At 64.1% G+C, this 230,686-nt stretch carries 71 protein-coding genes and 2 pseudogenes (2 of these 73 running past the window's edge); 34 read left to right on the forward strand and 39 right to left on the reverse strand.

The features are described 5' to 3' along the window. Positions 1–1,720: the 5' portion of an Ig-like domain-containing protein gene (locus J3U87_RS31895; RefSeq protein WP_237379856.1), read on the reverse strand. 14 nt of this gene lie to the left of the window's left edge; the window shows 1,720 of its 1,734 coding nt (coding positions 1–1,720); its start codon is at positions 1,718–1,720; its stop codon lies beyond the left edge, outside the window. 619 nt (positions 1,721–2,339) lie between these two features. After that, on the reverse strand, positions 2,340–2,585 hold the full coding sequence (locus tag J3U87_RS31900) for a hypothetical protein (protein ID WP_237379857.1): 246 nt from the start codon (positions 2,583–2,585) through the stop codon (positions 2,340–2,342). Positions 2,586–2,681: 96 nt separating this feature from the next. Here J3U87_RS31900 and J3U87_RS31905 point away from each other — a divergent pair, with 96 nt between their 5' ends. The 3 genes from J3U87_RS31905 to J3U87_RS31915 all read left to right on the forward strand — a co-directional run bounded on the left by J3U87_RS31905 (position 2,682) and on the right by J3U87_RS31915 (position 12,351). After that, a complete protein-coding gene (locus tag J3U87_RS31905; RefSeq protein ID WP_237379858.1) occupies positions 2,682–5,501 on the forward strand; it encodes a tetratricopeptide repeat-containing serine/threonine-protein kinase in 2,820 nt (939 codons plus the stop codon). Positions 5,502–5,846: 345 nt separating this feature from the next. Then, positions 5,847–10,955 (forward strand): two-component regulator propeller domain-containing protein, encoded by a 5,109-nt coding sequence (locus tag J3U87_RS31910; protein WP_237379859.1) that lies wholly within the window; start codon positions 5,847–5,849, stop codon positions 10,953–10,955. Positions 10,956–10,983: 28 nt separating this feature from the next. Further along, entirely contained in the window at positions 10,984–12,351 is a 1,368-nt protein-coding gene (locus J3U87_RS31915) for an ATP-binding protein (RefSeq protein ID WP_237379860.1), read from the forward strand. A gap of 291 nt (positions 12,352–12,642) precedes the next feature. On the opposite strand, the gene J3U87_RS31920 is transcribed toward J3U87_RS31915, so the two are convergent. The 10 genes and pseudogenes from J3U87_RS31920 to J3U87_RS31970 form a co-directional block, all read right to left on the reverse strand. Further along, on the reverse strand, positions 12,643–13,782 hold the full coding sequence (locus J3U87_RS31920; protein ID WP_237379861.1) for a linear amide C-N hydrolase: 1,140 nt from the start codon (positions 13,780–13,782) through the stop codon (positions 12,643–12,645). 43 nt (positions 13,783–13,825) lie between these two features. Then, complete coding sequence (locus J3U87_RS31925) at positions 13,826–15,571, reverse strand: M20/M25/M40 family metallo-hydrolase (protein ID WP_237379862.1); 1,746 nt, start codon at positions 15,569–15,571, stop codon at positions 13,826–13,828. A 5-nt stretch (positions 15,572–15,576) separates the two neighbouring features. Next, positions 15,577–38,211, reverse strand: a complete 22,635-nt coding sequence (locus J3U87_RS31930) for a non-ribosomal peptide synthetase (protein ID WP_237379863.1) — start codon at positions 38,209–38,211, stop codon at positions 15,577–15,579. Positions 38,212–38,221: 10 nt separating this feature from the next. Continuing rightward, positions 38,222–54,001 carry a non-ribosomal peptide synthetase gene (locus J3U87_RS31935; RefSeq protein ID WP_237379864.1) on the reverse strand — a complete coding sequence of 5,260 codons (15,780 nt, stop codon included), beginning with the start codon at positions 53,999–54,001 and terminating at the stop codon, positions 38,222–38,224. A 16-nt stretch (positions 54,002–54,017) separates the two neighbouring features. Continuing rightward, positions 54,018–73,205, reverse strand: a complete 19,188-nt coding sequence (locus J3U87_RS31940) for a non-ribosomal peptide synthetase (protein WP_237379865.1) — start codon at positions 73,203–73,205, stop codon at positions 54,018–54,020. A 12-nt stretch (positions 73,206–73,217) separates the two neighbouring features. Further along, complete coding sequence (locus J3U87_RS31945; RefSeq protein WP_237379866.1) at positions 73,218–75,725, reverse strand: type I polyketide synthase; 2,508 nt, start codon at positions 75,723–75,725, stop codon at positions 73,218–73,220. Positions 75,726–75,735: 10 nt separating this feature from the next. Continuing rightward, positions 75,736–76,848, reverse strand: coding sequence for a MupA/Atu3671 family FMN-dependent luciferase-like monooxygenase (locus J3U87_RS31950; RefSeq protein WP_237379867.1), 1,113 nt, complete (start codon positions 76,846–76,848; stop codon positions 75,736–75,738). Between the two features lie 44 nt (positions 76,849–76,892). Beyond that, positions 76,893–82,475, reverse strand: a pseudogene (locus J3U87_RS31955) (SDR family NAD(P)-dependent oxidoreductase); the annotation flags it as partial. Beyond that, positions 82,472–114,208, reverse strand: a complete 31,737-nt coding sequence (locus J3U87_RS31960) for an SDR family NAD(P)-dependent oxidoreductase (protein ID WP_272932438.1) — start codon at positions 114,206–114,208, stop codon at positions 82,472–82,474. The gene J3U87_RS31960 and the pseudogene J3U87_RS31955, both read right to left, overlap by 4 nt. 755 nt (positions 114,209–114,963) lie before the next feature. Further along, positions 114,964–116,220 carry a cytochrome P450 gene (locus J3U87_RS31970; RefSeq protein WP_237379870.1) on the reverse strand — a complete coding sequence of 419 codons (1,257 nt, stop codon included), beginning with the start codon at positions 116,218–116,220 and terminating at the stop codon, positions 114,964–114,966. Positions 116,221–117,605: 1,385 nt separating this feature from the next. Here J3U87_RS31970 and J3U87_RS35090 point away from each other — a divergent pair. From J3U87_RS35090 to J3U87_RS31990, 3 genes are all read left to right on the forward strand, one after another. Continuing rightward, complete coding sequence (locus J3U87_RS35090) at positions 117,606–123,002, forward strand: S8 family serine peptidase (RefSeq protein WP_272932439.1); 5,397 nt, start codon at positions 117,606–117,608, stop codon at positions 123,000–123,002. Positions 123,003–123,207: 205 nt separating this feature from the next. Further along, positions 123,208–125,196, forward strand: coding sequence for a PPC domain-containing protein (locus tag J3U87_RS31985; RefSeq protein WP_237379871.1), 1,989 nt, complete (start codon positions 123,208–123,210; stop codon positions 125,194–125,196). 964 nt (positions 125,197–126,160) lie between these two features. Then, positions 126,161–127,195 (forward strand): linear amide C-N hydrolase, encoded by a 1,035-nt coding sequence (locus J3U87_RS31990; protein ID WP_237379872.1) that lies wholly within the window; start codon positions 126,161–126,163, stop codon positions 127,193–127,195. Positions 127,196–127,312: 117 nt separating this feature from the next. Here J3U87_RS31990 and J3U87_RS31995 read toward each other — a convergent pair whose 3' ends face one another. From J3U87_RS31995 to J3U87_RS32025, 7 genes are all read right to left on the reverse strand, one after another. Next, positions 127,313–128,791, reverse strand: coding sequence for a M81 family metallopeptidase (locus J3U87_RS31995; protein WP_237379873.1), 1,479 nt, complete (start codon positions 128,789–128,791; stop codon positions 127,313–127,315). Positions 128,792–129,547: 756 nt separating this feature from the next. Further along, on the reverse strand, positions 129,548–130,660 hold the full coding sequence (locus J3U87_RS32000; protein ID WP_237379874.1) for a hybrid sensor histidine kinase/response regulator: 1,113 nt from the start codon (positions 130,658–130,660) through the stop codon (positions 129,548–129,550). A 68-nt stretch (positions 130,661–130,728) separates the two neighbouring features. Continuing rightward, the gene (locus J3U87_RS32005; RefSeq protein WP_237379875.1) at positions 130,729–133,899 is read right to left on the reverse strand and encodes a response regulator; all 3,171 of its coding nucleotides are present in this window, start codon (positions 133,897–133,899) and stop codon (positions 130,729–130,731) included. A 32-nt stretch (positions 133,900–133,931) separates the two neighbouring features. Then, complete coding sequence (locus tag J3U87_RS32010; RefSeq protein WP_237379876.1) at positions 133,932–135,878, reverse strand: TonB-dependent receptor plug domain-containing protein; 1,947 nt, start codon at positions 135,876–135,878, stop codon at positions 133,932–133,934. Positions 135,879–136,078: 200 nt separating this feature from the next. Continuing rightward, complete coding sequence (locus J3U87_RS32015) at positions 136,079–136,690, reverse strand: TOL_0243 family YfiR-like periplasmic protein (protein WP_237379877.1); 612 nt, start codon at positions 136,688–136,690, stop codon at positions 136,079–136,081. Then, positions 136,687–137,628, reverse strand: coding sequence for a diguanylate cyclase domain-containing protein (locus tag J3U87_RS32020; protein WP_237379878.1), 942 nt, complete (start codon positions 137,626–137,628; stop codon positions 136,687–136,689). Before J3U87_RS32020 ends, J3U87_RS32015 begins: the two co-directional genes overlap by 4 nt. 473 nt (positions 137,629–138,101) lie before the next feature. Further along, the gene (locus J3U87_RS32025) at positions 138,102–138,920 is read right to left on the reverse strand and encodes a class I SAM-dependent methyltransferase (RefSeq protein ID WP_237379879.1); all 819 of its coding nucleotides are present in this window, start codon (positions 138,918–138,920) and stop codon (positions 138,102–138,104) included. Positions 138,921–140,010: 1,090 nt separating this feature from the next. On the opposite strand from J3U87_RS32025, the gene J3U87_RS32030 reads away from it, so the two are divergent. Both J3U87_RS32030 and J3U87_RS32035 read left to right on the forward strand, forming a co-directional pair. After that, the gene (locus J3U87_RS32030; RefSeq protein ID WP_237379880.1) at positions 140,011–140,868 is read left to right on the forward strand and encodes a hypothetical protein; all 858 of its coding nucleotides are present in this window, start codon (positions 140,011–140,013) and stop codon (positions 140,866–140,868) included. Between the two features lie 124 nt (positions 140,869–140,992). Next, entirely contained in the window at positions 140,993–142,294 is a 1,302-nt protein-coding gene (locus J3U87_RS32035) for a DM13 domain-containing protein (RefSeq protein ID WP_237379881.1), read from the forward strand. A 147-nt stretch (positions 142,295–142,441) separates the two neighbouring features. On the opposite strand, the gene J3U87_RS32040 is transcribed toward J3U87_RS32035, so the two are convergent. Next, complete coding sequence (locus tag J3U87_RS32040) at positions 142,442–146,512, reverse strand: DUF7948 domain-containing protein (RefSeq protein WP_237379882.1); 4,071 nt, start codon at positions 146,510–146,512, stop codon at positions 142,442–142,444. An 893-nt stretch (positions 146,513–147,405) separates the two neighbouring features. Here J3U87_RS32040 and J3U87_RS32045 point away from each other — a divergent pair. From J3U87_RS32045 to J3U87_RS32065, 5 genes are all read left to right on the forward strand, one after another. Continuing rightward, the gene (locus tag J3U87_RS32045; RefSeq protein ID WP_237379883.1) at positions 147,406–147,507 is read left to right on the forward strand and encodes a DM13 domain-containing protein; all 102 of its coding nucleotides are present in this window, start codon (positions 147,406–147,408) and stop codon (positions 147,505–147,507) included. A 222-nt stretch (positions 147,508–147,729) separates the two neighbouring features. Continuing rightward, positions 147,730–148,338 carry a tetratricopeptide repeat protein gene (locus J3U87_RS32050; RefSeq protein ID WP_237379884.1) on the forward strand — a complete coding sequence of 203 codons (609 nt, stop codon included), beginning with the start codon at positions 147,730–147,732 and terminating at the stop codon, positions 148,336–148,338. Positions 148,339–148,706: 368 nt separating this feature from the next. Further along, a complete protein-coding gene (locus J3U87_RS32055) occupies positions 148,707–149,219 on the forward strand; it encodes a phage tail protein (RefSeq protein WP_237379885.1) in 513 nt (170 codons plus the stop codon). A 25-nt stretch (positions 149,220–149,244) separates the two neighbouring features. Continuing rightward, complete coding sequence (locus tag J3U87_RS32060) at positions 149,245–149,769, forward strand: phage tail protein (RefSeq protein ID WP_237379886.1); 525 nt, start codon at positions 149,245–149,247, stop codon at positions 149,767–149,769. A 15-nt stretch (positions 149,770–149,784) separates the two neighbouring features. Next, positions 149,785–150,327: a phage tail protein gene (locus J3U87_RS32065; protein ID WP_237379887.1), complete on the forward strand. Its 543-nt coding sequence runs from the start codon at positions 149,785–149,787 to the stop codon at positions 150,325–150,327. A gap of 191 nt (positions 150,328–150,518) precedes the next feature. Here the strand turns inward: J3U87_RS32065 and J3U87_RS32070 are convergent, their stop codons facing one another. The 4 genes from J3U87_RS32070 to J3U87_RS32085 form a co-directional block, all read right to left on the reverse strand. Continuing rightward, positions 150,519–152,117, reverse strand: a complete 1,599-nt coding sequence (locus J3U87_RS32070) for a reverse transcriptase family protein (RefSeq protein WP_237379888.1) — start codon at positions 152,115–152,117, stop codon at positions 150,519–150,521. A 334-nt stretch (positions 152,118–152,451) separates the two neighbouring features. Next, complete coding sequence (locus J3U87_RS32075) at positions 152,452–154,107, reverse strand: hypothetical protein (protein ID WP_237379889.1); 1,656 nt, start codon at positions 154,105–154,107, stop codon at positions 152,452–152,454. Then, the gene (locus J3U87_RS32080; protein WP_237379890.1) at positions 154,097–157,207 is read right to left on the reverse strand and encodes a WGR domain-containing protein; all 3,111 of its coding nucleotides are present in this window, start codon (positions 157,205–157,207) and stop codon (positions 154,097–154,099) included. Before J3U87_RS32080 ends, J3U87_RS32075 begins: the two co-directional genes overlap by 11 nt. A 1,222-nt stretch (positions 157,208–158,429) precedes the next feature. Further along, the gene (locus tag J3U87_RS32085; protein WP_237379891.1) at positions 158,430–159,086 is read right to left on the reverse strand and encodes a DUF1281 family ferredoxin-like fold protein; all 657 of its coding nucleotides are present in this window, start codon (positions 159,084–159,086) and stop codon (positions 158,430–158,432) included. A gap of 780 nt (positions 159,087–159,866) precedes the next feature. Between J3U87_RS32085 and J3U87_RS32090 the strand changes: the two genes are divergently transcribed. The 4 genes from J3U87_RS32090 (at position 159,867) to J3U87_RS32105 (ending at position 164,247) form a co-directional block, all read left to right on the forward strand. After that, positions 159,867–160,214: a hypothetical protein gene (locus J3U87_RS32090; RefSeq protein ID WP_237379892.1), complete on the forward strand. Its 348-nt coding sequence runs from the start codon at positions 159,867–159,869 to the stop codon at positions 160,212–160,214. 338 nt (positions 160,215–160,552) lie between these two features. Next, on the forward strand, positions 160,553–162,430 hold the full coding sequence (locus J3U87_RS32095) for a ferritin-like protein (protein ID WP_237379893.1): 1,878 nt from the start codon (positions 160,553–160,555) through the stop codon (positions 162,428–162,430). 75 nt (positions 162,431–162,505) lie between these two features. After that, the gene (gene bufB / locus J3U87_RS32100) at positions 162,506–163,378 is read left to right on the forward strand and encodes an MNIO family bufferin maturase (protein ID WP_237379894.1); all 873 of its coding nucleotides are present in this window, start codon (positions 162,506–162,508) and stop codon (positions 163,376–163,378) included. Further along, positions 163,378–164,247 carry an HvfC/BufC N-terminal domain-containing protein gene (locus J3U87_RS32105; protein WP_237379895.1) on the forward strand — a complete coding sequence of 290 codons (870 nt, stop codon included), beginning with the start codon at positions 163,378–163,380 and terminating at the stop codon, positions 164,245–164,247. The genes bufB and J3U87_RS32105 overlap by 1 nt, the downstream gene beginning before the upstream one ends. Positions 164,248–164,855: 608 nt before the next feature. On the opposite strand, the gene rlmB is transcribed toward J3U87_RS32105, so the two are convergent. Next, positions 164,856–165,680, reverse strand: a complete 825-nt coding sequence (gene rlmB / locus J3U87_RS32110; protein ID WP_237379896.1) for a 23S rRNA (guanosine(2251)-2'-O)-methyltransferase RlmB — start codon at positions 165,678–165,680, stop codon at positions 164,856–164,858. A 258-nt stretch (positions 165,681–165,938) separates the two neighbouring features. Here rlmB and J3U87_RS35460 point away from each other — a divergent pair. Then, positions 165,939–166,055, forward strand: a pseudogene (locus J3U87_RS35460) (GxxExxY protein); the annotation flags it as partial. A gap of 94 nt (positions 166,056–166,149) precedes the next feature. On the opposite strand, the gene J3U87_RS32115 reads toward J3U87_RS35460, so the two are convergent. Both J3U87_RS32115 and J3U87_RS32120 read right to left on the reverse strand, forming a co-directional pair. Beyond that, entirely contained in the window at positions 166,150–167,685 is a 1,536-nt protein-coding gene (locus tag J3U87_RS32115; RefSeq protein ID WP_237379897.1) for a hypothetical protein, read from the reverse strand. Positions 167,686–167,891: 206 nt separating this feature from the next. Further along, positions 167,892–169,352 carry a leucyl aminopeptidase gene (locus J3U87_RS32120; protein WP_237379898.1) on the reverse strand — a complete coding sequence of 487 codons (1,461 nt, stop codon included), beginning with the start codon at positions 169,350–169,352 and terminating at the stop codon, positions 167,892–167,894. 294 nt (positions 169,353–169,646) lie between these two features. Between J3U87_RS32120 and J3U87_RS32125 the strand changes: the two genes are divergently transcribed. Both J3U87_RS32125 and J3U87_RS32130 read left to right on the forward strand, forming a co-directional pair. Further along, positions 169,647–170,627, forward strand: coding sequence for a malate dehydrogenase (locus J3U87_RS32125; protein WP_237379899.1), 981 nt, complete (start codon positions 169,647–169,649; stop codon positions 170,625–170,627). A gap of 90 nt (positions 170,628–170,717) precedes the next feature. Continuing rightward, positions 170,718–171,350 carry an arsenate reductase/protein-tyrosine-phosphatase family protein gene (locus J3U87_RS32130; protein WP_237379900.1) on the forward strand — a complete coding sequence of 211 codons (633 nt, stop codon included), beginning with the start codon at positions 170,718–170,720 and terminating at the stop codon, positions 171,348–171,350. Between the two features lie 488 nt (positions 171,351–171,838). Here J3U87_RS32130 and J3U87_RS32135 read toward each other — a convergent pair whose 3' ends face one another. The 3 genes from J3U87_RS32135 to J3U87_RS32145 all read right to left on the reverse strand — a co-directional run bounded on the left by J3U87_RS32135 (position 171,839) and on the right by J3U87_RS32145 (position 175,198). Next, on the reverse strand, positions 171,839–172,042 hold the full coding sequence (locus tag J3U87_RS32135; RefSeq protein ID WP_237379901.1) for a hypothetical protein: 204 nt from the start codon (positions 172,040–172,042) through the stop codon (positions 171,839–171,841). Between the two features lie 431 nt (positions 172,043–172,473). Beyond that, positions 172,474–173,040 carry a GNAT family N-acetyltransferase gene (locus J3U87_RS32140; RefSeq protein WP_237379902.1) on the reverse strand — a complete coding sequence of 189 codons (567 nt, stop codon included), beginning with the start codon at positions 173,038–173,040 and terminating at the stop codon, positions 172,474–172,476. A gap of 58 nt (positions 173,041–173,098) precedes the next feature. Further along, entirely contained in the window at positions 173,099–175,198 is a 2,100-nt protein-coding gene (locus tag J3U87_RS32145; RefSeq protein ID WP_237379903.1) for a TonB-dependent receptor, read from the reverse strand. A gap of 682 nt (positions 175,199–175,880) precedes the next feature. On the opposite strand from J3U87_RS32145, the gene sppA reads away from it, so the two are divergent. The 4 genes from sppA (at position 175,881) to J3U87_RS32165 (ending at position 181,176) form a co-directional block, all read left to right on the forward strand. Continuing rightward, a complete protein-coding gene (sppA, locus tag J3U87_RS32150) occupies positions 175,881–177,659 on the forward strand; it encodes a signal peptide peptidase SppA (RefSeq protein WP_237379904.1) in 1,779 nt (592 codons plus the stop codon). A gap of 234 nt (positions 177,660–177,893) precedes the next feature. Beyond that, complete coding sequence (locus J3U87_RS32155; protein ID WP_237379905.1) at positions 177,894–178,781, forward strand: hypothetical protein; 888 nt, start codon at positions 177,894–177,896, stop codon at positions 178,779–178,781. A 1,059-nt stretch (positions 178,782–179,840) separates the two neighbouring features. After that, entirely contained in the window at positions 179,841–180,170 is a 330-nt protein-coding gene (locus J3U87_RS32160; protein WP_237379906.1) for a hypothetical protein, read from the forward strand. A 130-nt stretch (positions 180,171–180,300) separates the two neighbouring features. Then, a complete protein-coding gene (locus J3U87_RS32165; protein ID WP_237379907.1) occupies positions 180,301–181,176 on the forward strand; it encodes a hypothetical protein in 876 nt (291 codons plus the stop codon). 291 nt (positions 181,177–181,467) lie between these two features. On the opposite strand, the gene J3U87_RS32170 is transcribed toward J3U87_RS32165, so the two are convergent. Beyond that, the gene (locus J3U87_RS32170) at positions 181,468–184,098 is read right to left on the reverse strand and encodes a sigma-E factor regulatory protein RseB domain-containing protein (protein WP_237379908.1); all 2,631 of its coding nucleotides are present in this window, start codon (positions 184,096–184,098) and stop codon (positions 181,468–181,470) included. Between the two features lie 1,474 nt (positions 184,099–185,572). Between J3U87_RS32170 and J3U87_RS32175 the strand changes: the two genes are divergently transcribed. The 3 genes from J3U87_RS32175 to J3U87_RS32185 all read left to right on the forward strand — a co-directional run bounded on the left by J3U87_RS32175 (position 185,573) and on the right by J3U87_RS32185 (position 188,301). After that, entirely contained in the window at positions 185,573–185,941 is a 369-nt protein-coding gene (locus tag J3U87_RS32175) for a zinc-binding dehydrogenase (protein ID WP_337249581.1), read from the forward strand. Beyond that, on the forward strand, positions 185,938–186,882 hold the full coding sequence (locus J3U87_RS32180; RefSeq protein ID WP_237379910.1) for a LysR substrate-binding domain-containing protein: 945 nt from the start codon (positions 185,938–185,940) through the stop codon (positions 186,880–186,882). The genes J3U87_RS32175 and J3U87_RS32180 overlap by 4 nt, the downstream gene beginning before the upstream one ends. 306 nt (positions 186,883–187,188) lie before the next feature. Beyond that, complete coding sequence (locus J3U87_RS32185) at positions 187,189–188,301, forward strand: oxidoreductase (protein ID WP_237379911.1); 1,113 nt, start codon at positions 187,189–187,191, stop codon at positions 188,299–188,301. Positions 188,302–188,336: 35 nt separating this feature from the next. On the opposite strand, the gene J3U87_RS32190 is transcribed toward J3U87_RS32185, so the two are convergent. After that, positions 188,337–190,088 (reverse strand): Ig-like domain-containing protein, encoded by a 1,752-nt coding sequence (locus J3U87_RS32190; RefSeq protein WP_237379912.1) that lies wholly within the window; start codon positions 190,086–190,088, stop codon positions 188,337–188,339. Between the two features lie 564 nt (positions 190,089–190,652). After that, complete coding sequence (locus J3U87_RS32195) at positions 190,653–190,841, reverse strand: hypothetical protein (protein ID WP_237379913.1); 189 nt, start codon at positions 190,839–190,841, stop codon at positions 190,653–190,655. 181 nt (positions 190,842–191,022) lie between these two features. Here J3U87_RS32195 and J3U87_RS32200 point away from each other — a divergent pair, with 181 nt between their 5' ends. Beyond that, a complete protein-coding gene (locus tag J3U87_RS32200; protein ID WP_237379914.1) occupies positions 191,023–191,436 on the forward strand; it encodes a hypothetical protein in 414 nt (137 codons plus the stop codon). Positions 191,437–191,868: 432 nt separating this feature from the next. Here the strand turns inward: J3U87_RS32200 and J3U87_RS32205 are convergent, their stop codons facing one another. After that, positions 191,869–192,420, reverse strand: a complete 552-nt coding sequence (locus J3U87_RS32205; RefSeq protein ID WP_237379915.1) for a cysteine hydrolase family protein — start codon at positions 192,418–192,420, stop codon at positions 191,869–191,871. Between the two features lie 479 nt (positions 192,421–192,899). Between J3U87_RS32205 and J3U87_RS32210 the strand changes: the two genes are divergently transcribed. Continuing rightward, complete coding sequence (locus tag J3U87_RS32210; RefSeq protein WP_237379916.1) at positions 192,900–195,302, forward strand: sialidase family protein; 2,403 nt, start codon at positions 192,900–192,902, stop codon at positions 195,300–195,302. Further along, positions 195,299–197,806 carry a sialidase family protein gene (locus J3U87_RS32215; protein ID WP_237379917.1) on the forward strand — a complete coding sequence of 836 codons (2,508 nt, stop codon included), beginning with the start codon at positions 195,299–195,301 and terminating at the stop codon, positions 197,804–197,806. The genes J3U87_RS32210 and J3U87_RS32215 overlap by 4 nt, the downstream gene beginning before the upstream one ends. A 431-nt stretch (positions 197,807–198,237) precedes the next feature. Here the strand turns inward: J3U87_RS32215 and J3U87_RS32220 are convergent, their stop codons facing one another. Beyond that, positions 198,238–200,070: an SET domain-containing protein-lysine N-methyltransferase gene (locus tag J3U87_RS32220; protein WP_237379918.1), complete on the reverse strand. Its 1,833-nt coding sequence runs from the start codon at positions 200,068–200,070 to the stop codon at positions 198,238–198,240. Positions 200,071–200,397: 327 nt separating this feature from the next. Next, a complete protein-coding gene (locus J3U87_RS32225; protein WP_237379919.1) occupies positions 200,398–200,673 on the reverse strand; it encodes a hypothetical protein in 276 nt (91 codons plus the stop codon). Positions 200,674–200,916: 243 nt separating this feature from the next. Between J3U87_RS32225 and J3U87_RS32230 the strand changes: the two genes are divergently transcribed. The 4 genes from J3U87_RS32230 (at position 200,917) to J3U87_RS32245 (ending at position 213,898) form a co-directional block, all read left to right on the forward strand. Next, positions 200,917–203,034: a TonB-dependent receptor plug domain-containing protein gene (locus tag J3U87_RS32230; RefSeq protein WP_237379920.1), complete on the forward strand. Its 2,118-nt coding sequence runs from the start codon at positions 200,917–200,919 to the stop codon at positions 203,032–203,034. Further along, a complete protein-coding gene (locus J3U87_RS32235; protein ID WP_237379921.1) occupies positions 203,022–205,301 on the forward strand; it encodes a carboxypeptidase-like regulatory domain-containing protein in 2,280 nt (759 codons plus the stop codon). Before J3U87_RS32230 ends, J3U87_RS32235 begins: the two co-directional genes overlap by 13 nt. Positions 205,302–205,666: 365 nt before the next feature. Then, positions 205,667–208,636: an HzsA-related protein gene (locus J3U87_RS32240; protein WP_237379922.1), complete on the forward strand. Its 2,970-nt coding sequence runs from the start codon at positions 205,667–205,669 to the stop codon at positions 208,634–208,636. Positions 208,637–209,242: 606 nt separating this feature from the next. Further along, the gene (locus J3U87_RS32245; protein ID WP_237379923.1) at positions 209,243–213,898 is read left to right on the forward strand and encodes a CBM96 family carbohydrate-binding protein; all 4,656 of its coding nucleotides are present in this window, start codon (positions 209,243–209,245) and stop codon (positions 213,896–213,898) included. A 1,143-nt stretch (positions 213,899–215,041) separates the two neighbouring features. Here J3U87_RS32245 and J3U87_RS32250 read toward each other — a convergent pair. The 3 genes in view from J3U87_RS32250 to J3U87_RS32260 are tightly spaced (at most 10 nt apart) and all read right to left on the reverse strand, a layout consistent with a single transcriptional unit that may run on beyond the window. Further along, positions 215,042–224,968 (reverse strand): PKD domain-containing protein, encoded by a 9,927-nt coding sequence (locus tag J3U87_RS32250; RefSeq protein WP_237379924.1) that lies wholly within the window; start codon positions 224,966–224,968, stop codon positions 215,042–215,044. Next, on the reverse strand, positions 224,965–225,489 hold the full coding sequence (locus J3U87_RS32255) for a hypothetical protein (RefSeq protein ID WP_237379925.1): 525 nt from the start codon (positions 225,487–225,489) through the stop codon (positions 224,965–224,967). Before J3U87_RS32255 ends, J3U87_RS32250 begins: the two co-directional genes overlap by 4 nt. A 10-nt stretch (positions 225,490–225,499) precedes the next feature. Continuing rightward, a protein-coding gene (locus J3U87_RS32260; protein ID WP_237379926.1) for an NHL domain-containing protein crosses the window boundary here: on the reverse strand, positions 225,500–230,686 show its 3' portion. It continues 1,302 nt past the right edge of the window; the window shows 5,187 of its 6,489 coding nt (coding positions 1,303–6,489); its start codon lies beyond the right edge, outside the window; the stop codon is at positions 225,500–225,502.

The raw sequence follows: 230,686 nt of genomic DNA on the forward strand, positions 1-230,686 counted from the left end.
GGACCGTGATCGTCACCGTCGCGGTGGAACCGCCCGGCAAGGTGTACGTGAACGAGGTGTCACCCACGAACGGTGAATAGGCCAGGTACTGGAAATCCCCGTTGGTGTAGACCAGCGCGCCTGGCACGTTGCTGGTGTGCTCCGGCGGCGTGAAGCGCGAATGCTCGAAGTACACGTCGTTGGCGAACGTGTTCAGCGTGATGCTCTGCCCTTGAACCACCGTGTAGGCATCGTCCCGCGCGATGTTCTCGGTCGGACCGGGCGCGAAGATCACGAACTGCCCCTGTGATTCCAGGTGCCCGTCGGTCACCCAATAGGTCACCGTGTAGGTTCCGGGCCGCCAGACCTGACAGGAAAACCCCTTCCGATCCGGTGACGGGAACAACGACAGATAGCTTGCACCGTTGGTGCTGTAGCGAGAAATGGTCAGATCGTCGCCATCCGGATCGGAGTCGTTCGCCACCACGGGAAACGAGTTCACGATCCTGCCCACCGATACTTCCAGGTAGTCGTCGCCGACCTCCGGCGCCTGGTTGGGCCCGTGGATCTCGATGGTGACGGTGGCGTAAGCGGCATTGAACCCATCCCAAATCCCGTAGCTCAACGTCTCCACGCCCGGTACGGCGTCGGCGTTCGGGGTGTAGATCCAGTCTTCCCCATCGGCGACCAGGGTGCCCATGGTCGGACTTCCGGCCCACTGCATCCGCAGGACGGTGCCCTCGTTGGGATCGTAATCGTTGGCCATCGGATTGAATCGCACCGAGGACCCCAAGTGGACCGTGACCAGATCGTCGACGGCCACCGGCGGCAAATCACCGTCGGTCACATCGATCGTGACGGTCGTGGTGGATTGATGGACGCCGTCGGAGACCGTGTAGGAAAAGGTCACGCGCGCCTCTTGGTAGCAGATGTACTCGATCACCTGTCCGCCGCTGACGAACCCGTAGCCAGGACTGACGGGCGACATGGAAACAATGTGCAATACGTTGCCGTCGGCGTCCTGGTCGTTGGCCAGCACGTCCATGACCAGGCGATGCCCGACAAACACCTCGTAATGGTCGGGCTCGGCCAGCGGGGCGCTGGGACTGACGACCGTGAAATAGGCGACGCCCTCGGCGCTGCCCCCACGCGCATCCACGGCGCGATACCGAATTTGGGTTTCACCCGAGTCCGCGGGGGAAGGCTCGAACCAAAACCCTCCGTCTTCATTCAGTTGGAAGGTCCCCAGATCGGGGCCGTCCACCAGCTCGACGCTCAGGGTATCGCCGTCCAAATCGATGTCGTTGCCCAACAGGCCGGGCGCGGGCACGATCAATCGGTCGGGCACCCGAACCGTGTAGTAATCGGTGATCGCCAAGGGCGGTTTGTTGCCAGGCGTGACGGTGATGGTGCCGTTCGCGTAACTGGTGTCGCCGTGTTGGTTCTCGATCCCGTAGAGGAAGGTGACCGGACCCTGGGCGTTGGCGACGGGCTCGAAGGTGAACGAACCGTCTTCCGCCAGCGTCAACCGGCCCACTTGCGGCTGCGCGACCAGAAAGGCGCGCAGCGTATCGCCCGCCCCTGCCCGATCGTTTGCCAGCAAACCGGGCGAAGCCACCGTGAGCACGGAATCCCACGAAGTGGTGTATTGGTCATCGAAGGCCGCAACGCCATCCTGGGCGAAGGCCGAAAAAGAGGCCGCAAACAGCAAGGCGGCGGCAAAGACCGAAATAGATTTCATGGCTGATTTCTCCTTAGATCATCGATTCAAAGGTCGGAACGAGGTCTTCGCGATTCACGTGGCAATCCGTGCCTCATCCGGGGAACCCACGTGGTTCCTGCGAAGGCGACGGATGATTCGCATAACCGCGCACGTCGGCCAGAAGGCGGATCCCATCGAAAACCGCAATCAAGCGAACTCGGAAGGTCGTTCGCGATCGATCGGAATCCGGAAACCCGCCTGGCCATACGAGCGCACAACTCGCCCCTATGCGGACGAGGTGGCGGTGAGAAGGTCGGATGCCGTCAGTCGAGGGGTAGGCGGATAAGCGACTGAAAGATCCCGTGAGAGGAGTGGAAACGAACGGAGTGCAGCGAGCGCATCACAAGCGCCCAGAACCGAAAACCCCTTTCAGAGCGAGGTAGGGGCCGGAGAGCCATTTCGTGAGTCGCGACAAGCAACCTCGAGGCATGGGAACCGTGATCGCGGCACATCGAGGGGCCCGAATCAAATCAGACCACCAAAAACTCCAAAGCTAGTAGATTTTTGAAAATCTTGAATTCGCGTATTTTCCGTAATTACGGGACAGGCACATCTTAGACGCATGGATTTTGACGCGTCAATCTCTATTTTTCAATCCTCATGATGGGTTGACCATACGGGATTGAATCGTGCGAAAAAGGTCTGCCGCCGTTTCATCCTCAACCAAACGCTGCTGATGGGCGAACTTCACGCGATTCAGTTCGCCACTTCGCTCGACTCCATTTTCGCAACCGCCAAGGCCGCCGCGGCACGTCTTTTCCAATGGAAAACCGCGCAGCCTTGTGAGCAGCCTCAAACCCAGGACATTCGCCTGCAGCAACCGCCCATCGAATATCCATTCCATTCCGCATGGTTTTTCGCTTGCAATGTCCTGAAAAATGGGCCAAAAACAACCGCGACGTCCCGTGTGATCGCGATTCATCCTTGCCGGTTGGGATCTATGGAAAAACAGTTCGCCGACATCGTGGAAAAGGCTCGAACCCTGTCTGGAGAGGAGCGAACCGCCTACCTCGATTCGGTGTGCGCGGGCGATCCGGATTTAACCCGTAAGGTCCAGGAGCGGCTGACCTCGATATCGGAGACAACACCCACCCCGGAAGGATCCCCCGATACCATGACGAGCCTGCCGCCCGATTCGGATACCAACCCCACCCTTTCGCGAAACAAGTTCGCAGGATCGCCCGACTTCGCCTCACCGTTGATCGGCAGCCAGATCGGGCCTTACCGGCTCGAAGAGTCCCTGGGCGAGGGCGGCATGGGTTTGGTCTTTCTGGCGCTCCAAGAGGAACCCGTGCGCCGTCACGTGGCAATCAAGATCATCAAACCGGGCCTGGCCTCGAACGAAATCATGCGACGGTTCGCAGCCGAAGAGCAGGCCCTCGCCATGATGAACCACCGCAACATCGCCAAGATGTACGAGGCCGGCATGACGGACCAGGGCCTGTCCTATTTCGTGATGGAACACGTGCCGGGCAAACCGATCACGCGCTATTGCGACGACCACCAACTGCCGACGCGATCCCGCCTGGAGCTCTTCACGCAAGTGTGCGCCGCCATTCAACACGCCCACCAGAAAGGGATCATCCATCGCGATATCAAACCCTCGAACATCCTGGTCACCGAAACGGACGGCGGACCCGAGGTCAAGGTCATCGACTTCGGCATCGCCAAGGCCCTGCACGCGTCCCTGACCCAGCAGACCCTGGAAACCGAAATCGGTCAGGTCATCGGGACGCTGGAATACATGAGCCCGGAACAGGCGAACTTCTCGACACGGGACATCGATACCCGTAGCGACGTCTACTCGCTGGGTGTCCTGCTCCACGAATTGATCACCGGCAAGAAACCGCTGAGCATCAAGGATTTGGAAACGCCCAATCTCTTCGCCATCCAGAGGATGATCCTCGAAGGGGAACCGAAGAAACCCAGTACCCTCATTTCCCGCCAGGCCGGCCCGGAGGTCGAGGCGATCGCCAAGTGCCGCGGTACCTCGATCGACGAGTTGAAGCGATCGATCGACGGCGACCTCGATTGGATCCTGTTGAAGGCCCTGGACAAGGACCGCTCGCACCGGTACCAATCGCCCCAGGGCCTGAAGGAAGACATGGTGCGGTACCTCGACGGCCAGGTAGTGCTGGCCGGATCGCCGTCCACCTGGTACCGCTTCAAAAAGTACGCACGCCGCCACCGGGTCGTCGTGGCTTTCGCCGGGCTGATCCTGGCCGCCCTCGTCAGCACCTTTTTCGGGATCAGTCACGGCCTGATCCAGGCGCGCGAGGCCAACGCGAAAGCGGAAACCACCATCGCCCTGCTGGAGGAGCTGCTGGTCTCCGTCGAGCCCGAGCGCGAAGGTCCCAACCTCAAGGTGACGACCTTGCTGGATTCGTTCGAGTCGCGCCTGGCCCAGGTGACCGATCGCGACGTCAAGACCCGCCTCTCGAAAACCTTCGCCAAGACCTACAACATGCTCGGCGAGGATGAAAAGGCGGTCGCACTCTACCGATCGGTCCTCGAAACGCTCGACCCATCCCGCGCTGCCGACCATCTGGCCATCATCCGGGTCGAGAACCAGATGTATCGCGTGCTTCTGGAAGGCACCCCGACCAACGCCATCAAAGACCAGATCCACGCGGTCGTCGCGAAAAGCACCTCCTGGCTGGGCCTGACGCACGCCGAGACCCTGGTCGCCAGTTGGAACCTGGCCGCGATCAACAACAAGCTCGGTCTGAACGACGAGGCCTACATCCAGGCGCAATCGGTCCTTTCCCACTGCAAAAAGGTGTACAGCCCGTTTCATCCCGAAACCATTCGAACGATGATGCTCCTTTCCAGCATTCTCACGGAGCTGGGACGCCCCGATGCGTCCCTGGAAATGGAAAAGGACATCCTGGCCATGTGCCATCGCGCGTACGGCGCGGAGCATCCCAAAACGCTGACGGCCAAGAGCAATTACGCCAGCGGCCTGTACGAACGCGGCGCCTACCTCGAAGCCTACGAGCTGTTCCAGGAGTGCCTACCCCAGGTCACCCGCGTATTTGGCGAAGACCACCCCCAGACCGTGGCGGTCGCCGAAAACCTGGCCTTGACCTACAGCTTGTTCGGCCAGTACGAGGAAGCCCTGGCGCTCTTCGAGGGGTTGCTGGCGAGTTCCATCCGCAAGGTGGGCGAACACCACATTCAAACCCTCTGGATCAAGGAAAGCTTGGCCGACGTGTACAGCGACGCGGGCCGCTACGAGGAAGCCCTGGCCCTGATCGAACAGACCTTCGCCCAATGGACCCGCGAATTGGGCGCCGATCACCCGGAAACGCTCTGGTCACAGGAAAACCTGGCCCTGATCTACGCGGATATGGGTCGCTTCGAGGAGGCGATTCGCACCCAAACCACGGTGGTCCGCGCCAGGAAAAACCTGCTTGGCGAGGCCCATCCGGACGTTCATTACAGCCTCGCCCTGCTCCGGATGTTCGAGGCCCATGCGGACACCGCCAAGGCACTGGCCCGCTTCGATCAAGCTTTCGCCCAGGTGCAACTGGCCGACGAGCGATTTTCGGCACTGCTCACGCTGGTGCAACTCCTGAGACGGGTGGACCGGGAAGAACACGCGGGCCCATACTACGCCCAGCTCTTCGACCTGTTCAAAGACACCATCGGTTTCAGGCAGCCGCGCGCGCAAACCTTCCTGCAACACTATCACGCCTTTTGTGTGAAGCAGGGGCAGGCGGAAAAAGCCGAGCAACTCCAAGGGCTGATGGAGGAGTAAGGGCGATCCCTGCCTTCCTCGGCCATAAAGCGAAGCCGCGTCACCTCTCGGTGGAGATCGGCACCCCTTCGATGTGCCACCACTCGGGGATAACCTCGAGATATAAATATTTCAAATCTTTCGAACAAATACATTCACAAGAAAACACTTCGAAACAATTTAATTTTCCAAAAAACAGCTTTATACTACGATCATTCGATTCAAGTAAATCCATTCAAGAGCTTCCTCCTTCATAAATGCCATATTTGGTTTTCGCCTGCTTGGTCGGTAACGCCAACGACTCGAGATATCTGCGGATGAAGGCGCCAGATCCCGTAATCGCTCCAATCTGGAATCGGAGGCTCCATGCAGCCCTTGATATTTGGGTTTTTGTTGGTGGGGTTGGGTTATGCAGCCCAGGAAAAAAGCAGTCTACGCTTCGAGCGCTATTCGACCGAAGAAGGACTCTCCCAATTGTCGATCATCTGCATGATGCAGGATCGGCAGGGATTCATGTGGTTCGGAACCCAGACCGGTTTAAATCGATTCGACGGCTATTCGTTCCGCCATTTCACGAACGTTCCCGGCGACCCCCATTCCATCAGTCACAACTATATCCTTTCCATCGCAGAGGACGGGGAGGGCAACATATGGATCGGTACTCGCGGTGGCGGGCTCAATCGCTTCAGCCCCGAGTCCCAACGTTTCGAGGTGTTCCGCCATCACAGAAACAACCCACAGTCACTCAGCCATGACGAGATCCATGCAATTGCAGTAGATTCACACGGTGTGATTTGGATGGGAACCAAAAATGGCCTCACCGGTTTCAACCCCGTCACGCGCCGTTTCGACGTTTTTCGCCATCAAAAGGGCGACCCACGCTCACTCAGCCACAACACCGTTCATGCGCTCGGGCTGGATAGGCACGGAATCCTCTGGGTGGGTACCGACAACGGACTCAACCGGTTCGATCCGTTAACCCGACAATTCCTGGTGTTCCGTCATGAAACGCATGGTTCGCGTTCGCTCGGCCAAAACAGTATTAAAACAATCCTCCTGGACACCCACGACACCCTTTGGGTCGGGACCAGAGGGGGCGGACTCAACCGGTACGGTCTAAAAACGGGCCTGTTCGAAACCTATCGCCACGAATCGGGCAATCCGCATTCCCTCAGCGATAACGAGATCAATGCAATCGTCTCGAACCGCAATGGCATCTTGTGGATAGGCACCGAGTCGGGGGGGCTCAACCGCTTCGACCCACAGACCCGCCGGTTCGAGGCCTTCCGCCACGTGGAAGGTGATCCACACTCTATCAGCGACAATCGGGTCGTGTCGGTTGCGGAAGATCGCCAGGGAAACCTCTGGATCGGAACTTGGAATGCGGGGCTCAACCGCTTCGACCCACAGACACAGCGGTTCGGTTCGTTTCGACACGAACCGGGAAAACCCAATTCCCTCAGTCAAAACTTTGCGTATGCGATCACGGGAGATCGAGGCGGTGCACTTTGGATTGGCACACTCGACGGCCTAAACCACTTCGATCCCCAAACGGGTCGCTTCGAGGTCTTCCGTAACCAATCGAAAAACCCTGGTTCACTCAGCCATAACAAGGTCAAAGCGCTGACCGTGGACCGTCAGGGCATCCTTTGGATCGGGACCTACGGGGGCGGACTCAACCGTTTCGACGCACACTCCCGCCACTTCGAAGCATTTCGTAAGGACAAGGACGATTCTCATTCTCTCAGCAACGACGACATTTCCACTATCGAGGAGGACCGACACGGCGTACTTTGGATCGGGACTCAGGGTGGAGGTGTCAATCGATTCGATCCCAAGACCAGACGCTTCGAGATCTTCAACCACAACGAAAGTGACCCCCATTCTCTCAGCAACGACGATGTGCTCGCGATTGTAGAGGATCGGAACGGTATCTTGTGGATCGGTACCGCATCCGGACTCAACCGTTTCGACCCCGAGACCCGTCGTTTCGAAGTTTTTCGTCACGACGAGAGCGACCCACATTCCCTCGGGGGGAACTGGATCACCAGTCTCGCAATCAGTTCACTTGGAGAGCTTTGGATAGGAACAAAAAACGCCGGATTGAACCGCTTGGTTTTGCAGGCGGATGGCCCCCTGCGTTTCACCAAATTCACGACCGAAGATGGGCTAGCCGCCAACGCCATCGGCGGCATACTCGAGGATCGCAGACAACTCTTGTGGGTCAGTACGGTTCGGGGAATCTCACGGATCGATCCCAAAACCGGCGTGATCAAAAATTTCGACGAAAAAGACGGCCTTCAAAGTTCAGGCTACTGGATCGGCTCCTATTACAAGGACAGGGAAGGAATCTTCTACTTTGGTGGAACCAAAGGGATCACGTTCTTCAATCCGGAGCGAATCATCAACGATCTCGTCCAACCGAAAGTGGTTCTCACGGCCTTCCGCCTTTTCAACCGGGAAACCCTTCCCACCGAGCCGAATTCACCAATGAAAACAGCCATCGAAGCGACCCGACACATCACATTGGACCACCGCCAAAACCTGTTCTCTATCGAATTTGCGGCCTTGCACTTTGCCCAGCCGACCAAAAATCGGTACGCATACCGACTCGAGGGCTTCGACGAGGATTGGATTCACACCGATGCCAAACACCGAATCGCCACCTACAGCAACCTTCCGGGAGGCGACTACCAGTTCCAGGTCAAAGCCGCCAACAAGGATGGAATCTGGAGTGCCAAACCGGCGTCGATGAATTTGACGATCCTCCCTCCACCTTGGAAAACCTGGTGGGCCTATTCGATTTATTCCCTTGCCGCACTGGCCCTGCTCGGTGCCTTCGTCTGGACCCAACGCCGTAAGGTCGCTTACGAACGAGCGCTCAACGATAGCCTTCGCCAGGTGGATCAGCTCAAGGATCATTTCCTGGCCAATACGTCCCACGAATTGCGGACCCCTCTGAACGGCATCATCGGGCTCGCCGAATCCCTCGTCGACGGAGCCAAGGGAACCCTACCCACCGCCGTCAAAAACGATCTGACCATGTTGATAACCAGTGGACGTTGTCTTTCGACTCTGGTCAACGACATTCTAGATTTCTCGAAGATCAAGAGTCGGAGCTTCGATCTCGACTTGAAATCAGTGGATCTCAAGTCATTGATCGACGTTGTCATAACCATGTCTAAACTCTTGGGTTCCAAAAAGCCGGTCGAACTCATCAATGCCGTCCCCCCCGATTGTACGGTCCGAGCCGATGGTAATCGGCTTCAACAAATTCTTTTCAACCTCATCGGGAACGCAATTAAGTTCACCGACCGAGGCTTCATCAAGATCAAGGCTCGCACGGTGGATGACACAGTCCGGGTCGCAATAGCCGATACCGGCATCGGCATTCCTCGAGAGAAGCACCAACAAATATTCGAAACCTTTGAACAGGCCGAAGGTGCGACGGATCGCTTGCACGGTGGAACCGGACTGGGCTTGGCGATCACCAAACAACTCGTCGAACTCCATGGAGGCACCATTTGGGTTGAGTCGGAAATCGGAAAAGGGTCCACGTTTTTTTTCACCCTGGTTTCCTCTTCCGAAGAGGGCGAGGAGATTACACCACCGGCGCACCGGCAACTGGATGTCTTCAATGAAGACGCCACCGAACCAGGCCCGGTGACCAGGAAATCGGGGGAATTTAAAATCCTCATCGTCGATGACGAACCGATCAACCTCCGTGTGCTAAAAAACCATCTTTCCAATCAGCCATATTCTCTCGTGGAAGCGACCAATGGACCGGAAGCCCTGAAGCTTCTCGACCAGCAGAGTGACATCGACCTCGTTCTCTTGGACATCATGATGCCGCGCATGTCGGGCTACGAGGTGTGTCAAGAGATCAGGAAGACCAAAGCATCCCATCAACTGCCCGTCATTTACCTTTCCGCGAAAAACCAGACCGGAGACCTGGCTCAGGGATTCGAATCCGGAGCCAACGACTACCTCATCAAACCCATATCCCGTGTCGAGCTTCTGGCTCGGGTTCAAAATCACCTCCAACTCTTCGACGCCAATCGGAACCTGGAACAGAAAATCAGGGAACGCACCCGCGAAATCGAGCTTCTCGCCAATATCGGTAGAGAAATCACCGCCAACCTCGATTTTGGGCGAATCGTGGACCTCCTCTACGCCAGATTGACACCGATGATGGATACCCACGAGTTCGGTGTGGGCCTGTACAACCGAGCACAACGCCAGATCACGTTCATACACTATGTGTTCAACGGCCAAAAAATCCCGGACCACATCATTTCGACAACCAATCCCAATCGGCTGTCGGTTCAGTGTGTGCTCAACAACAAAGAAATCGTGCTTGGCGATATTGACCGGGAGTATTCCAAATACGTTTCCAAACTGGAGGGTTATCGGAAAGACGATCTCCTGAAATCCCTCCTTTGCTTTCCCCTGACGAGCCCCCAAAAAGGGGTCATCGGGTTGATCAGCGTCCAGAGCCACCACAAGCATGCCTACAAACACCGCCAGGTGGCCTTGCTTCGTTCCCTCGCGGCATCGACGGCCATCGCTCTGGAAAACACGATGGCATATGAAGCCATTCGCGAAAAGAAAGAGGAAATCCGCCGCGCCCAGACCCAACTGATTCAAGCCGAGAAGATGGCGGGACTGGGTTCCCTCGCGGCAGGCGTGGCTCATGAGATCAACAACCCCACCAATTTCGTGAACGCCGGAACCTACAACCTGCGCGAAACCTTGAAGCGATTCAAGGATTATCTCTTCGATCTCGTCGACGAAGAGGCCGGCGAGGAGTTGACCCAGGCCTTTGGTGCCAAATTCGTCGAAATGTTCGAACAACTGGAAACCATCCATAACGGTGCCCAACGCATTCACAGCATCGTCAAAGACTTGCGAACCTTTTCGCGATTGGACGAGGCCGAAATGAAAACGGTGAACCTCCACGAAGGCATCCGTTCGACTCTGAATCTGGTCAAAACTCAATTTGGGGACAAGATCGAATTCGTGACCCACATGGAAGGGGAATTGATGATGGAGTGTTGGGCGGCGGAGCTCAACCAGGTGTTCATGAATATGCTGATCAACGGGTGCCAGGCGATATTGTCGAAAACCTATGCCGACCATGACCAGGGACGTATGGTGGTCGAAACACGGATCTTGGGCGAACGAGCACGGGTTGTCTTCCGCGACAACGGCTGCGGCATGACACCAGAAATTCAGGCACGGGCATTCGAGCCCTTCTACACCACAAAGACCCTCAACGAGGGCACGGGCCTGGGCCTCTCCATTTCCTACGGCATCATCAAGAAACATCACGGCACCATCGAAATGTCCTCCCGAACCGGAGAAGGTACGGAGTTCGTGATCGAGCTTCCGCTTCATCCCGACGATGTCGGGGACGAGTCCCGTGAAGAAGAAGGGTCCCAACACCGAATGGAAACTCCTTTATTGAACAGTTGAGTCATAGGGTGGAACGAGGAGTGAAGGAATGGCGTTATTCAACAAAAAGAAGCTGGCCGGGGCAAGCGATGCGCAATATCCCAAACCGACGATCATGCTGGTCGATGACGAAGTGGACAACATTAATGTATTGAAGGGTTTGCTTCAAAAAAAATACAGCATTCTCAGCTACCTGGACGGTCAGGAGGCCCTGGAGGCCATCGAGTCCATGAAGCGACCGGAAGAGATTCGGGTCATTATCAGTGACCAGCGCATGCCGCGACTGTCGGGAACCGAGTTTTTCGCCCGTATCATCGAAAGAATCCCGGATACGGTGCGCATCATCCTCACGGGCTACGCGGATTTGGAAGCGATCATGAGCGCCATCAACCAGGCCAACATTTATAAGTTCATCATGAAGCCGTACGATCCCCCGGAACTTCTGATCACCCTGGTTCGGGCCATCGAACACGCCGACATGAAGAAAAAGGTTCGTGACTATACGTTGAACCTCGAATCAATGGTGAAAAAGCGCACCCGCCAACTTCAACAAAAAAACGAGGAGCTGGAGAGAAAAAAAGATCAGTTGGTGATGCAGGAGAAAATGGCGTCATTGGGGACCTTGACCGCGGGAATCGCGCACGAGTTCAAGAATCCACTCAATTTCATCAACAACTTTTCCCAAGTGTCGATCGAACTGATCCACGAGTTCGAAGAGCAATTGAACCTGGCGCGCGGCCAGGTGATCAATCAAACCCTGGTCGAGGAATTCGATGGCATCCTCGACGACATCAAAACGAACGCCAACATCGTATGCGAACACGGCAAACGGGCCAATCACATCGTCGATGCCATGTTGGAAATGGTGCGAGACACCGGAAGAAAAAAGCACGAGATCGATTTCAATCGGTTCGTCGAAGAATACGCCAACATTGCGTTCCACAGTAAGTTCGTCCACGACGAAACCATGGAGATCACCCTTTCCTTCGATCTGGATCCAAACATTGGAAGAGTCGAAGTGAGTCCTCAAAACATGGGCCGCACCATCCTCAACCTCGTGAACAATGCATTGGAGGCGGTTTGCGAAGCACCCGGGCAGGCACACCCCTCGGTGGGAATCAAAACCGTCAGAGAAGCGGATGGATGCGTCCTTCTCATCGAGGACAACGGCATCGGAATCCCCGAACCCAATCTCGCCAGGCTGTTCACTCCCTTTTTCACGACGAAGGCGACGGGGTCAGGCCACATCGGGCTCGGTCTTTCGGTCTGCTACGACGTCGTGGTCCAAGAACACGGCGGACAGATCAAGGTCGACAGCGTGGATGGTCAACAAACCACGGTGCGGGTCACCTTGCCGGATTCCCTGCTAACCCACTCGAGCCAGGTCGAATTGCTCGCCGAAAAAACATACCAGTAAAAGGTCAAGTTTCGATCCCAGTCCCGGCGGGCCCGCGGGTACAAAGGTCACCAATCCGAAACCAGCCCCAACCATCCAAGCCATTCCCCTCGTCTTCTCCTGGCGTGCATGGTGCGCCATTGCCTCTGGCTGTGATCGATCAGGGCCAGAAGCTCCCCGAAGGAAGACCCACGGTACGAGAAAGCGAGTGCACCAAACCGATACCTTACCCAAGGCGTCGGCCGAATCCGATCGATCGCGCCAGGGCGCACGATCCCGCCCCGGCGCAGTGCGAAACATCCCAAACCGGGCTCAGCTCTTGCCTTGCAGCGCCGCCGTGTTGTCGTTGAACCAGTCGTCGCTGGCGAGGCTGGTGAACGTGATGCCGCTGCCCGGGCTGAAGTCGAGTTCCTTCAGCTCGATGGCCCGGATGTTCTGGTTCTGGGCCGTGGCGTAGTAGAACACCACGTTCGTGTGGTCCCGGACCGTCTTCCACAAGGTGTAGTCGTAGGAGTTCCGCGGGACCTCCGGCTTGCCGTCGCTACCGTACAACAGCAACACCTCGTCCTGGCACACACTCACCCGGTTGACCACCTGCAGCGCGTACTGCACCCCGGCCCGCTGGTCGTATTGGCTGGGAATGCAGCGCCGCAACTTGGCCGCGCGCGCGAAACGCGACGGCGACGAGCTGTCTCCCGGCATGCCCAACATGCCGCCCGCCAACACCTCGCTCTGGTAGCCGTTGCCTTCCGTGACCCGGTACCGACCGTTCTCGCCCTTCTTCATCTGGACGTACTTGTCCTGTGCGTTGTCCTTGTTCGTCAGTGCGTTGAAGAAATAGTTGAGCCGAATGACGTGCCAGTCGAAGGTCGGTCCGTTGGTCAGCACACCGACGGAGTTGTCGTAAAAGACCTTTTCGCCGTTCAGGAACTCGACCACCAAGCTCTTGCCGCTGGGATCGTGAACCGACAGGTGCATCGGCTCGATCGTCTGCCACGCCTCGGGGAACCACACGATCACGTCGTGCAACTTGCGCTGGATGTCATCCACCGTCGCGCAGGTCCCCAACAGGTAACTCACCAACTGGTTGACGTCCAGGCACCGGCTGTCCTCGCTCGGCGAGCTGACCGGCTCGTACTCGGTGTAGCTGAGCCACAAGGCCGCCACCGACAACCCTTTCTCGTTGAGTCCCTCCAAAAAGGCCTCCATGGTGGCGTCCTCACCCTTGACCGGCCCCTCGCTGCTGAAATGCATCGAGATACCCACGAAACCGTAGTCACTGGTCCACGCGTAACCCGGCTTCTTGTCGGGTGCGAACGCTTTGAAATGGGTGCCCGCCGGCACCTTGTACAGGGGGTAGCTCACGTCGGGTGAGGGCGAAAAATCACAGGTCCGGCCGGAAATGATGGTGGGGTTCGACCCCTCGAAGGGCAAGATGAAATCGGTGCACATGACGCTCTCCTCTCGATGTCTGTGGTCGTTTGCGCGCGTTGGTTCAGGTGCCGTCGGGACGGTCGCGCATGGGCGCCTTCTCGGCCTGCAGCATGTCTTGCAACGTCTCGGCGTAAATCACCACGTTCAGCTTCAACTGCGCGATGGAAAACTGCTCGTTCTTCTGGTGGAACCGCAGCAGGGTGGGATCGAAGGTCGTCGTCCCCGGGGGAAAGAAATCGACGGGGCCGAACGACACGTGGTTCTTGACCAGCATCATGTAATTGGCCCCGGCACCCACCGTCAACACGGGATCGTGGCCATTGACCCCCTTGTAGGCGCCCTTCACGAGGTTCAACAGAGCGTCGTCGCCAGGAATGTAGTAGGAGGTGTACACGGCCCCCTCGCCGGGCGGTGGCACGGTCCCGCCGAACTCGGCCACGGATTTGGTGGCGGCCTCGATGACTTCCTGGTCGCTATTGCCCAAACCGATCCGGAAATTGACCGCCAATTTCAGCAGCCCCTTGCCGTCGTCCCCGATCACCCCGGGATTGGCCGAACTCCCCACGTAGATCTGCGCCGACACCCCTGGCGGGATGAGCACGTCCGACGGCGCGTTCAGCGGCACACCCAAGCCGCTGGCGTCCGTGCTCAGGCCGATCTTGGTGGCCATGAACCCGAACACGCGGCGGTACACGTCGTCCGGCAGGTCACTCATCTGGGAACCCACCAGGGCCACCTCGACGATCGCGTTCTTGCCCTCTTCGGGCGTACTGCCGTGGGCCGCCACTCCCTTGGCGTACAGGACCAAATCGCCCTCGGGCACGTTCTCGATCCGGTACTCCTTGGCGAAGTCCGCGAAATCGGCCACGCCCAGGTTGGCCTCGTAGGGTGCCGTCACCCCGTAAAACCGATCGGACTTACCGGACTTCAACTCGGCCGTCACTTCTTCGACCAGGGAAGTCAACTGTTTGCGGGTCTTGGCCACGTTGCGGCTCTTGATGACCGCGAACGAGAAATCGGGCACGGTATTGATCACGGTGCCGCCCTGCCAGTGAATCACGCGATGGGGCGCCTTGTCCGCATCGGCCGGTGTCGGCGTATTGAAGTGGAAGTGAAGATCGGCGATGCCCTTCTGGCCCTGAACGATGTAGACCCCGTCCGGCACGATCCCGAAATCGGGCTGCTTCTCTTCCTGAAAGTAGCGCGTCATCGACTCGAAATTCTTTTCCTCTTTGGTGCCGAGCACGATCCGCAACTTGCGCTTGAACGCCAGACCGTTGTCGATCAGGGTCTTGGCGCCGAACAACACACCGGCCAAGGCGCCCTTGTCGTCTTGCGAACCCCGGCCCCAGACCACGCCGTCGACGATCTTGCCGCTGAAGGGCGGTTGCTCCCATTGGGGCAGCTCCTCCGCCGAGATCGGTACCACGTCCAGGTGGATCAGGGCCCCGACGACTTCTTCGCCCTGGCCGTATTCCAACACGCCCACCAGGCCGCCGGCCGCCTTGCGCGCCGTGAATCCCATGGTCTTGCCGGTCTCGAGCACGTAGTCCATCAACGCCACGGTTTCCGGTTTCAGCTCGTAGCCGTAGTCTTCCACCGACTCGAATTGAACGGTTTTGACCAGAAAGGCCAACATCTGTTCGGTGTCGGCCTCGGCCGCGGCGCGAATCGCCTCGCTGCTCACCTCGGGCAAGGTGCCCGCCGGCGGCTTGGCATCGCCACCCCCTTCGGGATGCGACGACTGGGTACAGGCCGGTACCAGCAGGCACAGCCACAAAAGGGTCATCATCGTTTTTCGCAACATCACACTCATTCCTTCACATCGGATTCCATTTGGGAGAGGCGCTCGCGCAGCAGTTCCGCCAAGCCCGCCACGTGGGGCTCGGCCATCAGGCCGTGGTGATCCGCCGCGATCTTGTGGATCAGCAAGCTGCCACCGGCCAGGCGGCTCCAGCCGCCCGTGGGTTCATTGGCGACGGCAGGCACTTCGTCCGCACCGCCCATGAACGGCTCGCGAGCGAGAAACAACAGCATCGGCTCTCCGCGGTTCGGTTGAGGTCGGTATTCGTTCATGGCGGCCACATGGGTCCGATAGACGCCAAACCATCTTCGGAGCTGGGCCGCCGCATCCTCCACGGCGATCATCCCCAGATCCACGGCCCGCGCGAGCCAGTGGTCGAACAACCGATCGGCGTCGGCCTCCACCACCAAGGCACGGGTTTCCTCCGTCACGGCGTCCGACCCCAGCAGCTCGCTTCCGAAATCGATCAATTCGAGGATGTCGGGGTCGATCCCCTCGCCGTCAAACCGTTGACGCCGTTGGCCTGCCACCCGGGCCGCCATTTCGGGGGTGTAGCTGTCGATCAACACGAGAAGCGCCGCCTCCTCGCCGGCTTCCGCCAATTGCCGCGCCATTTCATAGGCGATGACGCCACCCAGCGACCAGCCGCCCAGGTAGTAGGGCCCCTCGGGTTGGATGCTCCGCATGGCTTCGAGGTAGACCGCGGCCATGCCGGCCACGTCGGTCGGTTGATCGCCACCGACCAAACCGGGCGCCTGCAACCCGTAACAGGACCGCTCTCCACTCAAGTGCTGCGCCAACGCCATGTAACACAGTACGTTACCACCAACGGGGTGCACCAGAAACAGCGGAGGTGCCGTGCCGCCCTGCGCCAGCCGGACCAAGGGTCCCTCGGCCTCCTCGCCGACTCGCGAGCGAACCAGCGGCGCTTGGCGCGCGATCGTGGGCGCGCGAATCACGGATGCCAGCGGCAACGCCACGCCGAATGCGTTCTGGATCGCCGCGACCAACCGCACCGCGAGCAGGCTGTGGCCGCCGATCTCGAAAAAGTTGTCGAACACCCCGATGCGCTCCGTGCTCAGGACCTCGCGCCACAGGTCCGCCAAGCGCGCTTCGACCGTGTTTCGCGGTGTCGCGGTCGGCTCGTGCACCGCGTCGGGAATGGGTAAGGCGCCGCGATCGACCTTACCGGCCGCGTTCAGCGGGAACCGATCCAGGGTCACGAACGCCGAGGGCGCCATCACCGACGGCAGTCTTGCCTCGAGATAGGCCCGCAGGTCCGCCTCGGAGGGTCCCTCGCCAGTCACGATCAGGTAGGCCGTCAACAACGGTTCCCCGCCCTGCTCGCGCAGCGTCACCACTGCATCGTCGACCGCCGGATGATCGCACAACCGGGCCTCGATCTCGCCCAATTCCAAGCGGAACCCGCGAATCTTGACCTGGAAATCACGGCGACCGAGAAAGTCCACCAACCCGTCCGTACCGGGAAGGCGCCGCACCATGTCACCGGTGCGGTACAACCGCTGGCCGCCCGCCTCGCCTTCGCGCACGAAGGTGTTGGGAACGAAGCGCTCGGCGGTCAGGCCCGGCCGGTCGAGATACCCCTCGGCCACGCCGGACCCGCCGATGTAGAGCTCACCGACGACACCTTCGGGGACCGGTGCCCCGTGGTCGTCCAGAACGAAGGCCGTCTCGCAGGGCAAGGGCCGCCCGATGGGAACGCCACCCAGCGACGTATCCGGCAAGGTGTCGGGCGTGATGCGGTGGACCAGCGAGGTGATGGTCGTTTCGGTGGGGCCGTAGGCGTTGAGTAGCACACGCGAGGCCAGCGGGCTCGCCAACCAGAGCTGAACCGTTTCGGCCGGAAGCGCCTCGCCGCCCACGATCACCAGACGTGGCAGCGCGACGGTCTCCAACTCGGGCAGTCGCCGCCATTGGAGCAACAGTTCGTGCAGGTACCGCGGAGGAAGGTCCACCACCGTGATCCGATGGGCGCGAACCTGCTGCAGAAAGCCCGACGGGGACCACAACGCGTTGTCGCGCACGACGATCGTCGCACCGCTCATCAATCCCGGCAGGATTTGTTCGAGGGCGATGTCCACATGCAGCGCCCCGAACTGGAGCACGCGATCTTCGACGCCCAGCCCGTAATCACTGGCGATCACTTGGCAATGTCGAGCAAGGGCGCCGTGGCTGACCACCACGCCCTTGGGTCGCCCGGTGGATCCGGATGTGTAGATGATGTAGGCCGGCGCCTGCAAGTCCACCGCGCGGCGCCCCGCGACCTCCGTCCCCTCGGGATCGCGATCCCAGGCATCGCGATCCAAATCGACGAGACCGCACGGAGCGATCGCTCCCACAACGGTTTCAAGCTTGGCACGGGTGGCGCCGTGAACCAGCACCAGGCCGGGCTGGGCGTCCTCGCAAACCTGGCCCAGATGGGCCGCGGGCGCCTGCGGGTCCAGCGGCACGAACACGCAGCCGGCTTCGAACACCGCGAGCAACGCCACCACCATTTCCGGCGAGCGTTCCAAACAAACCCCAACGCGGGTTCCCCGCGCGGCGCCCGACCGAACCAGGTGCGCGGCCAATCGACCCACCCGGCGGTGCAGTTCGGCGTAACTCCAGGTCATCGCGTCGGCTCCGGTGAAGATCAACGCCTCCCGATCGGCCTGCGCCACGGCGCGTTCGGCGAACAGCTCGAAGCAACTCCGTTCCCGAATCGCCGGATCGCGGGGTGGGTTCCAGGCATGAAGCAACCGTTCGCGTTCCTCGGGGGCCAGCATCGCCACCCGGGAAATCGGGCGATCCGGATCGTCCAGCAAGGCGACGATCAGGCGAAGGTAATGGGCCATCACCCGTTCGATGGTTTCGGGCCGATACAGGGCCTCGTCGTATTGGGCGTGCAGGGTCACCTCGTCGCCGAGGTCGATCACCTCGAGCCCGAAGTCGTGGTCGCCTTCCTGGTAGAGACCGTCCACCATCTCCATATCCAGTCCCCGCGAGGAGAAAGATCCGCTGGAAACCGAATCGGGAATGAAGTTCTGGAACGTGTAGGTCACCTGAAACAGCGGCGCCACCGCGCGCTCCCCGCCCAGCCCCAGTTCCCGAACCAAGGCCGGGAAGGGGTAGGCCGCGTGGTCCATGCCCTCGACGACGGCCAGGCGCAGTTCGGTCAGAAAGTCCCGGAACGAGGTCTCGCCGTGTAGCCGGCCTCGCACGACGATCATGTTGATGAAGTAGCCCACCACTTCGGCGAAGCGCTCGCCGGGCCGACCCGAGGTGGGCATGCCCACCAGCAGGTCCCGCTCACCCGTGTAGCGATGCAGCAACACCTGAAACACGCCCAGGAAGAAGACCGAGCGCTGGATGCGGTGTTCCTTGGCCCAGGCGCGCACGCGCCGGGTCAAGGCCGCATCCAACCGAGCCACATGGGTGCGACCGCGAAAACTCGGCCGCGCGGGTCGCGGCCGGTCGGGCGGCAGCGTCACCACCGGCGGATCATCGGCCAGGCGATCCTTCCAGTAATCCAACAACAAGCGCCCCTCTTCCCCGTCGAGCAACGCCCGTTCCCAGGCGACGAACGCGTCGTAATCGACGACCACCCCGGCGGCATCGGGCGCACCGCCCTCGATCAAACAACCGTAAGCTTCCCAAAGGTTTTGGAACAGCACCAACGACGAGGTGCCGTCGAACACCAGGTGGTGGACCACCATCAGGACGACCCACGCATCGTCGGCCTCCCGCGCCAGATGGAAACGGAGCAAGGGCCCGGCCGCCACATCGAAGGGTTCGCGCACCCACTGCTTCAAGCGCGTGAACAGGGCCGCCTCGTCGTGGTCGCGCAGGTCGACCTGGTCCCAGCCGAAGCGATTCGGCTCGAGCTGCACGCGGAACGGTTCGCCGTCCGCGTCCCCGAAGACCGAGGTCAGCAAGGGGAACCGCGCCACACTCGCCGCGCAGGCCTCGCGGAACTTGTCCACATCGAAGGCACCCGTGAGCCGAAAACAGAAGGGACAGTTGTAGGCGGTCATCTCTGGCGCCAGGCGCTGCAGGGCCCACAGGCCCATCTGCCCCTGCGAAAGAGGATGGCGCATCGGTGCCGCTCGCTCGCGCGTTGGCGAGCTCGTCGCGGGAAGGTTCGGCGACACGGCTGGATCTTCGGACGAGGCGGGAGCCGGCTCCCCATCGCCCGTCAGGGGCACCCGTCCTTTCCGCTCACCTTCGGCCCAGGCCGTCCACCTGGCCGCGTAGTGCTCGGCCAGGTAGGCGGCGAACTCGGCGATGTTGACGTAGTCGAACAGCAAACCGGGTGAAAGGCGCACACCCAGCGCCTCGCCCAGATCCTGAACCATGCGCACCAATTGAATCGATTGCAGGCCCATGTCGTGGAACCCGGTCGCGCGGGAAACCTCCGCGATCGGTACCCGGCTCTTGGCGGCGACCCAATGCCGCAGGAACGCCTCGGCAATGGCGACCGGTTCCCGTTCGGTCATCGAGGCGGCATCGACGGCGGTTCCCGATGGGGACGCCGCCACCGGCGGGCGTGGTGGCTTCTCGTCCGGAGTCGGAACCGACCCGCCCCGCCCACCGCGAGATCGCGGCTCCGGCGGTTCCGGAACCCAATAATGACCCGCATCGAACGGATAGGTGGGCAACGACATGCGCATGCAGCCGCGATCCGCGAGCATGGCCTCGAAATCGAAGAGATGCCCGACGACGAACAGCTCGGCCAGGGAGGACAGCATGCCGCGATAGTCCCGAGCGTCTTCGCCCGGTCGCCATTTACGAATGACGTCCACCAGGCGTGCACCGCGATCGGGATCGGCCTCACGCGTGCGCCGATCGACGACTTCGCCCACGAAGGCGTCGCCACCGTCCCCGTCCAGCCAGCGCTGCAGGCTGCAGGTCAGGGCGGCCCGGTCCGCCACCACGAAGGCGCAGCGGTAGCGCAGATGCCTGCGTCCCACCAACAGGGTGAAGGCGGCATCGCCGAGGTTCATGTGCGGGTGGGTCAGCACGTAGTCCAGCATGTGCTCCACCACCGCCCGCAACTGATCGCGGGTGCGGGCCGAGAGCACCACCAGGTGGGCCGGAAAATCCACCTGGCGGCGCACGGGTCGCGGGGCTTCTTCGAGTACCATGTGCGCGTTGGTCCCGCTGAAGCCGAACGCGCTGACTGTGGCTCGGCGCGGCGCCCCGGAAACCGGCGCATCCCAATCCTTCAACCGGGTGTTGACGAAAAAGGGGCTGCGGGCGAAGTCGATCAACCCGTTGCCGGACTCGAAGTGCAGCGACGGCGGGATCTGGCGATGCCGCAGCGAGAGCAGGACCTTGAGCACGCCGGCGACGCCGGCAGCGGTGGCGGTGTGCCCGATGTTGGTCTTGATCGAGCCGAGTGCCACGCGGCCCACCGCATCGCCATCGCGCCAAAACGCACGTGTCAGGGCGTCGACTTCGATGGCATCACCCAAGCGCGTGCCGGTCCCGTGCGCTTCGACCATCTGAATGCTGCCGGCGTCGATGCCGAATCGATCGTAGACCTGGCGCAGCAGCCGCTCCTGGGCGTTGGCACTGGGGGCCATGATCCCGTTGGTGGTGCCGTCCTGATTCAGTCCGCTGGCGCGAATCACGCCGTGGACCTGGTCGCCGTCGGCGAGGGCATCGCTCAGGCGCTTCAGCACCACCACACCCGCGCCCTCGCCGGGCACGAAGCCGTCGGCCCGGTCGTCGAAGGAGCGGCAGTGACCGTGGGGGCTGAGCATGCCGGCCTGACTGGTCGAGAGATGAAACCCCTCGGAGGCCTGAACGAACACACCGCCGGCCAGCGCCATGTCCGTCTCGCGGCACCACAGCCCCTGACAGGCCAGGTGGATTGCGGTCAGCGAGCTGGAACAGGCCGTGTCCACCGCCACCGCCGGCCCGTGCAGGTTCAGGTGGTAGGCCAGCCGCGCGGGCATGATCGAGCCGGCATTGCCCGGGAAGGCGGCCGGGTGGGGTTCCTCACGCAACAACGCGCCGTAGCCGCCCTGAGTGCACCCCACGTAAATACCGCAAGCGCAGCCGCTCACGCCATCGCCGGCGTAACCGGCATCTTCCAGTGCCTTCCAGGATTCCTCCAGGAACAGGCGCTGTTGCGGGTCCATGTAGGTGGCTTCGCCCTCGGAAATATTGAAAAAATGCGGATCGAAACGCCGGATGTCCTCCAGGTAGCTTCCGGTGCGACAGAAATCCGGTTCCGCGCCGGCCTCGCCGAAGTGCGCCGCCAGGTCCCATCGGCGCACCTGCTCCACCAGGTCGTCGCCCGCAGCCAAATGTGCCCAGAGTGCGTTCAGGTCGTCGGATTTGGCGAATCGGCCGCTCATGCCGATGACCGCGATCGCTTCGGTACCCACCGCGGGGCTTTCGCCGGTGGCCTCGATGCCGCTCGGCTCCGGGTGTACGACACGATCGTCGGAACGGCTTTCGGGCAGGGACGGCGCCTTGGGCATGGTTTGGGTCTGCACCGGAATACGAGTGGCCCGCATTCGAGTGGCCCGCATTCGGGTGGCCCGCATGCGGGTGGCCCGCTCACTCAGGGGCGATTCCGGTGCCAGGTCCTTTTTTGCGAGCGCACTCCGCACTCGATCGCCGAACGTGGTCAGGATGAAGTCCGTCAAGCGCTCGACCGTGCTGTGGTCGAACAGGCTGATCGTCTTCAGCTCGATCTCGAGCGCCGCGTTGATCTCGTCCACCAGATTCACCCCGGTGATCGAGTCCAAACCGTAGTCGGCGAAGGGCCCGGCAGGATCGATCTGGTCCAGGGGTACCTTGAGCGAAGTCGCCAGGTGATCGACGATCAGGGCCGCCACCTGGTGGCGGAGGGAGGGTGCCGCCTCATCCGGCACCGCCGGTGGCGGTGATGGCGGAACCTCCGGCGCTGCCGCTTCGTGTCGCGGCGGGGAGGTCGCGGGGCTTTCGACCGGAGCCCGCAACCGCGCCCCGAACTCGGACACGATGAACTCGGTCAGTTTGGCCACCGAGCTGTAATCGAACAGGCTGGTGGTCTTGAGTTCGATGCCCAGCTCATCGTTCACGGCATCGACCAGGTTGATGCCCGTAATCGAGTCCAGACCGAAGGAAGCGAAGGAGGCCTCGACGTCGATCTCGGTACGCGGCACCTTGAGCGAGGCCTCCATGTTGGCGACGATCACCTCGCGGACCCGCGCCTCCATGGCCGCGTCGGACACCGGGACGGCGACCGCGACCCCGGCTTCGCGCGACTGGCCCACCGCCGCGCCGGCCGTGGTCCGGGCATGCACAACCCGACCGGCGCCAGCAGTTGGCCTGGGCGAAGGAGGGGGTTGGCGCGGCGCCGCGGGCGGGGCCGTCTCGCTGCGATCCGTGCCGCCCAACTGGGCGGGATCCACCCGACCGTCGCTCGCGGCCACCACCACCTGCTGCCCCAGGCCGTGCGCCGCCTCGGCCGGGAACAGAATCGGCCCGTAGCCCTCTTCCTTCAGGACCTCGTCCCAGGAGTCGGGTGCCAAGACGGGACTGCCCGCAATGCGCAGCTCGGGGTCCTCGTGCATCCACCACCCCTGCAGCAGGCCCATCGTCAGGTGGGTGAACAGGAAGTTGTCGCTCAGTTCGTTCAGCAACAGCAACCCGTTTTGGCGCAGCACCGCCTTGCTGACCCGCAAGGTTTCGCGAATGTCCTTGGTGGCGTGCAACACGTTGGTGGCAATCGCCAGATCGTAGCGGTTCGGCTCGATCGCCTGAGCGGTCAGGCAGCGTCCCACGTCGAACATCTCGGTTTTCAGGAAATCGTATTTGGGCCGGTAGCGCTTCTCGGCGTAGAACAGGAACGCCTTGGAAATATCGGTGAAGCAGTACTCGGCGATGTGGGCGCCGAACGGTTCCAGGCGAGGCAGCAGGCCCTCGGTGGTGCCACCGCTGCCGGCGCCGATCTCGATCAGGCGAATGCGGGCGTCCGGCTCGACGGCCAGCCGCTCCTCGATGTAGGCCACTACCGAATCGACCAGCACCTCGTTGAACAGGTCCGCCACGAAGTTGTCGCGGTAGAGCGGCGCCACCAGGTCCATGGAACCGTTGGGGAACATGATGTCGGTCGACATCGTCTTGCCCGTGATCACCTCGGGCAGGGCGCGCACGGTGGCTTCCACCAGCGGCACGATGGTCCGCTTGTGCTTGCCGTTCAGCCACTCGTCGCGCTGGGCGTCCCATTCGCGCCAGCAGGTCTCCAGGTCGCAGCGTTCGGGATCCACCACCGCGTAGCCGCGCCCCTCGGGCCGCAGGTAGCCGGCCTTGACGAGATCGGCGAGGCTCTTGCGGATCCAGCGTTCGTAGAAGAAACTCTCCCCGATTCGGCGCTTCAGGGCCGCGATGCGTGCCTCGGGATCCGGCAGCAGGTCCATTTTGCGCAGGTTGCCGCACAGAAGGCGGAACAGCAGCTCTTCCATGTCGTAGCTGTAGAGCCCCTCCGCCCGCTTCAGGGTGGCCTGGACCTTTCCATCGATGGCGGGGAAATGACCGCGCATCGCATGGGTCAACGACGGCAACGCCCGACCGACGTCGACGGCACTCATGACGTCGGATGGAGCGGCGACAGCCCGATCCGGTCGGCCCGGTTCGATCGGCCCAAGGGCGAAACCCTCCAGACGCACGCGAACCTTGCCGTGACCGTCGCACAGGCTGATATGGAACCGCCTACGCCCATCGCCCCTGGACGACCGGTTTTCCGCCGGCCGCACCCAGGCCCACATTTCGGGAGTGCAGGCATCCGCCATCTCGACGGACTCGAAGCCCAGGGCGCGGAACCCGGCCGAGGTCGATACCGCGCTGGAACCCGTTTGGTCCGACTCCGGCAACAGGATCCGGGGGTCGAGGGCGAACACCGCCTGAAGTGCGGCATCCAGCAGGCAGGGATGCAACGGGAAGGTCTCCAGCCGATCGGCAGAACCCACGGGCAGAACCAGCCGCGCCAAAACCTGACCGTTCCCGCTCTGGAGTTCCTCGATGCAGCGGAAGGAAGGCCCGTAGGCGATGCCCAGCCGCGCGAATTCGCGGTAACAGCGCTCGGGATCGATTCGGTGAAGCGCCGTGCGCCGTTGTAGCGCCGCCAAATCCATGACGCCCGGTTCGGGTACGGAACCCAAATCGACAAGGCCGCTGGCGTGCAGCGCCCGATCTTCGCCCAGCATCTCGTAGCGCACGTGATCCGGACCGGCATGGGGCTCGGCGCGCAGGATCAGATGCACCGTCACCGGGGCACCGGCCACCGTGATCGGCGCCGCCCACGCGTGGTCGCGGATATGGATGGGCCGCGGAACGGCATCGGAGTCGGCCGCGGCGTTGGCTTTCGCCTGTTCGACCGCGGCCCGAACCATCTCCAGGTAGGCCACGCCGGGAAGGTAGGCCCGGTCGCCGACCCGGTGCTCGGCCAGGAAAAATTCCTCGCCGGTGAAGGTGGAACTGAAGCGCAGGGTCGAGAAATCGGAAGTGTTGCGCTGCACCAGCGGGTGCAGCTCGACCGGCACCGGTCCTGCCGAAGAAGACGCGGCGGCGATTTCGTCCGCGGTGGCCACTGCCCAGTAGCGCTGGCGTGCGAAGGGATAGGTGGGCAGATGCAGCCGGCGCGGCCGCACCGTTTCGCGATCGTACAGCCAAGCCCAAGTTACCGAGAAACCGCGTACCCAAAGGCCGCCCACTTTGTCCAACTTACCTTTTTTCACCCACTTGGCGATCATCTCACCCAGTTCTTCGTCTTCGTCCAGGAAATCGAGTGCCGCGTGGTCGCGCGTACCGTCACCGCGCAGGAACTCGGCCGCCTCCGGTGCGGTCTCGAACCGGCGCAGTCTCTCCAGCAGGTCGTCGCGGTCCCTCGCCGTGAACGTCAGGCGCCAGGCCATCTCTTGGCGCCCCACCTGAAGGGTGTAAGCCACATCGCGCAGCGCCGCGGTCCGGCCCGCTTCGGTTTCCGTCAGCCAGTGCAACAGCCTGGCCGGCATTTCCCGAAGATTGGCCTCGGTTCTGGCCGAGAACACCAGCAGGAAAGGGCCCGCTGCCGCCGTGGCGGAAGTGGGTGATTTTTCTTCGCCGTATTCCTCGAGAACCACGTGGGCGTTGACCCCCCCGAACCCGTAGCTGTTGATCGCGGCCCGGCGCGGGACGATCCGTCCCTCGTCGTCGGTATCGCGCGTCCACTCCCGGTTCTCGGCCGCGATGCGGAAGGGACTGCCGTCGAGCGAGCAGTTCTCGCCCAACTCGCCGAACTCCGGAATCCCCGGAATGCAGCGGTCGCGCAGGGCCGAGACGACCTTGATCAGCGCGGCAAGACCGGAAACCAGCTCGCCGTGCCCGATCGTCGGCTTGAGGCTGGAAAGGTAGATCGCCTGTTCCGGTTGGCTGGATGCCTCGGCGCCGTACCCGCCCTTCAGGGCCGCGATCTCGACGCCGTCGGCCAGTGGCGAAGCGATGCCGTGGGCCTCCACGTAGGCGATCGAGCGCGGATCGAGCCTCGCTCGGTCGAACGCCTGAGCCATGGCCCGCCTCATGCCCCTGGCGTTGGCCGCGGTCAGCGAGACGCCCTTGCCGCCGTGGGCCACGCCGGTGCCCTTGACCACCGCGTAGATCGGATCGCCGTCGGCCACGGCACGGTCCAGCGGTTTGATCACCAGGGCACCCACCCCTTCCGAGCGCACGAAGCCGTCGGCGCCGGCCTGGAACGATCGAGCCCGGCCCTCCGGACTGAGGTAGTTCATCGCCTCGAAGCCCATGAACCCGGCCGGTGAAAGCAGCAGGTTGACCGCCGCCACGATCGCCTGTTCGCATTCGCCGCGTTGCAGGGCCAACACGGCGCGGTGCAGCGCCACCAGCGAGGAGGAGCAGGCCGTGTCGCAGTACTCGCTGGGTCCGCTCAGGTCGAGCGCGAAGGAAATGCGGTTGGGAATCAGCGACGCCGCCACCGCCGACATCGTCATGGCGTTGTTGGGGTTCATCGCACCGAGACCGACGTACTCGCTGGTGCCCACCGTGGCGCAGAACACACCGGTCGGGCTGTCGGACAGGGAGGCCGGCGGGATGGCCGCGTCCTCGAGTGCCGACCACACGTGCGTCATCAACAGCCGTTGCTGCGGATCCATGATCTCGGCTTCCGCCGGCGAGATCTTGAAGAACAGCGGGTCGAACTCGTCGACACCGTCGATGAAGCCTCCCCACTTGATGCGGGTCTTACCCGGCTCCTTCTTGGGGTCGCCGAAGAAGGCCCGCCAGTCCCAGCGCTCGGCCGGGACCTGACCGATGCAGTTGCGGCCCGCTTTCACGTTCCGCCAGAAGGCGTGCACATCCTCGGCTTCGGGGAACTTCCCGCTCATGCCGACGATCGCCACGTCCTGACCGGGTTGGTGGCGTTCGGAGACCGCGGCTGGGGTGATCGAGCGCGAGGTGCTCACAGGTCGCCGGATTCGCTTCCACGCAGGCGCCGCTTCCGATGTGGATGGGGTTGCCTGCGAGGCGGCTGCCAAGGGCGGGTCGGTTGCGGCCGGGGCGATCGATGGCGCAGCCGAGCCGGAACCGAACCGGGCCGGGAAACGCCGCGCCAGAAAGGCCGCCATGCGGCCCAGCGTGGTGTGTTCGAACAGATCGCCGGGCGACAGATCCAGGTCGTAGTCGCGGTTCAGTTTCTGGGCGAAGTCGGTCATGCCGATCGAATCCATGCCGTAGTCCACCAAGTCGGCGTCTTGCTGGATACGCTGCACCGGCACCTTGAGAACGGCAGCGATCGCGGTCTTCAGTTCCGCCTTGACGCGGTCGAGGCGGTCGCGATCGTCTCTCCCCCCTTGCGGTGGCCGTGCTTCCGCCACGACCTCGGCCGTTTCGAGCATTTTGGTTTTGGGCGCAGCCGGCTCCAGGTAGGTCCGGCGAATCTTCTCGCGCTCTCCCTCCATGACGATCAGTTGGGGCACGTCGCGCGCCAGGCCGCCGAACAGGGCGCGCATGCCGCTCACCATGGAAAGTGGTCGAATGCCGGTGCTCCGTGACATGGCCCGCTCGGCCGACGCGCTCATGCGCATGCCGCCGCCCTGCCACAGCGACCAGTTGAAGGACGCCGTATGGCCCGATCGCCGGCCGGCACGAACCAGCTCGTTGCGGTGGGCCGCGAAGGCGTCGAGGAAGGCGTTGGCCGCCGCGTAGTCGGTCTGGCCGGCATTTCCGAAGACGGCCGCCAGCGAAGAATAGAGCGCCAGGAACGAAAGAGGCTCGTCGCGGGTGGCTTCGTCCAGGTTCAGCACGGCATCGACCTTGGCGGCAAAGACCCCGTCGATCTCCGCCCGGGTCTTGTTGGCGATCAGTGCATCGCGAATCAGGCCCGCACAGTGGAACACCCCGGTCAGGCGACCCTGTTCGCGACGGATCCGGGCCACCGCCTGCAACACCTCGTCCGGCTGCGACACATCCACCTGGACGTAACTGACCGAGGAGCCGCGCGCCGACAGCCGCACCAGTTCGGCGGTCTTGCGATCGTCCAGCGCCGTCCGGCCGCTGAGCACGATGGTGGACCGCGTGACCAAGGTCAGGTAGTCGGCCAGCATCAGGCCCAGCTTGCCGAAGCCGCCGGTGATCCAGTACACACCGCCTGGCTCGATGGTCAGGTTCAGTTCGGACTCGAATTTCAGCTCGGCCAATTGGCGGACCTCGCGGCTGCCGTCACGACGATAGCGCACCTCGACCGCGTCTTCGGCGTCGGCGCACTCCGCCGCCAACAGGGCCCGCACCCGCTCGGCCGCGATGCCGGCCAGATCTTCGATCGCGACGACCTTGCCGCGCAGCTTGCGGTACTCGTGACCGGCCGACTTCAACAGGCCCACGAGCGGCGCGAAAGCCAACGGATCCGACTCGGCCGCCGCCAGTACCAACACCCGTTGCGGCTCGTCGCCTTCGATCCGGAACCGCTCCCGGACCACGTCGAAGGCGGTGTCGAAGATCGCCCGAACGACGGCAGCCGTCGGCCGATCCGTCCTGGCGGGTAGCGACGCCACCCGGGCGAAACGCGTGTCGGCGGCCAGGGCGGCCACCAGCGAGCGCGGCGCGGCACCGTCCACCAACACCACGGTGGCGCCGCAATCCTCGGTCGGCACCAAATCGCGCGGGCGCCATTCGGGCACCATCGTCACCAAATTGGCCGAGGCCACATCGCGGCACAGGAAACCGCGAAACGCGACACAAACCTCGCCCCGCTCGTCCAGCAGGTCGATGTCGTAGCTGACGGTGCCGCTTCCCCCATCCGAACCGGGTGTGGGCCTGACATGGGCGAACCCGGCCAGCGGTGTGGGCGCCCAGGTCCGCACCTCCTTGACGCAAAACGGCAGGTGCATGCCGAAGGGATGGCGTTCCATGACCAGTCGGGTCGCGATTTGGAAGGCGGCATCCATGATGGTGGGATGCAGTGTGAACGCGTCGGCTTCGGCCCAGGCCGCGTCGGGCAATTGCAGCTCGGCCAACACCTCGCACTCGTCGCGATGCAGACCGGCAATGCCCTGGAAACTGTCGCCCAGGCGGGTTTCGCCTTCCAAATAGGCGTAGAACTCGGCTTTGCCGAAGGTCCGCGTCAGGCGCGGCCGAATCGAAGCCAGGTCGCGCCGCTCGGGACGCGGTTCGGCGGACGATCCGAGCACCAGCTCGCCCTCGCAATGAACCACGGAAGCATCGCCTGCGCTCGCTTCATCTCTCGAGGCCACCCCAAAATGCAGGCGGTCGCTCTCGGCGTAGAGGTCGATCACCACCGGTTTCTCGCCGTCTTCCACCACCAGCGGCCGCTTCCAGACCACGTTGCGCAGGGCGACCACGGACTCGTCGGTCGAATGGGCCGCGGCTGCGCGCGCCATCTCCAGATAGGCCACACCGGGCAGCATCTTGCGACCGCCCATGATGTGGTCGCGCAGGAAAAACTCCTCGCCGTCGAAGACGGAAAGGAACCGTTGCCCCGCCAAATCGGATACGTTGCGCTGGACCAGCGGATGCAGTGCGGCGGCGACCAAATCCGGCCCGGCACCCTCTTCGCCGGCGTCACCGGCCGAAAGCCAATAGCGCTCCTTGGCGAAGGGATAGGTGGGCAGGCTGAGCCGGCGCGGCGACCCCTCGGTATGGAGGCGCGCCCAGGGCACGTCGAGCCCCTGAACCCACAAGTCCAACAGCTTGCTGTACTTACCTTTCTGCATCCAGGTCTCGACGATGGTCGCCAAATCCTCGTCCGCGCTGAACCATCCCACCGATTGGCGATTCTTGCGCACTTGGCCCAGGAAAATCCCGGCGCCACGGATGCCTGGCCCGTCCGGCGCGCCCTCGGCCTCCACGTAGGTCTTCAGCTTCTCGCGCAGCTCGCCCGACGACGCGACGATGACGGCGAACCGCTCCTCCATCGCCTCGCGGCCGACCTGAAGGGTGTAGGCCAGCGAAGCCAGATCCACCGCCTCGGGTGGCTCAGCCGGTGGCGGCGCCACCCGACCCAGCTCGGACGCCAAGTGGGCGGCCATCGCGGCCACACTCCCAAACCGCATCAACTCGTGCGTATCCATTTGGTCTAAATAGGCTTGCTGCACTTTTTCGACAAATTGAACCTGCTTCAGGTGATCGACGCCGTAGCCTTCCAACGGCTGGTCCGGATCGATGTCGCTCGGGTCCACCGCCAGCACCTCGGCGAGCAGCTCGGTGAGTCGCGCCACCGGCGGAGTCACCGGGCCGGTCGCATCCAGATCGCCGGCACCGTCGGTGTCGCGGTCCTCCAGGTATCGCAGCAGCTTGGCGGCCGCGGCCACGAGGCGATCGCGGGTCTTGGCCGAGAGCACCACCATTTGCGGGCGATCGCCGCCGACCGGGGTCGCCGCGGCCGGACGCGGCTGGGCGTATTCTTCCAGGATGACGTGCGCGTTGGCGCCGCCGATCCCGAAGGAACTGACCCCGGCGCGCCGCGGCAGGGCCTTGCCGTTCTCGTCCTCGATGACCGCCCAGGCCTGGCGCTCGCGCACGATGTAGAAGGGGGTCCCCTTCAGGTCGATGTAGGGGTTGACCTCGCGACAGTGCAGGCTCTCCACCAGGGTCCGGTGCTTCATCTGCAGCAGCACCTTGATGATGCCCGCGATGCCCGCCGCCAGCTCAAGGTGGCCGATGTTGGTCTTGACCGAGCCGAGCCCGCAGTGGGTCTTCTCGGCGACCTCCGCGCCGGCCTCGCGGTACAGGTCGCGGAAGGCGGACTTCAGGCCGTTGATTTCGATCGGGTCGCCCAGCTCGGTGCCGGTCCCATGCGCCTCGATGTACCCGACCGTGCGCGGATCGATGCCGGCCTGGCTGTAGGCCGTTTTCAGCAGTTCGGCCTGGGCGGTGGGGTTGGGTGCGGTCAGCGAGTTGGCCCGCCCGCCGTGGTTGACCGCCGTGCCGCGCACGACCGCGTAGATGTGGTCGCCGTCGGCTTCGGCCGCGCTCAGCTTCTTCAGGAAGATCATGCCCACGCCTTCGCCGCGCACGTAGCCGTCGGCCTGGGCCGAAAACGTCTTGCAACGGCCGTCGAAAGCCAGCATGCCGGCCTTGTTGAAGCCGATGTGGGCCACCGGCGTGATCAGGGTGTTGACCCCGCCCGCGATGGCCGCGTCGCAATCGCCGTTGCGGATCGCCTGGACGGCGCGGTGGATCGCCACCAACGAAGAGGAACAGGCGGTTTCGATCGGCTCGCTGGGCCCGTGCACGTTGAGAAAGAAGCTCATGCGGTTGGGGCCCACCGAGGGCACCATGCCGGTGGTGGTGTTGGTGTCCACCTCCAGCGCGTTGGGATCCAGCACACTGCCGTACCCGCTGGACGAGGTACCCACCAGGATGCCCAGCCGCGAGCCGGAGAGGCTGCGGGCCGAGTAACCGGCGTCCTCGATGGCGAGCCAGACGTAGCTCATCAACAGGCGCTGCTGCGGATCCATCCACTCGGCTTCCTTGGGGGAAATGCCGAAGAACAGCGGATCGAATTCGCCGACGCCGTCCATGAAGCCGCCCCACTTGATGTTGCATTTGTTGGGTTCCGTCGCGGGGTCGCCCCACAACGCCTTCCAGTCCCAGCGATCGGGCGGCACCTCGCTGATGCAGTGTTTGCCGCCGTGCAGGTTGCGCCAGAAGGTCGCCAGGTCCTCGGCCATCGGGAAGCGGCCACTGACGCCGACGATCGCGATCGGTTCGGCGAGGTCGACCGCGCCCGCCCGCGACGACGCATCGGCGGCTTGGCTCTGGGCCCTCACCGGACCGAAGCGCATGGTGCGATCGGGGAACAGGATCGCGGACGAGCCGCTGGTCGCGGCGGTCCGGCTCGGCGGCGTCTCGACGACTTTGGCCGCGCCACCGGCGGAAGGCCGCGCCACCGAGGTGCCCGCCTGCGTGAAGGCCGCACGGTACTCGGTCATCAGGTAGCGGGCCAGTCGGTTGACCGTGGTGTGCTCGAAAAACACGGTCGGCATGATGTCGAGCTGGTAACTCTTGGCCAGCTTGTTGGAAAAGTCGGTCAGCATGAGCGAGTCGAACCCGAAATTGGGGAACTCCGTATCGCCGTCGATCTCACCGGCGGGCATGCCCACCAGCTCGGAAACCACGCCGACCACGATGTCGCGCACGGTCTCCAGCAGGTCGTGGTCGCCCTCGCCGACGGGTTCGGGCACGGCGGATTCGGCCGGTTCGGACGGCGCCGGCGCCTGCTGCAGGAAGACCCGGCGCATGACCGCCATGTCCCCTTCCAACACCATCAAGTTGTCCCGCTCGCCCGCCAGCATTTGGTTGAAGGCCTTCAACCCGTTGGCGGTGCGCATGCCCACCATGCCGATGGTGCGCTTCATGACCTCTTCGGTCGCGGGGTCCAGGGTCATGCCGCCGTCGGCCCAGAGCGGCCAGTTGATGGAGAAGGTGCGGCCGAAGCGCAGCCCGGCGGCGACCTGGCGGTTGCGGTAGGGCGCGAACAGGTCCATGAAGGCGTTGGCGGTGCCGTAATCGGTCTGGCCGGGGTTGCCCATGGGCGCCGCCATCGAAGAGAAGGTCACGAAGAAATCGAGTTCAAGATCGCGACAGGCGTGGTCCAGGTTGACCGTGCCGGTGATCTTCGGCGCCATGACGTCGCGGAACTGGCCTTCCTGTTTTTGGGCCAGGTAGCAGTCGCCCAGGATGCCGGCACTGTGCAGCACGCCGTTCAAGCCGCCGAACCGTTCGCGGGCCTCCTCGACGAGCCGGTCCACATCGGCCTTGCGGGTGACATCCACCTGGAGATACACGACCTCCGCACCCTGGCGCTGCCAGTTTTCGAGGAGGGTGCGGCGCCCGTCATCGAGGGCCGAGCGGCCGGTCAAGATCAACTTCGGCGCCTCGCAGCGAGCTACGATCTCGTCGGTGAACAACACGCCGAGACCGCCGAGGCCGCCGGTGATGAGGTAGGCACCGCCATCTCGCCACGGCAGGGGCACCTCGCGGGGCGGCTCGATTTCGCGCCACGCCTGAACCTGACGCCGGTCGTCGCGGTAGCGCACCAGGACGTCGACGCCGTGGGCGCGGTTTTCGTCGAGGCGGTCGAGCAGGGCTTCGGCATCGGCGGCCGCGTCCACCAGGACCACCTGGGCGACCAGTTTCCCGTGTTCCAGCCGCGCGGTGCGCAGCATGCCGACGAGGCCGGCCCACAGGTGGCGCGGGTCCAGGGAGTCGTCGCGCGATTCGGGGACCAGGATTTGAACCAGGGTCGGGCCCTCGGTGGGTTGCTTCAGGGCATCCTGGAGGCAGCGCATGACCTTGACGGCGTCGTCGGTGAAGTGATCGGCGATGCCTGGATCGCCTTCTACGAGGTTCGAGCGTTTCTCGGGCGACTGCTTCGGCGGGTCGGTCGGGCGGCTGCCGAGTTGGTTGTCTTTGGTGATAGGCACTTCGGATAGGCGCGCTTCGGTTTGGGAGCTAGGGGGAATGGACCCTCCTCTCGAATTGTCGCTTTCTTCGATACCCAACGACTTCGAATTGTCGGCCCGGCGGGCCAACCTACTGCCTGCCGCTCCCTTGTCGGCTGACGGGAACTCTCTGCTCGACGGCTTCGCGGTATGGGCGCAGCCGGGTAGTACCACCACTTCCAGGTCGTGATCGCCTCGGCGCGCGGCTTCGCGGCGTAGGGACTCGACACGCTCGTCCAAGCCGGCGACCAGCGCGATGCGGCGGCCGTATTCGGGCCCCTCCGCTCCGGATGCGGGCGCGTCCTGCCACGCCAGATCCAGCAGGATGGTGCTCGTCTCGGAGGTGCCGGCGTCGCCGCCTTCGGCATCGAACACACGCGGTGTGAAGCCGCGCATCTGCACGCAGACCCGTCCCTCGGCGTCGCACAGGTCGATGTCGCGGCTGTCGCCGTCGCCGCTGTCTTCGGCGCAGGGCCGAACCCAGGCCCACATCTCGCGCGTGCACCCGGCCAACATGACCATGTCCTTCAAAGCGAAGGGGATCGACGGCTTCAGGTCGAGGTCTTCGGTGTCGGCCGCCTCGACCTTGCCCAGATCCACCGTGAGCCCCAGGATCGATTGCAGGGCCGAGTCCAATTGGCTGGGGTGGAGCGGGAGCTCGTCGATGGTCTCGTTCACGATCTCCGGCAGGGTCAATCGCGCCAACACCCGCCGCTCGCCCAGTCGCACCTCGCGAATACTTCTCAGCGATTCGCCGTGGGTGATGCCGATCTTGCGAAAGGCCTGGTAGAGCGGGCCGGCGTCCAGCTCGGCGCGATCGCACTGGCCCTGCAAGTCTCGAAGGTCCAATCGCTGCTCGTCGGCGTCGCGCGCTTCGATGACCACGACCCCTTGGCTGTGCACCACCGGTTCGACCTCGGCGGCTACCTCGTCCGCGCCCTCCGGCAGGGAGTAGATGCGATACCGAAGTCCGCCTTCATCGGGCTCCAGGCCCACGTGGTACACGCCGCTCAACCCCTCGCCCACCGCGACCGGTCGCAGCCACAGCACGTTGCGGAACCGAATGGCCAAGCCGCGTCCGGCTTCGCCGCCGGCCGGATCGGACCAACCCAACGCTCGCTGCACCGCGGCCCGCACCATCTCCAAATGGGCCACGCCCGGCAGGATCATGTAGCCCTGGATGAGGTGGTCGCGCAGGAAGAACTCGGAGCCGTCGAAGTGCGTCGTGAAGCGCTGCTCGCGCAGGGTCGAGGTGTTGGCGTGCAGCAGCGGATGCAGGCGCGGCTCTCGGCCAGGGCCTTCGGCAACCTCGACGCCCTTGGCGGGAACGTCGGTAGCGTCGACCCAGAAGCGCTGTCGTCCATAGGCATAGGTCGGCAGTGGCACCCGGCGGAAGCCACCTCCCTCGAACAACGCGGCAAACGACAGGCTGTAGCCCTGGCAGTACAGGTCCGCGACGGCACCCAGGTGTTCGCTGAACGCGGCCGGATCGGCCTCCTCGCGACATTGGCCGATGCAGTGGTTGCCGTACTGCTCGAATGCCTTCTGGCGACCCTGATCCTTGGCGGTGTTGCTGAACACCCGCGCGGAAGCCTTCTGCGCCAGCCAATCCTCCAGGTGACGCAGCAACTCCTCGCGGTCGCGGGCCAGGCAGGCCCAGCGATGCCCGAAATGCCGGCGGCCCAGCAGCAGGGTGAAACTCGTGTTGCCCAGGTCCAGGGCTTCGTCGGACGCGACGTGCGCCTTCAGGCGGGCGACCTGGTCGCGCAACTGGTCGGCGGTCCGCCCCGAGAGGACCACCAGGTATTCCGGCATGGCGCGGTGGACGCCCGTCCGTTCCGGCGCCTCCTCGAACACCATGTGGCAGTTGGTCCCGCTGAACCCGAACGAGCTGACCACCGCGCGACGCTTCGCCGGGGCACGCGCATCTTCGGGAACCTCCCAATCGCGCAGTTCGGTGTTGACGAAGAAGGGGCTGTCCTCGAACTGGATGTGGCGGTTGCCCGTCTCGTAGTTCAGCGAAGGCGGAATCTGGCGGTGTTGCAACGACAGCAGGATCTTGAGCGCACCGGCCACGCCCGCCGCACCGATGGTGTGCCCCAGGTTGCTCTTGATCGACCCGAGCGCACAGAAGTGACGCTTGTCCGTGCTCTTGCGGAAGGCACGAGTCAGGGCGCCATACTCGATCGGATCGCCGAGCTTGGTGCCCGTACCGTGGGCTTCCACCATCTGGATCTGTTCGGGATGGATGTCGAAGGTCTCGTAGACCTGGCGTTCGAGGGCGGCCTGGGATTTGGCGCTGGGCGCCGTGATGCCGTTGGTGAAGCCGTCCTGGTTCAAGCCGGAACCGCGAATGACGCCGATCAGGTGATCGCCGTCGCGCATCGCGTCCGAGAGCCGCTTGAGCACGACCACGCCCACGCCCTCGCCCGGCACGAATCCGTTGGCGCGGTCGTCGAAGGCGTAGCAGCGACCGTCGGCCGAAAGCATGCCGGCCGAGCCCGCGGTGCGGTAGAAGGCCGAGGTGGACTGGACGTTGACCCCGCCGGCCACGGCCATCTCGGTTTCGCGGCGCCAAAGTCCCTGGCAGGCCACGTGGATCGCCACCAGCCCGCTGGAACACGCGGTATCGACCGCCACCGCGGGCCCCTTCAGGTTGAGGTAGAAGGCCAAGCGCGCCGGAACCACCGCCGCCGAATTGCCCCAAAACGCTTGGGGCGGCGGATTGCCTTCGAACAGCGTCTGGTAATCACCGCCGCAGACGCCCACGTAGACGCCGCAATGGCGTCCGTCCATGTCCGCACCCGCGTAGCCGGCATGCTCGAGCGCATTCCAGGCCTCCTCCAGAAAGAGCCGCTGCTGCGGGTCCATGTAGGTCGCCTCGGTGCCCGAAATGTTGAAGAAGAGCGGATCGAACTGGTCGATGCCGTCGAGGAAGCTGCCACGGCTGCAGTACGCGGCGCCCTCCTCGAAATAGGGGGAAAGGTCCCAGCGGCTCACTTCTTCGATGAGTTCGTCGCCCGCGGCCAGGTGATCCCACAGCTCGGCCAGGTTCTGGGACTTGGCGAAGCGGCCGCTCATGCCGATCACCGCGATCGGTTCGTAGCCGGGGGCACGTCCGTCGTCGTTCGAAGCTTCCGTAAAATCACGCAACGAACGTGTGTCCACTTCCACCGCGCGCACCGTGGCTGCCTGGGGCGGCGGTGCCTCGTCCTGGGCGGGCCCGCGGTCGGTGTCCAAATCGAATCGGGTGACCAGATCGTCCTGGTACTCGGCGGCCACGAACGCCGCCAGATGGCGCACGGAGCTGTGGTCGAACAGCGTCGTCGTGTCCAAAGCCAGGCCCATCGCCTCGTTGAGCACGCCCACCAGCTTGACGCCCGTGATCGAGTCGATGCCGTAGGCGGCGAACGGCTCGTCCGGATCGATGGTGTGGACGGGCACCTCCAGCGATTCGGAAATTTTGGCGCAGATCATGTCGCGCACCGCGTTCGCGACCCGTTCACGCAAGCGTTCGTCACCGGCCGAAACAGGGCGCGCCGTCGGCGGCGCCACCGGGCTTTGCGAGGAAGTGACCGCCGACCCTACGCGCTCGTGGGTCGCCTGCGCCTCTCGCAGGATGCCGTCGCTCTCGGCCACGATGACCTGCTGGCCCAGTTCGGCCGCGGCCTCGGCCGGGAACAGCGCCTCGCCGAAGCCCTCCTCGCCAAGGACCCGCGCCCAATCGCGGGGATAGAGGCCGGGACTGCCCGGCATGCGCAACTCGGGATCCTCGTACAGCCACCAGCCCTCGAGCAGGCCGAAGGTGAGGTGGCCGAACAGGTTCTTGTCACTCAACTCGTTCAGCAGCAACAGGCCGTTTTTGGCGAGCAGGTCGTGGACGTGGCCCAGGGTGACGCGAATGTTCCGGGTGGCGTGCAACACGTTGGCGGCGATCACCAGATCGTAGTCGCCCAGCGCGAAACCCTGGCCGGCCGGCGGCCGCTCCACGTCGAAGATCGCCGTTTTCAGAAAGGGATTCCCGGGTGCGAAGTGTTCGCGGGCGTGCATCAGGAAGGCAGGGGAAATATCGGTGTAGGTGTAGGTCTCCAGGTAGTCGTGGAAGTCGGCCAACTTTTCCAGCAACATCGCCGTGGTGCCACCGGTCCCCGCGCCCACCTCCAAAATGCGCAGACGCGTCTCGGGGTTCAACTCGATGCGGCTGCGCAGGTAGGCCACCACCGTCTCGGCCAGGACCTCGTTGAAGTAGTCGGAAATCGGGTTGCCCTTGTAGACACCCTCCACCAGGCGCATCGACGCATCGGGGAACATGACGTCCGTGGCCGGCTTCGTCCCGGTCAGGATCTCCGGCAGGGCGCGCAACATGGTGGCCACCAAATGGACTTGGGCGGCCTGAAGCGGGTCGCGCGACCATTCCTCGGCAGAGGCGTCCCAGGCGCGCCACTCGGCCTCGGCGTCGATCGACACGCGATCGTCAAGCCGGTAGCCGTCATCGATCCGCTCGATCAGCCCGTCGCGGCACAGCGTCGCCAACGTCTCCGCGAACCAGCGGTCGTAGAGGTCGACCCAGCCGATGCGCTCCTTGAGCCGCGCTGGGGTGGCGGGCTCGTTCGTGAAGAGGTCGAGCGTCCGGAGTTGTGCGAAAAGAAGGCGGCTCAGCCGTTGTTCCATGTTTTCCGTTTGCGTTTTCAATGGTTTCCCCTTATTTGCCCAGGATAGTCCGGGGGACTTCGAGGGTCGGTAGATGCTTCAGTTGCTGCAGGACCGAGGGCCGTTCCGGCGCGGTCTGGGTTCGCTTCGCCTCGTCGGCACCGGCGGCGGGGTGCGGCGGGCTCGCGGAAGTGGCCGAGTCGGCGCCCGCCTGGGCGCGCGGCTGGCCGACCCAGAAATTCTCGAAGGCGAACGGATAGGTGGGCAGCGCCAGGCGCTTGGGTCGGCGTCCGGCGTACAGACGCCGCCAGTCGGGTGTGTGGCCATCGACCCAGAGGGCCAAGAGTTCGTCGAGGCGCCGCTGGTCGGTCAACCGGTCGAGGTCCTCGGCTTTGTCGCCGTGAGGATCGTAGGCCGCGGCGTTGGCGCGATTGCGCGTGACGCGACCGCGGAACAGGCCCTGTTCGCGCATGGCGTCGTGGCCGTCCCCGCCCGATGGTTGGCTCAGGAACGCCTCCAGCCGCTCGGCCAACGCTTCGAAGGACGTCACCAGAAAACCCAACCGCTCCGTCATCGCCTCGCGGCCCACCTGCAGGGTGAAGGCGACATCGCTTAGGCTGGGGATGACGGGCTCAGGTCGAACGGTGGTCGGATCGGCACGATCGGCGTCGGGCTCCGGCTCGTGGAACACGGGCTCGGCTGCGAAATCGAGCAGCGCCAACAGCTCGCTCGGATGGGACATCTGGAGGAAGGCGTGGGCGTCCAGCTCGACTTCGAATCGCTGCAGGAGCCGGCGATGCAGCTCCAGCTTCTGGATGCGGCTGAGGCCGAAGCTTTCGAAGGCCTGGTCTACGTCGATGTCGGCCGGCTCGACCGCCAGGATCTGGGCCAGTAGGTTGCGCAGGGTTTCCTTGGTTGATTCCAGGTGATGGGAGGCCAGCTTTTGGGCTTGCGGGCTCTCCTTGCCCGCCGGCTTCGATTCGTTCATCCGGCGGATGAACCTACCTGGCTTTTCGTCTCCCTTGGGTGAGGCGGTGTGCGCTGGGGAGCCCTCTTTGGCTTGCGGGCTCTCCTTGCCCGCCGGCTTCGTTTCGTTCATCCGGCGGATGAACCTACCTGGCTTTTCGGCTCCCTTGGGTGAGGCGGTGTGCGGTGGGGAGCCCTCTTTGGCTTGCGGGCTCTCCTCGCCCGCCGGCTTCGTTTCGTTCATCCGGCGGATGAACCTACCTGGCTTTTCGGCTCCCTTGGGTGAGGCGGTGTGCGGTGGGGAGCCCTCTTGGGCTTGCGGGCTCTCCTTGCCCGCCGGCTTCGTTTCGTTCATCCGGCGGATGAACCTACCTGGCTTTTCGTCTCCCTTTTGCCGACGGGTGCTTTCTGGCGCGTCGCTTCGGTCGGGGGGCAGGTAGTTGGCCTTGACGTGGGTCAGGAGGCTGGTCGCGTAGGTGCGCAGCACCGCTTCGGATTTGGCGGAGAGCACGAAGGCCACCGGCTCGTCGGTTCGCGCTTCCCGCTCGGCCACGTCCGGTGGGATGTATTCTTCGAGGATCACGTGGGCGTTGGCGCCGCCGAACCCGAAGGAGCTGATCCCCGCCCGCCGCGGCAGCGGGTTCCCGTCGTCGTCCCGGATCGACGCCCAGGGGCGATTCTCCCGAACCAGGTAGAACGGGCTGTTCCCCAGGTCGATGTAGGGGTTGACCCGCGCGCAGTGCAGCGACTTGACCAGGGTCCGGTGCTTCATCTGCAGCAGGACCTTGATGACGCCCGCCACGCCTGCAGCCAGTACCGCGTGGCCGATGTTCGACTTGATCGAGCCCAAACCGCAGTGAGGCTCGGTCACCGCCGCCTCGCCGGTCTCCCGGTACAGCTCGCCGAAGGCCGATTTCAAGCCGTTGATCTCGGCGGGATCGCCCAGCTTGGTTCCGGTCCCGTGCGTCTCGACGTAACCCACCGTGCGCGGATCGATGTCCGCCTTGCGGTAGGCTTTTTTCAGCAGTTCGGCCTGGGCCACGGGGTTGGGCGACGTCAGCGAATTGGCCCGGCCACCGTGGTTCTCGGCCGTCGCCCGGATCACGCCATAGATGTGATCCCCGTCGGCCTCCGCCCGGGACAGGCGCTTGAGCAACAGCATGCCCACACCCTCGCCGATGGCGAAGCCGTCCGCGTCCGGCGCGAAGGTCTTGCAGCGCCCGTCTTTCGACAACGCCTGGGCCTTGCTGAACCCGATGTGCCCACCCGGCGTGGCCACCACGTGAACCCCGCCCACCAACGCCATGCTGCAACAGCCGGCGTGGATGCTCTGCACCGCGCGGTGAATCGCCACCAGCGACGAGGAGCAGGCGGTTTCGATCGGCTCGCTGGGTCCGTGCACGTCGAGAAAGAAACTGATCCGGTTGGGTCCGGCCGAGGGCGAGAGCGCCGTGGTGCTGAAGCCCTCGATCGTCTCGTTCGCGCGCCCGAACAGGGTGCCGTAGTCGCTGTTGGCGGTGCCGACGAACACGCCGAGATCCTGGCCCGCCAGGCTGGCGGCGGCGTGACCGGCGTCCTCCAACGCCAGCCAGGCATAGGTCAGCAGCAGTCGCTGGTGGGGGTCCATCGCCAGAGCTTCTTTCGGGGTGATCCCGAAAAAGCGCGGATCGAAGTCACCGGCACGATCGATGAACCCGCCCCAACGGATGTCGGTCTTGTTGGCTTCCTGGAGCGGGTCGCCGAAGACCTCGCGCCAATCCCAACGCTCGGCCGGCACCACGCGGATGCAGTCGCGCCCGGCAGCCAGGTTGGCCCACAACGCATCGAGATCGGCCGCCATCGGGAACCGGCCGCTCATGCCGACGATGGCGATCCCCTCCTCCGCGGCACCGGGATCGACCGGCACGGCGGCGGCTTCGGTTGCCGCCACGGGTTTGGCCACCTGGAAGCGGTGCGCCGGTGCGGGGCCCTTTGCCCCCGTGTCCAGGGACGGCTCCGGTCGAGCCTGGCCACGCTTTTCCGGTTCGGTTGGGGCGCCCACATCGAGAAAGCGGCGGGCCAGGGCGTCGCGATCCGAGGCGATCAAATGGCGGGTCAGCTTGTCCAGCGTGGGGTGCTCGTAGAAGACGGTCGGAATCAGGCCCAAGCGGTGTTCGCCGTTGAGCTGGTTGGAGAAATCGGTCAACATGATCGACTCCAGGCCGTAGCGGTCGAATTCGAGGCCGGGATCGATCTCGTCGAGGGGGATTTTAAGCAAGCCCGAGAGCGCCTCGGCCAAAACCGCGCGCACTTTCTGGAACAGCCGTTTCTCGTCCACCGGCAGCGGCGATGTTTCGGGTTCCACCTCTCGCGTCACCACTTGGTCCAAGGCGGTCGGCTCGGTTTGTTCCGACTCGTCCGGCGAGAACAGCTCGCGCAGTCGCGGCCCATCGCCGTGCAACACCAGCACGCGGTCGATCTCGTGGGTCAGGACCCGATACAGGGCCGCGAAGCCGGCCTCGGCCGGAAGCGGTGCCATGCCCGCCTGCGCGCGCAGGGCGTCCAGGCGGCGATCGTCGATGCGCATGCCGCCGTCGCGCCAGTAGGGCCAATCGACGGCCAGCGTGTGACCGTAGGCGGTTTCGTCATTCAGTGCGTCGCGCCGCCCGACGGCCACGAGCTTGTTGCGATAGGCCGCGAAGGCGTCCAGAAACCCGTTGGCGGCGGCGTAGCCGGCCTGGCCCAGGCTGCCGATCTCGGCCGCCAGGGAGGAGCAGAGCAGGAACAGATCCAACCCCATGCCCCGGCTGGCTCGATCGAGGTTGACCGCACCGGCCACCTTCGGGGCCAGTACCGCGTTCAGCTCGGCGCGGGTCTTTCGAGCCAGCAGGCTGTCGCGCAGGACGCCGGCACAGTGCAGGATGCCGTTCAAACGCCCATAGTCGGCGTGGATTTCATCCACCAGGACGGTGACCTGTTCCGCTCGCGCCACATCCACCTGTTGATACTCGGAATGGGCGCCTCGTTCGTTCAGCTCGCGCAGTACCGTTTCGCCTTCGGCGGAAAGCGGCGAGCGGCCCACCAGGATCAGGCGGGCTCCGGCGACGCGATCGGCGATCTCGCGGGCGAAGAGCACACCCAGGCCGCCGAGGCCACCGGTGATCAGGTACACGCCATCCTGGCGCCAAGGCAGGGTCGGCTCGGCGGGATCGGTATTCGGCAGCGGCTTCGGTACCAGTTCCAGACGCTCGCCGCGCCGGAAATGAACCGAGCGATGGCGTATGGCGCTGCGACGCGCACCCTGACGGCGACCCCCGCCGTGCCGAACCGCATGCTCCAGGCCGCGCCGTTCGGCCAGCAACAGGCTGTGCAGTTCGGCCGCGCCGAGATCGGCCGGCACGAAAAGAAGTTGGGTCCACAAGGCCAACAACTCGGTGGTCCCGGTCGCCAGCAAACCGTGGAGACCCTGGGCCGAGCCGGGATCCGCCCCGTTGCACGGCACCACGAGCTGGACCAGCATGGGTTCGGAGGCCCTCACCGACTCCAGTCGTTGCAGCAACTCCAACACGCCGAGCGCCTGGCTGTGGAAGCCCTGCACCATATCGTCCGGGTCGTCGACGGGCAACGACATCGCCTCGTAGGGCCCCTTCTCGGCTCTCAAGGCCTGGGCCAGGTGCGGCTTGTCGAGCACGCAGACGTAGTGACGCTGAAGCGAAGCCGGTTCGATCACCGCCGGAATGGGCCGCGCCAGCCACTGCGGCGCGAGCAGCAACGTCTCGTCGTTCGCAGGTTCGGTCCGCACCTCCTCCCCGAAAATGCGGAAGGAAAAACCGCGCATCCGCACGCACAAGCGCCCCTCGCCATCGCACAGGTCCAGGTCGAGCTTGCGGGTCTTGGCGGCGCCGTCCGGCCTGCTCGTGGCCCGAACCCAGGCCCAGAGGCGATCGGGCAGGGGCCGGTACAGCGTCAGCTCGACAAGGGTGAAGGGCAGCGCCGGTCGGCTGAAGCCCTCGGTGCTCGCGTCCCCGAACAGGGCGGTCGAGGCCTGCAGCGCCGAATCCAGCAAGCTGGGATGGAGCACGAACGCCTCGCGATCGGCACCGACCGACGGGGGCAGCACCAACTCGGCCAGCACGCCCGATTCACCGCGGTACAACCGGTGGATGGCGCGGAACGACGGCCCCAACCGGAACTGCGGCGAAGAGAAGGCGGCGTACAGTCGATCGGAGGCCACCGCCTCCGGATCGCAGGCGTCGCGCAGGGCATCCAGATCCAGGGGTTCGGGTTCCGCGGCGACGGCTTCGGCCTGCACCGTGCCTTGGCAGTGCACCACCGCCTCCGTGGCGACCTCGAATTCGGCCCCGCTTCCGCTCGGTTTCAACGCGATGTGCAGTTCGCGCGAATCCTTGTCCAGCACGAACGGACGCAGCCAGACCACGTTCTTCACGGCGAGTGCCGGCGCGGCATCTTCACCCAGCGCATCCTGGTAGGCGGCACGCGCCATTTCGAGGTAGGCCACGCCTGGCAGCATGGGCCGACCGTCGACCTGGTGATCGCGCAGGAAAAAGGCATCCCGGTCGAACACCGAACCGTAGCGCTGGGCGGCAAAGGTCGAGGCGTTGCGCTGAACCAGCGGATGCAACGCCGCCGTGCTCCCCGCGACGCCCTGCATTCGGGTCCAGTCGATGCCCTCCGGCAGCCAATAGCGGTCGCGGGCGAAGGGATAGGTCGGCAGGCTGAGCCGCCGCGGCGGGTGCGCGTACAGGCGCGCCCAATCGACCTCGGCTCCGTCGACCCAGTGGGCCAGTAATTCGGTCGGGGCACCCTCTTCCAGGAGCCGTTCGATCTCGGCCCGGCGTTGCGCCACATCGGCCGCGGACTCGGAAGAGGCGTCGTCGTGGCGAACCCGGCCCATCGCCAGGCCCGGCGCACTGCTGCCGTCGGCCAGGAAGCCGCGCAGCCGTTCGGCCAATTCGGAAAACGAGCCGACGACCGTGCCCAGGCGGACGTCCATCGCATCGCGGCCCGTTTGCAGGGTGAAGGCCACCGCGGCCAGGTCGGCGTCGGGACCGGGGTCACCGGCGTTTTCGGGGCGAGCTTCGCAGTAGGTCAGCAGCTTTTGGGCATAGTCGCGCAGGCGCTTGCCGTTCCGCGCCGAGAGCAGGATCGCGACCGGTCCGGACGACGTAGGTGCCGGTTGTTCGGAATCCGGCGCACGGTACTCTTCGATCACCACGTGGGCGTTGGCGCCGCCGATCCCGAACGAGCTGACGCCCGCGCGGCGCGGCAGCTCCCGACCGGCGGCGTCGCGCGGTGCCGGCCAGGCTTGCGTTTCGCGCACGATGGTGAACGGCGAGCCTTCGAGCTGGATGAAGGGGTTGATGTCTTCGGTGTGGAGGCTCTTGGCCAGCGTCTTGTGCTTCAACTGGAGCAGGACCTTGATCACGCCGGCCACGCCCGCGGCCAGGACCAGGTGGCCCAGGTTCGACTTGACCGAACCCAGCGCGCAGTGGGTCTCGGTCACGCGCTCGTCGCCCGTGTCGCGGTACAGCTCGCGAAACGCCAGCTTGAGGCCGTTGATCTCGGCCGGATCGCCCAGCTTGGTGCCGGTCCCGTGGGTTTCGATGTAGCCCACCGTGCGCGGGTCCACGCCGGCCTGGCGCCAGGCGCTTCGGAGCAACGCGGCCTGGGCCTTGGGGTTGGGCGCGGTCATCGAGCTGGCCCGCCCGCCGTGGTTGACGGCCGTGGCGCGCACCACGCCGTAGATGTGGTCGCCGGCGGCTTCGGCGTCGCGCAGCTTCTTCAACACCAGCATGCCGGCCCCTTCGCTCAGGGCAAAGCCGTTGGCCTGGGGCGAGAACGTCTTGCAGCGACCGTCGGGCGCCAGGGCGCCGGCCTTGCTGAAGCTGATGTGGGCGCTGGGATTGACCAGGGCGTGAACCCCGCCGACCACGGCCATCTCGCAACTGCCGGCGCGCATCGCCTGAATGGCGCGGTCGATCGCCACCAGCGAGGAGGAGCAGGCCGTCTCGACCGGCTCGCTAGGCCCGGTGACGTCAAGGAAGTAACTCATCCGGTTGGGACCGAAGGAGGGCACGCTGGTCGCGCTGTAGGACTCGATGCCGCGCCGGGCCTGGACCATCAGCGAGGCGTAGCCGCTGGTGCCGTCGGTGCCGATGAACAGGCCGAGTCTCTTGCCGGCGAGCGCCCGCGCCGAGTAACCCGCGTCCTCGATGGCCGACCAGACGTAGGTCATCAGAAGACGCTGCTGGGGATCCATGAATTCGGCCTCGCGCGGCGAGATCCCGAAAAAGAGCGGATCGAACTCGGGAACCGTGTCCACGAAACCGCCCCACTTGACGTTGGTGCGATTGGGCTCGGCCAGCGGGTCGCCGAAAATCCGCCGCCAGTCCCAGCGATCGGCGGGTATCTCGGAAATGCAATCGGTACCCGTTTCAAGGTTGCGCCACAGCGCGGCCACATCGGGCGAGTTGGGGAAGGTGCCGCTGATGCCGACGATGGCGATCGGTTCCGGGCCGCGATCGCCGACCGCGGGCTCGGATCGCGGCGCAACTTGGGGTTCGACGCGCCAGGGCGAGCCGGACACGCGTGCCTCGGTCTTCGCCGGCGCGGGTTCCGCCGGCGTGCGCGGGAGCGGTTGGCGCACCCTGCCCTCCTGGAGCCTGTTCGCGAGGGCATCGCGGTGTTGTTCCAGCAGATGGGTGGTGAGCGCGTCGAGATTGGGGTATTCGAAAAAGATCGTCGGCAGCAACGCCAGGCCGAAGGTCTTGTTGAGGCGGTTGGCGAAATCGGCGAAGGAGATGGAATCGAACCCGTAGTCGTCGAACGAGGCTTCGCCGCGAATGCGACCGGCGTCGACCTTGAGCAGGTCGCTGACGGCGCGGCCCAGCTCCGCACGCAGCCGGCGGAACAGATCGTCCGGGTCGACCGGCGTCGCCGGGCTTGGAACCGCAGTTTCGGTGCGCGGCTCGACGTCTCGCGAATCGGCGGTAGTCAGAAAGGCGCGCCGCAGTTTGCGCACATCGCCCGAGACCACCGCAACATTCGGCCGACCCGAGGCCCAAGCGCGATAGAACGCGGCGAGGCCCTGATCGGTCGCGAGTGGTTGCAAGCCGAGCGTTTCGGCCAAGCGCGAACGCGCGGCCTCGTCCGCCGCCATGCCGCCCGCTTGCCAAAGGGGCCACGCGATGGCCAGCGAGCGGCCGTGCGGGCCGCGATCGGTCGGGCCGCGATCGGTCGGGCCGCGATCGGTCGGGCCGCGATCGGTCGGGCCGCGATCGGCACGGTCGCTGGAGACGCGTGCCGCCCGATCGATCGCGTAGGCGTCGAGGAAGGCGTTGGCCGCGGCGTAGTCGGCCTGACCGGGACCGCCCTGTGCCGACATCGAGGAAAACGAAATGAAGAAATCCAGCGGGATGTCGCGGGTGGCCGCATCCAGGTTTGCGGCCCCCAGGACCTTGGGTTCCAGCACCGCGCGGAAGGCCTCGCCGGTCTTCTTGACCAGGTAGCGATCGTCGACCACCCCGGCCAGGTGCAGCACCCCGTGGAGCGCGGGTCGATCCTGGCCCGCGGCCTCCGCGATCAACTCGGCGATCAGCTTTTCGACCGCAGCTTTGTCGGCAACGTCCAGTTGGCGATAGCGCACGTCCGCGCCGGCAGCACGGATTCGCGCGATTCGATCCCGGACCTCGCGCCCGAGCGCCGAACGCCCGGTCAACACCAGGATCACATCTCTGGCCTTGGCGGCGATGTCCTCGGCGAACATCAGGCCCAGACCACCGGAACCACCGGTGATCAGGTACAGGCCCCTATCCCGCCAGGGCGAGGACGCCGAATCCGGCTCCAATTCCCGCCAGTGCGGTACCTTCAACGAATCGCCTTCGTGGCGGAGGTGCACGGCGTCCAGGTCGCCGAGCGCCGCGCCCAGCACCGAAGCCAGCTCGGCATGTTCGATGTGCGGATCCAGTTCCACCAGTTGGGTGCGCAAGCGCGGGTGTTCGAGCCGGGCGGTCTTGAGCAGGCCGGCCAGCGCGGTCGAGAGGTGGTCGGGCCCATCCGACGGCACCACCACTTGAAGCAGGGCACCGCCATCGAGGCCAGCCTCGATTTCCTCGCGCACGATGTGGAACAGCCGAAGGGCCTGGTCGCGGAAACGCAGCGCGGGCGGCGCGGCCGCGTCGACCGGCAGGGCTTCGACCTTGTGAAGCGGCGCCAGGGTGCCGTGCAGCGCGGCGACACAGGTCCGCGGGAACCCGCACAGGACGATGCGGCGCCGATCCGCCTTTTCACCCGTGGCCCGCGAGCCGTGTACGGCCGAGACTGGCCGCTCGGTCCAGGTAGGTTCCAGCAACAGGGTGTCAATCTCGCCGGCCCCCCAGTTCGCCTGGCCCGGAGTCAGCAGCCGATAGGCCAATCCCTTCAGGCGCAGGCAGATGCGACCTTGGTCGTCGCAAAAGTCGAGATCGAGCGATTGGCCGTTCGATCGGCCGCCGGCATCGCCCGACGCTGCATGGCGGGCCCAAACCCACATCGCCTCCGAACAAGGCCGCAGCACTTCCATTTCGTCCAGCGCGAAGGGCACGCCGTAACCGGGCACGGCGTTGGCTGTAGCTTGGGCCGTCAAGCGTCCGGTCGCGAAATGGAGCGCCACCTGAACGCCGGAATCCAACAGGCTGGGGTGGGCGGCGAAGCGGTCGAGCGTGTCGGCGACACATTCGGGCAGCGCCAGCTCGCCGAGGGCCTCCCCTTCCGGTGCGCGTCCCCCGCGAACCGCCGCACGCACGCCGCGCAAGCTGGGGCCGTGCAGGAAGGTCGCGCGATCCTGACCGCGGTACAACACCTCTCCCGGCACCCGCTCTTCGGTCATGCGTTCGCGGAGCGCGGTCAAACCGAGCTCGGCCTCGACTTCCGTGGGCACCAGCAAAACGTCGCCGCGGAAATGCTCGATCCGGGCCCCGCCCGGGCCGTCCGCTTCGGTGGTGACGGTGCACGAAATCCGGTTCTCGGTTTGGGGTGCCAGCTCGATCGCGACCTCCACCGGAGTGTCGGTCACCGCGATCGGTCGCAGCCAGACACAGGTCCGCAACCGAATCGCCGGCTCGGCGCCGTCGGGGCGTCTCGCGGCCAGGGCCACGGCCGCCCGGATCATCTCCAGGTAGGCCACGCCGGGCAGGATCTTGCGGTGCTCGATCACGTGATCGGCCAGGAAGAACTCGCCGCCGGTGAGCGTCGTGGTGAAGCGCAGTTGGTTCAGGTTGGCGGCGTTGCGGTGGACCAGTGGGTGCAGCACGCCCGCTCCACCGGAGCCGTCACTCACGGGCTTGGGTTCCGGCCAGTAGGACTCGCGGGCGAAGGGATAGCTCGGCGCCGCGATGCGCCGCGGCGGGCGGCGGTCCTCGGAGGAGAACGAACCCCACAGGGCCGACCAATCCACGGGGTAACCGGCACACCAGGCTTTTGCGATGCGCTCGAACTGGCGCCGCTCGATCCACTCGGCCACCAGGCGCCGCTGATCGTCTTCGCTCAGGAGGTCGTCGCCGGCCTTGTCGGCAGCGCCTCGGAACCAGGCCGTGCCGTCTCCCTTGCCCGCCAGAAAGCGCGCCAGCTCGCGGCGCAAACGCACCTCGTCGGTGACGGCGAACACCAGGCGCTGGGCCATGGCCGCGCGACCGGCACCCAGCGTAAACGCCAGATCGGCCAGCTCGAAGGCGCCGTCGCCGGCCGCGCGCTCGTTGAGCCAGGTCAGCAGGCTGGCCGCGTAGTCCCGCAGCCGCGCTTCGTCGCGCGCCGACAGCGGCACCAGGTAGCGAGAACAGCGCACCGGCGCCAGGGCGGCGCGCTCGGCCGCGTGCCGGCTGGGCCGGTAGGCTTCCAGAATCGCGTGCGCATTGGTTCCGCCGATCCCGAACGAACTGACGGCGGCCCGGCGCGGTTCCGATCCCTCGGGCCACGGCTGGAGCCGGTCGACCACGTAGAATGGCGAGTCGGTGAAGTCGATGGCCGGGTTGGCCCGACGGTAGTTCAAAGTCGGCGGCAATTGGCCGTGGTGAAGCGCCAGCACCGTCTTGATACAACCGGCCAGCCCGGCCGTGGTGTCCAGGTGGCCCAGATTGGTTTTGACCGATCCGAGTCCGCAAAAGCCCTTGGCGTCGGTGTGCGGTCGCCAAGCCTCGCGCAGGGCCGCCACCTCGATCGGATCGCCCAACTTGGTGCCCGTGCCGTGGGCCTCCACGTAGCCGATGGTTGCGGGATCGACCCCGGTCTCGGTCAGGACGCGATCGATGACCGCGGCTTGGCCCCGGGCGCTGGGCGCGTAGAAGCCTGCCTTTTCGGCGCCGTCGTTGTTGACGGCCACGCCGCGCACCAGCGCATAGATGCGATCGCCGTCGCGCACGGCATCCACGGCCCGCTTGACGAGCATCACGCCGACGCCTTCTCCGCTGATCATGCCGTCGGCAGCCGCGTCGAAGGCCTTGATCCGGCCGTCGCTGGAGAAGTTGAGCCCGGCCTGGTGCACGTAGCCCAGGTTGGTTCCGGGGAACAGGGCGGCGCCGCCGACCAGGGCGTGACGGGCCTCGCCGGCTTGGAGACTGCGCCAGGCCAAGTGCAGGCCGGTGAGGGTCGAAGAGCAATTGGTGTGGACGAAAACGCTGGGTCCCCTGAAGCCGAGTTTGTAGGAGATCAAAGTCGGGATGGTCCCGCCCTGGCCCAGCAGCCAGGCCACGTAGTCGTCGGTCCGCTCCAGCACGTACCCGCCCGAGCGGATCTCGTGACACAGCGCCTGGTAGAGGCTGCTCCCGGCGGAGACGAACACGCTCGTGTCGGGAATCGCGCCCGGCGCGTAACCGGCGTCTTCCACGGCCCACCAGGCGTGCATCAGCAGGTGCCGGAACTGCGGGTCCATGAAGGCCGCGTCGCGCGGCGGGATCCCGAAGAAGCCCGGATCGAACAGGTCCTTGCCGGCGATGCCGAGACTGCGCGAAACCAGATCCCGCTCGCGCAGGACGCGTTCGGGCACGCCTCGCTGGCGCAGGTCGTCGCGCGTGTGGGTGGTGCCGCCCTCGCGGCCCTCGCGCAGCAGGTCCCAGAAGGCATCCAGATCGTCGGCGCCCGGGAACCGGCAACTGAGGCCGATGACGGCCAGGCTGTGATCGTAGTAGTCCGGCAGGTCGACCGCGTCGCGATCGGGCGTCTCGAGCGCTTGATCCGATGGGGCCGGACGGCGCCCGTTCAAGGGCACGACCCGAGGCGTGCGTTGGGCCCGCAAGCCTTCGGCCGCCGGCTCCTCCCCGCGCATCTTGGCGATGTGGCGCGCCGTTTCGCGAATGGTGGGATGGCGGAACAGTGCGGTGACATCGAATGGGGCATCCAGGGCCTTTTGGATCCGCGCGGCCACGATGACGGCGGAAATCGAATTGCCGCCCACCTCGAAAAAGCCGTCGTCAACGCCGATCTCCGCCACTTCGAGCGCGGTCCGCCAGATATCCCGAACCTGGCTTTCCAGCTCGGATTGCGGCACTTGCGCCGCCGGAACCCGCTGCACGGCGATCGGGCGGGCGGCCAGCGTCTTGCGGTCCAGTTTGGCGTTGGGTGTCAGCGGCAGGGCGTCCAGTTCCAGAATCAGTTCGGGCACCATGTAGTCCGGCAGCGATCGCTTCAGGGCCGCGCGCAGAGCGGGCGCGTCGATCCGTGCCCCGGCGGCGGGTACCACGTAGGCCACGAGGCGGTGGTTGTCGCCGTCGCGACGCACAACGGCGGCCGCCTCGGCCACCTCGGGCCGCGCATCCAGGCGGCTCTCGATCTCGCCCAGTTCGATGCGGTAGCCGCGCACCTTGACCTGGCCGTCCATGCGGCCGAGGAACTCGATGGAACCGTCGGCCAGCCAGCGGGCCAGGTCACCGGTGCGGTAGACCTTGCCGCCGGAAACGAAGGGATCCTCGACGAAGCGGGCCTCGGTCAGCTCGGGACGGTTCAAGTAACCCGAAGCGACCCCGTCGCCCCCGATCGACAACTCGCCCGGCACGCCGACAGGCGCGGGTTCGCCCCTGCCGTCCAGGATGTAGATGTGGGTGTTGGCGATCGGCTTGCCGATCGTGACCGGCGCCCCGGGTTCGATGTGCCGCACCGTCGACCAGATCGTGGTCTCGGTGGGACCGAACATGTTCCACACGTCGCAGCCGGTCTCGGCGAAGCGCTGGGCCAACGGTTCGGGCAGGGCCTCGCCGCCGCAGAGCACGCGAACCCCCTCGCGGTTTCGCCAACCGGCGAGGAACAGCATGGTCCAGGTCGCCGGCGTCGCCTGCATCAGGGTCGGCTGGACGCGGGCGATCTCGTCGCGCAGCCGCACCGCGTCCCCGACCTTGTCGGCGGCGCAGATCACACAGGTGCCGCCCACCAGCAGCGGCAGGTAGAGTTCCAAGCCGGAGATGTCGAAGCAGTAGGTGGTCACGGCGAGCAGGCGGTCGTCGGCGCCGAGCCCCGGTTCGCGCGCCATCGACCACAGGAAGTTGGTCAACCCGCGGTGCGGGACGACCACGCCTTTCGGTTTGCCGGTCGATCCGGAGGTGTACATGACGTAGGCGGTCCGATCGGTGCCCCATTCGCCCGGGCTCGGTACCTCGATTTGTGCCGCCCCGATTTCCGCGATGCGGTCCCAATCGCGATCGAGTGCCACGACCATCGTCTCCGGACCCACCAGATCCGCGACCATCTCCAGGTAGCGGCTCTGGGTCAGGACGATGCCGGCCTCGCTGTCGGCGACCATGTAGGCCAACCGTTCCGCGGGGAATCCGGGATCCAGCGGCACGTAGGCGCCACCGGAAGCCATGACGCCCAGCAAGCCGACCATCATGTCCAGCGAGCGATCCACGCACAGACCCACCAGGCTGCCCGGCGCGACACCTTCGGAACGCAAGTAGGCACCGAGTACGTCACATCGCTCGGCCAACTCGGCGTAGCTCAACGAACGCTCCTCGCACGCGACCGCCACCTTGTCCGGCGTGCGCGCGGCCTGCGCCCAAAACAGTTCGTACGCGGTTTTGTCGGCGGGATACGCGGTCTCGGTTCGGTTCCAGTCGACCAGTATGGTGCGGCGCTCCCGCGCGTCCAACAAGGGCAGCGCATCCACGGATCGCGACGCGTCGGTCACCACTTCGGTCAATAGGTGGGTCAGATGGCCGGCCATGCGCGCGGCGGTTTCGGCGCCGTACAGGCTCGGGTTGTACTTCACGTGCAGGGTGAAGCGCGGGCCCTCGTCGAAGACTTCCAGGCCCAGTTCGTAGCCGCCCTCCTGGTGCAGGCCCTGGATCAGCTCGACCGGCGTCTGCGGGGACCCGGAAAGTCCGGCCAGGTCTCCGGTGGCCACCGCGTCCTGGAAGGTGTAGGCCACGTTGAAGACCGGAGGTTCGTCGGCGGAGTACGGCACCTGGAGTTCGCGCACCAGGGCCGGGAACGGGTAGCCGTTGGCGAGGCTGTCGAGCAGCGTGGCCTGGAGACCCTCCAGGAGGTCCGCGAAGCTGGCCGCCTCGGTCCAGCGACTGCGCAGGGGCAGCATGTCGATGAAGTAGCCGATGGCCTCCTGGAAACGGGGCTCGCCACGCTGGTTGGTGACCATGCCGACGACCAGGTCGCGCTGGCCGGAATAACGGGAGAGCAGCACCTTGAACGCCGCCAGGAACAGGGTCGAGAGGAAGCAACGATGGGTCTCGGCCAAGGCGCGCAAATCGCTCGTCAGCGGCTCCGGCAAGGCCTGGATGTGGGTGGCGCCCTCGAACAGGCGCATCGCGGCGCGCGGTGTGTCGGTGGGCAACTGCAGCGAAGGCAGGGGCCCTTCCAATTGAGTGCGCCAGTAGTCGAGGCGACGGCGGCCCTCGACGCCGGTGATCATGGCGTGCTCGGCGGCCGCGTAATCGCGAAAATCGGCGGGCAGGGTACGTGCCTGCGGCTGACGCCCCGCGCACAGGTCGCGATAGGCGTGCAGCAACGTCTTCAGGAAGGGCAGAAACGAGACGCCGTCGAACAGGATGTGGTGGACGACCGCCAAGAGGAAGTGCTCCTCGGGGCCGCGGGAAAAGAGAGCGACGCGCAGCAACGGGCCGCGCTCGAGGTCGAAGGCCTCGCGGGTCGTGGCGCGCATGAGTTCGTGAACGGCAGCCATGTCCATGCCGCTGCAATCCCGCTCGACGAAGGACGGCTCGCGACCGGGCCGCCAGCGTTGCACCAGTTGGCCCTCGTGTTCGGCGACCGTGGCGGCGAGGATCGGGTGCTGTGCGATCAAAAAGTGAACGGCTTTCTTCAACGCGGCCACATCCACGGTTTCGCGCAACGCGATGGCCAACGGCACGTTGTAGGCGCTGTTGGTGGGCATCATCTTTTGAAGCGCCCACAGGCCCTGCTGGCCTTCCGTCAGCGGGAACGTCATCGGCTCCGCGGTCTCGGAGGCCGGGGGCCGCTCGGCTTCCCGCACGGCGGCCTCGGCACCCGAGCCGACCTGGGATCTTTGCGGTTCGGCGAAGAACCGGGCCCCGCCAGGCAAGGGCTTCAGCCTACGCGAGCCGGATTCGGCCGCGCGGGACCGCTTCGCTTTGCGGCCTTTGGTCCGTCGCACGACCATGCGGGCGAAGTCGGCCTCGTGCTCGGCGTGCAGGTAGTCGCGCAACTGCTCGATGGTCGGGTACTTGAACAGCACGCTGGGCAACAGCCGGCCCTCGATCTTGCGCTCGATGTCGCGCACCAGGCCGACCACCGCGGCCGATTTCAAGCCCAGCTCGAAGTAGCCCAGGTGAATGGGCACCTCGTCCACAGCTTTTTTCAGATGCGCGGCCACCGCGTGCCGCAGAAACAGTTCGATCTTTTCTTGGGTGTTCATGGTGGTGCCACTCATTTCAGAGATTTTCCAGCTCGGATGGCGAGAGGAACTCCCACTCGCCGGAGGTGTCGAGGTCGTCGTCGGTCGGCTCGGGCGAACGAACCGCCGTGGATGGATCCTGTTTGGGATAGGCCAAGCCGGACAGCGAGACCAACACGCGTCCGCCCTCGTCGCACAGGGCCAGTTCCAGCACCGGTCCCTCACCGGCCGACCGAATCCAGGCCCACATCCGACGCGGACAGCTACCGTGCACATCCAGCGCGGCGAGGGACGCCGGCAGCGATGGGCGGCTGTCGCCGAGCAGGCCGAAACAGGCTTGCAGCGCCGCATCCAGCAGACAGGGATGCAGGCCGAACACCTGGTGGTCGTCTTCCAGCGACGGCGGCAGGACCAGTTCGGCCAGCACGCCTTCGGGCCCCACGAACAAGCGATTGAGGCCGCGCATGGACGCGCCATGAACCTGGCCCAGGGATTCGAGGGCCAGGTAGAAGGCCTCTCGATCCAGCACTTTGTGGTTGCAGGACTGCCGCAGCCGAGCCAGCTCCAAAACGGGGCCCTGGCGCTGCATCGCCGCATGCGCCAACCCCTGGCAATGGATCCACGGCTCCGCTTCGCCGCCGTCGTGAATTTCGAAGGCGATCGCGTCACCGCGCGGGACCAGCCGAATCTGTAGATGGCTCGCGCCGGCATCGACCGGCGACGGCTCGGCCCACACCACCTCGCGCAGGCTCACGGCCTCTTCGGCGGCGATGCCGCGACCCATGGCCGCGCGTGCCGCGGTCAATGCCATCTCCAGGTAGGCCGCCGCCGGCAGCATGCGCTGCAGTTGACCGTCGGCGGCGCGAACGCCGAAATCGCGAATGAAGAATTCCTCGCCGTTGAACCAGGAGCTGAAGCGCTGCTCGCTGAGGTCCGAGGTGTTGGCGTGGACCAACGGGTGCAGTTCGGCGCGCGGCGCGGCGGGTTCCGCGAATGCCGGAACCTGGGCTTCGGGGGCAGGAGATCCCACGAGGGACCGCGCCTCTTCCAGCCCGTAACGCTGGCCCGCGAAGGGGTAGGCCGGCAGGTGGAGCCGCGCGGGTCGGGCGTCGCCATAAATCCGCGCCCAATCGATGTCGACACCACCCACCCACATCTTGGCGACCTTTTTCAGCTTGCCCTTGGCCAGTCGGTGCTGGGCCTTGCGCTGGCGTTCTTCCCGGTCCTTCGCCGAGGAGCCTCCGTCCACCACGCCGCGGAAACACTTCACGATCTCGTCCTCACCGCGCACGAACGCGTCGAGCTGGCCGCGCAGGCGTTCGAGGTGCTTGGCGACGAAGGCCACGCGATGGGCCAGGGGCCGGCGCCCCACCTGGAGGGTCCAGGCCAGGCTGGCAAGGAGCCCTTCGCCGCCGGCGTCCGCCTCGGTCGAGGTCTCCAGGAAGCGCAACAAGCGAACCGCGACGGCGGTCAAACGGTCCCCATCGGCCGCCGAGAGCAGGATCAGGTGTACCTGGGGTCCGAAGACCTCGGCGTCGGCATCGGTTTCGATATGGGGCGCGGCGTTCGGGCCCTGCTCGAAAATCGCGTGGGCGTTGGTGCCGCCGACCCCGAACGAACTCAGCGCGGCGCGGCGTGGCGCCGCACCGGCCGGCCAGGGCTCGTTCGCCAGCGCCAGGTAGAACGGCGAGCCGTCCAGATCCAGATCGGGGTTGGGCTCGCGGCAATGGATCGTGGGCAGGATTTCGCCGTGCTTCAGGCTCAACAAGACCTTGATCGCACCGGCCAGTCCGGCCGCCGTGTCCAGGTGCCCGATGTTCGATTTGACCGAGCCGATGCCGCAGCGCGCCTGGCCGGTCTCGGCCGCGGCGTAACCCTCGCGCAGGGCGTCGAACTCGATGGCATCGCCCAGCAGGGTCCCGCTGCCGTGGGCCTCCACGTACCCGATCGAACGCGGATCCACACCCGTGGCCTTCAGCACCTTGCGGATCACCTTCACTTGGCCCTGATTGCTGGGGGCGTAGAAACCGACCTTGCCGGCGCCGTCGTTGTTGAGGCCCACCCCGCGCAGCAGGCCGTAGATCGCGTCGCCGTCGCGAATCGCATCCAGCGCGCGCTTGAGGACCAGGACACCCACGCCCTCGCCGATCACCATGCCGTCGGCCGCGGCATCGAACGCCTTGCAGCGCCCGTCGGAAGCGAAGCCCTGACCCTCGCGGTGCAGGTAGCCGGGTTTGGTTTCGGGAAACAGCATCGCCGCACCGACCAAGGCCTGGTCGGACTGGCCGGAGAGCAGGTCCTGCCGCGCCAGGTGCATTGACGTCAGCGACGAGGAACAGTTGGAGTGGACGAACACGCTGGCGCCGCTGAGCCCCAGCCGGTAGGAGATCATGGTCGGGATCGAGCCGCCCTGGGACAGCACCCAGGAGGCGTAGCCGTCCGAGCCCAGCTCGATGCCCGCGGCCGAACGTTGCAGCATCGCCTGGTAGAGGCTGTTCCCGGCCGACATGTACACGCTGGTCTCGGGCATCGCGTCCGGGGTGTAGCCGGCGTCCTCGATCGCCCGCCAGGCGTGCAGCAGCAGTTGGCGGAACTGCGGATCCATCAGGCTGACCTCGTCGGGGGCGATGTTGAAGAACGCGGGGTCGAACAGGTCCTTGCCCTCGATGTCCATGTGGCGCGGCACGAAGCTCGGATCGCGAACCAGGCCTTCGGGAAGGCCCATGGCGCGCAGTTCCTCGGTCGAGAAGAAACCGCCGCCGTCCATCCCGCCGCGCAGGTTCTCCAGGAACGCGCGGTGGTCGCGGGCGCCCGGGAAGTGGCAGGACATGCCGATCACCGCCACGCTGTCGGCGTAGTAGTCGGGCCATTCCGGCTTGGCCGTCGGAATCGCGAGGGTCTGCGGGAACGACGGTGCCGGTGCCTCGGCCGGAACCGGATCCAATCGCGTTGGCAGCGGCTCGACCTCGGGCACCCGAGCCTTCGGCGTGATGGGCGCCGGTGCGACGGCCGGCGCCGGTTGGGCGTTCGTTCGCGTTTCCACGACCTGCTGGATCTCGGCGAGATGACGGCTGAGCGCTTTGATCGTGGGGTACTGGAAGATGCGGGTCACGCTCAGGTTGCAGTCCAGCGCCTTGCGGATCTCCTCGACGACCGTGACGGCCAAGATCGAGTTGCCGCCCACTTCGAAGAAGCCGTCCTCGGTGCCGATCCGGTCCACGTTCAGGGCCCGCTTCCAAATCAGCAGGATCAACTCCTCCAGTTCCGATTGCGGCAGACTCAGCGAGCGCGAGGTGTCGCGCACGATCCTGCGCGCCAGCAAATCCTTGCGGTCGACCTTGCCGTTGGCGGTGAGGGGCATGGCCTCGAGCGGCACGAAGGCCGCGGGGATCATGTAGTCCGGCAGGTCCTGCTTGAGTGCGTCGCGCAGGCGGTTCACGTCACGCGCCGCACCGTCCTGCCATACGAAGTAGGCGATCATCTGCTTGTGGCCGTCCTCTTCCTTGACCAGGACCACGTTGTCGGCGACTCCATGGCAGCGGCTGAGCCGATTCTCGATTTCGGACAGTTCGACACGGAACCCGTGCACCTGCACCTGGTTGTCCATCCGCCCCAGGTACACCATTTCGCCGCTCGGCAGTTGGCGCGCCAGATCGCCGGAGCGGTAGAGGCGCTCCTCGGGCTTGTAGGGGTTGACCGTGAACTTCCGAGCCGTCAGTTCCTCGCGATTCAAATAACCCTGGCAGACGCCCAAGCCGCCGACACACAACTCGCCGGCCACCCCTGGCGGCAGCAGCCGCTGGCGTTCGTCCATCACGTAGAGCGTGGTGGTCGGGATCGGCGCACCGATGGCGCTGGTGCTGTGGTGGATCTCGGTCTCGCCGATCTCCTTGTAGGTCACGTGCACGGTGGTTTCGGTGATGCCGTACATGTTGATCAGGCGCACCTTGGGATAGGCGCGCTTCCACTCGCGAAGCAGGACGGGATTCAGGGCCTCGCCGCCGAAAATCACGGTGCGCAGGGCCAACGCCGGCAACTGGGACCGGCAGAGCATCTCGCGCACCAGCGAATAGAAGGCGCTCGGCGTCTGGTTCAACACCGTCACCTTCTCGCGGATCAGCAGGTCGAGGAACAGGGCCGGATCGCGCGAAATCCGCTTGGGCACGATCACCACCGACCCGCCGTAGAGCAAGGCGCCGTAGCCCTCCCAAACCGAGAAGTCGAAGCAGTAGGAGTGGAACATGGTCCAGACGTCGCCCGGCCCGAAATCGAAGGGGAAGCGGTCGTTCACCATCAGCCGCACTACGTTGCGGTGGGTGATCAGGGCGCCCTTGGGCCGGCCGGTGGAGCCGGAAGTGTAGATCACGTAGGCCAGGTCGTCGGGGTCCAGGGCCACGCGCGGCGCCAGGTCGGCGGCGGGGTCGTCTCCGGCGTCCAGGTCGTCCAGCAGTACCTGCCGTTCCACGGGGCGCGGCAAACTACCGACCAGATCACGCGTGGTGACCAGGTGCGCCATGCGCGAATCTTCCATCATGAAGGCGATGCGGTCGCCGGGGTACTCGGGATCGATCGGCAGGTAGGCGCCGCCGGCCTTGAGCACCCCGAGAAAGGCGATCGGCAACCACTCGGAGCGCTCCAGCAGCAAGCCCACCAGACTGCCGGGGCGGACACCCGCCGCAATCAGGCGATGGGCCAGGCGGTTGGCGCGGCGCTCCACCTCGGCATAATCGAGCCGGGTTGCACCGAACGCGATGGCGGTGCGGTTGGGTGTGCGCGACGCCTGCTCCTCGAAAAGCTGGTGCAACGTCTTGTGAGCCGGGTAATTGGCACGGGTGGCGTTCCAGGTTTCCAGTTGCCGCCGCTCTTCGGCCGGGCTCAACAGGTTCAACTCGTCGAGCTTCGTTTCGGGATTCGCCGCCATCGCGGCCAGCACAACCCCGAAATGGTCGCGCATTTGGGCCATCAGCCAGGCGTCGTAGATGTCGGCGTTGTAGACCATCACGCCGCGAATCCCCTGGGGTGCGTCTTCGAGCGCCAGGTGCACGTCGTATTTGCCGTGGCCCAGTTCCAGGGCGATCGGTGTCGCGCGGACCTCGCCCAGATCGGGCGCCGGTCGCGCGGGCTCGAACCGGAACAACACGTCGAACAGGGCCGTCCGGCTCATGTCTTTTTCGGGATCGAGCTCGGCGACCAGTTGGTCGAACGGCAGGGCGCGGTGACGGCGGCAGCCGGCGACGTGATCGGCGACGGCGTGGACGACCTCGGCGAGGCTCTTGTCGGCGCCGATGATATCGCGAGTGACCAGCAGGTTGGCGAAGGGGCCGACCATCTGGCGGTTCTCGGTGTCGCGACAGGGATCGCTGATACCGACGACGATCTCCTCCTGGCCGCTGTAGCGCCAGAGGAGCGTCTTGAAGGCCGCCAGCAGCAGGTCGTGCATCTCGCGATCCAAACGCCGCGCCAAACCACGCAGGTTCTCGGAAACCTCTTCCGGCAGGGCCACCGGCAGGCGGGCCGCCGTGAACGTGTGCACCGCCGGGCGACGCCGCGATTCGGGCAGCTCCAAGGCCTTGAGTTTGCCGGGCAAGTGGCGCTTCCAGAAATCGAGCAGCGGCGCCAGTTCGGCGCGCGAGCGGGCCTTTTCCCATCGGCCGTGGCCCTGGTAGTCGGTGGCGGGGGTGGGCAAGGCGGGCGGGTGGCCGGAGGTGCGGGCTCGGTAGAGGGCGCCCATCTCGTCGGCGATCAGGTTCAGCGACGCGTGATCGGCCACGATGTGGTGGACCACCACCAGCAGCATGCCGTGCTCGGGGCCGGTTTGGAACAGCACCGCGCGAATCGGAAGGTCGCGATCCAGGTGGAACGGGGCCTCGGTGGCGGCCACCGCGCGTTGCATCCATACCTCGCGGTCTCCCGCGGCGCCGGTCGGGGCGTCGACGACGCGCAGCTCCAGGCGGGCCCGTTCGCGAAGGTGACTTTCCCCCTTGGCGGCGCGGGTCAGGATTCGGGTGCGCAGGATGGGGTGGCGGGCGACGATCTCGTCGAGTGCGGCTTCGATCGCGGCCAGGTCCAAGGGACCCGAGAGTTCCAGGAGGAGCGGGAGATTGTGGTAGACCGGCGCGTGGGGATAGACGTTGTCGGTTTCGAAGTAATCGATGAACCACAGGCGATCTTGGTGGAAGGACAGGGGTTCGCCGGCGTCGATGGGTGCCGGGGTGTCGGCGACCGGTGGTTCGGGGATGGCGTCCGGTTGGGCCGAGGCGCGTTCGAGGAGGTCGAGGTAGTCGGCCAGGAAGCGGTCGATCGTGGCAGGGCGGTGGCGACTGGCGTTGTACTTGACACGCAGTAGGAAGCCCTCGCCTCGTTCGCAGACTTCGAGTTCGAGGTAGCGGCCCTGTTGGTAGATGCCTTCGACAGGTTGGATGGTGAGTTGGGTATGGGGGTTCTCTTTGGTTGCGGGTTCTGCGAGCTGGCTTGTTTTGGGGGTGGGGGGCTTCGCTCTTTGGGCGGTGTCTCCTGCTTGCTTGGGTTGCTTCGTTGTGTCGGGCCGGCGGCCCAACCTACTGCCATTTCGGCCCTCTTGGCTTGCGGGCTCTTTGGGCTGGCTTGCTTCGAGGGTGGGGGGCTTCGCTCTTTGGGCGGTGTCTCCTGCTTGCTTGGGTTGCTTCGACTCGTCGGGCCGGCGGCCCAACCTACTGCCATTTCGGCTCTCTTGGCTTGCGGGCTCTTTGGGCTGGCTTGTTTTGGGGGTGGGGGGCTTCGCTTTTTGGGTGGTGTCTCCTGCCTGCTTGGGTTGCTTCGTTGTGTCGGGCCGGCGGCCCAACCTACTGCCATTTGGGCTCTCTTGGCTTGCGGGCTCTGCGGGGATTGGGACTTCGATCGAGAGGTCCGGGGCGAAGTTTTGGTAGTTGAAGACGCAGTGGAACAGGTCGCCCTCCCCTTCCCGTTCGGCTTTCAACGCGTCGACGACCACTGGAAACGGCAGCAAGTGGTCGAGGGCCGAGACCATCTCCACTTGCGCATCGCGGATCAGGGCCTCGAACGAACGGGAGCCGAGCTCGCGACCCCGGATGGCGACCATCTGGATGAAGTAACCGACGGCGTCCTGGAGATCGGTACGGTAGCGACCCAGGGTCGGCATGCCAATGAGGGTCTCTTGTCCGCCGAGACAACTCGCCAGAAGCCACTGGAATGCGGCCAAGAAGAGGGACGAGACGTAGGCATCCGCGTCAGTGGCGCAGCGACGCAGGCATGCCCCCGTTCGGGCCGGAATTTCCAGCAACGCAGTGCGCCCTTCGAAAGGTTGCTCGGCGCCGCGGGGCACATCAGTGGGTAGTTCCGTACAGGGCAATGGTGCGGCCAGGCGACGGCGCCAAAAGGCCAGGCGTTCTTGAACCCGATCTCCCGCGAGCAAACGGCGCTCCGCCGTAACGAAATCGCGGTAGGGTACCGTGAACGGTGGTGCCTTGGGCGTTCGGCCCGCCAGCAGGTTGCCGTAGGCGTCCAGCAGCGTGCGCCACAGGATCAACGTCGAGCGGCCGTCGCAGACCAGGTGGTGCACCGTCAGCAGCACCAGGGTCTCATGGGGCCCACGGGTGAAGAGATGGGCCCGGAACAGCGGGCCGGCTTCCAGGTCGAAGGGCTCGCGGATCGCTTCGTGTACCCGATCCCGCAATGCGGCTTCGTCGAGCGTTTCGGCGTGCTCCGCGATGACGCGCGGCATCTGGGCCGGGTCGAGGACATGGGCCGGCACCCCGTCGACCACCCGAATCCGGGCCGTCAGGATGGGGTGTACCGCGAGCAGATGACGGCAGGCCCGCTCGAAGAGCGCCAGGCTCACGCTACCGGCGATGCGGAAGCAAATCGGCACGTGGTAGCCGTAGACGTCCGGCTCCATTTTCTGCTGGACCCAAATCCCTTTCTGGCCCTCGCTGAGGGGGAACGGTTCGATGGCATCGGGTCCGACCGAAGCGCTCTCTGGGGTCGAGATCAGGCCCTTGGTTCTTGGCGGCATTTCGGTCGGGTCGGAGGCCTCGGTCACCAGTTCCGAGAACGACGCTTGGTGGCGTGCGACGAGGGCGCGGACCGGTCGGTCCGGGTCGTGAACCACATCGGCCACGAGATCCACCACCAATCGGGTCATCCGCGCGATGATTTCACCGCGGAACAAGTGCTTGCGGTAGACGGTCACCAGGTGGAGGCGACCCTCCAATGCCAAGACCTGAAAGAAGAGCGTGGCCAGGGCTCCGTCTACCACCGATTCGGACGTATCGTGGGTCAGGCTGTCGGCGAAGCAGGAGCGACCCAATCCGGCGGTCGCCTGATCGGTGCCGGCGTCGATGTCCGCGGAATCGATCAGCACGTCTCCGGTCTGGCCGAAATAGGCCGCGAGGTTCTCCATCCCGGCCAGTTCCAGCAACTGGTCGAACGGCAATGAACCGTGTCGCAAGCCGTTGAAGCTGGACGCTTTGGTTTCGGAGAGCAACTGCCGTGCGGTCATCTCGGCGGATACGTTCAGCGGCAGGAACAGGACGTTGGTGAATTCGCCGGGCGCGGCCAAGAGTGCTTTGCGATCGCGTCGGCTGTGGATGAAGTGGAAGACGGCGCGCGCGTTGCCCAGGCCGTGCACCAGCAGGATCGCCAGCGCGGCCGTGAACAGGTGGGTGTGGGTGACGTCGTGGTGCCGGCAGAAGTCTCGGATTTCGGCGGCTAGATCGTCGGAAAGCGTGTGTCCGTGGCGAGCCGCGATCGCCAAGCGCTCGTGCGCCATTCCACGGGGGTCGCAGACCAGCGGCAAGCGCATGTGCATGGGCCCGTCGGCCAGCCGATTGCGCCAGTAGGCGCGAGCCGCGTGGGCCGCCTCGGTTTGGGGCACGAATGCCTGCAGGGCGTACTGCCAATAGGGTTCGGCCACGGGCGGCAAGGTGGGTTCCCGATTCTGTGAGAGATCGCGGTAGAGCGCCATGGCCTGGGCGAACAGCAGCGGCAGGGTGAAGGCGTCGGCGAGGCTGTGGTGGGTCACGAACCCCAGGTAACTTTGCCCGCCAACGGTATAGAGTTGGAGGCGGAAGAGTGGCGGACGATCGAGCCGCTGCAACCGCGCCCGTTCCACCAGGATATGTTGCTGAAACTCGGCGAGAGACGGGAACGCCACCTGGCGCAGTTCCCAGCTTGGCTGCGGTGAAACCACCTGAACCCAATCGCTGCCGATCCCCAGGTAGTGGGTGCGCAGCAGGTCGTGGTGCCGCGCCAGCAGATCCAAGGCCCGATTCAGCAAATCCGGATCGAGCGAGCCCAAACCCGATTCGAAGACGTGTTGAACGTTCCAGGCCGGCTGTTTCAGGACCTCGGAGTGGAACAGGTTGCGTCGCTGCTCCTGGCTGATGGGCGCAAACAGGCTTCCCGCCGGCAGGCGCGTGGTCAGTGCCGTGAGCACCTCCGGCTCCAGGCGATCGAGCACCGCGTGCAGGGGAACCGCGCGATGGGCGGCGAAGTAGCAACGATGGCCGTCCCGCAGCACGGCCACGCCCTCGGCGGCCAGGGCCAGCAGGCCCGAGCGACAGGCGTCGAGGTCTTCGGAGTCAAGGCGCTGGGCATCGCCTTCACGCGTGGTGACCCGAAGCCCCCGCGGAAGCCCGCCCAGCCGTTCGGCGAACCAGGCGGCCGCAGCCGAATCGGGCGGCGCGACCATCGCGCTCGATGGCGCCGGTGTTGCCGCGGATCCGTACCCGCGTTCCTCCAGAAACGCGGTCAGGCGCGCCGGGGTGTTGTGAATCAACAGGTCCGCCAGTTTGATCTCGCAGTCCAGAACCTCGTTGATCTGGGCCAACAGGCGCATGCTCGAAAGCGAATCGAGCCCGAGGGCACCGAACGCCACGTGGGGTGCCACTTCGTCGCGCTCGTGCCCGGTAATGTCGCACACCGCAGCGAGGACCAGGTCTCCCGGTGCCTGGGACGCAACCGTCGGTCGCGGATTGGGCGGGACGCGTCGAACCTGGGAACGCGCCTCGACGGAGTGGGCGTCGCCGGTCGCTTCGATCCAGCAGCGCCGCTGGTCGAACGGGTAGCCGGGCAAGGTGATCGGCAGGCGTTCGTAAGCGTCGAACCAGGGCGCCAGGGCGGGCGTCCATCCCTGCACGAAGAGGTCGGCCAGCACGCGCAGGTCTTCCGGATCGGGCTCGGGATCGGCGAGCACCCGAGCCTGGGTCAACCGGCCCAGGGCCGCCAGCGCGGCGCCCACCGATTTGCGAACGCTGCCGGCGAAGCCCGATCCCGATTCCTGGGTTGCGGCAAATCGGTCCAAGGCGGTGATCAGGTCGTCCCGGTTGGAGACGACCCAGGCGACCCGTTCCGCGAATTGGGCGCGGCGCAGCAGCAGGTTGGCGGCCAGCGCGCCCAGGGTCAGGTGACGCCCCGTCCCATCCAGGAACTCGCGCAGGTCGGCACAGCGGCGAACCAGCGCGGGCATCGTCTTGGCCGAGAGGCAGATCGGCATGGCGCGGTGGTCGTCGCCGTCGGTTTCGTCCGGCCAGGCCTCGGACGGCGCCTCGGCGATCACCAGGTGCACGTTGGAGCCGGTGGCGCCGAACGAGTTCACCGCGGCGCGCCGGGTCCGGCCGGCCTCTTCCAGCCAGGGCCGCGACTGGGTGTTGATGGTGAAGGGCGAGGTCTCCAAGGCGAAACCCGGATTGGGCGAATCGACGTTGAGGGTCGGCGGCAACTCGCGCTGACGCAGAGCCAGCAGGACCTTGATCACGTGGCACAGGCCGGAACCCTGGAAGGCGTGGCCGATGTGGTTCTCGATACTGCCCAGGGCACAGAACTGGCGACGGCGGGTGAACTCGCGGAAGGCGGTGGTGAGGGCCTGGACCTCCACCGCGTCGCCGACCGAGGTGCCCGTGGCGTTGGCCTCCACCAGGCCGATGGTCTCGGGGTCGACGCCGAAACGCCGGTAGGTCTCGGCGATCAGGGCGGCCTCGCCGAGCACCCCGGGCGCGTTGATGCCGTTGGTGCGCCCGTTGTGGTTGTTGCCCCAGGCCTCGATCACGCCGTGGATGCGGTCACCGTCGGCCAGCGCGCTTCCGAGCGGCTTGAGCACCAGCACGCCCACCGCTTCACCGGGCAGCATGCCGGCGGCGCGGGCGTCGAGCGCGTAGCCCTCGTCACCGGTCGCGATCAGGCCGCCCTCGGCGGACGTGAGAATCAGGTTGGGCGTGCTGTAGATCAGGACACCACCCGCCAGCGCCACGTCGCACTTGCCCAGCAGCAGGTTGTCGCAGGCCTGGGCGATCGCCAGCGCCGAAGAAGCGCAGCCCGCGTCGACACTCACGCAGGGACCGGTGAGGTCGAAGCTGTAGGAAACGCGGCCTGGCAGACCGGACAGGGTCACGTGCGGCGAGATCCCCAGTATTTCCTTCATTCTCAAGGTGTAATCACCGCCTCCGCCGCAGAAGACGCCCCAAGATCGGCCCGACAGGCGCTGGGGATCGAAGCCGGCATCCTCGATTGCCTTCCAGCTCTCCTGCAGGAACAGGCGCTCGGAGGGATCCATGGCGGCGGCTTCGTTGGGCGAGATGTGGAAAAAGACCGGATCGAAGCGGTCGATGCCGTCCAGGAAGGCGCCCTTCAGCGAGCCGCCCGACGGCCAGCGGGAAAGATCCCAACCGCGCTCGGCGGGCACCGATTCGAAGACGGCGGATCCGCTCTTCAGCAGGTCCCAGAGCGCGTCCACCGAGTCGGCTCCGGGGAAGCGACCGGCCATGCCGATGACGGCGATGCGCGGGTCGCCGAACTGGCGCGCGGCGGGCCCCGTGTCGGTGGCACGGATCGGGCCGGGCACGACCCCTCCGGAGACGGCTGGCTTGTCGTGGTCCAGGTCGCGAGCTGCGGCGCGGGGCCGCTCGCCATTCGCGACATCGGTCATGGCCTCGGCGAGCAGGTGGGCCATACGCGCCAGGGCGTCGCGCCCGCTCAACAGCTCGAAATGGTTGGCGCCGTCCACCACCACGGTCTCCAGGTCCGGCAGCACCGCGACCCAACCCTGGAGGAAGTAGCCGAAGGAACCGCACTCGCGCTGGATGCGCAGCAGGTAATCGGGATTGTAGACCTCGTCGGAGGTGGCGTCGGCGGTTTCGGTGCGCAGGAGGAAGGCCTTCAGCTCCGCGGGACGGGGCAGGGGTCGGGCGCGATAGGCGGCGAAGGCGCCCAAGTTGGCCAGGTGCACGGCGGCCATCGAATGGAGACGGCGCTCCAGAATCTCCGCCTCCTGGGCCACGCCGCGAGCCCGGATCAGGGTCGCGAGGGCCGCGGGCAGGTCACCCGCCTCCGCATCGGCGACTTCGTCCGCGGTGATTTCCAACGCTCGCCAGGACACCTGACCGGCTTCCTTCTCGCGGCGGAAGCCCGGGTCCAGGTGCAGCATCGCGATCATGAGGAAGTTGGCGTTCATGATCAGGTTCTCGCGCGACCCGGCCTGCCAGAGCCGAGCGTCACCGTCGTCGGTGATCAGGGGCGACTCCGCCAGGAACAGGTTCGCCACCTCGAGGCCCTGGGCCTGTAAGCGGCGCGCGGCCTCGTAGGCCAAGGTGCCGCCCATCGACGAGCCGAACAGGTGGTAGGGTCCCTCGGGGTCGAGTTCGGTCACCAGCGCCGCCACGTGGTCGGCCATCTCGGCCAGCGACGCGAAGGGCGGTTCCTCGGTCAGGAATCCGCGCGACCGGACGCCGACCAGGCGGAAGCGCTCGCCGGTGGCCTCGGCCAGCTTGCGGTAGAGGCCCACATCGCCGGACATGGGGTGAATGCAGAACAGCAGCGGCCCGTCGCCATCGAGCGCCAGCGGGACCAGTTCGCGGTGGCGCCGGATCAGGTCGCGCAACCGGGTTTGGAAGGGCTGCGCGCTCGGGAACGCGACCGAGGGACGCGCTTCCGAGGTGGGATCGCCGGCGCGGGCCGCCAACAGGTCGGCGAGGTGGGCGGCCAGGCGGTCGATCGAGGGGAAATCGAAGACCAGCGTTTCGCGCAGTTCGAGGCCGAAGGTCTCGGCCAAGTTTTGGATCAGGCTGACCACCGTGAGCGAGTCGAGGCCCAGGTCGAAGAAGCTGGCCTCCTCGTCGAGGTCGCCGCCTTCGTCTTGCCAGAGCAGGCTTCGGACCTGGTCGCCCAGGTGTTGGATCAGTTGGTCTTTGGTGGGTGGGGGCGTCTGGTTCGCCGGGCCGGCGAACCTACCGGGCACCACGCCACTTTCGGTGTTCGGGGTCTCCCGAGAGGGGGCGGTCCGTTGAGGGGATCGCTTTGTCTTTGGTTGGGGTTTCACTTCCTCGGTCGACGGCTTCGTCGCGTTCGCCGAGCCGGCGAACCTACCGGGCACCACGCCACTTTCGGTGTTCGGGGTCTCCCGAGAAGGGGCGCTCCGTTGGGGGGATTGCTTTGTCTTTGATTGGGGTTTCACTTCCTGGGGCGGCGGCTTCGTCTGGTTCGCCGAGCCGGCGAACCTACCGGGCACCACGCCACTTTCGGTGTTCGGGGTCTCCCGAGTTGGGGCGCTCCGTTGGGGGGATTGCTTTGTCTTTGGTTGGGGTTTCACTTCCTCGGTCGACGGCTTCGTCGCGTTCGCCGAGCCGGCGAACCTACCGGGCACCACGCCACTTTCGGTGTTCGGGGTCTCCCGAGAGGGGGCGCTCCGTTGGGGGGATCGCTTTGTCTTTGGTTGGGGTTTCACTTCCTGGGGCGACGGCTTCGCCTGGTTCGCCGAGCCGGCGAACCTACCTGGCACCACGCCACTTTCGGTGTTCGGGGTCTCCGAGGTTGGGTCGTTTTGGTGGGGCGTCGGCTCGGTCCGTTGCGGGATCGCCACGTTTTGGATGGATCGTTTCGGGGGTGGCGACGGCGAAGCGACATTGCCGCCCTGGAAGGGGTAGGTAGGCAGGTGCAGGCGTTGCGGTGGTTGTGCGCCCCGGTATCGAGCGTGCCAATCGACCGGTGTTCCCGCCACCCAGAGGGCGGCCAGGGCCGGTAGGTCGTCGACCGAGTCGGCGGCCATCGCTATGCGCTCGGCCTTCGATGCCTCGGCCGCGCGAAGCACCTCGGGCCGAGAGGCGTGGTAGATTGATTCTCCGTCGGATCCGCCGTCGAGGTAAACGGCCAGGGCTCGGACGAGCACCTCCCGCGAATCCACCACGAAGGCCAAGCGCCGCCGCATGCCCTCTCGGCCCACTTGCAGGGTGTAGGCGATGTCGGCCAGGGCGATCGGCTCCTCGGCTTGCAAGCGGGCCAGCAGGCCGCGGGCACGTTCGGTCAGCGCCGTCTCGGTCTTGGCCGAAAGCGGTACCAGCAACGCCTCGCCGGTGTCGGCTACCGCCCCGCGATGACGCTCCACTTCGGTGCAGGCGCGCACGACCAGGTGGGCGTTGGTGCCGCTGTGGCCGAAGGTGTTGAGCGCGGCGGTCAGGGGTGCCTCGCCCGCCGCTTCCCACGGCCGGCTTTCGTCGGCCACGTAGAAGGGCGCGCCCTCGAAGTCGATCAGCGGATTCAGGCGTTGGAAATGGAGCAGTCCCGGAAGGGTGCGATGGTGCATGGAGAGCAGGATCTTGACGAGCCCGATCACGCCGGAGGCCGCCATCGCGTGGCCGATGTGGGCCTTGGCGCTGCCCACCGCGCAGAAGTGGCGGCGATCGGTGAATTGGCGGAAGGCGCGCGCCAAGGCGTTGGCCTCGACCGAATCGCCGAGCCGCGTCCCCGTGCCGTGAACTTCCACGTAACCAATGGTTTCCGGATCGATGCCGCGGCGACCATAGAGCTCCGCGATCAGTTCTTGCTGGGCCGCGCCGTTGGGTGCCGTGATTCCGTTGCTGCTGCCGTTCTGGTTGACCGCGTCGGCGCAAATCACGCCGTAGATGGCGTCGTTGTCGGCCAGCGCGTCGTCGAGCCGCTTGAGGGCCACGACGCCGACCGCCTCGGAGAAGACCGAGCCGTCGGCCGCCTCGTCGAAGGTCCGGCAGCGGCCTCCGGTGGAAAGCAGTTGGGCTCGTTCCAATGCTTCCATCATCGCCGGCCCCATCGCCGCCGACACGCCGCCCGCCAGCGCCATGCGGGTCTCGCCGCCGCGCAGGCTCTCGCAGGCCAAATGGATCGCGACGCCGGAAGAGGAACAACCGGTGTTGACCACCAGTGCCGGCCCGCGCAGGTTGAGGAAGTAGGATAGCCGCGAAGCGACGATGGCGTCGGACGAACCCGTGAAGGAGCCTTCGAAACCGATCGGCTCGGCGCCCACGAACACGCCGACCGGCTGGCCATCGAGGTGCCTGGGGTCGTAGCCGGCGTCCTCCAAGGCTCGCCAACTCTCTTCCAGGATCAGGCGCTGGTGGGGGCTCATGGCCGCCGCTTCGCCCGCAGGAATGTTGAAAAAGGCGGCGTCGAACCGCTCGCGATCCTCGATCAGGCCACCCCAACGGCAGGCGCCGCCGCTCTGGCCGCGCCATTCGGCGGGTAACGCGGTCACGGCGTCGACCCCCTCCACGAGGTTCTGCCAGAATGCGTCGACATCCGACGCGCCTGGCACGCGGGCGGACATGCCGACCACGGCGATCTCGGCGGCGGAATTCCCCACCCGAGAAGGTTCGCGCGATCCTCGTGCACCGGAGCGGCGCACCGTCCCACCAACGCGCCACCGCGAGCGTCGCCCTCGCGCGATCGGGCCGCGTTTGGAAGGGCCACGCTCGACCCGAATTTCCGAATCCGAACCGGGCACCTCATCCCGCGACGGAGCCTGCGACTCGAGGGTCGCGACCAGGCTCGCAAGGGGCGCGACCGCAGGGCATTCGAACAGCACCGTGGGCGCCAGCGCCAAGCCCAGGCGCCGGTTGAGTCGGGCCACGTAATCGGAACCCAACACCGAACTCAGTCCGTAATCCGAAAACGGCACGCGCGGTTCGATATCCTCGGCAGGCAACCCCAGGCAGGCGGCCAGTTCCTCGGCCAGCACCGCAACCAGATCTTCCGCGCTCGGCGTATCCACGACGTTTGGCATGTCCCCCGCGACGGGACCGGTCGGTGCGGAGATGTCGCCCCCATTGGGCCGCATCTCGCGGCCGGCGAAGGGATAGGTCGGCAGCGACAGCCGCCAGGGCTGTTCGCCGCGCCACAGCGCACCCCAATCCAGGTCGCAACCCTTGGCCCAGAAATGGGCCGGCCGGGCGACGTTGCCCTCTTCGATCCAAGTCTGGATCAAGCGGTCGGCCTCGCCATCGGAACCGAGGATGTCCGACAGCCCGGAATCGGGTCCGCCGAAGAACAGGTTGTCACCGGCGCGCTGTCCGGCCACGAAAGCCGCCAGCGCGTCCAGCAGTTCACGCGCGCCGTGCACCACCAGCGCCAGCCTGAAGGGAAAGGCCCGGCGGCCCACTTGAAGCGTGTAGGCCGTGCCGCGCAGATCGAACGCGGTGGACCGGTCCAGGCGGCGCTCCACGAAGGCCGCCAACTGGTGGGCGGCCGCGATCAGCTCGGCCTCGGTGCGTGCGGACAGGGGGAAGCACAGCGGTTCCGCCAGTTCCTCGGGGGCGATCGGTGCGGTCCGCCCGCGGTATTCCTCCACGATCAGGAAGGCGGCGGTCCCGCCCAGCCCGTAGGCGTTGATGCCGGCGCGACATGGCCGAGTCCCGGCAGCGTCGGCCGGCCAGGGCAGCACCTCCACCGGGATGTCCAGCGGCGCCTTGGCGAGACCCAGCGACGGCGCCGCCTCGCGATAGCCCAAGGTGGGCACGATGGTCCGGTGGCGCATCATCAGCAGGACCTTCACGAGTTGGGTCAGCCCGCCCGCGGCGCCGTTGAACCCCACGTACGATTTGACGCTACCTACCTGGAGCGGCGCGCACCGGTCGCCCCTGCCGAAGACCTTCTTGATGGCTTCCAGCTCGATAGCGTCGCCGAAGCCGCCGGTTCCGTGAGCTTCGAGGTAGTCCAGGTCGGCCGCGGCCAGGCCGGCATCGGCCAGAGCGGCGGCCAGTAGCTCGGCCTGGGCGTTGGCGTTGGTCAACGTGACCGAGCCCGACCAATTGCCGGTGTGATTGACGGCGCCACCGGCCAGGTTGGCGTAGATGTTGTCGCGATCGCGCTCCGCGTCGGCCAGCCGTTTGAGCATGACCACCGCCGCGCCCTCTCCTGGCGTGAGGCCCGTGACCTCGGCGTTGAAGGGTCCGCAGACCCCCTGCTGGGCCAGCACGCCCAGGCGACTCAACGAGAGGTAGGCATCCACGGAGAAGTCGATGCTGGCACTGCCCACCAGGGCCACGTCGCACTCGCCGGCGCGCAGGGCCTGGGCGGCGCGGTGCAGCGCCACCGAAGACGAAGAACAGGCCGTGTTGACGGTCTCGCTGGTTCCGGTGAAGTTGAAGAAGTAGGAAATGCGGTTGGCCGTGAAGCTGATGTCGCCGGTGATGCGCAGCGGCGTGTTCTCGGGCTCCTCGCGCGGCAGCGTATCTTGGAAACTGTTGTTGTATAGCGCGATGAACACGGCCGTGCGCGGCCCTTCCAGATCCTCCGGCGCGTAGCCGGCGTCTTCCAGGCACTTCCAGGTTTCCTGCAGCAGGATGCGCTGGTGCGGATCCATCCAGGCCGCCTCGCGCGGCGACACCTGGAAGAAGCCGGGATCGAAAGCGAACACCCCGTCCAGGAAGCCGCCCGACTTGGCGTAGGTCTTGTCCGGATCGGCCTTGGAATCACCGTAAAAAGCCTGCCAATCCCAACGATCGGCGGGCACGTCGCGGAAGAGCGGCTCCTTGCGACGCAAGTGCTCCCAAAATCCCTCGATCGAAGATGATTGGGGCAGCCGCGCACTCACACCGACGATGGCGACCCGGGCCGCGCCGGTCGTCGGAACCGCGGCCGCGGCCGGCGCCGCACCATCGGTCGCGGACACGGGCCGCGAGATCTCCTCCACGGCAGCCGAAGGCTCACCCGATCTCTCGTCGGAAGATCCGGCCGATTCGACGGCCGGTGGCCGGGCGAACGACTCCGTGGCGAACCGGCGACTGATCTGGCCGTTGACCACCTGATTGTGGCTGACCCGTTCCGAGGTCACCCGCAACCGCCAGTGGGTCGCGTGGCTGCCGCGCAGGTGCAGCAGGAAATCCCAGGGCCGCTTGATCTGCACACGCCCATCCGCCAGTTGTGCGTTGTAGATGCGCACGAAGTCGGCCACCAGACGGCCATGGGGATTGATGGCCAGGTCTAACCCCACCGCCGCGGAAGGAAGCGCCGCCTCACGGTAGAACTCGGTGAAGCCGCTGGGATCGCCCATGAAGCGGGTGTCGCGCTCCCGTTTCTGGAACAGGCTGAGCCGGTTCATCGGCGTTTCCAAACGGCGATAGGCGCGGTTGGTGGCCACGAAGTCGACGACGCGGCGCACGGCCGGAACCGTGCTGTCGTCGAAGGCCACGTAGGCGCCGTCCTCCAGCAACAGGTCGGCGTAGAAGAAATCGAGCAGCACGTAGTCGAACAGGTGCAATCCGTCGATGAAGATCAGGTCGAAGGTTCGCCGCTCCTCCAGCAGGCGCGGCAGGGCGCGGTAGTCGGGCTGGTTCAGGTGCTCGAAGTGATCGGACAGGCCCGCTTTGCGAATCTGGGCCAGCGCCAGGTTTTGGAAACTCGCCTCCTGGCCGGGGTCGATCGCCACGTGAAGGCCCGTGCCGCGGCGGCGATGCGCCTCGCACACGAACAATGCGGACAGGCCGAACGCCAGGCCGATCTCCATGGTGTGGTTCAACTCGTGGGTCGCGATGAACTGGTGCAGGTACTGGCCCAGCGAAGCCGGAATCGCCCAGGGATAGATCGACTTGATCAGGCCGTGCTCGTCACCGACCTTGCCGGTGCGGTAGATCTCCCCCAACAGGCCCTCGCCGAAGGGCGCCTTCAGGTTCTGATCGTTGTAGCGGTGGAAGAAGACTTCGAGCACCTTGTCCACATACTGGAAATAGGTGATTTTGTCCGCCGGCTCGACCTTCAGCGTGGCCGTCGTGGTGGGATCCAGGTGGCCACCCACCAGAAAGGCGAACTCTTCTTCGGCGATCGACATCTCGAAGACCGGTTCCCGCTCGGCGGCGGCATCGTCGTGGGCGACGACCGCCTCCTCGGACAGCGAACGGGCGTCGAGAATCAGTTGTCGCGAGCGCGCCAGGTATTCGGGGTGTTCCGTGAGGGCCTTGAGCAGGAGAGACTTTTTCCATTCGATATTCATGCTGGCATTCCGTTAGGCATTGAGGGTATTGAGCTGAGGTTTGGTTTTGGCGAGGATGACGCGGACCAGGTCGTCGATGGTGGGGTACTCGAAAATCCATTTGGGCGGAATCGCGACGTCGAGCGCTTCTTCCAGGATGCGAATGAAATCGCTGCCGTTGATGGAGTTGAGACCGAAGTCGCTGAAGGAGCGGCCGGGACGAATCGACTCGGGATCGATTTGCAGGGCGTCCACCAGAATGCCCACGATGACCTCGCGAACGCGCGCGCCGTCGACGTGCCCCGAAGGTTCGGCCTCCTTGGCACGAGGCTCGGCCGTGGTGCCGGCTTCGGCATCGGCGGCCGGCGGCCGCGTCGCCTCCTCGGACGGCTTGGTCGACGGGACCGATGGGGATGCCGAAGAAACGGGCGCGATTTCGGGATCGGGTTCGGGGTGGCCGAGACCCAACTCGCGCACCAGTAGATGGACTTGATCATCGGAGAGCCGCTCGACGAATTCCCGCACGTGGTCCGCCGCATCGGCCGCGACGGAGCGCCGCGGGGACGGCGCGGCGCCGGAGGACGAAACGTCATCGCGTGAAGGTTGGGCGGGTCGTGGCTTGGCTTCGTCGAGCCCCTTGGGCCAACAAGGTTTCTTGGCGAACGGGTAACAGGGCAGGTGCAGGCGGCGCGGCGGTGCGTCCTGGTAGAGGCGTCGCCAGTCGAGGGGGATGCCGCGCGTCCACACTTCGGCCAGTTCGGCGAGCGCGCCCTGTTCGAGCCACTGGTTCAGGATCGCCGGGTTGTCGATTGTGTCTTCGCCGGGGGTGGTCTCGTTCTGGAAGACCCGATCGGAAGCCTCGCCCTCGCGCGGCAGGGTGCCTCGCCCGAACTGCTCGAGACGACCGATCAGCTCGGCGGCGTCGTCGACCAGAAAGGCGATGCGGACGTCCATGGGATCGCGGCCCACCTGAAGCGTATAGGCCAGGTCCACGAGGTCGACGCCGCCGGCATCCAGCAGGAAGTAGTGCAGGTTCTTGGCGAGGTGCTTGAGCCGGGCCCCGTTGCGGGCCGAGAGCACGACGAGCACGGTGCGGACCGGCTCAGGCCGTACCGAGCCGACGGGCCGGTATTCCTCGAAGAGCACGTGGGCGTTGTTGCCGCCCGAACCGTAGGCGTGCAGACCGGCCAGGCGCGGCGCGTCGCCGGCCGGCCAGGCTTCGGTGCGGCCCACCAGCCGGCAGGGTCGGTCTTCCAGGTCCAGATCGGGATTGGGCTCGTCGAAATCGGCGATCTGGTGCACGGCCCCGGTCTGGAAACTGCGCACGATCTTGAACAGCGCGCCCAGGGCCGAGGCGGCGTGCATGTGCCCCAGCATCGGTTTGAGCGTCGAGATGCGGCAGTTGCCGGGTTCCAGTTCGATCCCCTGGCGTCCCGCCAGGCGCGTCAGCGCGCGGTTGCAGGCCTGCCACTCGGCGATGTCGGCGACCGGGTTGCCCATGCCCTGCGCCTCGATGTAGGTCACCCGGTCGGCCCGCACCCCCGCCTCGCGGTAGCAGCGCTCGATGAGGTCGGCATGGGCGGCCGGGTTCGGCGCGGCGATGGACATGCCGCCCTGACCGTTGTAATTGATGGCCGTGTGGCGGATCACCGCGTAGACCGCATCCCCGTCGGCCTCCGCCTCCGCCAGCGGCTTGAGCAGCACCGCCGCCACCCCTTCCGCACGCTGGTAGCCCGCGGCGTCGCGCCCGAACGAGGCCACCGTTTCGCGCGCACTCAACTGCCCCATGCGCGACAGGCCCACGAACAGGTCCGGCCGCAGCAGCAGGTTGGCCGCACCCACCACCGCGTGACCGATCTCGCCGGCACGCAAGGCGCTCACGGCGCGATGCAGCGCCACCGCCGCGCTGGAACACATGGTGTCGATGCACTCGCTGGGCCCCCGCCAATCGAAGAAATAGGAAATGCGGTTGGCCACCATACCGGCCGCGTGCCCGAAATCGCGGCCGAGCTCGATGCCGGCGTCCTTCAGGAGCGCCACGTACTCGTTCTCCTCGACGCCCACGAAGACACCCACCGCCTCGCGCTTCAGCGAAAGCGGCGCATATCCGGCGTCCTCCAAGCAGTGGTAGACCGACATCAGCAACAACCGCTGGCGGGGGTCCATCAACTCGGCCTCACCGGGCAGGATGTGGAAAAATTCCGGATCGAACCCGCGAATGTCGGGAATGAAACCGCCCCACCGCGTGCGGCTCTTGGCCGGATCGCCGCCATCGGGGTCGTACACCGCGCCCCAATCGAAACGGTTCTTGGGGATTTCCTCGATCAGGCGCGCGTCGCGATCCAACGCATCCCAGAACGACCGCACCGACATGCACTGGGGAAACAGGCCGGCCAGGCCCACGATGGCGATCGGTTCGGGATTGGCGCGGGCATCGTCGGTCGCCGCGCGGCGCCGCGGCGCCGGCGTCGGCTCGCGGTCGGGCAGGGCGCCCAGCATGGCCTCGGCCAGCCGTTGTCGTTTCTCTTCGACGGTACTCATGGGGTGCTCCCTAAACGTAACGAGAAATCAATTGCTTGAGGTAGGGGAAGGAGTCTTTCACGACGTCGTAATCGACGCCGAAGTCCATCACGCAGGCGATGTCGTTGACGCCGATCGCGCGGGCCTGCTCCACCACCTCTCTCGCCTGCTCCGGCGGCCCGAAAATCGCCGAGGTGCGGAAGTAGCGCTGATAGGCGTATTCCAGCATCTTGGCCTTCTCGGCCTCGCCCACCTCGCCGGCGCCCTTCAACTTGGCCAGCCCGGCGTTGACGTGGGCTTCCAACGCGCTCTTGATGTAGGACTTGAACGGTTTCTCCACGACCCACTGGACGGTGTCCAGGTCCTTGTGCACCAGGGTGTGCAGCATCAGCGACACGGTGCCCTTGGCGGGATCCAGGCCGGCGTCGCGGCGACCTTGGCGATAGCGCTCGATCTTCTTGCCCATCGCCTCGAAATTCTGGCTGTAGAGCATCGTGAACACGTTGTAGCCCTGCTCGCCGGCGAAGGTGAAGGCGGCATCGCTGGACGCCGCCAGCAGCCACACGTTCAGTTCCGGTTGAAGCGGGCGCGGGAAGATGCGAATCGGGTAATCCTTGCCCTCGGGGCCCGGGAAGGACAGCGTCTCGCCGCGCCACAGGCGGCGCACCTGCTCGATGCGCTCGCTGGTGATGGCGCGGCGATCATCGAAGGTGTCCGGCGAATAGATGAAATCGGCCTGGTTCCAACCGGAACCGAAGCCCAGGTCGACCCGCCCGCCGGAGAGAATGTCGTTGATGGCCCACCACTCGACGACCTCGGCCGGGTGGTGCAGCGGCAACGAGATGCCGGCCGTGCGAAAGCGTACCCGCTCGGTCTGCGGGATCAGGTGGGCGGCGACGACCGCGGAGTTGGCGAAGATCGACCCGAACTCGTAGAAGTGGCGCTCGGGGATGTAGACGGCTTCGAACCCCTCGCGATCGGCGAAGAGCGTCAGGTCGCGCATGAAGCCGTACTTCTCGGCATCGGTGACGTCGGTGCGCACGTCGGAAAAGAACAGGAAACTGAAGGTCAGATCCTGGGCGACGACGTGGGTCGTGTCGGTTTCGGTTTGGAACCCCAAAAGTTGTTCAACGGTGGCGGACATGGCGCTTCCTATCGTGTGGCCTGGTGTTTGACGAGGTGTTGGGACAGGGTTTCGACGGTGGAGAACTCCAGCAGCCATTGGGGCTGGACCTCGCATTTGAGCTTCTTCTCGAGCCGGGTGGAGAACTGCATCCCGGAGATGGAATCCAGGCCGTAGTTCTGGAAGGACTGGCGTTCGTCGACCTGGCTGAGCTTGAGCACTTCGGACAGGGTTTCGCGAATGACCCGCATGGTGCCGGCCACGTCGTCGGGATCCGGCTCGGCGGTGGCGGTGGCCGGCCGGGCCGTGGACGTTTCGCGCACCGGGGCGGTCTCTCGAGACGGGGTGCGGGTCTGGCCCCCGCCCGTGGTGGCGTCACCCGCGATCGGGCCTGCTTGGGGAGACGATCCCACCGCGGGTCGTTCCGGGACCGTTCGGGCCGTTTCCGATGTGGCCGGCTCGGTTTCGGCTTGGCGACGCTCGACGACGCGATCCTCGGCAGGTGCCGGCCGATCGGGGAAGAACACGGCGTGCAGTCGCTCGATCCATTGCGGCTCGAGCGCTTCCAGTTCCTCGACCGTCAGGACGTCGTTCAGCTCCTCGATCCGAGGAGCTCGACCGTCGGCGACGTCGCGCTCCCATCGCGCCAGCCGGGCCTCCAGACGCGACACCGCGGCCGAGGACGCCACCGCGTCGTAACCCAGCAAACCCATGCCGCGCGCGACCTTTTCCAGATCGGTTACCGCGACCAAACCCAAGACACCGCCGTCGAATCGGGCCGCGGCATCCATCACGGGGAAGGCATCCTCGATGCGGATCAGGTCGAGACCCAGGCCGCGCATGTGGGCGTCGCGACCCTCGGGCATGTAGCGGTCGACCGTCCAGGCACCCCAGCATTGGGAGACCGTGGTGCCGGAACGCAGGCCCTTGTCGCGCAGCCGGTTGCGGTGGACGGCAAAGGCGTTTTGGAAGGCCGTGGCATAGCCGTAGTCACAGGAGCCGCGCGTGCCGTAGGCGCCCACCGACGAAAAGGCCAGGAAAAAGTCGAGCGGCTCGTCCGCGGTCGCTTCGTCCAGCAGCAGGGTGCCGCGCATCTTGGCCTGAACGACGCGGTGGATGGATTCGGGCTGCTTGGCGATGATCGGCCCGTCCTCCACCAGGCGAGCCAAATGGATCACGCCGTGGATGGCGCCCATCGCCGCTTTGGCGGCGGTGACGGCCTGCGTCAGGGCCTCGCGGTCGCTCACGTCCACCGCGAGGTAGTGGACCGTCGCGCCCAAGTCTTCCAGCTCGCGGCAAGTTTCGGCTCTCGCTTCGTCCAGTTCGCCGCGCGACAAGATGATCAAGTTGGCCTGGCAGTGACGGGCCAGTTCGCGGCACAACAGCGCTCCCACCGGGCCCAGGCCACCGCTCACGAGGTAGGTTCCGCGACGGCGCAGGTTCGATCGCGCACCCAATTCCAGTTCGGCGGGTGCGAGACGCACCGTGCGGGTCTGCCCCTCCTCGACACGAACGTGACACATCGCGCCGGCTTCCGGTTCGAGTTCGCTATCGGCAAGCCACTCGCGCAGAAGGAGTTGATGGGCATTTGGGCGCGCCTCGCGGTCGTAGTGGCCCACGAGCGTCCAGTGATGTTTCGGGTTCTCCTTCATGGCCGACATCATGAAGCCGGACAACGCCTCGCAATCGAGACGGGGTCGTTCCCGCGATCCGCCGTAGAGGTAGAGCAGCCGAATCGGCTGGGCCCATGCCTCCTGCATCAGTAGTTGGCTGACGCGAAACACGTCCAGCAATCGCGCTTCGTCCGCTGGTGCCACATCCCGGTCGGCGGTCACTGGTCCCAGGATCAGGACCGCGTCGGGTAGGTCGCGCAGGTCGTGGGCCGCCAGTTCGGCCAGATGGCGCACTTGGAGATCGAGGCCAAGCGTCAAGCCGACGGCCTGGGCCATGCGATCGAGCAAACCGCGCAGGGCGGCGGCCGCCGCCTCGTCGTCATGGAGGATCAGCACGCGGCGGCCATCGTAACGCCGCAGGGCGGCCGCCCAGTCGATGCTCTCGGGATAGGTGCGCGGCAGCCATCGCTCTTCGAAGAAAAGCCATTGGGTCGATCCCGCGCTAGACCGCTCGATTCGCGCCGCGGAACCGGGCGCCGCCACGTCCGCGAACGGCGGGATCGAGGGCGTGACGTAACGCGCTTCGGCGGGTGCGGGATGGGCGGGTTGGGGCACCCAGTATCGGTCGCGGGCGAAGGGGTAGGTGGGCAGGCTCACGCGCCGGGGTTTCGAATCGCCGTAGAGTCCGGCCCAGTCGAAGACGAGACCTTCGATCCAGAGTTCGAGCAGCGGCGCCAAGTCGCCCCGTTCGAGACCTTCCTCGATGCTGGCCTTCTGCGCGGCGTCGGCCTCGAACAGGGCCAAGCTGCCGTTCTCGCGTTTGACCGCGCCGAAGCGGTAGGCCTCATCGCCGGCTTCGGCATCGACGCCACGCGCCACGAAGGCTTCGAGCGCCGCGGCGAGCTCGTCCAGATCACGGACCGCCACCCCGAAGCGAAGGTCCATCGCCTCGCGACCCACCTGAAGGGTGTAGGCCACATCGCGCAGGGTCGGCGGGTCACCTTCGATTTGAATCTCTTCCTGGCCCGCGCCGGCGGCGGCCCCGATCCGGGCCAAGGGTTCCAGTGCCAAAACCTCGTGGGCCTCGATCTCGATGCCGAGCCGTTCGGAAAGGAGCCGGCGGAACTCGGATTGCTGGACCGGGTCCAGCCCGAAGTCGGCCAGCGGAACCTGGGGATCGATGTCGCCCGGGTCGACGCCGAGCACCTCGCCGAGCAGGATGGCCAGATCGTCGACATCGGCGCTGGGGGCCTGGTCGCGAACCTCCGTCTTCAGGAAGGCCAGCAGGTTGGCGGCCGACGCCAGCAGGCCGCGCGCGTCCTTGGCCGAAAGCACCACCAGGGCCGCCTCGTTCGCGGCCCCGACCTGCGACGGCAACGACGGGCGCGCCGGTCTCCGGTACTCTTCCAGGATCACGTGGGCATTGGCGCCGCCGGCACCGAAGGAACTGATCGCCGCGCGCCGCGGGCTAGGTTGCGGTGCATCGGCCGATCCGGGTTCGGGTGCCGCCCAGGGTCGGGTTTCCTGTTGCACGACGAAGGGTGAGTTCTCGAAATCGATGTAGGGGTTGAGATCGCGGGAATGGAGCGAGGGCACCAGGGTGCGGTGGTGCAACTGCAGCACGACCTTGCTGAGCCCGCTGATGCCCGCGGCGGCCTCGGCGTGGCCGATGTTCGATTTGACCGAACCGATGGCGCAAAACCCGCGATCGGCCGTATGCCGCCGAAAGGCCTTGACCAAACCCTGGATTTCGATCGGATCGCCCAAGGAGGTGCCGGTCCCGTGCGCTTCGACGTAGCTGATGGTGCGCGGGTCGATGCCGGTCTTGGCCAGGCAGGCCGAGACCATTTCCGCCTGGGCCACCGGGCTGGGCACCGAGATCCCGCTGACGGTGCCTACGTGGTTGACGGTGCTGCCCTTGATGACGGCGTAGATGTGGTCGCCGTCGGCCTCGGCCCGGGCGAGCGGCTTGAGCAGCACGGCGCCCACACCCTCGGCGGGCACGTAGCCGTCGCCGCCGGCGCCGAAGGTGCGGCAGCGGCCGTCGCTGGCGTGCATGTCGGCGGTGCCGTAGGCCACGTACTTGGTCGGGTGCAGCGAAAGGTTGACGCCGCCGGCCAGGGCCACCTCGGCCTCGCCGGTGCGCAGGCTCTCCAGCGCCAGGTGCAGTGCCGTCAGCGACGAACTGCAGACCGTGTCGATCGCCATGCTGGGCCCGTGAAAGTTGAAGGTGTAGGAGACGCGATTGGCGATCTGGGCGTAGTTCAGTGACAGCGGGAAGACGTTGTCACCGGCGATGGCGTCCAGGCCCACCAGGCTGTAGTCCTTGTGCATGCAGCCCACGTAGACGCCTACGTGACGGCGCCGCGCCGCGCCGTGCGACGCCACCAGGTTGGCCGGCGTGTAGCCCGCGTCCTCGATCGCCTCCCAACAGGTTTGCAGGAACAGCCGCTCCTGGGGGTCGATGATCTCGGCATGGCTCGGCGCCATGTTGAAAAACAGCGGGTCGAACTTGTCGATGTCTTCCAGGAACCCGCCCCAGCGGCACATCGGCTTGCCGGAAGGCGACTTGATCGCCATCAACCGGCGCCAGTCCCAGCGATCGGCCGGGATCTCCTCGATACAATCCAAGCCGGCCACCAGGTTGCGCCAGAACGCGCGGATGTCGCGGGCCTTGGGATAGCGGCCGGCCAGCCCGATCACCGCCACGTCGCCGGTGGCGGTATGGTCTCCCGGCGGCGGGGCGACGATTTCCGCGGCGGCCGGCGGGCGTGAGGCCACTTCCCCGCCCTGCTCGGCTTGCTCGGCGCGCCCGCCGAATCGTTCGCCATGGTGCTCGGCCAGGAAGGCCGCCAATTCGGCGACGTTGGTGTACTCGAACAGCAGGATCGGCGAAAGCTCGCTCTGCAGGTCATCGCTCAGCCGCGAGACGATGTGGAGCAGCCGCGAGGAGTCCAGGCCCATCTGGTAGTAGCCGATGGCGGGGTCGATGGCGTCCGGCGCCCGCCCGAGCCGTTCCGCCAACACCTCCTGCAGGTAGCGTTCGGCCCGTTTGACGGCATCTCGCCCCGCTTGGGACGGGCGCTCGGCCGGCGCGGTTTCGTCGGCATCCAGTGTCGCGGACTCGGCCACGACGGTCGCTTCGGCCGGCTCGGAATCGTACGCCTCGGCTTTGCGGCCCGGATTGATCAGGCCCGGCTCGCGCACCAGCTTGTTGACGAAGTGACGCAGCTCGGCGATTTTGCGGCCGGAAGGGTCGAAGAACTCCCAACTTTGCGTCATCAGTTCCTTTTCGAGGCGAATCGCGTCGCGATCGATGGTGGTCAGGCACCTGCGCCGAATCGGTTCGGCTACCGCGAAGGATTGGAAGAACAGCGGCAGGAACAGGCGCTCCTCGCCGCCCAGCAGCGGGAAGAACAGGGCCGCGGAGCCCACCCCCGAGGCGTCGATCAGGGTCGGGTGCAGGCAGAAGGCTTCGGCATCGGCAAGCCCCTCGGGCCCCAGGCCCAGGTCCAGCAGCAAGCCGCTTTCGGCCTCGTAGATGGTGCCGTCGGCGACCATCATGCCGCTGTGGACCAGCTCCAGCTCGCGCGAGCGTTCGTAGATGCGATTCAATGGGCGAACGGAGCTGGCCGTGGCCTTCAGCGACTCGATGTCGATCGTCTTGTCGAAGGTGGTCGGTTCGCGCCGCACCATTTCGGCCGTCACGTAGGTGCGCACGTCCGCCGCGAGCAGGCCGGCGCGCCGGGCACGACCCGTCACCCGCAGTTCCCAGCAATCGGGCCGCTTGGCCGAGCAGCGCACGTCCACCAGGATGGCGGCATCCGCATCGACGGTGAGCGGGTTGTGGAGCGAAAGGTGGCGCAGCTCCAGTTCGGCCAGCTCGAACCCGCGCTCCAGGAAGATCTGGAACAGCAGGTCGATGTACGCCATCCCTGGCAGCAGGGCCGTTCCGTAGACCTTGTGGTTCTGGAAGACCGGATGATCGTGTGTGAATAAGAATTGGGTGTTCATCGCTTCACCTTCGTGCTTCATTCGCGCGCCTTCTGCGGTTGGCTCACCTGGCTGCGCCGCCAGAAATTGGCCCTGGCGGGCACGGAACCCGGCGTCGTGGAACGCTCGCTGGTGGGCGGCCCGATCGTGGGTCGTCCGGTGTCGGCGGACTCGCGCAAACCGCCGGTTTCGGCGATCGTTTCGCGTTCGATTGAGGTCGCGGTCGCGGCGCCCGGCTCGGCCCCATCCGAATGGGATGGGCGCGGTGGCTCGGACTGCACGGCGCGGCGGTTCAACTGCGGCAAGGGCAGGGCTTGGCGGGTGGCTCGAGGAGCGGCGGGATCGATCATCGGTTGCAGGATCACGTGGGCGTTGGTGCCGCCGTCGGCGAAGCAGTTGATGGCGGCCACCGGCAACGGGTCGGACCAGGGCTCGGCCTTGCGCGGGAAGGTGAATGGCGATTGGGCCAGATCGAAATGCTTCAGCGGCTGTTTGCCGGAGAGGAACGGCACCAGGCGCCGGTTCCGGAGCATGAGCACGACCTTGATGAAGCCGGCGATGCCCTCGGCGCAGAGCGGATGCCCGATGTTGGGCTTCATGGAGCCGAGCCCGCAGGACGTCCGGCGATCGCGGCCGTAGATCGCGTCGACGGCCTTCAATTCGAGCAGGTCGGTGATGTGGGAGCCGGAGCCGTTGACCTCGATGTAGCCGATGTCGCCGGGTCCGTGGCCGCTCTTGGCCAGGGCCTGGCGCATCACCGCCTTCTGGGCCTCGGGATTGGGTGAGGCGGGCCCCGCCGTGCGGCCGTCGTTGTTGATGGCCAGGCCGCGGACGACCGCGTGGATCGCGTCGCCGTCGCGCAGGGCCGCATCCAGGGTCTTCAGCATCACCAGGCCCACGCCTTCGCCCAGCACCACGCCCTGGGCGCGCTGGTCGAACACGTGGAAGGCCGCGTCCGGGCTCAAAATCCCGCGCTGGTGGAACAACCGGTGGGCCCGGTCTCCCGTGAGCAGGCTGATCCCGCCCACGAGGGCGGCCTCGACCTCGCCGCGCTGCAGGTCGCCGATCGCGCCGTTCATGGCCACCAGCGCCGAGGAGCAGGCGGTATCGAGGACCAGGCTCGGGCCGCGCAGGTCGAAGAATTGGGAGATGTTGGCGGCGAGGTAGTTCTGGCCGATCGCCACGATCGGGTTGACGGCCTCGTGGAGCCGCCGGTCCTCGGGCAGGTGCTGGCTGCGGGCGCCCAGGTAGACGCCCAGCGGCCGACCCTTGACTTCGTCGGGGGTGTAGCCGGAGCGGTAGAGCAGCTTCAGGCTCTCTTCCAGCACGACCAGCGCCTGGGGATCCATGGCTGCCGCGTCTTTCTCGGGGATCAGGAAGGTGTCGGTGTCGAAGCGGTGAATATCCTCGATCATGCCCGCCTGGAAGTCGCTCTCGTAACCCCAGCGCGCGGCCGGGACGGGTGCGATGGCGCACTCGCCGCGGCAGAGCAGTTGCCAGTAGGCCTCGGGCGAGGGCGCGCCCGGGAACCGGCACGAGAGGCCGATCACGGCGATGTCGCGGTGGCCGCGCTCGGCCGCGGTGGATGTGGCCGGAGCCGGTGCAGGGACAGGTTGAACCTCGGCCTTCAGAGCTGGTGGTCCGGAAGACAGGGCCGCCAGTTGCGCTTCTGCGCCAACGGGAAGCGCTGCGTCCCGTGAAGGCGTCGCGGCGTCCAGGGCTGTCCGCAGTTCCGCTTCGAAGTGGTCCAGCAGCCAGGCCGAGAGGTCGCGAATGGTGTTGACCTCGAACATGAGCGAGGGGTCCAACTCGCGGCCGAGGGCCCGGTTGAGGTCCTTGGCGACCTGGGCCAGGAGGATCGAGTCGACGCCGACCTCGGGGAACGGCGTACGGGGTCCCAGTTCGGCGGCATCCAACTTGAGCTCGGCGCAGAACAGCGAAGTCAACCAGCGCCGCGTGGCGGCGAGAAGGTCACCACGACCCGACACCGCACCCGAAGCCCCAACGTTCGAAGTCCCCGACGAACCCTGAGTGGCGTCGCGCCCGGTAGGTTCGGCGGCCCGCCGAACGCGATCCCCATCACCCTCCGAAGGCGCCCAGTTAGAAGTCCCCCACGAACCCTGAGTGGCGTCATGCCCGGTAGGTTCGGCGGCCCGCCGAACGCGATCCCCATCCCCTACCGAAGGCGCCCGGTCCGGAGTTCCCCACGAACCCAGAGTGGCGTCGCGCCCGGTAGGTTCGGCGGCCCGCCGAACGCGATCCCCATCCCCTACCGAAGGCGCCCAGTTCGAAGTCCCCCCCGAACCCAGAGTGGCGCCGGGCCCGGTAGGTTCGGCGGCCCGCCGAACACGATCCCCATCACCCTCCGAAGGCGCCCAGTTCGAAGTTCCCCACGAACCCAGAGTGGCGTCGCGCCCGGTAGGTTCGGCGGCCCGCCGAACGCGATCCCAATCCCCTACCGAAGGCGCCCGATTCGAAGTCCCCCACGAACCCAGAGTGGCGTCATGCCCGGTAGGTTCGGCGGCCCGCCGAACATCCTCACGCCTCCCAGTTCCATCCACACCATCTCCCCCGAGCCGAGCCTCCAACAACCGCTCGGGCCGCCAGCGATTCGGGTCGACCACGGCGGGCAGCACCACGGGCCCGATGCGCTCGGCCAGGATCCGATCCAGCAGGGCCAGGCCCTCCGCGTCGGTGTGGCTGAGCATGCCCGTGGCCCGGTAGGCCGCGCTGTGGATTTCGCCCACCCCGGACTCCTTCCAACTGGGCCACTGAATGCTGACCAGCGGTGCCGTCTCGTGGTGGGCGCGAGCGAAGGCGTCCATGAAGGCGTTGGCCATGGCGTAGTCGCCGTGACCCACGGCCAGGCTGGGCACGATGCCGGAAACCGAGGAGAAGTTGAGGAAGAACCGCAACGGCTCGGCACCGAAAACGGCGAAGAGCGCTTCGAGGCCGGCCACCTTGGGCGCCAGGACGCGGGCCACGCTCGCCTCGGTCTTGCGAACGAGCGCCGGATTGGCCGGATCGCCGGTGCCGGCGCAGTGGATCAGGCCGCCGATGGGGCCCAGGTCGGCACGAACGCGATCGCGATGGCCTTGCAACGCGACCCGGTCGGCAATGTCGAAGGACAGGACCTCGACGCACGCGCCGGCGGCTTCCAGTTCCCGAATCGTGCGAATTTTTCCGGCGACCCCGGGGTCGAGCTCGCCTTCCCATTGGTCGCGAGGCGGAAGAGCCTGGCGGCCGGTGAGCACCAAGCGCTTCACGCCGTAGTGGGTCACGAAGTGGCGGGCACAGAGCGCACCCAGGCCACGGGTGCCGCCGGTGATCCACAGGACCCGGTCCTCGGGGAACGAAATCCGCGCGACCGGCTGCGATGCCGGGGGCCGTTCGCGCAGCATGGCGCCCTGGCGGCGACCGTCTCGGTAGCGAACATGGGTGAATGCGTCTTGCGCGGCGCACTCGGCGGCGATCCAACGAGCGGCGGTATCGGTGTCGGCACCGGGCGCCAGGTCCAGGTGGCGCGAGCGAAGCGCGCCGTATTCGCTTTGCAGCATGGCGTACAGACAGGCTTGCAGCGCGCCGCGACCGCCCGCCGCGGGATCCTCACCCAAACCGCGCGTCACGCCCAACAGCAGCGCGCCGCCGGCGCCGCGATCGATGCGTTGCCGCACCCACTCGAACCAGCCGAGCGCGTTGGCCTGAGCCGGGTCGCAACCGGTCAGGTCGATCCAGAGTTTGCAGGGTTCTTCGAGGGCCGCCGCGCGGGACGGCACATCGTCCACGCAGCAAATGCGGGCTTCGTTCAGGCGGCCCGCGACGGCCTCCGCCAATCCGAGCACCGCCCGCGTCGCCAGGATCACGGCGCCGTCGGACACCGATGACGCGACCGCAGGTGATGCGTCCGCCCAGGTCATTTCCAGCAGGCGAGACAGGCGACGGGCGGGTTCGGTTCGACGGGCGGGTTGGGTGGGGGCGGCCGGTCGCCAGAACCGTTCTCGTGCGAAGGGGTAGGTCGGCAAGCCGATGCGCCGGGGCCTGCGCGTGCCGGCGTAGCCCTCGTCGTAGAGCCGGCGCCAATCCACGTCGAGGCCTTTGCACCAGAAATCCAGCAACTTGTCGTACTTGCCCTTGCGGAACCAGAGCTCGCCCAGGCCGGCCACGTCCTCGTCGGCGGCCAGCACGGCCAGGGTGTCGGCCAGGTGCTCCGCAGGCTCCTCCCCGGCGAGATCGCCGCCGGCCGCTGCGGCCAGGTAGCCGCGCAGTCGATCGACCAGCTCTTCCAACGAGTTCACGGTGACGCCGAAGCGGGCGGGCATGGCCACTCGGCCGACTTGGAGGGTGTAGGCGAGATCGAGCAGATTCACGTCACCGCGCATCTCGACCGGTTCGGGTCCCGCAGAACCGCTACCCATGCCTGGCTGAAGCCGGCGCAAGTGAGCTTCGATCTCGGCCAGGGAGTCCAGGGCGAGGAAGGTCGCGGGATCCAGCTCGAGCGACAGGGCATCCTGCAGCCGCACCATGAACCGCGTCCGCTGAACCCGGTCCATGCCGTACTCGCCGAGGGATTCGTCGCGTGTGACCTGATCCGTGGCCAAGCCCAGCTCGACGGCCAACAAGTTGATCAGGCGCGGTCCCAGGTCTTCGGAACCGTCGTGCATTTGTGCGCCACACGACTCGCTCGCGGCGGGGTCTCGCTCCGCGCCCTGTGCTCGCTCCACGAACGCCAGCTGCCGCGCCACGACCTCGCGCAGGCGGTCGCGGTTCCGGGCGGAGAGCACCACGATCGCGGGCGGATGGGTTTCGGTTTCGGCCGGGGCGGGCATCGGTTCGACTTGGTGTTCCTCGACGATCAGGTGGGCGTTGGCGCCGCCCGCACCGAAGGAGGAAATACCGGCGCGCCGCGGCACCGCGACCCCGTCGATGTGGCGAGGTGTCCAGGCCCGCGCCGCACGATTCACCACGAAGGGCGTGCGGTCGAAATCGATGCCCGGGTTCAGCGTTTCGGCATGCAGCGTCGGTGCAATGGTTCGGTGGCGCAGTTGCAGCAGGATTTTGGTCAATCCGGCGATGCCTGCCGCGCTTTCACAATGGCCGATGTTCGATTTGGCCGAGCCGATGGCGCAGAAGCCGCGCTCCCGGGTGAAGCTCTCGAAGGCGCGCGTCAGGCCGGCGATCTCGATCGGGTCGCCCAGGATGGTACCGGTCCCGTGGGCCTCCAAGTACCCGATGGTGCGGGCATCCACGTCGGCCCGCCGCAACGCGTCGCGCACCAGGTCGGCCTGGGCGCGCGGATTGGGCACGGTGTAGCCGTTGGTCTTGCCGCCAGCGTTGATCATGCTGCCCTTGATGACGCCGTAGATGCGATCGCCGTCAGCCACGGCCTGGGCCAGCGGCTTGAGCAGTACCGCGCCGACCCCTTCGCCGTCGACGATGCCGTCGGCCCCGGAACCGAAGGATTTACAGGCGTTGCCGGGCGAGAGCACGGTCAGCTCGGAAAGGCTGAGAAAGTGGGCCGGGTCGAGGATGCAGTTGACGCCGCCGGCGATGGCCAGGCCGCAGGTTCCGCCATGCAGGCTTTCCAGCGCGAGGTGGATGGCGGTCAGGGACGCCGAGCAGGCGGTGTCGACGACCAGGCTCGGGCCCTGGAAATCGAAGGTGTAGGAGACGCGGTTGGCAATGGAGGAGAAGGAGGCCGGACGGTTGTAGGTGCCGTTCATGACCCCGACGAAAACGCCCACGTCGCGGCGGCCGTCACCGCGACGGCAGAGATTGGCGGGCGTGTAGCCGGCGTCTTCCATGACCTGCCAGGCGGTTTCCAGGAACAGCCGCTCCTGGGGATCCATGCGCTCGGCGTCGCGCGGCGAGATTTGGAAGAACAGCGGGTCGAAGGCGTCGACGTCGTCGAGGAACCCGCCCCACTTGGAGTACATGCGGCCGCGTTTCCCCTTCTCTTCGTCGTAGAAATCGGCCCAGTTCCAGCGCTCGGCGGGGATTTCGGTGACGCTGTTGACGCCGTCGCGCAGGTTGCGCCAGAAGGCGGCCGGATCCGCGGCACCGGGGTAACGGCCGGCCAAACCGATCACGGCCACATCGCGACCGCGAACGGGGTCGGCGGCGGACGGTCGCTTGGCGGGTTCGGCTGCGTCACGGAAACGCGGTCCCGCCGGCGGGCGAACCTGGGCGACTGGTGGCGCCACGGGCACCGCCATCGGCGGTGCGATCGACGCGGAGGCGGGCGCCGGCTGCGGAAGCCCCACGACGCGAATCAGCTCGTCGCGACGGGTCTGCACGAAGTGGTCGACCAGGGCGTCGATCGTCTGGAACTCGAAGAAAAGGGTGTTGGTGATGTCTTCGAACACCTCACCCAGAGCGCGGGTGAGCTGAATGACCAGAATCGAGTCGATCCCGTATTTTTCCAGCGGGGTGGCGCCGTTGATGCGGCCGCGCGGGATCTCCAACGTGTCGGCCACCAGGCCTTTGACCAGGTCGGTGGTCTTGGCCCGCAAGACGGCGTCGATGTCGATTTCAATGCCGATGGAGCGCGGTGCGGCTGGCTCTGCGGATACCGGCGCCGGCCCGGCCACGGGCGTGATCGAAGCGGGTTTTGCGGCGGCCAGTGTCACGCGAACCAGGCCGTCCGATTCGGCGAGGATCAGTTGGTTGCCCAGGTGGTGGGCCGCGGAAACCGGGAACAGCGGTTCGCGGAACCCCTCCTCGACCAGAAGCCGTCGCCACATCTCGGGTGCGAGCCCCGGGCTCCCTGGCAGACGCAGGCTCGGGTCCGCGACCAGCCACCAGCCTTCCAGCAAGCCGAAGGTCAGGTGCCCGCAAAGCGGGTTGCAGCTCATCTCGTTGACCATCAAGACGCCGTTCTCGGCCAGCAGCGCCTTGGTGTGGCGCAGGGTTTCGCGGATGTCGGCGGTCGCGTGAAGCACGTTGGTGGCGATCACGAGATCGTAACCGCCCACGTCCAGGTCCTGACCGGCGGGGCAGCGCGACACGTCGAACGGGGCGGTGGTGAAGTAGGCTCGATCGGCGCCGAAGGTCTTGCGGGCCCGGATCAGGAAACTGTGCGAGAGATCGGTGAAGCGGTATTCGGCGATGTGGGACCCGCAGCGATCCAGTTCGGGCAGGATCCACGCCGTGGTGCCGCCGGTTCCGGCTCCGATCTCCAAAATGCGGATGGCGGCTCCGGGATCGCGCACGAGGGTCGCTTCCAACCAGGTCACGATCTGACCGGTGAGCACGCGGTTGAAGTAATCGGCGACCGGGTTGCCGCGGTAGATTCCTTCGACAAGTTCGTGCGAGGCATTGGGGAACACGACGTCGGTGGCGGCGACGCGGCCGGTCAAGATGTCGGGCAGGGCTTGCAGGGTGCGCTCGACGAGCAGGGTCAGGGCGGCCAATTGGGGATTGTCGAGCCATTGGGCCTTTTGGCGATCCCACCGGGCCCAGACGGCGGCCACATCGACGGGTTCGGCCTTCACTCGGTAGCGATCTCCGCCCAGCTCGGTCACCAGGTCCGCTTTGGCGAGAAAGGCCAGGCTCTCGACGAACCAGCGATCGTACAGGTCGCGCCAGCCGAGGGCCTGCTTGCGGGCGGCCAGGTCGAACTCCGGCTGGGCGAACAGGCCGAGATCCTGGAGTTGGGCGAAGAGCAGACGGCCAAGCGCGGCTTCCAGGTCCGCGTTCCACCAACTGACGGCCGCATCGGGCACCGCGACGCCGGCCACCCGGGACGCGGCCTGTTCCCGCAGCACTGCCGCCACCGAGTCGCGGCGTGGCGGGCAAGACGTCAAGCGCTGGTCCGCCTGCACATCGTCCAGCACGCCGTCGCGAAGGGTTTTCACCAGGGCGAGCTGGTCCAATGGGCCGGCCAGCAGCAGGTCGAGCGCGCCCATGCCCTCGTCGGGTTCGATCGAGGCCAGGCCGGCGCGGTGCATGCGGCTGCGGTAGTCGTCGGACGCGACGATGCCGGTGTTGCCCCACCAGCCCCAGTTCATGACCTTGACGGCACTTTCGCGCTCCTGGCGGAGGCGGGCGGCGAAGGCGTCGGCGAAGGTGGAACCGCCGGCGTAATTGCTCTGGCAGGGCGCCTTGGTCCACGAAATGATGGAAGAGAAAAAGAGCACGAAATCCAGCGGCTGGTCGGCGAAGGCGGCGGCCATGTGAACGCAGGTGTCGACCTTGGCTGCGAGGCCGGCGCGGAAGTCGGCCTCGCTCATGCCGGCGATGCCGCGGTCGCGCAGCACGATCGCGGAGTGGACCAGACCGTGGACCGCGCCGAAGCGGTGGACGATCTCGCGGCAGGCCCGTTCGAGGGCCTGGCGGTCGGCAGCGTCGGCGGAGATGTAGTGCGGCGCGGGCCCCAGGGCGGCGAGTTCGCGGAGGGAAGCGTCGATGGCGGCGTCGGCCGGGCGACGTCCGATCCAAATCACCCGCGCGTGATAGTGCTGGACGAGGTGCCGGGTCCAGGCGGCACCGATCCCGCCCGCGCCGCCGATGACGACGTAGACACCACCCTCGCGATAGACCGGCGGCTGGCCGGGTTCGGGCGGGGTCACGGGCAGCAGGTCGAGTCGGAACCATTGGCCGCCGCGATGGGCCAGGCCGTTGCCGTTTGGCTCGGCGGCCAGGGAGAACAACGGGTCGAGCGGCAGGCCGGCGCGGGATTCCAGGTCGAAGGGACGCAGCGTCCACTGGGGCATTTCCTTGGCGATGCTGCCCAGCATGCCGTGCACGGCGGCGTGGCTCGGGTCGACCGCATCCCGGCCGTTGACGCTTTGGCTGGCGAAGGTCAGCGCGGTCAGGACGAGCCGCGAGGAGCCGTGACCCGCGTCGAGCAGGGCCTTGATCAGGTGGAACAGGTGCAGCGCGCCGCGCTCCTGCGCGGACACGAGGTCGGCGTCGCCGCAATTGCGCGCCGGCTCCGGCGGGGCGACCCACAGCAGGTGCCGAATCGGGCCCGCATCGCGCAGCCAGGCGCGGCAAACCTCGAGATCGCCGTCCAGAAAGATCAGGTTGGGGAAGCGCTGTGCGAGGGCGGTGCGCAACGGGGCATCGGCGCCGACCACGACCTGGGGTTGGGCGAGGCCCGCGTCGAACGCGAGGCGGTTGTCGGCGATGGCGGTCCACACCGGCGCCAGAAGGAGCTCGCGGGCCGGCGCGGTGGATTGGCGACGCTCGATCCGGGAAGTCGGGGTGGCCGGTCGCGTGGCGAAGCCGCGCATGGCGACACGGACACGACCCTGGGCATCGCACAGGTCGATGTCATGCTTGCGTATCGCGGAGTTGCCGCTCCGGCCGAGGACCTTGGTTTCGGGTTGGAATCCTGTCGAAGCGCTGCCCTCGACAGTTCCCGCGTTTCCGGGCGAGGCGTCGTCGCCGCTGGGTTGGGCAGGGCCGGTAAGGCCGCTGGCCCGACCTTTATCGACGGTGTTACCGAACACAGGTTTTTCAAAGCCTTTAGCTTGATTTTCGAACGTTACGGAACTTGTTTCACGAACGGTCGAACCAGCGGAGACGGGTTCGCCGGATGGTCGGACCCAGGCCCACATTTGGGGTTGGGTGGGGCCGAAGATGTCGATTCGATCGAGGGAGAACGGCAGCGCGGGCTGGACGACGGCGCCGGCGCCCAGGTCGAGGCCGACGACGGCCTGCAGGGCGGCGTCCATCAGGCCGGGGTGGAGCGCGAGGCCGCTCGCGGCCGGGGCTGCAGCGGGCAGCCGCATCTCGGCGAGCACTTGGCCGGCGCCGTAGGTGAGGTGGGTCAGGCAGCGGAAGGCGGCGCCGTGGCGGACGCCGGCGGCTTCGAGCGCTTCGTGGCAGCGCTCGGGATCGAGCGGGACGGCGCCGGCAGCGGCGCGAATCGCGGCCAGGTCCAGGCTCGGCGCGTGGGAAGCATCGATGCGCTGGGCAAACCCTTGGCAGTGAACGACCACGCCCGCCGCTTGATCCAAGCCGTGGTGCCCGCTTTCCGTAGTTCGAACTGAGGCGTCGTGCCCGTTTTCCGTATCTCGATCCGAGGCGTCGTGCCCGGTAGGTTCACCCGCCGGGTGAACCCGTCGAAGCCTCTCCGCTTCGATGGTTGAGCCCGCCCCCGCGCCAGCCGAGGGCTTCGCTTGGCCGCCCTCCCCGCTTCGGAAAGGCAAGGCAGTCCCTGCTTCTCGATCTGGGGCGTCGTGCCCGGTAGGTTCACCCGCTGGGTGAACCCGTCGAAGCCGGTCCGCTTCGCTTATCGACCCCGCAAAAGAGCTGGCCGATTCCTCTGCATCGTACCCCTCCCCGCTTCGGAAAGGCATCGCAGTCCTTGCATCCCGATCTGGGGCGTCGTGCCCGGTAGGTTCACCCGCTGGGTGAACCCGTCGAAGCCGGTCCGTTTCGATCGGCGACTCCGCCCAAGAGCGAACCGACTCCGTCGCATGGCCGGCATCGATCGAACCAATGGATGCATCGTCGTGGTTTATCTCTGCGGCGTTCGGGAACGCCATTCCTTGCCGCTTCGAACTGGCGCCTGACTCCTTGCACGGTTTGCTTCGCTCTTTCCCCTCCGCGTTTTCCGTACCCTGGGTCGCTTCGTTTGCGTTCATCGGGCCGATGAACCTACCGGGCCTCGCACCCTCTTTGACCTCCGGGCTCTCCGCGCTAAGCCACTTCGAACTGGCGCCTGACTCCTTGCACGATTCGCTTCGCTCTTTCCCCTCCGCGTTTTCCGTACCCTGGGTCGCTTCGTTTGCGTTCATCGGGCCGATGAACCTACCGGGCCTCGCACCCTCTTTGACCTCCGGGCTCTCCGCGCTAAGCCACTTCGAACTGGCGCCTGACTCCTTGCACGGTTCGCTTCGCTCTTTCGCCTCCGCGTTTACCGCTGGCTGGGTCGCTTCGTTTGCGTTCATCGGGCCGATGAACCTACCGGGCCTCGCCCCCTCTTTGACCTCCGGGCTCTCCGCGCTAAGCCGCTTCGAACTGGCGCCTGACTCCCTGCCCGTTTCGCTTCGCTCCTTCGCCTCCGGGCTCTTCGCGCCGCGCCGCTCCGAGGCGATCTCGAACCTGACGCGCGATCCCCCGCTTTCCGAAGCCGGTGTCAGGCGCAGGCACAGGTCCGCCGAAGCGCCGTTCGCAACCGTGAGCGGACGGATCCAGGCGACGTGGCTCAGGCGAAGTGCACCGCCCAAACCCAGGGCATCGGCCACCCCGGCCCGGGCCATCTCCAGGTAGGCCACTCCTGGCAGGACCTTCCGCCCTTGAACGCGGTGCTGGTCCAGGAAGAACTCGGTGCCGTCGAAGGTGGACCGGTACCGCTGTGCCGCCATGTCCGACGCGTTGCGGTGCACCAGCGGGTGCAGCCACGCCACGCGCGCCGCCGGCGCTTCGCGGAACCGCCAGTAGCGCTCCTTGGCGAACGCGTAACCCGGCAGGCCGACCCGACGCGGTGGCGCCGCGCCGTACAGCCCATGCCAGGCCACGTCGGCACCGGCCAGCCAGCGCTCGGCCAAGCGCGCCAACTCCGCCGGCGGAATGGCGCCGTTCAGGCGCGTCGGCATGACTTCGGTTTCGGGAAGCCGATTCTCGTCCAGGCTGGCGTACCGGCAACAGGCCGGCAGGTCGCCCGCGGCGAAACCTCTCAGCCCGGTCACCAGCTCGTCGAAGCTGCGGCAGTGGAACAGGGCCCGCTCGTGCATCGCCTCGCGTCCCGTCTGCAGCGTGTAGGCGATGTCGAACATCCCCGGCGCGGCGCCTTCGCGACGACGATCTTCCAGGAAGGTGGCCAGGGCGCCCGCGACGTCGCGCAGGCTGCGCTCGGTCTTGGCCGAGATCGGGACCAGTACGGGCTCGCCCGCGCGGTGGCGCGGCGCCACCCGCGCAGGGTTCGGTACGTGCTCGGCGATCACCAGGTGGGCGTTGGTGCCGCTGTGCCCGAAGGAATTGAGTGCGGCCATGCGCGGGCGGCCCGGCTCGGATCGCCACTCGGTCACGCGCGTCGGCACGAAGAAGGCCGAGCCGTCGAACTCGATCAGGGGATTGAGACGGCGGAAATGGAGCAAACCCGGCAGGTGCCCGTGCTGCAGGGCACACAGGATCTTGATCAGCCCGACCACCCCGGCCGCCGCCGAGGTGTGGCCGATGTGGGCCTTGGCGGAACCGACCGCGCAGAAGCCGGGCTTGTCCGTAAAGCGGCGGAAAGCCCGCACCAGGGCGTTGGCCTCGACCGGATCGCCCAAGCGGGTGCCGGTCCCGTGGGCCTCGAAATAGCCGATGCGCTCGGGGTCGATGCCGAAGGTGCGGTAGGTGTCGACGAGCAGCGCTTCCTGGGCCGTCCCGCTGGGCGCGGTGATGCCGTTGCTGGCGCCGTCCTGATTGACGCCGGAAGCCTCGATCACGCCCAGGACGCGATCGCCGTCGGCAACGGCATCCTCGAGCCGCTTGAGGACCACCATGGCCACCGCTTCGGAGAGCACGGTGCCGTCGGCGGCGGCGTCGAAGGTGTGGCAACGCCCGCTGGGCGAGAGCATCTCGAGCTGGGCAAGGGTGACGAGGCCGTCTTGATCGAGGGTCGCGTAAACGCCGCCGGCCAGGGCCAGATTCGATTCGCCCTTGCGCAGGCTCTCGCAGGCCAGGTGGAGCGCCACGCCCGAGGAGGAGCAGCCGGTATTGACGACCAGGGCCGGACCGTGCAGGTCCAGGTAGTACGATAGCCGCGAGGCGATCAGCGCGTCGGAGGCACCGGTGAAGGAGCCGTGGTGGTAGTCGGCCGGTTCGGCCCCGATGAAGCAGCCCACCGCCGTGTCGGACAGCGATTTGGGGTTGTAGCCGGCATCTTCGAGCGCCTTCCAGCTCTCCTGGAGCACCAGGCGCTGGTGGGGGTTCATGGTCGCGGCGTCGCGCGGTGCGATGTTGAAGAACAGCGGATCGAAGCAGTCGCGATCCTCCAGCACGCCGGCCCAACGACAGTAGGTCTTGCCTGGCTGTCGCTCGGGGCTGAACGCGGTCGCGGTGTCCAGGTAGGGTCGCGTCAACTCGGTGATGCCGTCGCGTCCCGCCACCAGGTTGTTCCAGAAGGTGGGGATGTCGGCCGCCCCCGGGAACTGCCCGGACATGCCGATCACCGCGATGCGCAGTGTCGCGGGTCGATCGGGCTCGGCAGCGCGGACGCGCGCCGGTTGCGGCGTCGACGGAACCGACCGTTCCTGCGCCGAGTCCGCTTCGGACGGGACAGGTGCCGACAGGCGCTCCCTAAAGGTGTCCACCAGGTAGCGCGTCAGCCGATCCACCGTCGCGTAGTCGAATAGGATCGCCGTGTTCAGCTCGATCCCCAGCCCCTCTGCCACGTCCTTCACGAAACCGACACCCAGGATCGAATCGATGCCGTAGTCCGAAAAGGGCAAGGTGCGGTCGATTTCGGTTTTGGCCAGTTTCAGGGTGCGCGCCATGCAATCGAGGATCAGACCACGAACCCGCGCAGCGGTTTGCTCCCGATCGGCGGGCTCGCCCTCGTTCACGCGCGAATTCACCGTTTCTTCGATTTCCGGCGAAGTGGCCTGAGTCGACGCGACGGCCATGCGGTCACCGAAGGTTTCGTCCAGGTAGCGCGCCAGCCGCTCCACCGTCGTGTAGTCGAACAGGATCGCCGTGTTCAGCTCGATGCCCAGGCCTTCGGCCACGTCCTTCACGAAGCCGACGCCCAGGATCGAGTCGATGCCGTAGTCGGAGAACGGGATGTCGCGATCGATCTCGGCCCGGTCCAGTTTGAGCGTGGCCGCCAGCCGGTCCAGGATCAGCGCACGCACCCGAACCAACCTGTGGTTCGAGCCACCACCGGCAGGCGCGGAAGGGTTCGGCCGCTTCGGTTGGGAAACGACGGGCGATTGCGCGCGGCGGGCTACGGCACGAGGTGTCAGCGGTGCGGCCACGCCAGTTTCGGCACGCTCGGCCACGATTACCTGTTGGGCCAGTCCGTGCGCCGCGGCGCATGGGAAGGCCACGGACGAAAGGCCCACCGCCTCCAGCAGTTCCCGCCACACTTCCGCGTAGAGCCCCGGATTGCCGGGAATGCGGGTTTCGGGATCCCGCGCGCGCCACCAACCTTCCAAAAGTCCGAAGGTCAGGTGGGCGAGCAACGTCCGGTCGCCGATCTCGTTGAGCACCATCGTGCCGCCGGGCGCCAGAGCCGCGGCCGCATGGCGCAGCGTGCTGCGCATGTCGCGGGTGGCGTGGAGCACGCTGGTGGCGATGACCAGATCGAACGCGCCGGGTTCGATGCCCTGCTCGGCCGGCGGGCGCTCGACGTTCCAGATACGGTAGGTCAGGAACGGGTTGTCGGGCCCGAAGGCGGCTTCCGCGTGCATCAGGAACGCCTTGGACAGGTCGGTGTAGCAATATTCTTCGATGTGGCCGCGCACGGACCCTAACGCGTCGAGCACCATGGCGCTGGTGCCACCGGTGCCCGCACCGATCTCGACGATGCGAACGCGAACCTGGGGGTCGGCCGCGATGAGCCGCCGCACCTGGGCCAGGACGACCTCGACCACGGCTTCGTTGAAGTAATCGGAAACCGCGTTGTCCTTGTAGACGCCTTCGACTCGAGCCAACGAGGACGCGGGGAACAGGATGTCGGTCGCCGGTACGGCACCGGTCAGGATCGGCGGCAGTGCCTCCAGACAGGTGTCTACCAGCATCGCCCGCGCGCGCAAGTCGGGGTTCTCGAACAGGGCCGGCTTGCGCGCGGTCCAACCGGCCCGGATCTGGGCTGCGTCGCACGCGATTGCCGCTTCCGTCAACGCCGCGCGATCTCCCGACCATGCCACGTAACCCTTTTGGTTCAACCAGTTGAGCGATTCCACCAACCAGTCGCGATACAGCGGCACCAGACCCGCGCGTTGCGCCATCCGGTCGGGATGCTCGGGCGAGAGATCGCCACCGAATACGCCCATCTCCCGAAGCTGAACCAGTAGCAGGTCGACCATCCATGTGTCCAGCTCACGAGGAAGCGGATCGGAGAGCAGTTCCACCAATCGGGCGGCTCGTTCGGGCCCGGTTTGCGGCGAGGACAGTGCCGGTTCGGACGAAGTGACGACCCAGCGGCGCTCGCCCTGCTCGATGTTCATCAGGGCCCGCACCGGCTCGGACGGCCGCATGCACAGCACTTGTGCGACCTGACCGGCTCGCAGCAGGCCGGTGAACCGTCCGAAGCAGGTGAATCCCTCTTCGTCGCGCAAAGAGGCGACCTTCTGGGGAATCGGCATTTCTTCGAGCGACGTCTGCCAGAACCCCCAGTTGATGCAGCCCAGGGGGAAGGGCGCGGTGGGCCGCACGGCGTGGAGCCAGGTGTCGGCGCAGGTGATGCCGGCGGCATAGGCCGAGAGGGTGGCGGCACCGGAGAACGAAAAGGCCTGGCCCGAGCTGAAGAAGCACATGAAATCGAGCGGGACCTTCTCGAACGCGCGGTAGAAATAGATACTGCCGCGGGCCTTGACGTCGAAAATGGCGCGGAACTCGGCCTCGTTGGTCTTGGCCACCGAATTCTCCATGTCGAACACGATGCCGGAGAACAGGGCGCCGTGGATCTCACCGAACGCCTCGCGCACGTGGGCGACGGCGCGCCGCAGGGACTCCGGATCGGTGGCGTCGGCCTGGATGTAGCGGGGCACGGGGCCGCTGTCCCGAAAGGCATCGAGTTTGGCGACGACTTTGGGTGCCGTGGCCGGGCTGCGACCCAACCAAACGACCTGGGCCTGGTAGCGGGCGACGAGCTGGCGGGTCACGATGCTTCCCACCGAGCCGGCACCGCCGAGAATCAGGTAGACCCCGCCACGGCGCAGACCGCTGCGTGGTGCGTCGGCGGGCCAGGCCGGTTTGGCGAAGACGCGGCGATAGCGGCGGCCCGCCTTGAGCTTGACGACGTCGCCGCGATCGGTGGGCGGCTCGGCGAGTACCCGGGCGACCAGGGCCGCGCGGGCGGCGGCGTGGTTCAGGTCCTCGTGGGCCAAATCGAGGTTGCGCACGCGGAACTGGTGATCACCTTGGGCGACGGCGTAGGCGAGACCGGTCAGGCCGCCGCCGTCGGCGTGGGTGGCGGAGCCGTCGAGGCGATAGTTGTCGCGAGTCACGACGAAGCAGTCGATGAAGTGGCGCGGGTCGGCCTTTTCGCGCAGCGCCTTGACCGCGCGCAGCATTTGGATTTCCGGTGCCCGATGATCGCGGGTGACGTCGCCGCGTGGATCCGAATCATCCGGTGATGCGGTCGCGTGAACGAAAAAGACGGCGTCGGGCACGGCCATGTCGGCCAGGGCCCGCTGGAACGCGGCGGGGTCTTCCGGGTCGAGGGTTCGAAGCGGATCGGCCGGTGAACCGGCTTCGATGCCGAGGGTCCATCGCGATACCAAAACCGTCGGCTGGTGATCGTGCCAATGGCCGGCCAGTTCATCGGCGAAAGAAACCGGCGAGGAATCGTTCGCCTGGGCCATGTCGACAATGAGCACCTGCCGCCAGGCGTGTGCTTTCGCTGGAGGCACCTCGACGCGCTGCCAATCGGGCAGGTAGGTCAGGCCATCCCAGGACGCTTCGGCGGGCGGTGCGGCCGGGAGAGCTTCGTTCGGCACTTCGGGTTCGGGCTCCAGCCAATAGCGATCGCGGCTGAAGGGATAGTTGGGCAGCCCGTGCAGGCGGCGCACCGAGCCCGCCGGGTACAGGGCGGACCAGTCGACGTCGTTACCGGCCACCCAGAGCTCGGCCAGGCGGGCCAAATCGCGCTCGTCAACCAGGCGTTTCAGGAGCGCCCGGCCCTCTTCGCCGGTACCTGCCAGGTCGCGGGCCTTGCCGGCCACGCCGAACCAGCAGCCGAGGGGCTGTTCCTCTTTCGCGAAGGCTTCCAGTCCGGCCCGCAGCTCGGCCCGGTCACGGCCGATCAGGGCGAGGCGGAAGCGCATCGGTTCGCGCCCCACCTGGAAACTGTAGGCCAGGTCGGCCAAATCGGGCGCGGCCGCCTCGGCCAGGAACGCTGCCACCTGGCCGGCATAGACCGCGAGCTGTTTGCGACTGCGGGCCGAGAGCACCAGCAGGACCGGTTCGTTCCGCGACGGCGGCGCCACCGATACCGCCCGCACGGGCTGGGGATATTCTTCGATCACCACGTGGGCGTTGGTCCCGCTGAAGCCGAACGAGTTCACCGCGGCACGGCGCAGCTCCCCGGCAGGTATCGTCCACTCCCGGCACTCGCGGTTGACGAAAAAGGGTGTGCCGTCGAGCTGGATGTGTTCGTTGACCCGGTCCACGTGCAGGGTGGGTGGCAATTGGCGGTGCTTCAGCGCCAGCAGGCTCTTCATCACGCCCGCAACGCCGGCGGCCATCAACGAATGACCGATGTTGCTCTTGACCGAGCCCAACGCGCAGAAGCCGGTGTCGTCGGTGAAGTTCCGAAAGGTGTCGGTGAGCGCGTCGACCTCGATGGGGTCGCCCAGTTTGGTAGCGGTCCCGTGGGCCTCGATCAACTGGATGCCGCGCGGGTCGATGGCGAAGCGGCGGTACACCTCGGATTGGAGGCGGGTCTGGGCGAGGCCGTTGGGTGCGGAAATGCCGTTGGTCTTGCCGTCCTGGTTGATGCCCCAGCCGCGCAGGACGCCGTGGATCGGATCGCCGTCGCGGACGGCGTCGTCGAGGCGCTTGAGCAGCAGGACGCCGACGCCCTCGCCAGGCACGAACCCGTTGGCCCGTTGGGAGAAGGTGAAGCAGCGGCCGTCGGGCGAGAAGACGCCGGACTTGGTGCCCATGATGTAGAGGTCGGGACCGACGATGACGCAGACGCCGCCGGCCAGGGCCAGGTCGCTGTTGCCGAGGGCCAGGCTGTCGCAGGCTTCCGAGATCGCGACCAGCGAGGAAGAGCAGGCGGTGTCCACGGCCAGGCAGGGACCCTGCAGGTCGAGCAGGTAGGAGATGCGCGCCGAGAGGATCGAGCTGGCCCCGCCCATCAGGCGCTGGGCGTTGAGGTGGTTGTCCTTCAGGCGCTGGTTGTAGTCGCTGGGCACGCAGCCCACGAAGACACCGCATCGGCTGCCGGCGAGGTCGCGGGCGGCGACGCCGGCGTCCTCGATCGCGTGCCAGCAGGCCTGGAGGAAGAGCCGTTGCTGGGGGTCCATCAGCTCGGCCTCGCGCGGCGAGATGCTGAAGAAGAGCGGGTCGAACAGGTCGGCGTGGTCCAGCGCGCCCATCCAGCGGCAATCGGTTTTGCCGGGTGCGTCCACGTCGGGGTCGAAGTAACGGTCGACGGCGAAGCGCGAGGCCGGCACTTGCGAAATGCAGTCGCGCTTCTCCACCAGGTTGCGCCAAAAGCGTTCGAGGTTTTCGGCCTTGGGAAAGCGGCCGGCCATGCCGACCACGGCGATGGCGGGCAGGGCGCCGTCGGCGGGCGGGAAGCTGGGCGTGGTGGCGGGTGCGCGGGTCAGGGTGGCGACCGGTTTGGCTTCGGGCACCGTGGGCGCCAGGGTCACGATGGGTTTGGCGGGCGCGGGTGGCGCGGCGGCGGGCGCGGGTGGCGCAGCCGGGACCGCCAGTGCCACGGGCTGCGGTCGAGCCTTTCTCGAAGCTGTCCGGGTCGCGGCAGCCACCGGCCCGCGCGTCGTGGCGCCCGATGTGGCGGGTCCGGCCGATGATGCGGGTGCCGGCGGCGTGGGCCGACCACCCAGCCGTTTGGCCACCTGCTCGGCCATCAGCTCCAGCGTCGGGTAGTTGTAGATTTCGGTGGCGCGCAACTTCAGGCCGAACCGCTCGTTGATGCGGCTCACCCACTGGACCCCGATGATCGAGTTCACCCCCATGTTGGTGAAGGGCGTGTCGTCATCGAGGCGCTCGGCGGCGACGTGGAGTTCCTCGGCCAAGGTGGTGCGCAGGTGGGCGTGGATCGCGGCCATGTCGACGGCGCCGGTCGGCGGTACCGATCGCTCCGGTCGGCTGGGCGTGGGAGGCGCCGCCGCCCGTTCCCGAGGCCGGGGTTCGGCGGTCGCCCGCACCCGTTCCGGGCGGGTGCGCACGTGGTCGGCGAAGTCCTGCAGGGTCGGGTAATTGTAGATGTCGGTGGCGCGCAGCTTCAGGCCGAACCGCTCGTTGACCAGGCTGACCCAGCGCACGCCGATGATCGAGTTCACCCCCATCTCGGTGAACTTGGCGGTTTCGTCGATACGATCCACGTCGGTGAAGAGTTCCTCGGCCAGACTCTGCCGCAGGAGCGCGAGAATTTCATCGGCGGCGGCCCGGTCGCCGCAAATACCGCGGGCGGGTGTCTCGGACACCACGCAGAGCGGCTTGACGGCGACGATGCCCACGTGTTCCCTGCCGGCCGCGTCGGTACCTTGCACCTCGGGATAGATGTCCGAACCCTCGTAGCCCAGGCGCTCCACGTCGAAACCGGCGGCGAGGCATTCGCGGCGCAGGATGTCCGGATCGAGCGAGTTGATCAGCGGCGGGGCGCCGTCCAGTTCGGAACCCTCGAGGAACTGACGGGTGTCGGCCAGGAAGCCGGGCCAGGGATCGCCGGCAGCCTTGCGGGTCAGGTAATCGGGCGCTTTGGCGCGCCAGAACCCGACGAAGGGCGTGTCCGTGATCAGGAAGACTTTGCCGCCCGGTTCCAACCACTGGAACATCTTGTCCAGGGTCTCGCGAAAATCCTCGGGCTTCAGGAAATGGAGTACCCGACAGGCGTGGATGGCGCGGAAACGCCGGGGTTGGTAATCCAAATGGGGCAGCAGGCCTTTTTGGACCGCCAGCTTGGACCGGAAGCCATCGCGGACGCGCTCCTTCAGGATGTCCAGGTGGCGCTGCTCCATGTCCACGGCCAGGACCCGTTCGGCGCCCTGTTCCAGGGCCGCGATGCCGGCCACGCCGTAGGCGCAACCCAGGTCCAGGACCTCGCCGCCCGCGGCGCCGGCGAACTCGGCGAAATCACGGGAATAGGAGGTCAGCTTCTCCAGCATGAAGCCGGTCTTGTTCAGGGTCGGGATCATGCCGTCGACCTCGACCACGGCCGACTTCAAGTTCTCCAGCACGTCCACTGGCTTGAGCACGGCCAGCTTGGATTTGGCGGCATTCGGCGCCGGAGTGACGGCGCCGGCGATCGGGGGTTCGGTCGCGGTCGCGGGTTGGTTCCGGGGTACCGGTTCCGAGTGCGTCATCGGCTGCCGGGCCTGGAGCGAGTCCGCGAACAGGTCCACCGGAAGCAGGCGAATCCCGTCGGGTTTGGCACGGACACCTTGCGCGTCACAGGGTCCGGGGGGGACCAGGTCGGCCGTTGGGTCGTTTTGGTCCACCGTGGCTTGGCGCGAATGATCCGGCTGCGGGACCGCATCGATGCCGGGCACGCTGAATCGCTCTTTTGCGAAGGGATAGGTCGGTGCGCCGATGCGACGCGGGCGACCCTCGACGGGAAGCCGCGCCCAATCCACATCGAGCCCCTTCACCCACAACCCCAGCACTTTTTCCAGTTTACCCTTTTCAAGCCAGGCGGTTAACGTGGCTTCGAAATCTTCGTCGGCGGTGAAGGCGGCAAGTGCGGGATCTTTGGCGCCCGCGTTGCCCCGAAGGATCCCGCACTTGTCCGAGCCGTCGAGAAAGGCCCGCAGGCGCTCGGCCAATTCGCCGAACGATGCGGCCACACAGGCGAGGCGATGGGGCATCCCGTCGCGACCCACCCGAAGGGTGAAGGCCAGATCGGCCGGCGATAGGGTCCGGTTCCACGGCTGGGCTCGCGGTGAGGGTTCTCCCAGCCCACCGAGGCATTCGGCCAACGCGGGTAGCGTGAAGCGCGGAAAGTCGGAGGCGCTCAGGTCGTCGTAGCCTTCGTCGCGCAGGCGTTCGGCGATCCGGTTCCAGTGCAGGAGGCCCACGCCGAAGTCCTGCATCGTCTGAAGCTCGTCCAGATCGGCCTCGTCGACCTGAAGCACCTGGGCCACCACGGACCGCAGGAACCCGATCCTGGCCTCGCGATCCACTTCGGTTTCCGAAGCGGAAAGCTTCGGCGCCGATTGGCGCTCGGCAAAGGCCAGCAGGCGCGTCGCCTGCTCGCGCAATTGTGCCTCGCTCCTGGCCGAAACTACGAAAGGCAACGCGCCGGTCGGTTCCTCGCGGGCGACCGACGGTTCGCGCCACGCCTCGATGAGCATGTGGGCGTTGGTCCCGCTGAACCCGAACGAGTTGATGGCCGCCAGGCGCGAGCCGGCCGCGTTGGCCGCCCAAGGTTTGGCTTCCGTGTTCACGTAGACCGGGCCGGCGCCGAAGTCGATGTGCGGATTGCCGGCGGCGTAGTGGATCGAAGGCGGCAGGGTGCGGTGCTGGAGACAGAGCAGCACCTTGATGGCGCTCAGCACCCCGGCCGCGGCCGTCGTGTGCCCGATGTTGGCCTTGAGCGAACCCATCGCGCAGAAGCCCTTCCTGTCCGTGAAGCGACCGAAGGTCCGGTTGAGGGCGTGCACCTCGATCGGATCGCCGAGCGGCGTGGCGGTGCCGTGGGCCTCCAGGTAGCCGATGTCCTCCACGTTCAGGTTCAAGCGCCGGTACAACTCGGTCTGCAGGTCGCTTTGGGCGGAAACACTGGGCACGGTGATGCCGGATGTGCGGCCGTCCTGGTTGACGGCGCTGCCGCGCACGACGCCGTAGATGTGGTCGCGATCGGCCAGCGCGTCCGCGAGCCGCTTGAGAATCACGATGCCCACCCCGTCGCCGACCACGATCCCGTCGGCGTCCTTGTCGAAGGGGCGGCAGGCGCCGCGGGGCGAGAGCATGCCGGCATGGTTCATGGCGACAAAGGAACCGGGATGGGTGTAAAGGGTGATGCCGCCGGCAACCGCCAAATCGATTTCCCCGTTTTTCAGAGCCTTACAGCCGAGATCCATGGCGATGAGCGAAGAGGAACAGGCGGTATTCACGGCCAAGGCCGGGCCCTGCAAGTCGAGGAAGTGGGCCAGGCGCGCGGCCAAGATGCTGGGTTCCATGCCCAGCATGGAGAAGTAGGAGAAATCCTGGCCGTGGGCGACGCTGCCCATGGTGCCGATGTAGGTGCCCACGCGGTGGCCGGCCAGCGAGGCGGGCGCGTGGCCGGCGTCCTCCAGCGCGCGGTAGCCCTGCTCCAGCAGGATGCGCTGGGCCACGTCCATCTGCGCCGCTTCGCGCGGCGAGATGTTGAAGAAGAAAGGATCGAACGAGGCCAGGTCGTCCATCGCGCCGTAGCGGGCGGGTACCGGCTTTTCGGCGTGACGCGCGAAGTGATCCAACCAGTGGGGTCGCTCGATGTCGCGAATGCAGTCGCGTCCGGAGCGGATCAGGTCCCACAGCTCGTCGACGTCGGCCGCGCCCGCACAGCGCGCCGACATGCCGATCACGGCGATCGGGTCCTCGGACGTTCGATCGGGTGCCACGGATGGCGGTGCCGCTGCCACGATCGCCTTCGCCGGATCCACCACCCGCGGGCGTACCTGCCGGATGGGCGGCGCGACGGGCTCGGGCGGCAGTGCGTCCGCCACCTGTGCGGCCAGGTCGGTCAAGCTGTGGCAGTCGAACAGCACGCTGGTGGGCAGCGCCAGATCGAAATGGACGTTGACGGCCTGGGTGAGTTCCACCGCGTTGACCGAGCTGAGCCCCAGTCGTTTCAAGATCTCCATGCCTGCGATTTCGGCTTCCCCGAAACCCAGCACCTTGGCGAAGATGCCGCACAGGGTGGTGCGTACGGCGGCGATGCGGGCGGGCGCGGGTCGATCGTCGGGCGGCTGAGCCGCGCCGGTCTCGGTGGAAGCCGATTTGGGGTAAGGACTCCGCCCGGAGGCCTGCATGCGGGCCAACGCCTCGGGGTAGGGCGTCGGGTGGGCCAGCGCGCGGCGGTTCTCGGCCAGTCGTTCCGCCTCGCTCAGGTGGCCGGCCTTGCGCAGGCGGATCAGGTGGTAGCCGATCCAACCGCGCGCCAGGGCCTGGGACTGGTTGGCCCAATTGCGGTAGGTGGCGCGCACCACCTCCGGATGGCCCTCCGTGTGCCGCTCGTAATCGGGATCGTGCAGGAAGTTGGCGATCTGGGGCGAGACATCGATCAGCGTGTCGAAGACAAGGCCGTGCCGGGCCAGCAGGGCCACCCAATCCTCGCGGGTGGGAATGCTGATCTCGACCCTGGGATCCACGATCGCGCCGCGCAGGTTGGCGATGAAATCCATCAACAAGATGTGCCCGCCCTCCTCGAGAGCGGCGGTCAGGTTGGCGAATAGCGCGTCCTTGTCGCGAATGTGGAAGCTGACCTCGATGCCCAGGATCAGGTCGTAGCGATCGGGAAACGGCTGGCCAGCGCTGTCGCGGTGGAAAATGGTGGCGCGCTCGGCCAGGCCCAGCTCGCGGATGCGGCGGTTGCCCAGCTCGGCCTGGGCCCCGGTGATGGTGTACCCGTGGGTCTGCACGTGAGGGAAGGTGGCGGCGAGCTGGATGACGTCGGAGCCGTGGCCGCAGCCGAAGTCCAGCACCTTGTGGATGCGGTCGAAGTCCTCGCGGCAACACAGCACTTGGCGCATTTCGACCTGGCGGGCCTGCATCAGGGCGCGCTCGCGCGGGTGGGCGGCGGGATCGAGGAACACCTTGGTCATGGAGAAACCCGGCACGCGTTCGGCAAAGGGACAGAAGGTCAAGTAGGTTTCGTGGTGGCCGTCGCGGCCCTGCTCGGCCCAAAAGGTATAGAATTCCGCGGCCTTGTTTTCGTAATCGGAGCCCTGGTCCTGCATGGCGATGTCCTCGGGGATTTCGGGTTGGGGATGGATCGAGCAGATGCGGGTTGCGAAGGGGTAGGTCGGCAACTGGCAGAGCCGCCGCGGCGGGCGGCCGGAAAAGCGTTCGACCCAGGGCACGTCACCACCGTGGACCCAGAACTCGGCGAGCGTGGCTAAATCGGAGCCAGGGGGCGGGGCCGGATCGCGATCGGAGGCGGGCTCGCGGTCGTCGAGAGCCGCGGCGAACCAGGAGCCCGTGTGGCGGCCCGATTGCCAGGCTTCCAGGGCCGCGTCGAAGGCGGCCAGGTCGGCAGCGACCACGGCGAGGCGGTGGGCCATCGCCTCGCGGCCCGTCTGCAGGGTGAAGGCCACGGCGGCGGGGTCGCGCCCAACGGCCGTCGCGAGGAAACGGCGCCACGTGTCCACGAGCGCCGCGAGGCGGTCGGGCTCCCGCGCCGACAGGACGAAGAGCCACGGACCGTCAGAGTCGGCCGGTTCGGCGGGTGCCGGCGCCGTGTATTCCTCCACCACGACGTGGGCGTTCACGCCGCCGGCGCCGACGCCGGTGATGCCGGCACGGCGCGGCAGCGTGACGCCGTCCAACGTGATCGGGGCCCAGGGCGCGGTCTCTCGTTGCAGGCGGAAGGGCAGGCGGTCGAAGGGAATGTTCGGGTTCAATTCGGAGGTGACGGCGGTGGGTGTCAGCGTGCGGTGTTTCAAACTGAAGACGACCTTGGCGAGTTGGGCCATGCCCGAGGCCGACTCGCTGTGTCCCACGTTGGGCTTGAGGGAGCCGAGCGCGTAGGTTGCGGACGGCTCTTCCGGTGCGGTGGATGGGGCACCGGTGAAGACCTGGCGGAGGGCCGACATCTCGACGGCGTCGCCCATCTCGGAGCCGTTGGCCGCCGCCTCGATGTACCCGATCGAGCGGGGATCCAGGCACGGGCCGGCGAGTGCCTGGCGGATGACCTCGGCCTGGGCCCGGGGATTGGGCACGGTGTAGCCGTTGGTCCGGCCGCCGTGGTTGACCGCGGAGCCGCGAATCACGGCGTAGATCGGGTCACCGTCCCGCTCGGCCTGGCGCAGGGGTTTGAGCACCACCGCTCCCACGCCTTCGCCGGGCACGAAGCCCGTGCCGCCGCGGGCGAACGCCGCGCTCTGCGCCGTGTGGGACAGCAACTGGGCGCGGGTCAGCGCCACGTAGGTCGCAGGGTGCAGGTAGAGGTTGACGCCGCCGGCGATCGCCAGCGCGCCGCGCCCCGAGCGCAGGTAGCTGCAGGCCTGGTGCACGGCGACCAGCGCCGAGGAGCACATGGTGTCCACCGGCAGGCTGGGCCCGCGCAGGTCCAGGTGATAGGAAACCCGATTCACCAGCGAGGCGAACGAGGTGGCCGGCAAGGGGCCCTCGGTATCGGCCGCGTGCAGGTCGAAGCCCAGCTTGGTGATGCCGCCGAACACGCCGGTCCTGTGACGCAGATCGTCGGAAAAGGTCGAAGCCGTCAGGCCGGCGTCCTCGAGCGCCTTCCACACCTCCTGCAGGAACAGGCGCTCCTGGGGGTCGATGAAGGCGGCTTCGCGCGGTGTCATGTCGAAGAAGCGCGGGTCGAATCGATCGACGCCTTCGAGGAAGGCGCCCCACCTGCCGTGGGTCTTGCGCACGGCGCCGGCGGCAGCGGGGTCGGGATGGTGGTGGTCGCGCCAGTCCCAGCGCTCGCGCGGCACCTCGTCGATGGCGATTCTTCCGGAGACGAGGTTGTTCCAGAATTGGGCGAGGTCGTCGGCACCGGGGAAGCGGCCGCTCATGCCGATGATGGCGATCGGTTCGGCATGGGCGGTCTCGGGTTCCGGTGATGCAATGTCCGAACGCGCGACGGGGGGTTGGTATGGATCGGAGCGAGGAACGGCGAGGTGGCCAGGGGCCGCGCTGGCGCCCGCAGCGCCGATCCAGTCCCGGCAGGCGGCGGGGTGCGACGCGGCCAGGTCGGCGGCGACATCGGCCAGGGTGAGATGCTCGTAGAACAGCGTTTTGGATACTTCCCCGAGTGCTTCGGTCAGTTTCAGATTCAATTGGTTGACGACGAAGGAGTCGAAACCGTAGCGTTCCATCGGCCGGCGGGCGTCGATCCGTTCGGGCGGTAATTTGATAACCGTGGCGAGCAGCAGCACCAGTCGGCGCGCCACTTCCCGGGCGAGGTCGGCGGGATCGAGGGCCGGCTGGCCGACCGCCTCACGGGGCGCGGCGGAAAGCGGTGCGCCGGCGAGCACGCGGGCGCGCACCGCGTCGCGGTCGCCGGACAGCACGAGCAGGCGATCGCGTCGAAGGGCCAGGATCCGATCCAGTGCTGTCAATCCGGCGGCGGTCGCCATCGGCCGGAGCCCGGTGCGGCGCTGTACCGACTCCTGGGTGGCGTCGTCCATGGCCATGCCGCCCGCTTGCCAGAGCGGCCAGGCAACGGCAACGGTTTGGCCGTGGCGACGGCCCTCGGCCACGCGGCGGTTGCGCCAGGCGGCGAACTCGCCGAGGAAGGCGTTGGCGGCGGCGTAATCGGCCTGGCCTGGGTTGCCCAACTCGCCCACGAACGAGCCGCACAGGAGGAGGAACCCCGGCTCGAGGTCGCGCGTGGCGCGGTCCAGGCAAACCGCGCCCAACACCTTGGGGGCCAGCACCTGTTCGAAGTCGGCCGCGGTCTTGTCGCGAAGGTAGCGGTCGCGCAACAGGCCCGCGCCGTGGATGATGCCGTCGATGCGGCCGAACTGGCCCACCAGCGAGTGCACCAGGCTGTCGACCTCGGCCTGGCTGGACACGTCCGCCCGGCAGTAGACGACATTGGCCCCCAGGGCCTCCAACGCGGCCAGGTCGGCCCGCTTTCGTTCGGTCAACGGGCTGCGGCCGCAGAGCGCCAGCACGGGTTGGCGGACGGACTCGGCGATGTGGCGGGCGAAGACGAGGCCCAGGCCACCCGCGCCGCCGGTGATCAGGTAGACGCCGCCGTCGCGCCAGACCGGTGTCACGCGGGCCTGCGATTCGGATTCGGATGTGGCTGGCTCGGCCCATCTCGCCACCTGGCGCCGACCGTCGCGATAGCGGACGTGCACCTCGTCCAAGGCGGCGGCATTGGCCCGAATCCGTTGGCGCCAATCCACGTCGCGTTCACCGGCGTCGATCTCGATGAGCTGGGCCCGCAGGTTGGGGTTCTCCAGGTGGGCGGTGCGCAGCAGGCCGCCCAGCGCCGGGTAACGCGTGTCCCCTTCGCCGCCGGGCACCACCAGTTGCAGCAGGGTGCGGCCCCGACCGGACTGTTTCGGCAAGTCCCGAATCAGGGTGAAGAGCTGGACGGCCACGTCGACGAAGAGCGGTGCCTGGCCTGAAGCTCGGGCGGGCAGGTGAACCATTCTCACCTGCGGAAGGTGGGCGGCGATCGCTTCGAAACGATCGGGTTCCAAACCCGCGATCACCAGCAGGTGGCAATCGACAGGGCCGGACGGATCCGCGTCGGGCGCAGCCACGTCGCGCCAGTGCCGAACCGCGAGTATCGGCATCGTCGCGTCGTGTTCGGGCACCGTGGGACGCTTGGCGACGATTGGCTCGGGCTCGATCCAAAACCGCTCGCGGGCAAAGGGATAAGTGGGAAGCGCAACCCTCGGTGGTGGCACATCGAGCCATCGCTCCCAGGGGACTTCGCCACCCTGGACCCAAAATTCGGCGACCCGTTCCAGCGCGTCTGCGGCGAACCATGCCGCGAGGGTGCGGTCGCGCTCGGCGTCGTCGTGCATGAGCGATGACGCCTCCCGGTCCTCCCGGTCCCCCGCACGCAGAAAACCGGGCGCGGCCAGGGGATCTCGAGCCAGTTGCACCAAGGCCCGCTCCAGCTCGGCACGCGACCCGACGGGTCTGGCGACGCGCAGGTCCATGGCCTGGCGGCGCTGCAGGGCGCAGAGCAACGTGTCGAGCGAGGCGTCGGCCAAGGGCTGCGCATCGAGCGCCTCGGCGACCCGCCCGGCATGCACCTTCAACCGCTCGGCGTCGACCGCCGAGAGCACCAACCAGCGAGGCACCGAGCCCGCTTGGTCGCCTGCCGGTTGGGTCGGGTTTTCGGCCAGCACGACATGGGCGTTGGCGCCGCCGGAGCCGAAGCTGCTCACGCCGGCGAGCCGGGGCCCGCCCGACGGGGGCTTCGGCCAGGAACGGTGCTCGGTCACGATGGCGAGCGGGGTCCCGGCCAGGTCGATGTGGGGGTTCAGCGAGCGGAAATGGGCCGTCGCCGGCAGCTCGCGACGGGTCAGGCACAGCAAGGTCTTGAGCAGGCCGGTCAGGCCGGCCGCGGCCTCCAAGTGGCCCAGGTTGCTCTTGACCGAACTCAGCCCGCAGGTGCCGGGCTGCGGCTCGATCCCCGAGCGTGCGTAGGCCTCGCGCAGGCCGCGTACTTCGATGGGGTCGCCCAGGGGCGTGCCGGTCCCGTGGGCCTCGATGTAGCCGATCTCGTTGGGGTCCACGGCGCCGTTCTCCCAGGCGGCGCGGACCAGCTCTGCCTGAAGATCCGGGTTCGGCACGGTCAGGCCGCCGGCCTTGCCGCCGTGGTTGCATGCGGTGCCGCGAATCAGGCCATGGATCGCGTCGCCGTCGGCCCGAGCCGCGCTCAGGGGCTTGAGCAGCAGCACGACGCCGCCTTCGGCGCGCACGTAGCCGTCGGCCGAAGCGTCGAAGGGACGACACAGGCCGTGGGGCGAGAGCATGCCCGCCCGATAGAAGCCCACGCTGTTGCCGGGATGGCACATCAGGTGGACGCCGCCGACGAGCGCTTGGCTGGCTTCGCCCGCGCGGAGCGATTGCACGGCCGCGTGGACCGCCACGAGGGAACTGGAGCAGGCGGTATCGATCTGGAGGCTGGGCCCGGTGAAATCGAAGAAATAGGAGAGACGGTTGGCCAGGACCGCCATGGCGTTGCCGGTCTCGAGGTGGCCGTCCACGGCCGCGCCGCTTCGCTCGAGCAGGAGCCGGTAATCGGCGGTGCTGGCACCGACGAATACGCCGGTGCGCGGGACCCACAGGCGGCGGGCGCCGTAGCCCGCGGATTCCAGCGTTTCCCAGGCCAACTCCAGCAGCAGGCGCTGTTGGGGGTCCATGACCTCGACCTCTTTGGGCGAGAGCCGGAACAGGCCGATGTCGAAGGTGTCGATGCGGTCCAGGAACCCACCTCGATCGATGCCTCGGTGACGGCCGCGGGGGTCGATGTCCTCGGGCCAGTGCCAGCGGTCCTCGGGCAGCTCGCCGATGGCGCAGCGGCCTTGCTTCAGGAGTTCCCAAAAGCCTTCGGGATCGGACACGCCGCCTGGCAGGCGGCAGGCCCAGCCGATGACGGCGATGTCTTCGTGTCGGGGGGGCGAAGCGGGGAGGTTCTGTCGGGGTTTGGGTTGGTTTTGGGTGGGGCGGGGGGTTTTGATTGTGGGCTTTGTGGTGTTCGCTTCGTTCGGGGACTCCTGGGTTTCCCGCTTCGATTGGGATCTTGGCGCCGCGGCTCTTTCTGGTTGCGGGAACTCTGGGGTTGTGTTGTTTGGATTTGTCGTGGCGGCGCTCTTTGTTTGCGAGGGCTCTGGGGTTGTGTTGCTTCGATTGGTGGAGCAGGCTGCTCCACCTACTGGCGCGACGGCGCTCTCTGCATTCGGGCACTCCAGGGTTGCTTCGCTTCGATTGGTGGAGCAGGCTGCTCCACCTACTGGCGCGACGGCGCTCTCTGCATTCGGGAACTCTCCGCTTACCTTGCTTCGATTGGGCGTTTTGTCGCTCTCGGCGTTCGGGAACTCTCCCCTCGCGTCGCTTCGATTTGTCGGGCCGGCGGCCCAACCTACTGCCTCGACGGCGCTCTCTGTATTCGGGGACTCTCCGCTTACCTTACTTCGATTGGGCGTTTTGTCGCTCTCGGCCTTCGGGAACTCTCCGCTCGCGTCGCTTCGATTTGTCGGGCCGGCGGCCCAACCTACTGCCTCGACGACTCTCTCTACATTCGGGGACTCCGGGGTTGCGTTGTTTCGATTGGTGGAGCAGGCTGCTCCACCTACTGGCGCGACGGCGCTCTCTGCATTCGGGGACTCCGAGGTTGCGTTGCTTCGATTGGGCGTTTTGTCGCTCTCTGCATGCGGGGACTCTCGGACGGGGGGCTTTGATTGGGTGGGGTTGCTTGGAACCAAACGCTTCTGGAGGTGATTGGCGATTTTCTTGGGGGTGTTGTGGTGGAAGAAAAAAGTGCTTTCCAACGCGATTTTGAAATGATCGCGAATGCGTTCGTTCAGGCTCAAAAGATCGGCCGAATCGAGACCCATCTCCATCAGGGGCCGCTCGGCATCGTAGGCCTCCCGGCCCTCGGGACCCAGGCAGGCGCGAATCGATTCGGCCACGAATCCCCGCACCTCGCCAATCGTGGCGCTCGGAACGGGTACGTCTCCCGACGTCTCGGGCTTCTCATCCCCGCGCTGCCCGTGCACGTCCACCTCGTCGCGAACGCGGCGGTGGATGTCGTAGCGAACCAGGACGCCGTTGCCCAGGTTGCGGGCGTCCTTGGGCCGATAGCCAGGCATCAGGTGAACCACTTGGGCGCCGTGCAATTCGTGAAAGCGCAGGACCGGATCCAACAGGCGGCCGCGTTCGTTGCGCAGGTGGATGTAGTCCCCCAGCGGGACATCGGCATGCTTGGGGTAGTCCCGGCACAGGGTGATCGCCACCACCGATCGCACCCCGGCGGTCAGGCTGCAACGCTGCAACATGAACTCCAGCAACTGGTCGCCCAGGTGGCGGTGCTGCAGTTCGGGCAAAATGTTGACCGCCAACAGTTGCGCCACAGGCCCCTCGGCACGGTGGCACAGCCCCACCCGTTCGACCGGCACGTGCCGAAGCACGGACTCCTCCGCGATGCGCTGGGAGTAGATGATACCCACGACGCGATCTTCGTGTTCGAGCGCGAACTGTCCTTCGGGATAGCGCTCGATGCGCTTGGCCAGTTCGCTCCGCGGCATGCGCAGGTCGCGTGACCAACAGCGCTCTTCGAGGTGTGCCAGGGCATCCAGGTCGGCGGGGCGGGCGCAGCGAATGCGGTAGTCGCGCCGTTCGTACCGGGCCAGGGTGAACAGGGCCGCGGCAGGACCTTCCGGCAGCCTGGCCGGCTGGGTCCGAGCGATGTAGCCGGCCTCGGCCGCGGCGATCAGGTGCCGTTCGGCCGTCGATTGCGAAACGGGGTCGCACAGGCCGCGACCCGTCGCCCAAAGGGCCAGGGCGCCGCACGCGCCCACGGCGGGTTCACCGATGGGTGCATGAGCCGCCAATACCAGCAGATCGCGGTGGGATTCGGGACGCTCGCCGGGCTTCGACAGCCACGAGGGCGTCGGCGTTGCCGGGCGGTTCGGCTCGGCGGAAACACGCCAAGTTGCCGGCGATGCACGATCCAAAAAGGTGTGAAGATCCAGGCTCGCTTCGGCATCGCCGACCGCACAGCCCGCCAAAGCCGCATCCCAGCAAGGCCGGAAACGGGTCCACGCGAAGGACCTCGCCCGGCGGTCCATGGCCGGATCGATCCAGGGCAGTTCCTCCACCTCGGCTTCCTCGAACAGTCGATTCAACCGTGTAAGCAGGGGCCGGAAGGTGGCAGCGAGGGTCATCGCTTCCACGACGCGCGACCAGGATCCGGACGAGACGGAACCGTCGCGATTCGCATCGAGCGGGGAAGCCCATTCGATCGAAGCGAAAAACTCGGCGATGGCCGTCACCAGATCAGGGTCCAGGCCGGCTGCGGGCCCCGCCCCTTCTTGCCTGCGTGAATCGCACCAGTCGCCCAACGCGAGAAACGACGGCACCGCCACGCACCCCGCTAGGGTGTCCCGCAACGATGCGGGCACCTCCCGCGGCACCCGGTCGAGCGTGCGAAACGCCGTCAGCAAGGCGGCCCGACCGCCAGGTTCGGTCAACAGGCTCGGGATGGAAAACCCGTACAAGGCCAGCAGGTCGGGCAGGATCGCACCGACATCGAATCCTGGCCAGGGCTCCTCGCCAAGACTGCCAGCCACATCCTCTACCGAGCCCAGCACCGTTCGGATCCAACCCTTTACGCGTGAACGCAAGCAAGCCGCGGGCGTCCAGGCCCCATCCAAAGGCATGGGAAAGGGGGTTTCCAAAAAAAGGCGCTTTTTCCTGATTTCGACAATGGGAAGGGCGAAATATCCGGTGCAGAACAGATCGAGGCGACGCGCCTCAAAATGGGGCATGCCATCCATTGGACATTGCAATGAAGGCGGTATCAAAGTTCCAGCTCCCTAAACATGTGAGATTGATGTATCGACATGATGAACGCAGCCTGGGGAAGGGCTACCTGTGGGTGATCAGCCTGGCGCCAGAGTCACGAGTGACTGTGGAGAGGGATCATGAAAAACCCGACAAACCAAGGGTTCGCGCGCGTGGACAGGCCAACGGCGGGCACTGCCTACACCGCGGCGAAATCGCTGGAGTTCGGGATTCCAATCGCAGGGCAAGAGGGCAAAAAGGGGCAACCGTGTCTTTTAAAGAACACTGGAAAAAAGGGATAGTTTCGGAGATCAAAGTAACGCAGAAAATAGCATATCTCTGCGAGTGATGGGTTGGATTATTGTAAAAATTTAGAAATAGAATTCGTCATTTCCAACTCAATCCGGCAAATCCGTCAAAAATCCGAATAAATGCCCTTCGCATGTGACGGCGACCCATTCGCGCCCGGCCATGCCATGGCGAAACCGATGCGCTCCAACGGGTTCCAGGCCCAGCGCCCGTCCTACCCACAGGGACGGGGTCAATGGCCTTTCACGTGCAACACCAGCCGTTCGGGACAGTGGTTGTTCAGGCAGTGAGGCACCCAGGTGGTTGGCTCGGCCCGTTCGAGCACGGGGTAGCGGTCGAGTAGCATTTCATAGGCGATCCTGGCCTCCAACCGAGCCAGGGGCGCGCCGAGGCAGTGGTGGATGCCGCCACCGAAGCTCATGTGGGGGTTCGGGTTGCGGGCGATATCCATGTGATCGGGGTTCTCGAACACCGCCGGATCGCGATTGATGGCGGCGACCAGGCCGATGCAGACGGATCCCTTGGGAATGGTGGTCCCGCCGTAGTGGAAATCCGCGTTGGCGATACGCGGAATCAGGTAGGCGCCGGGTTCGACGCGCATGGTTTCCTCGATCGCGGTCTTCATCAAATCGGGGTTCCGGCGCAGGCGGCGAAACTGATCGGGGTGTTCGAGCAGGGCGTGAATGCCGTTGCCGAGCAGCGATACGGTCGTCTTGTGACCCGAGATGATCATGGTGATGAAGTTGGTGACCAGTTCGTCGTCGTCCAGATCGCCGTCGGGCGGGCCCGTGGCGATCACGGCATCGATGGGACGATCGTCGGCGTTGCGGCGGCGATGGGCCATGAAATCGCGAGTCCAGGCCTTGAATTCGATCAAGTCGTCCAGCGCGCGTTTCTTTTCCTCGGGCGTCATCAGGAATTCGCTGATTCGCAGGATCGTGTCGCTGTAGCGCGCGATGTTCTCGGCCTCGGACATGGGCACGTCGAACATGCCGAGGATGATGCGGAAGGGCAGGTGACGCGCGAAGGTGGGCATCAGGTCCACTTCGCCCATGCCGGGCATTTCGTCGAGCAGGGCCTGGGTCTCGGCCCGAATCAGGGGTTCCATGCGAGCGACCGCGGAAGGCGTGAAAAACTTTTCGTAGGTTCGCCGCATCCGGCGATGGTCGGGCGGGTTCACATTGAGGATCTGGGGCTGAAAGGCGTTGAACAACGCATAGGTCAGGGGATCCTTTTCGCGGTTTTCCGGGGTGTACCAACTGTTGTTCATCAAGCGCGTGTCGTTGCCCATGATCTTGGATCGGGTGACTTTGGTGAAGGCGTCGTGACCCAGGGCGAAGTAGGCCGCGCCCAGGTCGTTTTGGAGAATGGGGCCGATGGCGCGCAGTTCGTGCAGCAGGGGATGGGGATCGGCCAAGAACTCGGGACTCGAAAGGGTACCCCACCAGTCGAACGTCGCGGGATCGAGGGTCTGTTGCTCCATGCTCATGTATGCTCCCATGGGTCGGTGTCGGAATGGGCGATCGCCGGGCGGAGGAAATCCGTTCCACGGGTCTCCGGTGTTCAAGGAGGCAACGGAGTCGGCGCACTTCACGAAAGCACGGCCGACGCAACGGTACCGATTTACACCGAGATCGAGAAATCGTCGCAAATCATCATTTTTTCGTATCTTGAAGGACGGAATACAAATAGAAATATACCACACCATTCACGGGGATCAACGCATTCACGGAGTCGTCGCCCAGGCCGCTGGGCCGCCATGTCGAAGCCATCCATGCCGGGAGTGCCCCCATTCCCTGAGTGGCGTCAGGCCCGGTTGGTTCATCGGCCCGATGAACCCTTCCAAACAATCCATGCCGGGAGTTCCCCCATTCCCTGAGCGGCGTCAGGCCCGGTTGGTTCATCGGCCCGATGAACCCTTCCAAACAATCCATGCCGGGAGTTCCCCCATTCCCTGAGCGGCGTCAGGCCCGGTTGGTTCATCGGCCCGATGAACCCTTCCAAACAATCCATGCCGGGAGTTCCCCCATTCCCTGAGCGGCGTCAGGCCCGGTTGGTTCATCGGCCCGATGAACCCTTCCAAACAATCCATGCCGGGAGTTCCCCCATTCCCTGAGCGGCGTCAGGCCCGGTAGGTGCCGGACCCGCCCAGAGCGACGGGCTGACAGACCCAAGCGATCCGGTATCGAAGAAGACAACCGTCAAAGCGGACTCAGCCCTGACCAACCCAACTGCAGCTCCGACCCTCAAAGCCTGCAGGGACTCTGATCATGGATCACTTCGGCAAGTTCGTCCGGCGGGCTTACCGCCCCTGATGAACCTACCTGGCACGACGCATCTCTCGGCACTCAGGGACTCCAGGCGGATATATTTCAAGAGAGGTTCTCCATTCAATCGGCTTGGCTGATCGACCCTGCCATAGGCCAGAGAACGACGACCTGGGGAGTTCCATGGGAACCCGTTCTCGAGAGAAATGTCACATCCGGCAGCGACTCGGGCTGTTTTCAGTTACGTGACAATTTGTCACGTTACGATATCGGGTGCCCCGTGACCGCACCAGGCCGCGATCGATCGTCAAGAAAACATTTTTTCAAGGTCGTTTTTTTCACCAATCTCACCGCCAAGCGCCACTTCTTGGTTGGATCCAGACGTCGAACCCTTGGCCCGCCTACGTCGAGCCACCCATCGCTTCGCGAGGCCAACAATTTGAAAAAGAATATCTTGGGCCCTTTTTTTCGCGGCACACGAATCGGCTCACCATGGCACAGAAGTTGTTCTTCCGGCGGGCATAGCGGGAAAGGCACCGAGGACCGATTGGAGACCCGTTCTCGGACACTTTCTTCATTAATTAAGTAGTATCGAGGTTTGCCACGAATGACGCCATTGACCTGCACGAAGCAGATGTTTTTGATCACCTTGTGCTTTTGGATGACCACCCAGGCGCTGAACGCACAGGATCAGACCGGCCCACTCTCCCCTCCCCGACCCTCCGCCGCGACCTATCCCAAGATCTATCGCACCGCGCAGGGCACACCCGAAATGCGAACCCCTCGCCCGGAGCCACGGGACGCCGCAACCGCAAGGGCCACACGCCCCCTGGACATCGAAGATTGGATCGAGCGCACCCAGTCGCGGCGCGCACCCGGTGACGCGGCACCCGCCGCGGCAACGCAAGCTTCGCAAGTGATCCTGGCCGTGCCGGCGAGCTCGATGTCGAAGCGCGGCAAGCTTTTGAAAACGACGCTCGCCGACATTCAGGGTGAACTGATCTCGGAGTTCACCACCCACACGGGCCGCTACTACGCGCTGGTGGCCCTGCCCGAGGGTGGCACGCTCGAAGAGGCCCGCGGCAAGGTCCGCCACAAGAGCGGCGAGCTGCAGGTCCTGCCGGTGCAGGCGGCCACGCTCTACACGGCTCCCGACGATCCCTACTACCCTTATCAATACGGTTTGAAAAACAGCCAGACGGTGCACGAATTCTACAGCCCGCCACCGCACCCGGACGCCCATATCGACGCGGAAGCGGCTTGGCGGACGCAGACCGGTTCCCGCGACGTGGTGGTCGCCATCATCGACAGCGGCATCGATTTGAATCACCCCGACCTGGCCGCCAACCTGTGGCGCAATGCGGGCGAGATTCCCGGCAACGATGTGGACGACGACGGCAACGGCTTCGTGGACGACGTGCACGGGTTCGACTTCGCGGCGAGCCTCGACTCGGAAGACAGCGATCCCGACGACGCATTCGGGCACGGCACCCACGTGGCCGGGATCGTCGGTGCGGTCGCGGACAACCAGGCCGGCGTGAGCGGCGTGGCCCAGCAAGTCTCCCTGATGGCGGTCAAGGCGTTCACGGAATTTGGCGGCACCAACGATTTCATCCTGGCCAAGTCCCTGGACTACGCGATCGCCAACGGCGCCGACGTCATCAACGCCAGTTGGGGCATGAACTACCCCAGCGAGCTGGTGAAAGCCGCCCTGGAAGACGCTGCCGCAGCCGGGGTGTTCGTCTCGATCGCCGCCGGCAACGAAAGCCAGCAAATCGGCACGGGCATGCAATGGCTGGACAGCTACCCGGCCGCCTTTCAGATGTCGCATACCATCAGCGTCGCCGCCACCGATTCGGCCGATCGCTTGGCATCCTACTCCAACACCAGCCCCACCCACGTCCAGATCGCGGCGCCAGGTTCGACCGTGCTCAGCACCTACCTGCCCAGTCGGGTTCTGTACGCGGAAGACTTTCAATCGGTGCCGGAAGGGCGCCTGCCCGACGGCTACGTGAACGACGGCACACCCCCATTCGCGGTGAACGCCACGGGACACGGCGGCCCCGAGAACAAGGCCCTGCGCGTGGCCGGCACTTCCTCCGGCGAAAGCGCCATGACCTCCTCCAGCATCCCGATCCCCGACGGTGCCACCGGCTTTCTGGCCTTTCTGAACCTGGCCGTGGACATCACGGCGGAACTGGGCGGGGACGCCCAATTCGTGTTCCAACTCTGGGAAGACGGCGCCTGGGAGGATTACTTTCGGGTGTTGCCGACCAGCATCGACTACCATGCCAAATCCTACTACCACCTGGAGATCCCGCTGCTCTACAGCGAAACGCCCGAATCCATTCGATTCCGCCTGGTCTACACGGCCGGTGACGGCGACGAGGATACCTACGGCGTGGAAATCGACAACCTGGTCCTGACCTCGTCCACTCTCGAGGTCGATCCCGACAGCGACTACCCGCACGCCTACAAGTACCTCAGCGGGACATCGATGGCGGCGCCCCACGTGGCGGGCGCGGCGGCCCTGCTGCTGGCCGAAGACCCGGACCTCAGCCCCCACGCGGTGAAAATGCGGCTCATCGCCAGTGCCGATCGCCTGCCGCACCTCGAAAACAAGGTCGGCGGCATGGGCCGGCTCGACGTGGGCGCCGCGCTCCACGCCGAAGGCGGACTGACCCTCCTCACGGACATGACGCAGCGCACGGTGCGCCAAGGCGAGACCCATCCCCTGCTGTGGCACAACCACGACGCGCCGGACGCCCCCGTCGAACTGTATCTGGCCCGCAACGGGGAACCGGTCGCGGGGACCTCGGTGGCCATCGGCGGCAGTGCCGGCCTGGCGATCTGGTCGGTACCCGACGTGGCACCGGGCGGCTACCGACTGGTTCTGGCCAGCGACGGCCAGGAGGTGTCCAGCGCGCCCTTCAACATCGAGGCCGCCATGGAAGTGTCGATTCCCGACCTCAACCTTCAGGCCTACCTGATGGACATCTTCGACCGCAACGGCGATGACCGCCTGGTCACGCAGGAACTGGCCACCTACCAGGGCCTGCTGCGAATCCCCGCCCTGGGCATCACCGATTACCGCGGGCTGGAGTGGGCCAACGGCGTTCACACCCTGATCCTGGAGAACAATCCCGCCGTCCACCTTCCCGATCTCTCCAGCTTCGAGGCGATGCACACGTTGATCGTCACCGGCGCACGAGCCGAGACGATCTCCGAACTGCCCGAAAGCCTGCGCGCCCTGCAACTGGAGAACATGCCGCTGGGCTCGCTGCCGAATCTGCCCGCCGGCCTGGAAGAGCTGGTCCTGGTGCAGCTCCCCCTCGAAACGCTGCCCAACCTGCCCCGGGAAGAGATGGACCTGCTGGTGCTCCAGGGTTTGAATGTGGCCCGGTTGGGTCCCTTGCCGCAAAGCCTGGACGACGGCTACCTGATGAACATGCCGCTTCGATACGTGGCATCGCTGCCGCGGAAGGTCAGTTTCGAATTCGTGATGCACGACCTGGCGTTTCGAACCCTGCCGGATCTGCCCGAATCGGTCGCGATCCTGACGCTGTCGCGCCTGATGTTGTCCAAGCCCCTCGACTTCTCGGACGGCACGCGGGTCAGCACCCTGAATCTCAACTACCTGACCGGCCCGGCCGGGCTGATCGGTTTGCCGGAACACCTGCACGACCTGAACCTTGACGGCAACCAATGGACGGAGCTGCCGCCACTGCCGGAGGGTCTGGCCTACTTCCGCGCCCGGTTCAACCAACTGACGGAGCTGCCGGATCTACCGGCGTCGATCGAAATTCTGGAAGTGGACGGCAATCAATTGACGGAACTGCCGACCTTGCCGCCGCAGCTCTTGATCCTGTCGGCGCGGAACAATCGGATCACGGCATTCCCCGAGTTCGAAAACGACCGACTCTTCGAGGTCGATCTGGGCCACAACCAGATCACGCACGTCGATCGTTTGCCGCAAAGGATCCTGACCCACCTGGACCTGAGCCACAATCGCCTGTCGACCCTGCCTCCGCTTCCGGCCACCGTCATGGTGCTGAACCTGGCGGGGAACCGGCTCACCGAGCTACCCGACCTGTCCGCCGTAGATGTCTTGGTCTCGCTGGACGCCTCCGCGAACCAACTGGCGGAAGTCCCCATCCTGAACAACCCCGATCTTCGCCTGGTCCACCTCGAAGCGAACCCCTTCGACGAAACCCACTGTGCCGACCTGGACCTGTTGCAGGCCCGCGGGCTCCCCGGCCTCATGTGGTTCGATCCGTTCAGGCCCAAGATCGGTCACCTCCTGGACGGGTTCATCGCGGAACCCAACGCGGATGGACACCTGGGATTGTGCGATCCCAGCCGCGTGGACCAGCCGGTGACGGGCGTTCGGGTGTTCCGATCCGGTTGGGAAAGTACCCACGTGTTCTGGGACGGCGGCCTGCTGGGCGATGAAGCGCTCGGCGGCTTCAACGTCTACTGGGACTGGGGCAATCGGCCAGGCCGCCTGCTGGGCCGTTTCCAAGGCTCCGGAATCCACCTCGGCATCGATTTCTTCCAATATCCGGGCTCGAAGATCACCGTGGTCCCCGTGACCCAGGATGGACGCCAGCGTTTGGACCTGCTCGGAAGCACCACCCTGGCGGACGAGCTGGACCAGACCGAACAGGCCTTCCCCGAGTACAGTTTCCCCTCGTTGAGATCGATCGGAGACACCATCCAAACGGTCAGTGTGGCCGGCGGGTGGGCGGCCGATGAAATCGGCTTCGGGATCGTGGCCTACGACGCGGCGGGTGTCCGCATCGCCGAGGGTCGCGGGAGCCGCATTGCCGGCAAGGACCACGAGGTCTTCCGTCTCGACGAGGTGTTCGATGCGGATGTTCGTGCGGCGGCCGCGCGCTACGGCGTGATCGCCTCGCACACCTTCCACGTCGACGCGATCGCGGGCAACGATCGACGCCGGCACGAAATCGAGCCTGCATTGGTTGGTAACACCCGTGGCCTGGTCACCTTTCACCCGGCCTGGCTCAAGGAGCAATTCACCAAACTGATCGCCGTCAACCCGGGCCACCTGACTCCGGGCGGCGACGCCACCGTCACACTGGTGCTGCGCGACGCGGCCAACCAGGTTCTGGCGGAGCACGTCCTGCACCTGGCCCAAGGGCACACCGTGGTGTGGGAGCCCCATCAGATGTTGCCGGAAGACGCATCCGTCGAGGCGCTCACCTCGCTCACCTGGACCTCCGACGTGCCGCTCATGCTGTGGGACTGCCGCCGCACCACCGAAGCCGACGAGCTCGGTGTGGCCACGGTCGAGCCCAACCACGCGCAGCCCCAAATCGAGGGCGTCCTGCCGGACTGGGGCAAGTACCTGTTCTTGGACAACCCCACCGACAGTCCCGCCATCGTGCAGCTCCGCCTGATCGACCCGCAAGGCCGGCAAGTCTCGGCCCGCTCGGTCGTGGTGGATCCGCAGCAGGGCAAGCTGTTGGAAACCTACAACCATCTCTTCGCCACCTTCCAGGAGGGTAAGGCGCCGAGGGGCAGTTACGTGGCGTTCACTTCGTCGCAACCCGTGTACCTGCGCCAACGAGTCCAGGCCGACATCCAGGTCGCGTCGGCCTACATGGCCAGCCATGCCCAGGAGCAGATCCATCCGCAACATCGTTCGGGCAACGTCCTGCTGGCCAACGACCTGGCCTGGAGCGCCAACGTCGATTCCACGGTGAAGCTCATCAACCGGAGAGACGTGCCGGCGACCGTTCACGGCGTCGTCTACGATCATCGGAAAAACCACTACGACCTGCTGCAACTGGTCGTGCCGGCGAACGGCGCCGTGGTGGTGAACCGCGCGCTGCTTCGCGAGCGGATGGGCCTCAGCGACGTGGAGGCCATCGGCTCGATGCTGTTCATCGGATCCGCGGACGACCGTTTCTGCGGGTACCAGTTCAGCGTGGCACGCGACACCGAGGCGATGACCGCACGTGCGCTGACGATCGCGTTCTAACCGGATTCCGGGCGGTGATGTCGCTTAAGCGGATCGCCGCCCGTACCACCGAATCACGAAACGCCCGCCTTCCGACCAGGGCTGCCTTTGCTGAAAACTCGGATTTTTTTCATCTTTTTTGGCGGGTTGCCTTTTCAAAGGGGATTTCTCCAAGAGAGGCCCTCTCGTATCTCCGAGGAGGCCCTGAGAACGCAAGGAAGGCAGCATGAACTACTTGAAGACAATCCTGCTGGTGAGCCTGATACCGGTTGTCATGGCTCCACTCTCCGCACAAAACGAAAAAATGCGGGGCACCTGGTCCGGTATGAATCACTGGACCTCAACGCCGCTCAACCTGGACGGTGTCATTTCCGAAAACGACCCCAAGGGCGTCGATTTGGACAACCTGGTTCGCGATGTCGTGGAAAGTAACTCCAATACTTATTTTTATCAAATGATCGGTCGCGACAAACACTGGAACCTCTTTCCGGATTTCCTCACCCGTCTCTACCAAGCGGATCCAACCATCAGGGTTTTTGCCATGCCCACCACCGAGGTTTGGAAATACAATCCCAATTTCGATCTCTTCGGTCGTGTCCAGGATGTCGCCGATATGGCCCCGAATCATCCAAACCTGGCGGGTGTGTGTTTCGACGACTTCAGCCCGGCCTATTTCGGCGCCAACAAGCAACACTACAGCGAGAGCGAGTTGGTCAGGATGCGCGAAGCCCTGGACGGTTCGGGACGCCCCTTGGAACTCCTGATCACCGCCTATTACCAGGAGCGTTTTCTGCTCGACAAAAGCGTCTTGGACCGCTTCAAATACGGGTCCGGCTATTCCTTCGACGGCGTGGTCTTTCCCGTGTTCTACACTCCCGAGGAGTGCGAGAACGGGGACACCCACGAAATGTGCAAATTCCGGGGCCCCGAGAAGCCCGACGTGATTCCCGGCCAACTGGACAGGATCAGGGAGGGTCTCCTGCCGGGCACCCCGATCTACACGCTGATTTATGCCACCGGTTATCCCATTTGTTTTGACTGGGATGGAACAAACTGCCGAATCGTGTGCGCCACTTCCACGCCCCAATCCATGAGCGATGGCGTCGACTACGCCATGAATCTCTCCGACGGCGCGATCGTCTACCGTCTGCACACCGAATACATGGGGCCGCCTCGCTGGGGTTGCCAATCCGCCTATCACGCGGAAAAGAAACCTTTGATCCCGCAGGTCCTGCGCAAGTACGACACCCAAGACATCCAGCTCCTCAATAACGGTGAAACCTGGCTCAACGCCACCGCCGATGTCGACAAATTCATCGATTTCCAGATGAACGTTCCCTCGGGCGCCGACAACCTCAGGATCGAGGTCATCGACGGCAACGGCGACCCCGACGTCTATGTCAAATTCGGCGAGCCGCCCACCACGCTCTCCTACGACGCCAAATCGACCGTCTACGGTCTCGACGAGGTCCTGAACATCACCAATCCTCCCGCCGGCAAAGCCTATTTCATGGTTTATGGGAAAACCAAATTCTTCGCCAAGGAAGTGAAGATCACCTATGAGATTCCGAGCTGGCGAGGCGAACTGGGCAACGGCATGACGGATTACGTCTCCGGCACCAAGGGCCAGAGCATCCGGTTCTGGACGCCCGACATCCCCGCCGGGGCCACCAACCTTCGTTTCACCATGAGCGGTGGTAGCGGCGATGCCGATCTCTACGTCAAATACGGCGCCGCGGCGAGCACGGCGTCCTTTGATTACAAGTCGACCAACGGCAGTAACAACGACTCGGTGACGATCGCCTCTCCCAACGCCGGGAAATACTTCTTCACGGTCAACGGTCATTCGAATTTCTCCGGTGCGGTCCTCAACGTCAGTTGGGACGAGTCCGGCGACGGATCGAACAACCACGGCTGGGGCAGTGAATTGACCAACGGCCAGACCGTAAGCCTCTTTGGCCCGAACTTCATGCGATTCGAGTTCTACGTCAACGTGCCCGCGGGCGCCACGAACCTGGTCTTCACCACCGGCGACGGCTCGGGAGACGTGGACCTGTTCGTGTGGCACGACATCCATACGTCCATCGAATACCGCTCTCAAGGATCCGGCAACGCGGAGAACATCACGATCCCCTCACCCATTGCCGGAAAGTACCAAGTCGTGGTCAATTGCCAGGGACCTTTCGGCACCAATTTAAGAGTCTTTTGGCACTGAGCACCGCCTCCATGTCCACAGGCCGAACCGAAGCCGGGGTCGACGACCCCGGCTTTTTTGCTTTGTCGGGTCCCTCGTCGCTGCGACCGAGCACCGCACACACGGGGCGTGCGCCCCGCTTGATTTCGAGAGAGACACAACGCGAAGCGAGCCGTTGCGGAGAGCCCGCACACGCGTAGGAGACGTAAAGGCTGTAGGTTGGCCCGCCGGGCCGACCAATCGAAGCAACCCAAGCAACAGCAACTAATTGCGCCAAAGAGCGAAGCAGGAAATCTGCCTAACCGTACCTCACCGAAGTCGCAATGCCCACAGTCCCCGCATCGGGAGAGGGGCGTAAGGCCTGTAGGTTGGCCCGCTGGGCCGACGCGTCGAAGCAACCCAATCAACGACAGTTAGTTACACCAAAGAGCGAAGCCGGTCATTCCCCTCACGCCCCCAATCCGAAGCCGTAATGTCCAAAGTTCCCGCATCGCAAGAGGAGCGTCAGGCCTGTAGGTTGGCCCGCTGGGCCGACCAATCGAAACAACCCAAGCAACAACAGCCAATTACACCAAAAAGCGAAGCCGATTTTCTCCCTAATCGAACACCAACATGAATCACTTCGAATTGTTCAGCCGGCGGGCTTACCGCCCCTGCGGAACCTACCGGCCACGACAAATCTCTCGACATTTAGGCATTCCAAACGGATTCGTTCCAAGCGAACTCTCCGGATGCGCCAAGACCCGAAAGGAACGAGGCGTCAATTTTCATTTCAAAGGAGCAGAAAAGAATTTTGTAATTTTTTCGAGAAAAACTGTGAACTCCTTGTTATTCTAAATATCCGATTTTTCCCATCCCTTATCCTTCTCTCCCCTCGCCAGGCATGACCTCCGCGGTCGTGGCCGTCGCCGTGTCGTGGACGGCCCGTTCGAACTGGTCGCTGCGACCCCGCAGCGAGGTACCAAACCCAAAGAAGGAGTTCCCATTGTGCACAGATTTCGTGATCAACGTTGGTAAAGCCGGGAGCGTGAACGGGCGTAGCATGGAGTTCGCCGAGACCCTCCACTCCAAGCTCTTTTTCCGAGCGCCCAACCACGCCTACGACCAACGCCTTTCCGGTCCCGAATTCGGATTTACCTGGAAGGGCCGGTACGGTTTCGTCGGCATGAACGTGTTCGACTTCCCGATCTGCGTCGACGGCATCAACAGCATGGGCCTGGCCACGGGCGCGCTCTGGCTGCCGGGAACCCAGTACCAGACGATTACCCAGGTCTCCCGGGGTCTCTCCATCGACAACTTCACCGACTGGGTCCTCAGCAGTTTCGCCACCTGCGAAGAAGTGTGGGACGCGCTGAAGCACGGCGTGGTCCAGGTGGGTTTTCCCAAGTTGTTGAGCAGTTTGCTGCCTTTGCACTTTCCGGTTCACGACGCCAAGGGGAACAGCATCGTCATCGAATTCCTCGAGGGCCGGATCCACATCCAGGACAATCCGATCGGCGTGCTCACCAACGACCCACCCTTCGCCTGGCATCTTCAGAATCTGCGCAACTTCGTGGGCATCTCACCCTGGGACCGGGAACCGATGCAACTGGGCGAGCTGAGCCTCAACCAGACCGGGCACGGCTCGGGATTGGCGCAACTGCCGGGAGATCCCACCCCGCCCAGCCGCTTCGTGCGGACCACCATGATGGTGAAGAACGCCTTCCCCGCCGAGGATCTGGACGACGCGACCAACCTTTGCTTTCACGTGCTGAACACCGTGGACATCCCCCAGGGCACCGCGCGGTTCAGAGCCCGGAGCGGCCACACCATCAGCGATCACACCCAGTGGGCGGTGGTCAAGGACCTCGCACGCAAGATTTACTCGGTGCGCTACTACCATTCGCCGCAGGTCTTCTCGGTGGAATTGGACGGGGTTCGGCTCGACGAAATGAACGGCAAACAGTTCAAGGTACCCAAACGACCGAACTCGATCGACCTGACCGCCGAGGTGAAGGAGACCAAACCCTTCGATGACTGAGGCGGTGCCGAGCACCGCGCGCTTGGCACCTTCGAAATCCGGGCACGCGAAGCGTACGGCGTCCCGCCGGTGATGGGCACCCGAGGGGGCCCACCCACAGCGATCCCGCCGCGAGTATCAAAACACCACGTCCTCATCCAGGGGATAGATCGGTCTCCGCAGGTTTTGAAAATCCAACAATTCGTTGCGGGAGGTGGTGACGCCCTCGCCATCACACAGAAGCGTTTTTTTTCCGATCGACGCAAAGCCCGCGCGATAGTGAATCCGTGATTTCAACAGAAGGTATTTTTCATGCTGGGGCTGGATGCCCACCGAGGTGAACACACCCAGGTCCCAAGGTTCGTGATGGACGGAAACGACCACGATTTTCACCTTGCCGGTGTCGAAGACGGCGCTGGGCCCCATATCGACCTGGACACCCGTGTACATGGGACCCCGAACGGTCCAACGTCCATCGGTCAGCACCCGCACCGTGCCCTTCACCTGCAGGGGCTTTGCCTCGAGTGACAGCGAAGGCATATCCGTTTTCCCGCCGAGCATGAGGGTCATTTCGGCACCGACACCCGCCTGTTGCATGTGGACCACGGCCTCCGGATCACAGACGGCCGCCACGGCCACGCCATCCAGATCCCGTTCGATCAGTTCCCTGATCACCGCCATGACGTCCTGAGTCCCACCCGAGCCACAATTGTCTGCATGGTCGAGCAAGATCACGGGATGTTCGGAAAGCCGCTTGGCCTCGTCGATGGTCTCCGGCAAGGAGCTGCCGTGGTAAACGAAGTGGGCTCGTTGGCGCCAGGCCAGGTCGGCGATGTCCCTGCTCTGCCGCTCGGCGACCAGCTTGTCGGCGTCGGCGACGACGACCGTGCTCGAACCGGCATCCGGCACATCGGCCAGCGGAAACCCGCCAAAAAAGGTCGCCGCGAGAACCGAATCCCGTGTTTCGGCTTCACGACAGGCGGTGATCAACGATTTTACCGGCTGGTCGTCCGTGCCTTGCTTCAGTGTATGGGAAAGCAGCGGCAGTTGCGTGTGCACCATGACCGGGTGGACCTTGCCGGCCACGCTGTCCAAAACGATCCTGCCCACCTGCATTCCGACTTGGTACATATCCACATGAGGGTAGGTTTTGTAACCGATCAGGGCGGTGCAGTTGTCTACCATTTTTCGGGTCAAATTGCAGTGGAAATCACAGGTCACGGCAATGGGTAGGTCGGGCGCGATCGATCGAATCCGCTCCAGAAGGGTACCTTCGCCATCCAACGTGGTTTCTGCGACCATGGCACCGTGTAGATCCAGCAGAGCAAGATCACAGCCGGCAACGACCGCATCGCAAATCGCATCGCTCACCCGGTCGTAGGCCTCCGCGGTGACGATGCCGGCGGGCATCGCTTCGGCGGCAACCGGAAAGACGATGTCCGCGCCGGCCTCACGCGCCAGTTTGGTGTAGGCTGCCACGGGCATTCCGGTATGTTCGTAAAACGCCAGTGCCTTGTGGCCAAAGTGCGCGCTCCAGTTCTCGAACCGCTGCCAGTCGGTGACGATCGGCGAGAACGTATTGGTCTCGTGCTTCATCATGGCGATCAAGATTTTCATGACCAACCCCAAAAATTCGAGTCTGTTGCCCCAAACCTAACACCAAATCCAGCTTTCAGCCAGCCTCGGGCGAACTCGATCTTGTAAAGGAACTGGGGTTGGCGTTTTGGAGAACCGGTATGGGGGATCGGTCGGAGGGAATGGGTCGACACGGTCTGTGCTTTGCTCGAATGGAACTATCCGAACGGCCACAGCCGAATCTACCTGGCACTGCACCACTTTCGGCTGATGGGTACTCCTTGCCTACTTCGCTTCGAGATGTTCGGCTGGCAGCCGAACCTACCTGGCACCACGCCATTCTCGGCTTTCGGGTACGCCTTGCTTTCTTCGCTTCGACAAGTTCGGCTGGCAGCCGAACCTACCTGGCACCACGCCATTCTCGGCTTTCGGGTACTCCTCGCATGCGTCACTTCGAGATGTTCGGCTGGCAGCCGAACCTACCTGGCACCACGCCATTCTCGGCTTTCGGGTACTCCTTGCTTGCACCACTCCGGCGAGTTCGGCTGGCAGCCGAACCTACCTGGCACCACGCCATTCTCGGCTTTCGGGTACTCCTTGCTTGCACCACTCCGGCGAGTTCGGCTGGCAGCCGAACCTACCTGGCACCACGCCATTCTCGACTTACGGGTACGCCTTGCTTGCACCACTCCGGCGAGTTCGGCTGGCAGCCGAACCTACCTGGCACCACGCCACTCTCGGCTGACGGGTACTCCTTGCATGGGTCGCTTCGGTGGGTTCCCGATCCTAGCGGCGCGCTCAGGACGCGGCGAAGGGCAACAAGCTTACCGTCACGCGGGTGCCTTCCGCCTCCGAGGTCTCGAAGGCGACGCCGCCGCCCAGCGTCTCGGCGATCAAGCGCGCCGAGTAGGTGCCCAATCCGGTGCCACCCTCCTTGCCGACCGTGTTGTACTTTTCGAAGAAATTGGCGCGGGCCGCCTCCGGCACCGCTCCCCGATTGTGCACGACCACCTTCGTCAACGGCCCCGCCTGCACCTGGACCCGCACCGTCTCGCCGGCAGGCGACGCCTCGATCGCGTTCTTGATCAGGTTGGCCATCATCGAGTAGCACAACAGCTCCTCGGCCAACACCAAGACCGGTCGCTCGCCGTAGGTCACGTCGATGTCCACGCCGACGTCCATTCCCCGGGAGAGGGTCTCCAGGTCGGTGGCGACCTTGCGCAAGGTGGCGGCGATATCCACCGATTCGGGCTTCAAGGCGTAGGTGCCCTGCTCCATCTTGACCAGGTCCAGCGACAGGTTGATCATGTCCAACAGCCGGTACCCCGCGCGCATGACGGTCGTCAGGCAGTCGTGCAAATCTTCGTCGATGTCGCGTTCCTCCTCCTCGAGGATCAACTGCGGTAGGTTGATGATCGCGTTCAGAGGCGTTCGCATGTCGTGGCGCGAGATGCGCTCCATGTCCTCGCGCATGCGGTTGTACTCGCGCAAAATCTCGTTTTGGCGCTCCAACTCCTCGCGTGCGTGCTTGAGTTCCAGGTGATTCTTGACCCGTGCCCGAACGATCGAGGCGGAGAATGGCTTAGTGATGTAGTCGACCGCGCCCAGCCCCAGGCCCCGAGCCTCGTCGCCGGTCTCGCTCAGCGCCGATACGAAGACGACCGGAATCCGCGCGGTCTGGGGATCAGCCTTCAACAAACGGCACACCTCGTAACCGTCCATGTCCGGCATGACGATGTCCAACAGGATCAGGTCCGGCGGGTTCGTGCGCGAACGGGCCACCTCCAGGGCGGCGCGGCCGCTGGTCGCGACCGAGACGGCATAACGGTCCCGCAGGCAGGCACCCAATATTTTGAGGTTGGCCCGGGTGTCGTCGACAATCAAGATACGGGATCGAAGGTCGTGCTTCATGGCTCATCCTGGAAGTCAATCACGGCGTGGTTCCATCGTTTCACACCCATCAAGGGCGCACAGGCGCATCAATCACGGCGCCCCCTGACCTGGACGCCCAGTTGGCGGGCGAGCTCGTCCACCAGGGGCTGGGCCCCCTCGAAATCGAATTGACCCAAACACTCCTCGAGCTCCGCGAGCGGCTCCTCGACCCAAGGCGCCCAGGCCGCCCGCTTCATCTGCTCCAGACAATCGTCCACGTCCAAGCTGCGCACCTCGATCAGCTCGGCCATGAGACCCAGCAACGGCTCTGGCTCGAGCGGTTCCTGCGGGGCGTCCTCGGCCGACGGGGTCGACCCGTCCGCCTCCTCGTCGCGCAGCGCCTCGAAGGGTTCCAAAATGTCGCGAAACGCGGCGGCACGGCCATCCAACACCTCGAGCAGACCTGCCACGGACTCGGGATCCTCGTCCTTGAAGGCCCGCTCCAAAGCCACCACTTCCTCGAAGAGGTCGGCGCCGCCGAGGTTGCCGACAACGCCCTTCAAGCCGTGGGTCAACCGTTGCCCGGCGGTCCCGTCGCCGGCCTCGGAATAGGCGCGAATCTGCCGCAACGTCTGCGAGAAATCGGTGCCGAAGGACACCAGCAGATCGCGAAGCAGCCGGCGGTTCCCGGCCACCCGGCGCAAGCCTTCCTCCAGGTCCATGCCCGGCAGGTTTTCGGGCAGGCGAATCGAGGCCTGGTCCCTCCGGCGCTTCGCAGAACCCGTGATATCCGTATTCGCCGTGCCCTCGCCCCGCTCCACCAGAATCGGCATCGCGTGCTTGCGCGCCAGCCAGCGATCGAGCGTCGCCACCAACACGTCGGGATCGATGGGCTTGGGCGTGTGGTCGTTCATGCCCGCGGCCAGGCACTTCTCGCGATCGCCGGCCATGGTGTGCGCCGTCATGGCGATGATCGGAATCGGCGGCAGTTCTTCGTCCCGCTCGGCCTCCCACTCGCGAATCAGCCGGGTGGCCTGGTACCCGTCGAGTTCGGGCATTTGAATGTCCATCAACACCAGGTCGTAGCCGGAACGCTTCTCGATGATCGCGTTGACCGCCTTGCGGCCGTTCTCGGCGATGATCACGATCAGGCCCGCCGCCTCCAGAAACTCGGTGGCCACCTGCTGGTTGGTGAGATTGTCTTCCACCAGCAGGACCCGCGCCCCGATCAGGCGGGCCGGGGCCATGGTGCGCTGGGGCGGCCCCGTGTTGATTTCTTCCTTTAGCGGCTTCTTGAGGAAGATCGACATGATCGAATCCAACAGCAGCGAGGGCCGCACCGGCTTGACCAGGAAGCCCTCGATACCGACCTCCTGGGCCTGGTTCACCACCGATTCGCGTCCGTAGGCCGTGACCATCAGAATCGCCGGCCCCTCGCAGGTTCGCGTCATCGACTTGATCTTGCGGATGGTCTCGACGCCGTCCATGCCCGGCATGTGCCAATCCATGATCACCAGGTCGAAGGGCGACATGTCGCTACCGCTTTCGAAATTGGCGATCGCTTCGCTGCCGGAACCGACGGCCTTCACCTCGAAGCTGAAATGGTTCAGGGTCTTGCTGATGATTTCGCGCGCCATGGGGTGGTCGTCGACGACCAGAACCCGAAGCCCACGCAAATCGGGCGGCGCCTGGACATGCACCTCGGGCTCCTCCTGGGTGCGGTCGAACACGGCGGAAAAACTGAACCGGCTCCCCTGCCCCAGCTCGCTCTCCACGCTGATTTGCCCGTGCATCATCTCCACCAACTGCTTGGAGATGGCCAGACCCAATCCCGTGCCGCCGTACTGGCGGGTGGTGGAGCTGTCGGCCTGGGAAAAGGCCTGGAACAGCCGCTGTTGGTGCTCCTGCGAGATGCCGATCCCGCTGTCGATCACGGTGAATCGCAGCACCACCCGATCCTGCTCGACCTGATTGGCGTCGCTCTCCAGGTAGGTGCGCGCATCGCGGCCGATCATGATCACGATATCCCCGTTCTGGGTGAACTTGATGGCGTTGCTGGTCAAGTTGGTCAACACCTGGCCCAGGCGCAGCGGATCGCCCACCAGGTTCAACGGCACGTCCGGCGCCATGAAGAACAGCAGTTCGAGGCCCTTCTCGTTGGCCTTCACGTTCATCATGTTCACCAGGTTCTCCATCACGTTGTCCAGGTTGAAGGGCACCTTTTCCAGGGACAACTTGCCGGCCTCCATTTTGGAGAAATCGAGAATGTCGTTGAGGATCTCCAGCAGGGCCTGCGACGAGGTCTTGACCTTTTTCAAGTAGTCGCGCTGTTGGGCGGTCAGCTTGGTGCGCAGGGCCAGCTCGGTCATGCCCATAATGGCGTTCATCGGGGTACGAATCTCATGGCTGGTATTGGCCAGAAAATCGCCCTTGGCACGGTTGGCCTCTTCCGCCTTTTCCTTGGCCGTCTGCAACTCGTGATTGAGTTTGACCAGCTCGGCCGTGCGCGAGGCCACCTCTTCCTCCAACCGGTCCTGGTGCTTCTCCAGCTCCGCTTCGCGACGTTGGATCTCGTCCAACATGGCGTTGAACCCCTCGGTCAGGCGCCCGATTTCGTCGTGCCCGTATTTCTTCGCCCGAATCGTGTAACCGGTGTCGTCGTGGGCCACCTTGACCGAGGTGTCGAGCAAATGGAGAATCGGCCCGGAGATCAGCATCTGGAACCGGGAAGCCAGCAACGAGGCCAGCAGCATGGAGACCAGCGCCACCAGGGCCGCCGCCAGCCCGAAGTTGCGCAGGCTCTGGTGCAGTTCGCGCAAATCGGTGCAGATGTAGCAGGTGCCGATATGTTGGCCGTCGAGCACGATCGGTTGGAAAATGTGGATCAGGCCGCTGCCCAGCGAAATCCCCTCGTGGTCCCGAGGCACGGCGGGCGGCTCGAAGCTGGGGCCATCCGGTCGCCGATAGTCGGCGAAGACCCGGCCATCGGGGGTGTAGATGCGTCCCAAGACCACGCTCCGGTTGGCGCGCAGCGAGCCCAGCGTCTCCTTGGCCGCTTCGTCGTCGCGGAAATACACCGCGGCCTGGCTGTTGGCGGCGGTGATTTCGGCCAGGATCGACAGGTCCTGAACCAATTTCGAGCGGAAGGTCATCAGCTCGATGACCAGGAACGAGCTACAGGCCAACCCGAGCACCACCATGTTGATGGTGACGACGAGCAGAATCAGCTTGGCCTTGATGGTCAGTTTCGCGAAGGGAATACGGCCTTTTTTGGACATGGATCGACCTTTCTGGGGGTCGCGGGTTGGGCTCAAAACCAGATTTTCAGTTCCACGGAGCCACTGGGCTCGTGCTCGTATAGGGTGATTTCGCGATTTTCACCGGCGAGGTCGCGACCGACCAGCGAAAGCTCGAATCGGCGGGACGGGCGGTAACCGACGTGCATGTCGAAGGTGGTGTAGGCGTCGATGGACAAGGGCGGCGGCGCCACCGGATTGGCGAGGGCCGCGTGAACGACGGAATCGACGTAGCGCCCGGTGATGTCGAGCTGCCAGGCGCGCCCGAAGTTCATGTAGGAACGCAAAGTGGCCTGGATCTCGGGGCTGCCGTTCTCCACGAAATCCACGAGATCGCGCAGGGGCAGGTCCCAGTCTTCGAGTTCCATCTCCATGTTCAGGTAATTGAGCGATCCGGCCAGGCGCCACCACTTGCCGTGGTGCCATTCGAGCGCCAGTTCGACGCCGGAACTGTGTCCCTTCATGGCGTTGACCCGCCGGAACCGACCGCGATCGCGCTCGTAATCGACCAAACCGTCATAGTCGTGGTAGAAGGTGCTCGCATCCAACCAGAACCCGGTCGTCAGCAGGGTGCGATACCCGATCTCGGCGGCGATCAGGTCGCTGGAGTCCAGTTGGGGGTTGCCCTCCACGGTGGGGCTCGGCGGGCCCACGATTCGGCCCATCAGCCCGCCGTCCCGCTCCAGCCGCGAGGGGACGTGGACCGCACGGGACGCGGCAAACCAGAGGTTGCGCTCGCGATTGCCGGGAAGTTTCCACAACAGGCGCGCACTGGGTTGGAGTTCTTCATGGGTAAATTCGTTGTGCTCGATCTTGGCGCCCCATTGAAGAAAGAGCCGACCTTCCCTCAGGGTCCAGCGATCTTGAATGAAGAGGTTGCTGACGGCCTCGTCGGTTTTCTGGGGCGCGAACTCGAAGCCTCCGGCAAGACCGCGCACGACGTCGTCCTCGATGTGGCGGTACCCGAAACCCCACACCAGATCGTGGTTTCCGACCTGACGATCCTGTTGGTACTCCAGGTCGTACACCACCCAATCGAACTCGCGCTCCCGTTTGAAATAGTCGATGTAGACCTGAACCGAATGGCCGACGTCGGCACCGGGATCACTTTGCCAGCGCGCCTGGAGGTAGGCGGCGCGGTCGTCGATCTGCAGCGGCGCGGGTGCGGTGGGACGGCGGCCGTGGCTGTTGAATTTCTCCCCGCTGACCATCAGGGAGGATTCGTTTTCGAAGCGGTGGTCCACCCGAAAGGAAAGGTGGAAATCCTCGACCTCATCGTCGGAACGGACCCGTGGGTCGAACGCCACAGCTTTCTGTTCGCGGAATTGGGACAGGGCGGATACCCGATAATCGGTGCGTTCGCCGAGCGCTCCCCCGTAACGAAAGATACCCAAACCGCGTTCGATGTTGCCGCCGGCCAGCGAGAGAAAGGGGCCGTGGGTTTCGGAGGCATGGCGGGTGATGATGTTGATGACGCCATTGACGGCGTTGGCGCCCCAGAGGGTGGAGCCCGGCCCTCGAATGACTTCGATCCGCGCCACGTCCTCGACGGGCAAATCGAACCGCGGCCAGAACACGCCCGAGAACAAGTGGTTGTAGATCGTGCGGCCGTCGATCAGGACGAGCAGCTTGTCGGCGTGCAGCTCGTTGAAGCCCCGAACGCTGATCGCCCAGACGTCGACCCCGATGCGGGCCACCTGGACGCCGGGCACCAATCGCAGGGCGTCGGCCAGCGAAATGGCGCCGGACCGGACCATATCTTCGCGGGTCACCACGAACACGGCCGCCGCGCTGTCGGACAGGACGCGTGGGGCTTTGTCGGCCGAGACCACCTTGATGCTGATCAGTTCTTCGATGCTGAGCTGGGCGAGCCGATCCATGCGCTCCTGGTCGTCGGAAAAAGACGTGAAAAGCAGCATCATGCTCAGGGAAAAGGGGTTGGAGACGAGGACATGCAGCACGGGTCACCTCGGCCGGCTTGCGGAAAACCGATCGTTGTGGGACGAGTCCCAGGCTTGGCGGGGCCAGGAGGTGGAGCCGGGCCACCCACCGACCGTTTTCGCGAAACTGATCGAAAAACCGATTTGCGGCCGCAAGACATCGCGGGCGACCCGGTCGGCAGGCATCGGAAATCGTGGACATGGTTTCATTCGCCGCTCCTTCAGGTTCCGTCGATGACCTTGGCGAGTCGCAGCAGTTGGGAGCCGATTTTCAGCCCCGCCTTGCGACTTGCCTTGGGGTTGATTTCGAAGCGAATCGTCTCGTCCGCCTCGAAGAAGTTGATCATGACGCCGCGCTCACCCAATCCCGCCTGATCGCTCACGGTCAGGATCGGTCGGCGTTCCAGGCGGGTGAAGATGGTGTCCAGCTTCTCGATTTCGGAGGCCGAGATGAACAACATGTCGCAGCCTTCCAACTCCGCCAGCGAGGCGACTCGCCGGATCTCCAGCGCCCGCCCTTTGACGATGCGGCCCTGGTAGTGGTCGATCACCTCGCCGAAGGGATCCTCGCCGAGGATGCAGAACACGAAGGGTTCCTCGTCGCCGAGCGTGGTCTTCGGCCAACGCACGAAAGGCACGAACTTGAACAGGAGGGTGGCCTTGATCTCGGCATCGGTAATCGGTTCGCCGGCGCCCGTCTGGGCGACCAGGTGCACCATCGCGACCAAGAGACAGAAAAGCCCGACTCGCAGGGTCCAACGCCACCAGCCCATTCCTTCGCGGACGGTCGACGGGCGCGGTCGCGTCCCGGGTGGCGGAGGCACCCCGTTCATTTGGCCGGTTCCTCGGGCGAGGGTTTGCAGATCATCTCGCAGACTTGATTGCGGCCGTCGGCCTTGGCCTGGTAGAGACAGGAGTCGGCCTGGAGCAACAGGTCGACCGGGCGACTCTCGTGGTCCGGCACCATGGCGGCCGCGCCCACACTGACGGTGACTCGCTCGAAGGTGCCCTCGCCCTCGTGGGGAATGTCCAGGTCTTGTACGGCACGGCGCATCGACTCCCCGACCGCCACGGCGCCCTGCAGGCCGGTGGACGGCAGCACGGCGGCGAACTCCTCCCCCCCGTAGCGGGCCACCAGATCTTCGGGTCGGTTGAGTTCCGTGGAGAGGGCACGGGCGACGGCCTTGAGGCATTCGTCACCGCGCGCGTGACCGTAGTGATCGTTGAAGCCCTTGAAGTGATCCACATCGATCATGATCAGCCCCAGCGAATGGCCGCTGCGTTTGCCGCGGCGCCACTCGTCGTGCAGACGCTCTTCGAATTGGCGGCGGTTGGGGATTTCGGTGAGCGGATCGAGACTGGCCAGGGTTTCCAGCAGATCCGATTGTTTCTTCAGACGCAGATGGGTTTTCACCCGTGCCAACACGATCGGCAGGTGAAAGGGCTTGGTGATGTAATCCACCGCGCCCAGCTCCAATCCCAGCGTTTCGTCCTCCATTTCGTCCTTGGACGTCACGAAAATGATGGGAATGTCCCTGGTTCGCTGATCGCTCTTCAAGCGCCGACAGGTCTCGTACCCGTCCATGTCCGGCATCAGGATGTCCAGCAGGATCAGGTCGGGCGGTTGCTCCAGGGCCAACTGCAGGGCCTGCAGTCCGTTGGTGGCGACCGACACGTCGTAGATGCCGCGAATGGCCTGCCCCAAAATCTTGATATTGGCAGGGATATCGTCAACAATCATGACGCGTTGCCGCTTGGGCACTGTGATCATCGCGACGGCCTCCTGGCGGGGCAGCACTTGAACGGTTCGGAGGGGTATTCGAAGCCGAGCCCGAAGCGGGCCAAGCGCGGGTTCTTTTTTGTTATTATCCTGGTTTCTAAAAACACCCGTCAAGTTTGGGCTGGTGCCACCAGGTAAAAATCAACTATATCCCGCTGTAGGTGACGCGAACCCCCATCGATTTTCGGGTTTCTCGTCAAAAGTCCCAAATCACTGGGAACACATGTATTGCCAAGCCATCGCTTTTCCTCCAGGCGCATGTGTTCGAACGCTCCGATTCGATTACGGCGCCCATACCCCGCGCGCATAACGGCATATTGTTAGATTATGGGTATTATCTCTGGCAGTATAGTTTTTTCCGCGCACGGCAAAACCCAAAAGACGCCATCATTCACATTTTCTCGAATATGCACGAATATGATGAGCTCATTTCGCCCAAAGCCGTTTCACTTCGAAACCCGAATTCAGGTGGGGTTGCGCACCGTGAAGACCGGCAGGTGCCAGACGACATACCCTTCCGGGTGGTGGACGTCGTCGATATAGGCCTGGAAGTGGGCCTTGGCTTCTTCGACTGGCAGGTCGCAGGCTTCGCTGATGAAGGCGGCGTAGCCTTCCGACCAGAATCGGAAAATCCCCTCCCACACCTCGGCGGGCGTGTTGATCGTGTCGGGGCTGGCGTAATGGCAACCGATCTCCTCGAATCCGAGCGACTTGAGTAGGCCATAACACTTGCGGCCCACGAACAGGTCCGAAGCGCGCTTCTGGAGACCGGGCTGGATGCGGTGCCAGAACAGGTCGGGCACTACGGGCGCCCCGTTGATCATGCCGTAATCCTCGACCAGGAAGTAGAGCAGGCCGCCGGGCCGAACGACACGCGCCATTTCGCGGATGACCTTTTCCGGAGACGGCACCACCTGCAGCATGTGGCGATTGACGGCCAAATCGAACCGATTGTCTTCGAACGGCAGGGCGGTGGCGTCGCCGACGGTGAAAGAGACGTTGTCCACATCGCGGGCGCGCTGGTTGGCGATGTCGATGATGCGCGGCTCGAGATCCATGCCGGTGATGGAGGAGAAGCCCAGGTCCCGAGCCAACCGCAGCGTGATTTCACCGGGTCCGCAGCCCACGTCCAAGACGTTGGGGTAGGCCGTCGAGTCCAACCGTTCGAACCACCACTGTTCGCGGGGCCAGACGGCGTCGGCCTGCTTGGCCAGGGTGTGCACCATGACGTCGCCGGCCATGATTTCGGAATGGGCGTACTCGCCGCTGGGAAATTCGTGCATGGATCTCGACCTCCAGGACATGTTTCCTTCATCTTATCCGGTCGCGGCGCGCGCTGCGGGGCAAAGTCGCGGGGGGATGCCGGCAGCGGGCCCGCGTCGGTGGGCCCTCGGGCGACGATGGGCCACCGCCGGTTCCGGATACGTCGATCGCCACGGCCCCCTTTGTCGTGGACGTCGTAGCCAGCCGCGCCCGACCATGCACCGGAGCGAGCCTCGTCGAAGTCCCCGCATGCCGAGGGTGACGTCGTCGCGGTAGGTTGGCCGGCCCGGCCGACATTTCGAAATGAGTAACCTCGAAGTTCCCGCATGCCGAGAGTGACGTCGTCGCGGTAGGTTGGCCGGCCCGGCCGACATTTCGAAGTGCGTAACCTCGAAGTTCCCGCATGCCGAGAGTGACGTCGTCGCGGTAGGTTGGCCGGCCCGGCCGACATTTCGAAACAACCCAAGGCTGCAGAGATACGAAACGCCAAAGAGCGAAGCACCAATAGAAGCATGGCGCTTCGGAATGTGCGACCAGCGGTCGCACCTACCTGGCGGCACCATGCCCTGGAGTTACGGGAACTCCCGGCATCGGTCACTTTGATGGATGGAGCGGGCCAGCCAAGGCGGTCCACTCACCTACGGATCTTCCCGGCCCAGCCTTACCGGTCCTTCGCGGCACCGCCTACCAAAAACACGGACTCTCCCAGTCATTTCCGCATCGCCGGGAGCGAGCTCCATCAACCACCGCCTCCACGCGCATTGGCTTCGCTGCCTGCCGCCACCAACGGGCCGCGACGGTTCTTTCGGCCTGGGCTTCCATAGGTTGCAGTCGATGCCCTCACAGGGATCACTGGGGTCGAGATGAGCCGAGCGCCGCCCATGCCGTCATTTGTGATATTTCACATGCCGTGGGCGAAATAGATTCGTGGGTCGGGTTGTCTCTCTACGGGACTGGCGGAAAACACAATGAAACCGAAGAGTAAGAGGTGGCCGTGTCTCCCGGAATCGGTACGTCCGGAAGACCTGGGTTCGGAACTCGACGCCATCGCCACTCGCGGTTCGCCGCTCTGCCATTCGCCCTTGATCAACCCCTGGAGAGGAGCTCTACATGCTTCGAACGCCGTCCCCAAGGACCTTGGCCGTTTGTGCGCTCTTGACGACCCTCGCGTTTGCGCCGCCGCTGTTCGGCGGGGCCTGGACCCCCGAGCGGGGCCGAACCTACCTGAAGCTATCCGCCAATCTCTTCAAGAGCGACGCGAATTACAACGCCGCCGGCGATCGCGTCGACCCCTTCGAAGATTTTCCCGACCAATACGCCAAGTTTCGTGACGAAAACCTGTCGCTCTATTTCGAGCACGGGCTGACGGACCGCTTGGCCGTCTTCGGCAGCTTCACCTATAAAGATATCGAGCAGTCGCTCAAAAACGCCTTTCTCGAATTGAGCCTCGGCAACGACGACTTCGCCGATTTCGACCTGGGCCTGCGTTACCAACTGACCGAGGGTCCCAACGTTTGGGCGCTCGCCTTCACGGCCAAGCTGCCCTACCTTTACGATGAGGACGACGACATCCCGCTGGGCAACGGACAGGAGGACTACGAGGTGCGCGGTCTCTACGGGCGCAGCCTCGGCCGCGGGTTTTACGGAGGGCTGGAGGCCGGCTACCGCTTCCGCACCGAAGACCCTTCCGACGAGTGGCGCTTCCTGGGCGAGCTCGGTTGGAGCTATCGCCGCTTCTACGCGCGCACCAAGTTGGACCTGATCCGGTCGGTGGACGAGCTGGACACCAGCAGCCCCCTGGCCAATCCCCTGATCAACCCCGCTTTCGATCTCACCAAGCTGGAACTGACGGCCGGCTTGTCGCTCAACAAGACCTGGTACCTGGAATACACCTACACCGACACGCTCGACGGCAAGAATACGGCAGAGGGCTTCAACAACCAATGGGCCCTGGTCGCCTCCTTCTAACGACCCCACGCCAACGACCCTGCATCGTCGCCATGCCACGCACCCGGCAAGCGGCCATCTCACGCGTCAACCGTGCCTTGCTACGCTCTCACCGACCCCAACGATCACGAAAAGAGGTAAGACGATGTTTCGATTCTCCACCTGGCTGTGCCTGAGCCTGCTGACCTCGCCCTTGTGGGCCCAGACCCGAATGGTGCCCCACGTCACGCCGAGTGCCGGCGATTTCAAGACCGAACTCCTGCTGGTCAACCCTTCCACGACCGAACAGATTCTGGACCTGATGCTCTTCACGGCCGACGGCACCCCACTGGAACCCACCAGTCGCACGCTGGCCGCCGGCGCGACCCAGGTCCTCACGCCGGAAGACCTGGCGCCCGGCGAGGTGCTCTCCCACTTCCTGGTCACCAACGACTCCGACATCGAGATCACGGTCTCGTATCAGGACGCCCAGGGCAACAACAGCGCGGCCCACGTGGAGACCAGCACGCGCCAGGCGGTGCGCTGGCGGATCTACCCGGCCACGCTGGGCGACGCCTTGGACGGCTTGGCGATCGTCAACATGGACGACCAGAACCGCGACATCCAGGTCCGCCAGGTGGGGTACGACGGTGTGGAGATCGCGCGTGCCACGATCGCCAACCTGAACTCCAAGGCCAAGGGCCTGTACCTGTTCAACGATTTCACCACGCGTGCGGAGACCTGGTACGAGGTGTTCTCGCCGGGTCCGTTGGCGCTGACGGCGCTGCGTTTCTCGACCGCCGGTGAAGGTGCGCGCTTCTTCTGGGCGACCGCGGCGGTACCCCTGCCGGCCCTGGTGGAGAACGAGAACCAGCCGCCGACGATCACGGGCCAGGTGGACCTGAGCATCACGGCGGGCACGAGCCTGACCCTGACCCTGGACCAGCTCACCATCGAGGATCCCGACAACGCGCCCGAGGACTGGGTATTGATGGTCGCCGACGGGACGAACTACACCCGCGACGGCAACACGATCACGCCGGTGGACGGCTTCGTGGGCATGCTGGACGTGCCGGTCACCTGCTCGGACGGCATCAGCCAGAGCGACAGCTACCTGGTGCAGGTCACGGTGACGGCGGCGGAGGACCCACGCATCGGCACGGTGGCGACCTTGCGCAACAGCGCCACCTACGGCATCAGCGGCCGGGCGGTGATCGTGGACGAGCGAACCATCCGCCTGGAGAACTTCAGCTACAACGGCGGCGGCCCGGACGTGCGCGTCTACCTGGGCTTGAACAACGATTTCGTCAACGGCCCGATCATCAGCGACAGCCTGAGCGGCACGGTCTTCAACAACGAGACGCTGGAGCTGACGATCCCCGAGTCCGTGAGCCTGGACGACTTCAACGCGATCAGCATCTGGTGCACCCTGTTCTCGATCAGCTTCTCGGAAGGCACCTTCCAGTAAGAGCGCGGCCCCGAGCGCGGAACCCCCTTGAAAACCGGGGGGTTTCGTGGTTGAAGGTGTCCTTTTCCCGAAATCTCACGGACGGGCGATACCCTTTTCCGGTTGGGTCTCGCCCGTTTCGTGCGGTGTTTCGAGGAACCAGGAACCTCAGCGATCCAGAAGCGCCGCCTGGTCGGAGGGATCGATCGCGAGGTACATGAAATCGAGAATGTCGATGACGCCATCGCTATTGGGATCCACGGCATAATCGCCCTTCCAAAACGGAGCCAACATCCACCAATCGGCGACGTTGTTCATGCCATCCCCATTGAAATCGCGAAACACATCCTCGGAGGGAACCAGCAGCGTCACCTCCAGGGCGGTGATCCACTCCGCCCCGACCCTTTTCTCGAGTTCGATTTGGTGACGGCCAGGTGGTGCGTCCTGAACGATGAGCCATTTTTCTTCCTCTTGGGCGGTTAGTCCAGGGGGTGGATTCCATCGACCAAAATCACTGAGCCACCCATCGACCCTTTGAAAGAATCCGGTCATGTGAATGCCCAGGGTTTGAACCTTCGGATCTGCAATCAGCGAGACCTGGCCAGGAAAGGCGTCAACCTGGAGATAAAATGGTCGGCTTCGCGTGGTGCCACACAAATTGGTGTCTTCCCGCATATAGAATCCGATGTCCGAAGGCTCGACGGGGGTCCCCCCAAAACTGAGCGATGGTTCTGTCGCGCCCTCGATGGGAATGCCATCCTTGTACCACTGGTAGGTCATGGGCTCGCTTCCAAAGCTGGGTATATACAATTGACCTCGATCACTGAGCCTGGCCCCCATCTCCAACGGCGGTTGCAGGAACCGCGGAGCCGAGCAGGTCGCCGGTGACAATTTCTTGACCCACATGTTGTTCATTCCCGAGGCGGTCGTTTGAAAGGCATCGTCCGTCACCTGTATGGCTCCGGTTACCGACCCGGCCAGGACCAACTGGTTGTCCTCGGTCAACGCGATGCCCGCAACCCGAGTATCGCCGCGCCCACCGAGATAGGTCGCGTAGGCCAACTGACAGTTGCGGTCCATTTCCACGAGGACGACATCGTCGTGGCCATTGTGGATCCAGCCTGATGCATCTCTGGTCGCAAGATCCGAGGAACTCGTTTTCATGGTGAGAAAGGTCCGGTTCTCTCTGGTGACCACGATGCCTTCGGGAATATCCTCTCCGTTCCCGCCGATACAGGCCGTCCAGAGGAATTGGCCGGTAGCCGCGACGAACTTGGAGACGAATCCATGCAAGTCGCTGCTCAAGTCGGGGCAAGGTGGCGTCCGAAAATCACTGTTTCGGGTAGCTCCGGCCAAATAGAGATGACCGTTGCCATCGAAAGCCATAAATGCCTTGGTATCCAGTTCGGCATCCACCATGACGCCGTACTCCAAGGCTTGCCAGGAGGGTGGCAGCTTCCAGAGAAACAAATTGCCAGGATCGCCAGAGCCTCCCACCGTGGACGTATGCGGAAAGACCGAGGGTTGATCGGCCCTACCGGCCAAATAGACAGAGCCCGTATCATCGACAGCCACCGCGGTAGCTTCTCCATTACTGACGGTGGGGCTGTTGAAAAAACCCAAACTGGTGCTGGTCAGGATGGTGCCACCATCGGCCGAAAGTTGCGTGAGAAAAGGGCTTTTGTTTTGGGAGGGACCCGAAAGGACACCATCGGTGACGGGCCATGCATCTTCCGCATAACCAGCGATGTATGCCTGGCCAAAGCCGTCCACGGCCAGGTCGTTGGCATAGCCCCGCGATTCAGAGAGAAACGTGGCGTAGTCCAGATGGGAGCCTCCACCACTGAGTTTGGCGACAAAGACACCGTCCCCGGTTCTTCCGTCGGCGGGTACCACGGCGCCGCTGGTCGTGGGAAAATCATTCGAATTCGATTTCCCGGTCACATACAGGGCGCCGTCGGGCCCCAGGCTGAGGGCGGCCGGTACATCGGAGCCGCTCCCGCCGAGATAAGTGGAAAACACCAGTTGCGAACCGTCCGGGCTCAGCTTGGTGATCACCACATCCGAGGAACCGGCTACATTCGGTTGGTAAGCTCCCTCGCTGACCGGAAAATCGGGGGCATAGACTTCGCCGGTCACATATACGGCACCGGCGTCGTCTACGATGACATCATGGGCTTCCGGTTCGGGATAAAGACCGATCTTGGTACTGAACGGCGATGTTTCGAGCGCTGAATCGAGGCGGGTCACCCACCAGTAATCCGAAGCGGGCTCAGAGAAACCCCAGTCGCGGTTGGTGGGAAAATCGTGAGAATCGGAAATCCCGATGACGACCAAATCACCACGGTCCATCCTCGCGACAGCAAGGGGCCTTTCCCAATTCGAACCGCCCAGATAGGTCGCCGCCAAAACGTCTGTACCATCGGCATTGAGGGTACAGACGACGGCTTCAGGGTCATCGTGGTCTTCGGCATCGAAGGCACTGTCGGGAACGGGGATGGTCGCGTTGTCTGTCGCCTGGAGGACGACCGTCGCCTGTCCATGATCGTCGATCGCCAATCCATAACCCCACGACAAATTATTCTCGACCAACCCCGTCGCATAAACCAACTCGGAGCCATCCGGTTTGACCTTGGCCACGAAGACGGAGTCCCGGCGGGGAATCTCTTCGAGAAAGGCACCAGGCGTCGTTTGGAATTCGGGACTGGCAAAACCCGTCACGTAGACGTGTCCATCCGGACCGGTGGTCATATCGTAAATCCCGGTATAGGACCCGGAAAACACATGGACGGCCATGAGATCGCTGCCATCGGCTCGCAAAAGGAAAATAAGGGCGGTACTGGACCGACCCGGATCGTTGGCGAGAGGGAAATCCTGGGATGAGGTATGTCCGGCCATCCAGAGATCGCCATTGACAGAAAAATGAACCGTTGTCGGTTCCCATTCATGGGATTGACCGCCAATGAACGTGGAGAAGATCAACCCCCTGCCCGGATGAATCTTGGCAGCGAAGAAATCGGTCTCATCCTTGACCGTATCGTGGGCGCCGGCGGTCGTCGGCAGGTCATCCGAATCGGTTCGGCCATAGAGAATGATGCCGCCGTCGTCGGCAACGGCCAAGTCGGTGGCCTCATCCCAGGAACTGCCGCCGAAAAACGTCGCGTAGCGAATTCGGTTGGCTTGCGGGTCCAAAATGGCGAGAAACGCGTCATTGTCCCCATTGGGAATTCGATCGTAAGCGTCTTCGGTGGTGGGGAAATCCGCGGAGTTGGTACGGCCGGTCAAGGCAATCGCACCGTCCGGCAAAACCTCCAAACCGGTGGCGGTTTCGAATTGGGTGCCGCCGAAATAAGTGGACCACAACAATCGAGAACCATCGGGTGAGAACTTGGCGACGTAAATGTCGGCATCTGCCGCATAGCCATGAAGCGTCGTTTCTCCCTGAGGCATGCTGCCCGACGAAGTACCACCCGCAATGTAGATGTTCTCGTCTTTGTCGACGGCGACATTCGAGAAGCGAATGGTTTTGTCGACCAGCGACCCCAGCGACCCTCCTCCGCCACCGCCCAAGTAGGTTCCCCAAACCAAGGTGCCCTCGATATACAGGGGGCGATTACGGTCGTGGGCGTCGACGGAAAGGGAAAGCGTTTCCCCCGAGACGGCCGAGCGGACAGGAAGCGCTTGAGCCCCCTCCTCCGCCGGCTGCCAGGCCCGCAGGCGGCTGAGCGAGATCTCGGTATCGTGGGTGGGCCCCCGCTTCGAGGAAAAGCCTTGGGCCGCCAGCCCGATGAGGGCCGGATCGCTGCCGGGCGCAATCTCGAACCGCACCTTCAGACCGTCGCGGTCGGGTTCGTAGGTCAGGTCGATCCCTTGCCAAACACGGGCATAGGTCAGGGATTTGGAGGAACTGAGATGGGTCAGCCAATGTTCCGGGCTTCCCTTGAGAATGTTGACCCGGTGACCGGAAGGCGCGCCCAATTCGGGTGAGACCATGGCGCCGTTTACATGGCGAAGGGTCGCGGACGTCTTGCGGGCGCGATCGCCCATGAATGCCAGACCTTCCTTCGAAAACGAGAGCTTGCGTCCGTCCGAATGGAAGACCGCTTCGACGCTCGGGTCGTCCACCAATTTCTTTCCCGATTTCGCCCGGGCCTGGTTACCCAGAAAATAACCGTGATCGGTCTGAGCCAACCCCAGGGAACCCATCAACACGCACAACACCGCAACGAGGACCTTCATATCCAAATGACTCCTAGGGCCACAGCCCAAATTTTCAACTGCCGAAACCGGCTTAAAAAACAGAAAAAAATCGAAAAATTCATCTCAAGACCAATGGTTCACGATCAAAAAACCAACATATAGACCCAAAAATTTAACAGATCGATACCTTATTGACAAAATCAATAAATCGTAAAACCTAAAAAATTACGCTTCACTTTCCCAACCGCATGCCGCATGCACAACGCCTCCCATGGGTCGGGGGGATGGTCGAACCCTTCATGGATTCAACCGCCTGTTGGAATAAGCCAATTCGAGAGGAAAAGGCCATCTTCCGATGAAAGGGGCTCGGGCAGCGAAATCCCGAACGGCGAAAGAGATCCACGAACTGCCGTTTTTTGGACACTTGGGCATGAAGACCGACATCAAGCGGTCTTCACCAGTTCAAGTCCCTTCGAGGACCAAAACCCGCCAATCTTTTTTTAAAACATTCATACCAGGTATAAGGGACCCTATAATCGAGACCAGGAGCTAAGTTTCAAAAGCGTTGTCGTTACGCCGAGATGGGCCTCTAGGCTGAGGATGGGAAGGTTGAGGAACACGAACCTATTGATCCACATCTGAGGGTTGAAATGTCACCTCCACCTACACGACTTATCAGGTGGAGTGCTCATGGGAACCGTCATAGCCATGGACGGTCACCCCAAATGCGCTTCCGACAGGTAAGCGGAAGGCAGGGATTCATGGAGAGTGTGTAGCTAGGCCATGGAATGAGTACCGACTTGCAGAACGCAAGGGCAAAGACTGTGATAGGCAACCGCCCCCATCCGCTTGAGTCCAGAATGCAAACCGGGGAAGGCCAGTGGTTCAGAGAATCCAAACCGACTTAGTACTGACATAGCGAGTTCCGCACTGTGGCGACCTTGCGCAACAGCACCACAAACGGCATCAGCGGCCGTGCGGTGATCGTGGACGCGCGCACCATCCGCCTGGAGAACTTCATGAAGATTTTTTAAAAAAATTGGCGGGTTTTGGTCCTCGATGGGACTTGAACTGGCGAAGACCACGTCTTGACGTCGGTCACCATGCCCAAACATCCAACAAACGGCAGCTCGTGAGTCTCCATTGCCGTTCAGGATGTCGCTGCCCGAGTCCCTTCATCGGAACGTGCCCCCTCTCGAAACGCGAAGGTTCTCGGTGCATTCGGGCTAATGCCATTCCAAAGGAAGGATCACCCATTGAAACATGCTCCAAGCCTCATTCTATTGTGTTTACTCGGAGGTTGCGCCGGCCTGAATCCGAATCCGGGCGAACGAAGCGCCGACGTCTTTTGGGACCGCTACGAACACCAAAAAGCATTGGAAATCATTCGACCCAGAGCGGAAGAGGGAATTCCATGGGCCCAATTACGGTTGGGTGTGGCTTATGAACTCGGCAAAGGCGTCGAGCAAGACCACGAAGAGGCCCTCAGGTGGTACAAAAAAGTGGCCGTCCAAAATGAATCGGGGCCATGGGCGAATGGTCTCACGGTGGGCGCAGTTGGAAGAGCCGGCTATTTCAACCAAAATAGTGATGCCATGGTCGCGCAATTCCAAATTGCAAACATCTACCTCAAGGGCGAAGGTGTCCCCAAGGACCTCACCAAAGCCTATTTGTGGGCCAATCACGTCTTCAAAGCCAGTGCGGGACACGATGTGTTCTTTTGTTGTGAATTCTCAGGCGGCCGCTACATCATGCAGGTCCACATCAAAGAAACCCTGGAACAGACCGAACGCGAGATGACGGCCGAACAAAGAGAAAAGGCACGCGATCTGGCCGCACGTTGGCAACCGAACACGGACCCTTGACGCGGAAACCGGGCCTTCCTTTGGCCGCCGAGCCTAGGTGACCAAAGGACGGTCTGCGGCTTCGACCGGACCCGGCACCGGCGACTCCCCTTGCTGACGATTTCGAGGGCTCGCCGGGTTTCCCTCGAAACCCGGATCCTGCAGATTCAAAACCGACTTATTTTTCACAAAATGGATGAATAACTTTTAGGTCAATTGTTTTGGATAGATTTTTGCGCTTCATGTTAAACTGGCCATACGCTTTTTCCAAAAAACACAAAATGACCAATTGACTTATACCGATGCACATTCAGTCAGGCAGGGGAGATTCGTCCTCGTTTCCAATGAGCTAAAACGAGGGATCTTGCCTGTATCGAGGAGGTTGAAATATGGGTGAACCTTTTTTGGGTGAAATCAGGTCCTTCGGATTCAATTTCGCCCCCAAGGGCTGGGCGCTTTGCAACGGCGCGTTGCTGCCAATCTCCAACAACCAAGCCCTGTATTCCCTGATCGGAACTCAATTCGGTGGCGACGGCCGCACGACCATGGGACTTCCCGATTTGCGCGGTCGTGCGCCAATTCACCACTACCCACCCGCAGGTGTCGTTGTCGGTAACACAATCGGGAGCGAAACCGTGACCCTGACCCAAGCCCAGATGCCCGCCCACACACACGCGTTTTATGCGGCCAATGAGACGGCCGACCAGTTTGCCATCACCTCAACGCGAACCCTCGCCATTTCGGGGGAGAATGCCTACAATACCGCCGCGGCCAACCTGGTGACCATGGCTGGAGACTCGCTCAGCAATGCCGGCGGCGGTCAAGAACACAACAATATGCAACCGTCCATCGTCGTGAATTTCTGCATCGCTTTGACCGGGTATTATCCGCAAAGACCCTAATGGAGCGACCACACAGGAGTTGGGTATGAGTGAATCTTTTCTGGGGGAAATCCGCATGTTCGGCGGAAATTTCGCGCCTCGCGACTGGGCTATTTGCAATGGTCAACTGCTCAATGTCAATGACAATCAGGCTTTGTTCTCCTTGTTGGGCACCATGTACGGCGGGGATGGCCGCGCCACCTTCGGTGTACCGGATTATCGCGGCAGAATTCCGCTGGGTTTCGGCCAGGGACCCGGCTTGACCAACCGAAGCCAAGGCGCCCGATTTGGAGAACCTTCGGTCACCTTGGTCGAAAGTACCATGCCCGTGCACACCCATCCCATGCAGGGCTCCGCCAATACGGCCAACACCACCCTACCCGGTGGCCACATTTTGGCTGAGGTGGACGGTGTCTTTTACGAACCGCAGCAGGCCGGCGACAAGCTGCAAGACTTTCCGGACAATGTCGTGGGATCCACCGGCGGCGGCCTGGCCCACGAAAACCACATGGCGACGCTCTGCATCAACTACATCATTTCGCTCAAGGGTACCTATCCCTCACGTTCATAATGGAAGGAGGTTCTTATGTCTGAGCCCTTTATCGGAGAAATTCGGACCTTTCCCTACACCTTCGCTCCGGAGGGTTGGTTCAGTTGTGACGGCCAGTTGATCCAAATCGCCCAATTCACCTCCCTATTTGCGGTGATCGGCACCATCTACGGCGGTGACGGCCGCACCACCTTCGCCATGCCCCCGCTCAACAATCGCGCTGCGATGGGCTTCGGTACCGGCCCCGGCCTGCCGCCTGCCGTACAGGGCTACGCCGTCGGCGCGAATTACATCACGTTGGTTCCAGCGCAACTTCCGCAGCACGATCACATCGCGGTAGCTGAACAAGACCTGTCCGATCAAGAAAAACCCACCGGAAGTTACGTTTCCATCTTCCAGAATACCAGCGGTGGAGGCGTGATGGCCTACAAGGAATCCCCGGCATCAGGAAATATGGTGCAAATGAGCAGCGCAGCCTTGTCCACGACGGGCTCGGGCCAGTCTCATCTAAATATTCAACCCGTTCAGGCGTTTCGGTTCTGCATGGCCTGGGATGGCATTTTTCCATCCCGATCCTGAACGACTACCTTTCATATCGCCAGGTCCCTACCACCATCTGGAATTCAGGTAGGGATCCGGCGAATCGACGCGTGAGGTAACCTTGGCTCCGATGGCCGCGCTTGCAATCGGCGGTACCTTCGTCCTTTCGCGGTCATTTTGTGCATGCGATGGTTCCACCACTGGCTTGGCCACCAATCGCAAACCTGTCCCTACCAGAACTTCCACCAGGGTTTTTTGTGGTTCTCCGCCGATTCGGCTTCTCCTGGTGCGCGGGCCTCGGCCTCGCTTCCAGCCGCACCGCCAGCCTCCGCCGTTGCCTCGGTCGCGATATCGCTTTCGGCGGGCTCCGGCTCGGGCTGGTAGCGTTGCCAGCTGGGCTCTCGAATCGGCCCTGGATCCCATGCCGGCGGCTCGTATCCCCACTTCTCGCGGATGCGCTCGAGCTGGGCCAGGAACGGTTCGGCCCGCTCGGAATCGACCATCTTCACAAAGGTCGCGTAGCCGGTCAGGGCCGCGATCACGTCCGGACTGTGGCCCCAGGTCCGCCCCTGCGGGCCGTGCCGCTCGACCTGGTGCAGGGTCGCCCGGAACCGGCGCAGCGTCTTGCGGTCCACCGACAGCTTGTCGTTGACGACGATGCCGGTCACCTCTTGCCGCCGGCCACGCCGCAACACACGGGTTTTGTCGGGGTGCACCACGAACCCTTCCTGCTCGACGATGAACCGTGCGCCGCGCAGGATCTTGCCGGCCCGGCTCGCGGCCTCGCCGTTGGCGGAAAACGTCAGGTCGTCGGCGTAGCGGCTGTAGCGGTAGCCCCACTCTTCGGCCAAGGCGGCCAAGCGTCGGTCCAACCGGCGGCAGGCGATGTTGGTCAGCGCCGGGCTCGACGGGGCGCCTTGGGGCAGCCGCCGCTCGCCGCGCGCCACCCAGTAAAGGGTGCCGTCCATTTCGACGCGGTCCATTTCGGGCTCGGTGGTCAGCATGGCCAGGATCGTCGCGACCTGGCCGGAATAGCCCAACTTGCGGTAGACGCCTTTGACGCGCCGGTACGATAACGTCGGGAAAAAGTCTTTGAGGTCCATGTTGATGACCACGTCGGAGCCCACGTGTCGCCGGGCGTTGTCGACGATCGAGATCCCGTTCCGGAACCCGGTGGCGGCCTCGTGCAGCGGCACCTTTTCGAGGATCTCGCGCAGTACCCAACGCTGCATTTCCTTGAGGCGCGGCATCGGCGCCGCGATCAGCCGCAACCCACCCGTCTTCTTGGGCACGTAGAACCGCTGGTAGTGCGCCACCTTGGAAACCTTGCGGCCGAACGCCAGCCAGCGCAATTCGCCGACGCTGATCTCCATGGCCGACGCCAATTGGGCTGCGTCGTGCAGGACCGGCAGGTCGCCCGTACGGCCCAATCTCGCGGCATCGGATTCGCGGTCTTGCAGGGTCTGCGAATGGCCATCGCCCAGATACAGGATGTCACGTTGCTTCTCCCGGCGCCACTTCTCGGCGCGAGCCTTGCGCGCGGCCAGCCGCCGTGCCTTCGTCTCCGCCCGGCGCTCCTTCGCCTGCGCCATGTTGCGCTTGCGAATCGCCCGAATCATGGCTTCCTTGTTCTCGAGGCGGCTCAGCTCCGTGTGCAGCGCGCGCATCTCGCGTTCCAGCTCACCGGTTCGCTCGATGGCGCCCTGGGCCTTCTGAAAGGCGGGATCGGCCTCGTTCCAGAAACCCAGCGAGACCATCTCCTCGAGAATGACCTCTTTCTTGGAGGACTCGCGAATGCGGTCGTACAGTTCCTGACGCGCGTTGTTCATGGGTTGGCCCCCGATCTGGGAGGGGCGACGACCCGAATGTGGAGAGGGCGGCGGCGACTGTCGACCTTCGAGAGAATCTCGAGACCGGATCGATCAACTCGACGCGGAACCGCTATGTCGGTGACCAGGTGGTTCAGGGAATCCAAACCGACCTGGCACTGACATAGCGAGTTCCGCACAGTGAAGATCGAGCCGGTGATGCGTGACAGATCAGGTTGCATGGATGGCGAAACGCCACCCGGGTTGCAAAGCCGACAATCACCGCCGTAATGGTGGCCATCATACCCGCAAAGCGGGGTGGGGACAAGGGTGGGAAACCGAACCTGCATGCGTGTCACGGCTGGGCCTCCCCTCGGTCTCGGGCAAAGGTCAAGCGGGTCGCCAACATGTGGGGGCAGGGCCCGCGATAGAGTTTGTTCTGGCTGAAGAAATTGCACTGGCAGGACCCGCGCCGCAGCGCCTGGTCGCCGTCGATCATCAGTTCGGTGCGGTAGCTGTGGCGCCCGTCCACCACCTCGGCGGCGAGGTGCAGGTTGCCCTCGGGATCCCGGTTCGCCGAACTCAGGGTCACGCCGCCCGCCTCGATCAGTTTGCGGGCCTCGGCCTCGCGCTCGTTGGCGAACCGGAAGCGCTCCATCGGCAACGGCTCACGGCTCAGTTCCCGCGCGCGATAGAGGTTCTTGGCCAAATCGAAGATCACCCGCCCGGCCTGGGCATAGGCGCTCAGCGAGCCCAACACCATCTCGCGGGCCAGGCCCACCTCGCGGGCAAGCGTGTCGGCCGTGCCTCGCCACTCCTTGCGCAGGGCCTGGAACACCGTTCGCTGCGTGTCGTGATCGACTTCCGCTCGCGGGGCCATCAAATCGAAGTTGCCGGCGCGCGACCAGTCGTTGGCGGTCCAGCCCGACATGCCCAGAATGAAGCTCATGTCGCCCAGGTCGGCGATCACGAACGAGGGCATGCCGCTCCCGACCAGGCAGAAGGTGAAGCCGCGCGCCACCGGGATCAGGCGCTCCAGAATCAGCAGGCGGCGCCGCCCCCACAGGCGAATCTCGGTCTCCTCGCGGCCGTGGTACTCGCTGCGCGCGCACACCAGTTCGTGGTTCCAGGGTTCGAACACCGCACGTACGGGCTCGCCCGGCTTCAACTGAAATCGGATGCTGCGCGGGCCGTGGGTTTCGCGATGGCGCCGCAACAGGAAACACATGTTGTGGATGTCCATCGGGGTCAGGTTCAGCCGGATCATGGGCAGGGTCATGGCCGAACTGACCTGCAGGAAGCCGCGCACCCAACTGTCGGGCAAGTCGATCTTGACCTCACGGTAGGTCTCGTCGCGACCGGTCGTGACCTCGAAGCCGCCAGGATCCACGTCGAACCGCGTGGTCTTGTAATTGCGGATCTTCTGGAACTCGTTGTAGAGGTTGGCCGAGTAATCGATGTTGGTGGTGCCGCAGGCGAAGTCGTCGATGTTTTTAAAGACCTCGTAGCCGCAGCTCAGCCGGCCGTAGGTGGCTTCGTCCTGGCTGAAACACTCGAAGAAGATCTCGTCCGGATGGACCGTGATCACGGGGTCCAGCACGAACCACTTGTCGTAGTCCTTTTTGTAGAGGTAATCGAAATAACGTCGTTCGGCCTTGTAATAGGGCGCCAGCAGGCGGTTGCGCTCGGCACGCGCGGCTTCGAAACGGCCGCCCACCTCTTTCATCTGGCGTTCGAGGTCGCCGCGGCCCCTGGTCAGCTCGGCCATTTCCTCGAGATCCTTGGCCTCACGCCACGCGAGATAGGCGGTCTTGTCGCGTGGTTGAAAACGCAGGTCGGAGACGACGACATCGTGAAGCGCGGACATCGCCTCGCGGAACGGGATCGATCGCGAGAGTTCGCCACCGAAATAGGTGGGTTCGCGCAGGGTATCGGGCGCGAACGAAAGGTCGGTGGCCGCACCGCTGCTGCGGGCGCTGGTGGACCCACTGTACCGGTAATTAAACTCCACGTGGCCTCCTCTCCCGAATGGGCGGGGCATGCACTTCGAGCGGTGAATCCAATTGCGGGAACCGCGTGCGGATGGACAGCAGAATCGACATGCACTGGTCGCGGTCGCCGACGGCGATCGTCTGCGAAATGGGCGCGATGATGTCGCGAACCCGCTCTGCGCGGGCTTTGTCGCCCTCGGCCTGACGTGCGAGGAAGGCGAAGACCCGGGTCTTGGCGATGCGCGAGCGGTTGACCCTCAGCAGCACCGTGGTCAGGAACGGCTCGAGCCGGTCCAGCTCTTCGGCCGAGTCCTGGGCGTGTTCGAGCAGGAGGTTGGTCGCGAGAAGCTGCATGTCGGCGGAGGGATGTTCGCTGAGCCGAACCAGGAACGCACGCCCGTCTCCAGCCTGGAAGTGACGGGTCAACAGATCGCGGCCGAAGGCCCGCACGGCGGGTCGGGTACTGTCGCACAAGGCTACCAGGTGCGCCGGTGCAAACGCCTCGGGCGGCAGCTCTTCCCGGAAGAAGCGGAACGCAAACTCGCGGCAGTCCTCCCAATCGGTATCCGGCAGCCGCACGGCCTCGTCCATCTCATCCAACACGCGATCGCGATGGCGGGCGAAAGCCGCTCGTCCGTATTCACGCAGCGCGAGGGTGTCGTTGTGGGCCAGGGTCACCATGTCGCGCACACTGAGCCGCGTGCTGTCCCAATGGCGGGTCAGGACCTGGGCCGCCACCTCGCGCGCGTGGCGATAACGGCTCTTGACCAGGCGCCACAGGGTGGCCTCGTCCAATTCGGCGAGGCCGCGATCCAAGGGGCCACACAGGACGTGGGCCAGATCGGCATGTTGCGCCTCTCCCTCTTCGGGCATCTGGAGGTACCGGCTCAGGGTCGCGGCCATGAGCCGGGCAAAGCCGCCATGGGCCAGCGCCACCCGTTCGATGATCGGCGCGGCCGCCTGACGGATCGCGGCATGCGGCGAAAGTACACTCTCCAGGATCAGGTCGTCACGTTCGAGCAGGGTCTCCACCGGCAGGTTCCCTACCAGCGAGATGCCAGTCGCGCGCACGGTCGGATCGTCAGCCCGCAACAAGGCCGCCAAGATCTCGCCCGGAAGGTCTCCGGCAGGTATCTCGTGCTGAAGCAGCAACTTGCCCGCGAACCATTGAACCGGCGCGGCGGGGTGATCCAGCAAGCGCTTGATCCAGTTCAAGTCGAGTGAACGCAGGTAGGCGGCAAGACTCACCGAGAGACTCGTGTGCAGATCTTCCAACACGGCCGCCGAGACATCCCCATCGAGCGCCAACACGGCTTCGAGGAACACCCGGCCCAGCTCTTCTTGACGGGTCAGGGAAATCACTTGGGCGACCAGGAGTTCGTTCAACAGGCGGCGGGGCGGCGTTTCGGGGTGGGTGGCCAGCAGAGCCAGCAAATCGGGTTTGTCGAGCGCGACGGAGTGGTGTTCGGAGATGAAGCCACAGGCCAGGTCGTGGGCTCGCGGCGCGGATGCCGCAAGCAGGCTGGACAGCAGAACCATCGGGAACGGATCCGGTACCAGCCGATCCTCGATCCAGGCCAAGGCCAGGTTTTGGGTGATTTCGTAGGGGGTGCCCAAGAGCGCGACCAAATCGGGTTCCGGGACCACGGCACTGAAGGTGCGCTGCGGTTGAAGCACCTTGCAGGCGAAGTGGTGCACCTCCTCGCTCGCCGATTTCCGCAACAGGTCGATCAAGGCCTGGGGATGGGCATCCCAGATTTCGGGGTAGGCCTCCTCCCGTCCTTCGGGTCGGGGCTCGGCGGGGTCGACGCCGGCCCGGCACCGCCAGCGGCCTTTGCTGGAAACCTCGAAACGCGGGCTATTGGCGAACAGGAGGTGGCTGAAACAGAAATGGCCGGCATAGGGTGAACTCGTGGTGACCACATCCTGCTCGGTCGCATAGTCATAGTAAGCATAGACCCTGGCGGGCCGCACGTCTTCGTCGGTGAAGTGGCCCAGGTATTCGGTGGCCATGCGCACGAAATCGGCGGGGTTGTCGCGGGCCTGCTTCTTGAGTTCGCGCCAACAGCGGCGATACAGGTACTCGCGCGTGGTGCTGGTGAAGCCGACTCGGGATCGGGTCTTGCGGGCTTCCTTTTTTACCTGGAAGTAATCCCAGCCAAGGGTCACGTATCCGTAACTACTGTGCATGGCCTTGGCCGCCTCGAAACGGTAGGCCAGCAGGCCGAACACCTCGAAGTCGTCACGCAGCAGCGATACCTTGAAAATATTTCGGAAGTGCGGCATGTAGGGCGGGCCTACGGGCAATTCGCGCAAGAGGCGCAGCAGTGCGGGTCGATAAGCCGCCAAATCCCAGATGTACAGCTCCCGTAGCAGACTGGCGGAACGGTAATCGGGGCCGGGAAAGGATTTTTGGAACCAGCCGGACACCTGGTCGAGATTCGCCAGGGCTTCGCGGTGGGTCGGTGGCAAATCGGCTTCGAACGCGGCCGCCTGGCGGTCCCGCTCCTCACGAGGCTGCAGCATGCGAATCACCTCGCACGCCATGCCCGTCAACCAATCGGGGCGGCGCTTCTGATCGGCGACGGTCTCCAACCGAGGGATCAGGTCGTCCAGTCCACAGCGACCCGCGGCCCAGATCGCCGCATACAGCACCTCGTTTTTCTTGGCGCCGAGCGATTCGGCGATGACCTCGCGCGCACCGTCCAGGCGTCGCTCCCCGACCCGCCACAACAGCCTGCCCAGACCGCGCTGGACGCGGCGCGGGTGGCGCGACGCGGTGACCAACTGCTGGAGCAACACGCGATCGGGCGGCGCAAGTTCGGCCAAACGGTCTTGATCGATGACGACGGGTTCCGGTTCCGGAATCGCGTCCGATCCGCCGGCCTCGGCATATCCTTTTTTCTTCTTATCGGCGACCAGCTTGTCGAAGAGGGCGAGGGCCTTGTCGCGGTCGACGGGCAGCGGTGTCTTGGAACCGTCGCGGAGGTCGGCGCCACGCCGTCCATAGCGAAAGTTGACGGTGTACTGGTCGGTGCCCACCTCGCACAGGTCGATCTCGTAGACCTTATCCGAGGAGCCCTTCTGAAAATACAATATGACCTGACGTTCTAACTTCACGGGTCGTTCCAAGCCAAGATAAAAATCTGATAGTCGTCGAAGAGACCTTCATCCTAGCACAGGCATATGGAACCCGAACAAGCGAAAAACACACGAATTTGGGCGAATTCGGTGTAAATCACATAACCGTTTCGTGGTTTTTTGGAATCGTTCCTGCCTACGCGGGGCAGCCATCGAAAAGCGAATGTCTTCGACCCTAGCCAGGCCGGGCCGTGGCGTTTGGAATCCCAAAGGTACCAGGCCAGTAGGGCACGGCCCGAGGAATCGCTCGGCAAGCGGGAACCCCGGGCAGGTTCGTTTCAAGAGAGGCGCGGCCAAGGGGCAAGCCCGCTCGATTTCGGGGAAAAAACAACCCGAAGCGAGCCGGCCCGGGGAACCCGGTATTCGAAGAGGGACGTCGTACGCGGCCGGTAAGGCCAGGTCGGTGCGGTGGCCTTACCAGCCCGCCATACCGGCCAGGCCCAACCTACAGCCTCGCCGACCCTCGCGACATGCGAGAACTTCTCGGCTGAATCGCTTCGACAGGTACATCCAGCGGATGTACCTACCGGGCATGGCGAATCTCTCGGCAAACGGGAACTTCTAAGGGATTTGTTCCATGGGAAGTTTCCGACGCCCTTCCCATCGCGGATGCAGGCGAGAACTTCTCGGCTGAATCGCTTCGACGGGTACATCCAGCGGATGTACCTACCGGGCATGACGAATCTCTCGGCAAACGGGAACTTCTAAGGGATTTGTTCCATGGGAAGTTCCCGACGCCCATCCCATCGCGGATGCAGGCGAGAACTTCTCGGCTGAATCGCTTCGACAGGTACATCCGCTGGATGTACCTACCGGGCATGACGAATCTCTCGGCAAACGGGAACTTCTAAGGGATTTGTTCCAAGGGAAGTTTCCGACGCCCTTCCCATCGCGGATGCAGGCGAGAGCTTCTCGGCTGAATCGCTTCGACGGGTACATCCAGCGGATGTACCTACCGGGCATGACGAATCTCTCGGCGAACGGGAACTTCTAAGGGATTTGTTCCAAGGGAAGTTCCCGACGCCCATCCCATCGCCAATGCAGGCGAGAACTTCTCGGCTGAATCGCTTCGACAGGTACATCCGGCGGATGTACCTACCGGGCAGGGCGGATCTCTCGGCAAACGACAACTTCAAAGGGATTTGTTCCAAGGGAAGTTCCCGACGCCCATCCCATCGCGGTTACTCCATGACATCCGGTGTCACGCCAGTTGCCCGCCGCACACGTTGCAGGCCCAAGGGTCGTTTTCGATGGCCTCGCGACGGTCGTCACAGCGCGCGCACCAAAATGGCGTCACCTGGTTGAGTTCGTAGGCCAGGTCCCGTCCTTCCACCGTACCGGTTAGATCCTCATGGGTCAGGTTCCCTTCGTCCAGCCGGTAGATTCCCACGCTTTGGCCCAAAATCTGATCGGCGTACTCGACCATCGCAATCAGGTTCGAATACTTCGTCGCGATCGCTTGAAAAAGAGGCTCGGGGGTCGCCCAGGCCGTGACGAAATGGAAGACGGATTCCGAATCCCTTTCGCAGGGTGTGCCACACGCATTCCACTGCGTGCCCCAATGGGCGCAAGACCAGGAGTACCAAGAGGCATAACCGAACCGGCGCAGGTTCCCCAGGAGGCGGAAGGCAATGGCCCGCTCTTCCTCCTGGAGGCTTTCGGTCTCGATGGCGGCCTCGGGATCTTCGGTGGATGCGGCCTTCACCACCCGCTCTTCCAGATGGTAGGGAAGGATTTCATCGATTTTGAGTTCCTCGGGCATGGGTACGATGCGGTTGAAATCGAGGGCTTCTCCTTGGTCGCGAAAGGGACAATCCCCCGCAAGTACGGTACATCGGTGGGTCACCCAATTGGGCATGGTTCTCTCCTTACAGGTAGCCGCGGCACGCGTAAATAGGGCCGACGGTCGGGCACGACGGCACCACGCTTCGCCGGGCACACCCGTCGCAGGCGGCTAAAGGCCCAGCCGTGGCGACTCATGGCGGCGGAACGCGACCATCGCGGATTTTTGTGAAGGAAGGCTCGGTTTCGGACAAGGACCTGAAAAGTCACGCAAACGGGGAGACAAGAAAGGGTCCGGATTGAAGGGGTCCTGCATCGGCACTTTCACGGCCAAGGGCTCGGTGTCGCAGTCCCTGACCATGGATAGGTTCCAAACCTCGAAAACCCACTGCGCTTATGGAACATATAAAACTGGGCCAGATATCTCTGTGACCTGGAATACGCCACTTTACGCCACCATTTTTACGACCTCAAGTGTGAGATACCCGACATTTCGACACCACTCCAGACCATCCCGGTTCCCATCCAGATATGGAAATCTCCAAACTTCCAAGTGGACTCGCCTGGATGGGCACGGTCTCGGATTCCGCTTGCCAAGTCCCGTCAAGCTGGTTTGTGAGGTCATTTCGCTTGTGCGCAGCACTTTTGGCCCAGAGTCCGTCCGCAATCCTCAGGGTGCGGTCGTCGCCCTTGCCGCGTCGACAGCGTGGAAACCGAGGTCACACGCCGATCAGGAGGGGTCGTCGAAAAAAATCCGGCCTCTTTTTCCAGGAAACTCGGTTCCCTTGACAAGCGGCCGCGGAAGTCGCTTGAATCAGCGGCTCTTTTGCAGGGTCGCATCATCAAGGAGTGACACATGGAATTCTCGATCATCGGCACCATCGAAAACGAAATGAGCGATACCCTCAATTTGTCGGGTTTCGAAATTTTCCCTTCCGATGCGGTTTGGGTCCAAAAACCGCCCGAATCGATCGGCGGCAATTCAAAGGGAACCTTCGAAGCGAAAGGCGGAGGCAACGGCGTCGATCTCGCCGGAAAAATCGTGTATAACCCCGCGGGCACCACCATTCCGTTGACCCTCACCTTCTTCGTCGATGGCGAAACCAATAAAGCGACCGCCACTTATCCAATGCCCGGGCCGACCGTCAACGCATCGATCACACCGGGTCCCAACGCTCAGGCGACCTACTCCTATTCAAGGTAATCCGCTCCCCTCGAACACGGGGCCTAATGGACCCGTCGACTCCGGGCTCATTCTTCGTAGGATGAGTCCGGAGCGTCCACGGCGGTCCTGGCAGCAACTCGTTTTCACCCGCCAGGGTAGACACCGCGATGGGCGAGGCACTGGGGATCGTTTCACCGCCTGGTGGTGCGGAGACTCCTTCCATTCATGCCCAGCCTGCCCGAATCACCTCGTTTCCCAACCCAATCAGGTCATTCGCGATGCGACCCGGACCACCCGATGCTTCCCCACTTCCGATCGAAAGGCGTCGGCATTCCGGCAGGGTCCACCGCGAAACTACCAGAGCGTAGGAGGACTCCATGAAAAAGTTTCTCAGTACCTTGAAGACCCCCATCACCAATCGCGATCTCTCAAACGTGCCAAACGACACCGCCGTCGTCCGCGCCATCGCGCAGGCGGCGCTGGAAGTGGAGTTATTCACCATTCCGCTCTACATGGTCGCCATGCATTCCCTCCAAGGCATGCACGAAATCAACAGCAACGGCGTCGACTACTATCAAGGTCGCGTATGGCCCGGCTTGGCGCCCAGCGCCTCGCCCCAAACCGACAATCAAAAGGCGTACAACACTCTATTCAGCGTGTTCATCGAGGAGATGGTCCACCTGCAGGTTGCCGCGAACCTCGCCAACGGCATTGGTGCCATTCCGGTGTTCACCAATTTCCAGAACGCGGGCTGGAAGGTGTACGGTCCCCAAAACACGGTCATCCCCCATATCATCGACCTCGCCGACACCACCGCCTATGCCCAGATCAAGGTTCAATTGGGCCCGTTGGACGAGGACCAATTGCAGTTGTTCCTGGCCATCGAGGAAAACCACGACTTGGCGAAGGAAAAAATCATAAACCCCTCCAAATATTTCCCGACGGTTCCCTTCAACGGCGTGAGCGGACTCGACGACTTGCCCATGTTCGGCACCATCGGTTGGATGTATGCGTGTTACTGGGACTACCTGAGCATGAGCTACACCGACGGGGAGACGTTGTTCGAGAAAATCTTTTCGGAAAACGCGATTCAACGGGACATTTTCAATGGAACCGAAGGCACCCACCAGATGGAATATCCGAACGCCAGCCTGGCCTTCAAGCCGGACGGGGTGGCCAGCAACTTCGCTCGCGCATTGGACATGATCTCCGCCATCACCGATCAAGGCGAAGGATCGGTCTTGGGCGCCGACGAGCCCATCGACACCCAGGTCCTCTCGATGTACCGGGCTTCGCCCACGGCCTTGGCATCCGATTACCCGTCTTACGATTCGAGCGGGGCCTTATCGTGCCCTTCAGCAGACGCAACCGCGCGCACCAGCAACGACGGGAGCGATCATTACGAGCGATTCAACTCTCTTGGCTGCACAGTAAGCGATCTGGAACTCTGGACGCCCGGTAAGACCTGGTGTGCCGAAGATTTCGTGATCGACACGATCGAAGCTCAGGGTGCCTCCGGCTTGATCCCGAGCCCCGATGCCATGGCCGCCGCATTCAACCAGTTGTCCAGTGATGACACCGGTTATGTGACACTGAGCCAGGCGCTGGTGGGCGCCATTTCCGGTGTCACTACCGTGCTGGACCAGCTCTGGAAGGACAACCAGGTCCAATTCCCCTTCCCCGCCATGGCGGGCACGGGCGATCGCACCTCCATCTGCTGGGCGATCTACGGGCGTGCCCCGGACCTGACACAAACGATCCCAACACCGGACGCAGGCCATCTCCAGCATGCCTGCCAAGGCTTGAGTCTCGACGGGGGTTCCCTCGACCCCGAAGTCGCCACCTTCCACTCCTGTAGAGGTTCCAACCAATGTAAAACCCAAGGTGGTTGCGGCTTCGTCCAACCAAGTTCGGGTGGCGGCCAATGCGGTGCTTCCCAAGCCCTGATGCGGCGCTTCCAAGACGACGATACCTCCTACAGCGCACCGGCGGACAACAAGTGCAGCACGCTTGGCGGCTGTGCCGTTCCCATTTCCGCCTCCCAGCTCTATCCCAGCAGTGGCACCATGTCGGTCTATGACTTCGACGGCCAAGACGACCCGATCCTCGTCGGGCCGCTCCCGTTTCAAACGGGAGACAGCGTCTACGACACCGCGTGGAACGCCTTCACCATGATCATGGAACATCGGGGGCAGCCGCCGGGCGACAAACCGGCACCAAGCAACCTGCGCATCGCCCTTCCCCCTTCGACCTGATTCCGTCAATCGCCGGGCTCGCCCTTACCGGGGCGATTCCCGGCACCTCTCGCCCTTCGTGAAGGAGTTCGTCCCATGGTCCGCAACAATGCCCTTGGACTACCCAACTTGGGATTGGGCGTGGGCCTGCGCCACGCACATTTTTCCGCGATCCTCGAAAATGGCCCGCAGATCGACTTCTTCGAGATCATCTCGGAGAACTTCCTCGATCATCACGGGTACGCGCGCCACGTCCTCGAGCGCCTGCGTGGTTCGGTGCCGATGGTCATGCACGGCGTGTCCCTCTCGATCGGTTCGGCCGACCCGCTGAACTGGAACTATCTCCATGCGTTGCGGGACCTGGCCGGCTGGCTGAAACCCGCCTGGATATCGGACCACCTGTGTTGGACCGGCTATGCGGGCATCAACAGCCACGACCTCCTGCCCCTCCCCTACACCCCAGAGGTCTTGGCCCATGTCGCCGATCGGATCAAAGCGGTGCAGGATTTTTTGGGGCGTCCCTTGATTCTGGAGAACCCCAGCAGCTACCTGGCCTTCGGAGCGTCCACGCTTCCCGAGTGGGCCTTCCTCAACGCCTTGGTCACCCAGACCGACTGCGGCCTGTTGTTGGACATCAACAACATCTATGTCTCGGCCTTCAACCTGGGCTTCGATCCGGAAGTGTACCTGCGCGAAATCGCCCTCGACCATGTGGTCCAGATCCATCTCGCCGGCCCCAGTCACAACGGCGACCACCTCGTCGATACCCACGATCATCCAGTTCCCCCACGTGTTTGGGCGTTGTATCGATGGGTGACGGCCCGTACCGGCCCCGTTTCGACGCTGCTGGAATGGGATGCCTCGATCCCGGAATACGCCGATCTGCTGGCTGAAATTCGCAAGGCGAATCCGGTTGGCGCTCCTGGGTTCCCCGAACCGATGTCGCTTTGCATGGAAGGAGGCGTCTGATGGTGCCCGCGCAACTGGCAGAAATCCAGAACTCGATGATGCGCTATCTCTTATCCCCTGGCCCACTCGAAGCGAGATTTGATGAGGGAGGTTCCCCTCTCGAGCTCGAGCTGGCGCGGCAGGTGACGCCCTCGCCGGGTTTGAAGGCTGCGCAACGGCTGGCCATCTATCGAAAGGGGTACCTGCTGCGGTTGCTGGAAACATTGCGTGAAGATTTCCCCAATCTACGCAGGGCCATGGGAGATCCACTTTTCGATTTCTTTGCCACATCCTATGTCCGTCGAAATCCCTCGCGAAATCCCAGTTTGACATCGTTTGGGGCCAACTTCCCGAAGTTTTTGCAGCAAACCCAGGGGCAAGGCCGGGATGAACAGGACGGTCGCGTGTCCCTGCGGTTCGCGGTGGCCCTGGCGGAGTTCGAGCGTGTCCGAGCCGAGGTCTTGCGGGTTGCCGGAGACATGGACGCGGCATACGGCACGCACACCGATGCATGGTCCGCGTTGTGCACCGGACCGGCACCCAGGAACAGTCAGATCGTTCCAAACCCGACACTTCGCCTGTTGCAGGTGCCTCCCCGCGTCCTGCAGTACTTGAACCTGATCCCGGCGGATGACGCGCAGATCGAGAAGGGAATCGAGCGAGGCGTGGCCTTGAGCCGTTCCCAATTTCGACTGACCACGACGCTCCTCTCAGCCGGGCAATGGGCCCTCCTGCAACTGATCCAACGAGAGCCGGGACTTCCGTGGAGGCAGGCATTGGCGCGTTGTAAGCCCCCGATCGAGCCAGCCTGGCTCTGGGCTGCCGAGGCACGGGGACTGTGCGCGATGCGGCTGACGGCCAATGGGTTTCAAGTGGGTAACTCATCTTAGCGAACCACTTGGGATTTCCCGCATTTACAAGAGAGTCGTCGGGCACGGCGACTCTCTCTCGGCATTCGGGGACTCCGAGCACATTTGTTTAAGAGAGCCACGCACCAGCCGGCCAACCCAGCTCGATTTCGAGAAAGAAGCGACGCCGCATGGCCGTACCGGCTGCCTGAGCGGCATCGTCGGGCACGGCCGGTATGGCACCGCCGGTATGGCACCGCCGGTATGGCACGGTCGGTATGGCCAGGTAGATGCTACCGCTGGTCGCACATTCCGAAGCCCTGCTTTGATTGGTGCTTCGCTCTTTGGCGTTTCGTATTTTCGCAGCCTTGATCGCTTCGAAGTGTCGGCCGGGCCGGCCAACCTACTGCGGTGCCGACTGTCAAAGCATTCGGGAACTCTGGACACGGATCACTTCGGCTAGTTCATCGGGCCGATGAACCTACCTGGCACGACGCATCTTTCGGCATTCGGGAACTCTGGGCACGGATCACTTCGGCTAGTTCATCGGGCCGATGAACCTACCTGGCACGACGCATCTTTCGGCATTCGGGAACTCCGGGCAGGTTTGTTCCATCGAGAGTCGGTGGGGATCCCGCGGTGGCCCGGTCCTAGTCAGTGGCGCTGTGGCGCTGGCGTACGGCTTCGTAGAGTACGGCAGCCGTCGCGGCGCCCACGTTGAGGGAATCCAAGCGGCCGGCCATGGGCAGTTCCACCAGGAAGTCGCAGCTCTCGACCGTGAGGCGGCGCAGGCCCTTGCCCTCGGCGCCCATCACCAACAGCGAGTTCTCGCGGAAATCCACCTGATACCAGGGACGCGACCCCTCGCCCGCGGCCGTGCCGATCACCCATAAGCCGCGCTGCTTGGCACTGTCCAAAGTGTGGCGGAGATTGGTCACTTCGATGAGCGGCACCCAGGCGAACGCACCCTGGGACACCTGGGCCACGGTTTGGTTGAGGTGGATCGCGCGGTGTTTCGGCACGAGCAACCCGTGAACCCCGGCCCCCTCGCAGGTTCTCAGGATTTGGCCCAGGTTCATGGGGTCCTCGACCTGATCCAGGGCCACCAACAGCGGCGCGACACCCTTGGCCTCGAGGCCGTCCAACAGGTCGTCCAGATCGTCCCACTCCGGCAGGCGCACCAGCGCGCCGATCCCCTGGCTCAATTCGCCGTAGGGCGTTTCCTTGCCCTTCAATTCCTCGATCTGGCGCGAATAGGGACGAATGCGCTCGTAATCCTCGCGGCTGAGCTTGCGGGGATCGATCCACGCCTGAACCACCTTCACGTGCGGCGACGCCAAGCACTCGCGCACACCGTTCCAACCGGTGATGTAGGCCTCGTTCTTTCCGGGCTGGCGACGAGGACCGCCGAACACGGGTTTGGCGGGCTGGGACGGCCGGGATTTTTGCCATTTGTTGGCGCGTGAAGACTTCATGGAACCTGCCTGATCGGAAGATGGACCGCGGCGCGCGCGGTGGACATCATCTTACTCGCAAGCGAACGATTCGTGCGCAAGAGATTTCGGGAAATGTCGATTCGATGAGCCGGCCGCTAAAACCTGAATGGCGCGAATCGGTTTCATGAGATCATGAAGCGAGCATCGGTAAAACCTTGCGCAACGTCATAAAATTGCTAAGGAAACCAGGAACATGCTTGCTCATGAGGACCTCACCGGAAAAATCAAGCGCTTGAGCCGGTTCATTTTGCCCAAGTCAGGTCTTACCTCAAGGCTGCCGGTTTGAATCACGGACTGCTGCTCAACTTTGCCACTGCAAAACTCAACATCAAGAGGGTCATTCACACCCAATGACCTTTGAGGCTTCCTGCCTTCATGCCTTCCTTATTTTTTTACGACACGATTCCCTTAGCGCGACAAGCCGGTTAAAAGCACCGGGGTTGGGGTTTCATTGGCCCGAGCTCTCGTCGCGCGGGGCCACGGTGATGATGCCCGCGTTGCGATCCAGCGGCGAACGACGGTTCTCGCGATCCGGCCGTTCCGGCAAGTTGATGCGCGGCACCTGCAAGATGGTCCGGCTGCTGGCGCGTTCGCCGAACTCCAAACGACCGTAGACATCCAACTGGTCCTTGCTGCGCAAGGCCGAGGTGCCGTTGAGGAACAGGTTGTCCAGCCGCAGGTTGCCGCGAAGGTGGGCCCCGACGGGAATCGCCGGCAATCTGCGATTCAACAAAATACGATCGTGGCTGTTGTCGACGATGAGCGCCTCGACGGAGTACCCGTCGAATTCGATGACCAGGAACAACCCGGCCAGGCCCGGCGACAATCCACCGCCCACTTCGAGCACCTCGTCGCGGTTCTCGTCGGCAATGGTCATCTGAATCTCGCCAAGCGAAACGAGCGGGGTCTCACCGGGATTGGTGACCGAGCCGCCCTCCGGACCGTGAATGTGCAGATCGCCGAAGCGCTGATGGTAACCCTTGGTGAAGATGGTGCCGGCACCGCTGTATTGGGTCTGCTTGGGGTTCAAAACGTTGTGCGAATCCTCTTCGGGCAAGGGATCGTCGTTCGAGGCCGGGGCCACCGCGACACCCGACCCGTAGGCGTGCATCGCACCGCTCCACTGGTTCCAGGTGTGGTAGTGTACCGCGATGCGGCCGCCGCCCTGTCCCTCGCGCGCGGCAAGCCCACGGGCGCTGACGTCGAGCAGGCCCGTGCCGATGAGGGTCTCGACCGTCAACCAAATGGCGCCGTTGCTGGGTACGTGGTCATCGTCGGTCGAGGCGTAGAGATGCCCGTTCAGCGTGAGATACCGGATCTCCATGCGCAGCGCCTTGCGGCCCCCGCCCGCGATGTAGGGGAAGGCATAGGATCCGTGGGTGGGATTGGTCATGAGTTGACCGTCCTGATCGATGAGCAACCCGGCGCCACCATAACTGCCGGGCATGGCGGGATCCTCCCAGAGGATACCCAAAGGCCATTGCAACGCACTCTGGGTGGTGCCGCCCTCGATGAAGCCGCCCTCTTCGACGAGGACCGTGGTGGCCTTCAGGTGATCGGTCGCCACGCTGCAACCGGCGCCGATCTCGATGCGGTCGGCCGTCATGGTCGGCACGATGCCGTCGCCGCGCTGAAGGATTTCGAGCCGTGCGCCATCGCGCAGGATCAGTGTTCGAAAATGGCCGAAACCGTGGATGACCATGCGGGTGCCGGTCAGCACCACGCGGCCCTCCGGCGCCTTGTCGAGCTGGATGAGGCCTCCGCTGAAATATTCACCACCCGGGGTCAGAACCCGTAAGGAACGGACGTCGTCGACCGTCTGAGCCACCATACCGGCCATCATCATGTGGGCGGCGAGAGGTAGCGGCGATTCGGCCGCACACACCGGCACCGAACCGGTCGGGGTGGGACCGTACGATTGCGACACGGCTTCGGAGGAAAAGGCCAGGGTCGCCAAACATAACAAGGAGGGCAGGACAGACAAGGCGTAGACTCCCCAAAAAATGTGAGAACGTGAAGTTTGCGCCGTAAACCAAGAAGCATCGATCATGTGCTTCTATTATTTGTCAAACAGACCCGCCATGCAAGCCGCGCGTTTGGTTTTCCCGAAGGCGGAACCACCTTCGGGACGGCGCGAACCGGAAAAGGCCCCCGGCTCGCGCTTCGTCCGGCAATGATCGCCGCGGTTGGTTATGCCATTTTGGTGAGCGCCAGATAACCGGCACGAACACCGATTCCGGTGCCGCCGCCCGGATGAACTTCGTCACCCTTCTCGAAAATGCTGCAGGCGATGTCGCAATGAGCCCATTGGTAGTCGCCGGCGAAACGCTGCAGGAACAGGCCCGCCGTAATGGTACCGCCCCAACGACTCTTGCTGATGTTGGAGATGTCGGCCACATCGCTCTTGAGCATTTCCTTGTATTCCTCGACCAGGGGCAATTCCCAGAAGAGTTCGTGCGAATCGCGACCGCCTTCCAGGATCGCGTCGATCAGCGGCTGGTGGTTGCCCATGACGCCGCAGACCTTGGGACCCAGGGCGACCAGGCAGGCACCGGTCAAGGTGGCGAAATCGATCACGTAGTCCGGCTTGTAATTGCCGGCGTAGGTCAAGGCATCGGCGAGGATCAGGCGACCTTCGGCATCGGTGTTGTTGATCTCGATCGTGACGCCGGACAGCGAAGTGACCACGTCGCTGGGACGGGTGGCGCGACTGCCGGGCATGTTCTCGACCGAGGGAACCAGACCCACCACGCGGTGCGGGAAACCCAGATCCTTGAGCACGGACATAATGCCGAACACGGTGGCGCCACCGCCCATGTCGCCCTTCATTTCCGCCATGCTGTTGGCGGGTTTCAGGGAAAGCCCGCCGGAATCGAAGGTCACGGCCTTGCCGACCAGCGCGAAGGTCTTGTCGGAGCCGCTCTCGGGCTGGTAATCCATGATGATCAGCTTGCCGGGCTGGTCGCTGCCCTGGGACACGGAGAGCAGGGAGCCCATGCCCAGGTCACGCATCTCGTCCTCTTCGAGGATGGTGGTCTTGAAGCCGGCCGTCTGGGACCATTCCATGGCCAAATCGGCCAGGCGCGTGGGGGTCAACAGGTTGGCGGGCATTTGCTCCAGGTCGCGGGCGCGGTTGGTGCCGCGACACAGCGCATGCACGCGATCCACCCGATCGCCCAAATCGTCCGAGACATGGACGGTCAGTGATTCCAGTTGCTTGGGAAGCTTGTCTTTTTCCGATTTCAATTCGGTGTACTGGTAACTGCCCAGGAACAGGCCTTCCAGTGCGGCGGTGGTCTGCACCTCGTCGAGGCCGTCCAGGCTGATCACCAGTTCGGTGTGGCCCATGCCGCGCAGGGCTTTCCAGCCGGCGGCGGTGGCCCGACGGATATCGTTGTGTTTCTCGGCCTTCTCGCCGACGTTGAAGAACAACACACGACCGACGGCGAGACCGGCGGGTTTGACGGCGTAGTACTTGCCGCCAAAGGATTTACCGAACTCTTCGGATTCGACCAAAGGCGCTACGATTTCCGCGAGCGGACCCTGGACCGACTCGGGTACATTTAATAAGGTACCGTCCTTCTTCGCCAGGACCAGCAAACAGCGGCCTTCCAGGGTATTCAGGTCAGCAGATGTAACCTCAACCTTCATCTTCGCTCCTTCTCCAATTGGATTGTTGTGAGGGTGTTTTGCATGGGCCACATCATAGCCCAACCCCGAACCGGGGGCAACGCTCGCCCGAGCCATCCCGGTCCCGGAACTTTCATTTAGATCCAAATGGCGACCCCACGGAATCCCGACGCTGATCTATAATAGGCGCGTTTGACAATCGGTATGCTCCATCGTCACGCTCGGGTGACGCGTTCCGCTCCGAGGCCCCTCCTCCGAATCGCGCGCCGGCGATGGCCAAATCGACCATTGAGATTAACAATTACAGGAGTCATCATGTCCAATACGGTAAAAGTTGCGGTCACCGGCGCTGGTGGTCAGATCGGCTACAGCCTGGTGTTTCGCATCGCATCCGGTGAGCTTTTCGGCCCGGATACCAAGGTGGTTCTCAGTCTGTTGGAAATTCCCCAGGCCGTCAAAGCGCTCGAAGGCCTCGCCATGGAGCTGCAAGACTGCGCCTTCGAAACCCTGGCCGGAATCGAAATCAATTCCGACGCACAGGCGGGCTTCGACGGCGTGAACTGGGCGATCCTGGTCGGCGCCAAGCCCCGTGGGCCCGGCATGGAACGCAAGGACTTGATCAGCGAGAACGGACCGATCTTTACCGGCCAAGGCAAAGCCCTGCAGCGCGGCGCCGCGGACATGCGCTGTGTCGTCGTAGGCAACCCCTGCAACACCAATGCGCTCATCGCGGCTAAAAACGCCGGCGACGTGCCCTTCAACCGCTTCAGCGCCATGACCATGCTCGACGAAAACCGGGCTCGCTACCAGTTGGCCGCCAAGGCCGGCGTGGACATCAGCCAGGTTCGCAACATGACCATCTGGGGCAACCACTCCGCCACGCAATACCCCGACTTCTTCAACGCCACCATCGGCGGCAAGAAGGCGACCGACGTGATCACCGACCACGAATGGTTGCAGGGCGAATTCATCACCACCGTCCAGAAGCGCGGTGCGGCGATCATCTCGGCCCGCGGCAAGTCTTCGGCGGCCTCCGCGGCCAACGCGGCGCTCGACCACGTCAAGAACTTCACGCGCCCCACCGAAGACGGCAACTGGTTCAGCGCGGCCGTGCCCAGCGACGGTTCCTACGGCGTGGAAGAAGGCCTGATCTTCAGCTTCCCGCTGCGCACCAAGGAAGACGGTTCCTACGAAATCGTTCAGGGCCTGGCCCACAACGACTTCGCCCAGGAAAAACTTGCCAAGACGCAAGAGGAACTCAAGCAGGAGCGCGAAGTCGTCAAGGATCTTCTCTGAGATTCGGATCGATCGCGACCCTTTGAATCGAAAAACGAGACGCGCCGGGAATCTCCGGCGCGTTTTGTGCCTCGAGGCCAAAGAGGAAACATGCAGGACCAGCTCGAACTCGACCGATTCATTCGCGACCTGACGAACGAACCCTTGGACCTGGACGCGGACCGCCGCGCCAAGTTAACCGACCTCGCCGCCTACCTGCGCGGGAACATCGCCGCCGCCCGGCCGACGGTGCTGGTCTTCATTTGCACCCACAACTCGCGGCGAAGCCAAATGGCGCAAGTATGGGCCCAAATCGCGGCTTCCCACTTCGGCATCCCCCAATTGACGGCCCATTCGGGCGGGACCGAGGTCACGGCCTTCCACCCCAACGCCGTCGCCGCTTTGCGTTCGCTGGGCGTCGCCATCGAACGCACGACGGATTCGGAAAACCCGCGCTACGCGGTGACCATTCCGGGGCGTGCCCATGACCTGACGCTCTTCTCCAAGCGATTCGACGCCGACACCAACCCCCGCGAAGGCTTTTGCGCAGTGATGACCTGCACCCAGGCCGACGAATCCTGCCCGTTCGTGGCCGGCGCCGAGACGCGCATTGCCTTGGAATACCAGGACCCCAAGGTTTCGGACGGCACCCCGGAAGCACTGGCGACCTACCGCGCCTGTAGTCGCCGCATCGCACGCGAGCTTTTCTTCGCGTTCCGCCAGGCCACAGCGCAGCCCCGCTAAAAGCGACCCGGGTGGTGGGCGTTCCTTTCGTGCTGCGAGCCTAGATCTTTCTGAGCCACCGGCAAACCGACCACTGGGTTTCAGGTCAGAAACTGATCGAAGCGAGTCAGGCCGTTGAGCCCGCATGCGCGTAAGAGAGATAAAGCCTGTAGGTGGAGCAGCTTGCTCCACCAATCGAAGCGACCTAGAATGGATCAAAACCGATCATGGAGAGATCTAGAGGCCCGACTTTTCTGCTTCGCTCTTTTACCACTTGATCCTGCGAAGCCTGGGCTGCTTCGAAGTGTCGGGCCAGCGGCCTTACCGGCCCTGCCCAACCTCCTTCAGTGCCGACCCTCGAAGCATGCGGGAACTCCTCACATGAGTCCCTTCGAAAGGTACATCCAGCGGATGTACCTACTGGGCACGACGAATCTCTTGGCATCCGGAGACTCCAAGCGGGTAAGTTTCAAGAGGGAGTCGCTGTCTCGACCGACGGTCGCATTCGGTCACTCGTTCCAGGTGAGATAGGGATTGCAGTGCAGGTTGAGGCCCATGAAGTTGTGTCGTTGCCTGATGAGGTCGTAGATTCGGGCGATGCGACCGCAATCGCTGTGTTTGGCATGTTCCAGGTAGAGGTTCAACATGTCGAATTTGGGGAGATACGATTGTCTGGCTGCTCTGGCGAAGACCGCCAGTTGGTGTGGGTTCATAGTCCATTCCTCCATCGCGGAAATGTGTCACGATCTATGCGATACAGGTCGGGGAACGAAGGGAACCGAACGGGAAACGGAGCGAGGTCGAGGTCGTCGTCAGGCGGGGGGGATTCGGTATGAGAGCATGGTCACCGAACGAGCGATCGCCGACGACGGGGTGGCGCATGGATCGGATCACGCCATGAAAAAGAGAACATTGTTGCGCGGAAAATCTTGCGCGACCACCGAGCTCCAGTCCCCCTTTGTGACATAACTCCCATTTGTCGCCTGAATCCGTCGAAACCCGGAATAACGACCGGTTCGGTCAGCTCACGGAAGGTTTGGGGGCCGCACATAGGCTCCCTGGACCGCGAGAACTCGGCGGTGAAAAATACCCGGCCTACATGGGAAGCAGGGCTCTGGCAGAAAGTAGGGCTCTGGCGAAACCCTCAAACCAAATCGTAGCGAACCAGCGCCCGGGTTTCCGACCGTTGTGCGCAGGTCCGGAACCCCGCAGCATGGAACGCAGAGATCAGTCCGGGAAAGGCGAAGACCGGCGGCACCGAGTCCTTTTTGGGAATGATCGGGTATCCCTCGAGGATGCGACCGCCCCGCGCCTTCACGAACCCGATCGCGGCGCGCAGCAACGCCACGCTGACCCCCTTGCGACGCATCTCCTTGGCCACGAACAAACAGGTCACCGACCATACGGCCTGATCGTCGAAAGGCTTCGCCACCCGCGATTTGTCCAGACGCGGGAAGGCCTCGCGCGGTGAAACCGACACCCATCCCACGGCCTGGCCTTCGTGAAAACCGAGAATGCCGGGTTGGGCGCCCCGTTCGACCAGGGCCATCATCGCGGCGCGATTGTTTTCACCGCGGTTGGGTTTGTATTCGGCCGCCAACAGCCGGTGGTACATGCACCAACACCCCTCGCAAGCGCCGCGAGCCCCGAAGAGCCGCTCGAAGGCCGACCAGTGGTCGGCGGTCAGCCAGGCAAAATCCAGGGAGTCCATGCTTCCTCCCGCCGAAAGGGCCGCCGTGCTTTCGCGACGACGACCCCAGCCGTGAAGCTCAGAAGCGCTTGCGCGCTTCGATCCCGAACGAGCGCGGCCGCGAGGGGTAGCCGATGTCGGTGGCGGCACCCGTGAATTCGTTCGCGAAAAACTCTTCGAAGTAGCGCTCGTCGGTGGCGTTTTCGATGAAGGCCGTCACCGACCAGGATTCGGCGCGCACGCCGATGCGGGCGTCCAACAGGTTTTGGGCGCTGCGCTGGTCGTGATTGTCCACGTGCCAGTAGAGCTTGCCCAACCGCTCGTAATCGACACGGCTGACAAAACTCAGGTTCTCACCGACCGGGAACTGGTGGCGCAGGGCCAGATTGAAGCTGTGTTCGGGGGCGTTCGGGGTCTTGTTCCCCTCCACCGGTCCTTCGATCAAATCGAAAAACGGGCTCGTGTGACCGAGGCTGTCGATCTCCGTATCGGTGAGGCCTACCGATGCAAGCAACTCGAGCGATTCCGCCGGTTTGGCGCGAAGCTCCAGCTCGGCTCCCTGAATGGTGGACTCGTCGATGTTGAAGATGCCCGATTGACCGGCCGGCACGTCGAAGACGAAGACCTGCTGATCCTCGAACTCGGTGAAGAAGACGGCGCCGTTCAGCACCAGCCGACGGTCCATGCGATCCAACTTGAAACCGAGTTCGAAGGTGCGGGTGATCTCTTCGTCGTACTGGTCCGGAAAGGCCGCGGTACCGGGCGCGTTGAAGCCGCCGCTGCGGAAGCCGTCCGCCGCCGAAAAATAGGCCATGGTGCGGTCGTCGGGGTACCAGGTCAGGGAGAGCTTGCTCTGGAACGCGTCGAAAGTGTCCGAGCGCACCAGCCCGGTGGACACGTTGGTCTGCTCGCGCTCGTCGCGGTCGTAGCGGAAGGCGACCCCCACCTCGAAGTTGTCGCGTACGTCATAGGCGAACTGGGCGAAACCGGCCGAGGAATTGTTGTCGTTGTCTTCCAGAAGCGGGATCTGGGCGTCGAAATTGGTGTCCTGATCGAAATCGATGCTGATGATGGTGTCGACACTGCGTTCCCAGTCCTGATAGAAGGCACCGGCGATCCAGGTGAAACGCCGATCGTCGGGCGAGGTGAAGCGCAACTCGAGACTGGTGGCGTCGAATTCGAGGGTCTCCTCCGCTTTCAAGATGTTCACCGAGGAGAAGTCGAAATCGGCCGAGAAGAACTCGTCCAACTGGCTGTGGGCCACGACGGCGGTGAAAGTGCCCGCTTCGCTTTGGTAGTCCATTTTGATCGAGGCGTCGCGAACCTCGCGTTCGCCGAGCGGTACCAGGTTGGGAAAGGGGTCGCCCGGTTCGGTGTCGGCCAGATCGTCGGCCAAGGACAGGTAATAGGGACCGCCGTCCTCGGTGTCGGTGGCACTCAGGTTGATGCTGATGTCCAGGGCGTCATTGGGTATGAACATCAACTTGGCGGCCAGGCTCTCGTCGCGGCGGGGATCGATTTCGTCCTCGAGGGTGGCACTGTCGATCCAGCCGTCGCGATCCTGGTAGGAACCCGACACGCGGTAGAAAGCCCGTTCGGACAAGGGGCCGCTGAATCCGAAGGACAGGCCCTTCTGGGCGCCGTCACCCACGTTGGCGTGTACGTAGCCTTCCCGTTCGTAGGTCGGCTCCCTCGTGATGATCGAGATCACGCCGCCCAACGCGTTGCGGCCGTAAAGAGCCCCCTGCGGCCCCTTCAACACCTCGATGCGCTCGATATCGTAGAGATCGCGCGTCAGGGCGTTGGGGCTGGCCTGGTAGACACCGTCGATCATGACCGCGACCGGTGCATCGCCGTTGCGTACCTTGGTGATGCCGCGAACGGTCAAGGTATAGTTACCCGGGTTTTGGGCGTCGATGATGGACATGTTGGAAGTCAACCCGACGAAATCATGAACCGTGTCAATCCCTGCATCTTCGATTTCCTTTTTGGAAAAGGTAGTGATGGCAATCGGTACTTTTTGCACTTTCTCTTCGCGTTTCCGCGAGGTGACCACCGTTTCCACGTACTCGGTGATTTCCGGAATATCGGAAGCCGTCTCCTCTTCCTGAGAAATTGCGGGCATGGCGACAAGAAAAGACCATAGGATCACGAACAGACACCGGCGATGAACGGTCATGGGAAAAATTCTCCTGTCAGGGGGATGTGCGCTTTATTTTACACCGGTTTAGATAATCCCGCGCAGCAAAAGTCGGCCAGTTGGCGCCCATCCTGGCAGGGTGCGGCTGCCACTCCCGACCCGATTTGGCCGGACGGGCACGACATCGGCTCGCGGGAACCAGCAAGACCCTTGCTTTTCGACAATTAACGGACCCCCTTCCTTCGACACCCGCGACCGGTTCACATGGGTGGTTCGGCGATCCAGAAGGACCATATCGAGAACGTCCGGTTTCCGGACGGACAGCCTCCGCACTCCCCGTCGGGCCGCCCTCCCCCTCCTTTTCGCGCAATCATTCGCTGTCCGCGCGAAAATAGGATGGTTTTGGTACCGATTGACCCAGCGCCAGGCCGCGCGACACGGAACCTCAAGCGCGACCGGGACTTGCACCCCGACCCCGGCTTCGCCCATCGAAACGGTCGTCAATTCGGCAAATCCTTGCTAGGGTGAAGAAAACATCGCTCGACACCCACCCATCTGAGGGCCGATCCGGCACCCCCCACGTATTTGGTGCCGTCATCGCCGCGGCCGGATGTCGCGTCCCACTCAACTCATCCCCACGTCAAGCGTACACAGCCCCAACAGGTCCCGACAGCTCCTGGCTAGGTCACGCGGGAATGAAGTTCAACATGCGAGGTAGCTCATGAAACAGTTCTTCAAACAGATGCTCGCCGTTTTTCTGGCACTCACCCTCCTTGCGGCGCTCTGCGCCCTGACGCTCGCCGCGGTCCTCTCTTCGGGCGGCGGCGGCCCAGAAGTACACGACGACGCATTGCTGGTACTGGATCTCCAGACCCCCATCGGCGACAAACCACAGTCCGGCGACCTCGGTGCCAAGGTGCGCGACACGATCAGGGGTCGCGACGTCGAAACGATTCCCCTGCGGACGGTCCTGGAGGCCATCGACCATGCCGCGACCGACGATCGCGTGAAAGGCATCTACATCACCGGCGGGGTCAACGCCGTGAATCGCGCCAGCGGCTGGGCCACGATGCGGGAAGTTCGCGCCGCGCTGCTGCGGTTCCGCGACTCCGGCAAGCCCGTCATCGCCTACAACGAGAATTACAACGAGCGCACCTACTACATCGCCAGCGCGGCCAAAAAGATGTACATCAACCCCTTCGGCCTGCTCGAAATGAACGGGTTCGCCGCCGAGCTGCTGTTTTACGGGGAAGCCTTCGAGAAATACGGGGTCGACGTTCAGGTCACCCGGGTCGGCAAATACAAATCGGCGGTGGAGCCATTCACCCGCAAGGGCATGAGCGACGAGAACCGCGAGCAGATCGAACGGCTTCTGAACGACCTCTTTACGACCTGCAAAGCCGAGGTGGCCGAAACCCGTGGTATCGAACCCGCCGTCCTGGATGAACTGTCGGCGGGCGAAGGCTTCATCCTGGGGAACGGTGCGGTGGAACAGAAGCTGATGGACGAAGCGGCCCATTACGACGTGGTCCTGGATGCCTTGCGCGACCTGACCCGCACCGACAAAGGCGAGAAAATCGAAGGCAAGATCGACATCGCCGAATATCACGAGGCCATTGCCGAATCGCTGAAGACGGCCCCGCACAAGATCGCGGTGATCTACGCCGAGGGGACCATCGTCGATGGCAACAACGAACGGGATGCCGGTGGCAATACCGTGGCCCGGTTGCTGCGCCGCGCCCGCGAAGACGAAGATGTGAAGGCCGTAGTCCTGCGCGTCAACAGCCCCGGCGGCAGCGCCCAGGCATCCGAGATCATCCTGCGCGAAGTGGAAATGATCAAGGAGGAAAAGCCCATGGTGATCTCGATGGGTTCGGTGGCGGCCTCCGGTGGCTACTGGATCTCGAGCCGCGCCCACGAAATCTGGGCACAGCCCAACACGATCACCGGTTCGATCGGGGTATTCGGGATCTTCCCCAACATTCAATCGCTGATGAACGAGCACGGTGTCCACGCGGACACCGCCCGCACCAACCAGCACGCCGATATCTTCTCGATCTACCGGCCCAAGAACGAAGCCGAACTGGCCGTGATGCAGCAAATGGTGGATTTCATCTACGACGGGTTCCTGGACCGGGTCTCCGACGGGCGCGGCATGGCGCGCGAACAGGTCCATGAGATCGCCCAGGGCCGGGTTTGGTCGGGCGTGCAGGCCAAGGAGCTGGGCCTGGTGGACAAGCTGGGCGGCCTGGGGGACGCGGTCGCCTCGGCGGCGTCGCGCGCCGCGGTGGAAGACTACCAAATGATCGAGTACCAGGATCCCAAGTCGCTCCAGGACAAGATTCTGGAGCAGCTCGGCCTGGACGGCCAGGCGGTCGCGCCGGTGGGCCCGGTCACACGCGGCATGGATACCTTGATGGAGGCGCGCCAAGTCTTGGATCGCTACAACGATCCCAAGGGCGTCTACGCCAGCATGCCGTTCAGCCTGGACATCGACTGACGTCGATCGGCCAGGACACGATCCCCCGCCCCGGCGTCGCGGACCGCCCGGGGCGGTTTCCAACCCGAGACCGTAGCCCGAACAGGGATTTGCGCCTGCCCGCCGAAGTTGGCCCGAAACGGGTTGAGGACGTTTTGCGCCCTTACGATTGGGGATGGCGTTCATGGACGTGCTCAGGCAAAAATGGTGGGCGTATCATTCGAGCGGCCGATGGGGTCCGGCAGGAGCGTAGGCATGTGGCTTGGTGAACGGCGCGGGTACCTGATCGATTGGCTTACCCAAAAGTGGGTTCAGGTGACGGGTCGCCGCGTCAACCTGAAGGAAGATCCCTGGTTGGCAGGGCCCGTCGGCAGGACTCGGGGCATCGGCCTCGACTTTTTCGACAAATGGGCGACGGCCGAAGGTTTTGCCGTGACGCGCTTTACCTCGGGGAAGGGGCTGCTCTCGCGCTTCACCGCCCTGGCGGGTCCCACTTTCGATGCCGACGCCGTCGACCCCGCGATTCGGGAGTTCTACGAGCGCACGGCCGATTACGACGTGGACGTTTGGTCCGAATGGCGGCTGGCTTTCAAGCCTTTCGGTTTTTTGGTTTCCGTCCTGTTCAGTCGGCGTTTGCAGCAACTCAACCTGCCGCTCTCCTCTCTCGACACGAGTTGGGGCATGACTAGTGAAATATTACAGGTCACGGAACACACCACCGGCACCTTGAAAGCCAACGCCTGGGTGCGCACCCTGGTCAAATCCCGGCGAATCACCTATGTCGGCAGCTACTCCATCGTCGAGCCGAGGAACTCCTCCGGGCCCTGTGTCAAAACCGTGTTCCCATTGCCGAACGGAAACGCCATCGTGGTTCTCCGCCCGGAGGTGAAGCCGGACGGCTCACTGGTTCTGGTGTCGTCAGGATCCGGCCTGGGCGATCCGGGGTTTTATTTCACGGTCCATCGCGCCAACGGCACGGTGAAGGCTCGTTTCCTGCGGTGTTTTCGGGAACACATTCACGTTTATGCCGACGGGGAAGGGATCGTGCGGGCGGATCACACCATGTCGCTCTGGGGTTTCCAGTGCCTGCATCTGCACTATCGGATGAGGCGAAAACAGGCGCGCCCGGCACCCGTCGGGTAAGATGCCGAAAGCCCCACGGGTAGATGCATGGGGTTGGATCCGAAAGAGTAATCGGGAATTCAGGAAGTACCGAAACCAGGAAGGGTCATGGATACCGGAGTCCCTACGGATGCTGCCTTTGCACAACCCTGATCATGGTCGTGACCTTCGCCGGCAAGAGCCGTGCGTCACCAGCTCCGCGCGGCCAACTTCGCCCACGGGCATAAAAAAAGCCGCGTCGAACGGGTTCGACGCGGACTCAAAATGGTTTTCAGACAGATTTTAGTTGGTCGAGGCCGGCCACACCGCCAAATCGGGCTCGATGGAACCCGAGGGCGGAAAACCGTGCCTCGGTACCGAAGTAAGCGATCCCATCCAACCGAGCGCTCAGGCTCTCGACCAACGAATGCACGGAATGACCCGGCCTGTGGTGGTCTCGAACCGATCCAGAAGTGACGGGAGCGCCAGGGTCATGACCGCCTGGTGTCCCGGTCGCCAGCTTTCTGCCTTCTGGTGCGGAAAGCGGGCAACTGCCCGGTTTTGGATAGAGGAGTGAATGAGGTTTCTCGGCTTCGCACCCACCGACCGAATCGCAATCGATCACGGCCGGCTCGATACCTGGCCATGGCACTTCAGTGCGGAGCCCGCGGAAAACCATCATCCGCTTCGTTCCCCAAAATGTAGGCGATACCGGCCAATCGGCGTTATCAAGGATGCGGCGGATGTTGGCAAGAAACCGCCAAACCCAAGATCGCACAAGATAAATCGATTGCCACAAATGCGTCGCCCCCGAGGTACCAGGTGTTGTCGGGCCGGTGCGGAGACGGGCGCGAAAAGCGCCGGGGGAACCGACATCGCCGCGCAACGGAATGGAACAGTGTGGCGCCGATCTCTTGAAAAAAAACGTCTCGTCCTATCATAATTGCGACCGAATTGGGGAATGAGGCCCCTGGCACAGCTCGATTCGACGCTCCTTTCGAATAATCGGACGTGCACGCGACAGGGTCGACCGAGATTCTCGGCCCGACCCGCGAATTGATCCAAATGACCGGCGCCCAAGCCAGCCGGTGCAAGTTCGAATTGATCGAGCGCAACGACAACCGGTTGCAGCGCATGGTCGATCAACTGCTGGAGCTTTCCCGGCTGGGCATCCAGTTGCCTTCGCCCAGTGAACCGACCACCCCGAAGCCGGTGGTGACCTTCATGCAGCACTCGTTTCAGACGTTGGCCGCCCAGAAACGAATTCGTCTGGAGCATCAAGAGGCGACATCCGGACACCCGCCCTTCTCGAAACCGAACGCCGCCAGAACGGATGCCACCAGGACCCCTATGATCTTCCACGGCGAAGGGCTGGTATTCCCATTCTTTCCCCGTTTATTCCACGAGGAGAAGGAATTCTCATTCGAATGATGCTCCCCGATTTCCCCAAAAACAGAAAAAAACAAAAATTTTCTGGCGGGCTTTTCCAGCAAAAGGGACTGAAAGTGTGTCTGCGGTGTGAATGCCGCGAAAAAACCTTCAACCCATGGAGTTTGGATCTGTGAAAAGATATCCCCTGTTTTTCTTCGCAATTGCGGTCGCTTTTACTGCCAACTCGGCAATGGCCGAAACCCTGAACTGGTACTTTACCAGCGACAACACCCTCGACGGCGTGGTCACCAACGAATACGAAGTATCGGTCACCGGTCAGATCAATAAAAAGCATTTCTACTTCCACCCTGAGAACGAAACGGCACCTACTTCCTTTTTCAGCATGGGCAATATCGAGACAGACGCCGAGGACGTCGGCGGCGCGAGCCGGATCACCTTCGAAACCTATGCTGCCGACGGCACCTATCGCGGCGCCGGCGAATATATCGGCGGCGGTCAATATCAGGGGACCTGGTATGACAGTTGGGGCGGTAAAGGCGATTTTCTGCTCGATACCGCTCCCGGTGTGGAAATCCCCCCGGAAAACGGCGTAAAGGTCGATACCGTTCAAGAGTCCGTTTGGGCCAGCTCCGCCTATAACGCGAACCCCGCCAGGGCCATCATCGACGGGGTCATCGGCGCCAACAACAGCCCGAACACCTGGATTTCCCATACGACCGATGCGACGCCCACGATTGGGTTCGATACTCAAACCACCGCGGTCGTCACCCACTACCGCATGTCCCGCGCATACTGCAACGGGGAAGCCTATATCCCCGGTACCTGGAACATGTACGGCAAAAACGACAACACGAGCTGGACACTGATCGATACCGTCGACATCGACCAAGGCGACGCCTTTCCGATCAATAGCTGCGGCTCTTTCGGTGAATACTATGTGGTCGACAATCCTGGCAGCTACAAGTCCTACAAATTCGCCTTCATCGCTTCTTCCCAAAGCAACAATGTCGGCGTCGGCGTCGGTGAAATCGAGTTGTACCAGTAAATCCTACATACATGGACCACGTCGGTCCTTCCAAGTGTCGAACCTGCCCGCCGCCGATCCGGTTCCGGCTGAAATGATGTGGCACTTTCAACCGATTCCTTGACTCGCAATGAGCGAAGGGTGTTGGCCTGTCGGTCAACACCCTTTTTCCATGTGAACACCGCTTGAACAAAATGAGCGGGCGAAAAGAGCACGGGCGAAACGAGCACGAGCGAAATGAGGACACCCGTAATCCGCCGAGTCGAGTGATGGGTGTCCCCGTTCGTTCCGCCTTCTTCCTGTGGGGTTCGCTTACAGGCGGCGGTGGAATGTCAGGGAAATCGTGTAGCTGTTCTTGCCCAGGTCCCGAGACGAATGCACGCCGTAGCCCACCTCGAGGCCGATATCCGTTTTCCAGGGCCCGTTGAAGAGAAGGCCCAGGCTCGCACCCACCAAATCCACTTCCCGATCGCCCGTTTCCGGCAACCACAGGCGGCCGGCATCCACACCGAAGTGGATCGGCAGGCCCCCTCCGATTTGGGTGGCGTAATCGAGATGCGCAACCGCGGCGCGGTCGAAGGTGAAGATGGAGCCGAATCCCGAGATGTCGGCTTCACCGACATCCAGCCGGGAAAAGCGATCCAGGTCCGAGCCGGAAAGCCAGGTAGCCGAATAACCCAAATTCCGATCCTGGGAAAGATCCCAGGAGCCTTCCATGCTGAAGCCCATGCGGCTGTACTCTTTTTCGCCCGTCTCTTGGCCGTTCAATCCCCAGGCCTGCCAGTCACTGCGCCAGGTGCGGCTGTAGAACGCGTTGAAGGCCAAGTAGCGTGTGTGCACATCCGTGTCGACTTGCAGCTTGTGCTCCCACATGTCTACCGGCAGCACGAACTCGTCCAGGGTGTCGTCGGCCTTGTCGAAGCTGTGATAGGCCACTTCGTAGGTGCCCTTGAGGGTCAGGTGCTTTCCCACGGGCGAGGCCAGGCTGAAGCCCAAGCCGCCAAAGGTGGTCTCCACCTCGGTCTCCTTGATCGGCTCGGTCCGTTCGTATTCTTCGTCGGAATCGCCGGGAGAGGCCACCAAATAAGTGGAGAAGATCTTGTTGGACCCGAACAAAGAGGGATTGGAAAAAGCGACGACGCCCGGTCCCGCGTAGAGGATGTATTCCCGGTCAAGAAAATCCTGGTTCAGGTAGTCGAACCACACGAGCGGAGAGGTATCGCCACTGTTCGAATCGTAGTGGGCGCCCACGACCAGCGCTTTTTGCGAGGCGAAAGCATCCGGTTCGATCATGACGCGGGCATTGGTATCCCCCACGGAAGTCGTTTTGGCCCGGCGTTTCCGCGTCGCCTTGTGCTCCGGTTTGACCATGTAGCGGGGGCCGTCATCGGTTTCGCGGATGATGCGCAGGTCGCTTCGGTAGGCGTCGGCGACCATGTCCTCCACGTCCTCCCGATTGAATTGAACGTCGCTCATGTCCACCTTGACGCGAAAGGTTTCCTGGAAACCCATCATGCTCAGGACCACCTTGCCTTCGATGCGATCCACCGTGAAAAAGCGGTGGCGGTCGTCGGACTTCCAGGCGAACCAGGTCGTGTATTCAAAGGTGCTGAACGGGGGTTTCAGGTCCAGGAGGGTCACGTCCATTTTCAGATGGGCATGGGTTTGGCGATCGATCCACACCACGCCCTTGGCCTGTCGACTGCCCTGCTTGGGGCGAAATCCGATTTTGTGGCAAGCCCTTCCGGAAACCTGGTCCTCACCCAGATAGACGTAGTCGTAGGTCAAGTCCAGATCGATATCGAGCACTTTCGCGTTGAACCGGCCCGGCCCCACGATGTACTCCTCGCGTTGTTTGTTCTGCGGATAGGAAACCCCGTTGATGAGCAGGTCGATGTCGTAGTGTTCCGTCGGCTTGCCCTTGCGCACCACGAGCCGCTCGATCCAGGTGAAATTGCTGGAATCGGCGGCGAGGGGGAAGACGTGAATCGCCTCGGTGGCCACCATCGATTCAAAGCCATCCAGTGCCGATTTCCGAAACACCTGGTTGTCTGCAACCACCTCGTAGGGATCGATTTTCGCACGTTGGGCCACGGTGACCCGCTCCAGGTGTCGTTTTTCTTTCGGCTCGAAGGCAAACAGGTAGTAGGGGATTTGCGGATCGATGCGCAATTCGCCCCTGCCGCCGCGTTGCTGAAACGCGTAGAAGCCGTCCTCGGGGAACAGCAGCCGCGCGGTGTGGGGCACATCCAAACCGAACGTGAGTTGCCCTTGATCGCCCTTCTGGGTTTGCAGGAACAAGAATCGATCGCCTTTGTCCGCATCCAAAAAGAAGTGCGCATTCCGTTGGGGTACCCCCTGAACCGAAGGCTGGACATCCAGGTCCCCGGCCGGCAGGGTTTGAAGCACGCCCAACACCTGCGCCAAGCGGGCATTCACCACCGGCTCCTCGAAAATGACCGCGGCCACCCCCGCTGCCTGCGCATCCAGAAGCGATGCCAGCACTTCGCCCTCGACGCCGTTCGTGCGCTTCCACACGGATGCGGTTTGGTCGGCCTCGGGAACGTAGGGTTCGCCGTCACCGGCATAGGCATCCACGTAGCCGGCAATTTCATAGCGGTTGACGGCATCCAGGGAAGCGGGTGGCCCTTGCAGGGCGATTTGCAGACGAGGGGCCCGAGCCTTGAGCACGGTGATCATGTGTTTGAGTTCGTAGGCGGCCTGCCGCCAGTCTTCGACACTGCCTGCCTCCAGGCGGATGATTCCATAGCGGGTGCCGGCGGTGAACCGGTTGGGGATGGCCATCCCAGGTTTGAAAGTGATTTCGGCAAAGGCGGCATCGTGCGTTTGGGTCCAAGCCGGCAACACGGCACGCGGGCCGGAAAGGGGTTCCGAGGCCCAGGGCCCGGACAGACATAGGCAAAACCAGACGAGTACATTCATGACATTCTCCAGGTGTCGATCATCTTGCGATTACCCCAATCCTCGAAAGGACCAGAATGATCCTGGGAAGGTACAAGGGCATCTGTCGTGCCAAGCACGGCACCGACGACGATCGCGACCACCGGGCCCATCTCCTGGCCCAAGCAGGGAAAAAAAGCTCACACCCAAACCGCGTATCACACTGAATACATGATAGTTAACCACAAAGCCCTTCAGAAGGGCCTTTACCGAACGCGAACAATACTGGCGGAGTAGCCGGCGGATACCGAGCCAGCCGAATGAAGGTCAGCCGGAAAAAGCGCCTGTGGTGTCAAGTTCGGCCAACAGACCCTGTAAGAAAAAAGAAACATCGTTTTTGCAGCACTCGCGGGCTTTTGAGATGATGGTTTCAAACGGGTGACTCATTTGCGAAAAGACCGAAACCCTCACTCGGCATGCTCGAGGGAACGAGAATGCGACAATGGAATGACAGCTCGAAAAGGTCCCCTTCTCCCATATGCGCTACTTTGTTCTTAGAGTCCGGGCTGGCCGATCCGAAAGCGTAAAGCGTCTTGAAATTTTTCGCGATTGTCTACCTTCGGTCAATTCAACAGGAAACCATGAAGCAAGGAATCCAGAAAAAAACGAATCGACTAATCGAAAACGGCACTCAGCTAGACCAAGACGCCTTCTCCCTGATCCATATCCTGGGTTCCTTCCTTCATGGGTTTCTGATTTTTTTCTCGGAAGTTCCCGATCCCCACCAGGGGCTGGGTCTCTTCGATCGAATCGCTTTGATAGGAGCAATTCTCATGGCCTCCGAAGCTCCCTGACCTCGCCTAAAAAAGCGACGTTTCCTTTCCTGGTTGTTGAAACAACGATCTTCGGACTTGCACATCCATAATCCATGGTCTCGTCCAAACCATTCATCCAACCAAGAAACCATCGATAATACTGGGATACCTTCAATGGAAATTCCAAAGGAGTTCGAACCATCGAAAACGACGGACCTCACCAGATGATCTGCCCTCACTGTGAAGATACAGGGCTAGTTCACGATTTAAGTTCGAGGCCAGGGGCCGGGAGAAAAATGTTTCTCGGAAAAATAGGATGGCTCTTCGGGGATATTGCGACCGGTTCCAACACCCTTTCGGGATGCCTCTTGGTATTCCTAGATATATTTAAAATACTTAGGGACAGACGCATTAAGGACGATGTCCAGGTCTACAATTATCAATGCCTCTACTGTCGCAAACATTCTATTCATTGCAAGCACTGTAACCAGTGCTTTCCCGTCAGTACCCCTCAAAAAAACCGTACCACCCTCACTTGTCCACATTGCAGCACTGAGTTGATCGTTTCCGATTGAGCAGGGGATGGACCCTGCTCGCGATTGGCGGAAACGAAAGATGGGCTTCGGCCTGGAGGTTGACGGCCCGACGCCACACCAGCCGCACTTGCGGGCGAGATCCCGCCAATCGCTCAACGCGCGCCAATATGTGCAAACGCAGGACGATATGGGAGAACACGTGAAAGCGATCATATCGTGGCCCTGAAGCCAAACAAGGGTATGGCCTATATCAACGAACTCTACGAAGCCGGGCATATGGCACCCGTCATCGACGGCCCCTACAAACTGGCCGAAACACCGCAGGCGCTTCGGCTTCGTGGAGAGGATAAACACAAAGGCAAAGTGGTCGTGACGACGAAATACCACGATGAACGGGAAGCAGAGAACCTGTCGGATGGCGGCCTTCGGGGCGCGGTGCTCCCCCGGCCGGGTTTTCCGCGTTCGGTACGGTCCGGTCCGGCTGGCCGAAACCCTCGCCAGGAACGGTTCGCTGTTTTTATAATGGCGCCATGAGACGCGATCTTCCCCTTCACGGGCTGAGGGCCTTCGAAGCCGCTGCCCGCCACCAATCGTTCCAGAATGCGGCCGGAGAGCTGGCCGTCAGCCCCACCGCGATCTCGCACCAGATCCGGCAACTGGAGGACCAACTCGGCGTCGTGCTGTTCCGTCGCCAGCCGCGGCCCATCACGTTGACCGAAGCGGGGGCCCGGCTCTTCCCGCGCGTTCGGGACGCCCTGGACGAATTGGAGCAAGCAGTCGCAGCACTCCGACCCGAAAGCCCACACGAGACCCTGACCGTCAGCACGACCCGCGCCTTCGCCAGTCGGTGGCTCTTGCCTCGGCTGCCCCGATTCTACGAAGCCCACCCGGGCATTTCGGTCAATGTCCATGCGGCCGAAACGGTCAGCGATCTGCCAGGCACGGCGGACTGCGCCGTCCGCTACACGCGCCGACCACCCGAGGATCAGATTTGCTTCCCTCTGTTCCGCGATCGCTTCTTTCCACTGGCCGCCAAGGCGCTACTCGCGGGAGATCGCCCCCTGAGCCACGTCCGCGACCTCGCCGATCACACGCTCATCAGTTTCGAATGGACCGCCAAGCGTCCCGACAATCCCACTTGGCGCCGGTGGCTGGAAGCGGTCGCCGACCAATGGGGCCCAATCGACACACGGGGGCAACGCCACATCGTCCTGAGCGAAGAGAGCCACGCGATTCAGGCCGCCGCCGAGGGGCTCGGTATCGCGCTGTGCAGCAGCCTGATGGCGATCGACCTGCTCCAGCAAGGGGTGCTGCACTGTCCGTTCGGCTTCGGACTCGATGGCTACCTCAGCGTGCTGGTGTACCCGACCGCCAGTCGAGGCAAACCACACTTGGTCGCGTTTCGGGAATGGCTCTGTCGGGAAGCGCAGTGCTTCCGGGAGGCACACCCGGGCCACCTGTTCGCCGATCGGTAAGCGCCCGATCCGCAGGTGAATCTGGCTCAGGTACGCATGAAAAAGGATCATTGGTCACCGAGGCGCAGCCCTCGTATGTTGGTGACTGTCGGGCATACACATCGCGGAGAAGCGACAGGACCGGTGGGTCTCGATACCGCCGCGCCGTCGGGACGAATCAACCCCGATCCCTGTGATTCCGCCGGCACTTTCGATGGTTTCGGCCACGGTGCCCCCGCGTGCACGCACGTCAATCGGTGTGCGCTGCCTGGCGACGAGGGCCGGTTGCCCGCCCCTCGCACCCCAACCACGCATGGAGACCGTCACATGAAGCACCCCGCACTGGAACCCCTCCGTCTCAAAAACACGATGCTGCCCAATCGGGCGGTCGTGGCACCCATGAGCCGCGTCAGCACGCACGGCGATGGCGTCGCCACCTCCAACATGGCCACCTATTACGCGGATTTCGCGCGCGGCGGCTTCGGGTTGATCATCGGCGAAGGCACCTACACCGACACCCGTTTCAGTATCGGCTATGCCCGCCAGCCAGGCCTGGTGAACGACGCCCAAGAAGCCGGCTGGGCGAAAGTGGTCGACGCGGTCCATCGCCACGGCGGCCACATGATCGCGCAGTTGATGCACGCCGGAGCCCTGTCGCAAACCTTGCCGGAACCCGCCGGCCCCTCGGCGATCCAGCCGCTGCGCCGCATGATGCCCGAGTACGGCGGCAGTGGCCCCTGGCCGGTGCCCAAAGCCATGACCCAGGACCACATCGCGGAAGCCGTCGACGGATTTGCCGACAGTGCGCTTCGCGCCGAACGGGCGGGCTTCGTGGGCGTGGAAATCCACGCGGCAAATGGATATCTGATCGACCAGTTCCTGAGCGCATCCACCAACCACCGATCCGACGCATACGGCGGCCCGCTCGAGCAGCGCGTGAGGCTGGCCACCGAAACTATCGAAGCGGTCAAGAAGGTCGTCTCGCCGGATTTCATCGTCGGCATTCGGCTCTCCCAGGGCAAGGTCAACGACTTCGATTACCGCTGGCCGGGCGGTGCGGACGATGCCCGTCTTCTCTTCGATGCGGTCGCACGCGCGGGCGCGGACTACATTCACCTGGCCAGCGAGGGCAAGGGCTGGCGTCACGCCGCCGTGCTGGCCGACGGCACCAGCTTGACGGCCCTGGCTCGGCACCGAACCGGCCTGCCCGTGATTGCCAACGGCGGCCTCCATGATCCGGAAATGGCCCGCTGGATTCTGACGGAAGGTCACGCCGACCTGATTTCCCTGGGTACCGCGGCCCTGACCAATCCCGATTGGCCGGAGAAGCTCCGACAAAACAGCCCGTTGGTGCCGTTCGACCACCACATGCTCTCGCCCATGGCCACGATCGAGGCGGGCTGGGCCTGGCTGGCCCAATCCCGCGAAGGATCCCGGTGAGGTCCCATCTCGGGGTCCCCTCACCGGGATGAGGGCTATCGGGTAGAGAGGATCGGGCCCAGTCCGTCGAGGTAGGGCCGGTGGTTGCGCACGTATTCGTACCCGTTGGAAGCGTCCCAGTTGGCCGACCAGGTCATCAGGCCGCGCAGGCCCGGATACTGGGCGTGCAGGGTGTCGAATCCTTGTCGCACCTTGGCGGGCGTCATGTAGCCGCGGCCGGCGCCGGTGATGGCCGGCAGACCGATGACCACCTGGTCCTGGGCCAGGCCCTGAAAGACGGGACCACCGGCGACCTGGAACCCTTCCACCATGGCCTCGGTCTGGCGCACCATGCCTTCGACCGTGCCGGGCGGGTAGTAATCGCCGTCTCTGCCGAACATATCGCCGTTGTAATACTGCATTTGGATCCAGTCGAGCCGGTCGCGAACCCGGTCGATGATCGGCAGGTAGGCGCCCCAGGGCCCACCGTAGGCGATGGTTCCGCCGGTCACGTAGGCCGTTTCGGGTGCCATCGTCAGCATGAAGTCGGGACCGAAATGGTCGGTCACTTCCAAGATGATCCGCAACAGTCCTTCTTGCGACGCCGAGAGCTGGTTCCACGAGGGACCCGCCACCAGACCCGATTCGATGTCGATGTCGATGCCGTCGTATCCGTTGTCGGCCAAAATGGGGATGATGGTTTCGATGAACCGGTCGACTACCGCGGCCGAGGTCAGGTTCATCCCGGCGGCGGCCCCGCCGATCGAAAGCAACACCTTGCGCCCGGCGGCCTGGGCCGTGGCGATCTCTTCGGGCTCGGGCGGGTCCTCACCGGGCGCCATGCCGTCCTCCAGGACCGCGGTACCGTCGGGCAGAATCACGGGAAAGGCCACGTTCAAGACATTGTAGCCCTCGTGAATATCGTTGAGCGGAATGTGCCCGGCGTCGTGAATCACGGCATCCCAAGTCTCCCAGTAGCCGACCACCACCCGGCCCGGATCGGCGGGTGGGTCGGTGGAGCTGACCCTGATCGCCACCGGATCGGATTCGGCGCTGGTGCCATCTCCCGCCTCGACGCGGGCCGAAAGCAGGTGCTCCCCGATGCCCATCGCCGTCCAAGACTGGCGAAACGGCGCCGTTTCATCGGTGGCGAAGACTGCACCGTCGACCAAAAAGTGGACGCGATCGACAGGAGCGTGGGGCGCGTGAACCACCGCCGTCACCGCCACCGGGCTATCGATCGTAAAGCGGGCGCCGGCGGTTGGCTCCGTGATGCGGACGCTCAGCACATCGGGTTCGATCACCGAAAAGGAAACGGCTGCCGATTCGGTCTCGGCCCCCCGGTCATCGCGGGCCACGGCCACGACCTGGTGTGCGCCGAGACTCGGATTTTGCCAGCTCATCGCAAACGGCGGGGTCGTGGTCTCGCCAATCCCCTGCCCGTCCACGTAGTAGGTCACCCCCGAAACCGTGCCGTCGGGATCGACCGCGTCCACTTCGAAAACGACGTTCTCACCGATCCGGAACACCTCGCCCTCGGCGGGTGCGGTCAGCGACACGAGGGGCGGTTCGTTGGAATCGGAACAGGGACCCACCAGGTGCCAGGCCATTTCCCAGTACATCCCGGCTCCGGGTTCGTAGGCCCAGGCGGCCTGCATCGAACACCAGCCACCCACATCGCATTGATAGGCGCTGTCGCCGTTTCGAACGATTTCACCGGTGGCGTAGGTATCGCCCTCCACGTAGCGGCGGGCGTCGCAGGGGTCGGCCGCGATCGCGGTCACCGACACCATCCATAAACTCATCATCAAACACAACCCCCGTCGTACGAGGGCCTTGTCACCGAAGCACATGTCTCTCCTCCATGAAATAGCGATCTCGAGCCGCGATGCACCGGTCCAGCCGACGCCGCACGCGGTTTGGCACCTCAACTCGTAGAAGCCTGAAAACCTTCGGGTTTCGACCCCGTTCGGGCAAACCCGGATGTGAACCCCAACCGATTCGCAAGGACCGGTTGGCAAAGGACGGTTCCGACCGCCCGCGTCGCACCACCACGGAAACCGCCGAAACCGAGCCGCAGAACAGCCCGAGCCGCAAGAACCACACGGAGAGGGGACACGAGAAAAAAGGGCGGTGTACAGGTTTATTTGGGCGCTGCGAGCTACATTTGTCAAGTTATCAAACAAAAAAGTTCAATTATGTGACCCATCAATCGATCACACAAAAAAATCGCATCTGGGTGAAGGGGCCTCGGCTGCTCCCCCGCCCGTCATCCCCATATGAAAGAGCCATATGGGCGCTGAGTGTGCGAAAAGCCAAATTTGCCAAATGGTTGAACAAAAATACACGAACAAATTCCCGAAACACGCCATTCATTCCCAAACGTGGAAGACGCGTTCCGGGCGCAACTCGGCGAATCGCCGCGGTTCGGCCGAGAACATCGCGGCCGAATCACCGTCCTTGCAGGGTGGAATCAGGATCGGCCCCGAGAGGCGGCCGCTCAGCCCGGACCCTGCCAGCGAGGGACTCCGGTATGAGCCAGGCAGCGCGCCCTGGGGCATTCGGCCTTCAGGGGAAGGGCCTTCAGGACTGGCGATTGATGCGGATGGCTGGATTCGGCGTGCGAGGATCGAGCGGACGCGCCCGAAAAAACCGCCAGGTACATTTCCCGATTGACCCGTCTACGGCTTCATACTTCATCATGCCTCTTCGGCAGCGGCTGTTACGCCCGAGGAGGATGCCATGACCCACCACATCGACACCATCGACGACACCGAGTTCCTGACCCAATTCGAAGCCCTATCCCTGGACCCCGTTCATTTCGATCACATCGGCCACCTGCGGTTGGCCTGGCTGTACCTGGATCGTCTGGAATTCGAACGGGCGCGCGAGGCGATTTGCGAAGGCATACGCGCCTACGCCGAAAGCCTGGGGGCCACCGGCAAATACCACGCGACCATGACGGATGCTTACGTGCGCATCATCAGGAAGCGCATGGACCGCACGAACCGGAAAGGCTGGCAGGCCTTCCTCGAAGAAAACTCCGACCTGGTCGAAGATGCGTCTGCCGTGTTGCACCAATACTTCAGCAAGGCTCGGTTGATGTCCGACGAGGCGCGTAGGTTCCGGTTGTCCCCGGACCTGCGCCCCTGGTAAGCGCACCGGGATCGAGTCCCGGCTTCACCCTAGCGGGACTTTTTCCACCGCAGAGTCGCCTCCCAGGCCGGTGGTCGGAATGCCGATAGTCAGGCACACCGGCCACCGGCACACCGGGTTTGCGGGCATACCCGGCTCGATTTCGAGAAAGAAACACTATTTCTGGCTTCTGGCGAAGGGCCCCGGTTCATTCATCCGAAAAAATTAGCGGGAACCCAGGAACATCGGAGAGCAGGAAAGGTTCGGCATTTGGTGACACATCATGGTCTTGCGTTTCCTGCTTTCGATCATTCCTGCCTTCCCGATCAAGATGTGACGACGGCAAAACCCATCTCCAGTTGAATGCACCACTTTCGTTGCAAGAGAGGAAACCGAGACCGCGGAGTCGCCATCCGGGGGTCTCGGCAATCGGTGACCGTTCGGTTTCGCGCGTCAGGCACCGTCTCGCAGCAAGGCGTCCGTGTCGATCACCCGGCAGAATTCGTCGTTCAGGCTGATCAGGTGGTACCGGTGGATGTCTTCGGCCGTGTAGTGCTTGCCGTCGGGACCCACGCGATCGAACGTGGCCGTGGCGTCGGCCACCAAGGTGACCTCGAAACCCAGGTTGGCGGCCATCCGCGTGGTGGTCGACACGCAGTGGTCGGTGGTCAGACCCACGACGACCAGGCGCCCGATGCCCCGATCGCGAAGATGCTGCTCCAGGCGGGTCCCGATGAAGGCGCTGTTGACCGTTTTCTCGAATTGGGTCTCTTCCGGCAGGGGCGCGACTTCGGGTTTGAAGGCGTTGCCCGGCTGGCCCGGACGCAACGTGGAATGGGGCTCGGTCGAGTTGTGCTTGACGTGGATCACCGGCCATCGGCGCGCCCGCCAAGCCGCGAGCAAACGGGTCATGTTCGCTTCCGCGTCGTGGTTGTTGCGTTGCCCCCACGAGGGGTCGTGGAAGCCTTGTTGAACGTCGATGAGCAGGAGTGCAGTCTCGGACATGATACCTTCCTTGGATGCGAATGGGGCGCCGATCGAAAACCCCGCCAATATGCCACATCACCTTCCATGTGCCAAGCCCGGTCACCTTGCCGACCAGTCGATGGGTGGCTCGGCATCGGCGAGAAGGTCGCTAAGCCCAGGGAAATCGGCCCGGCGCTTGCTCTTCTGGCGACTCGGCGAGGGCGTCTACCGGCGCGTTCGGTCGATGGGCAGGCGGCGCCCCACAACAGCCAGGCACCGATTGGGCCCGAAGCCTTGCCGATCGGGCCTTTCGGCGACAATCGCGAATGCGGTGCCTCTTTACCGGGGCGCGGTTCGTTTCTGTCACCGGAGATCGCCACAACTTCCGTATCTTCGTTATTTCCATCTCCCAAAACCCCCTCGAAGTGAGCGACCACCGCGGCGGGACGCTGTGTCCCCATGCCGAATTGACGGCGGATGCCCACTCGATCAACAAGCCACGAAAGGACCACGCGTCGATGACACCCAAGCCTCTCCCAAGCCAAGCACGCCTCGCGCGTATCGCACTCCCCTTCGCACTTCTGATTTCCACGCTCTTCGCCCAAAATGGCTGGCAACACCACAGCCTGGGCGGCGAAATCCAAGGCTATGCGGCCGGCGACCAAGGATACGTCGCCATCAGCCGATGGCTTTTTCCCGAACACCGCATCTGGTTCAGCGCCGACGGCTTCCAGTGGAACCGCGCCTTTTCGGTCAACCAGACCCTGCACGCCGTGGCTCGGAGCGGTCAGACCTACGTAGTCAGTACCGACGAAGGTTCGTTCGTCAGTGAAAACGGCATCGATTGGCAGGCGGGTTCGACCGACATCGCCAACGCAGCTCAACTGGTTTGGGACGGTGAGCGCTTCCTCGCACGAATCGACACGCCCGAACCCCAAATCCTGACCGCCGATACCGCGGGTCGCCAGTGGACCGCGTTGCCCAAACCACCCGGCCAGGTGGCGTCCATGGCCAGCGACGGCGAGGAAATCGCGGTCATCGTCGATCGGTTGCTGCACACCTACGACGACGCGAACGGCTGGACCCTGGTCCCCGGCCAGGAAGGCCGCGCCGTGTGGCAGTCGGTGGTTCGCGGCGGCGCGCGTTTCCTCGCCGTGGGATCGGGCGGCCAAGTGGCGACCACCGACGCAGACCGGGATTGGACGTTTGCATCCACGAACCTGGGCACCGATGCCCACCACCTGGTTTGGGACGGCGCGCGCTTCGTGGTCGGCAATCGGTGGCGCGGTCTTCTCGCCAGCACCGACGGCACCCAATGGCAGGGACTTCCACTGGCCACTCCCTTCCTGCTCCAGGGGATCTGGCACGCCGGCGATCGCTTTCTGCTCGAGGACAACGAGGGACGCCTGCTCACCAGCGAGGACGCCACAACCTGGCTCCGCCTGGCTCCGCGTCTGCCCATCTCCGGCCTGCGTCATAAGGTGGCGGGCTCGCGCCTCTTCTTTCTCAACCGGGACCTGACCCACACCCGCGACGGTCTCCACTGGAACCAGGTGGTCGTGGCCAACGCCGACATTACCTTTTCCTTCAACGATGTGGCCTGGAACGGCCAGGCCTTCGTGGCGGTCGGCAACTTTTCCAAGGTGTACCGATCGATCGACGGCACGGCCTGGGAGAACGTTTCCCTCTCCGGTCGACAAGATTTGCGATGGGTCTGTCATGCGGCCGGTCTCTTCTGGATCCTGGACGGCGAGGGCCACCTCTATTCCAGCTCCACCGGCGATGCCTGGCGCGTTCACGGCCAGGTCGCAAAGGCCGAGGCGGTGATGTTCGCCGAAAACGACGAGGTGATCCTCCTCGACAACGACCACGTGCGGGTGTTCCGCGACGGCGCATGGCACCGATTCCACGGCCACCAGCCGAAGCCCCTCGCGCCGCTTTCCAACGGCAACGGCTTCGCCGGCCTGAGCGACAACCGCATCGTCGTGAGTCGCACCGGACACCACTGGTCCGAAGGCACCCATCCGTTCGACAACCAGGAGATCACGTCACTCGCGGTCCAGGACGATCGCTACCTGGCCCTCACCTGGCAGAGCCTCTACCTGAGCCGCAACGGCATCTCCTGGCAGGCCGTTGCCAAACCCGACCTACCCTTCACCCCGATTTGGCTGGGCGCAATCGGCGACACCGGCATCGCCGTCAGTAACGACGACGGCACCATCGCCTGGGGCGACCTCGATACCTCGCTCGCAACCGCCGCCACGGCAGCCGCCGTCATTCCGTGGGTGGTCAACAACACCCAGTGGTCGAGCCGGGTGTCCCTGTTCAATTCGGGCGACGAGGAGGTGGACCTGACCCTGAGAGCGGTCACGACCGACGGACAGACCCGCGAAACCGAGGTCTCCTGCCCGCCGCACTCGGTGACCGTCATCTCGGGCGCCGACCTGTTCCCGGACATTTCGGGGTACAGCCTGCTCCTGTTTGGGGATACCCGTCGCATTCGCACCAGCTTCCTGACCTTCAACCTGGAACCCGAAAGTGGCGGCTCCTCGCCATCCCAAACCACGGGCCAACAAGTCGAGTCACTGACCTCCAAGGCCCTGTTCGGCTACCTGCCAGGGGACGGCATCGCCGCGATCGTGCTGGTCAACCCGCAGGAAGGCGTCCCATCGACCCCCGTGCTGTTGGAGTACCTGAAGGACGGGGTCCGCATGGTGACCGAAGAAATCACCCTGGTGGGCAATCAACCGACCGCGACGATCATCGATGCCTTCGGGGACGAACCGCTCGATCCGCAGAGCCACTACGCGATTCGGGCAGTGTCCCGAAACGGTGCGCCGATCGCGGGAACCACCTTCGTCTTCAATCAACGCCGACAGCCGTCGATGGCGGCCGCAATCCCCCTGGAGGAACAAGAATGAACGCACGCATCCACGGCCACCGTGCCACCGATCGATCGACTCAAATCCCTCCCGCGACCACCTCGTCGGCGGCCACGTCCAAACCATCGAACGCCTCGAGGCGTCTCGCGGGTTGGATGCTCCTGCTGGCGATCGCTCTCCCCTGCGCCGCGCAATGGTCGCGCATCTCGACCTCGCTGCCCATCGACGAAATCGTCTCGCGCGACGGACGCCTGATCGCCATCTTCGAAGAAGAGGACGAACTTTCGTTCAAACAGGGCTTGATCTCCGAAAGCGTGGACGGTCGCACCTGGCTGTCGCTGGCGGACACCAAGGCCCAGCCCTTCCAAGGCCTGGCCGACAACGGCCAAACGCTGTTGGCAACCAGCCAAGGCACCACCTGGACGAGCACCGATGGCCGCGAATGGCGACAAACCCGCACACCGTTCGGCCACATCGACCAACCGCTCTGGGCCTTCGGGAAATGGTGGGCCCGCGCCGATGGCCGACCGGCTTCCAGCGAAGACGGCACGAGCTGGACCCTCTCCAGCGGCTTGCCCCAGGACGTCACCTTCCACTACCTCGCCTACGACGAGCCCTACCTGCTGGCCCTGGGAACCGACCCGTTGGAACTCAACGTGGGCTATCGCACGCGGGACGGCCAACAGTGGGAAGAGGCGGACTCACCGCCGGTTCCCAGATTGGATCTTCTCGACTTCCTGACCAGCGAGGGCGGTCGGTTCTACCTGGGCGGCCGGAACGGCATTCTGGTGACCAGTGAGGACGGTCGCGATTGGCAGGGCATCGTCACGAACACCGACCAGGTGCTGCGCGATCTGGCTGGACACGACGGAAAGTGGGTTGCCGTCGGTGACCAGGGCGTGATGCGCAAAAGCCTCGACGGCCTCAATTGGGCACCCGTCTCGTTGGCGGTGACCGAGGACTGGCACAGCGTGTTTTGGACTGGTGGCCAATTCATCGCCAGCACCGAATCGGGCGCGATCTGGCTGAGCGCACAGGGCGATAACTGGGTAGCCTCGCCACAGACGCGATCCTGGCAATTCGAGCAGGTGGTGGCGGGCGACGGTGTTGTTCTCGCCCGGGACGCGATGGGTCGCCTCTTGCGCACCGCGAACGGGGGCCCCTGGCAGATCGTGGAAGACGCCCCCGCACAGGAGGACGCCACACTGACCCGGACCAGCCAGCATTTCGCCTATCTGGGCGATGCCTGGATCGCGCTCTCCCCCGACGGACTTCAGTGGCAGACCGCCGCGTTCGGTTCCCTGCCCTACCGCTCGATCGCCCAGAGCGCCACGATCTCGGTGGCCCTCGACGTCGAAGGTTCGCTCTGGCGCCGCACCGGTGGCGGCGATTGGCAACGCGGGCCCGCGACCCCGATCACCGCACGGGAAGTCGCTTGGTACGGCGACCGATTCCTGATGTTCGGCAGCGACGGCGTAGCCACCAGTGGCGACGGCCAAAGCTGGACCAAGATCCTGTGGCTGGACTTGGACGAAACCGGTTTCACCCCGCAACAGGCTCTTTGCCGGAACGGCGATTGCGTGGTGACCGGCACCGCCAATGGTCGGGTTCTGGTCAGTCGAAACGGTACCGACTGGTCATTGCGCAGCCTTTCCCGCGAAGCCCTGACGGCATCCTTGACGGCCTCGGATGCGGGCTTCCTGGTCGCCGACACCCAGGGCCGCCTCTTTTCCAGCGCGGACACCCTGAACTGGACACGCCACGACGCGGCACTGCCAACCGGCATCCAGGCGATGGCGATAGACGCCGGCACGATGGTCGCGGTCGACGGCCGCCACGCGTTGGTGCTCCATCCCGCCACCTTCACCCCGAAAACCCCGACCTTCAGCCCGCACGCGGTGGTGCCCTGGGTGGTGAACAACACCCAGTGGGGTAGCCGGGTGGCGATCGTGAACCTGGGCGAAATGACCGGCGAGGCGGTTCTGCGCGCCATCACGGGTTCCGGTGAAGAGGTGGAGCGCGTGGTCACCCTCGAACCTCGCGAGGTGACCACCTTCCAAGCCGGAGAACTGTTTCCCGAACTCAGTGGCTACGCACTCTTCATCGAGACGGCGGACATGCCGGTCCACACTTCGTTCCTCACCTTCAACCTGGAGGCGGTTTCGGGCGGCATGTCGCCCTCGCAGACGACGGCACCGCCCATCGCGTCGCTGGCGTCCGGGGCGATCTTCGCGTACCTGCCCGGCGATCAGATCCCCGCGCTCGTCCTGGTGGTCGGTGAAGATCGAACCGAGCTGGAAACGCCGATCACACTGACGCTCTACGGTGAGGCGGGCGCCGAACTCGCCAGCCGCGATTGGACGTTGAAAGGCAACCGACCCAGCGCGGCACTGCTCGGCGATCTCTTCCCGGATCTGGACCTGCCGGCTCACGGTTCGGTGAAGGCGGTCAGCGACGAAGGCCTACCGATCGCCGGGATTACCTTCGTGTTCAACCAGATGCGTCAGCCCTCGATCGCCAGGGCGATTCCCGTTTCGGAGTGAGACACGACCGGCTCGGTGACAAGCCCCTTGCCGGGCCGGTCTTTCTCTTACAAGAAGCCATCCCCTTGCGGCGTGTCTTTGGCTAAAAGAGCCTGTCCACGAATCACCCAGATTGACACGAATTGAAAACCATACTCGGATCCCGTATTCCCGATTTTTTGAAGGACGTACTGCGAGGACCATTCCGTGGAAATGCTTCGATTCGTGTGGTCTGTGTGATTCGTGGACAAAATCGTCCTGTTCTAAGAAGCCAGCCAAGTGTTTCTCTCTTGTTTAGGGAGATTTAGTCTCCTCAACCACTCAGTGGTGGAAATCCAAAGCCCGAGCTGAAAGGAAGGGAAAACTACTATTTCGGCGGTCGCCTCGTTGCCTCATTTTCGAAATCGAGCGAAAGAGCCTCTGGTTCGTGGCTCTTATGAAAGCTGGGTGTCTCACGCGGGCTGTCGGTACGCGAAGGCCCAGTGTGATTCATCCGAGGTCGGTTGTTTGGACAGACAGAATCCTTTGCGCAGGTAAGTCGCCATCACTCGCGGATTATCCCGGCCGATGTCGACTCGAATGGTGGCACATGGACCATAATGTCCGATCGCTGCGCATAGCTTGCTCAAAACGATCTCTTCGTAACCACGACCATAGTGCGCCTTGTCGAGGAAGATCCCCTCGAGGTCAAGCTGCTCACGGCTCGGCGTGGCGTAGGCGAACCAGCCGATCACCTGGCGGCCCTCGTAGATCGCGATGTAGTGCATCTTGGTATCCGAAAAGCATTGCCGAGCCAGGTGTTCCATGGGATTGGCCGCATTCCGTCCCCTTACCTTCGGCATCGACAATTTACAGATCGCAAGCCATATGGCGGGTGTCATCGGTTTCAAAGACAGGTCCCCGCAATCCAGGGCGATGCCCTCTTCTCGATGGGCGAGGGCCAACGCATCGAGACAGCGATCGTACCTTTCCGAATCCCATCGTGCGTACCATGCCCGAAAGGTCTCTTCGTCGAAGCGCGCCGGAGCCGGTGGGCAAGGATGCTTTTTTCCCGTTTCGATTCGCGTGTCGATGACGGATTCCAAGATCCGACAGAAGTCCCTCACTTGATGGAGCACCCGTTGCTCCGACACGACCATGCGCAGGATTTGCACATCCCTCGGATCGCCGGTGCCGCATCGTTCCCAGTCTTCCAATCGCCGTTCGTGGTCCTCCAAGGATTCGCGAAACGAGGCCAGTCGTCGATCGCAAAGCGATCCGGCGTAATGCAACGCGACCCGTTCGTGGTGCAGGCCGATGGGACCACGGTTGGACAGGGCATTCACATCGCGGCCGTCGGTCAAATCGGCCAGGATCACATGAACCGCTTGGAGCATCCGATTCAGGCCATCGAATTCGTGGGAGGACAGCGGAAAGCCGCACGCTTCTTCTCCTCCGAACAGTTCTCGTTTCATGTCGTATTGGGGATCGTCGGTGAACAGGGAGACCTTGACCCAGGATTGCGCCTCCTCGAGGTCCGCCGCGACAAATCCATAACCCGCAAAAAACCTCGCCCTCGTTTTGGTGCCGTAATACAAATACACTTGTTCACCCGCCTGTAGCGGCCCGGTCGCTTCCAGGGTCATCCCCTCCGGCTCGGATCGATAGCACCACTTCGACGTGGCCGATTGGGCATGGTTGCCCATATCGAGCAAGGGGATCATCGCGGGCACCTTGCCCTCGTCATCCTCGGATGGAACCGAGAAGGCCCTGGTATTGATGGCGGTCATCGCCCAGACAAACGCGTCGAAGCTGAAGGTGAAGCGCGACACGGAGGCACTCAATTGCGCGTAATCCTGTTCGAGGATCCGTTTTCTGGCCTGGACGGTTTCGAGCACGAATGACCCTGCCAACCGAGCCAGTCGATCTTCGTCGAAACAGACCGGGACTTCGTCGAAGCTCTTCGGCAAGGTGTCCAAGTAGGGTTTCCAAAAGGAATCGGGACGTGCGGACTCCGCCAACATGAAGGCCGCGAGCACCGACTGGCGCGACGCCAGCGAGATGCCCGATCGAGCGATTTCGCGTCCGATCGACGATTGGTTGGCCTTGTCGCCACACATCATGAAGGTGCGGGGAATCATGAGCATGTGCTTGCCTTCCGTCAAATCGGCCCGGCAGAAGAGCCCGCGGTTCTGCCCTGGCCGATGCTGCACCGCCAAATGGGGAAAGGTGCAGCCACCCTCTTTCAACCAATGCAGCATCCGGGTCATGGCACTTCTCTTCGCGGGCATCACGGCATGGGTCATGTCAGATTACTCCTGCGGTTAGCCTGGGTTTGAACGGACCGGCCCCAACACGCAATGCGGCCATGGCGGGACGGCTGCGTCCGAAGTCTCGCTGCAGCGACGTTGGTTTGACACCGAAAAAATATGCGTCGGAAGGCCATCCGTCGCGTGCAGGTGCGAGCCTATGTGGGTCCAAGGGGAACGGGGTGGCATACCAGGTTGCGGTTGGCGATCGCTCCCCCTCGTCAAGGTAAAACCGAAACGAACCGAAAAACCTGTACATTTTTTTTCAGATTTTTTGGTTTTTTCGTCAATTCACTGAATACAAACACGTTAGATCAGACAACATCACTCCTGGGGACGGGGCACGTGCTGCGTGCAGGAAAAAAGAACCCCGATCGGCCCATGGCCGGCCGGGCCTTTCAAAAGCACCGGGTGGCCGAGAAAAAATTTTCCCCAGTCGAGGTTCGGTTGGTTTCTGGCAAGGAAAGGCGCCGCCGGCAGTTGAAGAATAACGATCAAACCCATTAAAGCCACATACTTAAAATAACCAATCAAAAAAATCCGTGGCGCATGAATGTAAAAGACGAGGTTCTCGTTTCGACAAATCTCACATTTCTTCACACAGGCGTTCCCCGCAAAACGTCTCAATCATTCCCACGAAAAAGCCAAAACCCACCCGATTAAAGGTTTGTCGGCTTCATCACGAAAGTTAGAGCAAGGCTCCCTTTCCACACAAAACTCATCCTTCATCGGCATTCTCAAGGTCTTTGGTCCCTTTCCTCCGCTGCTGCGTATCGAGCCAGTCCTTCTGTCATCAGACCAACACAGCCTCGTCGGCCAGTTCCGACGTGACCGGAGGTCCTCGTGAGCATTGCCGAAAAGGGGAGCAAGGCCCTCTTATTGTTCACCATGACGTTCTTGTCGATCGTAGCCCAGGAAGGACTCGAATTTGACGACTTGGACGACATGACCTTGGAAGAATTGCTCAATATGGAAATCGTCTCGGCCACCCGTTCGAGTTCCAAACTCAGTGAATCGCCCATTCCCATCTCGGTCATCACCGCTCAAGACATCGCCCAAAGCGGCCTCGATTCGATTCCCGCGGTGCTGTCACGCCTGGCCGAGATCGACGTGCTCGAGATCGGCACATCGCAGACGGAAGTATCCATCCGCGGCAAGAACATCAACTTCAACCGACGACTGTTGGTGCTCATCGACGGTCGCACCGAGTACAACGACCTCTTCGGGGTCACGCTCTGGCACGCCTTCCCGATCGGCCTGAACGACATCGAGCGCATCGAGGTCGTGCGCGGGCCGGCCAGCGCACTGTTCGGAGCCAACGCGTTTTCGGGCGTGATCAACATCATCACCAAGGCCGTAGACGGCGACCGCCCCTCGGTTCTTCACTTGGCCGCGGGCAGCGAAAGTGCCCAAAACGCCCACCTGTTCTACCGCCATCACAAGGGCAAGTTCGGGCTCAAGGCGTCGGGCGGGGTGCAAACCGCCGAAAGTCACGAAACCGAAGTGGCCTTCCCCGGCTTCATCCGCATCCCGACTACCTACAACTTTCAGGGCGACGACGACAGCCTCGACATGACTCGTGGCACGCTCTCCCTGAATTGGGGACCCAGGGAGGGACTCGACTTCAAGCTCTCGGCCGGATTCAGCGACGGCGAGCTGGAACTGTTCCCCCAACCGGGGTTGCCCCGCGAGGACTGGGACGTGGAAACCACCCACGCCCACCTGACCGTCGACTACCAAACCACCGCCGGCGGCATGCTGCAACTGGCCGCCTATTTCAACGGTTTCGAATACGAGACGCCTCTGCTTCCCACGACCGAATCGGTGCTGAGCACCGCTTCCGAAGGGCACACCTTCTATCCGAGCCTGAACGAAGCGACCCTGTTCGAGGGCTCCACCGATACGTTCGATGTTTCTCTCCAGTACGTGGGCCACGCGATGAAGGAACGATTCAACTACGTACTCGGCCTCGAATCCCGGACCATCGAAAACGACGGCGGGCTCGTGGCCAACAGCGACAAGGACATCCATTCGGCATTCGCCAATTTCACCTACCGTCTGACGAACGATCACTGGATGATCGGCGCGGGCATTCGGGTCGACGACGATTCGATCACGGACCAGGACATCGGATACACCGCCTCGGTCCTGTACTTTCCGTCGGACACCCTCAACATCCGCCTCTCCGCCCGGCGGGCGTTTCGGGCGCCGAGCCTGTTCGAGCTGTTCTCCAACATCGAGTTCAACGTGCCGCGCCAGAACAACCTGGTGCGGTTCGAGGGCAACCCGAACCTCGAAGTCGAGACCATCGAGAACCTGGACCTGACCGTGACCGCCAAGCTCGGCAAGAGCCTGCAACTCACGGCGGAACTCTTCTTCGAGGAGTACCAGGACCTGATCGGCAACCCCGACAGCGGCCTGTTGGCCGATATCGAATTCGACTCCGAGAACCTGTTCACCACGACGACCTCCTTCCAGAACCTCAGCGATGCGGACAACCTGGGCCTCCAACTGGGCCTGGTATGGGTCGTCAGCGAACACGCCTCGTTGCATGCGAACACCATCTGGCTCGACCCCTCCGACCTGAACGACCTCTCGGGCGAAACCTTCTTCACGCCCGAATACAAGGTCAATCTCGGTTGGCATTGGCGTCACGCCCGGGGATTCCTGATCCAGGTCGATGCACACTACGTGGCGGAGACCGACGAGGAGGAATTCAAGGAGGGCGACGTGTCGCCGCAGGGTCCCAACTTCACCCGCGAGAACCAGGAATCCTACACCATCGTCAACCTGAAGCTGGCCCACAGTTTCAAGGCACTCAAGGGGCTGGAGATCTACGCCGCCTCGCGTAACCTGTTGGACGAGGACTACGTGGCCTACTACGAGTTCGATACGGTGCTCAAGGCGTCCGGCGAACGGTTCGGCCGCGAAGTGGAAGGAGGGTTGTCGTGGAGATTCTGAGAAATCGAACACCGCATGGCATGGCGATTCGGGCGCTCGCGATCGCCGCACTCTCGACCCTTCTGGCAATCCACACCTGGGCCCAATCGCCCAAGGACGACCACGTGGTCGCCCTGCCCGGACTCTCGGCGACCGTTCTCTACGACGTGCCGTCGTCCGAGCCGCTCGGGCTGGGCATTCCCACCGATATGGCCCTGGACCCGCTTTCGGGCGACCTGTTCATCGGGCAGTTCGAACGCAACATCCTGCGGCTGAACCCCGACACCCTCCAGGTGGAGGCCATCGACTTCGGCACCGAGGCGTTGGGCTTCGCGGCGGATGGGACCATGTACTTCGGGGTGCAAAACTTCATCTTGGGCGCCTGGTTCCGCGAGGCCGACATCTTCCGCAAGTTCGCCGTGATTCCTTCGGTGAAAGGGGTCGAGTTCGCACCGGACGGGCGGATGTTCGTGGCGGAAGGGAACTTCGGCCCCAGCGGTCTCTTCCCGGACACGGTGCTCGAGGTGGACCGTGGCGACGGCTTCTTCCGGCCCGTGTGGGATACGATCGCCGCCGAGGCCCAGTTGGGTGTCGGCCTGGACGCCATGGCCGCGCTGGGCATCGACGATGCGGGCATTCTGTACGTCACCTACCACACGGGCGAGCTGATCAAGCAGCGCGCCGACGGCAGCTACATCAGCCTGAACCTTCGCGCCGGCCGAATCGGGGGCCTCAACGAGGGCCGCATCGATTTCGCCGACGGCCTGATGTACCAATTCGACTCGAGCACGGGCCAGGTGTTCGCGATCGGGGAAGACGAGGTGGCGCGCCTGCTGCTCTACAGCGACGCACTGATCGGCGTGCGTTCCTCCGCCAACGCGGTCACCACGGACGGTCGGAACCTCTACGTAGCCGGTGATTTCGAAACCCTCTGGCGGGTGACCGCCACGGACGGATCGCCGCTATCGGACGTCATCACGATCGACCGCGGCGCGGGCACCGTGACGGGCACCATCACGATCCTGTTCTCCGACCAACCCCTGGCCGACGCCGAGATCCGCTTCCAGAACGGGGTCTCCACCGTCACCGATGCCGACGGCAACTTCCAGGTTGACCTGGGCGCCGGTCTCTACGAGGCCAGCGTGTCCAAGCAGGACTTCATTTCGCGGTTCCTGAACCTCGAGGTCCTGCCCGGTGAGACGACCCGGATCGATCTGGCCCTGAACCCGGGTCTGCCCGAGTCCCTCGCTCCCGGCCTGGGCGCCGAAGTCCTGGCCCGCAAGAGCACCGACCAGTTCTCGGGTTCTTCGGACATCTTCATGGATCACCAGGGCAACCTCTACTCCATGAACTTCGCGTCCGGCAACATCACCAAACACATTCTCGATCCCGAAACCCGTGCCCACGTGCGGAGCTACGTCTTCGCCACCGGCGGCAATCTCTTCAATTCCTTCATCGTGACCGTGGATGCGGACCTCAACGTCTACGCCTCCACCGGCAACGACGGGGTCATGTGCCTGCCGCCCCGTGACACCGAAGAGACCTACATCCTCACCAGCGATCCCCAGGATCCGACCATCGTTCGCGACGAGAACGGCGTCAATCGCGTCATTTCCCTCGTCCGCGACGTGGACGGCATCGCCATCCTGTCCAACGGCGACCTGATCTTTTCGTCGGGCAGCGGCGGCGCACCGATCCCCGGACTGCCGGAGGGGACGACCAACAGCCTGGTTCGTCACCGCAACGGGGTGGAAACCATCTACAGCCGGGGCATTCCCGCGGCGGGCGGCCAATCCCTGTTCCAAAACAACGACATCCTCAAACCCGATGCGCAGGATCGCCTGATGCTGGGCATGCGTACCGGTGACGTGGCCCGCGTGGACACGAATGGCGTGGCCGAACTGATCTGGCCCGGCGACGGGACCGGCAAACCCGACGGACTGGGCGCCTTCACCGGTTTGAACGCCGACGTGGACGGCAACCTGTTCGTGCGCGGTGATACCGGCGACGGCAGCACCAGCGTGTTCCGCATGATCAGCCCGGACGGCGAAAACCTGCTGACGGTGGCGTCCGGCATGAGCCAATGCTTCGGCGGCTTCGCCTTCGATCGCGGCGGTCGCGACGTGATCATCAGCGAGAACGAACTCATCATTCGCATCTTCACCCTGGACGGCCGCACGATCGCGCAAAACCTGCTCGATCCGCCGGGCCCGTCCGTCACCAAGCGCGGTCCACGCATCCGCCTGTTGGCCACGCCGCACCGCATCAACCCCCATCCCGAACTGTAGGCAAACGACAGCAACGGAAGAACTTGCCGATTCGAGCCTGGGTGGCGAGGGTTCGAATCGGCATTCCCACCGGCCGGCAGGGTCTTGGCCCCCTTGGGTCTACCAACCTGCCATGGCGGGCCCGTGGTCGGGTTGTGCCGATCTTGCGGGCTTGTGCGTAAATCGAAACCGACAGGGCCACATCGCCACAAACATCAATAATACGATGAACCGAAACCGTTCCCAATTTCGGCCGGCCCACCTGCTGCCCATTTCCCCTGATGGCGATATGGATCACCTTGTTGATGGTTATCCTTTTCTTGCATTTGGGACGGCCGTATTTTTTATAAAGAACCGATTTTGAACAAGTTCACGAGAGCAACGCGATGCTGCTGACTCTTTTTTCGATGACCCTCTTTGCGCAAGCGTTACCCGTCGATTACGACATCGTCTACGTGCGTTGGCCCCGCACTGCCGGTGTGGCGCCCGAGCTGCCCCAAGGCGAAGACATGTACCGGGTCGAGCCCGGTGCGGACCTGGTTTTGTTGAAGCGGGACGGCAGCGAGGTGGTCCTGGTGGATTGCACCACCTGCTGCGTCCAAGACCCGATGCTGTCCTTCGACGGAAACTGGGTCTACTACACCAAGATGCTCGACGCGACCGATGTGCTCAGTCCCAGCCTCCTGTTCAAAATCAGGACCGACGGCCAGGGCGGGGAAATCCAGCTCACCTTCGACGACGGGTTCCGCACCGCCAACCACCAGGGCAACGACGAACTGACGGACGATCTGGGCAATTACTTCTCCATCCGAGACATGGGTCCCGCACCGATGCCGGACGGACGCATCGTGTTCACTTCCAACCGCAACGGCCTCATCGGGTTCATCCAGGGCACCAACCGCAACCTGGCTTGGGTGCCGGAATCGGGGGTGGCCCAACTGTTCGTCATCGACGATCACGGCGGTGAACTGACAAGCGGCGAGCTGGCCAACCTGCGCCAGCTCGAGTACGGCAACCTGCGCATGGCCCTGCATCCCTTCATGCTGAAGGACGGCCGCATTCTCTACACCAACTGGGAGCCGGTGGGCCGCAAGTTCTTGTATGCGATGTCGACCCTGTTCGCCGTCAATCCCGACGGTTCCGCGTTGCGGGCGATCACCGAACCCCACGACCACCACAAGAACGTCGATCACTTCGCCACGCAATTGACCAGCGGACACGTGATTCACGGCCAGTACTATCCGCGAAACAATTTTGGTTACGGCATCCTGGCCCGGTTCCCCATCGATGTGGGCCCGGTGGAATACACGGCCGACCCCGTAGACCAAGCCAACACCTACAACGGCTGGGGCACCTCGTACCGCAATTTCGACCGAAAGGAATGGGTGTCCCTGACGACCCATACCGATCCCGGCGATTGCGAGGCGCCCAACGATTCGGGCAAATACGCCATGCCGGCCGCCGCGCCGAACAACGCGCTGCTGACCGCCTACAGTCCCGGAAAGGTGAATTGGTTCGACGCCTGCGGCGGCATCGAAACGCTGCGTTCGGGCATCTACCTGGTTCCGGCCGACATCGCCGAGACCGGTTTCGTCACCGATCCCAACCAGTTGGTGCCCATCTTGAACAGCGACACCTACAACGAAATCTGGCCCCGACCCGTGGTCAGTTACCAGTCCATCTACGGCCAGCCTCAACCGGACCGCATCAACCCCGTCGACCCCCTCCTCCCCGATGATTCGCGCTTGCAACCGGCGGAACCCAGCGCCATCGTGGGTACCAGCTCGCTGTACAACCGGGAATCCGCACCGCTCGGCGGCGACCCCTTCGAGCAGTCCGGTTCCCGGGAGATTGCCGCCGGCAACTGGCTGATCCAGGGCGCGGACAGTGGTCTGATTGCCGACGAGGATATTTATGCGGTGCGCATCGTGGGCGTGGTCCCCAAACCCTTTCGCCGGCCGATCGACCGTTGGGATCCGGCCACCGTCGATGCCTGGAACGCCGTCAGTCATTTGCTGATGGATCCCCGCATGGACAGCATCGTGGACGGCTACGCCGCGACCCACCAGGAGCGCTGGAAGATCATCGCCGAAATTCCCGTGCGGAAACGCAACGCCCAGGGACAGGTCGTGCTGGACCAAGCCGGCAACCCCGACACCTCCTTCGCGGCCAAGGTTCCAGCCCATACGCCGTTCTTTTTCCAGGGCATCGACGAGAACGGCATGACGCTTTTCAGCGAGATGACCTGGCGGGGGACGGTGCCGGGCGAGGTGCGCACGGATTGCGGCGGCTGCCACGCCCACAGCATCGAGCCCTTCCCCTACCGCGGCACGGCTTCGTGGCGGCGCGACCCCCTTGCCGTCAACGGCTTGGCCGACAGCGATCCCATGATCGCCAACGGCTTGTGGGATGTGATCGAGAAAACGCCCCTGCTGACACGAGACGCCCAGAACCAGCCGGCCATCCAGGTCGAAGACAAGGGCATGATCGACGTCGAATACCATCGCGACATCCTGCCGATCCTCCAAAACCGCTGCGTCGGCTGCCATCACAGCGACCAGAGCGACACCAGCCTGGTCCTGGACGGCACCGGTCCGCTGGACGATCCCTACTTCCGCCTGGTGCGGGATACCAACGCGACCTTCGGTCCAACCCCGCCGAACGGGAGCAACTACCGCTACCCCCAATTGACCCGGTACATTCGTGCGATGCAGTCGCGCCAGAGTCTGCTCGTCTGGAAATTGATGGGCTCGCGATTGGATGGACGCAGCAACGACACCCGCCCCGGCGATCTCGATTTCGAGCCGCACGGCCCAGCCCACAACGCGACCCCCGCCGAGATCCGCACCATTGCACGGTGGATCGACCTGGGGTGCGCCGTCGACTTTCCCGGGGAGGTTCACGCGGGATATCGCTACACCGACGACAATTTGTTGCCCGTGGTTCACATCGCCTCACCCAAGCCAGGCCATCAAGCTCGTTTCGATGGGGTCCTGAAGGTCGGGTTGGTGGATGTGGAGAGCGGCATCGATTGGGACAGCCTGCAAATCGAGATCGACACCGACCCGTTCACCGGGCCGGGTCTTCAACCCGTCTCGACCGACGGCATCGACGTCACCGACGATCCCACGGTCATCGAACGCCAGTGGGAAGACCTGCCGCGCAACCAGGATATCCTGCTCGCCGTGACGGTGAGGGACCGCGCGGGCAACCGCAATCGAGCGACCGTCCGATTCTCCTTCGAGACCCTGGCGCAAGGGTGTTTCAACCCGAGGGACCTGTGGCCGCTGTTGCCGCAGTGGTCCTCGTCCGAGGCGTCGGTCCTCGATCTGGCCCGGTTGGTCTCCTGCCTGTAGGCAGATCGTCGCGTGTGGTGCCCGACCAGCTCGTTTTCGAGAAAGAAACAACGCGATGTGAACCGACTCGGAGAGCCCGCACGCGCGTTAGAGACGTAAAGCCTGCAGGTTGAGCAGGGCCGGTATGGCAGCTTGCCTTACTGGCCCTGCTCAACCAATCGAAGCGATTTAGCAGCAATATTTCGTGCCATCGGGAGCTCTGGAGGCCCGACTTTTTTGCTTCGCTCTTTTTCCGTTGGATCTTGCGAAGCGTGGATCGCTTCGAAGGGTTCATCGGGCCGATGAACCTACCGGGCCTGACGCCGCTCTGGGCATGCGGGCACTCCCGGACGGGATCGCTTCGAAGTGTCGGCCGGGCCGGCCAACCTACTGCAATTCCGACCCTCAATGCATGCGGGAATTCCTCGCATGCATCGCTTCGGTGAGTTTAGCCGGCCGGCTTACCGCCCCTGCTGAACCTTCCGGGCACGACGAACCTCTCGCAAGATATTGAAAATGGGCAAATGTACCCCTCGCGGCTTTTGCAGCATATATAATTGTTAAAACCGTTTTTTTTCACCAAACATAAAAACACGACCAGTCACGCGAATCGGCGAGGAGGGGTCCATGCGTTTTCAGGAACTCGGCATCCGCTGGCAAAGGATGTTTTGCGCTCTGACGGCAGTGCTAGCCCTGTGTTCGGGACCTCCGGCCTGGACCCAATGTAACCCGGTCGAACTGACGCCGCTCGACGATTCGTTCGTGTGTTTCGATCCCACTGCCGCCGACCTGAATCATGGCAGCGAACCCACGATCAACGTATGGAACGACGGGACCGGGCGCCAGTGCCAAACCCTGCTCAAGTTCGACATCGGCAACATTCCGGAAAACCCCTGTTCGGTCCTGCTCAAACTGACCGGCGCCGGAACCGGCAGCTTCGAAGACAAGATCGAGTTTCTGCGCATCACCCTGCTGGATCCCAACGACGCCTGGTCCGAAAGCACGGTGCGCTGGGGCCAACCCAATCCCAAACCGGACACCGTCGGCAAGACCCTCTCGCAACGGATTTATTTCGAAACGAACCTGGCCGTCGCGGAGTATTTCGACATCACCGAACTGTACACCTTCGCGATCGCCCAGGGCCACACCACCTTGGGCCTGGAACTGAGGTTTCTCGACAACCCCTTCGCCGACAACGTGGCGATCTGGTCCAGCAAGGAAGGCACCCATCCACCGGAAACGGTGGTCAACGCCCCGATCGTGGCGATCTCGGAAGGACCTGCCAACACCACCGGTGAGATCCCCTACCTGGGTCGCGGCAGGGCCGCCCAATTCACCCTGGCCAATTCCGACAATTCGGCGGAATCGGTGGCCTTCCAATCGGTGGAAATCTCGTTCTCGGGCGAGGGTCGCGAAGGTACGGCCGTGCAAACGGCCCGACTGTATCGCGACAACAATGGCGACGGAAGCGTCGACGGCGGCGACCTGCTGCTCGACAACCAGGCGCTCACCTCGGACGATCCCACCGTGACCTTCGACCTGTCCGGCGTCACGCTCGCCATCGGCCAGACGACCGAGATCCTGCTGGACCTCGAAAGCACCGATCAAGCCTGCCCCAACGAATTGTTCGTCGCCAGGGTCAACAGCACGAGCGCCACGGGCCAGAGCACCGGCGCCGCCGCGGTCGAACTCTTCGACCGCACGCCCGCCGGCGCGGGACGCATTTCGGTGGGCAACCTCGACATCGTCAGCGGCGACCAGCAATCCAACGAAACCGACATGCCCTGGGACGAGCCGCTGGTGGTTCAGGTGAGCGGTCGCAACCTGACGCCAGGCGCCTGCCCCGCCGATTTCGTCACCTGGAACGTCTTCCAAGCGCCACCCAACGGCGACCTGGAACTGGAGGAAACGGAAACCACCATCGCCACCGACGGCCGCTCCGAAGGCGTGCTGAAACCGGCATCGGTTGCGGGCGAGTACCGCATTTCGGCCGCGATCGGCGGGCCCTTTACCGACTTCGACATCGAATTGTTCACCGTCTTCGTCGCGGGCCTGGAGGTCAGCGCCCAGCACGACGGCGCACCGGAAGACTTTCTGTTCGGGACCTTCATTCCAGGTATCGAGGCGCCCAATCAGTTCACCGCCAGTGCCACCACCGACGGGCAATCGACCGTCGACCGCGTCGACTTCACCCTCGACGGCAATACCCAGATGGGCACGCCCAGCGGCGACAATTGGGTCACGACCTTCGACATGGGCGACCTCGCCCAGGGACTCTCCACGCTGCAGGTGGAGGCCAAGGACGGCGGCGGCGCGGTGATCCTGAACAAGAACTTCGACATGGAAGCGCTGGCGATTCCCCAGTGGTTCGCCCTACCCGGGCTGTCCAAGGAATGGTCCGCCGCGGAGGAGACCTATTCGCTCGACGTCAACCTGCCCGCCGACCCGACGAATCCGTTCGATTGGACCGGGTTCGAGATTCCCGAGGTGGTGGAGCTGTTGGCCGGTACCGAAAACGACGGCGGCGGCGGGTTCGCGGTCAACGTGGACTTCAAGATCGACCGCAACGTGACCGTCGAAGCCCAGGGCGGCTTCGACATCACCGTCTTCGGCAACCCCGCTTCGTTCGACGCCTCGCTCGCCTTGGACTTCGACGACCAGTTGACCTTTCAGGGCGGGAACGGCGAAGTGACGGCATCCATCGATTTCGAACTGCCCGAAAAGGGCGCCTCGCGAACGGTGATCATCTACGGTGTCCCGCTCACGCTCGCGGTGGATCTGGGCGGAACCGTGACGGTCTCGATCAACGGCAACGTGGTGTTCAGCGACACGCTGGAAATCGAGACGGCGCGCGCCACACCGGGCATCACCATCACCGTGGACCTGACCCTCTCCGCATCCCTGTTTTTCGGGGTCGCCAAACTGGCGTTCGCGGCCCATCCCACGGCCGACGTGAGCATGACCATCGAATGGAACCAAGCCGGCGGGACCTCCGGCCTGTTCCAGGGATCCTTCACGATTCCCTACGAGGTCATCGGTTCCCTGTTCTGGGGCGCGCTCTCCGGCACCCTCGCCGAGGGTGAATTCGGCCCCTGGGAGTTCAGCTCGGCTCGCTCGGTACCCTCGATCCAACGCAAGGTGGAGATCCCGGAATTCTTCGGCACGGGGTCGGTGGATGCGGGACCGGGTGGTGACCTGCTGATGGTGACGGTCGAGGACACGGCGGAAGCGGGCGACCCCAATCCGGAAGTCCGCTGGCGAACCAACGACGGCACGGGCTGGACCGCGGCCCAATCGATCACCACGGAACCCGAAATGCACTGGGAGATGGACCCGATCGTGCGGTTCATCGGCAGTGGTGGCCAGGCCCTGGCCCTGTGGACCTCCAATGACGGCGATCCTTCCCTGCCGGATCAACCGGGAACGGTGCTCGCCGACATCCTCGGCGGCCAGGATATCGACTGGTCGCTGTACAACGGTGCCACCTGGACCGCACCGGCCGCGGTCGTCGACGACGACATGGCCGACGGCACCCCGGCCTTGGCCGGTCACCCCAGCGCCAACGAGGCCATCGCCGCCTGGCTGACCGATCCGGACAGTACCCCGGCCCTGGCCGGTCCCGGCCCGGACGAAACCGAGAGCCGCACCGATTGGCAACTCCGCTACGCCCAATACAGCGGCGGAAGCTGGGGCTCTCTCGTCACGGTGCCCAAGACCCAGAGCCAGTCCGCGGTGCGCGAACCCTACCTCGCCTATCGCCCCGACGGCGTGGCCCTGCTCGTCTTTTCCCGCGATCACGACGGCCGGCCCGAAACCGTGGGCGACGCCGCCATCGAGGCCTCGTGGTGGAACGGCGGCTTCAACCAGCTCTTCACCCTCTCCACCGAACCCAACAGCGCCGGCGAAACCCAACCCTCGGTGGTGTTCTTGAGCAACGGCGACGGCGTCGCGGCCTGGCACGTGCGCCGGGTTCCCACCGCCGAGGGCAGCGGCGATCCCGTAGAGGAAGCGCTGTTCGCCAGCCACTACGACGGGACCGCCGAAAGCTGGGGCACGCCGGTCGAGCTGATTTCGAGCGAGACCTTCATCGATCATCCCCGCCTGAGCGTCGACGACTCGGATGCGGTGGTGATCTACTACCGCGGCTTCGACGGCTACGACGGGGACATCTTCAGCCTGGCGATCGACCTGGGCAGCTTGCGACAGGGCAAGCGCGGCCTGAACACGCCCCGGCAGATCACCGCGGACGACACCAGCGACCTCGCGCCCCTGATCCCGCCCCACGCCAACGACCCGCCCGTGCTCTGGCGCCGGCTCGATCTCACGGGCGAGGCCACCGCATCGGACGGCCTGTCGGGTGGCTTGAACGTGGCCTCGACGGCGACCACGGGGCATCTCGATGCGCCCGCGACCTTCACGGTCACCACCGAGGATCCCGACGAGGACGAACGCATCGACGCATTGGTGTTGGAAGCCTGCAACGTCACCATCGTGGCGGAAGCTTCCTATTGGCTCCAAGCCGAGGTATGGGGCGTGGACCCGGCCGAACCGGGCACGCCGCGCCGGCTCCTCACCGCCGAGGGCCAACCGGTCGTCCTGACCGCCGGCACTCACTGCCTCACGCTCACGGTGGACGGGGGCCTGCTGCGCCATGCGGGATTCAGCGGCGCCCTCACGCTCGCGCCGATCCGCCTCATGGCCCGCAGAACGGGTGAAGCGACGCTCTCGGCCGACAGCGACGCCACGGGCACGATGACCGAGGCGCTGACCCCGGAGGTCTTCGAAGCGGGACCGCTGCGTTGGAATCGCGCCGACTATGCCGGCATGTCTCACGCCGTCCTGAGCCTCGACTACGCCGACGCCAACCAGGATTCGGGCAGTGTCGAAAGCGTCACGGCCACGGTCGAGAGTTCCCATGCGGCCGCGCCCATGGCCCTTCAGCTCACCGAGACGGACGTCGACAGCGGGACCTTTACCGGCACGATCCTGTTGGCGCCCCAAACCGAGGGCACGAGCCTGGTGGTGGCCGACGGCTCCGTCGTGCAGGCGCGGTTCCGACCCGCGCTGGGTCTGCCGACATTCTTCGCGACGGCCGTCTGGCGCGAGCTGGCCCGTGATCCCTGCGCACTCTACGACCAGGACGACCGCACCGACGTCCGCGACCTGGTGGGCACCATCAACCGCCTGGGTTCCTCGGATCAGGATTACGACTTCGACGGCAGCGGCACGGTGGACCAAACCGACTTCGACGTGGGCCTGCCCTGCTGGCGCACCCAGCGGTGAGGAGGGGGGTGTGCTTCATTGGATCCGAATCGCCCCGGGTCGTGCTGTAGGGGCGATTCGAGGCGGGCCCATCCCAGCCTGGCGTTAATTTGGGATGCGCACCATCCGCGCTCAACCGAATGCTTGCACGGGCACCTTTCGCGGCAATCCCAATGCTTGCACGGGCACCGTTCACGGCCAACCCCAATGCCTGGACGGTCCTCGTTCGCGGCCAACCCGAATGCTTGGATGGTCACCGCTCGCGGCCAACCCGAATGCTTGGATGGTCACCGCTCGCGGCCAACCCGAATGCTTGGATGGTCATTGTTTGCGGCCAACATCATGCTGGGATGCCCGGCATCGTGTTCGGGGCGATCCGGCGCGAGCCCATCCCATTCTCGCGATATGTTGGGACGCGCGTCATCCGCGCGCAACCGTATGCTTGGACAGGCACCGTTCGCGGCAATCCGAATGCCTGGATGGCCCTCGTTCGCGGCCAATCCTGTAGGGATGGCCAACCGTATGCCTGGACCACAACTTATTTAGAACGCGCACCTCTGGTGCGCCACCAGCAGGCGTCCTGAAGGGACGACACAATACAGCGAAGGGTTAAGGAGCCGAAGGCGACGCAACCCTGGTTCTCTGGGGTTCCCGGATCCAGCCCTGAAGGGGCGGCTCCGCGGAGGACTCCAGGAAGGTGACGGGAACTCCGTGAGAGCTTCGTAGTCCCGCCCCTACAGGGCTGGAGTTCGGGGACTCCATACAACCAGGGTTGCGTCGTCGTTCCGACTCCTTAACCCTTCGCTGAAATGTGTGACCCTTACAGGGTCCCTGCTGGTGGCGCACCAGAGGTGCGCGTTTTTATCAACAGTGGGCCAAACATGGGGCTGGCCATCCCTACAGGATTGGCCGCGAACACCATACATCCAGGCAGACACCCAATCGGGACGCCATACCCCCACACGCGACCACCCACACCCCCACACCCCATTACCACCCATACGCCCTGACGGGACACCCCACAACCACCCATACGTCCAATCGGGACACCCCACAACCACGCAACCGCCCACACCGCACACCCCACGAAAAAAGCCACCGCGGCCCGCGCTTGGCGCGGACGGCGGTGGCTCGATGTTGCGGTGATCGGTTCAGATCAAGGGATCAGGGGCTCTCCACCGACAGGGTCACGCCGGTGAAGGCCTCGTAGGCGTGGAGCTGGATGTACCAGGTCTTGCCGCCGGCCCCGGAAATCTCGATCGATTCGCCGTTGCCGCCGTTCCAGCTCCGATAGTCGAACTGGGAACCGTTCGGCTTGGCGCCCTCGCGCACGTAGAGATCGGCATCGCCGCTCCCGCCGCTCAGGTTGACCGCCAACACGCCGACACCATCCGGGACGACCAACTTGTAGTTGATCACGCCGTTCTGGCTGGCGTTGAGACCGGTCACGGTCTGGTCCGGTGCGATCGACGGGATTTGCTCGACCTGAATCGAGGAGCGACCCGTCGCCGTGCCGCCACGGCCGTCCGAGACACGCACTTCCACGGCGAGGGTCCCACCCTCGGTGAAGGTGTGGTCGACCGTCTGCCCTTCCGCCGTGGCACCGTCGCCGAAGACCCAGGTGTAGGTGAGCGCGTCGCCCTCGGGATCGGTGGCGGTCGCACTGAACTGGGTCGCGACACCCGTCTCGGTCTGGGGCGAAAAGCTCATGCCCGTGATCTGGGGCGGGTTGTTGGAACCGCTCTGGGCCACGACCTGCACCGTGCCGTTGGAGTTGATGCGGCCGCCGCGACCGTCGTCCACGGTCACGACCCAATCGTAGGATCCGGCGGCCGCGTAGCTGTGGCTGGTTTCGGCGCCGCTGCCGCTGGCGCCGTCGCCGAAGTCCCAGCTCACGGTCAGCGGATCGTCATCCGGGTCGGTGGCGGTGACCCGGAACGTGGCCGGAGTGCCCGCGATCGCCTGGGTCGGCACGTTGCCGCCCGTGATCGAAGGCGTGCCGTTGGCGCCGCCACCCGCGATGGTCACGGTCCCCGTGGCACTGTCGCTCCCGCCGCGGCCGTCGCTGACGGTGGCGGTCACGGTGTAGGTGCCCGGCTGGCTGAAGGCGTGGGTGAGCTGCGCGCCCGCGCCACTGCCGCCGTCACCGGTGTCCCAAGTGATGGTCAGGGCATCGCCGTCGGCATCGCTCGCCTGCACGGAAAAGGTCAGGCTCTCGCCGACCTCACCGCTTTCGGGCAGGCTCAGGCCCGCGATCGTCGGTGTGCGGTTGCCACCCTCGGCTTCCTCGCCGGACACGGTCAGGGTCACGTCGCTGAAGGCCGCGGCCCCATAGACGACCACGTACCAGGTCTTGCCGGCGGGATCGGTGATGTCCACCCGCTCGTCGTTGCCCGCCTGCCAGGAGACGAAGTCGTAGTCGCTGCCCTGCGGACGCTGGCCCGCTCGGACGAAGATCGCCATGTCGCCGGTACCGCCGGAGGTCGACACGGCAAGTGCCGTCACCCCGTCGCCGGCCACGATCTTGTGGAGCAGGTAGGCACCCGCGTTACCGGACAGATCGCCGACGGTATCGCCGATGGAGAGCAGGGGCACTTCCGTGATTTGAATCTGGAAGGTGCCGATGCCGGTGCCACCGCGACCGTCACTGACGCGCACCTCGACGCTGTAGACGCCGCCGGACGCGTAGCTATGGCTGACGGTTTGACCGGAAGCGCCGGAGCCGTCACCGAAGGTCCATTGGTAGCTCAGCGGATCGCCGTTGGGATCGGTGGCATGCACGGTGAACGTCACCGATTCGCCGTTTTCGGCGCTGCCCGGGAAGTCGATACCGGTGACCTGGGGCGGTTGGTTGCCCTGGGTCGCCTGGATGACCACTTGGCCCTGGGCACTCGCCTCACCGCCGCGTCCGTCGCTGACGGTGACGCCCACATCGTAGGTGCCCGCGCTGGTGTAGGCGTGTTCCACGGCAAAGCCGGTCGCTTGTTCGCCGTCACCGAAGGTCCAGGTCACGACGAGATTGTCGCCGTCGGGATCCTCGACATCGACATCGAAGTTCAGGGTCTGGCCCACTTGCCCGCTCGACGGAATCGAAGCGGTACCGATCACCGGCGGCCGGTTCTCCACATCGCCGCCGACCGTCAGGCTGGCGTCCGCGAAGGCTTCCGCGCCGTGCACCATCAGGTACCAGGTGCGACCCGCCGGTGCGGGCACGTCGATCGATTCGTCGTTGGCGCCACCGATCGAGACCAGGTCGTAGTTGTCCACGGCGGGCAACTCGCCCTCCAGGAGGTAGAGGTCGGCGTTGCCGGTTCCGCCGGACAGCGTGAAGGTCAGGCGTTCCAGGTTCTGGGCCGCCTGCAGCCGGAAGTAGAGGGCCTCGTCGCTCCCGGCACTCAGGCCGGTCACGGTGATCGGCACACTCAGCTCGGTGACCGGCGTTTCAGATTGGATGTGGATGACACCACCGGCGGTAACCTGGGCGCCTTTGCCGTCGCTGACCGTGACGTTGACGGTGTAGTCGCCGGCGTTGGCGAAGGTATGGGTGACGTTGGCCTGGGCCTGCGTGGCCGAACCGTCGCCGAAGTTCCAGGCGTAGCTGAGCGCATCGCCGTCCGGATCCTGGGCGGTCACCGAGAAGGCCACTTCCTCACCGGTGTTCGCGCTGGAAGGCACGGTCAAGGCGGTGATCTCGGGTTGGTGGTTGTCGGGTTCGCTGACGTTGACGTTGCGAACCGCGGTAGCACTGCCGCCCCGTCCGTCGGTGACCGTGATGGTGATGGCGTAGGAACCCTCGGTCGCGTAGCTGTGCTGGATCGACGTGCCGGTACGTTCGGTACCGTCGCCCAGACGCCAGGTGACCGTGAGGCTGTCGCCGTCGGGATCGCTGACCGTGGCGGTCATGGCCAGGTTCTCGCCGACGAAGCCGGTGGTCGGAACCTCGACCGCATCGATCGAGGGTTGGCGATTGGCCGCCGAAACCCGCACGACGCCGCTCGTGCTGCGCCCGTAACCCCACTGGTCGCGCACCACGATGCGCACGGTGTAGTCGCCGGGCTGGCTGTAGGCGTGGCTCGCGCTGGCGGTGCCGGCGGTGGCGCCGTCACCAAACTCCCAAGCGTAGGTGATGGTGTCGCCGTCGGGATCGCTGGCTTCGACATGGAAGTCCACCGCGACGCCAACCGTGGCGGCACCGGGAATCTCGGCACGCGTGATGTCGGGATACCGGTTTTGGGCCAGCACTTCGACATCGCGGCTGAAGGTGGAAATCCCACCCTGGCCGTCGTCGAGCGTCACGGTCACGGTGTAGGTGCCGGTCGCACTGAAACTGTGGTTGACCGCGGCGCCGGTCACCGTGGCGCTGCCGTCGCCGAAGTCCCAGGTGAAGGTGATCGGATCGCCCTCGGGGTCCTCGGCTTCGATGCTGAACGGCGTGTTGGTGTTGGCGAAGACCTGCGAGGGAATGCCGTAGCGCGTGACGTAGGGCGCGCGGCTGCCGATGACGATCACCGACTCGGCGGTATCCTCCAAGCCATCCGGATCGACCGCACGCACGGACACGGTGTAGCTGCCCGTCTCGGGGTAGTCGACCGTGACGCTCTCGTCGGCGTAGGCCTGGGTTTGGCGGCCGTTGCCGAAGTCCCAATGCAGCGTGACGCGGTCGTTTTCGTCATCCTCGACCGTGGCCGACATGGTCACGTTGGCACCGTAGCTTCCCGTGGCGGGTACGTTCAGGGACACGATGCGCGGCGCGGTGTTGGGACACTCGAGATCGCTGCCGTCCTTCAACGGATTCACCTGGAACTGGGTAACCCGACCGCGTGCGGCCGCGATGTCCGCACAATCGTCGAGGCCCATGAGGTTGCCTTCCAGGTAGAGGTTCTGCAGATCCGGGTTGGCCGCGATGTCGGGAACCGACGTCAGTTCGTTGTGGCGTGCGATCAACGTCGCCAGCTTGGGCAGATCACCCAAGTCCGGGAGTGCGGTCAGCTCGGCGCTCTGGCAATCCAGGGTGGTCAGTTCGGGCAGGTCGCCCAGGTCCGCCAAGGAACCCAGGGGGTTGAACCCGACGACCAGGTTGGTCAGGGCATTGGGTTGCGCCAGCGTGGGCAGGCGCGTCAGTTGGTTGTGGGACAGGTCGACGCTCGTCAACACGGTGAGCGTCGCCAGGCTGTCGACTTCCGTCAGTTGGTTCTTGCTCAGGTGCAGCGAGGTCAGCGCGGTCAGGTGCGCCAGCGGCGGGTGCTCGGCCAACTGGTTGTCACCCAGATCCAGGGTTTCCAGATTGGCCGGCAGGGCGCCGACGGCGGCGAGCGCGTTACCGCCCAGGTCCAGGCGTTTCAGCGCGACAAGCGCGTCCAAGTCGCCCACCGCAGTGAGGTCGTTGCCGCCCAGATCGAGAACCTCCAGGGCGACCATGCCGTTCAGGCCGGTGACCTCGGCCAGCTTCATGTTGGCCAGGTCCAGCTCGGGCAAGCGGGTCACGTGGCTTACATCGCCGATCGAGGCCAGGTGGTACTCGGAGAAGTGGACGTTGTGGCCACCGAACTTGAAGACCTCCAGGTTGGCCGGCAGCCGCTCGATGGTCGTGATCTCGGGACAGTAGCCCAGATCCAGGTTGACGATGCTGTCGGGCAGTGCCGGCACCTTCTTCAGGGTACCGGTGTGGGTGATCGTCAGGCTTTCGAGCCCCTCGGGCATCGCGAAGTAGCGATCCTCGATGCGGTTCTTTTTGGCGATCAGGGTCTCGAGGTTGGTGTTGGCGGTGAATTCCAGACGGAAGACCGTGCCGTTGGTATCACTGGAGTTCTCGCTGCAGTTCAGGTAGGTCAGCGAGACCGGCGCACGACCGTGGCCGAATCCGGACAGGAGCTGGTTGTAGCTGCAATCCAGCCAGGTCAGGGTTTGGGGCAGTGAAGGCAGGCGGCGCAACTCGTTGCGCGCCAGGTTCAGATGCGTCAGGTTCACCGGCAGCGTGCTCATGGTGTGCACGTCGTTGCTGTCGAGTTCCAGCCGCGTCATGCGCTCCAGGTGGCTCAGGTGCGGGACCGATACGATGCGCCCGTTGGAGGCGTCGAAGCTCGGGGCGTTCACGAAGGCTTCCAGACCTTGCAGGCTGATATCGTTGCCGCCGATGCTGTTCAGGGTGATCGCCGTATCGACCGCCGCGGCCTCGCCGTAGCTGATCTCGCCATCGCCGTTGGTGTCGAACAGCGCCACCAGCGCCTCTTTGAAGCCCTCGCTGGCGAAGGCGACCGGTTCGGCGTCGGGGCCCAGGACAGCCACGTAGGCCGCGGCCGTCGTGCTACGCACGCCGTTGGACACGGTGAGTTCGAGCCTGCGGCGCAAGCCCAATTCGGTGTAGGTGTGGGTCACGCGGTCGAGACCGGTACCGGACTGGACCGGCGAACCGTCGCCGAAGTCCCAGGAATAGGTCAGCTCGCCGCCGCTGGGGTTGTAGGCGTCAACCACGAAGTCGGCCGCCACGTCGCGAATGACGATGATCGGCGTATCGAGATCGGCGATGACCGGGTACTCGAACACCTCGACGGTCGCGGTTCGCATGCTGGCCGCGTTGCGGGCGTCGACGGCGGTCAAGGTGACCTCGTAGGTGCCTGGCGCGGTGTAGACGTGGCTGTTGGGGTTACCCTCGACCTGGGCCGAACCGTCGCCGAAGTCCCAAAGGTAGCGAATCGCCTCGCCCTCGGCGTCTTCGGCCGTGGCCGAAACCTGGAGCGCGACGTCGACGCGTCCCTCGGCGGGCACGTTCAGCTCGACGATCTGCGGCGGCAGGTTGTCGAAGGCCTCCACCTGCTGGACGCGGTAGGCGCTGGCTCCGAGTTGGTCGGTCACGGTCAGGGTGACCAGGAACTGTCCGGCGCGGTCGTAGCTGTGGGTCGTGGACTGCCGGTGAACGAGCGGCGAGCCGTCACCAAAGTCCCAGACGTACTCGAGCTGGTGGTTTTCGGGATCGTCGGCGGTACTCTGGGCGTCGAAGACCTCGCCCACCTTGACCTGTTCGGGCACCTCGAAACGGTAAATGTCGGGTGCGAAGTGCACGCTCAGGCCGTAGGCGGTGATCTGGGTGGTGTTGCCCTGATCGTCGCTGAGCTGGAGGTTGACCGTCACGGTTGAGAAGCTGTCGAAGGTGTGATCGAACTGGGCCTGGTCGCTGGTGTCGACGTTGTTGAAGCGCCAGTTCAGGGTGAGGTCGCCCCCGTCGGGATCGTAACCCTCGACGGCGAAGCGGGTAGCCTGACCGATGACGGCGTGGCTGGGCATGGTCAGGGCACGCACGGCCGGCGCGGCCTGATCGCCCACCAGAACCGAAAAGCTCCGCTCGTACCAGGCACCGCGCGCATCTTCGAGGCGCAGGATGACGGTTTGGTAGCCCTCGGCGGTGAAGGTGAACGGCGTCGCGGCCTGATCGCGGGTCATCTCGCCGTGGCTCCAGCGATAGGTGACCGCGTCGTCTTCCTGGTCGCGGGCCTGGGCGATGAAGTGGGTTTCGAGATCGGCCTTGGCGTGGCCGGGCACGCCGTACCAAGCCAGGCTGGGGGCCGTGTTCTCGACGATCTCCAACAACTGGGCGTGGCGGGTGACCGCGCCGCGGCTGTCGGTCAAGGTCAGCACGGCCTCGAAGATGCCGACTTCGATGGCGCGCGTGGAACCGGCGGCGGTGTCGGCGGTTTCGCCGTTGCCGAAGTCCCAGTGATAGCTGATCTCGTCACCTTCGGCGTCGACGGCGGTAGCCGAGAAATCGAAGGCGTAGTTGCGCGAGCGCACGGCGGCCAACTGGATGTCCCGAAGTTCCGGGGCGCCGTTGTCGCCGACCTGAACCGGCTTGGTGGCCTGCGTTTCGGCGCCCGAACCGTCGCGCACGGTGACCGTCAGCACGTAGTCGCCGGCGGCAGCGAAGGCGTGACTGACCGCGCTGCCGGTCAACTGGGTTCCGTCGCCCATGGACCAGGTCGTGGTCAGGGCGTCGCCGTCCTGATCTTCGGCAACGACCGAGAAGCCACCGGCCGTTCCGGTCTTCAGGCTGTCCGGCCCGTTGACGAAGTGGATGACCGGCGCGGCGTTGTCGTCGATGACGATCGAACCGTCGTAGCGCGATTCCAATCGGTTGCGGTCGACGACCCGCAGGGTCACCGGATAGGTCCCCTTTTCGGTGTAGGTGTGCGACACGCGGTAGCCGGTGGCGCCGGTGCCGTCGCCGAAGGTCCAGTGGAATTGGTCGATGTTGCGGTTGTAGTCGGTGGCGCCGACCCAGAACGATACCGGGCGGTTGACGCTGCCGGTGGGCGGGACGTGCACGTAGCGAATGGTCGGCGGGACCACGCTCACGATGTTGATCGAGCCGGTGCGCTGCGCGCTGGCGCCCTTGTCGTCGCGTACCGTGACCACCAGGTTCCGCGTGCCGGCGGTGGTGAACCGGTGGGTGACCGTTTCGCCTTCGAGCACGGTTTCGCTGCCCAGCTCCCAGGTCACGGTCAGCGGATCACCGTCGGGGTCGCTGACCTGGGCGCTGAAGGTGACATCGGTGTGGATGCGCCCTTGGTTGGGAATGACCAGGTCGACGAATTCCGGAGCGCCGTTGGCCAGGATGTCGATTTGGGTTTCCTTGCGGACTTTGGTGTGACCGTCGGAGATCTCGAGCCACACCGTGTAGGTGCCGGGCTCGGCGTAGGTCACGGTCGGAGCCGCGTCGTTGCTGCCGGAACCGTTGCCGAAGTCCCACAGCAGGTGCAGGTCGTCGCCTTCGGGATCGCTGAAGACGGCCCCGAAGGTCAGCGGTACGCCGACATAGCTCTGCTCGGGCACGGTCAAGGTATCGATTACGGGTGGCGCGTTGCCGCGCTGGAGATCGATGGTGTAGACCGCGGTGCGCGAGTGGACCAGGCCGTCGAAGACGCGGTAGGAGAAGGTGTCCGCGCCGGATTGGCCGGGATGGGGTGTGTAGGTCATGGCCCCGGTCAGCGGATCGAGGGTCACGTCGCCCAATTGCGGAAGCTCGACCAACTGATAGAGAAAGGAGTCTCCATCGAGGTCGAAAGCGCTGATCTCACTTTGATAGGGTTCGTAGCTGGTCAACAAGGTGGCGTTGTAATCGAAGATTTTCGGCTGCTGGTTGACGGCTCGAATCACTTGAACGGAGCCCGCGATCAGGTCACCGACCGCGATATGGGCGGCCTGAGCGTCAACGATGAACACGTTCTCCAGCCGAACCGGCAGCGAACCGGGCTGGGTGCCTGCGGCGACGCGCAGGGGGATGTGCACCAGCCGTCCCTGTTGGAGGGCGTCGTTGTCGGCCACGTCGAACACGGTCAGGCGCGCGCGGCCGGGTTCGGGAAAGCCCAGATGGAACTCGTGCGGCGCCAACCCGGTTTCGGCGGCGACGCGTTCACCGGAGAGCAGGGCGCCGTCGAAGACCAGGTCGCACTGCAACGCCACCGCACCCTGCATGTGGCCGAAGAACAGCGGCAGCGAAACCAAGTCGTCGGGTCTGCCGAGGGCGTGGCCCAGGACGAGGTACGGTTGATCGAGCGCGGCCTGGACCGTCACGTCGCGGGAGAGCTCGGCCAGCCCGCCGAAGCGGTCGGCGACGCGAACGCGCACGGTGTAGGTACCGGCGGCGGCGTAGGTGTGGCGCACCGACAAGCCGCCGAAGGGGCCGCTGTCGTCACCGAAATCCCAGTGAACGAAGAGCTGGTCGTTGTCGCCATCGCTCGCGTCGAGGCCGAACTCGGCCGCCACGCCCGCAAACAGTTCGTCCGGCGCCTGCAGTTCGGCCGCCTGCGGTGCGGTGTTGCCGCAATCCAGCTCGCTCTGATCCGCCAGGGGATTGAACTTCAGGACCTTGAGCCCGCGCGCCCGAAACGCGTCGAGTTGGGTGCAGCTTTCGGAGGCCAGCGGGTTGTACTGAATGAACAGCACGGCCAGGGGCAGGCTCGCATCGATGGTGGGCACGGCGGTGAACTGGTTGCCGTTGAGGTTGAGGTAACTCAGGTTGGCCAGCGGAGAGAGGTCGGGTAGGGCGGTCAACTGGTTACCCGAAAGACCCAGACCGGTGAGCGAGGTGCAGGCCGTGATGCCGGTCAGGTCGGCGATGTCGCGGTTGGAGATCTCGAGGATTCCACGCAGCGAGGCCGCCTCGGACACCGTAAGCACGCCGTTCTCGTCGTAGTCGGCCTTTTCAAGCAGGGCAGCACGCAGGTTGGCGTCGGGCACCGTAACCGGTGTGTCGAGGCCCTGGTAGCGCGTTTCCACTTCGGCGATATCCAGGTCCGACAGCGTGTCGAGCCGGCCCATGACTTCGCCGAACTCGGTGTAGGCCGGTTTGGGCTCCATCGTCGGCAGACCGTTCCGCGAGAAGGCATGACCGTGGTAGTGCATGATCGAGCGGAAGTCGTAGTCGCCATGCTGCGCGAAGCCGTCGACGCGGGTAAAGTTGCCGCGTTTGTCGGGCAGCGCGTTGTGCTCGCTCACGGTGATGTAGGTGTCGCGATTGGGGCGCTGCTGCTCGTGCAGCATGCCGATCGCGTGGCCCAACTCGTGGAGGATCACGGCGGGTTCCCAGGTCTGCAGATTGAGGACCTGCTTGCCCCCGATCATGCCCAGCGCGGAGTTGTTGCCGTCGAGGCTGTTGCGGACCTCGATGTAGTTGGCCGGGTTCGGGCCCTCGTCGGGGATGCGCTGAACGTCGAGGTTGTCGAGCGCGTCCCAGGCCTTGGCGGCCTCGTCGAAGATATCGCGTTGCAGCGCGTTGACGTCGTCGGCGAAGCGATAGTTGACGATGCCGTTGGCCCACAACGAGATGACGATGTCGTCGGCACGTTTGGAGGATGCGCGCTTGGACGCGGCGTCCGCTTGGGGTGCCGCGCCGCGGACGCGGACCCACATGTCGCCGATGCGCACGAGGCGCGTGCCGTCGGTTCGCTCGGGTTCCGTCGGCGATCCGGCGAACGCGATCATGGAAAACACGATGAATGAAAGCAGGGTTCTCCCCAGTGATCGGAAATGGGATTTCACCAATTTTCTCCTGTTATCGATGGTGTTCCGGTTGTCGTTGTCGTGCGGGATGTCGCTCATGGGCGCACCTCGCTGAGGTGCAGCATCACCAGCCCGGTGGCCCAGAGAAGGGTTTCCACGATGGCGTCGGGCGCGATGCCCGAATCCGCGAAAAAGCCCTTGGGTTCCGAGGCGAAGGTGAAGTGGTCCGCCAGTGCTTTGAGCCGTCGGCCGTGGTGCTCGGGGACCGGGCGCCCGGTGGTGGCGATCAGGTCCAGCAACAGGTTGGCGGTGTCGATGATGAACCGACTCTCGTCCGCCTCGCCCGAGGTGAGCAGGTACAGCGTCTGGGCCAGATGACCGCGGAAGAAGGGTTCTTCCAGGTCACGATCGTCGGCCGGCAGATCGGCGCCGAATCGATCGATCACCCGATCGGCCGCGGCGGGATCCGTGAACACGAGGATGCGACCATCGCGGGCAAGCACCCGGTCGACTGGCCCCTCGTTCACGAGCAGGTACCACTCTGGCGACTCGCGATCGGGGTCCAGATGCAGATAGGCCAATCGCCAAATCTGCTGTTCTGCGGGATGGGTTTCGGTCATGATCTCCTCCTCATTCGAATCCCCGGTCACCGAACTTCTTGATTTGGCTGTACTGCTTGGCCATATCACCTTTCCGGGTCCAGTTCCCTTCGCCGTATTGGGCGTCCATCATGCGTTTGGCGAAATCGGTACCCGACTCGCCCTCGTAGGGTTTCCCTTCCGGGTGGTTCTTGACCCAAGACGGAGCATCGGTGGCCTTTTCCTTACCGGAACCCTTTTTGGGCTTCTTGAATTTCTTGGTGCAGTCGTTGTTGTGAACCAGTACCAATTCACGGGAAACGTAGTAGTTGTGGTTTCCGGCCACGGTGAAGTTGTAGACCGGTGCATCGGTCAGGCGCACCCATTTGGCGTCGACCACGGCCGCTGCCTTGGCACGATCCAGAACGCGATCGCCGGGTTCCAGATGGATGGCACCCTTCCAACCGTGACCGATCACGTAGAACGGATGCTCCTCGGTGGTCACGATGGATTCACCGTCGATGGTCAGTTCCACCAGGCGTTTGGCTTCACGGCGGTGGAGTTCCAGCACCTCGTTCAGCTCGATCTCACCGGATCGCTCGCGATAGCTCCACACCTGGTCACCGACCTGGACGTCTTCGATGGGAATCAACCCGGCCGCGGTCGCCACCAGCGTGCCCGCCACGAAGCAGCCCTTCTGGCCCTTGTCGAACAGCTTTCGGAACCATCCCATCTTGGCGAGTTTGGACAGACCGGGGCCCAAGGCGCCCAACCCTGCCGAGATCGCCACTTGGTTCCAGTCGATACACTCATAGCTTCCGCCGTTTTGGAGAAGCTGCTGCACCACATCGGCGATCGCTTCGGCCCCGGCCTTGACCGCCAGAATCACGAGGAACGGCAGGTTGCCGTCGGGGTCGACGAAGTTGACGGGGTCGTTTTGAGCGTAGCGATAGCGGTTGAGGCCGCCCTCGGTGCCGAGTGGATCGACGTCGGTCCAGCGACCCACCTGGGGATCGTAGTCGCGGGCGCCGAAACGGATCAGGCCGGTGTGGGCGTCGACCAGACCGCCCGCAAATCCAAACGGTTGGAAGCCGGGATTGCTGTCGGCCAGCACGCGGCCCCAGGCGTCGTAGCTGATTTCCTGGACCAGATCCCCGGATTGGATGTCGATGACCATCCGAGGACTGCCGCGAAAGTCGCTGACGATGCGATAGGTTTTGCCGCCGCGAATCATGAAGTCGGGCACGTGATTCCGAGTGGCGTAGTAGAACAGACTGACGATTTCACCGTCGCCGTCCAATTCGGCCACCGGATTGAGCGAGTCCTTGTAGAGGAAGCCTTGAACCAGGGTGCCGTTCACTTTCTTGCCGACCCGGCGGTTGGTGGCATCGATGACGTAGGCGATTTCGGTGCCGTCGGCAAGGGTGGCGCTGCGCAGGTTGCCCAGCAGGTCGTACACATAGGTGACCTGAGCGCCGTTGTTGCGATGGGTCTTCCCTTTCAGGTCTCCGTTGGGTCCGAAGCTGTAGTCCCAATCGCCATGGCTGGCCAGGCGACCGCCCGTGTCGTAACTGGCGATGTCGGCTTGGTTCAGTTCGTGGGTTCGGTTGCCGAAATCGTCGTATTCGTAGTGCTCCACCAGGACGTCGTCGCGGTGAACGTCGGTCAGTTGACCGCGCGTGTCGTAGGTGTAGGCGTACACGACCGCGCTGCCGTCCTTGGTTTCCGTAAGCCGCGAAATGCGACCCAGGGCGTCATAGATCACATCCTGCTGGAAACGGATTTGACCGCCCACACTGGCGCTGAACAGGTCTGGCTCACCGTAGCCGTTGTAGTCGAAGACGGTTTCGGCCACGCCCAGATCGGTGGTGCCGAGGTACCCGGTCTCTTCGTCGTACCCGATCGACATCGAACCGAAATTGGTCAACTCGCCTTGCGCGTTGTAGATGGCGCGAACTTCGGCGGTATCGTCGATGCGCACGCCTTCGATGTTGAAATCGTTGTCGAAATCGATCGTCACCGATCCGGCGATTTCCCCGGTCCAGGTCGTTTGGGTGGGCAGGTGGCCATCGTAGGCGAAACCCACTTCGGGGCCGTCGGAGTTGGTGATGCGGGTCAGTTGACCGGTGGTTTCGTCGTAGTGGGCAGTGGTGACGAAGCCGTCCGCTTCGAGTCGCGAAAGCCGGCCGTAGTCGTCGTAGACCGAGTTGAGGATGCGATTGTCGGGATAGACGATGTGGGTGGGATGGAGGTCCTTGTCGAAACGGTGGGTGACCACGCCTTCCTGGTCGGGAGCCGTCTCGGTTTCGCGTTGGTTGTTCTTGTCGTAGCTGAACACGAAGGCGTCGCTGCCGGGCGGATCGACTCGGGTGACGTTGCCGTTGTCGTCGTACTCGAAGGCGACCAGGTTGGCGTCGGCCAGGGTGGTTTGTTCCACCTGACCCAAAATGTCGTTGCGGTAGAGGGTCGTCCGTTTCAGCGGATCGGTCACGCTGTCCACATAGCCGTTGGCGTCGTACCCGAACGCCACGATACGGGTTCCCTGTTTGATTTCGGAAACCTGACCGTCTTCGCGGTAGCTGTACTCGATCGGCAGCAGGCCCGGTCGTTCCACCCGCGAAATGGCGTTGTGGTTATCGAAGAAGGTGGTGGTCACCAGGCTGGTGGGATCGACGCTGGTCAGCTTGCGCGACGCGTGATCGTAGGTCATCGTGTGGGTCTTGCCATTGGTGGTGAGCGTGAACGTTTGGCTCTTCAGCTCGACGGGATGCTTCGGATCGACCCATGTCACCTCTTCGCTGACGGTGGTCACACTGTTCAGGCCCGAAGGGGTGGTTACCTTGGTTTGTTTGGGCAACTCGACCAGACGACCCCAGCGCGGGCTGGATTGCGTCGTCTTGGTGATCACGGTTCCCTCGCGTTGGCGGATCGTGGTCAACCCATTGGGATCGTTCACGATGTCCACTTGGGGACAGTCGCAGTCCATGCCGTCGACCCAGCGCCGGACGGTGCCGTCGGCCTTGACTTCCATGTGGTAGTCCGTGACGAGGCCTTCGGCGGTGGTCACGGTCACGGTGTAGCCGTCGGCGCGTTCCACGCGGTCGAGTTGCTGAAAGCCGCCCTCCGGATCTTCGTCGCGGGTGAGGCGACCCAGGTCGTCGAAAGTGAAGGACCAGGTGTTGCGGTTGTAGTCGGTGAAGGTGGCCAGCAGGCCGAGCTTCGCTTCGTCGTGGTAGGTCATGCTCGCCGACTTGCCGGCCGGATTGCGGACATCGGCCAAGAAGCCCGCCGCATCGAGCGTGAGCACCGTCTCCTGACCGTAGGGGCCGGTGACGACCACCCCGTTCGCGACACGTCCGAAGTCGAAACGGGTGGCTTGGTCGTCTACGTCGACGATGCTGGCCAGGGTGCCGTCGGCATGGTAGGTGAAGCGGAACAGGACCAGGTTGGTCAGCGCGTCGTGGGTGCGCAGGTGACGACCGTAGAGGTCGAAGACGAAGTAGGTTTCTCCATCGACATCGGGAATGACGATTTCGTCCGCCCGCTGATCGGGGAGCAGGAACGAGACCTTGCGAACGCGGTTTTGGGAAGAACAGGCGATGTAGACGTTTTCGTGCTCGTCCAGACCGAAGCCGTTGATCTCACCGAGCTCCACGCTCGTGGCCGCGGCGCCTTCGGATTCATCCCGCACACCGCCGGTGTAGCCGGCCACGGTCGTGATGATGCCTTGGGGCGAGATTTTGCGGATCTTCCGGTTCCAGGCGTCGGAGAAATAGACGTTGCCGGTGCGACCGACGCGGACCACGACCGGACCCGCCAAGCGGGCTTCGGTAGCCGGCCCGTTGTCGCCCGTGTAGCCCCGTTCGCCGTTGCCCGCAATCGTGGTGATGCGGCCGGTGCGATCAACTTTGCGGATTCGGTTGTTCGCCAGATCGGCGATGTACAGATTCCCCTGGCGGTCGATTTCCACACAGGTGGGCAGGTTCAAATAGGCTTTGGTGGCCGGTCCGCCGTCGCCACCGAAGCCGCCTTGGTTGACGCCGTCACCGTCCGGGTCGGGGTTGCCGGCCACGACGGTAATCACACCTTCGCGGTCGACGCGGTAGACCTGGTGGTTGAACTTGTCGGCGAAGAAGAGGTTCCCTTCGCTGTCGATCGCGAATCCGGCCGGGCGATTGAGCTTGGCCTGGGTCGCATAGACCAGGCTTTTGCTGTTCAGGGCTTTCATGCCCGTCCCGCTCTTGGTATTGAGTCCGGCCACCCAACGCACCATGCCGTCGTCCCAGCGACGCACCAGGTTGTTGTGGGTGTCGGCGACAAACAGGCCGCCACGGTCGTTCCACTTGGTGGTCCAGGGCAGGTTCAATTGCACCTGATCCCCCGGCAGATCCTTGGAACCGCTATTGCCGGGCTCGTCACCCGAGCCGATCAAGGTCGTGATCTTGCCGTTGGTGTCCACCTTGCGGACGCGGTTGTTCTCCATGTCCGTGATGTAGATGTTGCCGCGGTTGTCGATTTCCACGTCTTGGGGATTGGCCAACAGGGCCTCGTCGGCTTTACCGCCGTCGCCCTTGATTCCGCGACCACCGGTGCCCGCCACGGTTTCGATGATCCGTCCGACACCGCTGGTGGTGCGGATGGTGCCGTCGCCCATGTACAGGGTGCGCGAGGCGGGATCGTAGACGTGGTGCTCGTTGACGGACCAGCCACCCAGACCCAGCGCGCGTGCGTCCCAAGCACCCACGTAGCGTACCTGCTCCTGCCACAGGGTGACCTCGTTGCGCACGGCGTCGGGGGAGATGGGATTTCCGTCGCCGAACAGACCGAAAGAGCGCGGCGTTTCGGCCGGAAGTTGGAGCAGGCTGTCGTAGACGTACCCGATTTTGACGGTCGCCGAAACTTTCCCCTGAACCTTGCGGCCGTATCCGTCGAGACCCTTATAGGTGAAGGTGTGGCGCAGGTTGGCGCGCGCGGGGAATTCGAAGGAGTGTTTTTCTCCCGCGACGGTGATCTCGAGCAGCACCCGCTTCAGGACGTCCGGCACCTTCGTGCCGGTGACTTGAATATCGAGCTCGTTGGAGAGGCGATGTCCCGGCACCCGAGTGCTCTTGTAGTACAGCGAATAGGGCGTACCGGAAACACCCAGCACTTCACCCAAACTCTGGTTGTGCACATCGATGATCGACCCGCTCTTTTCACAGGGGTCCTCTTCTTCCTCTTCCTCTTCTTCCGGTTCCTC

It is taken from the genome of Sulfidibacter corallicola, assembly GCF_017498545.1.
GTDB lineage: Bacteria > Acidobacteriota > Holophagae > Acanthopleuribacterales > Acanthopleuribacteraceae > Sulfidibacter > Sulfidibacter corallicola.

What these genes read in the sequence shown, in the direction of transcription:
- J3U87_RS31900 (WP_237379857.1), bottom strand. Translation starts at nt 2,585, where the DNA reads ATGGAATGGATATTCGATGGGCGGTTGCTGCAGGCGAATGTCCTGGGT.
- J3U87_RS31905 (WP_237379858.1), top strand. Translation starts at nt 2,682, where the DNA reads ATGGAAAAACAGTTCGCCGACATCGTGGAAAAGGCTCGAACCCTGTCT.
- J3U87_RS31910 (WP_237379859.1), top strand. Translation starts at nt 5,847, where the DNA reads ATGCAGCCCTTGATATTTGGGTTTTTGTTGGTGGGGTTGGGTTATGCA.
- J3U87_RS31915 (WP_237379860.1), top strand. Translation starts at nt 10,984, where the DNA reads ATGGCGTTATTCAACAAAAAGAAGCTGGCCGGGGCAAGCGATGCGCAA.
- J3U87_RS31920 (WP_237379861.1), bottom strand. Translation starts at nt 13,782, where the DNA reads ATGTGCACCGATTTCATCTTGCCCTTCGAGGGGTCGAACCCCACCATC.
- J3U87_RS31925 (WP_237379862.1), bottom strand. Translation starts at nt 15,571, where the DNA reads ATGTTGCGAAAAACGATGATGACCCTTTTGTGGCTGTGCCTGCTGGTA.
- J3U87_RS31935 (WP_237379864.1), bottom strand. Translation starts at nt 54,001, where the DNA reads ATGAACACCCAAGAAAAGATCGAACTGTTTCTGCGGCACGCGGTGGCC.
- J3U87_RS31940 (WP_237379865.1), bottom strand. Translation starts at nt 73,205, where the DNA reads ATGAATATCGAATGGAAAAAGTCTCTCCTGCTCAAGGCCCTCACGGAA.
- J3U87_RS31945 (WP_237379866.1), bottom strand. Translation starts at nt 75,725, where the DNA reads ATGAGTACCGTCGAAGAGAAACGACAACGGCTGGCCGAGGCCATGCTG.
- J3U87_RS31950 (WP_237379867.1), bottom strand. Translation starts at nt 76,848, where the DNA reads ATGTCCGCCACCGTTGAACAACTTTTGGGGTTCCAAACCGAAACCGAC.
- J3U87_RS31970 (WP_237379870.1), bottom strand. Translation starts at nt 116,220, where the DNA reads ATGAGCATGGAGCAACAGACCCTCGATCCCGCGACGTTCGACTGGTGG.
- J3U87_RS35090 (WP_272932439.1), top strand. Translation starts at nt 117,606, where the DNA reads ATGACGCCATTGACCTGCACGAAGCAGATGTTTTTGATCACCTTGTGC.
- J3U87_RS31985 (WP_237379871.1), top strand. Translation starts at nt 123,208, where the DNA reads ATGAACTACTTGAAGACAATCCTGCTGGTGAGCCTGATACCGGTTGTC.
- J3U87_RS31995 (WP_237379873.1), bottom strand. Translation starts at nt 128,791, where the DNA reads ATGAAAATCTTGATCGCCATGATGAAGCACGAGACCAATACGTTCTCG.
- J3U87_RS32000 (WP_237379874.1), bottom strand. Translation starts at nt 130,660, where the DNA reads ATGAAGCACGACCTTCGATCCCGTATCTTGATTGTCGACGACACCCGG.
- J3U87_RS32005 (WP_237379875.1), bottom strand. Translation starts at nt 133,899, where the DNA reads ATGTCCAAAAAAGGCCGTATTCCCTTCGCGAAACTGACCATCAAGGCC.
- J3U87_RS32015 (WP_237379877.1), bottom strand. Translation starts at nt 136,690, where the DNA reads ATGAACGGGGTGCCTCCGCCACCCGGGACGCGACCGCGCCCGTCGACC.
- J3U87_RS32020 (WP_237379878.1), bottom strand. Translation starts at nt 137,628, where the DNA reads ATGATCACAGTGCCCAAGCGGCAACGCGTCATGATTGTTGACGATATC.
- J3U87_RS32025 (WP_237379879.1), bottom strand. Translation starts at nt 138,920, where the DNA reads ATGCACGAATTTCCCAGCGGCGAGTACGCCCATTCCGAAATCATGGCC.
- J3U87_RS32030 (WP_237379880.1), top strand. Translation starts at nt 140,011, where the DNA reads ATGCTTCGAACGCCGTCCCCAAGGACCTTGGCCGTTTGTGCGCTCTTG.
- J3U87_RS32035 (WP_237379881.1), top strand. Translation starts at nt 140,993, where the DNA reads ATGTTTCGATTCTCCACCTGGCTGTGCCTGAGCCTGCTGACCTCGCCC.
- J3U87_RS32040 (WP_237379882.1), bottom strand. Translation starts at nt 146,512, where the DNA reads ATGAAGGTCCTCGTTGCGGTGTTGTGCGTGTTGATGGGTTCCCTGGGG.
- J3U87_RS32055 (WP_237379885.1), top strand. Translation starts at nt 148,707, where the DNA reads ATGGGTGAACCTTTTTTGGGTGAAATCAGGTCCTTCGGATTCAATTTC.
- J3U87_RS32060 (WP_237379886.1), top strand. Translation starts at nt 149,245, where the DNA reads ATGAGTGAATCTTTTCTGGGGGAAATCCGCATGTTCGGCGGAAATTTC.
- J3U87_RS32065 (WP_237379887.1), top strand. Translation starts at nt 149,785, where the DNA reads ATGTCTGAGCCCTTTATCGGAGAAATTCGGACCTTTCCCTACACCTTC.
- J3U87_RS32070 (WP_237379888.1), bottom strand. Translation starts at nt 152,117, where the DNA reads ATGAACAACGCGCGTCAGGAACTGTACGACCGCATTCGCGAGTCCTCC.
- J3U87_RS32085 (WP_237379891.1), bottom strand. Translation starts at nt 159,086, where the DNA reads ATGCCCAATTGGGTGACCCACCGATGTACCGTACTTGCGGGGGATTGT.
- J3U87_RS32090 (WP_237379892.1), top strand. Translation starts at nt 159,867, where the DNA reads ATGGAATTCTCGATCATCGGCACCATCGAAAACGAAATGAGCGATACC.
- J3U87_RS32095 (WP_237379893.1), top strand. Translation starts at nt 160,553, where the DNA reads ATGAAAAAGTTTCTCAGTACCTTGAAGACCCCCATCACCAATCGCGAT.
- bufB (WP_237379894.1), top strand. Translation starts at nt 162,506, where the DNA reads ATGGTCCGCAACAATGCCCTTGGACTACCCAACTTGGGATTGGGCGTG.
- J3U87_RS32105 (WP_237379895.1), top strand. Translation starts at nt 163,378, where the DNA reads ATGGTGCCCGCGCAACTGGCAGAAATCCAGAACTCGATGATGCGCTAT.
- rlmB (WP_237379896.1), bottom strand. Translation starts at nt 165,680, where the DNA reads ATGAAGTCTTCACGCGCCAACAAATGGCAAAAATCCCGGCCGTCCCAG.
- J3U87_RS32120 (WP_237379898.1), bottom strand. Translation starts at nt 169,352, where the DNA reads ATGAAGGTTGAGGTTACATCTGCTGACCTGAATACCCTGGAAGGCCGC.
- J3U87_RS32125 (WP_237379899.1), top strand. Translation starts at nt 169,647, where the DNA reads ATGTCCAATACGGTAAAAGTTGCGGTCACCGGCGCTGGTGGTCAGATC.
- J3U87_RS32130 (WP_237379900.1), top strand. Translation starts at nt 170,718, where the DNA reads ATGCAGGACCAGCTCGAACTCGACCGATTCATTCGCGACCTGACGAAC.
- J3U87_RS32135 (WP_237379901.1), bottom strand. Translation starts at nt 172,042, where the DNA reads ATGAACCCACACCAACTGGCGGTCTTCGCCAGAGCAGCCAGACAATCG.
- J3U87_RS32140 (WP_237379902.1), bottom strand. Translation starts at nt 173,040, where the DNA reads ATGGACTCCCTGGATTTTGCCTGGCTGACCGCCGACCACTGGTCGGCC.
- J3U87_RS32145 (WP_237379903.1), bottom strand. Translation starts at nt 175,198, where the DNA reads ATGACCGTTCATCGCCGGTGTCTGTTCGTGATCCTATGGTCTTTTCTT.
- sppA (WP_237379904.1), top strand. Translation starts at nt 175,881, where the DNA reads ATGAAACAGTTCTTCAAACAGATGCTCGCCGTTTTTCTGGCACTCACC.
- J3U87_RS32155 (WP_237379905.1), top strand. Translation starts at nt 177,894, where the DNA reads ATGTGGCTTGGTGAACGGCGCGGGTACCTGATCGATTGGCTTACCCAA.
- J3U87_RS32170 (WP_237379908.1), bottom strand. Translation starts at nt 184,098, where the DNA reads ATGAATGTACTCGTCTGGTTTTGCCTATGTCTGTCCGGGCCCTGGGCC.
- J3U87_RS32180 (WP_237379910.1), top strand. Translation starts at nt 185,938, where the DNA reads ATGAGACGCGATCTTCCCCTTCACGGGCTGAGGGCCTTCGAAGCCGCT.
- J3U87_RS32185 (WP_237379911.1), top strand. Translation starts at nt 187,189, where the DNA reads ATGAAGCACCCCGCACTGGAACCCCTCCGTCTCAAAAACACGATGCTG.
- J3U87_RS32190 (WP_237379912.1), bottom strand. Translation starts at nt 190,088, where the DNA reads ATGATGAGTTTATGGATGGTGTCGGTGACCGCGATCGCGGCCGACCCC.
- J3U87_RS32195 (WP_237379913.1), bottom strand. Translation starts at nt 190,841, where the DNA reads ATGCCCCAGGGCGCGCTGCCTGGCTCATACCGGAGTCCCTCGCTGGCA.
- J3U87_RS32200 (WP_237379914.1), top strand. Translation starts at nt 191,023, where the DNA reads ATGACCCACCACATCGACACCATCGACGACACCGAGTTCCTGACCCAA.
- J3U87_RS32205 (WP_237379915.1), bottom strand. Translation starts at nt 192,420, where the DNA reads ATGTCCGAGACTGCACTCCTGCTCATCGACGTTCAACAAGGCTTCCAC.
- J3U87_RS32210 (WP_237379916.1), top strand. Translation starts at nt 192,900, where the DNA reads ATGACACCCAAGCCTCTCCCAAGCCAAGCACGCCTCGCGCGTATCGCA.
- J3U87_RS32215 (WP_237379917.1), top strand. Translation starts at nt 195,299, where the DNA reads ATGAACGCACGCATCCACGGCCACCGTGCCACCGATCGATCGACTCAA.
- J3U87_RS32220 (WP_237379918.1), bottom strand. Translation starts at nt 200,070, where the DNA reads ATGACCCATGCCGTGATGCCCGCGAAGAGAAGTGCCATGACCCGGATG.
- J3U87_RS32240 (WP_237379922.1), top strand. Translation starts at nt 205,667, where the DNA reads ATGCTGCTGACTCTTTTTTCGATGACCCTCTTTGCGCAAGCGTTACCC.
- J3U87_RS32245 (WP_237379923.1), top strand. Translation starts at nt 209,243, where the DNA reads ATGCGTTTTCAGGAACTCGGCATCCGCTGGCAAAGGATGTTTTGCGCT.
- J3U87_RS32250 (WP_237379924.1), bottom strand. Translation starts at nt 224,968, where the DNA reads ATGAGCGACATCCCGCACGACAACGACAACCGGAACACCATCGATAAC.
- J3U87_RS32255 (WP_237379925.1), bottom strand. Translation starts at nt 225,489, where the DNA reads ATGACCGAAACCCATCCCGCAGAACAGCAGATTTGGCGATTGGCCTAT.